Origin of the sequence: Paenibacillus donghaensis (assembly GCF_002192415.1) — a bacterium.
GTDB classification, from domain to species: Bacteria; Bacillota; Bacilli; order Paenibacillales; family Paenibacillaceae; genus Paenibacillus_AQ; species Paenibacillus_AQ donghaensis.
The window spans coordinates 7,665,887-7,896,572 of record NZ_CP021780.1 but is presented as its reverse complement, the minus strand read 5'-3'; the positions used below and the strand labels follow the sequence as shown (position 1 = coordinate 7,896,572).

196 protein-coding genes, 3 rRNA genes, 4 pseudogenes and 4 riboswitches (2 of these 207 cut by a window edge) are annotated in these 230,686 nt (G+C 50.3%); of the genes and pseudogenes, 39 read left to right on the top strand and 164 right to left on the bottom strand.

Features of this window, described 5'->3' with window-relative positions:
• The 7 genes from B9T62_RS35785 to B9T62_RS39770 form a co-directional block, all read right to left on the bottom strand.
• Positions 1-636 carry the start of an RCC1 domain-containing protein gene (locus B9T62_RS35785; protein ID WP_169834488.1) on the bottom strand. It extends 1,710 nt beyond the left edge of the window, so only the first 636 of its 2,346 coding nucleotides appear in the window; it begins with the start codon at positions 634-636; the stop codon falls past the left edge of the window.
• A 57-nt stretch (positions 637-693) separates the two neighbouring features.
• The gene (locus tag B9T62_RS35780; protein WP_157794143.1) at positions 694-1,650 is read right to left on the bottom strand and encodes a copper amine oxidase N-terminal domain-containing protein; all 957 of its coding nucleotides are present in this window, start codon (positions 1,648-1,650) and stop codon (positions 694-696) included.
• Positions 1,651-1,945: 295 nt separating this feature from the next.
• Positions 1,946-3,679 carry a DUF5050 domain-containing protein gene (locus B9T62_RS35775; protein ID WP_087919605.1) on the bottom strand — a complete coding sequence of 578 codons (1,734 nt, stop codon included), beginning with the start codon at positions 3,677-3,679 and terminating at the stop codon, positions 1,946-1,948.
• Positions 3,680-3,732: 53 nt separating this feature from the next.
• Positions 3,733-4,449, bottom strand: coding sequence for a stalk domain-containing protein (locus B9T62_RS35770; RefSeq protein WP_157794142.1), 717 nt, complete (start codon positions 4,447-4,449; stop codon positions 3,733-3,735).
• A 17-nt stretch (positions 4,450-4,466) separates the two neighbouring features.
• Positions 4,467-4,769 carry a hypothetical protein gene (locus tag B9T62_RS35765; RefSeq protein WP_169834487.1) on the bottom strand — a complete coding sequence of 101 codons (303 nt, stop codon included), beginning with the start codon at positions 4,767-4,769 and terminating at the stop codon, positions 4,467-4,469.
• Between the two features lie 105 nt (positions 4,770-4,874).
• Positions 4,875-4,934 carry a hypothetical protein gene (locus B9T62_RS41985; RefSeq protein ID WP_425436721.1) on the bottom strand — a complete coding sequence of 20 codons (60 nt, stop codon included), beginning with the start codon at positions 4,932-4,934 and terminating at the stop codon, positions 4,875-4,877.
• Positions 4,935-4,973: 39 nt separating this feature from the next.
• Complete coding sequence (locus B9T62_RS39770; RefSeq protein ID WP_157794141.1) at positions 4,974-5,129, bottom strand: hypothetical protein; 156 nt, start codon at positions 5,127-5,129, stop codon at positions 4,974-4,976.
• Between the two features lie 449 nt (positions 5,130-5,578).
• Here B9T62_RS39770 and B9T62_RS35750 point away from each other — a divergent pair, with 449 nt between their 5' ends.
• Entirely contained in the window at positions 5,579-6,271 is a 693-nt protein-coding gene (locus B9T62_RS35750; RefSeq protein ID WP_245864219.1) for a helix-turn-helix domain-containing protein, read from the top strand.
• 204 nt (positions 6,272-6,475) lie between these two features.
• Here B9T62_RS35750 and B9T62_RS41980 read toward each other — a convergent pair whose 3' ends face one another.
• The 10 genes from B9T62_RS41980 to B9T62_RS35705 all read right to left on the bottom strand — a co-directional run bounded on the left by B9T62_RS41980 (position 6,476) and on the right by B9T62_RS35705 (position 16,632).
• On the bottom strand, positions 6,476-6,841 hold the full coding sequence (locus B9T62_RS41980) for a leucine-rich repeat domain-containing protein (RefSeq protein WP_425436720.1): 366 nt from the start codon (positions 6,839-6,841) through the stop codon (positions 6,476-6,478).
• Positions 6,842-7,041: 200 nt separating this feature from the next.
• Positions 7,042-7,365, bottom strand: coding sequence for a hypothetical protein (locus B9T62_RS35745; RefSeq protein WP_087919601.1), 324 nt, complete (start codon positions 7,363-7,365; stop codon positions 7,042-7,044).
• Positions 7,366-7,625: 260 nt separating this feature from the next.
• Entirely contained in the window at positions 7,626-11,090 is a 3,465-nt protein-coding gene (locus B9T62_RS39760; RefSeq protein WP_157794139.1) for a carboxypeptidase regulatory-like domain-containing protein, read from the bottom strand.
• 477 nt (positions 11,091-11,567) lie between these two features.
• Positions 11,568-11,786, bottom strand: coding sequence for a DUF3791 domain-containing protein (locus B9T62_RS35735; RefSeq protein WP_087919600.1), 219 nt, complete (start codon positions 11,784-11,786; stop codon positions 11,568-11,570).
• Positions 11,786-12,298 carry a DUF3990 domain-containing protein gene (locus B9T62_RS35730; RefSeq protein ID WP_087919599.1) on the bottom strand — a complete coding sequence of 171 codons (513 nt, stop codon included), beginning with the start codon at positions 12,296-12,298 and terminating at the stop codon, positions 11,786-11,788. Before B9T62_RS35730 ends, B9T62_RS35735 begins: the two co-directional genes overlap by 1 nt.
• On the bottom strand, positions 12,279-12,509 hold the full coding sequence (locus B9T62_RS41975; RefSeq protein WP_425436719.1) for a DUF3791 domain-containing protein: 231 nt from the start codon (positions 12,507-12,509) through the stop codon (positions 12,279-12,281). Before B9T62_RS41975 ends, B9T62_RS35730 begins: the two co-directional genes overlap by 20 nt.
• Before the next feature lie 56 nt (positions 12,510-12,565).
• Positions 12,566-12,949 carry a hypothetical protein gene (locus B9T62_RS35720; RefSeq protein WP_425436718.1) on the bottom strand — a complete coding sequence of 128 codons (384 nt, stop codon included), beginning with the start codon at positions 12,947-12,949 and terminating at the stop codon, positions 12,566-12,568.
• Positions 12,950-13,015: 66 nt separating this feature from the next.
• Positions 13,016-13,825: a Fic family protein gene (locus B9T62_RS35715; protein WP_087919596.1), complete on the bottom strand. Its 810-nt coding sequence runs from the start codon at positions 13,823-13,825 to the stop codon at positions 13,016-13,018.
• A gap of 318 nt (positions 13,826-14,143) precedes the next feature.
• Positions 14,144-15,478 (bottom strand): stalk domain-containing protein, encoded by a 1,335-nt coding sequence (locus B9T62_RS35710; protein WP_087919595.1) that lies wholly within the window; start codon positions 15,476-15,478, stop codon positions 14,144-14,146.
• Positions 15,479-15,507: 29 nt separating this feature from the next.
• Positions 15,508-16,632: a copper amine oxidase N-terminal domain-containing protein gene (locus tag B9T62_RS35705; protein ID WP_245864217.1), complete on the bottom strand. Its 1,125-nt coding sequence runs from the start codon at positions 16,630-16,632 to the stop codon at positions 15,508-15,510.
• 350 nt (positions 16,633-16,982) lie between these two features.
• On the opposite strand from B9T62_RS35705, the gene B9T62_RS35700 reads away from it, so the two are divergent.
• Positions 16,983-17,192, top strand: a complete 210-nt coding sequence (locus B9T62_RS35700) for a helix-turn-helix domain-containing protein (RefSeq protein ID WP_281257664.1) — start codon at positions 16,983-16,985, stop codon at positions 17,190-17,192.
• Positions 17,193-17,385: 193 nt separating this feature from the next.
• Positions 17,386-17,682 (top strand): hypothetical protein, encoded by a 297-nt coding sequence (locus B9T62_RS40110; RefSeq protein WP_087919594.1) that lies wholly within the window; start codon positions 17,386-17,388, stop codon positions 17,680-17,682.
• Between the two features lie 10 nt (positions 17,683-17,692).
• On the opposite strand, the gene B9T62_RS35690 is transcribed toward B9T62_RS40110, so the two are convergent.
• The 12 genes from B9T62_RS35690 to B9T62_RS35635 all read right to left on the bottom strand — a co-directional run bounded on the left by B9T62_RS35690 (position 17,693) and on the right by B9T62_RS35635 (position 34,859).
• A complete protein-coding gene (locus B9T62_RS35690) occupies positions 17,693-18,580 on the bottom strand; it encodes a hypothetical protein (protein WP_087919593.1) in 888 nt (295 codons plus the stop codon).
• Between the two features lie 77 nt (positions 18,581-18,657).
• Complete coding sequence (locus tag B9T62_RS35685) at positions 18,658-19,125, bottom strand: gamma-glutamylcyclotransferase family protein (RefSeq protein ID WP_087919592.1); 468 nt, start codon at positions 19,123-19,125, stop codon at positions 18,658-18,660.
• A 15-nt stretch (positions 19,126-19,140) separates the two neighbouring features.
• Positions 19,141-20,151 carry an amidoligase family protein gene (locus B9T62_RS35680; protein ID WP_087919591.1) on the bottom strand — a complete coding sequence of 337 codons (1,011 nt, stop codon included), beginning with the start codon at positions 20,149-20,151 and terminating at the stop codon, positions 19,141-19,143.
• A gap of 222 nt (positions 20,152-20,373) precedes the next feature.
• On the bottom strand, positions 20,374-21,168 hold the full coding sequence (locus B9T62_RS35675; protein ID WP_087919590.1) for a class B sortase: 795 nt from the start codon (positions 21,166-21,168) through the stop codon (positions 20,374-20,376).
• Between the two features lie 35 nt (positions 21,169-21,203).
• Complete coding sequence (locus tag B9T62_RS35670) at positions 21,204-21,950, bottom strand: hypothetical protein (RefSeq protein ID WP_087919589.1); 747 nt, start codon at positions 21,948-21,950, stop codon at positions 21,204-21,206.
• Positions 21,951-21,987: 37 nt separating this feature from the next.
• Positions 21,988-22,668, bottom strand: a complete 681-nt coding sequence (locus B9T62_RS35665) for an HNH endonuclease (protein ID WP_087919588.1) — start codon at positions 22,666-22,668, stop codon at positions 21,988-21,990.
• 34 nt (positions 22,669-22,702) lie between these two features.
• The gene (locus tag B9T62_RS35660; RefSeq protein WP_157794136.1) at positions 22,703-23,248 is read right to left on the bottom strand and encodes a hypothetical protein; all 546 of its coding nucleotides are present in this window, start codon (positions 23,246-23,248) and stop codon (positions 22,703-22,705) included.
• A gap of 11 nt (positions 23,249-23,259) precedes the next feature.
• A complete protein-coding gene (locus tag B9T62_RS35655; RefSeq protein WP_087919586.1) occupies positions 23,260-23,781 on the bottom strand; it encodes a hypothetical protein in 522 nt (173 codons plus the stop codon).
• A 714-nt stretch (positions 23,782-24,495) separates the two neighbouring features.
• Positions 24,496-25,434 carry a DNA adenine methylase gene (locus B9T62_RS35650; protein ID WP_087919585.1) on the bottom strand — a complete coding sequence of 313 codons (939 nt, stop codon included), beginning with the start codon at positions 25,432-25,434 and terminating at the stop codon, positions 24,496-24,498.
• Entirely contained in the window at positions 25,421-26,227 is an 807-nt protein-coding gene (locus B9T62_RS35645) for a hypothetical protein (protein WP_087919584.1), read from the bottom strand. The genes B9T62_RS35650 and B9T62_RS35645 overlap by 14 nt, the downstream gene beginning before the upstream one ends.
• Positions 26,228-28,008: 1,781 nt before the next feature.
• Positions 28,009-33,084 (bottom strand): hypothetical protein, encoded by a 5,076-nt coding sequence (locus tag B9T62_RS35640; RefSeq protein ID WP_087919583.1) that lies wholly within the window; start codon positions 33,082-33,084, stop codon positions 28,009-28,011.
• 161 nt (positions 33,085-33,245) lie between these two features.
• Positions 33,246-34,859: a copper amine oxidase N-terminal domain-containing protein gene (locus B9T62_RS35635; RefSeq protein ID WP_087919582.1), complete on the bottom strand. Its 1,614-nt coding sequence runs from the start codon at positions 34,857-34,859 to the stop codon at positions 33,246-33,248.
• A gap of 488 nt (positions 34,860-35,347) precedes the next feature.
• On the opposite strand from B9T62_RS35635, the gene B9T62_RS35630 reads away from it, so the two are divergent.
• Positions 35,348-36,877, top strand: coding sequence for a recombinase family protein (locus tag B9T62_RS35630; protein WP_087919581.1), 1,530 nt, complete (start codon positions 35,348-35,350; stop codon positions 36,875-36,877).
• Between the two features lie 21 nt (positions 36,878-36,898).
• Here the strand turns inward: B9T62_RS35630 and rlmD are convergent, their stop codons facing one another.
• The 4 genes from rlmD to B9T62_RS35610 form a co-directional block, all read right to left on the bottom strand.
• Entirely contained in the window at positions 36,899-38,587 is a 1,689-nt protein-coding gene (gene rlmD, locus B9T62_RS35625; protein ID WP_087919580.1) for a 23S rRNA (uracil(1939)-C(5))-methyltransferase RlmD, read from the bottom strand.
• A gap of 235 nt (positions 38,588-38,822) precedes the next feature.
• Entirely contained in the window at positions 38,823-39,713 is an 891-nt protein-coding gene (locus B9T62_RS35620) for a diacylglycerol kinase (RefSeq protein ID WP_087919579.1), read from the bottom strand.
• Positions 39,714-39,952: 239 nt separating this feature from the next.
• The gene (locus tag B9T62_RS35615; protein WP_087919578.1) at positions 39,953-40,726 is read right to left on the bottom strand and encodes a sirohydrochlorin chelatase; all 774 of its coding nucleotides are present in this window, start codon (positions 40,724-40,726) and stop codon (positions 39,953-39,955) included.
• 3 nt (positions 40,727-40,729) lie between these two features.
• On the bottom strand, positions 40,730-41,020 hold the full coding sequence (locus B9T62_RS35610; protein WP_087919577.1) for a YerC/YecD family TrpR-related protein: 291 nt from the start codon (positions 41,018-41,020) through the stop codon (positions 40,730-40,732).
• Positions 41,021-41,602: 582 nt separating this feature from the next.
• Between B9T62_RS35610 and B9T62_RS35605 the strand changes: the two genes are divergently transcribed.
• The gene (locus tag B9T62_RS35605) at positions 41,603-42,157 is read left to right on the top strand and encodes a tyrosine protein kinase (RefSeq protein WP_087919576.1); all 555 of its coding nucleotides are present in this window, start codon (positions 41,603-41,605) and stop codon (positions 42,155-42,157) included.
• Positions 42,158-42,272: 115 nt separating this feature from the next.
• On the opposite strand, the gene corA is transcribed toward B9T62_RS35605, so the two are convergent.
• From corA to B9T62_RS35540, 13 genes are all read right to left on the bottom strand, one after another.
• Positions 42,273-43,232 (bottom strand): magnesium/cobalt transporter CorA, encoded by a 960-nt coding sequence (corA, locus tag B9T62_RS35600; protein WP_087919575.1) that lies wholly within the window; start codon positions 43,230-43,232, stop codon positions 42,273-42,275.
• Between the two features lie 370 nt (positions 43,233-43,602).
• Complete coding sequence (locus B9T62_RS35595) at positions 43,603-44,508, bottom strand: response regulator (RefSeq protein WP_087919574.1); 906 nt, start codon at positions 44,506-44,508, stop codon at positions 43,603-43,605.
• Position 44,509: 1 nt separating this feature from the next.
• On the bottom strand, positions 44,510-45,802 hold the full coding sequence (locus B9T62_RS35590; RefSeq protein ID WP_087919573.1) for an ATP-binding protein: 1,293 nt from the start codon (positions 45,800-45,802) through the stop codon (positions 44,510-44,512).
• Between the two features lie 90 nt (positions 45,803-45,892).
• Positions 45,893-46,543: an amino acid ABC transporter permease gene (locus B9T62_RS35585; RefSeq protein ID WP_087919572.1), complete on the bottom strand. Its 651-nt coding sequence runs from the start codon at positions 46,541-46,543 to the stop codon at positions 45,893-45,895.
• A gap of 141 nt (positions 46,544-46,684) precedes the next feature.
• A complete protein-coding gene (locus B9T62_RS35580) occupies positions 46,685-47,335 on the bottom strand; it encodes an amino acid ABC transporter permease (RefSeq protein WP_087919571.1) in 651 nt (216 codons plus the stop codon).
• A 142-nt stretch (positions 47,336-47,477) separates the two neighbouring features.
• Positions 47,478-48,311, bottom strand: a complete 834-nt coding sequence (locus tag B9T62_RS35575; protein WP_087920553.1) for a glutamate ABC transporter substrate-binding protein — start codon at positions 48,309-48,311, stop codon at positions 47,478-47,480.
• 38 nt (positions 48,312-48,349) lie between these two features.
• A complete protein-coding gene (locus B9T62_RS35570; RefSeq protein WP_087919570.1) occupies positions 48,350-49,078 on the bottom strand; it encodes an amino acid ABC transporter ATP-binding protein in 729 nt (242 codons plus the stop codon).
• Positions 49,079-49,416: 338 nt separating this feature from the next.
• Entirely contained in the window at positions 49,417-50,406 is a 990-nt protein-coding gene (locus tag B9T62_RS35565) for an inorganic phosphate transporter (protein WP_087919569.1), read from the bottom strand.
• A gap of 12 nt (positions 50,407-50,418) precedes the next feature.
• Positions 50,419-51,036, bottom strand: a complete 618-nt coding sequence (locus B9T62_RS35560) for a DUF47 domain-containing protein (protein ID WP_087919568.1) — start codon at positions 51,034-51,036, stop codon at positions 50,419-50,421.
• 196 nt (positions 51,037-51,232) lie between these two features.
• The gene (locus B9T62_RS35555; RefSeq protein ID WP_087920552.1) at positions 51,233-52,345 is read right to left on the bottom strand and encodes a DUF3048 domain-containing protein; all 1,113 of its coding nucleotides are present in this window, start codon (positions 52,343-52,345) and stop codon (positions 51,233-51,235) included.
• A gap of 150 nt (positions 52,346-52,495) precedes the next feature.
• Positions 52,496-53,272 carry a DODA-type extradiol aromatic ring-opening family dioxygenase gene (locus B9T62_RS35550; RefSeq protein ID WP_087919567.1) on the bottom strand — a complete coding sequence of 259 codons (777 nt, stop codon included), beginning with the start codon at positions 53,270-53,272 and terminating at the stop codon, positions 52,496-52,498.
• Positions 53,273-53,383: 111 nt separating this feature from the next.
• Positions 53,384-54,214 (bottom strand): alpha/beta hydrolase family protein, encoded by an 831-nt coding sequence (locus tag B9T62_RS35545; RefSeq protein ID WP_087919566.1) that lies wholly within the window; start codon positions 54,212-54,214, stop codon positions 53,384-53,386.
• Positions 54,215-54,466: 252 nt separating this feature from the next.
• Entirely contained in the window at positions 54,467-54,682 is a 216-nt protein-coding gene (locus B9T62_RS35540; protein ID WP_087919565.1) for a hypothetical protein, read from the bottom strand.
• 216 nt (positions 54,683-54,898) lie between these two features.
• Here B9T62_RS35540 and B9T62_RS35535 point away from each other — a divergent pair, with 216 nt between their 5' ends.
• From B9T62_RS35535 to B9T62_RS35525, 3 genes are all read left to right on the top strand, one after another.
• Complete coding sequence (locus B9T62_RS35535) at positions 54,899-55,561, top strand: DUF1129 family protein (protein ID WP_157794135.1); 663 nt, start codon at positions 54,899-54,901, stop codon at positions 55,559-55,561.
• 22 nt (positions 55,562-55,583) lie between these two features.
• Positions 55,584-56,510 carry a hypothetical protein gene (locus B9T62_RS35530; protein WP_087919563.1) on the top strand — a complete coding sequence of 309 codons (927 nt, stop codon included), beginning with the start codon at positions 55,584-55,586 and terminating at the stop codon, positions 56,508-56,510.
• An 842-nt stretch (positions 56,511-57,352) separates the two neighbouring features.
• A complete protein-coding gene (locus B9T62_RS35525; RefSeq protein ID WP_087919562.1) occupies positions 57,353-57,706 on the top strand; it encodes a hypothetical protein in 354 nt (117 codons plus the stop codon).
• A 136-nt stretch (positions 57,707-57,842) separates the two neighbouring features.
• Here the strand turns inward: B9T62_RS35525 and ilvA are convergent, their stop codons facing one another.
• From ilvA to B9T62_RS35400, 25 genes are all read right to left on the bottom strand, one after another.
• Positions 57,843-59,105 (bottom strand): threonine ammonia-lyase IlvA, encoded by a 1,263-nt coding sequence (gene ilvA, locus B9T62_RS35520; RefSeq protein ID WP_087919561.1) that lies wholly within the window; start codon positions 59,103-59,105, stop codon positions 57,843-57,845.
• A gap of 157 nt (positions 59,106-59,262) precedes the next feature.
• The gene (locus tag B9T62_RS35515; protein WP_087919560.1) at positions 59,263-61,326 is read right to left on the bottom strand and encodes a methyl-accepting chemotaxis protein; all 2,064 of its coding nucleotides are present in this window, start codon (positions 61,324-61,326) and stop codon (positions 59,263-59,265) included.
• A gap of 810 nt (positions 61,327-62,136) precedes the next feature.
• On the bottom strand, positions 62,137-62,817 hold the full coding sequence (locus B9T62_RS35510; protein ID WP_087919559.1) for a hypothetical protein: 681 nt from the start codon (positions 62,815-62,817) through the stop codon (positions 62,137-62,139).
• A 22-nt stretch (positions 62,818-62,839) separates the two neighbouring features.
• Positions 62,840-64,651 carry a vWA domain-containing protein gene (locus B9T62_RS35505; protein WP_087919558.1) on the bottom strand — a complete coding sequence of 604 codons (1,812 nt, stop codon included), beginning with the start codon at positions 64,649-64,651 and terminating at the stop codon, positions 62,840-62,842.
• Positions 64,651-65,709, bottom strand: a complete 1,059-nt coding sequence (locus B9T62_RS35500) for an AAA family ATPase (RefSeq protein ID WP_087919557.1) — start codon at positions 65,707-65,709, stop codon at positions 64,651-64,653. Before B9T62_RS35500 ends, B9T62_RS35505 begins: the two co-directional genes overlap by 1 nt.
• Before the next feature lie 132 nt (positions 65,710-65,841).
• Entirely contained in the window at positions 65,842-66,102 is a 261-nt protein-coding gene (locus B9T62_RS41540) for an aspartyl-phosphate phosphatase Spo0E family protein (protein WP_342746137.1), read from the bottom strand.
• A 265-nt stretch (positions 66,103-66,367) separates the two neighbouring features.
• Positions 66,368-67,732, bottom strand: a complete 1,365-nt coding sequence (locus B9T62_RS35490) for a helix-turn-helix domain-containing protein (RefSeq protein WP_087919556.1) — start codon at positions 67,730-67,732, stop codon at positions 66,368-66,370.
• Positions 67,733-68,011: 279 nt separating this feature from the next.
• Positions 68,012-69,310: an SEC-C metal-binding domain-containing protein gene (locus B9T62_RS35485; protein WP_087919555.1), complete on the bottom strand. Its 1,299-nt coding sequence runs from the start codon at positions 69,308-69,310 to the stop codon at positions 68,012-68,014.
• Between the two features lie 227 nt (positions 69,311-69,537).
• Positions 69,538-70,803 (bottom strand): phosphoribosylamine--glycine ligase, encoded by a 1,266-nt coding sequence (gene purD / locus B9T62_RS35480; RefSeq protein ID WP_087919554.1) that lies wholly within the window; start codon positions 70,801-70,803, stop codon positions 69,538-69,540.
• 18 nt (positions 70,804-70,821) lie between these two features.
• Entirely contained in the window at positions 70,822-72,369 is a 1,548-nt protein-coding gene (gene purH / locus B9T62_RS35475) for a bifunctional phosphoribosylaminoimidazolecarboxamide formyltransferase/IMP cyclohydrolase (RefSeq protein ID WP_087919553.1), read from the bottom strand.
• 47 nt (positions 72,370-72,416) lie between these two features.
• Positions 72,417-73,031 carry a phosphoribosylglycinamide formyltransferase gene (gene purN, locus B9T62_RS35470; protein WP_087919552.1) on the bottom strand — a complete coding sequence of 205 codons (615 nt, stop codon included), beginning with the start codon at positions 73,029-73,031 and terminating at the stop codon, positions 72,417-72,419.
• Positions 73,031-74,071 (bottom strand): phosphoribosylformylglycinamidine cyclo-ligase, encoded by a 1,041-nt coding sequence (gene purM, locus B9T62_RS35465; RefSeq protein ID WP_087919551.1) that lies wholly within the window; start codon positions 74,069-74,071, stop codon positions 73,031-73,033. The genes purN and purM overlap by 1 nt, the downstream gene beginning before the upstream one ends.
• A 1,249-nt stretch (positions 74,072-75,320) precedes the next feature.
• Positions 75,321-76,817 carry an amidophosphoribosyltransferase gene (purF, locus tag B9T62_RS35455; protein WP_087919549.1) on the bottom strand — a complete coding sequence of 499 codons (1,497 nt, stop codon included), beginning with the start codon at positions 76,815-76,817 and terminating at the stop codon, positions 75,321-75,323.
• The gene (gene purL, locus B9T62_RS35450) at positions 76,802-79,048 is read right to left on the bottom strand and encodes a phosphoribosylformylglycinamidine synthase subunit PurL (RefSeq protein ID WP_087919548.1); all 2,247 of its coding nucleotides are present in this window, start codon (positions 79,046-79,048) and stop codon (positions 76,802-76,804) included. The genes purF and purL overlap by 16 nt, the downstream gene beginning before the upstream one ends.
• Positions 79,026-79,715, bottom strand: coding sequence for a phosphoribosylformylglycinamidine synthase subunit PurQ (purQ, locus tag B9T62_RS35445; RefSeq protein ID WP_087919547.1), 690 nt, complete (start codon positions 79,713-79,715; stop codon positions 79,026-79,028). Before purQ ends, purL begins: the two co-directional genes overlap by 23 nt.
• A gap of 5 nt (positions 79,716-79,720) precedes the next feature.
• A complete protein-coding gene (gene purS / locus B9T62_RS35440; RefSeq protein WP_036680912.1) occupies positions 79,721-79,966 on the bottom strand; it encodes a phosphoribosylformylglycinamidine synthase subunit PurS in 246 nt (81 codons plus the stop codon).
• A gap of 142 nt (positions 79,967-80,108) precedes the next feature.
• The gene (locus B9T62_RS35435) at positions 80,109-80,999 is read right to left on the bottom strand and encodes a phosphoribosylaminoimidazolesuccinocarboxamide synthase (RefSeq protein WP_087919546.1); all 891 of its coding nucleotides are present in this window, start codon (positions 80,997-80,999) and stop codon (positions 80,109-80,111) included.
• Positions 81,000-81,596: 597 nt separating this feature from the next.
• Entirely contained in the window at positions 81,597-82,892 is a 1,296-nt protein-coding gene (purB, locus tag B9T62_RS35430) for an adenylosuccinate lyase (RefSeq protein ID WP_087919545.1), read from the bottom strand.
• Positions 82,893-82,898: 6 nt separating this feature from the next.
• Positions 82,899-84,134, bottom strand: a complete 1,236-nt coding sequence (purK, locus tag B9T62_RS35425) for a 5-(carboxyamino)imidazole ribonucleotide synthase (RefSeq protein WP_087919544.1) — start codon at positions 84,132-84,134, stop codon at positions 82,899-82,901.
• A complete protein-coding gene (gene purE, locus B9T62_RS35420; RefSeq protein ID WP_087919543.1) occupies positions 84,131-84,616 on the bottom strand; it encodes a 5-(carboxyamino)imidazole ribonucleotide mutase in 486 nt (161 codons plus the stop codon). Before purE ends, purK begins: the two co-directional genes overlap by 4 nt.
• Before the next feature lie 250 nt (positions 84,617-84,866).
• Positions 84,867-84,968: riboswitch (purine riboswitch) on the bottom strand.
• Positions 84,969-85,256: 288 nt separating this feature from the next.
• A complete protein-coding gene (locus B9T62_RS35415; protein ID WP_087919542.1) occupies positions 85,257-85,691 on the bottom strand; it encodes a universal stress protein in 435 nt (144 codons plus the stop codon).
• A 66-nt stretch (positions 85,692-85,757) separates the two neighbouring features.
• On the bottom strand, positions 85,758-86,021 hold the full coding sequence (locus B9T62_RS35410; protein WP_087919541.1) for a DUF1294 domain-containing protein: 264 nt from the start codon (positions 86,019-86,021) through the stop codon (positions 85,758-85,760).
• An 80-nt stretch (positions 86,022-86,101) separates the two neighbouring features.
• Positions 86,102-86,269, bottom strand: a complete 168-nt coding sequence (locus B9T62_RS39750) for a hypothetical protein (RefSeq protein WP_342746203.1) — start codon at positions 86,267-86,269, stop codon at positions 86,102-86,104.
• Positions 86,236-87,213: an MFS transporter gene (locus B9T62_RS35405; protein ID WP_245864215.1), complete on the bottom strand. Its 978-nt coding sequence runs from the start codon at positions 87,211-87,213 to the stop codon at positions 86,236-86,238. Before B9T62_RS35405 ends, B9T62_RS39750 begins: the two co-directional genes overlap by 34 nt.
• Before the next feature lie 279 nt (positions 87,214-87,492).
• The gene (locus B9T62_RS35400; RefSeq protein WP_087919539.1) at positions 87,493-89,631 is read right to left on the bottom strand and encodes a DNA topoisomerase III; all 2,139 of its coding nucleotides are present in this window, start codon (positions 89,629-89,631) and stop codon (positions 87,493-87,495) included.
• A 155-nt stretch (positions 89,632-89,786) separates the two neighbouring features.
• Here B9T62_RS35400 and tsaA point away from each other — a divergent pair, with 155 nt between their 5' ends.
• Both tsaA and B9T62_RS35390 read left to right on the top strand, forming a co-directional pair.
• A complete protein-coding gene (gene tsaA, locus B9T62_RS35395; protein ID WP_087919538.1) occupies positions 89,787-90,230 on the top strand; it encodes a tRNA (N6-threonylcarbamoyladenosine(37)-N6)-methyltransferase TrmO in 444 nt (147 codons plus the stop codon).
• Positions 90,231-90,262: 32 nt separating this feature from the next.
• On the top strand, positions 90,263-91,186 hold the full coding sequence (locus B9T62_RS35390; RefSeq protein WP_157794133.1) for an AraC family transcriptional regulator: 924 nt from the start codon (positions 90,263-90,265) through the stop codon (positions 91,184-91,186).
• A 54-nt stretch (positions 91,187-91,240) separates the two neighbouring features.
• On the opposite strand, the gene B9T62_RS35385 is transcribed toward B9T62_RS35390, so the two are convergent.
• From B9T62_RS35385 to B9T62_RS35315, 15 genes are all read right to left on the bottom strand, one after another.
• A complete protein-coding gene (locus B9T62_RS35385; RefSeq protein ID WP_087919536.1) occupies positions 91,241-91,978 on the bottom strand; it encodes an acyl-[acyl-carrier-protein] thioesterase in 738 nt (245 codons plus the stop codon).
• Between the two features lie 260 nt (positions 91,979-92,238).
• Positions 92,239-92,355 (bottom strand): 5S ribosomal RNA (gene rrf, locus B9T62_RS35380).
• A 146-nt stretch (positions 92,356-92,501) separates the two neighbouring features.
• A 23S ribosomal RNA gene (locus B9T62_RS35375) occupies positions 92,502-95,430 on the bottom strand.
• A gap of 415 nt (positions 95,431-95,845) precedes the next feature.
• Positions 95,846-97,403 (bottom strand): 16S ribosomal RNA (locus tag B9T62_RS35370).
• The 16S, 23S and 5S rRNA genes sit together here, the layout of an rRNA operon.
• 422 nt (positions 97,404-97,825) lie before the next feature.
• Complete coding sequence (locus tag B9T62_RS35365; RefSeq protein WP_087919535.1) at positions 97,826-98,635, bottom strand: transglutaminase-like domain-containing protein; 810 nt, start codon at positions 98,633-98,635, stop codon at positions 97,826-97,828.
• 13 nt (positions 98,636-98,648) lie between these two features.
• Positions 98,649-98,729, bottom strand: a riboswitch (cyclic di-GMP riboswitch).
• Positions 98,730-98,813: 84 nt separating this feature from the next.
• Positions 98,814-98,895, bottom strand: a riboswitch (cyclic di-GMP riboswitch).
• 117 nt (positions 98,896-99,012) lie between these two features.
• Complete coding sequence (locus B9T62_RS35360) at positions 99,013-99,681, bottom strand: class D sortase (RefSeq protein WP_087919534.1); 669 nt, start codon at positions 99,679-99,681, stop codon at positions 99,013-99,015.
• A 15-nt stretch (positions 99,682-99,696) separates the two neighbouring features.
• Positions 99,697-100,101, bottom strand: coding sequence for a GtrA family protein (locus B9T62_RS35355; protein WP_087919533.1), 405 nt, complete (start codon positions 100,099-100,101; stop codon positions 99,697-99,699).
• Positions 100,091-101,068 carry a glycosyltransferase family 2 protein gene (locus B9T62_RS35350; RefSeq protein WP_087919532.1) on the bottom strand — a complete coding sequence of 326 codons (978 nt, stop codon included), beginning with the start codon at positions 101,066-101,068 and terminating at the stop codon, positions 100,091-100,093. The genes B9T62_RS35355 and B9T62_RS35350 overlap by 11 nt, the downstream gene beginning before the upstream one ends.
• Before the next feature lie 214 nt (positions 101,069-101,282).
• On the bottom strand, positions 101,283-105,089 hold the full coding sequence (locus B9T62_RS35345) for a phospholipid carrier-dependent glycosyltransferase (protein WP_087919531.1): 3,807 nt from the start codon (positions 105,087-105,089) through the stop codon (positions 101,283-101,285).
• Positions 105,086-107,098, bottom strand: a complete 2,013-nt coding sequence (locus B9T62_RS35340; RefSeq protein ID WP_087919530.1) for a glycosyltransferase family 39 protein — start codon at positions 107,096-107,098, stop codon at positions 105,086-105,088. Before B9T62_RS35340 ends, B9T62_RS35345 begins: the two co-directional genes overlap by 4 nt.
• 136 nt (positions 107,099-107,234) lie before the next feature.
• A complete protein-coding gene (locus B9T62_RS35335; protein WP_087919529.1) occupies positions 107,235-108,635 on the bottom strand; it encodes an NCS2 family permease in 1,401 nt (466 codons plus the stop codon).
• 261 nt (positions 108,636-108,896) lie between these two features.
• Positions 108,897-108,996: riboswitch (purine riboswitch) on the bottom strand.
• A gap of 1,022 nt (positions 108,997-110,018) precedes the next feature.
• Positions 110,019-111,560, bottom strand: a complete 1,542-nt coding sequence (gene guaA, locus B9T62_RS35330; protein ID WP_087919528.1) for a glutamine-hydrolyzing GMP synthase — start codon at positions 111,558-111,560, stop codon at positions 110,019-110,021.
• Between the two features lie 823 nt (positions 111,561-112,383).
• Complete coding sequence (locus B9T62_RS35325) at positions 112,384-114,927, bottom strand: transglutaminase-like domain-containing protein (RefSeq protein WP_157794132.1); 2,544 nt, start codon at positions 114,925-114,927, stop codon at positions 112,384-112,386.
• The gene (locus B9T62_RS35320; RefSeq protein ID WP_087919526.1) at positions 114,896-116,257 is read right to left on the bottom strand and encodes a DUF58 domain-containing protein; all 1,362 of its coding nucleotides are present in this window, start codon (positions 116,255-116,257) and stop codon (positions 114,896-114,898) included. The genes B9T62_RS35325 and B9T62_RS35320 overlap by 32 nt, the downstream gene beginning before the upstream one ends.
• A gap of 132 nt (positions 116,258-116,389) precedes the next feature.
• The gene (locus B9T62_RS35315) at positions 116,390-117,733 is read right to left on the bottom strand and encodes a polysaccharide deacetylase family protein (RefSeq protein WP_087919525.1); all 1,344 of its coding nucleotides are present in this window, start codon (positions 117,731-117,733) and stop codon (positions 116,390-116,392) included.
• A 108-nt stretch (positions 117,734-117,841) separates the two neighbouring features.
• On the opposite strand from B9T62_RS35315, the gene B9T62_RS35310 reads away from it, so the two are divergent.
• Positions 117,842-118,510: a DedA family protein gene (locus B9T62_RS35310; protein WP_087919524.1), complete on the top strand. Its 669-nt coding sequence runs from the start codon at positions 117,842-117,844 to the stop codon at positions 118,508-118,510.
• Here B9T62_RS35310 and B9T62_RS35305 read toward each other — a convergent pair.
• Genes B9T62_RS35305 through B9T62_RS35295 form a run of 3 tightly spaced genes read right to left on the bottom strand, consistent with a single transcriptional unit; the run spans position 118,420 to position 121,026 of the window.
• Positions 118,420-119,007 carry an MFS transporter gene (locus B9T62_RS35305; protein ID WP_087919523.1) on the bottom strand — a complete coding sequence of 196 codons (588 nt, stop codon included), beginning with the start codon at positions 119,005-119,007 and terminating at the stop codon, positions 118,420-118,422. The two genes, B9T62_RS35310 and B9T62_RS35305, sit on opposite strands and share 91 nt — an antisense overlap.
• Before the next feature lie 49 nt (positions 119,008-119,056).
• Positions 119,057-120,574: a DHA2 family efflux MFS transporter permease subunit gene (locus B9T62_RS35300; protein ID WP_087919522.1), complete on the bottom strand. Its 1,518-nt coding sequence runs from the start codon at positions 120,572-120,574 to the stop codon at positions 119,057-119,059.
• Positions 120,571-121,026, bottom strand: coding sequence for a MarR family winged helix-turn-helix transcriptional regulator (locus B9T62_RS35295; RefSeq protein WP_087919521.1), 456 nt, complete (start codon positions 121,024-121,026; stop codon positions 120,571-120,573). The genes B9T62_RS35300 and B9T62_RS35295 overlap by 4 nt, the downstream gene beginning before the upstream one ends.
• 125 nt (positions 121,027-121,151) lie before the next feature.
• On the opposite strand from B9T62_RS35295, the gene B9T62_RS35290 reads away from it, so the two are divergent.
• Positions 121,152-121,874, top strand: coding sequence for a DinB family protein (locus B9T62_RS35290; RefSeq protein ID WP_087919520.1), 723 nt, complete (start codon positions 121,152-121,154; stop codon positions 121,872-121,874).
• 91 nt (positions 121,875-121,965) lie between these two features.
• Here B9T62_RS35290 and B9T62_RS35285 read toward each other — a convergent pair whose 3' ends face one another.
• Together B9T62_RS35285 and bcp are read right to left on the bottom strand one after the other, a co-directional pair.
• Entirely contained in the window at positions 121,966-126,258 is a 4,293-nt protein-coding gene (locus B9T62_RS35285; RefSeq protein ID WP_087919519.1) for a 2-hydroxyacyl-CoA dehydratase, read from the bottom strand.
• A 130-nt stretch (positions 126,259-126,388) separates the two neighbouring features.
• Positions 126,389-126,853: a thioredoxin-dependent thiol peroxidase gene (bcp, locus tag B9T62_RS35280; protein WP_087919518.1), complete on the bottom strand. Its 465-nt coding sequence runs from the start codon at positions 126,851-126,853 to the stop codon at positions 126,389-126,391.
• Positions 126,854-127,219: 366 nt separating this feature from the next.
• Here bcp and B9T62_RS35270 point away from each other — a divergent pair.
• Positions 127,220-128,244: pseudogene (locus B9T62_RS35270) on the top strand (LCP family protein).
• 119 nt (positions 128,245-128,363) lie between these two features.
• On the top strand, positions 128,364-129,677 hold the full coding sequence (locus B9T62_RS35265; protein WP_087919516.1) for a glutamate-1-semialdehyde 2,1-aminomutase: 1,314 nt from the start codon (positions 128,364-128,366) through the stop codon (positions 129,675-129,677).
• A gap of 501 nt (positions 129,678-130,178) precedes the next feature.
• Here B9T62_RS35265 and B9T62_RS35260 read toward each other — a convergent pair.
• The 10 genes from B9T62_RS35260 to B9T62_RS35215 form a co-directional block, all read right to left on the bottom strand.
• Complete coding sequence (locus tag B9T62_RS35260) at positions 130,179-130,799, bottom strand: hypothetical protein (protein ID WP_087919515.1); 621 nt, start codon at positions 130,797-130,799, stop codon at positions 130,179-130,181.
• Positions 130,800-130,816: 17 nt separating this feature from the next.
• Entirely contained in the window at positions 130,817-131,056 is a 240-nt protein-coding gene (locus B9T62_RS35255; protein WP_087919514.1) for a hypothetical protein, read from the bottom strand.
• Positions 131,057-131,197: 141 nt separating this feature from the next.
• Positions 131,198-131,767: a peptide deformylase gene (gene def, locus B9T62_RS35250; RefSeq protein WP_087920550.1), complete on the bottom strand. Its 570-nt coding sequence runs from the start codon at positions 131,765-131,767 to the stop codon at positions 131,198-131,200.
• Between the two features lie 89 nt (positions 131,768-131,856).
• Positions 131,857-133,152, bottom strand: a complete 1,296-nt coding sequence (locus B9T62_RS35245; RefSeq protein ID WP_087919513.1) for an SGNH/GDSL hydrolase family protein — start codon at positions 133,150-133,152, stop codon at positions 131,857-131,859.
• Positions 133,153-133,266: 114 nt separating this feature from the next.
• Positions 133,267-133,539, bottom strand: a complete 273-nt coding sequence (locus tag B9T62_RS35240; RefSeq protein WP_087919512.1) for a hypothetical protein — start codon at positions 133,537-133,539, stop codon at positions 133,267-133,269.
• Positions 133,536-134,423 (bottom strand): inositol monophosphatase family protein, encoded by an 888-nt coding sequence (locus tag B9T62_RS35235; RefSeq protein WP_087919511.1) that lies wholly within the window; start codon positions 134,421-134,423, stop codon positions 133,536-133,538. Before B9T62_RS35235 ends, B9T62_RS35240 begins: the two co-directional genes overlap by 4 nt.
• Positions 134,424-134,731: 308 nt before the next feature.
• Positions 134,732-135,739 (bottom strand): UV DNA damage repair endonuclease UvsE, encoded by a 1,008-nt coding sequence (gene uvsE, locus B9T62_RS35230; RefSeq protein ID WP_087919510.1) that lies wholly within the window; start codon positions 135,737-135,739, stop codon positions 134,732-134,734.
• Positions 135,736-136,053, bottom strand: coding sequence for a hypothetical protein (locus B9T62_RS35225; RefSeq protein ID WP_087919509.1), 318 nt, complete (start codon positions 136,051-136,053; stop codon positions 135,736-135,738). The genes uvsE and B9T62_RS35225 overlap by 4 nt, the downstream gene beginning before the upstream one ends.
• Before the next feature lie 56 nt (positions 136,054-136,109).
• Positions 136,110-137,201: a D-alanine--D-alanine ligase gene (locus tag B9T62_RS35220; RefSeq protein ID WP_087919508.1), complete on the bottom strand. Its 1,092-nt coding sequence runs from the start codon at positions 137,199-137,201 to the stop codon at positions 136,110-136,112.
• A gap of 41 nt (positions 137,202-137,242) precedes the next feature.
• A complete protein-coding gene (locus tag B9T62_RS35215) occupies positions 137,243-138,262 on the bottom strand; it encodes an amidase domain-containing protein (RefSeq protein WP_087919507.1) in 1,020 nt (339 codons plus the stop codon).
• 219 nt (positions 138,263-138,481) lie between these two features.
• On the opposite strand from B9T62_RS35215, the gene acnA reads away from it, so the two are divergent.
• Positions 138,482-141,226 (top strand): aconitate hydratase AcnA, encoded by a 2,745-nt coding sequence (gene acnA / locus B9T62_RS35210; protein ID WP_087919506.1) that lies wholly within the window; start codon positions 138,482-138,484, stop codon positions 141,224-141,226.
• Between the two features lie 929 nt (positions 141,227-142,155).
• Here the strand turns inward: acnA and ltrA (B9T62_RS35205) are convergent.
• The 3 genes and pseudogenes from ltrA (B9T62_RS35205) to B9T62_RS35190 form a co-directional block, all read right to left on the bottom strand.
• Positions 142,156-143,394 carry a group II intron reverse transcriptase/maturase gene (gene ltrA / locus B9T62_RS35205; RefSeq protein WP_087913485.1) on the bottom strand — a complete coding sequence of 413 codons (1,239 nt, stop codon included), beginning with the start codon at positions 143,392-143,394 and terminating at the stop codon, positions 142,156-142,158.
• Between the two features lie 543 nt (positions 143,395-143,937).
• Positions 143,938-145,199 (bottom strand): annotated as a pseudogene (ltrA, locus tag B9T62_RS35200) (group II intron reverse transcriptase/maturase).
• Between the two features lie 645 nt (positions 145,200-145,844).
• Complete coding sequence (locus B9T62_RS35190) at positions 145,845-146,588, bottom strand: IclR family transcriptional regulator (protein ID WP_087919505.1); 744 nt, start codon at positions 146,586-146,588, stop codon at positions 145,845-145,847.
• Positions 146,589-146,857: 269 nt separating this feature from the next.
• Here B9T62_RS35190 and B9T62_RS35185 point away from each other — a divergent pair, with 269 nt between their 5' ends.
• Both B9T62_RS35185 and B9T62_RS35180 read left to right on the top strand, forming a co-directional pair.
• On the top strand, positions 146,858-147,895 hold the full coding sequence (locus tag B9T62_RS35185; protein ID WP_087919504.1) for an alpha/beta hydrolase: 1,038 nt from the start codon (positions 146,858-146,860) through the stop codon (positions 147,893-147,895).
• 78 nt (positions 147,896-147,973) lie between these two features.
• Complete coding sequence (locus B9T62_RS35180; protein WP_087919503.1) at positions 147,974-149,161, top strand: Fe-Mn family superoxide dismutase; 1,188 nt, start codon at positions 147,974-147,976, stop codon at positions 149,159-149,161.
• Between the two features lie 167 nt (positions 149,162-149,328).
• Here B9T62_RS35180 and folE read toward each other — a convergent pair whose 3' ends face one another.
• From folE to B9T62_RS35155, 5 genes and pseudogenes are all read right to left on the bottom strand, one after another.
• Positions 149,329-149,922: a GTP cyclohydrolase I FolE gene (gene folE / locus B9T62_RS35175; protein ID WP_087919502.1), complete on the bottom strand. Its 594-nt coding sequence runs from the start codon at positions 149,920-149,922 to the stop codon at positions 149,329-149,331.
• Positions 149,923-149,976: 54 nt separating this feature from the next.
• The gene (locus B9T62_RS35170; protein ID WP_087919501.1) at positions 149,977-150,231 is read right to left on the bottom strand and encodes a YneF family protein; all 255 of its coding nucleotides are present in this window, start codon (positions 150,229-150,231) and stop codon (positions 149,977-149,979) included.
• Between the two features lie 217 nt (positions 150,232-150,448).
• Positions 150,449-151,535 (bottom strand): annotated as a pseudogene (queG, locus tag B9T62_RS35165) (tRNA epoxyqueuosine(34) reductase QueG); the annotation flags it as partial.
• Positions 151,536-151,559: 24 nt separating this feature from the next.
• A complete protein-coding gene (lepB, locus tag B9T62_RS35160) occupies positions 151,560-152,177 on the bottom strand; it encodes a signal peptidase I (protein ID WP_087919499.1) in 618 nt (205 codons plus the stop codon).
• A gap of 195 nt (positions 152,178-152,372) precedes the next feature.
• The gene (locus B9T62_RS35155; protein ID WP_087919498.1) at positions 152,373-152,792 is read right to left on the bottom strand and encodes a GNAT family N-acetyltransferase; all 420 of its coding nucleotides are present in this window, start codon (positions 152,790-152,792) and stop codon (positions 152,373-152,375) included.
• A 542-nt stretch (positions 152,793-153,334) separates the two neighbouring features.
• On the opposite strand from B9T62_RS35155, the gene B9T62_RS35150 reads away from it, so the two are divergent.
• The 3 genes from B9T62_RS35150 to B9T62_RS35140 all read left to right on the top strand — a co-directional run bounded on the left by B9T62_RS35150 (position 153,335) and on the right by B9T62_RS35140 (position 155,630).
• Positions 153,335-153,943 (top strand): superoxide dismutase, encoded by a 609-nt coding sequence (locus B9T62_RS35150; protein ID WP_087919497.1) that lies wholly within the window; start codon positions 153,335-153,337, stop codon positions 153,941-153,943.
• A 146-nt stretch (positions 153,944-154,089) separates the two neighbouring features.
• Positions 154,090-154,584: a helix-turn-helix domain-containing protein gene (locus tag B9T62_RS35145; RefSeq protein WP_087919496.1), complete on the top strand. Its 495-nt coding sequence runs from the start codon at positions 154,090-154,092 to the stop codon at positions 154,582-154,584.
• Positions 154,581-155,630, top strand: a complete 1,050-nt coding sequence (locus B9T62_RS35140) for a linear amide C-N hydrolase (protein ID WP_087919495.1) — start codon at positions 154,581-154,583, stop codon at positions 155,628-155,630. The genes B9T62_RS35145 and B9T62_RS35140 overlap by 4 nt, the downstream gene beginning before the upstream one ends.
• A 1,018-nt stretch (positions 155,631-156,648) precedes the next feature.
• Here B9T62_RS35140 and mutY read toward each other — a convergent pair.
• Both mutY and acpS read right to left on the bottom strand, forming a co-directional pair.
• Complete coding sequence (mutY, locus tag B9T62_RS35135) at positions 156,649-158,031, bottom strand: A/G-specific adenine glycosylase (protein ID WP_087919494.1); 1,383 nt, start codon at positions 158,029-158,031, stop codon at positions 156,649-156,651.
• A gap of 69 nt (positions 158,032-158,100) precedes the next feature.
• Positions 158,101-158,499, bottom strand: coding sequence for a holo-ACP synthase (acpS, locus tag B9T62_RS35130; protein ID WP_087919493.1), 399 nt, complete (start codon positions 158,497-158,499; stop codon positions 158,101-158,103).
• Between the two features lie 274 nt (positions 158,500-158,773).
• Between acpS and B9T62_RS35125 the strand changes: the two genes are divergently transcribed.
• Positions 158,774-159,595, top strand: a complete 822-nt coding sequence (locus tag B9T62_RS35125) for an alpha/beta hydrolase family protein (protein WP_087919492.1) — start codon at positions 158,774-158,776, stop codon at positions 159,593-159,595.
• 134 nt (positions 159,596-159,729) lie between these two features.
• Here the strand turns inward: B9T62_RS35125 and nadE are convergent, their stop codons facing one another.
• The 3 genes from nadE to B9T62_RS35110 all read right to left on the bottom strand — a co-directional run bounded on the left by nadE (position 159,730) and on the right by B9T62_RS35110 (position 162,876).
• Entirely contained in the window at positions 159,730-160,539 is an 810-nt protein-coding gene (gene nadE / locus B9T62_RS35120) for an ammonia-dependent NAD(+) synthetase (protein WP_087919491.1), read from the bottom strand.
• A gap of 134 nt (positions 160,540-160,673) precedes the next feature.
• Complete coding sequence (locus B9T62_RS35115; protein ID WP_087919490.1) at positions 160,674-161,108, bottom strand: BrxA/BrxB family bacilliredoxin; 435 nt, start codon at positions 161,106-161,108, stop codon at positions 160,674-160,676.
• Positions 161,109-161,250: 142 nt separating this feature from the next.
• Entirely contained in the window at positions 161,251-162,876 is a 1,626-nt protein-coding gene (locus B9T62_RS35110) for a two-component system sensor histidine kinase NtrB (protein ID WP_087919489.1), read from the bottom strand.
• Positions 162,877-163,115: 239 nt separating this feature from the next.
• On the opposite strand from B9T62_RS35110, the gene B9T62_RS35105 reads away from it, so the two are divergent.
• A complete protein-coding gene (locus B9T62_RS35105) occupies positions 163,116-164,381 on the top strand; it encodes a BaiN/RdsA family NAD(P)/FAD-dependent oxidoreductase (RefSeq protein ID WP_087919488.1) in 1,266 nt (421 codons plus the stop codon).
• A 508-nt stretch (positions 164,382-164,889) separates the two neighbouring features.
• Here B9T62_RS35105 and B9T62_RS35100 read toward each other — a convergent pair.
• The 4 genes from B9T62_RS35100 to B9T62_RS35085 all read right to left on the bottom strand — a co-directional run bounded on the left by B9T62_RS35100 (position 164,890) and on the right by B9T62_RS35085 (position 168,539).
• Positions 164,890-165,801, bottom strand: a complete 912-nt coding sequence (locus tag B9T62_RS35100; protein ID WP_087919487.1) for an anti-sigma factor domain-containing protein — start codon at positions 165,799-165,801, stop codon at positions 164,890-164,892.
• A complete protein-coding gene (locus tag B9T62_RS35095; RefSeq protein WP_087919486.1) occupies positions 165,794-166,375 on the bottom strand; it encodes an RNA polymerase sigma factor in 582 nt (193 codons plus the stop codon). Before B9T62_RS35095 ends, B9T62_RS35100 begins: the two co-directional genes overlap by 8 nt.
• 140 nt (positions 166,376-166,515) lie before the next feature.
• Positions 166,516-167,826: an ABC transporter permease gene (locus B9T62_RS35090; protein ID WP_169834484.1), complete on the bottom strand. Its 1,311-nt coding sequence runs from the start codon at positions 167,824-167,826 to the stop codon at positions 166,516-166,518.
• Complete coding sequence (locus B9T62_RS35085) at positions 167,805-168,539, bottom strand: ABC transporter ATP-binding protein (protein WP_087919484.1); 735 nt, start codon at positions 168,537-168,539, stop codon at positions 167,805-167,807. The genes B9T62_RS35090 and B9T62_RS35085 overlap by 22 nt, the downstream gene beginning before the upstream one ends.
• 569 nt (positions 168,540-169,108) lie before the next feature.
• On the opposite strand from B9T62_RS35085, the gene B9T62_RS35080 reads away from it, so the two are divergent.
• Positions 169,109-169,576 carry a MarR family winged helix-turn-helix transcriptional regulator gene (locus B9T62_RS35080; protein WP_087919483.1) on the top strand — a complete coding sequence of 156 codons (468 nt, stop codon included), beginning with the start codon at positions 169,109-169,111 and terminating at the stop codon, positions 169,574-169,576.
• A gap of 906 nt (positions 169,577-170,482) precedes the next feature.
• Here the strand turns inward: B9T62_RS35080 and B9T62_RS35075 are convergent.
• From B9T62_RS35075 to B9T62_RS35065, 3 genes are all read right to left on the bottom strand, one after another.
• Complete coding sequence (locus B9T62_RS35075) at positions 170,483-171,985, bottom strand: MDR family MFS transporter (protein ID WP_087920549.1); 1,503 nt, start codon at positions 171,983-171,985, stop codon at positions 170,483-170,485.
• Positions 171,986-172,015: 30 nt separating this feature from the next.
• Positions 172,016-172,579 (bottom strand): GNAT family N-acetyltransferase, encoded by a 564-nt coding sequence (locus B9T62_RS35070; protein WP_087919482.1) that lies wholly within the window; start codon positions 172,577-172,579, stop codon positions 172,016-172,018.
• Positions 172,580-172,803: 224 nt separating this feature from the next.
• Entirely contained in the window at positions 172,804-173,103 is a 300-nt protein-coding gene (locus tag B9T62_RS35065; protein ID WP_087919481.1) for a hypothetical protein, read from the bottom strand.
• A gap of 185 nt (positions 173,104-173,288) precedes the next feature.
• Between B9T62_RS35065 and B9T62_RS35060 the strand changes: the two genes are divergently transcribed.
• Positions 173,289-173,768, top strand: a complete 480-nt coding sequence (locus B9T62_RS35060; RefSeq protein WP_087919480.1) for a GAF domain-containing protein — start codon at positions 173,289-173,291, stop codon at positions 173,766-173,768.
• A gap of 148 nt (positions 173,769-173,916) precedes the next feature.
• Here the strand turns inward: B9T62_RS35060 and B9T62_RS35055 are convergent, their stop codons facing one another.
• The 3 genes from B9T62_RS35055 to B9T62_RS35045 are packed head-to-tail and all read right to left on the bottom strand — an operon-like array spanning position 173,917 to position 178,682.
• Entirely contained in the window at positions 173,917-176,349 is a 2,433-nt protein-coding gene (locus tag B9T62_RS35055; protein ID WP_087919479.1) for a glycogen/starch/alpha-glucan phosphorylase, read from the bottom strand.
• A 44-nt stretch (positions 176,350-176,393) separates the two neighbouring features.
• Positions 176,394-177,497, bottom strand: a complete 1,104-nt coding sequence (gene glgD, locus B9T62_RS35050) for a glucose-1-phosphate adenylyltransferase subunit GlgD (protein ID WP_087919478.1) — start codon at positions 177,495-177,497, stop codon at positions 176,394-176,396.
• 21 nt (positions 177,498-177,518) lie between these two features.
• On the bottom strand, positions 177,519-178,682 hold the full coding sequence (locus B9T62_RS35045; RefSeq protein WP_087919477.1) for a glucose-1-phosphate adenylyltransferase: 1,164 nt from the start codon (positions 178,680-178,682) through the stop codon (positions 177,519-177,521).
• 469 nt (positions 178,683-179,151) lie between these two features.
• On the opposite strand from B9T62_RS35045, the gene B9T62_RS35040 reads away from it, so the two are divergent.
• The 3 genes from B9T62_RS35040 (at position 179,152) to B9T62_RS35030 (ending at position 182,024) form a co-directional block, all read left to right on the top strand.
• Positions 179,152-179,838: a response regulator transcription factor gene (locus B9T62_RS35040; RefSeq protein ID WP_087919476.1), complete on the top strand. Its 687-nt coding sequence runs from the start codon at positions 179,152-179,154 to the stop codon at positions 179,836-179,838.
• Positions 179,835-181,358 (top strand): sensor histidine kinase, encoded by a 1,524-nt coding sequence (locus B9T62_RS35035; RefSeq protein ID WP_087919475.1) that lies wholly within the window; start codon positions 179,835-179,837, stop codon positions 181,356-181,358. The genes B9T62_RS35040 and B9T62_RS35035 overlap by 4 nt, the downstream gene beginning before the upstream one ends.
• Before the next feature lie 69 nt (positions 181,359-181,427).
• Positions 181,428-182,024: an FAD-dependent oxidoreductase gene (locus B9T62_RS35030; protein WP_425436625.1), complete on the top strand. Its 597-nt coding sequence runs from the start codon at positions 181,428-181,430 to the stop codon at positions 182,022-182,024.
• Between the two features lie 523 nt (positions 182,025-182,547).
• Here the strand turns inward: B9T62_RS35030 and galU are convergent.
• The 10 genes and pseudogenes from galU to B9T62_RS34980 all read right to left on the bottom strand — a co-directional run bounded on the left by galU (position 182,548) and on the right by B9T62_RS34980 (position 193,141).
• A pseudogene (gene galU, locus B9T62_RS35025) lies at positions 182,548-183,444 on the bottom strand (UTP--glucose-1-phosphate uridylyltransferase GalU).
• A 25-nt stretch (positions 183,445-183,469) separates the two neighbouring features.
• Entirely contained in the window at positions 183,470-184,453 is a 984-nt protein-coding gene (locus B9T62_RS35020; RefSeq protein ID WP_087919473.1) for a glycosyltransferase family 2 protein, read from the bottom strand.
• A gap of 181 nt (positions 184,454-184,634) precedes the next feature.
• Positions 184,635-186,527: a glycosyltransferase family 39 protein gene (locus tag B9T62_RS35015; RefSeq protein ID WP_087919472.1), complete on the bottom strand. Its 1,893-nt coding sequence runs from the start codon at positions 186,525-186,527 to the stop codon at positions 184,635-184,637.
• A gap of 275 nt (positions 186,528-186,802) precedes the next feature.
• Positions 186,803-187,654 carry a phosphotransferase family protein gene (locus B9T62_RS35010; protein ID WP_087919471.1) on the bottom strand — a complete coding sequence of 284 codons (852 nt, stop codon included), beginning with the start codon at positions 187,652-187,654 and terminating at the stop codon, positions 186,803-186,805.
• 48 nt (positions 187,655-187,702) lie between these two features.
• Positions 187,703-188,335: an alpha/beta family hydrolase gene (locus B9T62_RS35005; protein ID WP_087919470.1), complete on the bottom strand. Its 633-nt coding sequence runs from the start codon at positions 188,333-188,335 to the stop codon at positions 187,703-187,705.
• Positions 188,336-188,413: 78 nt separating this feature from the next.
• Positions 188,414-189,523 carry a GerAB/ArcD/ProY family transporter gene (locus tag B9T62_RS35000; protein ID WP_157794131.1) on the bottom strand — a complete coding sequence of 370 codons (1,110 nt, stop codon included), beginning with the start codon at positions 189,521-189,523 and terminating at the stop codon, positions 188,414-188,416.
• A gap of 37 nt (positions 189,524-189,560) precedes the next feature.
• Positions 189,561-189,764 carry a hypothetical protein gene (locus B9T62_RS34995; protein ID WP_087919468.1) on the bottom strand — a complete coding sequence of 68 codons (204 nt, stop codon included), beginning with the start codon at positions 189,762-189,764 and terminating at the stop codon, positions 189,561-189,563.
• Position 189,765: 1 nt separating this feature from the next.
• Complete coding sequence (locus B9T62_RS34990) at positions 189,766-190,920, bottom strand: Ger(x)C family spore germination protein (protein WP_087919467.1); 1,155 nt, start codon at positions 190,918-190,920, stop codon at positions 189,766-189,768.
• Positions 190,917-192,467, bottom strand: coding sequence for a spore germination protein (locus tag B9T62_RS34985; protein ID WP_211296389.1), 1,551 nt, complete (start codon positions 192,465-192,467; stop codon positions 190,917-190,919). The genes B9T62_RS34990 and B9T62_RS34985 overlap by 4 nt, the downstream gene beginning before the upstream one ends.
• A 164-nt stretch (positions 192,468-192,631) precedes the next feature.
• The gene (locus B9T62_RS34980) at positions 192,632-193,141 is read right to left on the bottom strand and encodes a DUF2569 domain-containing protein (protein ID WP_087919466.1); all 510 of its coding nucleotides are present in this window, start codon (positions 193,139-193,141) and stop codon (positions 192,632-192,634) included.
• Between the two features lie 86 nt (positions 193,142-193,227).
• On the opposite strand from B9T62_RS34980, the gene B9T62_RS34975 reads away from it, so the two are divergent.
• Positions 193,228-193,581, top strand: coding sequence for an MGMT family protein (locus B9T62_RS34975; RefSeq protein WP_087919465.1), 354 nt, complete (start codon positions 193,228-193,230; stop codon positions 193,579-193,581).
• Here the strand turns inward: B9T62_RS34975 and B9T62_RS34970 are convergent.
• From B9T62_RS34970 to B9T62_RS34940, 7 genes are all read right to left on the bottom strand, one after another.
• Entirely contained in the window at positions 193,578-194,276 is a 699-nt protein-coding gene (locus B9T62_RS34970; RefSeq protein WP_087919464.1) for a DUF1361 domain-containing protein, read from the bottom strand. The genes B9T62_RS34975 and B9T62_RS34970 overlap by 4 nt on opposite strands.
• Before the next feature lie 920 nt (positions 194,277-195,196).
• Positions 195,197-196,975, bottom strand: a complete 1,779-nt coding sequence (locus B9T62_RS34965; RefSeq protein WP_087919463.1) for a SulP family inorganic anion transporter — start codon at positions 196,973-196,975, stop codon at positions 195,197-195,199.
• A 106-nt stretch (positions 196,976-197,081) separates the two neighbouring features.
• Entirely contained in the window at positions 197,082-197,408 is a 327-nt protein-coding gene (locus B9T62_RS34960; protein ID WP_087919462.1) for an ArsR/SmtB family transcription factor, read from the bottom strand.
• Between the two features lie 103 nt (positions 197,409-197,511).
• Positions 197,512-197,892 carry a hypothetical protein gene (locus tag B9T62_RS34955; RefSeq protein ID WP_087919461.1) on the bottom strand — a complete coding sequence of 127 codons (381 nt, stop codon included), beginning with the start codon at positions 197,890-197,892 and terminating at the stop codon, positions 197,512-197,514.
• 165 nt (positions 197,893-198,057) lie between these two features.
• Entirely contained in the window at positions 198,058-198,354 is a 297-nt protein-coding gene (locus B9T62_RS34950) for a putative quinol monooxygenase (RefSeq protein ID WP_087919460.1), read from the bottom strand.
• 15 nt (positions 198,355-198,369) lie between these two features.
• The gene (locus tag B9T62_RS34945; protein WP_425436624.1) at positions 198,370-199,005 is read right to left on the bottom strand and encodes a nitroreductase family protein; all 636 of its coding nucleotides are present in this window, start codon (positions 199,003-199,005) and stop codon (positions 198,370-198,372) included.
• A 46-nt stretch (positions 199,006-199,051) separates the two neighbouring features.
• Complete coding sequence (locus tag B9T62_RS34940; RefSeq protein WP_087919458.1) at positions 199,052-199,480, bottom strand: MarR family winged helix-turn-helix transcriptional regulator; 429 nt, start codon at positions 199,478-199,480, stop codon at positions 199,052-199,054.
• A 169-nt stretch (positions 199,481-199,649) separates the two neighbouring features.
• Here B9T62_RS34940 and B9T62_RS34935 point away from each other — a divergent pair, with 169 nt between their 5' ends.
• Positions 199,650-200,426, top strand: a complete 777-nt coding sequence (locus tag B9T62_RS34935) for a carbon-nitrogen family hydrolase (protein ID WP_087919457.1) — start codon at positions 199,650-199,652, stop codon at positions 200,424-200,426.
• A 5-nt stretch (positions 200,427-200,431) separates the two neighbouring features.
• The gene (locus tag B9T62_RS34930) at positions 200,432-200,983 is read left to right on the top strand and encodes a hypothetical protein (RefSeq protein WP_087920547.1); all 552 of its coding nucleotides are present in this window, start codon (positions 200,432-200,434) and stop codon (positions 200,981-200,983) included.
• Positions 200,984-201,729: 746 nt separating this feature from the next.
• Here the strand turns inward: B9T62_RS34930 and B9T62_RS34925 are convergent.
• Positions 201,730-202,683, bottom strand: coding sequence for a lipoate--protein ligase family protein (locus B9T62_RS34925; protein WP_087919456.1), 954 nt, complete (start codon positions 202,681-202,683; stop codon positions 201,730-201,732).
• On the bottom strand, positions 202,664-203,653 hold the full coding sequence (locus B9T62_RS34920) for a copper amine oxidase N-terminal domain-containing protein (RefSeq protein WP_087919455.1): 990 nt from the start codon (positions 203,651-203,653) through the stop codon (positions 202,664-202,666). Before B9T62_RS34920 ends, B9T62_RS34925 begins: the two co-directional genes overlap by 20 nt.
• 136 nt (positions 203,654-203,789) lie before the next feature.
• On the opposite strand from B9T62_RS34920, the gene B9T62_RS34915 reads away from it, so the two are divergent.
• Positions 203,790-204,680, top strand: a complete 891-nt coding sequence (locus B9T62_RS34915; protein ID WP_087919454.1) for a CHAD domain-containing protein — start codon at positions 203,790-203,792, stop codon at positions 204,678-204,680.
• A 64-nt stretch (positions 204,681-204,744) separates the two neighbouring features.
• On the opposite strand, the gene B9T62_RS34910 is transcribed toward B9T62_RS34915, so the two are convergent.
• Positions 204,745-205,380, bottom strand: a complete 636-nt coding sequence (locus B9T62_RS34910; RefSeq protein ID WP_087919453.1) for a ThuA domain-containing protein — start codon at positions 205,378-205,380, stop codon at positions 204,745-204,747.
• Positions 205,381-205,421: 41 nt separating this feature from the next.
• Complete coding sequence (locus B9T62_RS34905; protein WP_087919452.1) at positions 205,422-206,144, bottom strand: SDR family NAD(P)-dependent oxidoreductase; 723 nt, start codon at positions 206,142-206,144, stop codon at positions 205,422-205,424.
• Positions 206,145-206,341: 197 nt separating this feature from the next.
• On the opposite strand from B9T62_RS34905, the gene ytxJ reads away from it, so the two are divergent.
• Together ytxJ and B9T62_RS34895 are read left to right on the top strand one after the other, a co-directional pair.
• On the top strand, positions 206,342-206,668 hold the full coding sequence (ytxJ, locus tag B9T62_RS34900; protein ID WP_087919451.1) for a bacillithiol system redox-active protein YtxJ: 327 nt from the start codon (positions 206,342-206,344) through the stop codon (positions 206,666-206,668).
• A complete protein-coding gene (locus B9T62_RS34895; protein WP_087919450.1) occupies positions 206,665-206,907 on the top strand; it encodes a glutaredoxin family protein in 243 nt (80 codons plus the stop codon). Before ytxJ ends, B9T62_RS34895 begins: the two co-directional genes overlap by 4 nt.
• Before the next feature lie 902 nt (positions 206,908-207,809).
• Here the strand turns inward: B9T62_RS34895 and B9T62_RS40105 are convergent.
• Entirely contained in the window at positions 207,810-207,959 is a 150-nt protein-coding gene (locus B9T62_RS40105) for a hypothetical protein (RefSeq protein WP_169834483.1), read from the bottom strand.
• A gap of 167 nt (positions 207,960-208,126) precedes the next feature.
• On the bottom strand, positions 208,127-208,762 hold the full coding sequence (locus B9T62_RS34885) for a DUF2812 domain-containing protein (RefSeq protein ID WP_087919448.1): 636 nt from the start codon (positions 208,760-208,762) through the stop codon (positions 208,127-208,129).
• A 533-nt stretch (positions 208,763-209,295) separates the two neighbouring features.
• Here B9T62_RS34885 and B9T62_RS41970 point away from each other — a divergent pair.
• The 3 genes from B9T62_RS41970 to B9T62_RS34870 all read left to right on the top strand — a co-directional run bounded on the left by B9T62_RS41970 (position 209,296) and on the right by B9T62_RS34870 (position 212,950).
• The gene (locus tag B9T62_RS41970; protein ID WP_087919447.1) at positions 209,296-209,559 is read left to right on the top strand and encodes a Cys-every-fifth RiPP peptide CefA; all 264 of its coding nucleotides are present in this window, start codon (positions 209,296-209,298) and stop codon (positions 209,557-209,559) included.
• A gap of 291 nt (positions 209,560-209,850) precedes the next feature.
• Positions 209,851-211,188, top strand: coding sequence for a Cys-every-fifth radical SAM/SPASM peptide maturase CefB (locus B9T62_RS34875; RefSeq protein ID WP_087919446.1), 1,338 nt, complete (start codon positions 209,851-209,853; stop codon positions 211,186-211,188).
• A gap of 115 nt (positions 211,189-211,303) precedes the next feature.
• Positions 211,304-212,950: an ABC transporter ATP-binding protein gene (locus tag B9T62_RS34870; RefSeq protein WP_087919445.1), complete on the top strand. Its 1,647-nt coding sequence runs from the start codon at positions 211,304-211,306 to the stop codon at positions 212,948-212,950.
• A gap of 283 nt (positions 212,951-213,233) precedes the next feature.
• On the opposite strand, the gene B9T62_RS34865 is transcribed toward B9T62_RS34870, so the two are convergent.
• The 7 genes from B9T62_RS34865 to B9T62_RS34835 form a co-directional block, all read right to left on the bottom strand.
• Positions 213,234-213,422 carry a hypothetical protein gene (locus B9T62_RS34865; RefSeq protein WP_087919444.1) on the bottom strand — a complete coding sequence of 63 codons (189 nt, stop codon included), beginning with the start codon at positions 213,420-213,422 and terminating at the stop codon, positions 213,234-213,236.
• Positions 213,423-213,455: 33 nt separating this feature from the next.
• Positions 213,456-214,748 (bottom strand): ABC transporter permease, encoded by a 1,293-nt coding sequence (locus B9T62_RS34860; protein WP_087919443.1) that lies wholly within the window; start codon positions 214,746-214,748, stop codon positions 213,456-213,458.
• The gene (locus B9T62_RS34855) at positions 214,741-215,643 is read right to left on the bottom strand and encodes an ABC transporter ATP-binding protein (protein WP_087919442.1); all 903 of its coding nucleotides are present in this window, start codon (positions 215,641-215,643) and stop codon (positions 214,741-214,743) included. Before B9T62_RS34855 ends, B9T62_RS34860 begins: the two co-directional genes overlap by 8 nt.
• Before the next feature lie 3 nt (positions 215,644-215,646).
• Positions 215,647-216,576 (bottom strand): ATP-binding cassette domain-containing protein, encoded by a 930-nt coding sequence (locus B9T62_RS34850; RefSeq protein ID WP_087920546.1) that lies wholly within the window; start codon positions 216,574-216,576, stop codon positions 215,647-215,649.
• A gap of 17 nt (positions 216,577-216,593) precedes the next feature.
• Positions 216,594-216,989: a GntR family transcriptional regulator gene (locus B9T62_RS34845; RefSeq protein WP_087919441.1), complete on the bottom strand. Its 396-nt coding sequence runs from the start codon at positions 216,987-216,989 to the stop codon at positions 216,594-216,596.
• A gap of 46 nt (positions 216,990-217,035) precedes the next feature.
• Entirely contained in the window at positions 217,036-217,764 is a 729-nt protein-coding gene (locus tag B9T62_RS34840) for a hypothetical protein (protein WP_087919440.1), read from the bottom strand.
• Positions 217,765-218,669: 905 nt separating this feature from the next.
• Complete coding sequence (locus tag B9T62_RS34835) at positions 218,670-219,635, bottom strand: tyrosine-type recombinase/integrase (RefSeq protein WP_087919439.1); 966 nt, start codon at positions 219,633-219,635, stop codon at positions 218,670-218,672.
• A 152-nt stretch (positions 219,636-219,787) separates the two neighbouring features.
• Between B9T62_RS34835 and B9T62_RS34830 the strand changes: the two genes are divergently transcribed.
• Positions 219,788-220,399 carry an HD-GYP domain-containing protein gene (locus B9T62_RS34830; RefSeq protein WP_245864213.1) on the top strand — a complete coding sequence of 204 codons (612 nt, stop codon included), beginning with the start codon at positions 219,788-219,790 and terminating at the stop codon, positions 220,397-220,399.
• A gap of 103 nt (positions 220,400-220,502) precedes the next feature.
• Here the strand turns inward: B9T62_RS34830 and B9T62_RS34825 are convergent, their stop codons facing one another.
• The 7 genes from B9T62_RS34825 to B9T62_RS34795 form a co-directional block, all read right to left on the bottom strand.
• Positions 220,503-220,967 carry a DUF420 domain-containing protein gene (locus B9T62_RS34825; RefSeq protein WP_087919438.1) on the bottom strand — a complete coding sequence of 155 codons (465 nt, stop codon included), beginning with the start codon at positions 220,965-220,967 and terminating at the stop codon, positions 220,503-220,505.
• Between the two features lie 37 nt (positions 220,968-221,004).
• Positions 221,005-221,913 (bottom strand): cytochrome c oxidase assembly factor CtaG, encoded by a 909-nt coding sequence (gene ctaG / locus B9T62_RS34820; protein WP_087919437.1) that lies wholly within the window; start codon positions 221,911-221,913, stop codon positions 221,005-221,007.
• Positions 221,914-221,943: 30 nt separating this feature from the next.
• Positions 221,944-222,270 (bottom strand): cytochrome C oxidase subunit IV family protein, encoded by a 327-nt coding sequence (locus tag B9T62_RS34815; RefSeq protein ID WP_087919436.1) that lies wholly within the window; start codon positions 222,268-222,270, stop codon positions 221,944-221,946.
• Between the two features lie 3 nt (positions 222,271-222,273).
• Entirely contained in the window at positions 222,274-222,900 is a 627-nt protein-coding gene (locus B9T62_RS34810) for a cytochrome (ubi)quinol oxidase subunit III (RefSeq protein WP_087919435.1), read from the bottom strand.
• Between the two features lie 6 nt (positions 222,901-222,906).
• A complete protein-coding gene (gene ctaD / locus B9T62_RS34805) occupies positions 222,907-224,745 on the bottom strand; it encodes a cytochrome c oxidase subunit I (protein WP_087920544.1) in 1,839 nt (612 codons plus the stop codon).
• Positions 224,746-224,877: 132 nt separating this feature from the next.
• Entirely contained in the window at positions 224,878-225,927 is a 1,050-nt protein-coding gene (gene coxB / locus B9T62_RS34800; RefSeq protein ID WP_087919434.1) for a cytochrome c oxidase subunit II, read from the bottom strand.
• 393 nt (positions 225,928-226,320) lie between these two features.
• Complete coding sequence (locus B9T62_RS34795) at positions 226,321-226,509, bottom strand: hypothetical protein (RefSeq protein ID WP_019913840.1); 189 nt, start codon at positions 226,507-226,509, stop codon at positions 226,321-226,323.
• Between the two features lie 462 nt (positions 226,510-226,971).
• Here B9T62_RS34795 and B9T62_RS34790 point away from each other — a divergent pair, with 462 nt between their 5' ends.
• Together B9T62_RS34790 and B9T62_RS34785 are read left to right on the top strand one after the other, a co-directional pair.
• Positions 226,972-227,310, top strand: coding sequence for a DUF4870 domain-containing protein (locus B9T62_RS34790; protein ID WP_087919433.1), 339 nt, complete (start codon positions 226,972-226,974; stop codon positions 227,308-227,310).
• Between the two features lie 115 nt (positions 227,311-227,425).
• The gene (locus tag B9T62_RS34785; protein WP_087919432.1) at positions 227,426-228,379 is read left to right on the top strand and encodes a diacylglycerol/lipid kinase family protein; all 954 of its coding nucleotides are present in this window, start codon (positions 227,426-227,428) and stop codon (positions 228,377-228,379) included.
• 958 nt (positions 228,380-229,337) lie between these two features.
• Here the strand turns inward: B9T62_RS34785 and B9T62_RS34780 are convergent.
• The 3 genes in view from B9T62_RS34780 to B9T62_RS34770 are tightly spaced (at most 44 nt apart) and all read right to left on the bottom strand, a layout consistent with a single transcriptional unit that may run on beyond the window.
• On the bottom strand, positions 229,338-229,937 hold the full coding sequence (locus B9T62_RS34780; RefSeq protein ID WP_087919431.1) for a xanthine phosphoribosyltransferase: 600 nt from the start codon (positions 229,935-229,937) through the stop codon (positions 229,338-229,340).
• Between the two features lie 44 nt (positions 229,938-229,981).
• Complete coding sequence (locus B9T62_RS34775) at positions 229,982-230,287, bottom strand: hypothetical protein (RefSeq protein WP_087919430.1); 306 nt, start codon at positions 230,285-230,287, stop codon at positions 229,982-229,984.
• A 41-nt stretch (positions 230,288-230,328) separates the two neighbouring features.
• Positions 230,329-230,686: the end of a TrmB family transcriptional regulator gene (locus B9T62_RS34770; protein ID WP_087919429.1), read on the bottom strand. The gene runs 473 nt beyond the window's last position; the window shows 358 of its 831 coding nt (coding positions 474-831); its start codon lies off the right edge, out of view; it ends in the stop codon at positions 230,329-230,331.

Genomic DNA, 230,686 nt, shown 5'->3' with positions numbered 1-230,686 from the left:
CAGAACGACAGCATGAGTTCTACCTACAGAGATAGCTATAATATCTGATAACTCCTTAACTTGCCTTGGAACTCGAATATCATGTCGATCTCCCTCAGTGAAATAGTCAGCGAAATTCCAACCCCATTCCCAAACAGTTCCATCTCTCTTAAGCGCAAGACTATATGAACTCCCCGCAGATACTTCAATGACATCAGAAATCCCTATTATCTGTACAGGTGTATTTCGGTAAGTATCGGAGCCATCTCCAATTTGACCATAATAATTACCGCCCCAAGCCCAAACAGACCCATTATTCTTAACCGCTAGTGAGAAGTCATCTCCCGCAGACATGGTCTTGACTTGAGACATTCCCTTAACCCCTACTGTCTCCGCAAGTTCTTCCCATGATCCGGCGCCGAGTTTCCCATTCTGATTAGATCCATGCGCCCACAGGCTGCCGTCCTTCTTAAGTAATAAGGTATGTGTTTTGCCTTGGGAAGTAGATTGTAATTCTTGTGACTTTATACCTACTTCAGACGCTTCAGAGATAATTGGAAAAGCAGATGTTAGAAGAAGCACTATTATTAAGATTAACGATATGCCAAATAGCTTACCACGTACTTCCGTATCTATTCTTTGAAAGTATTTCCCCACTATTAGCCCCCATCTCAGTAACATTCTATAAATTATAATTATAGCCAGTAATTTATACTAATTAATCTTAAGATAACCATCTATAGGAAGATGTTCAGAAGGATCGAGTTCCAAACCTAACGTACCTTTTTCGTCAATTTCATAGTCAACAGCAACTATTGTCAAAGGAAAAAAATTCCCAACTTTCAGTTCTGTTTGTGATGATAAGTAATCCTCATCGATAAAAGTATTCCTGAGAATTACAAGGCTATGGATATTTGTTTCAGCCTTTAAAAGATATATTTGAAACTTATCACCCAATCTATATTCTTTTACTGGGAATTTCACTTCATATTGTTGCATATCCTTATTAAAATTCCTCCCACTTACTTCAACTGTGTTTATTACATTCCCTTCAAAAGAACGTAGTTGTAAAGTAAAGGAAGGTATTACAAGACCATTATTATTGTATGCAATGTTTAAATCAATACCTTTAGTTACAACACGACCAGTTCTATCGGTGTAAGAAGACTCGGTAGACTTTGCTGATGATGGATCGGATATACTCTGATCGCTAATATTAACAGTCAGAGTGGATGCATCCCAACCAACATTAGCTCCCAATGCCTCGGAGACAAAACGCAAGGGGACTATTGTCACATTATTAAGGGTCTGGGCCTTTGTTGTTAGGGTTTGTATTTTCCCATTAACATAAGCTATTTTACTATCAATAGTAATCTTGATTGTAGTCGATCCTTTAGTAGCAGTGACCTCTTTCGATTGCTGGTTGAATAAAATCGTGGCTCCTAACTTCTCAAAGATGGCTCTCATAGGTACCATAGTCACACCTTTGATGACGACCGCTGGCTGAGAAAAGGATTGTTGAGTTCCATTAATGATTATAGTAGCTTCTACTTTACTCTCTGCAGCCTCAGCCACTCCATCAAATGTGAAGACCGTAGCTACCATCGCATTCAATAATAAAGAAAAGAGTAATACTAGAACAAGGGATTTATTTAGTCTTAATTTCAACATTTTCACAATCATCCTTTCTAAAATAGGTTGTTTCTATAGTGCTTGAAATGTACAGTCTCCCAGACAATCATACGGCTGTTTAGATTACTTGCTAATTGACTCCAGAAAGGTTTAAATATCGGGTCCCATTTAACCGTCTTCTCGTTAGTAATTAATACATTATAGAGTGCTCTTAGAGGTGAGTAAGCTGTTCCATCTCATATAAACATTTCCACAACTATATCATTTGCATCGGTAGGGTTAACCAACTCTCCTTCTAAAAATAGCTTGATAACTCCCTGTGAGAGATAGAGTTTCAAGGCCATAAATTTACGATTGTCCCATCAAAATTCAACTTGTAATAGAATCCATCAGAGAAATATAACCCGCTTGGTAATAAATAAATATATTGAACATTAGATTGAATTGTATCTTTATTAAGTTTGACAGGTTCGTCCTCACTGCCAACTTTTAAACGGTAAATATCATTATCTGATACATAGTAGAAGAAGTCGCCGTTTGCATTGAACACAGGTTCCCCGAATATAACTTGGCTTCGTTCACTTTTATCTTTTTTCATGCGGAAAACTGCATTGTTTTTTATAAAATATATCCAGTCTCCGGTAATTTGAAAGTCTGTGACACCCTCGGATTCCCACTTCTCTACGGTAGCATCAGAATCGTGTTGTTCCAGAATTGAAAGGCCAGAATGCAAAAACAGATCTCCCTCATCATTAAAGTCAAACGAATTAATCGTCCTTTCATATTTATAAATGGTGTCAGGGCTACTCGTTGGGGAAGGATTGTTAATCTTCCTTATCCTAAGTCCACTCACATCCTTATCACAGAGAATCACTTCATCTTTCGTTACTGCATAAAAATAAGTCATTCCATACCTGCTCAGTTTCTGTGTTTGAATATCGTAACTAAGTAACAAACCGGAACTGTCATCATGATCATCTTTGGCAAGAAAATAGACTTTATTATCAATAGCACTAAAATTTTCAATTAACTTATATTGCCCTTTCATATCTAGCAATTCTTCAAAATCACTTCCATCTATCCGAACCCTAGCCAATCTTCCACGATAATTTTGATAAATCCATCCATCATATTCAACTAATCTGCTCCGGTTTACCAGATTCGTTTGACTGTTGCCCTTGTTTACATCCCACAAAATATCCTCTGAACTAAAGAGATAATCAGGATTCCCGGTTGTATTATTAACATTAGTATCGTTGAGAAGATAACTCTTACCATCAGCTAATGTTACAAAAACACCATTTCCCTGCATTTCGTAAGATATGACGTTATCCGCACGCTTTTGAGGAGAAAAGAGTTGCACACCTGCTTCCCAGCCCTTACCTGTTCCCATTTCCAATACATTTCTCGCACGTCCCCAGACATAAAGTTCATCTAAATCCGTCACTGCAAGAACATTATAATAATTGTTCTCTTCTTCCCCGAGTTTGAACTCTTTTATTTTATTCATAATTAAAGTTGGTTCCAACACCGGTTTGATGATTTCCGAACGTGCGCTGAGAGAGCTCTCACCATTTCCGACTTCACCGCTCGTATTTATTCCCCAACCGTATAAATCGCCTGATTTTGTAAGAGCCAATACATTTTTTCGTACAGCAGAGAATGTATCCACTTGTTCCATGATTTTGTAAGGCGTAGTTTCGATGTAATTATCATAATCATTAGTCGATTGATATCCACCATGCCCGTTTCCAAGGACACCGTAAATGGATTGGCCTAGTCCGTAAAGCTCTCCCGAATTGGTCAAAATCAAGAAATAACCATCAGCATCTCCATAGTAAACTTCTTTTACATTATCCAGAACAAGCTCATCTGCCAAGAATAAATTGTTATTCACATCAAATCCATAATGTTGCCCATCCCTGAAGGAACCTTCTTTTACATATTCTATAGATTGTGATTCAACAGTTTCTTCAATTTGCTTATCAATAGGTTCTGCATTATTAACCCCCCCGCAACCGGTCAATAACACAATACCAGCAAGAATTATAAAAACTACCTTATTCACTCATACACACTCCTTTTTATCTGATATCTCCTCAAGCCTTTAAATTTATTCAATCATTTAATACCAGTTAAAATCGTATTATATAGTACTCCGCGTGATCCCACTTTTATCTTTAGAATCTCCACTCCAGAAATATTCACATCGACATCTGTAGTTTCATCTCCTGCAGATGTGGCATACTCCTTCAGTAAAGTTTCATTTCCTTTCTTGTCAACGCTGTAAAATTTCAAGGAAGATGTATCATTATCTCCAAGCCTAGTGTACGGTACAATGAACTGCCCATTAAGTACACTGTAGTTTGAATGCAGAATGTATGTATAATAACTATTGCTATCAAGGCCATTAAATATCGCTACCTTTTTATCTAATATTTGGTAGTTAGTTTCCTTATAAACTTTACCATCCGTATTATAAACCTCTAGTTCTGCAATATCAGTTTGCGCAGCAACCGGTGCTTGTCCAACATAAATAGATGATGTATCCGGGTCCCATTTCACAGGTTTCTCATTTTTAGTCAATGCATTAGAAAGAGCTCTTAAAGGCAGGTATGTCGTACCGTCATAAATAAATGGCTCTACTATATTACCAGAAGCATCCAGTGGTTTTACCAATTGACCTTCTACAAATAGTTTGATACCGCCCTCTACTACTTTTATGCTCTTCAAGGTACCTGAAGCAGCAAAAGCCGTTCCCATCAGGGAAGCGAATAATGCAGTTGTCAGCATTCCCGTTACAAAACCTTTAACCTTGTCTTTATTGAATCTCATCATATATCATCCTTTTCATCTTAGTTAATAGAATATTCTTCACAAAATATGAACTTATTTCCTTGATTAGTGAGGTAAGAACTTAGCTTTTTGTTGAAGGTTGTACTATAAGGCTTTAGGACTTCCATCACCTTAACCTTATCTTTAGTCCATGAGATACTATCTGAGTCATATTCTCCCCTGGTTTGGTTTCTATTGATAGATACAGTAATGTATTTATTACTTATCAACTGCTCCAAAGTATCGTCCCACTCTTCCTGCCAAATCTCCTTACTTATATCCAAGCTGATCCTAGTCAGCCCATCATTGTACTTCAAATTCATTGAGTCTGGAAACTCCTCCTTTTCGTATCCTTCGATAAATTCATGGTTCACAAAGATCCCATTTTGTTCTTTATATTGAAAACCGTATACAACTGGAGCGAACACTTACCTTCTGTATACCCCATGCCCATTAAACATGTCGTTCTTCCATTCACCAGCATAAATAATTAAAGTAGGATCTCCTTCTGAGCTGTAATTATAGTCTTACTCAACCGATATGTACTTTCCATATCCTGAACGTTTTCCTTCGATCCATTCCCCTGAATAAGATTTACTTTTTGACCAAATCATCGTCCCTTTCCCTGAAGGCTTGCCATTTTTGACCTCACCATAGTAACTTGCTCCATTAGGCAGCTTCAAAGTCACATTACTCCCTGAAGCCTCGCTTTTCTGTACATGGACGAATATACAAAGAATCAAACAACAAAGTATGTTCCACATTTTCTTTATCAACGCAACACCACTCCCTCTTCTCATAATTATATGAATACTCTATAATATGTATTATATTACGCGTATTATAATTATCATACCTTTAGTTTATAATAGTTATTTCCCCACTCGTATTAAAGTTTGAAATAAAATGAGCCCCTTTATAAGGTTTATAATCATAATCATTGAAACATATATGCTCGCTATCACCTCTCTATATGATTTATTTTTTCTTGTTCAGAAATGAGCATACACTTATCCAATGTTTGACTCTATAGACTATAAGTCACATCTCCTAAAAACCGACAAAACTCATATTTAACATATTAGCTTTTTGCTATAATTCATTTTGAAAGGTTATCTCTGGGGGGATTGTTTTGAATATCCAAGTTGAGTTTGGCAAAAGAGTAAAGGAGCTTCGGGCGCGAAGTGGTATGTCACAGGAAGTATTAGGCTCTCTTTCTGGTTTAGATCGTTCTTATATTAGTGGAGTAGAACGGGGAACACGTAATGCTACCTTAGTTAGTATGAATCGGATAGCAGAAGCCCTCAATGTTTCGTTAGGGTACATGTTTTCTAATGAACGCTTTTCTGCAATACCTGCATATTCACAGAAAGATTTCGCTATCCCGTTTCTTGAGCGTTTCAAGTATCAGCTTGACCCCGAAAAGAAAGTATTAGCTTTTCAAGTGACAGGTCTACTTACGGGTCCAGATGTGGATTATATGTGTGCAAAGTTGATGGGAATTTGTACGGCTTACGAAAGAGATGAATTAAATATTATCGTGGACCACCGAGATATGAAAGCATCTGATGGTGAACCGGTGGTTTATTCACCTGAGGTTTCAGACAGAGCAGTGGTATTTCAGCAGGAGTTGATAAAATACAGTAAGCAGGTCGCTGTTCTATGCAACTCTCAATTTATGCAGCAACAAATGGATCATGTGACTAGAATTAGTGGGATACATGACAAAACAATACCTCTGTTTGGTGCTGATAAAGACATGGTTGGAACAGCTTTTCAAATGTTTGATATTAACGATAATGAACTCATCAAGACTATTGTATAGACTTTTCACTCTCACTGTTACAAGGTGTTTTTTCAATAAGAGAGGTCATATATTCTGTTGTTTATTTGTATCATAAAAGCTCTTGCCTCGTGCTTCAAGCCGTTACTCCCACATAGAGAAAAGACACCTCTACATTACGAGGTGTCATAAAGTACTGATCTATTGCAGATACGGGTTACTGTTACATCGGCATATTGCATTAAATTACGTTCTTCTCCTACGGGTGCTATACCCTTCAATGTCATGACTACTAATATGCATCCTTTCCAAGACAGTATAATCAATAATGGGGTTATGTCCTAAGTAAAGTTTATTTACCTCTGACATATGAACCAACGAAGTTATATCTGTAATATTATTGTGGCGTAAATTCAAATAGTTAACATTTGTACATTCCTCTGTAATAAAGGACAAATCAGATAGGCAATTATACCTTAAAGTTAAACTATAAAGACTTTGAAGACCCAACAAAGAACCAAACTCGGTGATATTGTTATGAGATAAATCCAGTTCGGCTAACCACTGACAATCGGCTAGGGGCGATACGTCATTAATATTGCAATGCGTCATGCATAAACAGGTAAGTCTGTTATGCCAAGTGGTCAACTTCTCACTTCTAGAAATTGATTCATTTTGAGTTACCGATAGTCTCCGCAATATCTCAAGATCAGAGAAGGATACCTCCCTTAAAAATAGGTAGGTCATATAGTGTAAGTCTTCTAAGAATGACCAATCATGTGTAGTACTCCCCTTCGCTACATAAAGATCACTCAAATTCGAAAACTGTCTAAGAAAATCAAGGTTTCCAACAGGTACAAATAAGTAAGTGACGAGATATGCTTAAATAGCTTCAGATCCTCCTCCCATAAGCCATTCTCTGATTCAATTACATTAAAATATAGGTTTGGTTTGTGCATGTTAAACGCTGACCCATCTAGAACCCAAGGGATTGGAAGAAGTTCCTCTGAGGATGTACTTGCAACAATACCCGTGATATCACTAATATTCTGTGAGGTCATTAGGCTTTGTGACAATCCCAATTGTTTCTCAACAGCTCGTTTAAAGCCATTATCTTTAAATTCAAGATAATTCATTGATTAGATCACCCCTAATTAAAGATGTTTTAACTTTGACATAATAACTTCCTTGGAAGGAATAAGAAAGAGGTTACAGAAAAATATATTCCTGGACTTCATCACTTTTAAAAAACAACATTTAGCATCTGCAGAAGCTACAGAACATCAGCTTGATAAGGATAGCTCTATAATTTTTTTAGATTTGCACAATTCAAATAACACCTCTAAATAAAATAAAAGGCACCTCACGATTTATGAGGCACCTCAAGACTTAAGAATTATTCTGTAGGATTGATGAGGATGAAGTTCTGATCCTCTTCCAATTTAACCTCATATATTTCCTGATCAATTCCTACATACAAGTTAATCTCCCTAAACTTTTTAACATCTTTAAAAATTACCTTGAAGGACTCAGCTTTCAAGTTGGAAAGATCAATAAGAGTTTCCGGTTTGGGTTTTACCCTTAATTTCTTCAATAGCACTCCCTTCTCGTCATATACCAGTACGTTCTTTCTTCTCAAATAAATTACCAGAAGAAGAATTAGTGGTACTGTCACTGTAATCGGAATAATTGGAGCTACTGGATCGCTGTTAGGAGTTTCTACATTTTTAAGTGAAGGGGGCAAGATTGCAGTTACGGCAGGCTTTTGAGTTATATCTTCTTTGCGTACCACAATGTCTATAACAAAATCTATCCGTTGTTTCTTATTAGATTTTGCTAGCTCAATTGATGCAATAACCTCAGTGTCATTTTGATACACTTCAGTATGAGCACTTCCCTGACCCATATCATTTTGATACACGGTGACCTCAATTGCGATATCCTCTACAAACTTAGGGTTAGTTAAGATTACCTTATGATGTCCAAGCTCTACATTGTCAAATTGATATTGCCCCTTCTCATTTGTAACAGTACGCATGGGTATGGAGTGCAACTCAACTGTTACTCCTCTAATCGGCTGACCAGCTTTATTAGTTACTATTCCATAAACCGTTCCATAAATCTTCGTTTGTTTGTTCTTTACCGCTAGACTTGATTCTGTGATCGAAGAAGGTGTGGAACTTGAATATGGTAATTGTACAGGCTTTGATACTATAGATTTCGGTTCCGTTGTTACTACTGGTATGGGTATTGCCGTTACTGTTGGCGTTAGGATCAGTATTGCTATTGGTGTTGGGATTGCTGTTAGTCCCGGTGTTGGCGTCGCTATTGATGTCGGTGTGGCTGTTGCATTTGATATCGGTGTCGGTGTTACTGTTGGTGTCGGTGTCGCTATTGCTATTGATGTCGGTATTGCTGTTGGTGTTACTGTCGGTGTTGCTGTCGCTATTGATGTCGGTGTCGGTGTCGGTGTCGGTGTTGCTGTTGCTGCCGGTGTTGCTGTTCCTGCCGGTGTTGCTGCCGGTGTTGCTGTTGCTGCCGGTGTTGCTGTCGGTGTCGGTGTTGCTGTTGCTGCCGGTGTTGCTGTCGGTGTCGGTGTTGCTGTTGCTGTCGGTGTCGGTGTTGCTGTTGCTGCCGGTGTTGCTGTCGGTGTCGGTGTTGCTGTTGCTGCCGGTGTTGCTGTGTAGTAAAACGCAAGCCCTTGGAAGCTATTTTGCTCAGTTAGGATAACTGTTCTCGTGGCTTCACCTATCAGTGTATACCCCTCTATTACAGATTCAGCTGTATATGTTTGCTCACCCAAGGAAAGGTTTGTTAATTTAACTATTTCTTTAACTGGATTGTTGCTGCCTTCCTCTAAGAACTCTACCTTTATTCCACCCTCGATTTTAGAATACGTGAAAAAGACAGTTCTATATTCATTTCTACCCAAAACTACATCGACTACTGAAGAAGATATTAATCGGTAACCGCTTATGTCCCTGTATTGGAAAATGTAATACCCCACATCATATTGACTACATTCCGGTGAGAGTAAGTCATTACCGGTTCCGTCAACATACTTAATGGTTATGCCTCCTGTCGCTTTTACAAAATGAGCAACTGCTGTCTTGTCTGCATCCATTATTATGCTTAGCGATGAAGTATAATAGTCCGAACCGTTCACAGACCATTTTTCAAAATAATACCCCTGTGCGGGTGTGGCGCTTAATACAGCAACATTTGATTCATTGAGCATCTCTATACTTCCATCTAATGGAGTTGTAGTTCCTTCACCAATTTTGCTGACTTCTAAAGAATGTTTAGGCACCATGATTTTTTTGTAGTAAAAGGTTATTGTTCTAGAACCAGAATCTGCTTTTACAACATCAGTAGGGTAAGTACCAAGAAATACCCCATCCTGATAGATGGATAAATCCACTTGGCCTGTGCCTACAGCAATTACATTTTTAATATCATCATTAACTTTAAGAATTTTAGGATCAGAGGATATAAAGCTGTAGTTTGAAACAACATCTGGCCGAAGATAGGAAGCATTACCATAATAATCTACCCAAGTACGATACAAGAGGTTAGGCTGCGTAACGTTGTTCTCAAATTTCACTGTCTGATTAGTAGACTCTATTGCTTGATACCCGGGAAATTCTTTCGGGACATAGATGAGAGGAACTCCTACAGGGGGATCATCTACAAATTCACTGTCCAGCATCCTTTCACCGTTATCTATCTCTCGATAATAAATACTCACTGAATTACGGGCTGTACCTGTACCTTGCTTCAGTAGAAATCCGTTCTGTGGATACATATCGATAAGTTGAGAAGTAAACGGAATTTCATCTGATGCATTCCTAAGGTAATTATAGTTCCCATAAAAGTGAAAACAACTCAGCATATTGCTTAATCCATTCAGATTAGTCAACTTGTTGTTCCCTACATTTAACGTATATTTAACAATAGTTAAGTTATTTAGTGCGCTTAGATCCGTCAGGTTGTTATACGAGAGGTTCAGTGTAGCAACTTTACTCAACTGACTAATACCAGAAATATCAAACAACTGATTATTGCTAAAATCCAAACTGAAGTCACCGGAGTTTTCATAATTGTTGATACCTATTATAAAGCGATCAAACGGAGTTAATTTATTAATGCCATTTAGATTTGTGAGTTTGTTATATTGCAGATAAAGCTTTTCCACATGTTCTAAATTCCCTAACCCCTCTATAGAAGCCAACTCATTATTATTGAGAATAAGAGACTGTAAACTCTCCAGATTCTCCAAACCATTAACATTCGTCAATATATTGTGACTGATATCAATAGTTCCCACCGAGACAATTCCTTCAAGTCCATCAACCGAAGTAAGTGAATTTCCTGATAAATCTAGATCATAAGGAGTTATAGTTCGAGAATTAAAAATCTCCATACCGGTCAAACTTACAATTCCTTTCCCCGATACATTGAAGAAATAGTCCTTCACCTCTATACCCCGAAGCTCCTCTTCACTTAACGTGCTGTTAAGATCTCCAGACCATCCATTCTTATTAAGCCACTCCACTACATTTACCGCTAAATTCCTGTCAGCGAAGAGCGTTTCTATTACAACCGATCTTCCTTCGTTAAAATCATTTAATGCATTTTCTGGAGTGGTTATGAATACTGCTTTGTACACATCGTTTGTGACTGTCTGCATATTCTCATAGACTGCTTCTGTTACCGTACGATTCCCAGCAGAAGAAAGCTGTTCACCATTCAGCTTAATGCTTTGGGACTCAGCTGATACCCCGAGTGGAATGCTTAACAAAGACGCTATTAACAAATATACGATGCCCTTTACCATTCTTTTGTTTTTTTGAACCTTCAAATCTACCATCTCCCTTATTAAGTCATTTACCACCTATAATTAATGAAGGGGCTCATGGCTTAACTGTGGAAATGAACTCAAATCTATAGAAAATAGCTAAAATCGCAATACAAAAAGCAGTTACCCTCACTCAGCAACTGCCCTGCACAAAGTACTGTTCTGTTATATATATAAATTACAGAGACCATATAGGAAACTTCTCACGTTGCAAGAAATACGGATGGTACAAACTCTTAGAGTACCATTATTAAATTATATCAAGTGTTAAGCTAACCATAAGATGACCAGCACAATAATTATTAGTCTTACTTTTACGTATAACTGAGGTTCACTCTTTTCTAATTATACGTAAGAAACAATTTAACAAACCTATCTAAAAGAAAGATACATGGCATTTTAGCCATGTATCTTAGATAATTGTTCCACTGCAACCCCTCTGAGAGATTAACAGGCACAACTGCACCTCCGGATAGATTGCTATAACTTAATCCCCTTCTCTAAGAGAAACTCATCAGCTATATAAAAAGGACTTTCTGACCATAACATAGTACTCCTATCATTCAACAACTCATAGGTTACGGAATTGTAAAACATGTTCAGTACTTTAGCAATCGGTAAGTTCAACCACTGGGATAAAATCATGATTGCAGCGGTTACCTTTGCACGAACTGAAAAGTTGAATTTTTTAGTGTCCATTAGCCCACGCTCCCAAGAAAGGTTAAGACCTTTATCGCTTTTTCTGAGGAAAAACAAGTCTGCTCCTTGAGATTTGTAGATCCCATAAGCTCTATACATATCTTTTTTCCACTGATGTCAAAACCATATATACCCTCTTGATACCTATCAAAGAAAAACCTTGCATCATCATCTGCTACTGGCCCTTTAACAATATCGTAATTATGGCATACCCCTCTAGTTGTTCTGCACTTTACTACAAAATCTAACCACTCAATATTTGCAGACTCGAAGACTTTAACTGATAAGCCCTCTACCCCTTCTAGTCGGTACTTGGAGACTGTGGGAGTTCCGTTTTTCTTCCTATTAGTTGCCGACTCTGCCCAAATAATTGCCTGTTTCTTGCTCGTAGTGGTGTAGAAGCCCTTTCCGAAATCCAAGAAGTCTCTTTCCTTACCTGGATCGATAACAGGCACTAAAATATTGCTCCCATGATAAAGAAAGGCGTTTGGTCTAAGTAGACTTGAGTACATCTATATCTACTCCTCTTTCCTTTAAGACATCTTCTAACCATCCTATCAAGTAGAGATGACTTTCGGTATGCAACCCTTCATAGCACTCTTCTATAAGAGTTAAGAGGTCTACGCCGTTGAAGATTTCTAGTACTTTATTTCCCCTGATACCCCACGCCACTTTACACAACTCTATGCTGTCTACTTTTAAGCTTAATATTCGTTCTTCCATACTTCGATGCAGCATAGGTCACCCTCCAGTCATATACGTTTGTTTAATTAATACACTTATACCCTATCCAATGTATTTGCCGAAGTGAAGATATTACGCATACGAAACTCATAAGGCGACTCTACGAGTAGAACTATTCGCAATGTCCCTTTAGCATCAAGACTGAATACTGGTTTGTCTAGGAAGTACTTAGGCTTGATTATCCATTCTGGTGGTCTTACTTTGTAGTCCAAGCAGATTTTGTATACTGTTCCTGCTAGAAAGGCGTAGTCTCTTTGAGTGATGTTTTCGTATTGGTCTGGTTCATCCGCTACCATTGCAAACCGCTCTTCCGATGTTCGGGCTGGATAGTAAAAAGCATCAAGGAAGTTACCCAAATGGTGCCATAGATTGATGTTTTCATTCTGATTAGACGAAACTAACTGCACAAGTTCTTTCATTGTTGTCAACTTTATCTAACCCCCTAAAAGTTCCCGGTGTATATGTTGAAAAACTGCAACTGAGTGCTAGTCATCCTTCTTTCTCAAATCAAAAGACCTTGATTTTGTCATCTTCGGCTGGTAAGTTAAACTGTTTACCATTTGTCTGTAAGAAGACACAAACCAAGACATGTACTGTCCGTAACTACCCGTATTGTAATAACTCAAGATAGCTTCGAGATAACCATTACTTTCTTCGTAGCCCGATAATAAAGGCATTACCCCACTGTTGAGCAAAGAAAGGGTTTGCACCATTCTTGCTGTCCTTTTGTTTACATCTTGAAAGTATTGCAAGTAACACAGATTGAGCTTTAGGTAGATGGCGCGTTCAAATGGATTATCGATAGTAATGGCTGTATTCAGCAGACGATCTAACTCTTCATTTAAATAATCCTTCCCCATAGGTGGGGAATAACCACCTCCAGATATTAGAATCGAATCCTCTCGTGGAATACCACAACTTGAATCAGGTAATGTATCTCTTGAAAGTATTGAATGTATGTCTGATACGAGATACCTATCTAAAGCTTTACCCCGTGATGTGAGTACAAAATTATAAGCATCCCGTAAATTCAAAAACATTTTCGCATCAGAGTACAACTTTCCTACTGCTGTTAATCCGAGTTTAAGAAGGTTTATTCCATCCACCAAGGAATACTCGTTTCCCTCTAACTTAGCCGAAGAATATACAAAATCAATTCCTAACTCCTCTACATTTCGGTAATTCATAAGAAAGTCAGACAAGGGAAGTTTTAATGCCACTTCCCTTAGCTGTTTACCCTGAACTGCCGTAAACTGCGGGACTTTATTTAATCTATTTGGATCATAACTCGACAAATCAACACCCCACCCCGTAATAGTACTTTCATATACCGAGACGAAAAAACTTCACTTATCCACAAGTGGCAGTTCTAAAGAAAGCGAGGTTTATATAATTCTGCAAAACGTATTCATAAGATAAACGCCTAATCTCGACTTCAGGCTTACCCGCTGTACGACAAGCATTGTCGTATCTCAAGCCAACTTTCAATAGTGTTGTTGCGCTCAGCTTATAGCACAGCACAAATGTTAACACGTGTTATAATAAGGTGATTACTGTTAAAACCTAACACAAAGAACCTTGGTTACATAGCCAAGGTTCTTTATGTTTATTTATCACTTTGTATCGATACTAACTATATAATTTTTCTGATCCCAACCTACAGAAGCCCCCAGAGCCTGACTGACAAAGCGCAGAGGTACGAAGGTGCTGCCTGTTGCACTAACAAATGGAGCTGTCGAAAGAGTTACTGCTTTTCCGTTGACATAAGCCTTCGTGCTACCGATTGTTAGGGAAATGTTTGTGCTCCCCTGTACAATTGAAATACCTTTTGTTTTGCTGTTGTACGTCAAAGACGCTCCTAGATTTTCCAATACCCCTCGTAACGGGATGAAGGTACTACCCGACTTGAGGATTGGCTTAGGGTTTACCGATACAATTGCTTTGTTGATCTTTACAGCGATGTTATCCTTGGTGTACTTGATGCTACTACCGTTTCCGATGGCTGGGATCGTGCTGGTTGGTTGCGAGTTGTCTCGTTTAGGAGTTGTGGCTGGACCTCTAGCTGGGCTTGATTGTGCCGCTGTTGTGAACGTCCAAGTCTTAGTGCTAGTCTGACTCATGTAGGGTCCGTAACTAGGTGTGTAAGTCACTGAAACATTATAAGTAGTTGAGTGATTCAATACTTCTTTAGGTAAAATAAATAAAGTGCCGAGATCTCCGAAAATAAAAGTGCTTAGTGGTTTACCAGAAGAAGATGTAAATACAACTTTAGAGTTTGTCTCGTTTAAAGCAGCTCCACCAACTTCTAATGAGAGGATGTATCCTGATTTATTTACACCAAACTGGTCCAAAGGGTTTGGATTTTCAAACCCCTCAAATGATAAACCTACTCCAGTCTGACCGTTATACGGATACATACTCTCTCCAACCTGATTATCCTCATATGTAGCAGATATACCTACAACCGTTTTTCCTTCTATTGCAAAACCAATACTTTCTGTTGCTACCGAAACAATTGGAGTCCGATGATAGGCCGTGTCCAAGAATTCATCAATGGCCTCTACAATAGTATAATCATTGTAACTAATTATTTCATAAGCTCCAGCGTTGTCGTTGGAGTACCCTACAGCTGACAATCTTTCGCCTATCCTGTATCCCGTGTACCCCTTCTTCCCGGAGTCCTCTGTATGTCCTGTAACCCCGTTAGATGTGAGATAATTCACATGATTCTCAGCAGCTTTTGTTAGGAAAGGATTTAATTTCACTGCAGATAAACCCATCTTTGATCGAATGTCGTTTACATGATTTAGCGCATCTACAACCTCACTTGAGTACGAATACCCATCCATTGTTACCGTAGCCGCTTCTGTCTGTGCGGGTGATACCGAAATACCCCCAATGGCCACTGCAGCCGCGACTAAGAGTGTCGCTAGTTTCTTGAATTTCATTAGTTGACCTCCCTAAACATTATATGCAATTAATTGTAAGAACCAGTTGTTGGTTGCGTGTAAACATAAAGACCACGTGCGGAGAGGTCAGTTACGGATAATTCTTCAAAAGACCCCGCAGCTAGCGTATACCACTTGCCCTCTATTTGCACAACCATATCTGCATGGTTTTTGCTTGCAAGAATAGCTGTGTTATACCCAAAAGAATCGAAGACTGCTGAGGACACGTTTGCATCCGCATCACAATCACTCTTTTTAGCTACTAAGGCATCATATGCAGAAGAAGGAGTTCCATCTCCCGGATTACTTATCCCTTTAAGTAGAATAGCAGCAATATAACCTACTTTGTAAGCTTCTTCTGCTTTGGCCACGCTTACCCCGTTGTCAATGAGAGCACCCATGTCATTTTCGGCTTGAGTTAAACCCCTGCTCTCTAAGGTACCTTCTGCATAGTTAGTTGCACGATCTCCGTTTAAATAAGCTTTGTAGAGAGCTTCATAACGACCCCCTCCATCAAGTTTCATCAACGGGTATGTTTGTTTTGCAGCTGAAATGTATTTCATAACCTCTACGTATTGCGAGAAGTTAGCTGAACCATACCCATGGTTGCCGTAAGTGAAGCTGTAACTCGGTGGCGTGACAACTGCACCTCTACCTGAAATCACGATTGTCATTGTTTCTGGGTACCAATTAACCGTTGCTCCCAATGCCTCGGATACGAAACGTAGAGGTACCATAGTCGTGTTTTTGATTGTTTGTGCTTTTACCGTCAAAGGAACTGCTTTTCCATTGACATAAGCTGTCTTGCTGCCGATGGTAAGCTTGATTGTGGTTCCATCCTTGACCGCTGTTATCAGTTGTGTTTGCTGGTTAAAAGTAATAGTTGCCCCCAGCTTTTCGAAGATGGCTCTCATTGGGACCATGGTCGTGTTGTTGATGGAGACTGGTGGGTGGCTGAAAGTCTGTGTTACCCCATCTATTTCCACTATGTGTTTTGGGGAAAGTGTATTTTTACCTACGCTTAAAACTCCAACGTTTGCATATATTGAACTCCCTGGCAGCAGCAAAGCTGTAATTATCGCTACGCTTAGCATTCTACGGCTTTTTAGTAGCCGTTGGGTCCCCTTTTTAGGATGCTCTAATTTATTATTCATTCTCTTTACCCTCCGCTATAATTCTCATCCTTAAATGCCTAAACAATTGTAGTATTACCCCCTGATTAACATTTGCCAGTATAACAGATTAGTAGTGGTAATTAAAGGTATTTATCGTAAAAAAATTCACATGTTAAACAAGTGATTTTTTGTGGAATCCTTTACAGTTCAGAGCGATATTTAATACTCTTTTAAAAGATCGTATACCCCTGAAAATCATAACAATACAGATGAACAATCTCTACGGACTATGAGTATCATTTGTCGAAAATCCTGAGAAATCTCACTTTCTTTGATCAGCTCCGTTGGTACAATTAATCTATTGATGATTTGGTATTGCAGGAGGGTGGGTGAGTACCATAAATATACTCGCTGATTTCGGACAGCGAATTAAAGCACTACGCTCTCGCAGTGGTATGAGTCAAGAAGTCTTGGCTGCTCGCTGTCAGTTGGATCGTACTTATATTGGAGGAATAGAGCGGGGTGAGCGAAATGTGAGCTTGATCAATGTGGAACGAATTACTCATGCGCTGAATGTCTCTATTGCATACTTTTTTTGATGAAAAATTAACGCCAACTGCCGCATATCAACAGAAAGACTTCCTAGTCCAGTTTCCAGAGCGGTTTAAATACCGCATTGACCCCGGCAATAGCGTATTAGCTTTTCAAGTCAATGGTTTACTTACAGGTGAGAGTGTTGACTATATATCAAAAACCTTGAGAGATGTGTGCTCTGCGTACGAACAGGGGGAATTGAATATCATTGTCGATCATCGGGAGATGAAGACTGCAAATGGGGAAGCTGCGGTATACTCCCCGGAGGTTGCTGAGCGGGCGGTACTGTTTCAGCAGATGTTGATGGATTATAGCAAGAAGGCAATTGTACTCTGCAATTCAGAATTCATGGTCCACCAGATGCATCATGTAACCAAGATCAGTGGAATTTATGACAAGACAGTGCCTTTGTTTGCTAAAGATCGGGCTATGGTTGATCAGGCCTATTCCATCGCTGGCTTGAATGGAAATGAGATTATTACGTATACAAAATAAAGCCAGAAGACTAATACTCTTTATTATCAAAGTATGCTGTGGCGTCAGCTATAACGGTTACAATTAATTCTTTGACAGTATCATAACTCTGTTTTGCTAACAGGTGTGGTGATGAACCGGGATGCACGTTTGCTATCAATACGTACACTATGGTTGATACCATTACTGTGATTATCAGGATTTTAAGCAAACTCCCAAGAAAGCTAACTATGTTAAGTATTCCATTATGGACTGTACGAAATATGCTCTTCACTGGTATAACTATAAAAGTATCTGCAAGCCACTTCACCGTAATACCTATTCTATCCGCTACTGACTTTTTATTGGCTTCTACTTCTACAATTTTCTCTTTTACAAGCTTATTGGCATCTTCATACTGTTCCATTAGTAGATCAATATTATAGGGGAGTACTGCTTCATTATTAACTATGTTCACAACGTCAACAACATTGGTTTCTGGTGAGAAATTATTTACCGCAGCGATGCTGGGCTGTTCTCCAGGCTTTAGAATTTCTTTAAACTCACTGTAGATTCTCTTTATCCGAGTTTTTGAATCTTCAACGCTTGAATTAGTCTCTTCCATCTCTTCTTCTATTGAATCAACTGAGGATAAGAAATTATTCAAAGAAACTTCTGGGATGGTGGGTTGAGTGGGTTCGTGGTCAAGAAATAAAATTCCTGATAAAATCTCAGGTTCATCCTCGGCTTCAACTTCAAAGGTAATATTATCAATAAACTGCTCCTTTGGGATAGAGAAGCCCAAGCCGATGTCGCAGCTTGTACTATCAGTGATTAGGGAGAAGCTTAGTCTAGGAGAATCAGATAACTTCTTATATGGTGTTTTTTTTCCCGTTATTGACTTCTCTGCTTCCTGTTGTTGTGTTGGCTTAATCATCATTGTTCGCCTACCTCTCCCTACTATAAATGATTACACTGCGGAACAAGCTCAAAAAAGTAATTCCATTTCCCCAGTGGCTAGAATGTGTCTTTCCCCTCATTACTTTGAAACCTAGCCCCAGCTTTGATAGCGGCAATAGCTAGTGGCTTTACCTCAATACCATTTTCTTTGTACCCCTCTAAGATGGAGCAATAGTATACGGGGCTGGGAGAATACAGCATTTCTGATTTCAAATTCATAACGTATACCATAGCCCGTACCCTTTTCCCATCTTGAAGCGTTACTGTGAGGGTTTCCTTCCGATACAGTCCTTTAGATACCCCTTCATAGTAATCAAGATTTATCACTTCGCTCTCGGAGATTCTCCATAATACAATAGGAACATTTAATCCAGGGCATTTCGTAATAGTAGCCAGCGAATAGAACTCAAGCTCATAATTTTCAATCACTCCGCAACCAACTATCATCGCAATATTACAACAAGAGGTCATTTGTCTCATACTCATGTTCGATCCATATGCAGCATATAGGATGCTTCTCTTCATTAATTCCACCCGCTTCTAATAGGTTATAGGGTTTTCTTTAAGTTCCAACATTTGCTGCCCTTCTAGTTCAAAAGTAGTCTCTGACACACCTTTACTTGCTTTGGGTGGAGTGCGCCATGCCGCATTGCCATTTAAATGGGCTATAAGATAGTGCCGCATCGTTTTAAACTCATCTCCAATTCCTCCAAGTTTTAATAACCAGACACGCAGAGCATATTTGTCATTCCCTGTCTCTTGCATAGAAATCCGGCAGGTTGCTTTCTTTTGATTTAATGCCTGTGCTGTGATCAATAAAGATAATTGAATATAGGATTTGATAGCATCATAATCAAGACTCCCATTAAATAAACGAAATTCAATCGTATTCTGCCTCCCTCTAAGAAGGGGATGCAGATTGAGAATCCGATATCGGGTTATATGATAACGTTCACTCCTGTTGTTAATCCAAGAGTCAGTTCCGCTATACCATATATCAGCGAATTGCTCAAATGTTTTTGGCTTACGCTTGTTTAGAAGCATTATGAAACTCTCCGGTAAATTTTTGCAATACCACTTTCTGAACTGAGTTATTTGCAGAGACTTATTCAGCAGTAACTGCTTGGCATAAAAGATGTTACATAAAACCCGTAGGCTGTTTGGAGTGAATCTTTCCGCTCCAATATGAACATGTAGACCAGTGCTTTCGTTGGTGCCGGCCCCGTTTGTGACTAAACAACGAATCAGTTCCTGAAGCAGAGGTATATCTGTATATTGAAGGATAGGAGATACTAGTTCACATTTATAAGCATCTGTCCCCACCATTAAGACTCCGGTCTCCTGCCTTTGTGGCCATATGGATGCATCACGCTTAATTCGCCATATACGATTTATAGAATCCCGTATTTCATAGCTGTCGTAGTATTTTTGGACTAACCCCACAGTAGTGCTGAAAAACTTAGCTACAACATCTGCCGCCTCCTTCCGAGTCAACCTTGTAAATTCAATTTCTACTCCAATGGTCAAATCATTATACGCTATAGGCAACATTGGATTCCCCTTTAGTGATTTAGATTAGAATTCTTTTCCTAAAAGAAAACTGGTCTCCCGATATAAAAAAGTGTATTACCCCAAAGGAGCAATACACTAAAAGATGGTTCGAAAAAGATCTCTCAAGCTACTATAAAATACACTTAATTTTTTTAGTTGCCATAGGATGTACACGAAAGTTAGAAAAAGTCTTGAAAATTCATTCTCCTCTACATCGTTGACCTATGAATTTTTCATAATCAACTTTGCTTGAACAACCAGACGCTTTGCCGTACCTGCCGGACCGTAACAGGTCGACAAGGTCAGGAACTTATCCTGTATTGAGAGGGAGTTTGCTGCGAAAAGTGCAACTTGATTCTTCTCTCGGATCATACGAATAAAGCTACTTTTCGATGCGTCATTCATAAAGCTAGACTGAACATACTCCCAATCCTGACTGTCTGTTACATAAACAGAGCAAATTCTGAATACCATTTCATGATATTCAGTAGTGAACTGAATAAGTTCTTCATCCTCAGAATAGCCTTCAGTAAGACTCAATAGCTTCTTTAGACTACCGAACATTTGCTGATTCATCGCATTATGTCCATAGAGAGTGGTATTCAGTCCCATATGCTCAATGTTACTACGGGTATCCACAAAGACCCAACCCAATTTGTTTTTTTGTCGGTCAAGATCATGTGTAAGATAAAAGCTGTTATCTGTAGTTTGAACGATGGGTATATCCAGATGAACTAGCGGAATCTTAATCCACGCTACAATCTCCTCATTCCTCGATTGAAGTTTTAAAAAATCTACATTTAGGTATGGAGAAACCGTTCGGATCTGTTTGGTAGAGAACTTTGTAGCAAAGTTACTATCACTAAGCGCTGTTGATCTTGTTTCTTTAATTATCACTTCTAATTTGTTGGTATCATCAAACCATTGAGCGATCAGTACTGAAGTATAACCAAGTACAAACAATGAACCCCCAAGAAGCAATATATATGAATATCGTGTACGTTTAAAGAATTTCATTTCCTTCACCAGCCTAACTTGTCACTCTATTTCATTTAAAACTGTTCCAAAATGCTTACCGGAAAATTCTCATCTTCACGCATACTTGTTATCAACTTGATGATTTCTTCCCCCAGTTCCCTTAACATGCTTGAAAAATCCATCCTACCTGATCTGAATAAACCAAATAGATTCTGCACTTCGTAAAATACTGGATCAGAATGCGAAAGAATGCCTTCAATTAAGGAACTATTTGTAATAGATGTATCGGATAAATACTGGTTCTCTCTCAGTGGATCAATAAACTGCTGAAACCTGACCTCTTTCGAATACACCTCTATAGTGCCGATAATTATGTCTTGCATACAAAAAGATATCATTTCAAATAAAATAAAAAGCTTAAGTTTTCTAATCTTACTATTAGTTCTAAATTGCCCTATTACTGATTCCAAATCTTCTTTACACTTGGCATTTTGAAGAAGTCGAATGGTATTGTTCCCCACTAGTTTCGTTACAAAGACATCAAAGTCATTTACGATTTTAGCAATCTCCTGTTTAGGAAGGAAACCGCTCTTGATAGATACAAAAAGTCCTTTCCCCCTACTAATCCATAGCAGATATTTCAGTTTGAAATGATCGTTAGGCTTATACCAGCACAATAGGTGAACCATGAAATAGAGAACTTCATCTAATGCTTTGAGTCTGTTCAACTCCAATTCTCTTTCTGTATCAGATAGCTCTAGATTTTCCAATCTTCGACTTATGACTTCTGACAAATCTCTACTTTTAAGCAATAGGTGCATTTCTATCAGTCTCCTAAAAGTCTTTAATGCAATCTCCTTATGCAAAAATTTCACTATATTTACTCAATACCGGATTAATAATTATTTCCCCCTTCCTACAAACAAGTAGATTGATCTCCCTTACATATCTATTTTTATGCTCACGGTTTGCATCGATAGTTACAACTTCAAGGTTGCTCGAGATGTTGTTTTCATGATTACCGTCTATATGATTTACTTCATAAACCCTGTCAACCCCTATCGCCAGAAGTGCAATCTCACCATATGCTAACAAGGCTATTAGCTGGTGATCCCTAATGATAATATTCTTAAATAGCGTGAAACATTTATATCGCCCGTTACCAGCTCTTTGCCCACTTTGCATTAGCCAATTCTTTTTAGTAATAATAAATTCCCCATCCAAATATACTTTTCTCAGTTCTTCTGGGTGGTTTTTATTTCTTAAATACAATGTCTTTCCTTTAATGTACAAGTCAAATTTATTATTGTTAAACCTCGTCAATGGGCTTTGATTGCGGTCATACAGAAACGAGTAGTTTTTATAACGAGTTACGTACACCTGATCGAAAAGATGGACAGTATTCACCAACAGTTGCCAAGAGACCTCCATTTTAGAATTAGGGATAACTGGAATAGGAACCCCTTCGTAATTATTCACAAACTCAGGTAGCTTTGAAATCTCAGTCTTATCGGGAACTACAACTAATGAAAGTACCATTCCAAATCCCCCATTTCAGTGTTTAAGAATAGTATTAAACCAGCTTCAATATCTGCAGCGCATGAACATTGCTTAGAATATCCATGATTAGTTCTTGCATATAATATTTATTCATCAAGGCAATGATGTTCTCCACCCTTGGGTGATCAGCAAATTGAAGGCTAAGCTTTAACAGGTGGTATAAACTTTTCCCTTCCTCAATAAGTATAATTTCCTGCATTTTTCGAAACTCTTCCACTACATTCTGAAGGTTCAAATTTTCAATAAGAAGATCGAATTCTTTCTGTTCGTAGGTAATACTGGTTTCAAGAACTCCTAAATAGCCTCTTTGATATTCCTCAGCCGATAACAAAGGAATTGCATTTCGATACTCACAAAAAGCTCTATTATATTCACATTTAGCCGTATACGCACTAATATCAAAATTATCTTTACTGTTGAATCGGCAACCATTAAGCGATTTGAAGAATAGTTCACTTACCCATTCTCTTCCTAATGAACTTCTAGTGAGTTCCTCAAAAAAGCTGGCTGCTATCATCACCTCTCCAATATTTGAATCTATAGAGAAAGTAAGCATCATTCTACCTCCTGTCAGACCTCAAAGAGTCGTACCATCTGATAAAACCTTTTTTCGCTTACCCCAAGTCTTAATGCAGCATCAGCTGCTTTAGACTCTTTTTCACAATAAGAAAGGTACGTCTCGTAAAACCCATCAGGGTAATTCTGTAAAGGACGCCCCAACTTTTTTGAACGGAGGGCTTGAATTTCGTCTTTTGATTTTATGAAGTGCTCAAGATACAGAATTCCTTCAATACCCTGAGGGGATAATAGCATCGAACCATCTGCTTCATCCAAAAGATTGAGATCTACCGAAGCATTTTGGATAATCCTTAAAAAAGAGCTTAATTCAGCTACATTATCAGCCACATCCTTTAGACCCCGAATTGTTAACTTGTCTGCTGATGTAAGTTTTTGTAGCAAAGAAGAGAGCTGTGTCCCAACGGAAAAACTGAATTCGTCAGTTAAGTCGAAATAAACTTCTTCGATATCTACCACTTTTAAAAATTCCTCCAGTTCTTTTTTTCGTTTAGCACGTAGATAACCAATTCTCATTATCCATCCTCCCGCTCAACTGTTTAGTACATAGGCATGATTGCCCACTATTATTAACTACTACCATATAAACAACTGAATTAGGCACGCGAGAAATATTCTTTAATTTGTATTTAAATCAATATTTTAACTTAACTAGTGTTCACATGATAGCTTGAAAGAACGGAAGAATCAAGTCCTTTTAGAGGATAATTCTAACTTTATGAAAGAAAAGAACAGACATTTAGAAACAGGAAAATTACTGAAGGAGAAATAATATGAACCAACACTTTTAGCAGCCTGTACGCCCCTGTAAGGCACAAGAAAGCAAGAGTAATATTAAGGGAAGGACTAGTGATGGGAACGCCCGTTTGGAGATGATGAAGCGGCGTAAGAGCCTATCCAGAAATGCCCCAAGAGGGAGACATTGAAATGACAAAAAGATATTGAAACAAAAGACAATGAGCGAACAACTTTGAAAAAGTGTTCCTTTAAACAGAAAAATCTAATAATGACTACATTACGATGTAGAGCCAGTGATCATGGCCATTTAGTTTGATTGTAACTGAAAGAACTAAAGACCCCATGAGACAGTCTCTCTTGGGGTCCTCAGTCATTGTAGTTTCATTATCTGGAGGACACATCACAGTATACTCAGCGAAGTGCTTCAAAAACAGCTATAATGCAGTGATTGATTAAGCTTGTGATATTCGTTACTTTAGAGCACCCTGCAGCTTACCAAAGGCAACCAGAGGTGATACTGTCTTCCAACTCGAAGGGGATTTCAAAATTTATATACAGACATTCAGCCCCCTTAAGACTGGCGGTGCCTCCCATTGTTACACTCTTCATCTTTAAAAAAAGCCTTTGCCATCCATGCTGATCACACAATCGATCGTAAATATCGCAAGGATAACTACTTAAAGCAATTTTCATTTTTGTATTTATCAATTTATTGGCGAGTTCTTCAAGAACCTCATGTGTACAATTGTATTTGTAGTGATTCCCCCCTCTCATTGTTTTCTCAGGGTAAGGCATGTCAATATACATGAAATATTCTCCCCGGTCATAGTATTCATCCACAAGATCAAGGCAACTCCCATGAGTCACTGTCACACCTTCAAGCAGTGGCTGAAATGCATCCAGACAGTCAACTTTATCATAATAGTCACTATAACATCTCGCTTCCCTTCCTCTATCATAACCCTTCATGTTTGCTGCGTGACTTTGGTGAGCACAAATAAAAGTATACGCCGCAGCGTTTACAATACTTGAAGTACCTTTGTAGATTCTTCTATCAGCTAGTTCAGCATCTAAATCACGATCAAGAACTGCAGTATCGAAAACTTCTTTTGAATACTCCAACTCATTCAATCGTTTTATTAGTTGATAAACTAACTCCTTATCGCCAATAGCTGCATAGAGCTTGGCTAGTGAAAGATCCAAATCATTAAGGATTCTATGCTCAAATAAATCTGGTGAAGTGTTAAGCATTATCCGAGCGCCTCCCGCCGCTCCTTCAATCAGTCCTGCCAGTTCATACGATTCGGCACACCACTTAATAAGAGGAATGATACGAGAGACAAGTCCATACTTACCACCAATGTACGGGATGATAGAATGAGGTGCGTTCCGCTTCTTCTTTCCAGAGATCCTTTCTCTAATTTGCACCATTTTTCTTCATCACCTCCGTAACTTTGGGACAATTAAGTATATACATCTTGCTTTCGCTTGTACCGTCTATGTCTTTATAAGAGACGGTATCTTGATTTCGGCCTTTTGTCTTCGAGACACTTATTCCAGCAGTTACCCACATCTTGATAATTGTCAGAAGTCGTCCATCAAGGTGATGCTTTGCAGGTTCCGAATCCATTTCATGGCTTTCAAAAAACAAGTCCATTAATTGGGACTTGGTTGTGGCGACAGTGACAGTCCCATACTTGCTAATTGAGCCTGGTTTATCCAAAATTACAAACCGATCCTCTTTATTTTTATAATTCATCTTAGAATGCGGTGGTGGTGCAACTTCTAGGCGCTCAGCTACAAATTCCTCGAAGATCTGATGATATTCTTCAGCTTCCGCAAGACTACATGTGTCGGTTAAATAAGGGACTAGATTTTCAACCTGCGTATAATCTCGTTTTAACTTCATTTGGGTCGCTTTCTTTATCATGTTATCCAACATGCCAGTAGCCAAATGACTGCTTATCTTCATATCGAATTGAGCTTTGTTGTACATCGTGAGATTAGTTTTTCTATCAAGCTCGTGTAGTAAAAATCGGTACTTATAACCCCCAGGCATATTTGACAGAAATTCAACCACGTAAATTTCATACTGAAAATTCGGATGCTTTCCCCGGTACAATATAATTGTATAGATCTTCTCAAAAGACCCTTCCTTTTCCGAAGATTCCTCCAACGTTTTTAAGTCATCCAAACTTACATTTTTTGATATTGATTTACTCATAACTTACCCCTCGTAAAACAGATTTGCCTGAACCAACAAGCATATGTCTATAGGCAATCTTTTCTGCGATGTCGGTAAATTAATCTCATCTCTCGGGAAAATCTTCTCAGACAGTGAATTTTATTTTCGCCTCACCTACTCACACTATGAATGTTTCAAATTAAGGAATAGTGTTGTAAAATTTACCATCCATCTCAACAAGATGATTTTCAAACAACCTTCTACTTTTTTATTGAACCTTTTTAACACAATCACTTTAAAGAGAATTAAAATGCACTTAAGCGAGAGAAGTAACGCAAATACGTAACATCACCTTTTTTAAAAATGAAGGCAACTTGCTGCTTGCTTCTATTAGAATTGCGCTTGTCCATGAAACCATTGGAATAGTCGGCCCATTCTGTGGCAAACAGCATTCGCCAAGGTGGCTTGCAGGTCGAAATGCTTACGAATAAACATAATTGACACAACCTTTCTCATTTTTAAGCCAGAGCCGACAAAGGCATGGGAAGCCAGAAGGAACTATATACCCAGACAAATAACTTTGTAAAAACCGGGGTTTTAGAGCCGAAAAAGCCGAAAAATCAAAGTTAAAAGGGAAAGTTAAGTTTGCATTGGCCCATAACTTTGCATCGCTACTTTGCAGTATAGAAAACAGTGGCCATATAATTTTAAGAATGGAATATTGTCATATAGGCCTCCCCTGGTTCTCCGCAATAGATTTCGCAATAGTCAGTACCAATTCTCAATTTGTTACGGAGAATTCATCTGTGGTTGATTCATTTGAAATATGTAGACGACTCTGGATTAGTGTAGACATTATTGCAAGGTATTGAAGGCAAAGCCTTACTTACATACCGAAATTAATAGATGCACTGAAGTTAATTCTTTACATGTAGATGTAAACCAGGAAAAACCAAGAAAGATACTCTGTTCAGTTATTTATAAGAACGATACTTCTCCTGATACTGCTATAACTTACTAATGGTGTATAGCCCTTCGATGTGGTAAGTACTTTCTCATACTGAGAATAGCCAAATCTGGTTTTAGTGACTTTTTAGGGCTTAGTCAAAAAGGGTAGTGTGAAGCAGTAGAGACGTTGAATTCCGACAATATCATCCTAAAATTGTCTTACCTATCTGTAACAGCATGAATGCTTTTATAAATCATTGTGAACTCCCCTTATAACACAGTCTAGAATCGATATAATTCGAGGAATAAATTTATAACAACCTATCCTGGCTTTTTATAAAACAAATCAATCCCAAATGATACGTTTCTACTGCCCTGTAACATACTCTCAGATTTTTTTTATAAAACCGTCACTTTTGGTTATAAAATAGTCCTTGAACGTTATAATCAAAAATGACTTTTATAAATTATTGTCCAAAGTTTTATAAAACGAACTCTTATCCTGGCAAGCAACATTCTTGACCTGTAATTTAGTCTCGAAAACATTTATAAATTAGTCTATCCAAGATATAAAATAGTCCTCTATCGTTGTAACAAAGTTGAAGGCTTTTATAACGAGAAAAAACATTGTTTTATAAACAGAGGTCAACAAGCGAACTTTCAGTTTTGACCAATCAATTCCATAAGTTATAAGCAACTACCTGTGCTCAAAGTCTCTGGTTCAGGTATACAGGGAAAGTGCTCGGCGTTTAGGAATTGTCCAAGTTTCCATAGAAAAATCCAGCTTTATGTTCATTGCAACGATAAATAGATAGCTCATAAAAAAGAAGGTGCCGAATTTCTCGGCACCTTCAAAGTTAAGGTATTAGTAGTTACCTTTGGAAAGAATCCAGTATAGATACATTTCCAACTACAAACTCTATAGAACGTTCACCCCCGAAATCCCCCTTCGAACTATCAAAGATCATCTCAGCATCATTCACCTTGAAGATAAGCTTACTATGACCGGTAAATCCTTTACTGAAGAACTGGTTCTTATTCACGTCAGCGGCTAACCCTGGAATTTCTAACGGAATCTTGTCTACTGCTATGAATTGTGGCAGCTTGAATCCGTTAATGTACTCACGCACAATTAATGTCGTTACGTCCTCATTATAGAACCCCCGCCCTAACGCTAGATCATTGGTACCGCGAAGGGCATTACCCAAATTAGCAACTACACTCTCCGTCAAGTTTGAGCCGGAGCCATGTTCAAACGCCCCAAAGATATTTTTATCTCCAAGGATCTTCATTTGAGTTAATGCTTGTTTCAGTTCAGCAGAAAGGCTATTGAGATTAGAAATACCATCAACACTGACCAGCTTCCCACCCCGAATAACTAATGTGTGTTCTGTAATTGAATTGGATGTCTCTGTAACAGGAAGCTTAGTGGATTGACCTCCATAATCCTTATTGTTAATAACTCGTTTACCCTGAGCATCAAAAACGACCTGCCATTTACCTGTTGATGTATCTTTGTCAGCGTATTGACTCAAGAATGACTCATTAATTTTGTCCGTCGAATACCCCGATGCAGGATTCCATGCGTTCTTAAGTGCAGTAGAACCAATATCTAGCGCAAAGGTCTTTAGCTCCAATTCACCTGCGACCTTAAAATTAGTAGTAACACTGCTGCCTTTATAAATAACTTCCTTTCCCGCAGCTCCCAAGCTATTGGCGAGTTTTTTAGCATTGGCATCTGTAGCTACAGACATCCCGCTTATTGCAGGTTGGATATTTACGTTTACAAATTCTGCTTGATTATAGCTTATCGGTTGGATAGAACGGAGCCTGTCACCAGCAACGAATGCTACACTTGTATTACCTGATTCATCATCAAAAGCCATGAGCACTTCCGGATTAACTTTCAGGATGGATTCCTCAGGATGACTTGACCAATACAATCCATTCGTGGAAGCGGAATCTTCCGTGAAAGACTTCTCTGCTGCGCCATCTTTGGGGATATACCGCTTGAAGTTAACCGTAGTTTTATAATCTGCTGTTTGATAACTGACCGGAGCCGGGCTTGACCAGCGATAAGGCTCGCTATGGCTGCCCGTTAACTTCCCATTTTTATCATACTCTTTGACCATTTTGTATCTGGTTTCGCTGTATTGATACGATGTGACCGGACTCTTTACCCCATATTTAAAAATATTACTCTTGATCACTCGGGCCTGTTCTCCCACTGCACCCCGGCTTGCGGTAGCAATATGTCCGTTAAACAAGCTAAAGTTATTTACCCATTCCGCCAATTTGATATTGGATACAGACTCATTATCTCGAATGGCTAAGAGATTACCCGTAAGATTAAAGGAATTAGTCGGACGATAAGTTGTTACTTCTTTTGTTGCTGTGTCATTTACCAATTTCGCTGTACTGGTTGCCCAGTTGATAGCACCAAAATCTGGATTGACCAAAGCGAATGTAGTCATGCCTGAAGGTGTAATCTGCGGATCGGCAAATGTACTGATTGGCAATGTAAGGAAGAAACGTGTTTGGTTACTGCCCACGGGATTCATAGTGTCCCAGTACTTAGATAACCGCCATTGAGGGACTATATATTTGGTGGTGATCGGCTCAGGAGTATCTTCGGTGGCCTTCACATATAACGTTAATCTAGCGTTTGAATATACCCCCTTGCCGTTTTCCTTAGCCCCTGCATATTTATTTTCCACAGACGAATCGCTCTTACCATCACCGCCTAAATATTGATGAAGTTTTACGGGAAGTGGTGTATCGAAGCCCAACTCAATTTCCCATGTGTCTCCATCTCCAATAGCAGGAATTGCAATTGAACCGTTCTCGCCTACTTCTGATTTTATAAGCATGGACTTGTTGATATTTTCTTGATCCCGTTTATCCAGTAATGTAAACTTCGCATTTTTGTCTTCCAGCAGTTCATACATCTTACCTTCATGTTCGACAGACATGCTCCCTTTTACCAACTTATCTTCAGCGCTTATCTGCCCTAAATACTTCTGGCTTTCCTCTGTCCAGCTGCTGACTACTTTCATGAAAGATTTACCTGTAGCCTTGCCTTTGGCATCTACCACAGTTACATTAAGATTAATATCGATTCCCGGTTTATTTCCATTCAATTTCTCACCAGACCCATAACCCCAGGGTTGATACCCCCATGAGCCGAAAGGATTGATAGAGACTGTAGATGACAATGGAACTTTAGTGGTTACCGGCTTTAATGTACGGGTGTAGTTATCTCTGGCATACATTTGAAACGTGTTCGGTAAATTACCGTTTTCCTTATACGGAGAAAGAGATGCTTGTTCAGATGAACTTGCTCCTCCTTTAGTAACTGCTTCAAATTCCCGATTAGCCGAAAGTGTAGCTAATGCGGTATCTGTTGGACGGGCTGTTTGCCGAATCCACAGATACCAGTCCGTAGCATCATGCATCGGCATAAAGGCATAGTTGCGGTCATACGGACTATTATTGTCCTTCACACTAATTCCAACTACAGTTTGAAAAAACAGTACCAACTCATTATTGTCGAATTTCTCCTGCATCATTTGTTCAAAATTTGAATAGGTGCTTCCTGTTAGCACCCCCTTCTCTCGGATTAAATCCATGTAACCATCAAACATCATACTGCCAATAATTTGCGCATCAATCTTGTCAAACTTATCTTCGCTGCCGTGCTTTAAGATATAGTCCTCAATCATATCCTTAATTGAATCACCAACAACCTGCACATTTCCATCTCCGGCAAGAGTACGATTAGGATCGCTGGGATCAATATTGTACAGTGATTCACCAATAATCTGTTTGAAGAGGTTGCCCCCATCAGAGATAGATTTGTCGGCATAGTCGAGTGTGCGTTTTAGTAATTGGTCGTGAGATGAGCCTGCCGAGCTATTAGGATAAAGCGGATTTTTACCGTATAGTGTCTTCACCTTACTGCTTGATCCGTTACGTTCAAACGTAATCAAGCCTGAACCACTTTTTCGAAACAAGGTATCAGATGTTTTGTTCGGAGCCATATAGAACATGAGGTTTTCATAGTCGAACTTAAAATCGTCCTGAAGATCAACTTTGCTAGATGCCGAAGTTAATACCCCTGCACCGGAGCTACTCATCTTGTTAGGAATGAAGCCAAACTGTAGCACTGCTACTTTGTCCGAAGTTTGAAAAGTACCAGCAGCTGTAGTTGAACTGCTACTACTGGTTGCGGGTGGAGTACCACCTACGTTTGCATCAGAAGCATCGGCAGCTGCTGCTCTATCTCCTCCAACAGGCAATAAAATAGAAGTTACTGTACTTAACGTTAGTAAGATGATCATAACGGAAGATTTAACTGTAGAATTTCTTCGAGATTTCCTGAGTGCAAATACACTCCAAACAGCAAACCCCATAGACAACAAGAAGGCAACAACCATATAGATAATGCTATCTCCTGTATGAGGATTGGTTGAACTACCACCCATAACACCTCCTGCACCCAATACTAATGTTGTCACAGGGGACTTAGCATCAATAATGACTGAAAATACTTTACCTGTTTCGTTATCCCTAAGCATATAGGATTCATTGGGTTTGACCGCAAAAGAGAGTGTAGTTTTACCCTTGAATTCTTTGTCTGCAATGGAAGCAATATTAAGAACAGAAAAATTGTAGCTTTGACCACCTTTACTGATATTGAGTAAATACTTAGGGGTAAGAGAGACCTCAAGCTTTCCAACCCCATTCTTGACTACAAGAACTGAGGTAGTGGGTTCACCGGCTGAATACTGGCCTCCAGCCACAGACACCTTATATTTTCCGTCGATCACTCCTGGAATAATTCTATCGTCCATACTGACAAAATAGGTATTTTCTTTTCCTGAAGCATCGGTAAGTGACACATTTACCCCTGACCAATTATTACTCAACGAATTGTTACTTGCTGTAGAGAAATCTACAGTTACCATCCCCGTAGACTGAATTTTTTTCACTGTTATGTGAATTTTATAGATAACTTTAGAATTTCCTGTAACGATATCAGTTGGCAATTCGTTCTCTGCTTTATTGTTCACTCCGTTTACAACTGTTCGTCCATTTACCCCAACAAGGAACTTCCAAGTCAACTTGTCAGTTTCAACCCAAGCGATTCCCTTTTCGTCTGTTGTTAGATTAAACGTACCTTTACCTTCCTGTAGCTTGATAGTTAATTTAGTATTCTTTAGCATATTATTGGATTCGTCTTGAAGTTGCAATCCAATCTTCTTGCTGTTTACATGTAGTACGCCACTGATAGCCCTAAGGGAAGTACCTGTTATTCCCCTAAATTGCTGCTCATCATTAGCTCCCCCAAAGTAATCAAAAGCTTCAACGAGAAACTTGAAGTGTGAATTTAACGTCAGGTTATACTCAGTTCTGGAAGAAGCTGTTTCTTGTTTAACTAGAGTGCTGAAAGTAATACTCTTGAGTAATGGGCTGGCTTCCTTAAGAATAAAGGCTAACTCATCTCCGAGCTTATACCCTGGGTGCTTGAAGAGCAGTTCGTACTTCTGTTTGCTTACATTATAGTTCTCAGTATTTCCTGATACTGAACTAATTTTTTTGTTGTCTTTTACCGACCAGAGCTCCAGAGTGAATTCTGGGATGTAGAGAGTCGAACTACTGCCGAAATCGTCTCCTCCTAGATAATAGATGTCCACGTATACGCCTTCAGTGACTGTACGCATTGAAACATCACTAAGTGCAGGATTTGAAGTGGTGGGTGCAGTGGGTGCAGTGGGTGCAAAATCCTCGCTTGAGGATTGATCTTCAAGCGACAAAAACGTTTGAGGAACTTCGCTCCCTGAAGATATATTCCCCACTTGGTTCGCACCCTCTTCTGCAGATACCATCGGTGCGGACAACGAAAGGAACAGTGAGAAGGATAAAATTAAACTTAGCGCTTTTCTCATTTTTACTAACCTCCTTAAATTCAATATTGATTTAGGGTTTGCTTTATCGTTGGACCTCCTATGTACTACTTTTCTTCTCCGAAAATAACTCAGTAACTAAAAATAGCTCAACATTAAAAATAGGACGAGCCCGTTTGGGCTCGTCCTAGAAGGCACTTCTACTAAATCGAATGTACTACGTGTATCATATCTCCGAAAGTTGGTTGCACCAAAATGCTACCGTCTGTAGCAAGACTATTAACTGGATCTACTCTCTCAAACGTTCCAGAAACCGTCTCATACCAAAGACCGTTAATTTGAAATGCCATTTCCGCATGACCATTCCCACCGTATACAATTGTATTGTATTCAATTGAATCAAACACAACTGATTTTACATGAGCATCAGATACGCAATTCGAGATATTATAAAACAGAGCATCATAAGCGGAATAACTCCCTTCTCCTGGATTAGCAGCTTTATTTAATAACCTTATAGCAATACTTTGAGCCTGATACACACGTTCAATTTCCTCTATACTTACCCCATCCGCGACTAATACACCTATGCTGTCCTCTGCACTCTTCAAACCTCGATTTTGTATGGAACGATCTGAAGTATCACCAGACCATCTGTATCCTTCAATATACTTATAGTAATACTCCGTATACAGTTCACCTAATTTTATGGAGTTTCCTTCTTTAAGTGCGCCGGCCACTACATTCATAACTTTTGTATACTCCGTTTGATTGTTAGTACCATATACATGATTCCCATATTTGATATAACTATCACTCACTGATTTAACATTTGGTGTTGCTGAGGTGGATACAGACGGAGATTCAATTTTCACAGTCATAGTTTCTGCATTCCATTCTATAGTCGCCCCTAAGGCCTCACTTACAAACCGTAAAGGTACCATCGTTATATTATGAATTGTCTGAGCCTTAACTGATAATGGAATGTTCTTTCCATTTACCGAAGCAGATGCCGCTCCTACAATAACGGTAATTTGAGTTTCATTTCTTTTTGCATGGATCGTCTTATTTTTCGCATCAAATACGAGGTTCGCACCCAAAGATTCAAATATACCCCTCATTGGAACAAGCACTGTTCCATTACTCATGACTGGAGATTCAGCGTAATGTTGCTTAACACCATTGAGGTATACTGTGATTTCTTTTGTCGAAGAAGCCAATACTGTATTGCTCTTTGTTTCCGAAGCATTGGATCGTAATAAGGATAAATTAACCTTTCCCTCAGCAATAGAGATTCCAATCTTCTGCTTGATTTGAACTAGTACAGCTTTCGCTCTTTGTTCCTCAGCAAGTAAATGCCGATCTCTATTGCTGAGAGGATTTGTCACCAAAGAATCCTCTGTCTCTAGAATTACGCTACGTAGAGCTTCAATGTTTAGAAAGTCTACATTTCCAGATAATTTCTTTTCAATTTCCATGAGACTGTTTGATAGCGAGCGTAGTCTCGTAAGGTTCCAACCATCTGCATTCAATGATTGTACTGCCATGCGTAAATTCTGAAGATAAACATCATCAATGAAGCGATTCAGCAAAACGCCTGAAGAAATCGATTGGCCAAAACTATTTTCTGATTGTGCTGTGGTATTCGAAAGCACTCCGCCTATCAAGTTGGAACCCAACATCATTCCACAAACTACTATGCTAAATGAACGCTTAGCAAAACTCTTTCCATTTACTTTGCTTCGGGAATACGTAGATGACAGGTGGATTGCTGTAGTTTGAATTGACTTCTGATTTATTGATGATCGAACTATCATTTTACAAGCCCCTCCCTGGTTTTAGTTCCTCATATATTACACATTCCCTCATCGCTATGGTGAAGACTGGAATTTATAATTCCCTAAGATTTGTTGCCTTTTATTGGAGATTCTTCTTCTTTAAAACTAAACCCTCTTCCACATAAGGAAAGCAAAGACACCCTAAAAAAAACAATTTACATTATATAAAACAAAAAAACACGTTCTTTATTTTTTCTGACCAGTAGTTAATGGTCAGTGAAAAATAAAGATCGTGTTTTTTCATAGCGATTTGTTGTCTACAATTCTTATTCCGGGAGTGTGAACGGCACCTGCGCCATTGTACTTAGGGTTTTTGTTATTCCCTAATCCAATTCCGGGAGGAGTACCAAAATGAAGGGAAATGAAAGGAAATCAGGCGAAATAATTGGCCGTACCTTTGAAGGAGATCAGACACTCGAAAATGTTCTATTAGAGTGGTTAAAAAAACAATTAGCAGGTGGCCGAGTATGATATATAATGTGCTTGGCAACGACGGTTTAGGCACCCCTGCAGACGGGGGAAAAACAATGAAGGTAGCTACTTATGTTCGAGTCTCAACGATTTTTGAAGAACAGGATTCTTCAATTATTAATCAAGAGGAAGGACTGATAGATTACATCCACACAAACAATTGGCTGCTCTTTGATACTTACAGCGAGAGAAAAACCAGCTTCAGTAAACGAAAAGAATTTATGCGCTTAATAAAAGATGCAATGGGTAAAAAGTTTGATGTCATTCTCGTTAAATCTCTCAGCCGCCTCGGCCGCAGTATTGGTGAACTCAATACTATAGTGCCCGAGCTTGTAAAGAAAGGAATTCGCTTTGTTGCTATTACTGAGTCATTTGATACCACACAAAGCGATTGGCAAACCAAATTAGCCATCTTCTCAATGCTGTACCAAATGTCTAGTCAAACCACGTCAGATTTTGTACGCATGGCAGAAAGAACTCGAGCCATGCGGGGTGAATTTACCGGATCGTTCCCTCCGTATGGTTACGAAAAGGCGGATAAAAAACTGGTTCCTGCTACAAACGATACTCCGGAAATTGTCCGGCGTATCTTCTCAACATACCAAGAGGGGACTTTAGGAATGCAAGCTATTGCCAACCAACTGAATACAGAAAAGGTTCCCACTCCAGCACAAGTTCAAGGACGAAAGAATGGAAGTGAATACTGGTGCCAAAGCAGTATAGAGTACATTCTAACCAATCCGGCGTATATCGGATATCTAGTTGCGCAGAAAGAACAAGCCATCACTTTGGGAAGCAGCCAACGTAAAAACACGGCTCCTACAGAGCAAATTGTCATTCCAGACAATCACCCCGCTCTTATTTCTAAAGAACAGTATCAGATGGCGCAATCACTGATTCAACGCAGGTCGCACAATAAAGTTTCCGGAATGCCAAATTTATTTACTCACCTACTGTTTTGCGCTGATTGCGGGGGAGGAATGCACTGTGTAAAACGTCCTTATGGCAAAACGCACTACATGTGCGGCAAGTATAAGTTATGGGGCAAAGATTACTGCAAGCGCCACTCAATTCACGAAGCGAATTTACTCGATCTGATCCAAGCAGATATCCATCAACTCATGAACGAGCACGTTAACAAGGATACTCTTGTTCGGGGATTACAAAAGGGATCTCAGATAGAAGAGAAAAACCATGCCAAAGAGGTTGCAGCTATCAAAAACAATATCGATAAAATTGAGAAACGCAAACAAATCTCCGAAGACAAATGGCTGGATGGAGACATCACAAAAGAGCAATATCATGAAATGCTAGATCGATTAAGCAAGGAGTTGACAGTCGCTAAGGAAAAGTTACTACACTTAACCAAAAGCAACGAAGTCAAACAGCCACTCCTATCCGATATTGCCAAGCTTGTTTCCCTGGATAAACTGGATCGAGAGCTTCTACTCATGCTGGTTAAACGCATTGATGTGAAAGAAGATGGTGATGTAAAAATCACTTACAACTTCAAGGTTACTCTATAGTAAGACTTAGGAAAGGGATGCTTAGGCATCCCTTTCTAACATATCTTTTCTATATATTGACACTACACACTCCACATGCACCGTATGCGGGAACATATCCACCGGCTGCACCTCAACCGTTCTATACCCGCCATCCTCCAGTACCCTCAAATCCCTCGCCAATGTCGAAGGATTACACGATACATACACCACGCGCTCCGGCTTCATCTCCAGGATGGTGTCCAGCAGACGAGCATCGCAGCCCTTTCGCGGGGGATCAACCACGATTACATCGGGGGTGATGCCCTGCTCTTTCCAGGCCGGAATTACATCTTCGGAGGCGCCTACCTCGAAGGTCACGTTGTTCATGCCGTTCAACTGCGCGTTGGCGCGGGCGTCTTCGATGGCTTCGGGCACAATCTCCACGCCATAGACCTGCTTGGCATGCTGGGCAAGGAACAGCGAGATCGTTCCGATACCGCAGTAGGCGTCGATCACGGTCTCTTTGCCGGTAAGTCCGGCGTACTCCACGGTTTTGCCATAGAGCACCTCGGTCTGCGGCGGGTTCACTTGATAGAATGAACGGGCAGAAATGGCGAATTTCACGTCACCGATATAATCGTAAATAACCTCGTTGCCCCAGAGCGTGCGTGTAATGTCGCCAAAAATCACATTCGTCTGCTTCGTATTTATGTTCTGGCAGATGCTGGTCACGGCAGGCATCTCACGGCGGATCTCGCTGATCCACTCCTCCTGCTGCGGAATACGGTCACCGTTCGTGACCAGTACAACCATCATCTCCCCGGTCCGAAAAGCTACCTTCGCCACCACATGGCGCAGCAGGCCTTGGCCGGTCTCTTCATCATAGGGCATAATTCCGAGCCGGCGGGCGATAGCCTTCACCTTGCGGACTACATCATCGTTGCTCTCATGCTGGATCAGGCAGGTATCCATGTCGATGATCCGGTGTGTGCCACGCGAATAGAATCCGCCGATCAGCTCCCCGTTGGCCACGCCAATCGGCACCTGGGCCTTGTTGCGGTAACGCCAAGGCTCGTCCATGCCAAGCGTAGGACGCACAAGGATACCTGTGGTATCCGCTATTGCAGCAGCGGGCTGAACCTGCTGCGTATCAGCAGAGTTGTCTACAACAGCAGGGTCAGCCACTCCACCGTTCACACTATCCACACCAGCAACTTGAACATCCGCAGGTTCGCCTGCGTCATTCATTTCGACGCGTCCTGTAGCGGCTCCACTCCCGCCAAGCGCTGCTTGGCCTCCTGCTTCGGCCTGCTTGCTCTCGCCAGCTCTGCGCATCGCAGGCGCGCCCGCAACCTGCAGCTTCCCGATCCGCTGCAGGTTGTCCACCACCAGCTGGCGTTTCCACGCCAGCTGCGCTGTGTATGACAGATGCTGCAGCTGGCAGCCGCCGCATCTGTCATAGATCTCGCAGGGCGGCGTGACGCGGTCACTGCTCGCTTCAATTACCTCCAGCAGCTTGGCGTAGCCATATTGCTTCTTGACCTTGAGCACCTTGGCCCGGACCTTCTCACCGGGCAGGGCCCCCAGCACAAAAAGGGTAAAGCCTTCCACGCGGCCTACCCCTTCACCGTCATGGGTCATGCCGATAATATCGAGCGTGACCTCATCATTCTTATTCACTGGCAGTCCGGCGACCGGCGCCGGGCGGCTCCGGCGGCCCGTGCTGCGTCCACTGCGGTGTTTATTCATCTTCTAGAGTTCACTTCTTTCATCATCTTCGATTATAAATCATGAACTTAAGAATGAAGCAGCTGAGTTGGCAGAAAGTCTGGTCATAGCGCTTCCCGGCAACTCCAAATGTAACATTCTTAAGTTCACGTTCTATAGAATCTTATCTTATAGGGAATATTTCCCTTTAATTCGCAAATTTACGCTTGATATTACGCTTTATAGGGAAAAATGACCGTTATATCCTCATCCATCCCTACTGATTCTGCGCAAAAATTCGCAGATGGGAAGGCAGAATCCGGAACCGGCCCGGCAGGGTGCCGCCCAGTTCACCGTCGAGGTTCAGCTGCACGTTATCGGGGGAGATGACGTCCATCGCATCGGTGCGGAAGTAGACGACCTTCTTGTCCTGCAGATGTTCGCCGCGGATGGCCAGACTGACCAGACGGATGAACTCGGCAAGGTTGCATTTCTTCACCGCGATCACATCCAATAAGCCGTCGTCGATGCGTGCATCGGGAGCAAGCCGCTCGAAGCCGCCTACGGAATTCGTGTTGGCGATCAGGAACAGCATGAACTCGTCATGGATCACTTCCTGGCCGTTGGCCCGGATGATCAGCTCGGTCGGAGACAGGCTGGCCATTTTCTCAATCCCCTTGAGGTAGTAGGCAAGCTGGCCCATCATGGTCTTCAGTTTGCTTGGGACCTCATAGGTCAATTCCGTCAGGCTTCCGCCGCCAGCAATATTAATGAAATAACGGTCGTTGGCTTTGCCCAGATCGATCAGACGTGACTGCTGGCGGAGAATCAGATCACAGGAATCCTCCCAGTGCTTGGGAATCCCCATCGCGCGGGCAAAATCGTTCGTAGTTCCCAGCGGAAGCACACCCAGTGGCGGAAGATTGGGTTTCTCGGCCATGCCGTTTATTACTTCATTTAAAGTTCCATCGCCGCCCGCCGCTATGATCAGATCATATCCGCGTTCAACGGCATCCGCTGCGGCCAATGTGGCATCGCCTTCTCCGGACGTAGCATGGCAGGAGGCTTCAATGCCCCCCATGTCCAGCCGGTCCAGAATGTCGGCGAGCCGCTTCTTCATTTCTTCCCGTCCAGAAGTGGGATTATAGATCAATCTCGCAGTTTTCATTACCGGAACGCCACCTGTTTTTATAATAGATAACCTATTGATTATACCCAATTCCAGACCCTACAATCAATGTGAGAGACCTTCGGGTTACAAATTGAATTCCGAACCCTATCTATAATGTATGCGCCTGCTGCAGTGTTGACTACTTCGGCTCCATACCTTTGCTTTTTTAAAGAACAGAAAGCCCTGTGTATTAGGCCCATCCACCTTCTCATACCTAACATTCTCAAGTTTATTTTCTAAATCGCGCTATTACGCAGTTCTTCCAGTTTCTGCTCCACCTGCTGTTCAATCCAGTGCGGAAGCAGCGGATGAGGCAACAACGTCTGACCGGAATATTTATAGTTTAGCCCTTGAAGCCTCGCCGGAATCACCTGTTTGGTAAAATAACCTTCACTCAGAAACAGCGGCGCCACCAGCACCGAATGTCCCCGCTCCTGCCAATACTCCACCTTCGCCTTCACACTGTCGGGATTCAGCAGGCCATAATCTGCCGCCGCAGCTCCGCTGAGCTTCCGCACCCGCTCGGCCAAGGAGGAGATCCCCTGCTGCCAACGCTGCCTGAAGCCTTCATGCCTACTTCCGTGCCCCACAAGCAGAATCGTCTCCCGCTCCGGCTCTACCGATAATTCGCGCAGCTTGTCCCAGATCATGACGGCAATATCCGGGTCATCGTCGACCGGATAGCCGTAGTGTACAGCCGCCTTCACAGTGAATAATTCCAGATCCGTCTCGCGTTCAGGCTCAGACTTGGCGCCCAATGCATATTCTATCTCATCAACATGGGTGCTACCAGAAGACACAAACAAGGGGATCACAATGATATCTGTGACCCCTGCGTATTCCAACTCATCAATTCCATCCTGAATCAAACGGCCTTCAACCAGCTCCAGAAAAGAAACGGCAACAGGCATCTCTTCACGCAGCGACAATCCGCTAACGGCTTCCTCTACGATGCCAACCCAGGTCTTATCGCGGGAGCCATGGCTGATAATAAGCACGCCCGGCTTCATCTTCTAGCGTCCTAAACGTTCCAGCGTCAGCTTATAGCCGTCATTCCCGTAATTCAGGCAGCGTTTCACGCGCGAAATAGTCGCCGTGCTTGCCCCGGTTTCAGCTTCGATCTGATTGTATGTAGAACCTTTACCTAACATGCGGGCAACCTCCAGCCGCTGCGACAGCGATTGGATCTCGTTTACAGTGCATAAGTCGTCAAAGAAAACATAACATTCTTCCATATTTTTCAAGGTTAAAATGGCTTCAAATAATTGGTCAATACTTCTATCGTCTAGCTTCTTGAGCTGCATGTATTCATCATCCCCTAAAAGTTTTGTCAGCATTAGCTACATAGATTAAGCTCCTTACAAAACCGCTATCCGAAAGCACAAGTGGAATCGGCTTCCCCGTCCTTTTAGAAGGACGGGGACGTTTCAGCGAGAAATAGAAGGATAATTGATAACGTGGAAACAGATAAATTTTTATATTTAAAAATAAATGCGACTATATAAGACGAACTTAAATGGTAACCCTTTTAGTTTAAGTTCAAGTTCTATATCTTGCCTTTACTATATTGTACTGGAGCGCATTTTTCAAGCATTAACGGTTTCACGCTGTAAAGAACGAAAATGACGGACAACCGTCCATCACTGGCGCACACATCTCGGGTGTGGAACCTGCATTCCCCAGCGCTGCCGAAGGTCTTCCTGCCTACACTATAGTACTACATAGTTGCCGAAAATCAAGCGCGGACACGGTTTCTTCACTTCCACTGTCAGGTCTGGGCACCTGCCCTTTTCCGCTCCTATCCCGATAAACCGGGCATTCGTCTATACCGTATGTTCGCCCATGACATACAGTATAGCAAACCACTAATGAAGGAATGTGATATTATGCCTGATCATTACTATAACCATTCCCGCCGAAGCGCGCGTTCGCTAGCCCAGCCTTATACATCTCCTTATCCTGGAGTCAGCCCCTATGTGCCGGCCCCCGTCCCCGTCGATACCGGAATCCTCCCTGCATATAACGCAGAGATTGTGGATACGGCGGTGGCTCTGCCCGCAGTTGAAGCAATTGAAGCCAAGAGCGGCGGGCTGCTTGGAAGTCTTGGCAATCTCGGTGGCCTGGGAAATCTGGCCAATATAGAGCAGATCAAGGGAATTATTGACCGTATGGGCGGAATCGACGGAATCGTTAGCTCCATGGGCAAGGTGCAGAAGGTGATGAACAGCTTCCAGCAGATGGCTCCGATGGTCAAGCTTGTGATGGGAACCTTCGGCAAAAAAAAGGGCGGAGCCGCCGGAGCACTGGCCGCAGAAGAGGACGCCGCACTCTATACACCGAAGCGGCGCAGGAAGAACCGCCCTGCCGCGCCGCGCCGCAAGGCCGCTCCCCAGAAACGGCGCCGCTCGGCTCCGGCTTCCGGCAAACGCCGCCGCAAATAGACGGCGGCGTTCTCTTTATGCCTGTGCCAAGTCTGCGGCACGGCCCTTCTCCGAGCGCGTTCCGCTCAGATTGGCTCTTCGCCAAGCCTCCCTCCCCCGGGAGGCTTATGCAGCATTACTTAAACCATCCGCTGCGCCGGAACCAGCCAAACATCCCGATGCCCAGCACTACCATCAGCAGCAGCACGCCGAAATAGCCATAATTCCATTCCAGCTCAGGCATCACCTTGAAGTTCATTCCGTAAATTCCGGCGATCAGCGTCAGCGGCATGAAGACAGTCGTAATTACCGTCAGCGTCTTCATAATTGAGTTCATCCGGTTCGAATTCAGCGAGATGTAACTATCCCGCAGATCTGCCGTCATTTCGCGGTCAACTTCGATCATATCGGTCAGCTTCAGCAGATGATCGTAGATATCTCCGAAGTAGATCCGTTCCTCGCCATTGCTCTGGACATGCTGGGAATTGACAATCCGGTACATCAGATCACGCATCGGCACAATGGTCCGGCGCAGCTTAAGCAACCTTCCGCGCACATCGAACACCTGGCCCATCAGCTCTTCGACAGATTCTGTGCTGCCTCTGCTCTCCAGGTCGGCCAGATCATCCTCAATGTTGTATAGGCTGGGGAAATATTTATCCACCAGCTTGTCCATCACCCGGTAAGCTGCCGCCATCGGTCCGCCCGACCAGCCCTTGCGGCTGTGTATCTCACTCTTCACCTGCTCCCAGGCCTCATTCATTTCCGGCTTCTGATCGTGATGATAGGAGACCAGAAAGTTATGGCTCAGGAACAGATCCACCTCTTCGGCCTCCAGCGTCTGGTCATTCAAGGCATGCAGCACAAAAAACTGCACTTTCTCATAATAATCCAGCTTCGGTCGCTGCAGGATATGCATGCAGTCCTCGATAGCCAGTGGATGGAAATGAAAATAGGTATCTAGCAGCAGGGTTTCCGCTTCCGTCGGCATGTCAAAATCCGCCCAGATCCAGGCATAATTCTCCAGCTGGAGTTCAGCAAGCGGAATTCCCGTCAGCACTTCACCTGTTGGCGTTACGGCCATTGTATGTATCATGTAAGAATCCTCCGTTATATAAGATGAACTTAAGAATAAAAGGGTGGAGTGTTCAGAGAGCCTGATGGATCAGACTTTCTGAATACTCCGAGTATAACATTCTTATGTTCACGTTCTATAGTTCAGCGTAAGCTAAAGAATCAGTGAGCGGGTATCACACTGCTTATTGTACAGCATAAAGACGGCTGTGCCCAAATGCCCTCCTATTAAGTAGAAATGGCTTCGCCGTCCTTTGTAAAAGACGGCATCCGTTTCTGCGAGAAATAGATGGATAATTTATGGCGTGAAGCCTATAAATTCTTATATTTTAAAATAAATAACCTCCGGAAGCAGAAATCCGCTTCTGGAGGTCATCACCCTCTATTAAGGTCTACCGACTGCTTCCCTCCTGCAGCTCCAGATGGAGCACCTGCAGGAATTTACGGATGTTTACCTTGATCTTGCCCGTTTCCCGGCCTTGCTCAATCTCTTTCATCTTCAGCCGCACCTCTTCGAAATCGAAATAGAGCGGCGCATAATATTCGAACTTGGGATTCCCGTAATCCGTTAGCCCAATGGAAGCCAGATTGGTCAGGCCTGCCGCCATCGCGCGGCGCAGTCGCTGTTCCACCGCTTTGACCTCCTTGGCAATCTCGGCGGGGGTTTCTTTGGTTGTGGCAGCAGCCCATCCATACAGCTCTTTCAGCGGCGGCAGCGTACCCATTTCTCCTCCTCTGGCTGCTATCTGCTCCATAATGATAATAATGTCCCGGCTGCCGTTCTCCGAGATCATTCCGATATTCATCAGGATCGGCTGGATAATCTCCTTCACCGAACGTTTGGCGGGAGGGATCGGCGGCGGACCGAACTGCAGCCCTTCCAGCTTGAACAGGCTGGACTTGATCTCTTCCAGGTAGCGGTTGATCGCATAACGCTCATTCACCTTTTGCAGCACAGCCTCCACCTCGAACTTGTTGATCGGCTTGCGGATGAAGAACTCAATCCCGCTGCGGTAGGCGCGCCCGACCAGATCCCCATTCTCAATCTGCGAGATCATCACGAACTTGGAACGGCAGCCCTGCGCCTGCAGGGAATTAATCGTCTCAATGCCATCCTGATCCGGCATCAGCAGATCCATCAGCACAATATCTGGCGCTTCGCCGAGGATCAGCTTGACTCCCTCCTGCCCCCCGTCGGCTGTTCCCACCACTTCGCCGAGTCCGCTGTCTTCGATAATATGCTGCAGCATCCGTCTGGCTGCCGCATCGTCATCCACGATACAGAAAGAAAGCGGCATATTATTCCTCCTTCCGCAGCTTGGCCGTAGGCAGCAGAATCTGAAACATCGCTCCGCCGGCACTTGAAGCTGTCTTCACCTTGATTTCTCCTTCGAACAGCTCCACAATGTCACGCACATGGGACAATCCGATCCCTGTCGCAGCCACACCTTCTTCGTCGAACTTGGTCGTAAATCCGGGCTCAAACAACAAATCGCGGTCCAGGGCTTGAATCCCGCTGCCGCTGTCAGTCACAGAAAAGACGGTCGTACCCGATTTCTCATACACATCAAGGGAGATTCTGCCTTTGCCTTTGATCACTTCTACCGCATTGGCGGTAAGGTTATTAAGCAATGTCAGCAGGGGAATGTAGCTAGCGGTTATATAGTCAGAGGTTTGATTCAGGCTGAAACTGATGTTTTTGCCAAGCATTTCGGCGTATTTGGCATTGCTCTTGATCGTAAAACGGAGGATTCCTGATAGCTGCATATCCAGATCCCCGGCCAGCTCACGGTCAACCAGCTTCATAAGCCCTGCCAGTATACGCTGGGAATCCTTCTTCACCTCATGCAGCTCTTGGGTCATATTCAGCACCTGGCGGCTGTAGTCCTGATGCCCTTCTTCCTTGAGACCGCTGTACAGCTCGAAGCTGCGTAACGTTGCATGCTCCAGCGTCCCGATGGATTTCTTGAGGTAGAACACCTCTCCGTACAGCCCGGAGCCGAAACCCAGCATCTGCTCCATTCGCCGGTTCTGCTCCCGCTGCGTGATCCGCAGCTGACTTACTGAGATGCTGCTGTATACGCCGGTTGTGAAGTAGGTGCGCAGCACGGCAATCGCCATTAGATACGTCCATTCATTCAGTCGGAACGAGCTGGAATCGAGCACAATCAGCCGGGTCAGCAGCTCCATCTCATTAGAGACCAGATCAATTAGCGCGGCAACACCGCCCAGCACCAGCGGATGGAACGTATCCACCCGACTCTTGATCAGACTCATCAGAGCGGCAAACACAATATAATAGACCATCGCCGAGAAGTGGCTGTTCATGCTCTCCAGCAAGGAAAGACTACTACCTGTTACAGCATCCATCGCTGTGCGGAACAGCAGCACGACGGTGCCTGTAACAATCCCTGTTGTGATGTAAGGCAGCTGCCTCATTAAAAGCAAAAACAGCAGAAAAGCGCTGCTGCCCATGGCAATCCGAAAGATGTCTCCATCGAACGGATTAATCTTGAATTCTCCGGCTACAGCTGTTCCTGCTGCAACCAATATAATTTGCACGAATCTGTACTTTAGTATAGATAATCCCATCGCCCACTGCTCCTGCCAAGAGATGTTGACCATTATACTACCATAATAAAACTTGTTTTCATACGATTTTCAGCACGTTGTGCTAATTTTTTAGACCATTTTGGTTTCCAGTCTTCTTGAGAGAACAGACAGCAGATAGTTCACCAGGAAGTAAACCACAGCTACAAGCAACAATGTTGGAATCGCGTAAGAATATTCATGCCCGATCACAATATTGGCGTTATGCATCAGCTCTGGCAAGGAGATGATTACCGCAAGCGAGGTATCCTTCAGCAAAGAAATGAACTGGCTGACCAGCGGCGGAACCATCCGGCGCAGTCCCTGGGGAAGCACGATATGCCACAAAGTCTGAATGTTGCTCAGACCGGAGGAGCGTGCAGCTTCGATCTGGCCTTTATCAACGGAAGTTAAACCTCCGCGTACAATCTCGGCAATCATCGCCGCCTCGAAGATGGTTAGCGCTACAATTGCCGCTGTAATCAGCCCCATCTTAATCCCTACCTCCGGCAAGGCGAAGCGGATAAAGAAAATAATCAGCAGCAGCGGCAGGTTGCGCACCAGCTCCACAAGCACAAACATAACGGGAGATAATACAGGAACCTTCGAATAACGGATCACACCTATGATACAGCCAATTACAAAGCTGAAAATAATCGAAACAAACGCCACAATCAGCGTAATATATAATCCATCCAGCAGAAACTTCAGATTATCTGGAGAATATGCACCGGCAAAATCCATACTATTCCTCCTAAAAGTTTTGTGAGCATAAGCTTCCATGTGTTTCTTCGTACAAAACTTACTTCGTAAGCATTAGCTTAGTTTTGTGAGCATAAGCTTCCTTGTGTTCCTTCGTACAAAACTTACTTCGTAAGCATAAACTTAGTAATTACGCTGCAGTTTGCGCTCCCATACTCTAATTCCATAGCTTAGCGGCAACGTAAGCACCAGATAGAACAAAGCCACGAAAATGTAGGTATCAAATGTCCGGTACGTATCGATAGCAATGCCGTCGGCAAAATACATCAGGTCCATTCCGGCCACAACGGTCAGAATCGAGGAGTTCTTAATCAGGTTAATGAACTGGTTGCCCAGCGGCGGAATGACCAGCTTAATCGCCTGTGGCATGATGACATGCTGCATCGTCTGAATATAGCTCAGCCCGGAGGAACGTGCAGCCTCCATTTGCCCTTTGGGTACTGCCATGATGCCGGCGCGGATCGCCTCGGCGATGAATGCTGAAGTGTATACGGCAAGACCAATGGTTCCGGCATTGAATCCGCTCATCGGACTGCCAAAGGCCGAAGGTCCGTAATAAAAGACATACACCACCAGCAGCAGCGGAATATTGCGGACAAACTCCACGTAGCCGGTCCCAACCCAGCGCAGCGCGCGTACTGTGGTAATGCGGAACACAGCGATCACAGTCCCCAACACGAAGCTGCCGACCAGCGCCAGCAAACTGGATAGCAGCGTACCCCAGAACCCTTCCATATAACGGTCGAAATAATCAATTAATATCGAATAATCCATCGTTGTCACCTGCCCTTGCCTTAAAAATAGAAAGATCTTATAAGCTCATTTAGTGCTTCAGACAAACACGAAAGGATGGCCGGCGGGTCTTCCCGTTCCATCCTTTCGCTGCTGCCTATGGAAGACTTGCTTACGGATATACTTATTTCGCAGGTGCTTTGCCGATCCACTTAGTGTACAGCGTATCGTAATCGCCGCTTGATTTCAGTTCAGCCAATGTATCATTAACGGCTTTAACTACATCACTGTTGCCCTTCTGGATCGCAATCCCGTAAGGCTCGTCAGTGAACGGCTCGCCTACCACTTCATATCCGGGGTCCTGGGAAGCCATGCCGTAGAGGATGGCATCATCTGTAGTCAAGGCTTCACCTTGACCAGCTTTGAGGGCACTGAAGGCATCCTGGTAATTGTCGAATTCCAGTACAGTAACACCCGGAACCTTTTCTTTGATGTTCTTGATCGAGGTAGCGCCTTTAGAACCAAGAATCTTCGTATCCTTGGTTACATCATCAATGCCTGTAATCGGGCTGCCCTTCTTCACGAGCAAGGATTGCCCGGCCTGGAAATATACATCAGAGAAGTCTACTTCCTTCTTGCGCTCTTCCGTGATCGTCATCGTAGCGACTACCATGTCGATTTCGCCATTATTCAGCATCGGAATCCGCGTCTTGGAGGTGACTTCCTTCAGTTCAATTGCGTTCTCATCACCGAGAATATGCTTCGCAATCGCTTTGGACATATCAATGTCGAAGCCCTGCACTTCCCCGGAAGCCGGGTCCTTCAGTCCAAACAGCTTGGTGTCGAATTTGACGCCTACGAGCAGCTTGCCGCGTTCCTTGATCTTCGCAATCGCGTCCGAACCGCCTTCTGCCGCCGGAGTGTTTCCGTTAGCAGCGTTATTGTTGTTGCCACACCCCGCAAGTACGAATAGAGCAGCGATCATCAGCACACTAAGCAGCTTGAAGCTTTTTGACATTTTCATTATTTTCTTCCTCCTCTGATCCTTATAGATGTTTAATGGCTTAATACACGGCTAAGGAATGTGCGTGTCCGCTCTTCACGCGGATTCGCGAAGAATTGCTCTGGCTCGGCCTCTTCCACAATCTGACCCTGATCCATGAAGATGACGCGGTCAGCCACCTCGCGTGCGAATCCCATCTCATGGGTGACCACGACCATCGTCATGCCCTCACGGGCCAGTGTGCGCATCACGTCCAGCACTTCACCGACCATTTCCGGGTCCAGTGCCGAGGTTGGCTCGTCGAACAGCATAATCTTCGGCTTCATCGCAAGTCCCCGGGCAATCGCTACACGCTGCTGCTGCCCGCCGGACAATTGGGAGGGATACGCCTGTGCTTTCTCGGCAATGCCTACCTTCTCCAAATAGTACATGGCGGTCTTCTCCGCTTCTGCCTTGGATAATCCCAGAACCTTGATTGGGGCAAGCGTGATATTATCGATTACTTTTTTATGCGGGTAGAGGTTGAAATGCTGAAATACCATCCCGATCTCTTTGCGCAGCTTATTGATATCTGTCTTGCGGTCATTCACAGTGATCTTGTCTACCGTAAGTCCTCCGCTTGTAATGACCTCTAGGCGGTTAATGCAGCGTAGCATGGTGCTCTTGCCGGAGCCGGAAGGACCGACTACAACAACCACTTCCCCTTCCTGAACATGCAAGTCAATATTCTTCAGCACATGAAAAGTTCCGTAATGTTTCTCTACTTGCTCAAAGTCGATCAACGACAGGGCCTCCTTTATCGAACATATTCGTCAATTTCGCTGTTAACTATGGTAACACTTAAAACACACCTTACTGTAGAGACTACTAAAAACTACATAATACTATGCTTATAATTTTTCTTTCATGTCATTTTCTTTTCAAAACGTGAGCTATTTCATTTTCTTTTTGCTGCGATTAAGCTTTTTTATCAGTCTATTGTGAATTATTGTGACATTCCTCTCTTGAAATCAATGAAACCTTTATCCGTTACTTTCCTTGCAAAACAAAAAAAAGATGTCTGCAGTCCCGGGTTGCGGGTTGCATGACATCTTCATCATTCGTATAGTAGTAGGTTGTCCTAGAAAAAGATTTTGAAAATAACACCGGCCAATACAGCACTGATCGGAATGGTGATGAACCAGGTGACAACGATCCGTCCCGCGATCCCCCATTTGACAGCGGAGAACCGTTTGGCTGAGCCTACCCCAAGAATGGCGGAGGTAATGGCATGGGTGGTGCTGACCGGCAGGTGCAGCAGGGTGGCCGAGAAGATAACAGTGGCTGCCGAAAGATCGGCCGCAAACCCGTTGATCGGTTCGATCTTAAAGATCTTCGTACCCATCGTCTTAATGATCTTCCAGCCACCGATTGAGGTTCCGAGCGCCATCGAGGTCGCTGCGGCTATCTTAACCCATAACGGCACCTCCATCGTCTCCAAACGACCTGAGGTTACCAGTGCAAACGTAATGATCCCCATCGCCTTCTGGGCATCATTCGTGCCGTGTGTAAAGGATTGGAGTGCTGCAGTAACGATCTGCATCGAGCGGAAACCCTTGTTGACGGTGTGCGGGCTGCGCTTGGCGAAGATCCACTTCAGAATCATCATCACGATATACCCGATGGCAAAAGCGATCAGTGGCGAAAACACCAATCCTTCTACAATTTCAATAAAACCGCTCCATTTGATATGATCAGAACCCGCACCAACATATACCGCACCCGCAAGTGCCCCGATCAGGGCATGGGATGAAGACGAGGGAATTCCGAACCACCAGGTGACCAGATTCCAGATAATTGCCGCAATCAGGGTAGCGATAACAATATCAATCCCGTTATCAAGCAAGGTCGGGTCGGTAATACTCCCCCCGATCTTCTTGGCTACGCCGGTGAAGGCGAGGGCACCGATGAAGTTCATCGAAGCCGCCATAATAATGGCTGTCCGCGGCTTCAGCGCACGCGTCGAGACAGAGGTTGCAATGGCATTGGCTGTATCATGGAATCCATTGATAAAGTCGAACGCAAGTGCAAGAAAAACAACAAAGCTTAGTACCACTAATGATGTTTCCATATTTCCGGCCCCTTATGAGTTGCGCATGATGATCGATTCCAGCATGTTGGCTACGTCTTCACATTTATCCGTAGTAGTCTCCAGACGCTCGTACAACTCTTTGCGCTTGATCAGCTCAATGGGGTCCTTCACGGTTTCGAACAGAACTTTGGTGCAGATGCGGAGCACTTCGTCGCCCTGGTTCTCCAGGTCATTCAGACGAATGGTGTACTCACGGATGGCCAGCAGCTTCTTCTGCGACAGCAAATGGATCGCCTTCTGGATCTCATAGGCGCTCTGGCGGAGAATTTCAGCGAACTGCACAATATACTCATCCGCGTCGAGCAGGTTATACATATAGAAACGCGAGGCCGACGCCTCCAGCCCGTCAATGACATCATCCATACTTGTGATCAAGTCCATAATATCATCGCGTTCCAGCGGGGTGATAAAGGTCTTGTTCAGTTCCTTGATTACAGTGTGAGTGTAAGTATCGCACTGGGATTCGTATTTCTTCATCTCTGCAGCGAAAACATCCACATTCTCTTTAAGATTGGTAATATTCTGCGCGAAATAATCGGCAGCTTGGACAATGGTGTCCGCCATATTTTCCAGCGTCTCGAAGAAAATGTCCTTTTTTCTTAACCTCATTGCGCTAAACCCCTTTACATAAAATTACCGAGTAAACCGAAGCCATCCATATGTAAAAAAGCATGAAAATGAATGACAACCCTTGTTATCTTATCATATTCGTACAAGGGATAGAAGCAAAAGAAGCGAACTTTTTACACTATATTCACAATCCCCCATTCTTCCGAAAACAATCCTGTGAAGGCGGGCGTATTCTTCAGGTCTGATCCGTAAACTTTAACCCTAAGTATTCCACGTGGCTGCTGAAGGACGGCGCATTCGGCACCACCAGAATATGGGTGATTCCCGGAACCATCAGCGCTTCCTGCCCCTCTCTTACGAAGCGGATCACATCGCCCGACTGGCGCGACCAGCGGCCCTTAAGCACCTGTCCCTGCTGGAACAGCAGCGCTTCCCCGCCCAGTTCGACATCAACCTGCAGCCTTCCGACATCATCCAGCACCTTGTGGTCAGCGCCCATCACCATCACGTTCGCTGCCGCTACCGGCTGCTCGTTGTTCAGGTCCAGATGTGGCTTCCCATTCACCCAGCGTTGATATGTACCTAGTACGGCATCATATTTATAGTCCACATTATAACTCTTCAGCAGATAGTTCACGCTGAATTCGACAGCCGATTCACCGCCTGAAGCCTTCTGCCCGAAGGCGGCAAACAGATATCCCGGCACCTTCACCTCGGGCGCAAAACCCAGCTTCCCGGCGCCTTCCCGCAGCTTCGAGGTATTGCTGTACAGATTATGCGGCGCCTTGCGGTCCGTGGTCCGCCAGAAGAATGCTCCAGCGCGACCGATTTCGTCCATATCCTCTTTCTTCTGCTTCTGCAGGATTGAATACGCTGCCGGACTTCCGCCTGCATGCACAGTTATCCCGCCATAGCTCTCGCCGATATCCAGCAGATAAGGGCGGATGCTGCGGATCGGACCAATCTTGACTACGCCGGTCTGGCTCTGATAGATCCCGATCAGTCGCGTAATTCCGCCTTCAGCCAGCACCTCATACAGGATATCCGCTTCGCTGACTCCCGACTGCGGCCGGGCGGCAGGGGCATTATTAATCATTATGGCCAAAGGACGCGGCAGACTGTCTTCGGGTACCGTTAGCCCAGTCAGGCTGGACACCTGGCCCTCTTCGGCAGCTTCAGGCGTAGGAGAAGGTTCACTAACTGCAGTGGCGGTTGGCTGCGGAGCCTCAGTCGGCGGGGGCGAAGGTACAACAACCTCTTCAGCACTCTGCCCGCTGCAGGCGGAGAGCAGCAGCGTTCCCAGCAGAATGACGCTTAGAAGACCCAATGAGGTACGGTTCACTTTCATAAGCTGATATATTCCTCCCACAATTTTGAAAGTACAGGCTCCCTCCATTTAATCACAGCCTGACTGCTTTGTCTTGGGTCAGCTTGGTCATATACACGAAAAAGGCACAGCCCTGAACCAGCGGCTGTACCTGCCTTACGTGATATGAAGTTAATCCAGCATCCAGCAATTCAGGCTGAGCGTACCGTACTGGTAGGCCTGAATCATCCGCTGGGCTTTCCTGCCCTCGTCCGCACTGCCCATCACATAGAAGAGCGGTACGAAATGTTCCCTGGCGTAGGAAGGTACTGCGCTGCTGGCATGCGGGGCCTTCTTGTCGTAGGCGAACAGCTCCGGCAGATTCCAAGAATCCAATTCCTCTGCCACCCAAGCGTCGAATTCGGTTGCCCATTCCTCAGGCTGGTCATCCTGCTTCAGCAGCCGCAGATTATGCACGAGTCCTCCGCTGCCGATCAGGAGAATGCCTTCCTCACGCAGCGGAGCAAGCATTCGTCCGATATCGTACTGTTCCTGCGGAGACCGCAAGGAATCTACGGATAGTGCAACCACCGGAATATTGGCCTCCGGGAACATTTTGTTCAGAATCACCCAGACGCCATGATCAAGTCCGCGGCCCAGCACCGGCTGGTGAGCCAGATTGTTGTCCTTGAAGAGTGCAGCAATTCTGCGGCTTAAGGCCGGGTCACCGGGGGCGGGATAAGTTAAAGAATACATTTCGTCAGGAAATCCATAGTAATCGTGTAGAGTTTCGTGCTGTCCATCCACGGTAAGCAGCTGCTCGGGACTGTCCCAATGCGCGGAGAACACCACAATCCCGCGCGGGGCTTCCAGGTCTTGACCCAGCCGTTCCAGGAACCGGGTATATTCGTTATCCTCAAGCGCGAGCAGCGGCGAACCGTGTGCGATAAAAAAAGCGGGTAGTTTCATACGATGCAACCTCCATAACCCAGTATATGGCCTGCACCTTTTATTTTACCGCTTCTTCTCCCCGAATGCGAGTGGCGGACAAGCCTTGCGGGGCTGAAAGCCGCAGCTTATTTAGATCATCCAGTTCTGCCATTCCTCCTGCAGATGCTCCTGCTGGTTCATCCATTCCCGGGTCCGCTTAAGCAGCTGTGACTGCGCTGGGCCAGAAGAGAAGGTATGATCCGCCTGAAAAATAATCTCCTTGTCGCAGCGGCCCTCCGGCCGTGTCCAGAACAGCTTCTGGTAGAGGAACGCGTAGTCGACCGGAATGATATCATCGGACGTTCCGTGAACGACCAGCACATCACCGCCGAATTTGCCCGCCTCCTGAAAGGGCTGGAAGGATGCCAGCGAGTTGAAATACAGTGGAGTAAAGGCGTAGCCGGCATGATCGGCCGAGCCGTTCTTCACGGAGTGGTCATAAGCTTCCCGGCCTACGATCTTCACGATATCGTTGAACGGATATCCTACGGCCGCCCACAGCACCAGGTTCTTCACGCGGCGGTCGCGGACCGCCGTCAGCAGCGCGACCGCACCGCCCAGGCTGTGCCCGATCAGCGTCACCCGCTGGGGGTCCACATCGGCTGAGCCGATCCCGTAGTCCAGCACCGCACGGGTCTGCAGGATCATCGACTCCATGTCTTCGCTGCCATAGTTGCCGCTGCTCTCACCGCAGCCGGCGTAATCGAAACGGATCACCATGTAACCATCCTCGGCAAGCTCCCGGGCGGCTTTGACAAAGATCCGGTCTGCCCCAATCCGGTTGCCCACGAATCCGTGGCAGATGACGGCCAGCGGCACACGGTCCTTGCAGCGCCCGGAGGTCCCTTTTTCTTTGTTAGGATAATGAATGCTTGCTGTCAGTTCCTCCCGGCCCAGCCGGATCACGATATTCCGTTCCATCGCCTTGTCCTCCTTATAATAGAATCCATTTCACTGGATTAATTTAATTCCGATTAATTTAGTATGGATTATAATCTTATTATACGGCTAACGCTTCTCTTGTCAACAGGAAGTCCGCCCAGGCTATCAGAGTAAACAAGATAATCATTTATGGCGTGAATCGTTTATATGCTTATATTCTGAAAAACCCCCTGCGCTCCGACTGCGGAACACAGGGGGGGTCTTGGTAGTTCACTGTTTCAATGCTTAGGCTCAATCGTAGCTATCATGGAACATATCATGTGTCTGCTGACGCCCTTCCCAATCCTTAAGCCATTCTCCGGACGCTCCAGACGCGGAATTAAATAGACTGAAGCCGTCGGAGCCGCCCCAATCCACAACCTGATTCACAGGCCCCGGTTCAGCAACGGCTCCAGGCTCTGTTCCTTCAACCTGAATTTCTTGCTCCCTGCTGTTTCCCTGCTCCATACCCTTACCCCGCCTTTCCTTAAGCTGTATTGTTGCAGCAACTGCCTTATCAGTGTTCTCTCTTCCAAAAGGATTATACAGTGCGTTGTCCTTGCACAGAGCAGGGAAGCAAACGTATACTCTAGAGTGTGTATTCAAACCAAGCCAGGGTTTGAATACACATCCCAGGGTGAAGAACATCTTATGCACTATAATCTGGAGGTTTATGCTGCTGCTATGAAAGTTAAAGATATGATTAGAGAAAACAACCGGCTGCGCGAGCAGTTGACACCTTTTAATCGTTCCTATTTCGAGGATGTAATTATCGGGCTGCGGGCCAGCCGCGTGGAACCCCAGCGTACGGAAGAGCTGCTGCTGGAAGCCGTTCAGCTGCTGCTGCGGGAGCAAGGCAAAGGCCGCAATGCCAAGCAGGTCTTCGGTGAAAATCCGGGGGATTATTTCAAGGAAGTCATTGACAGTGTACCTGTACTTCCTGCCCGCAGCCGGCTCAATTATTACCTGATGCTTCCCTGGGCGGCGCTGACCGGCCTGTTCGGGGTTTTGGCGGCTGCGGGGCTGCTGGTCCAATCGATTGAGGGGGATGCCGGTGTTTTTGGCCAGATTAGTCTCTTCACGCTGATTGCTGTCGCTGCCGGGTCCATCGTGCTGTTCCAGCTGATGATGAAATGGATGGCCTCTCTGTCCGACGAGGAGGCTCCACGCTTCAAGCGCTTTGACCTCAAAGGGCTGGGGATATATATTCTGATTGCCGTTATCGCCGTCTTCGCCGGAATCTTCCTGGACTCCATCTTCCCCGTGATTACTTTGTCTCCATGGGTGAGCCTGATCCTGTTCCTTATCGGCACAGCAGGACTGAAATTTCTGTTCTTCCGCAAATAGAGTCTCTAAGGGGGAATCCCGCATGAACAACAAAACTTACCTTCTCTGCGCTATGCTGGCAGCAACACTGGTGCTGGGATGGCCGGGCGGAAGCAGTCGGACCATGGCTGCTCCAAGCCAGGCGGATGGAAGCACCGCAGCCAAACACAAAGCAGCCGTATACGCAGCGGCCTTGCCGCTGCTGTCTGCGCCGGACAAGCTGCCGGAAGCGATTCAATATCTGAACCGCAAGATATATGCCGTAACTCCGTACCAGGGCACGCTGCTGGCCTTGAAGCTGGAGAACCTGCAGAAGTCGGCGCTGCCGCAGTGGGAGCAGACATTCAGCCGCAGCGGGGAGCAGCGCAAGCTTGCCGGCTTCTACAAAGCCGGTCTGAGCATGTCTGAGCTTGCAGCGCGTACAGAGGATCACCCTCTGCGAACCTTGCTGAGAAGTGCCGGAGAGCACGGCTATAAGCTGGAAACAGCCGAGGGCAGCTTTTTTCCAGTAATCGATTATGCCGCTTACCGCAAATATAAAACTTATGTGACCCATGACATCAGTGCTTATCTAACGATTATGGCTGCTGAATCCGATCAGCCCTCCTCCAAGGACCAGGGACTGGTCATTGCCTGGACTGAGGTGTCCTCCCGGGCGCTGGCTCAGGAGCAGTTCATTCAGAAGTATCCCAAGTCCAACCGGATTGCTGCAGTCCACAACCTGTATTCCATGTACCTGACGAATACCTTCTATGGCCAGACCAATACGCCGCTGTTCCATTACGACAATCTGGAGATGGACCTGGAAGCCCAGAAGGCTTATTCCAGCGTGCTGGCCAAACATGACGGCAACACTCCTTACCTCCAGAAGTTGGAAGCATTCATGAAGCTGCTGAAGGACAACGGCTACAAGCTTGATGAGGACATCAAGCAATTCCTCCAGGCCGAGGTGCCGAGGGCCGAGCGGTAAAAGGCCGAGCGGTAAGAGACGAGCGGTAAGAGACGAGCGGTAAGAGACGAGCGGTAAGGGACGAGCGGTAATTGGCACACCGCAGGATTGCATAACTGCAGGACCGCAGGTCTGTAGGATTGCAGGACCGGTAAACCAATAAAGACCTGACCGCCACTTCTGGCCGTCAGGTCTTTGCTTTAAATCTGCTGGAGAATAATTGCAAATCGTCGAAATAGTTACAGCCCGTTGATTTAGTTGCGAAATCGGTTACTACTTAGGACCCCAGCCTTCTTCCAGTAGGTTTGAGCTTCGGAGTAGGGAAACAGAGATGCTATGGGGAAAAACTACCGTTAACTGCTGACTTTTGTGCGATTCTCGTTACCTATAGGGAAAAGTTACCACTAATATAAATATAATTGTATGGATTATTTAACTAGACAAATAATAAAAAAGCTCTCTTTTATATTGATTCAATTGATAGTCCTAATGACATGAGCAGAAAATAATTGACAAGGAAGTGACTCAGAGACTTAATCGACTATCCTGCCATAGGAACGATATTTGGTTCCCCTAGAAAACCAACGATTACTCAAAATGGAAGTAATATACCTACGACTGAAGCTTTTCCAAGCGAATCGATAACTGATTCAGGAAATAATGTTATTGGTACTATTTATTACCGTGCATTTGATCTTAGTAATGTAACTGATGGAAATCTTATAGCCTCCGCCCAAAACTACTATCCTCCAAATCAATCGTTTGTTGATTCAATTTATATCACAATTGACTAAAAAAGGTAAATATTTACGACCTATTGTCCGATAAAAGAAAAGAGAATAGATCAAAGGAGGGAGTATCTTTTGACAGTTAGTGCGATGGTTAACGGCAAATTCACACCTGAATTCGCAGCTTATACAAAGTTGGCCTTGTCAAATCGGTTTCAAAATGAAGCCCGTGGTATTAGAAATGATACGAGTAGTTCTTCTATGGGTTTTAGCAAATTCATAGAAGCAATTCAGAAGGATCAAGAAGTGAACCACAGCTATGCTCGGAAGATATCAGGCGATGAAGTAACAAACAATCGTCTATACCAACAGAGTCATGGAGTAAATGAATTCTCAAATCGACGTTTTACAGCTATTGAAAGAGCTTATGAACTGGGTTTAGTCAACCAGAGCGGTGTTCTGCTCTCCTCTTTCAATGCCGAAGGATAAGGGTATCGAGCAAGTCAACAAACAGGGATGTTCCATGATAAAAATGGAGCATCCCTGTTTGCAATTAATATCTAAATTGAACTGCGGCAACCCAGCCGCAATAGTATCACTTTATAATGACATGCGCTGAAAGTCTTTAGATCAGCATATTATACAGGTTGATATCCTTGTTGATCTCCACATAGTCGACGCCCTTCTGCTTCATCCGTTCAATCAGCGGAGCATAGGCATCCTTGGACAGCAGCTCGATGCCAACAAGCGCTGGCCCGTTCTCCTTCTCGTTCTTCTTGGTGTATTCAAACCGGGTGATATCATCCTCCGGCCCCAGAATCTCCGCAAGGAACTCGCGCAGCGCACCGGCCCGCTGTGGGAAATTAAGCATGAAGTAATGCTTTAGCCCCTCATAGATCAATGACCGCTCTTTGATCTCCTGCATGCGGTCTATATCATTGTTGCCTCCGCTGACAATGCAGACCACAGTCTTGCCCTTTATCTGCTCACGGTACAGGTCCAGAGCGGCAATCGGCAGCGCCCCTGCTGGCTCAACTACAATCGCATTCTCGTTGTACAGCTCCAGAATGGCTGTGCAGGCCTTGCCCTCCGGCACCTTGACCACATCATCCAGCTGGCGGGAGCAGATGTCGTAGGTGAGGCCGCCGACTCTTTTGACCGCTGCGCCATCAACGAACTTATTAATCTCCTTAAGGGTGACCACTTCGCCTTGGGCCAGCGCTTCGCTCATCGAAGCCGCTCCAGATGGCTCTACACCGATTACCTTCGTGGACGGGCTGACCGTCTTCACATAAGTGGCTACGCCTGCCGCCAGACCGCCACCGCCGATGGTTACGAACACATAGTCCGCGGGCTTGTCCAGGCTCTCCATCACTTCCATCGCAATCGTACCGTTTCCGGCAATGATCCGGGGTTCGTCAAACGGATGAATCAACGTCATGCTATGCTCCACACAAGCCTGCAGCGCTTCATCATAGGCGTCATCGAAGGTATCCCCCTTCAGGATCACCTCGACGAATTCACCGCCGAACCGGCGGACCTGCTTCACCTTCTGGTTGGGAGTTGTGCTGGGCATGTACACCTTGCCTTTGATTTCCAGCGCCTTGCAAGAGTAGGCCACCCCCTGGGCATGGTTGCCCGCACTTGCGCAGACAATCCCCTTAGCTCTATCCTCTGCAGACAGACTGCGAATCATATTGTAAGCACCACGGATTTTGAAAGACCTGACGATCTGCAAATCCTCGCGTTTCAGATAGACATTGCAGCTATACTTGGCCGACAGCACCGCATCCCGCTGCAGCGGAGTACGGACAATGACCTCCCGCAGCACATGATGCGCACGCACAATATCTTCCATTCCTACGATCCGGCCTTTGTCTTCATTCATGCTCTCTCGCCTCACTGTCTCCATCGAATTTCAATAGTCTTCTTGTAACATACCCTCCCGAGGACATTTTTTCAAGCTTTGTCCTTCAACGGGCAACACAAAATCCGGCCTCAGCCGCCGTAAGCAGCTGAGGCCGGATTCTGGAACGCCTCCCGGCTTATGCCTTGAACCGGTTTACCGTCTGCAGCAGCTGTGCCGAGCTGCCCTTGATTGCTTCGATTTCGCCCACGATACTGCTGGACTTACTAATGATCTGCTCAGCCTGGGCAGCGATGGCACCCGCCCCTTCCGCTCCTTCATTGGCCGCAGTACTGGTCTCGCCTATCGCTGACAACATGCTCTGGATCGAAGCCAACAGCTGCTCAGAGGTCGCGCTGAAGTCGGTCACCAGCTCCTCCACGAATTTGGCATCCTCACTATACTGGTGCCCAGTCTGCTGCATCGTATCATAGTCGCTCAGCACCTGCCGGTCCACGAAGCCCAGCACGCTTTCCGCGCCTTCCACCAGATTCGAGACCGCGCTGGTTACCGCTTCCGTCACGCCCATAATCTCCGCGACCTTCTCCCGCGAATGGTCAGCCAGCTTACGGATCTCTTCAGCTACAACGGCGAACCCCTTGCCAGCCTCACCCGCACGGGCGGCTTCAATCGACGCATTCAGCGACAACAGATTGGTCTGTGTGGCAATATCAAGGATAGCCGCCGTTAACGTGTTCATTTGCGAGATGGAAGTTGATTGCTCAATGGCCGCGCGCAGTTGCTCTTCGCTTTTACCATATACCGCATCTGCCCGTTCCCGTGACAGACGCCCAGCCTCCTTCAGCTGCTCCGCCCGCTGGTTGATCTCCTTCGCCGACAGAGCGCCTTCCTGTGCCTTGGAGGCGATGCCGCCGATGGCACTCTCGATCTCGATCGTGCTTGCATTCATCTCCTGCATTGTTGCTGCAGTCTGCTGCAGCCCCGCTGACAGCTCCTCCGTAATTGCAGAAACTTCGGAGATGCTGGCATTGAGCACGAACACATTTTTCTCCGTATTCTCAACTGCACCGGAGATACTGTGGGAGTTATTTATAATCTGCGTAATCAGCGTTTGCTGCGAGGCAATCATGTCATTGAAGCCGTCAGCCAGAACACCAATCTCATCCTTCGATGTCGCCTTGGCACGCACCGAGAGGTCACCGCTTCTTGCCGTCTTGAAGGCTGCTGTCAGCAGCGGAAGTGGCTTCAGAATACTATTGGATACGAAATAGAGCAGCAGCGACAACAGCACGATGGCAGCGCCAATCGACAGAATAAAGATCAGTGTCAATGAATCAAGCGCCTCTTCCGCAGCCTTTTCAGGCACAATGAGTGCTACCGCCCACTGATTGTCCACCGCAGGTGAATAAGAGACATAACTTGCCTCGCCATCAATATCCGCATGAATCACATTGGAGCCCCACTGCACCAGCTTGCTGCCTACGGCCGCCCAGTCCTCACCCAGGTCGCTCATTTTCTGCAGCAGGATGTAATCGGGGTTCGGATGATAGATGAACGTACCTGTCTTATCCACCAGCACCGCAAAACCACTGCCACCGTAATCAAAAGCGCGCAGTGCCTCTGTTATCTGTTCTGTAGAAATATCCGCACCCGCCACACCCAGCAGCTCGCCCGAATCGTCGAGGATGGGGGCGCTGAGCGTGACCACCATTTTACCGGAGCCTGCATCAATATAGGGATCGGTTACTGTAAGTCGGTTGTTCTTGGCCGTAACCGCGTACCAGGCACGCTCTTTCATATTGTAATCAGCCGGAGGATCGAACTCATCCTGGGTAATCACCTTGTTGATCCCGTCCAGTCCCACATATACATTCAGCAGATTCCGGTTGTTCTCCTTAATCAGATTAAGCGTCCGCACCAGTTCGGTGTAGCCAGCCTTGGACTTCAGCGTATCCGCAGAATCAGCGCTTCGGATGAAGCTCCGAACGTAAGCATTGGCGTTCAGCAGCTCGACACTGTCTGACGCAGGCTGCAGCAGTTGGTTCACCTTGACGCTGATTTGTTCTTTCTCATAGGTCAAAGCGCTGTTCAGATCATCGACGATAATCTTTTTGGAATTGCTGTAAATAATGGCCGAAACGATAACAAGTATAATAACCACCGATGAAATTACGGATAGAAACAGCTTTCCGCGAATCCCTAAACTACCCAGCTTCTCTTTGTTTTTGTTGCCTGCTGCCATATGATCCCCCACCTTTATGTGAAATAAAATGATGCCCCAGCGCTCCCTAAGAGGGTTTCGTTCATTTTCGACTTATTTCTGCAAAATAACTCTTTATCCCTTTAACGTTTTACATCGAGCTGTGAATTAACTGTGTCAGTGTTAGCTTTTTTCACAAACTTTTGGGATAAAATGAACTTTCATCTCCGTTCAGGACAAAAACTGCTGGTTATCCACTCAATTTATCGCAAAAACCACGCAGGCACTATATCAAATGTCAGCTTTCCTGTCTAAATTCATGTTTTTATAAAGTAACCTGGTGGGCAAAGCATGATGCGGGAGGGAATAGTGGTTGGAATAGCTGCCGAAGTTGGGAGTGTAAGTTGCAGGAGTAGGTTCTGGGGCGTAACAGTTAGGGGACTGGGGCGGGTGGTGTAGTTATTAGAGTAACTGTTGAGGGGCTTGGCGGCGCAGCTCTGGTTGAGTAACTGGTGAAGGCTTGGCGGCGCGGCTCTGGTTGAGTACCTGGTGAAGGCTTGGCGGGGACGGCTCTGGTGAGTACCTGGTGAAGGCCTGGCGGGGACGGCTCTGGTGAGTACCTGTCGGGAGAGAGGTTGGTTGGTCCTATCACCCCACCTTACGGACCGAGGAGCCTCTATTTGTCCGTTCGGATGCCATCTTCCCGCCTAACGGACTCAGGAGCCTCTATTAGAGTAAAATTAGTTTGTTTATGGCGAAATAATCGGCAATAGGGGCTATACAGTCCGTAAGACCAGCAAAGTCAGCTAAAAAGCACAAATAGAGGCTATACAGTCCCCATAGAAATCTCATCTACTCAAATGAAACATTAGCAAGTTCGTATATAATCATACGTCTCTCAAAGTAAATAGAATTGTCTTGAAGCCTGCCTTCAGGCATCGGAATAAGTATTCTCACTTTTCGCCGAACGCTGCTGTGGGCTCCACTTTTATGGGATATATCTCTTACTCCACGCAAACTTCTCCCTCCATCAACCGCCAATTCAACACTTTCAAAGGCATAAAGGCCTCTCATTCCTCCGTTTGTCGCCAATCCAGCACATTCAAAGGCATATATGCCTCTCATTCCACCGTATGCCGCCAATCCAGCGCACTCAAAGGCATAAAGGCCTCTCATTTCCCCATTTGCCGCCAATCTAGCACATTCAAAGGCATAAAGGCCCCTCATCCCCCCGTATGTCGCCAATCTAGCACATTCAGAGGCATAAAGGTCTCTCATTTCCCCATTTGCCGCCAATCTAGCACATTCAAAGGCATAAAGGCCTCTCATTCCTCCGTTTGTCGCCAATCCAGCGCACTCAGAGGCATAAAGGCCTCTCATTTCCCCATTTGCCGCCAATCTAGCACATTCAAAGGCATATATGCCTCTCATTCCACCGTATGCCGCCAATCCAGCGCACTCAAAGGCATAAAGGCCTCTCATTCCCCCGTATGTCGCCAATCCAGCGCACTCAAAGGCATAAAGGCCTCTCATTCCCTTCTCTCGCTCCCTCCGCCTACTCCATCCGGAACACCGGACCCTTGGGCACAAACGGCAGATGTCTTCCTTTGGGCAAAATATAAGCGTGCTCTCTTTTGACATAAACTTTGTCGCAATAGCCGTCGGTAATGATCAGGATCGGGCCATTCTTCGGGAAGTCCTCGGCCTGCTGGAGCAGATCGATGCCCGGCTGAAGCACCGTGCCTCCCCGGCCCCGTACCTTGACGCTCTCCGCGATATCCTCGGGCTTCATATAGCCCTGATCATAAGCAGCCGCATCGCAGAAAACAACTCTGGCTGCAGGCACATCTCTTGACAGGCTGTAGCTGGCAATCGCGCCGAGCGCCTTAGCGAGCAGCTTCCGGTCCATCGAGCCTGAGGTGTCCAGAATCACGCCGAACGTACGCCCGTCCTCGTCTCCGCCCTGATCCACCCACTTCGGCCTGGCGATATCCGGCGTGGATGATTGCCGGCGGCTTACACGCGCATAGGTGCGCACCTTCTCCACCGGAGAGAAATAACTGTCGAACCACTTGGCCAGCTCCACATCCCACTGGATGGCGGGTTGGCCCAGCGCGCGGATCTCTTCAATCAATCCGGCGGGAATCAGTCCCCGCCCGCTCTCCTGATGATAGAGCAGCCCCTGCTGCAGCGCATTGCGGCAGAATTCATCCATACTTACCCCGTCACGCGGGTCCCACAGACCCGCTCTGCCCTGATCCAGCATATCCGCTCCTCCGGTGCCCCGAAGCGTGTTCAGCTTACGGTAGAGCCGCATATCCGTCACCAAGCGATCATAAATGGCTTCTGCCGACATTCCCCGCATCTCCTCATCCAGCAGGATGCCTACTTGCGGAATTTCGCCGACATGCATCTCTGCAAGCCAATGATTAATGACATAATCACAGGCCACGTTCCAGAGATAATGATCCCGGCCCTGGCAGCGTTCCTGATGGTGCAGTCCGGCATGCAGCAGCTCATGGGCAAGGACGAATTTGCATTCCTCCGCATCCAGACCAGCCGCAGGGTTAAGATAGATTTCCCGTTCAGTGACATCAATCGCCGCAATCGAAATATCCATCCGTTGGCAGAGGGCAGTATCTTCAATTAGTGTGAAGCCGGAGGCAAGAGCTCCCAGCAGCGGATAATGGTCAATGAACCAGTTGCGCGCCCTTGCAGCCGGTGTATTTCGTACCTCAGCGGTGAACATCGAAGCCTCATAACCAGCGGCGACATTCACCGCCTTCGCTGCAGCCATCGCCAGTCCAGTGGCAAAAGCCCCCTCCCAATCCGTCTTGCGGGTTCCCGCATAGCCGCTGCGAGTTGGAACGATCATCATATCTCCGTGTTTATCCCCGGCTGTCCCGTGAACCTTCAGCTCGTCCGGCACCCCGCGCTCCACCAGCCGCTCATACAGCTTCTGCTCACTGCCGGCAGGGATATCTACCCGGAACCCGAACTCGCCCGGCGGCTTGCCAAGCTTCATATCATAGAGAAACTTGGAGATATAGACATCGCAGGCTATATTCCACAGGACAGGATGCTCCCGGTCCTGAAAATGTCCAAAACCCAAATACAGCAGACAATGGGCCAGCACATAAATCCATTCCTCGACCTCACCGCGCCGCTTGGGATGGACATAAATAGCCCCTCTGCTGTTCACTACAGCCCAGCCCTCTTCGGGGTATCCCCGCCAGCTGGACTCGTCACGATAGATATAGGCATGGCTGGCCAGCGGCGCAAACATCGGATGCAGGGTAATAAACCTATGTGCTTCGGTATAGTTGAGTGCAGCGATATCCTGCTGGGGCGCGCGTTTCTTGGCCATTATTTGTCCTTCCCGGCCAGACGCGGCAGGTCACGAATTACTTCCACCGTGAACCAGGCAGGCAGCACCTGTCCTTCCCCGTGATCGGCAACCACCAGCTGCGCCATCTCCAGACTGATCTCACTTAATTCCTTGATCAGCGCCTTGGCCCGGTGGGCGAAGCTGCGGTGATCCTCCTTAATCGCTTCCTTCTTCTCCGGCAGCACTTTGATAATCTGCGCCCGGAAAGACAACGTCAAAAAGTAAAGGAGATCCCGGTCCTCCGCCTCATGCGGAAACCTTGCATCTCCATTCAGGATTTTATTCAATTGGAATTTCCCGCTAAGATTCTTATGAAAAGCCTTGAACTGCAAGGCATGATCCGGCGTAAGACAGCCGCGGGCCAGCACCTCTATCATCTGAAGCGGCAGCTCATCCTTGAATTCATGCAGCGCATCACTGAGCATATGCCAGGCACGCGGTGTGGAGAAAGGCTCCTCTGTCTTCGGCGGCTGTGTCCAGAGATGGTCCGGCCGCGCCTGCAGATATTCGATCACATGTGGATGAATACCGCTGGCATACGCCCAGTCGAACCACTCTCTAGCCGTCACCTTCAGCTGAACATGGAACATCCGGTTAATCAGCGCCGAGGACATCGGCTTCACAATCGCACTGTCCTGCGCCCGGTTGCCCGCCCCAATCACAATCGAGCCCTGCGGCAGATGATATTCGCCAATGCGCCGTTCGTGGATCAAGCTGTAGAACGCCTTCTGCACTTCCTGAGAACAGGCATTTAATTCATCGAGAAATAAACAGTACGGCTCATCCCGGGCAATCATCTTCGGCGGACAGAATACACTCACGCCATCCTTGATCTGCGGTACGCCGATAATATCTTCAGGTGCCAGCTGGCTGCCCAGCAAGGAGACACAAGGAAGACCCAGGTCTGCAGCGAACTGCTCCACCAGCGAAGATTTGCCGATTCCAGGCGGTCCCCAAATAAACACAGGCCGTACTACTGCAACATTCAGCAGGACATCCATCAGTTCTTTCTGTGATACCGTAACGCCAATATTCATAGATTCCTCCGAAACTCTTATGACCTTATGTAGAATAATTCTCTATTAACTATAACGGATAACAAATTCCGTTACAATTTGCGCTGCCCTGATAGAGTAGAGGACTCCCCGAAAGGTTACAGCCAACGGATTTTAGCCAAAAGATGCGGCAAAAGTATTACTGTGAAGCTGCGCTTGCCCTGGCTTATGCTCGTCTTTGGTACCACGCTCACTACGGTAGGTATAATTGTTAACGTGTGCGTAATAACTCCGATTGTACCGGTTAATCAGTTCGTCCAGAACCATGGACTGTCTGAGCACGCCGGGATGGCCTAAACCATAGATTTGTTCCAGATCGCAGAGTTCTTGTCTGGCCTTCTCCATCTGTTCTTCTAATTTTTTATGTTTCTCCACCCAAATCCCTCCTTATTTATGATTATTTTAGAAGACTATGACTATGTTTCTGAAAAAAATTTTTCAGGAAAATTCATACTAAAAAACCACAAAAAAGACCAGCAAATACTGGTCTTTTAAGTCGAAATAATGAGAATTAAGCTATATTAACCCCCGTGCCAATTGTTAAGCGGAGTTATGTTGATAGGACCTGTCTGCATCGGACCAGTTATTACAAATAATAAACTGAAGCACGTTATGATCATTGCCAGCTTTTTTTTCATTTTTATTCCTCCTCTTTGAGTAGATTCCAATATTCAGTTTGCGTTTCAATTGATGAGAATTCTCGGTATTTCTCGAATAAACGAACACAGTCAAGAATAAAAGAATCATTATTTAGTAGAATAGATTTATGCAGAGCATTAGTTAAGTATGAAAAACCGAGTACATACAAACCTTTTTTAAGATTGTACTTAGCTAATTCAAACAAAAGACGGTCAGCTCGCTCAGTTATCACTTCTTTGGAATAAACTCCTACACTTGCAGGCTGGCTCAACTGGATATAAGATAATATTTCATTCTCAAATTTCTTAATAATATCATCAACTTCATAATCGAACTGGTTAGCCGCCGTTAGAATATTTAATAGACCTGTTAGCGTTTCATTTCTGTTCTGTTCGATGTAAGCCACATAATCCTTAATAACACTTGAATCACCATAAAAGAGTTTGCACACCCATATATTAGCTTGTGCCCATGCTTCGAGCATCTTAACCCAATACCTAGTTTCCTCATCTTCTTCTTTCACCCAGCTAAGATCTGCGTACGTATAGTTAAATTCTAATGCCTCATTATGATCTCCCCGTGCATCACTAACAGCACCACGAAAGAGATTAGACAGAGCTAAATATACAAATAAAGGTCTTTTTGTTTTTTTTGTTGGTTCTTCTCTTCTTCTATCTTGCTGTGCATTTATAAGTTGTATCTTTGCCTTCGTTCCCATATCCTTAGCTATCTTATCTACCTTGTCCCATCTTCGCATGGATCGAAATGTATTAGCCAAATCTCTAAGAGCATCCAACTGATCAATCTCATCCAACCGATCGACAAAAGGTTCGAACTGCAGCGCCGCGAGGAGATTATCCTCCTGATTCTCACCAAGCCGCAGGGTGAACAAGCGGTAATGACAGAATGCGAGCCGTTCCGAATGCTGGCGGCGTTCACTGGTAGCTACACTCTCATAGAGCAGAATAGCTGCTTCCGATCGGCCTTCATTGAAGAAGTCCTCCGCCACTTCAAACAGCAGCGGCGAATAGATCAGATTATCCAGCAGCAGCATTACAATCTGCCGGATACAGTCCAGCTTGTCCAACTCCGCACAGCGGTACAGAAAAGGCTTGATTCTGCGCCAATCCGGTACAGTGTCAACCATACTCTCCTGAATGTACTGTTCATAGTAATACCCTTGAGGCAATCCCAGCACAGCAGTCATCCGGTCCAATTGATCCACGGCCATGACGCGGTTTCCATTAATAATGGAGCTGACCGTTCCCGGATTCAGTCCCGCCTCCCTTCCCAGCTGGCTAAAGTTTAATCCTTTTCGTCTGAGGAAGCCTTCCAGTTCAGTGCGAATTGTGGTTGTAGGATGCAAAGAAACCACTCCTTAAAGATCGACTCCGCCAATTGGAGATTGATAAAATATGCTATTATATTACAAATATAACCATAAATTTTGGGGGCGTCAACCCTTTTTTTTGACAGCTTCAGACACAACAAGAAGAAACGGTTTCGCCGTCCTCTGAAAAGCGTATGCTTCCGAAGCAGCGATACTACGTATCGCTTTCAGGCATCCGTTTCTACGAGAAAAAAAGAACCACCGCCCCCGCTTCCGGGCCAGTGATTCTTCAGCGTTCCTATCTTAAATTCCGCACTATTGCTTCATCATCCATTTGAGCAGATCCGGCACACTCGCCCACAGGCGGGAATGCATAATGACGTATTCAATCGCTTCGTTCGAGTCGCCCATTCCTACATAATCCGGCAGATTATGCGGCAGCCGCTTTACACCCAGCAGGTAGTCCGGCACATGCTTATTCACATTGCGTGCTACCCGGTAGAGCATTTTGAGCTGGGAGGTAATCCCGTTCTTCTTGAATTCCAGCACCATCCGGTCATAGGCAAAAGCGGCGGCGGCGGCGTCCTCGCCATATTTCCGCAGCAACTGCTCCGTCTTCCCGAGCTTGTTGCTGTAGAGATACGCTGCCGCCAGAAGATGCCGTGCCCCGGTATTATCGCCTTCATTCAGCTCCAGAATATGCTCCAGCATCTTCGCTGCTTCTTCCGCATCGCCGCCAAGCCAGCAGGAGTCGGCATAACTCTTGCACACCCGGATATACGGACGACTCTCTTGCATTCCCCAGAAATAACCTTTGTTCTGCTTGAAATACCGCTCGCCCAGTTCACGTCTCCCAGCATCTATACCCGCCTGCAGATGAGCTCGCACTTCCTGCTCGTTGTCAGACTCTTCCGCCAGAATCAGATAGGCGTCGGGGCTGTCAGGATAGATCTCCAGCGCTGCCTCAGCAAGCTGAATCCGCCGTTTCGAGGAGTTGGCTTCCAGCGCCATATGCAGCAGTGTCTGCTCCTGCTCCTTCGGTGTACCTGCACCGTTTAGGTTCAGCAGCTCCTCTTCTTCGCCGCCCATGCCATACTCTTCAATATAATTAAAGATCTCTTTGACCTTGCGTGAGATGGTAGCGGCTGTAACCTCGTATTTCTTGGCGAGATGTACCTGGGTAATCAGGAAGCCGTATTCCTCGGACAGCAGGTATTCGATAGCGGCACAGAATGAACCCGTCTTCTTCACAGCCGGTTTCATCTTGCAGGAGTAACCGTTCCACAGCATAATCGCTTCCAGAATCAGTTCCTTGTCATAGTCATACCGCATACTCTCTATAAGCTCCAGGGCCAGCTGTTCATGGGCTGGATGCTCCCACTTCAGATCCTTCGAGACCGTCTTTCTAAGCTTGGCGAGCGTAAGCTTGCTCTCGGGACGCGCCGGCGGCGTGACTGCAGGCTGCTGCGCCACCGTCTCACGCGCTACCGCCTCCTGCGTTGTTACCAGCCGCAGAATAGAATCCGCCACAGACGTTTCCTTGCCCAGGCAGCACTTTTTGTATTTATTGCCGCTGCCGCATGGGCACAAGTCATTTCTTCCAACCTTAATCAAAGATGATTCCCCCTTAAATCTGTAACTGGTCCTATGTACTTATATAGGTGAAATTTATACTTTCTTATAGTTTAAAAAAGGCCTTTCCATGATCGGAAAGACCCTTTATCTGTATATATCCGCACATTTTCCCCCGTACGTTTTGTATTATAGCACTTCTTCTATCACTTGTCAGTCCCTTTTTAGGACTTAAAGCGTAAATTTTTGCTAGGATACGGTACTTTGTCCTAGACCAGAGCTTTCATGGCGATGTCCGTCCGGCTCTGCTTCCCGGCAAAAGCGATGCTGTCCGCACGCTTGTACGCAGCGCTGCGCGCTTCGGTTATCGTATCGCCCAGCCCTACCACGCCCAGCACACGCCCGCCGTTCGTGATCCAGCTGCCGTCTTCGCCGCGTGCTGTCCCGGCATGGAAGACCAGTCCTTCTCCGCCGGCATCCAATCCGCTGATCGGAACTCCCTTCGGATAAGGGCCAGGATAGCCCTGTGAAGCCAGCACCACACAGACTGCCGCTTGCTCGCTCCACTCAATCTCCAGCTGATCCAGCCGGTGCTCAACTACCGCCAGCATAATCTCCAGCAGGTCGCTCTTCAGTCTCGGCAGCACCACCTGTGTCTCCGGGTCACCGAAGCGGGCATTGAATTCAATCGTCTTCGGCTTGCCGTCCGGAGCGATCATCAGCCCGGCGAACAGCACGCCGCTGAACGGCCGGCCTTCAGCCACCATCGCTTGGGCAGTCGGCTTGATGATGGTCTCCACCGCTTCTTGAATAATCGCTTCGTTGATGTGCGGCAGAGGAGAGTACGTACCCATGCCGCCGGTATTCGGGCCTTTGTCGCCGTCAAAGATCGGCTTATGATCCTGGGCAGCAGCCATCGGTCGCACCGTCTCTCCATCCACGAAGGCCAGAATCGACATTTCCTGTCCGGCCAGAAACTCCTCGATCACCACCCGCGCTCCCGCTTCGCCGAATATTTTGCCAACCATAATGTCACTGAGCGCCAATTCCGCTTCTTCCAGTGAATACGCTACTGTTACTCCCTTGCCTGCGGCCAGCCCGTCCGCCTTGATGACAATCGGCAGCTCCCGGCTGCGCAGAAAGACAAGCGCGGCTTCATATTCACTAAATTTCTCATAGGCCGCCGTTGGGATGTTGTATTTGTGCAGCAGATCCTTCATGAAGGTTTTGCTGCCTTCGATCTCGGCCGCATTGCGGCGCGGGCCGAAGACAGGAATGCCTGCCGCTTCAAAAGCATCCACAATGCCCGCTGCAAGCGGATCATCCGGCCCGATTACAGCAAGGCCGATATGGTGCTCCTTGGCGAAGGCGGTCAACCGGTCAAACTCAAATACTCCAATCGGTACACATTCTGCCAGCGTGGCGATCCCGGCGTTGCCGGGGGCACAGTAGATTGTGCCCGCCTTGGGGCTCTGGGACAGACTCCAGATGATCGCATGCTCCCGGCCGCCGCCGCCCACTACTAAAATATCCATAAGATCCTCCCCAGCCTGCTAGTGTTTGAAATGACGGACGCCGGTAAAGACCATGGCAATGCCATATTCATTGGCTACTTTAATCGATTCCTCGTCCTTCACCGATCCGCCCGGCTGGATCACAGCAGTAATTCCGGCCTTGGCCGCCAGCTCCAACGTATCTCCCATCGGGAAGAAAGCATCCGAAGCGAGCGCCGCTCCCTGGCTCTTGTCCCCCGCCTGTTCGATGGCAATCTTCGCCGCACCTACACGGTTCATTTGGCCTGCGCCTACCCCCACTGTCATGTTGTCTGCGGCCAGCACAATCGCGTTGGACTTCACATGCTTCACGACTTTCCAGGCAAATAGCAGCTGCTTCAGCTCCTCTTCCGTAGGCTTGCGGTCCGTAACCACCTGAAGCTCGTCCGGATTAACACTATGCACGTCGCTTTCCTGCACCACCATGCCACCGTCGATCGAGGTCACGATCAGACTGCTCTTACGGGCTGCAGCCGTGCTGAGATCACGGATCTTGAGCAGGCGGATGTTCTTTTTCTTCGTAAGAATCTCCAGCGCTTCTTCTGTGAAGCCAGGGGCCAGAATAATCTCCAGGAAGATTTCCTTCAGCAGATTGGCCGTATCGGCATCAATGATCCGGTTGGCCGCCACAATACCGCCGAAGATCGAGGTAGGATCGGCATTGTAGGCTTTTTGATAAGCTTCATATACACTTGCTCCCACGCCCACACCACAAGGATTCATATGCTTAACCGCCACTACTGCCGGCTCTTCAAATTCCTTGACGATCTGCAGCGCCGCGTTGGCGTCGTTGATGTTGTTATAGGACAGCTCTTTGCCGTGCAGCTGCTCGGCAGCGGTCAGCGTATCCAGCGCAGCCAGCGGCTTGCGGTAGAAGGCAGCCTTCTGGTGCGGGTTCTCACCATAGCGCAGATCCTGGATTTTCTCGTAAGTAACCGTATAACGCTCCGGCAGCGGATCACCGGTAACCTTGGACAGATAATCGGAGATCAGAGCATCGTAAGCCGCCGTATGGCGGAAGACTTTGGCCGCAAGGCGTTTGCGTGTTTCGAGCGTAGTATCCCCACCGGCACGGACCTCTTCCAGCACCACAGCATAATCTGCCGCATCCACCACCACACTGACGAACGCATGGTTCTTCGCTGCCGAGCGCAGCATCGTCGGTCCGCCGATATCGATGTTCTCGATGGCTTCCTCGTAGGATACATCCGGCTTGGCAATCGTTTCGGCAAAAGGATACAGATTCACAACGACCAGATCGATATAATCCAGACCCAGCTCGGTCATCTGACGCGTGTGCTCCTCATTGTCACGAACCGCCAGCAGTCCGCTGTGAACCGCCGGATGCAGGGTTTTGACACGTCCGTCCATAATTTCCGGGAACCCTGTCACATCCGAAATGCCGATGACCGGCACGCCTTCTTTGGCAAGCAGTGTGCTTGTACCGCCCGTGGAGATAATCTCAACACCCAATGCAGACAACTCGCGGCAAAAATCCACGATCCCCTGTTTATCCGATACGCTGACCAGCGCTCTTTTGATACTCACTTTGAATAGTCCTCCTTTGGGATAACAAGCTTGGTATGATTATATTACTACTTGCGGATAACCGTCTTTCTGCCCGTCAGCCCCACCCGCCCGGCCGCCATTTCAGCTACCACCTGCGGGTACAGCTCATATTCCACCTGATGGATACGTTCTGCCAGCGATTCTACAGTATCCTGCTCCTCTACCTGCACACCGCGCTGGGCGATGACCGGTCCGGTATCCATGCCTCCGTCGACAAAATGCACCGTAACGCCCGTCAGCTTCACGCCGTAATCCAGCGCCTGGCCAATCGCATCCTTGCCGGCAAAAGCAGGCAGCAGCGAAGGATGAATGTTGATGATCCGTCCCGCGTATGGAACAAGCAAAGTCGGCGTAATCAGCCGCATGTAGCCAGCCAGTACAATTAGTCCGATCTCCCGGCGCTGCAGCTCGGCTACAATCTCAGCTTCATACAGTTCACGGCTGGCGAAATCCTTCGGCCGCAGCAGGAGTGAAGGCACGCCCGCTTCCTCCGCGCGCTGCGCCACCGGCGCTTCCGGCTTGTCCGAGACCAGCAGCTCGATGCGTCCTGACCCGAGTCTGCCGCCCCGCTGCGCCGCAGCCAGCGCGGCGAAATTACTGCCTTGCCCGGAGGCGAACACAGCGATCCGGCTCCACTCCATCACACTTCAGCTCCTGTAAAGGTAACCTTGTGCTCGCCTTCTTTTACAGTACCGATCAGATAAGCTTCCTCACCGCTCGATTTCAGCAGCTCCAGTGCGCGTTCTCCGTCCTCTGCCGCTACCACAACAATCATCCCGATGCCCATATTAAAGGTTGTGAACATGTCGCGGTTGCTGATATTGCCTTTGCTCTGCATCAAGCCGAAGATCGGCTGGATCGGCCATGAGCCGTAATTCACCTCTACATCCACGTTCTGCGGCAGCACCCGGGGAATATTCTCGATGAAGCCTCCGCCGGTAATATGCGCCATGCCTTTGACTGTAAGCTGCTCCAGCAGCGCCAGCAGCGGCTTCACGTAGATCCGGGTCGGAGCCAGCAGTACATCTGCCAGCGGTGCGCCCAACTCCGGCACCACCTCATTCAGCTCGTATCCCCCGTCCTCCAGCAGCAGCTTGCGCACTAGCGAATAGCCGTTGCTGTGAATGCCGCTGGATGCCAGACCAATCACCGTATCTCCAGAAGCGATATCCACGCCTGTTACCAGCTTGGCCTTATCGGCTACGCCTACGGTAAATCCGGCGATGTCATATTCACCTTCCGCGTACATGCCCGGCATTTCCGCTGTTTCGCCGCCGATCAGCGCGCAGCCCGCCTGGTGGCAACCTTCGGCAATCCCGGCCACAATCGCTTCGATTTTCTCCGGAATCACTTTGTCACAGGCCAGATAATCGAGGAAAAACAACGGTTCTGCGCCCTGCACGACAATATCGTTCACACACATGGCTACCGCGTCGATGCCAATGGTGTCGTGGCGGTCTGCCGCGAACGCGATTTTGAGCTTCGTGCCCACACCGTCGGTTCCCGAGACCAGCACAGGCTCCTCATATTTGTCCTTATTCAGGCCAAACAAGCCGCCGAATCCGCCCAGTTCGGTCATGACCTCGGGACGGTACGTGCGTTTCACGTGTTTCTTCATGCGTTCTACCGCTTCGTTGCCAGCCGCAATATCGACTCCGGCATTCTTATAAGCTTCCGACACTGTTGGACACCTCATTTAATTTAGTTTAGAGCGTGGGGGAATTCGGATGTATCCGGCCCTCTTTGGGGGGGCATCATTGTTACAAGGACAGTTGGACTTCCGATCGCTGTTATGTTTGGATTTCCTGATTGAAACCGCTCTTGGCGGTAGAAATCCAAACCTAGCGTATGCTTACGAAGGAGCTTTCCTTCGGAAAGCTTTCAGGCGAACGCTAACGTTTCTCCAGTTCCAACTTCCTCTCCACAACTCCAACCCCCGGTAGAGACCTCCTGCAAGCCGGATTCCCACGCCTTGCACAGCACAGGATTCGGTGCTCTGCGAAGCCGAGCACCTCCCCTGGCGCGTCCGCCGCCCCACGCATTTGCGAAGCAAACAGGGGGCAGGCCGGCTAGCCTCGGGCGGCTTGCCCAGCTGCCGCCAAGGTCTTTAGCCCGGCGCCATCCGCCGCTCCCTGCATTTTCGCAGCAAACAGGGGGCAGGCGGGCCAGTAGTACTTTTCATAAGTTCTTTTCCCGTTCCCCAGCTTCCAAGACCAAAGCCTGTGGACGAAGGGTCGGCAGACTCACCCGAAGAGAAATTCCTGCATAAGTACAGGAATTTTCTCTCCTCTTTCCCTAGATCGCTTAATTCCTGCAAAAGTACAGGTTTTCCGGCGGTTGGGTCTGCAAACCAGCGCTGTGGGCGTAAATTCCTGCACTTTTGCAGGCTTAGGCTCCCGAAGACCGTTTTTGCCCGAAAAAAACTGCATAATTGCAGGAATTTGGGGCAGGCGGTGAAATGTATATGGTCCGCTGAGTTGAAGCCTGCGGTCCTGCGTCGCTCCGGAGGTCACCTTTCTTTAATGCGGGTTCCAAACGTTACACGCAACCCTGCTTACAGATCAGGAGCACGCCCCGATAAGAACTGAGATGCTGTACTAGTTCAGGGCGGCGGGCGCAGCTGCCGCCAAGGGCTTTAGCCCGGCGCGTCCGCCGCACACCGCATTTGCGCAGCAAACAGGGGGCAGGCGGACTAGCCAGGGGCTGGCGTGGCTGCATGCCGCCAGCAGAAAGGAAGCGCCGTTAAGCGTGTCCCGTCCGTGCGCAGCATACAGGGACAAAGCGAGCACACACACCTAGCCCCCACTTAGCAAGTTAAAACCCAACTCCTACCGCCGAGCTTTCGAGTGGCCGGAGGGCAGCGCCCTCCGGGGTCCCCCTTGGAAAGGGGGATTTAGGGGGATGGGCACAAGCTAGGGGGATCAGCACGCTTAGCAGGAGCAGCCGTCCTTCTCTTCCCCGCCAAAATCCACCTGCGTCGGGTAATCATTGTCGAAGCAGGACAGGCACAGCCCGCCCTTGTAGTCGCCGCTATTATAACCGCCAATGGAGGTAATCAATCCCTCTGGCGACAAGAACGCGAGCGAATCGGCGTTAATCTCCTGGCACATCTCTTCAATCGACTGCCGAGAAGCGATCAACTCGCGGCGGTCCGGCGTATCGATGCCGTAGAAGCAGGGATTCTTGAACGGCGGCGAGGTAATCCGCACGTGAACCTCAGCCGCGCCTGCCTCGCGCAGCAGGTTGACGATCCGGCGCGAGGTGGTGCCGCGCACAATGGAGTCGTCGATCATGACGACACGCTGGCCTTCGACGACACGGCGCACGGCGCTAAGCTTCATCTTCACTCCCTGCTCGCGCAGCTCCTGGCTCGGCTGGATGAAGGTGCGTCCGGTATATTTGTTCTTGATCAGCCCAAGCTCGTAAGGGATGCCGGTCTGCTCGGCGTACCCGATGGCCGCCGAGATGCTGGAGTCCGGCACACCGGTCACAATATCAGCGTCAACGAACGCTTCCAATGCCATCCGGCTGCCCATCCGCTTGCGGGCGGAGTGCAGGTTCGAGCCGTTCAGATCGCTGTCGGGACGCGCAAAGTAGATATATTCCATGGCGCAAAGCGCCTTGCGTTTCGGTTCGGTGAAGCGATCCTCGCGGAGGCCGTCCTTATCCAGCACAAGCACTTCGCCCGGCTCAATGTCGCGGACCAGCTTCGCGCCGATCACTTCCAGCGCGCATGACTCGGAGGCAAAGACATATGCATCGCCCAGCCGACCCATAACAAGCGGACGCAGGCCGTGCGCGTCCGAAGCAACCAGCAGCTTGTCGTTGGTCATCAGCAGGAAGGCGAAGCCGCCGACCAGCTGGCTGAGCGCATCCTTGGTCGCTTCAACGAAATCCTTCTGCGACCGTGCAATCAGATGCGCCAGCACCTCGGTATCACTGGTGGTCTGGAAGATTGAGCCGCTGCGCTCCAGCTCTTTGCGGATCAGCGGCTCGTTAACGATATTGCCGTTGGTGGCAATCGCCAGATCGCCATCGCGATACTTGAAGACCAGTGGCTGTGCATTGGTCAGCCGGCTATCACCGCTGGTCGAATAGCGCACATGCCCGATCGACATGTCGCCGACCAGCGAAGCGATTTTATCCTTGTCGAACACTTCCTTTACCAGCCCCATGCCGCGGTGGTAGTTGAAATCACGTCCATCCGCCACACAGATGCCGGCACTTTCCTCGCCGCGGTGCTGAAGGGCATGCAGCCCGTAATAGGACATAGAAGCGGCCTCCGGATGTCCGTAGACTCCAAATACGCCGCATTCCTCTTTTAATGTGTCAAAAATATCTCCCGAGCCCGTTCCTTCGTTGTAAAAGTCGCCGGTCCACAGGATAGGGTCCGCCTGCTCTTTCCCGGTCTTTATTTCATAAGACATGGAATGGCATCCTCCCAAATGAATTTCAATTCAGCCACAGGCTCGTCCAGCACAGCTGTGCCGTCCAGGTTCACCCGCAGTCTGTCTCCGCCTACGGCTCCGATGATTTCAACCGGCACTCCGCCGGCCGCAATTGCAGCCTTCAGTTCCTCCGCCCGTTCAGGGGCAGCAGTCAGTACAATACGCGACTGGCTCTCACTGAACAGGGCAACGTCATGACGCAGTCCGCCTGCGGACAGGTCCACATTCGCGCCGATTCCGCCGCTGATGCAGCTCTCCGCCAGCGCCGCCGCCAGTCCGCCTTCGGACAGGTCATGCGCCGAACGCACCAATCCGCCACGGATCGCACCCAGCACAGCTTCCAGCAGTTTTTTCTCCGTAGCCAGATCAAGCGCCGGCGGGCGTCCTTCAGTTACTCCATGAACCGCGTACTGCAGCTCACTTCCGCCCAGCTCAGCTTTGGTTACGCCAAGCAGCAGAATGGCATCGCCTTCTTGCTTGAACGCTTGGGTCGTAATATGATCGGTATCCTCCACAAGGCCTACCATACCGACAACCGGTGTTGGATAGATCGCCCCGGAGGCATTCTCGTTATACAAGCTGACGTTTCCGCCGATAACCGGCGTATCCAGCACACGGCAAGCTTCCGCCATCCCGTCTACCGCACGTTCCATCTGCCAGAAGATCTCCGGCTTCTCCGGATTCCCGAAGTTCAGGTTATCCGTGATCGCCAGCGGCTGTGCGCCGGAGCAGACAATGTTGCGAGCCGCTTCGCTGACAGCAATCCGTCCGCCGACTTCAGGGTCCAGGTAGACATAACGGCCGTTGCAGTCCGTAGTCATAGCCAGCCCTTTGCGAGTACCCGGAATCGTGATTACTGCCGCATCCGAGCCTGGACGAACCGCCGTGCTGGTGCGAACCATGTAATCGTATTGGTTGTATACCCAGGCTTTGCTCGCCACCGTTGGCGAAGAGAGGATCTTGCGCAGCGCGCCGCCAAGATCGGCAACCTCTTCATAACGCAATGTATCTATCGCTGCACTCGCTTCATAATAAGCGGGCACCGCCGACGGCTTGTCGTATACCGGGCACTCATCCACCAGCGCTGTGACCGGCATGTCACCGACAACTTCACCGTGATGATACAGCTTCAAGCGTCCGTCATCCGTCACCTTGCCCACTTTGCAGCAGATCACGCCCCAGCGGTCAAAAATCTCCTGGGCCTGCGCCTCATCCTTCGGCTCGACCACAAACAGCATCCGCTCTTGGGATTCGGAGAGCATCATCTCATAGGGCGTCATGCCGTCCTCACGCTGCGGCACCTGATCCAGGTACAGCTCCAGCCCGTTGCCCGCTTTGCTGGCCATCTCGGCGCTGGAGCAGGTCAGGCCTGCTGCGCCCATGTCCTGAATGCCGATAACGATGCCGCTGTCGATCAGCTCCAGGCAGGATTCCATCACCAGCTTCTCCATAAACGGATCGCCAACCTGAACAGCCGTCCGTTTGGCTTCCGATTCCTCGGTCAGTTCAACGGATGCGAAGGTCGCGCCATGAATGCCATCGCGTCCGGTAGGAGGACCAACGTAGAAGACCGGATTGCCGACGCCTTGGGCGACACCGCGCTGGATTTTGTCATGATCGATCAGTCCGACACACATCGCATTGACGAGCGGATTGCCGTCGTAGCTGTCATCGAACATAATCTCGCCGCCAACGGTCGGAATCCCGATACAGTTGCCATAACCCGCGATCCCCGACACGACATGCTCGAACAAATATTTCACCCGGTCGCTCTCAAGCTTGCCGAAACGCAGGGAATTCAGCAGGGCCACCGGCCGTGCGCCCATGGAGAAGATATCGCGGATAATTCCGCCTACCCCTGTTGCTGCGCCCTGGAAAGGCTCTACCGCCGAAGGGTGGTTATGGCTTTCGATTTTGAACACAACCGCCTGGTTGTCACCGATATCGACAATACCCGCGCCTTCGCCCGGTCCCATCAGCACGCGCTCTCCGGTTACCGGGAAACGGCGCAGCAGCGGCTTCGAATTCTTATAGGCGCAATGCTCGGACCACATAACACTGAATACACCAATCTCCGTGTAGTTCGGCTTGCGGCCCATGAAGGTGGTAATCAGCTCATATTCGCTGTCCGACACGCCGAATTGGCTGTAGATTCTCTGCTCCGCAATTTGTTCTGCGGTCGGTTCTTTAACGGATACTTGCTGCGTCATAACGTTCCCTCCAGGTCTTCAGTATCGATGTAAACATTCTTTTGCCATCCTCCGAGCCGAGCAGCGCATTTGCCGCACGCTCCGGATGCGGCATCATGCCCACCACATTGCCCTGTACATTGCTGACACCGGCAATATCGGCTACAGACCCGTTCGGGTTGTCGCTGTAAGTGAACACAATCTGGTTATTGGCCTGCAGTTCAGCCAGTGTAGCCTCATCACAGTAATAGTTGCCTTCGCCATGGGCGATCGGGATGATAATCTCTTCATCCTTAGCGTAGTCAATAGTAAACGGGGTTTCATTATTAACGACCTTAAGCACCGTGTCATGACAGCGGAACTTCATCGAATTGTTGCGCAGCAGCGCACCCGGCAGCAGGCCCGCTTCGGTCAGAATCTGGAAGCCGTTGCAGATACCGAGCACGAATTTGCCCTGCTCCGCCGCTTTGGCCACTTCAGCCATGACGGGAGCAAACTGCGAAATCGCGCCGCAGCGCAGATAGTCGCCATAGGAGAAGCCACCTGGTACCAGAATACAATCATAGGCCGACAGATCGGTCGCCGTATGCCACACATAATCGACAGGTTCGCCGAGCGTGTCCTCTACCGCCTTGTAGCAGTCAATATCACAATTGGAGCCCGGAAAAACAAGTACCGCAAATTTCATGATGTCTAGTCCTCCAATTCATAGCGGTAATCCTCGATCACCGTATTGGCCAGCAGCTTCTCGCACATTTCCTTCAGGCGCACTTCTGCTTCCGCCCGGTTATCCGTATCCAGCGTCAGTTCCATATATTTGCCGATCCGCAGGCTCTCCACTTCCTGAAATCCAACAGAATGCAAGGCTCCCTGCACGGCTACGCCCTGAGGATCAAGCACACTTTTTTTGATGGTGACATACACGGTCGCTTTTAACATACGTTTGTCGTTCCCCCTAAAGTTTTATTAGCATGGGCTTCTTGAAATACTTCGGTAAAACTCGCTTCGGAAGCATACACTTAAGTTTTATTAGCATGGGCTTCTTGAATTACTTTGGTAAAAGTTGCAGCTATATTTTCGCCTACAGGGAATGCCCGGTCAGACGGTGGTAAATGTCCAGGTAGCGGCGGGTCGTTTCTTCCACAACGTCCTGCGGCAGCGGATCAGGTTTGCTGTTCTTGTCCCAGGAGGAAGCGGACAGGTACGTCCGGACCGGCTCCTTGTCCATGCTGTCAATCTCGATATCAAGCGCGTAATTCTCCTTGGCCCAGAAGCGGGAAGCATCCGGTGTAAAAATCTCGTCGATCAGAATCACCTTACCGTCCAGCAGCCCGAATTCGAACTTGCAGTCTGCCAGTATGATGCCCCGCTCGGCGCAGTAGGCTCTGGCGAAAGCGAACAGCTGCAGGCTCTTCTCCTTCAGCTCGAGCGCCAGCTCGGCACCGACTAGCTCCTGCATCCGCTCAAAAGGAATGTCCTCGTCGTGGCCGACATCGTTTTTGGCCGCCGGGGTGAAGATCGGATCAGTGAGCTGGGCGTTTTTGCGCAGGCCGCTTGGCAGCTCAATTCCGTTGACCTTGCCGGTCTGCTCATATTGTCTCCAGCCGCCGCCGGTAATACATCCGCGGACTACGCATTCGATATCAATACGCTCGGCCTTGCGTGCCACCATAACACGGTTGCGCAGTGCTTCCTTGTCCTTAACGGCATCCCCCAACTGATCGACGTCGATATGCACCACATGATTCTCGATCAGCTCCCGGGTCTTCCCGAACCAGAACGCGCTCAGCCGGTTGAGCACATTGCCCTTCTCCGGCACCGCCGGGTCCAGCACATAATCGAAGGCGGAGATCCGGTCCGTGACCACGATCAGCACCTGTTCCCCCAAATCGTACAGCTCACGAACCTTGCCTTTATAGAGCAGCGGCGCATTTACAAGTTCCACGGCAGTGGATACGGCCGGTGATGTCATGACCTTTCCTCCCTTGAACTAATGATCTTGCTATGAAAGAAGACTGGTCTTCAAAAAGTAACTTCGAGGAATGTTTGGACTTCCGATCGCTGTTATTCTCAAATTTCTTAATTGAATTAAACCTTTATAGGTTGAAATTTGGTTACTACTTAGGCCACCGTAGGATAAGAGCATCCAAGACTTAGCAGCATGCTCGCCTCATTAGTCGAATTCACAGATTTAGTTGCAAAACTGCATCTATTTAGCCGATTTTTTCCGTTTCGGGGTAAATAAGTGCAAAAACGCATCTATTTTCTGGTTCTGAGCGTTAAAGAAGCGATTTACTCGAATTTAGTTGCAGATTTGCACTTGTTCTCCTGATAATGGGTGTTTCGGCGGAAATTAGTTGCAGTTTCGCATCTAATTACTCCGAAGGTTCCAGGGCAACACGCTAAATCCTCGGTGGGACCTAAGTAGTAACGAATTTGAGAATAAAGGCGAACGCTGACGCTTCTCCAGTTCCAAACTTCCTCTACGTTACTTCTCAGCCAGTTTCTTTTTAGTACTGCGTTCCCCAGTTCACCACTAACTGCACTTTTGGAGTTAGATAAGGTCCAGTTAGATAAGCTCCAGCTTGCGGAAGATGGTATCAACATGCTTCAGATGCCACACCGGGCTGAACGCATCCTCAATCTCTTCCGGGCTGAGCACATTGGTAATCTCGGGCGTAGCTTCCACAATAGAGCGGAACTGAGTCTGCTCTTCCCAGGCCTGCATTGCACGCGGCTGCACGGTATCGTACGCCTGCTCGCGGCTAAAGCCCTTGTCGATCAGCTTGGTCAAGATGCGGCCGGAGAAAGGCACACCGTATGTGCTGTTCATATTGCGTTTCATGTTCTCCGGGAATACAGTCAGGTTCTTCACGATGTTCCCAAAGCGGTTCAGCATATAGTTCAGCAGCATCGTAGCGTCCGGCAGAATAATGCGTTCTACCGAGGAGTGCGAGATATCACGTTCATGCCACAGCGGTACGTTCTCGTAAGCAGTCACCATGTGGCCGCGGATGACGCGGGCCAGACCGGAGATGTTCTCGCAGCCGATCGGGTTGCGCTTATGCGGCATGGCCGAGGAGCCCTTCTGCCCTTTGGCAAAAGCTTCTTCCACCTCGCGGATCTCACTCTTCTGCAAGGCGCGGATTTCGGTAGCGAACTTGTCCAGCGATGTGGCTACCAGCGCCAGCGACGCCATGTATTCAGCGTGACGGTCACGCTGCAGCGTCTGGGTCGAGATCGGCGCCGGGCTTGTGCCCAGCTTGCGGCAGACGAATTCCTCCACGAACGGGTCGATGTTGGCGTAGGTGCCGACAGCCCCGGAGATTTTGCCGAATTGTACACCGAGCGCCGCACGGCGGAAACGCTCCAGGTTACGCTTCATTTCCTCATACCAGAGCGCCATCTTCAGTCCGAAGGTCGTTGGCTCGGCATGTACGCCATGGGTACGGCCCATCATCGGGGTATCCTTGTATGCGAGTGCCTTTTCTTTCAGAATCTCTATGAAACGGATGATATCCTGTTCGAGAATGTCATTGGCCTGACGCAGCAGGTAACCGAGCGCTGTATCCACAACATCGGTGGAGGTCAGGCCGTAATGCACCCATTTGCGTTCCGCGCCCAGGCTCTCCGATACCGCACGGGTAAAAGCGATCACATCATGGCGGGTCTCCAGCTCAATCTCGTCGATCCGCGCAATATCATATTTCGCATCCTTGCGCAGCTTCGCCGCATCCTCATGGGGGATGACTCCCAGCTCTGCCCAGGCTTCACAGGCGCACAGCTCTACTTCCAACCAGGCGTTGAATTTATTGTCTTCGGTCCAAATGGCCCGCATCTCAGGTCTGCTGTAACGTTCGATCATATCGGTTCAGTTCCTCCAAAGGTTAGTTTGCTCCTCCACCCAGGACAGAGCGTCTCCGGTGTCCTTGCAGAGCAGGTTGATATGGCCCATTTTGCGGCCGGTTGTACTCTCGGTCTTACCATATATATGAAGCTTGGGGATTACCCCCAGCCGGCTGTCGGCTTGATTTGTACTGAGCAGCTGCACCGCAGCCTCCAGGTGCTGGCCCAGCACATTCACCATCACTGCCGGGGTCAGCAGCGTGGTATCCCCGAGCGGCAGGTTGCAGATCGCCCGCACCTGCTGCTCGAACTGTGAGGTCGCGCAGGCATCCATCGTATAATGTCCGGAATTATGCGGCCGGGGCGCCAGCTCGTTGACGAACAGCTCCCCCTCCGCTGTAACGAACATCTCAACCGCCAAGAGGCCCACCGCGTTCATCTGCGTGACCAGTTGCTCCGCCAGCTCACAGGCTCGGCGCTGGATGTCTTCTTGCACCCTTGCGGGCACAATCGACAGATGCAGGATATTGTTCACGTGGATGTTCTCGGCTGGAGGGAAGCTCTTCACCTCGCCGGACGCACTGCGGGCTGCAATGACCGAGATCTCGCACTGGAACGCGATGAACTTCTCCAGCACCAGCTCGGGGATGCTTCCGGCAGCGGCTGCTTCGCTGCCGCCGGTCTGCTGTGCCGGTGCTTGCGGCACCAGCTGGGCGTAAACCTCCTCCAGCTGGCTCACGCTGCGGATGACGGCTTGTCCCTTGCCGTCATAGCCCCCTGTGGCTGTCTTCAGCACACAGGGCAGGCCCAGCTCGGCAGCCGCCTGCTTCAGCTCCGCCAAGCTGCCGATCTTGCGGTACGGGGCAACGGGCACGCCCGCCGCCTCGATGGCTGCTTTCTCGCGCAGCCGGTGCTGCGTCGTATACAGCAGTTCGCTGCCCTGCGGCACGTACGACTCCTCCGTCAGCAGCGCGGCTACACCCGCGTCCACGTTCTCGAACTCGTACGTGATGACGTCCGCGCGGCGCGCCAGCTCCCTCGCCGCGTCACGGTCATTGTACGCCGCCTGAATCTGCGGCGTCACCTGCCCGCAGGGCGCATCCGGCGCGGGGTCCAGCGCCACGAAGCGGTAGCCCATGGCGCTGCCCGCGAGCGCCATCATGCGCCCGAGCTGGCCGCCGCCGAGCACGCCGATCGTCGCGCCGGGCAGCACGGTCCGGGGCGCTGCCGGAGCGGCCCCGTTCAGCTCCCCGGGCCTCATAGGCTGTCGCTGCTTTCCAGCACTTCAGCCTGGATCGCCTCACGCCGCCGCTGTACGCGGCTGCTCACGGCCGGATCGAACGCGCCGATAATCTGCGCAGCCAGCAGGCCTGCGTTCACGGCCCCGGCGCGGCCAATGGCAACGGTCGCTACCGGGATGCCGCCCGGCATCTGCACGATCGAGAGCAGTGAATCCAGGCCATTCAGCGCTTTGGACTGCACCGGCACGCCAATCACCGGCAGCAGCGTCTTCGCTGCAACCATCCCCGGCAGATGCGCAGCGCCGCCTGCGCCTGCAATAATGACGACGATGCCGCGGCCCGCCGCCTCCTCCGCATAACGGAACATCAGATCCGGCGTCCGGTGCGCCGAGATGACTTTTTTCTCATAGGCGATTTCAAGCTCATCCAGCACGCTGCATGCATGCTCCATAGTTTCCCAATCTGATTTACTGCCCATAATGACAGCCACCTGCACAGACATGATCCGACCTACCTTCCATTTCCTCAAAGGGGATATCTACAGCTTGTGTATGGTTGTCCCGGCTCATGCATCCGCTCAGAATCCGACAAAAAAAGCCCGACTTCCAGACGCATAGCACTGCGGGAGGATCGGACCATCAAGGAATCAGAAGACAGGAGTCCCGTATGCCGCTCACCGGCGCATATCACAACCAAATGTAACCACGCGCACAACAGCAAAGCCCGTTATCCGGGCAAGCATCCGCTTGATTCCTGTCAGCCTATTTCCTCGTAGTCCGGTAATTTACGGTTCCCGGGTAGAAACTTCCGGGCCTTATCCCCGGTTTTATACGAGCTGCTTATGACTTCAGTTTAACAATGGCCTACATAGGATGTCAACTTAAACACGAACATTGTCAAATTACACCTAACGATTGTTCGCGTTTAGCACGGATTGAATCCATAATTCTGGTTTATTTTCTTCAAAAAAGCCTTGTCCGCCTTAGTTGCCGCCAAGTGGAAACGGCTACGCCATCCTTTTAAAGGACGGGGCGTTTCAGCGAGAAATAGAAGGATAATTTATAGCGTGAAACATATAAATTCTTATATTTTTAAAAAAAGGGAACGCCGTCAAGCGTCGGCGCTCCTCTTCTATCCGTCTATTATTTCACTACCAGCACAGGAATACGCGCGCTCTGTACCACATTATGGCTTACGCTCCCCAGCACGAACTCACGAATGCCACCAAGCCCGCGGCTGCCGATAATAATCAGGTCCACTGCCTGCTCCTTGGCATATCTCAGAATGACCTCGGCAGGTGAACCCTGCAGCAGCTCTACTACAGGATTAAGCCCCTCCGCTTCCAGACGTCCTTTGACCTCTTCAGTCGTTTGGACAGCCAGATCGTAATAATCCTTGTTTACCGAAGCCGGCAGAGGCGCCAGGGCTTCACCAATGAAGAACCGCGGGAATTCAAAAGCGTGAACGACATGCAGTGCAGATCCGGGAGTAACCTTCGCCAGTTCAATGGCACGCTCCAATGCCTGGTTGGAAGCTTTGGAACCGTCATAGGCGAGTAGAATTTTGGAAAATAACATGTACGCCACCTCTTCTTCTGTTTGGTTTAGCGATAATTAGGAATAATAAGACCGTTACATTAAACATTACGTTAAAAAATAACCATAGAGCAGCAAATTAAGCAGCAGCAGCAGCGGAATTCCGATTCGGAAGGAAGCATGCCTTGTCTTGTGGCGCTTGCGGTACATGGCTGTCAGTACACCGAGCGACCCGCCCATTGCGGCCAGCAGAAACAGGGTTTTCTCCGGCACACGGTCCCGCCGCTTGCGGGCTTTGTTCTTGTCCTCGGACATTACTACATAGCCGATTATATTGATAACCACAAACCATACCATCACAATTCGTTCCATCCCCGGCGGCTCCTCCTTAACGACCTGTCTACTCTATATATTATATTACCCTTCTTGCCAAAAAACCAATAAGTCTCTCATCACAGGTTCAGTTTATTCCCGTTTCCCGCCCTGCTTGTCACCGTTTCCGCCATCCATATCCACGATAAGCCTGCCGCCAGCAGCGCGGCCAGCCCGCCCAGCCAGAAGCCTCCGCTAAGACCGTACAGCGAGCTCATCCATCCTGCCGCAAACGGTCCGGCTGCCATCCCGATCGCATACACTGCCTGATAGAATCCCATCGCGGTAGCTCTTTTATAAGGATCGATTCCAGCCCCGATTTCCCCAGCAGCAGTGGAAAAATCAAGCCCTGCATAAAACCGTTCCCCAGCTGTGTAATACATAGAGCGGCCAGATTCGGCATCGTGGGAATAAGCAGTGTAAATAACGCACTACCGGCAAAACCCAGCAACAGCGTCCCCCGGTCTCCCAGCAGCCTGCCGAACAGCCGCGAGCCATAGAGAGTAGCCGCCGCATGAGGCACCATGAAGGCCAGCGTCAGCCAGCCAAGGCTTTCCTTGCTTGCCCCGATGCTCAGCGCCTGATTCGGCGTATAGCCAAACATCGTAATGAACAGGACGCAATGGGCCAGCACGGACAAAAGCGATACCTTAACTAGCAGCGGCTCCTTGATTACAAGCGCCAGATCGCTTAATTGGACTTTATTCTGTGCAGCCTGCGGCTTCTGCTCCGGCAGGCGCAGCACCAGCAGCAGCGCTCCAATCGCTACAATACCGCCAATCAGAAACGACGCCTGCCAGCCCCAATGCTCCACGATATAACCGCTGATCATCATGCTAGTCATCTGGGCAAGAACCGTAGTGAACTGCAGCATGCCCATGGCCCGTCCGGCTTCCTCCTTGGGGAAGTATCCGGCGAACATGACAGTGTACACCACCCACGCGGAGGCTGCAATGCCCGACACCGCACGCGCCGCAAGCGCCCAGCCCGGCTGCTGGCCCCACATGAATAGGAAGCAGCTGGCTCCGCTTGCAATCAGGCCGAGATAAATAAACGGTCTCCTCCGCTTCAAATAGTCCGAGCCGATGCCCAGGGGCAGACGGAACAGAATCTGCATCAGGCCATACACGCCAAGCACCATGCCCACCATTAGATAGGAAGCTCCCAGATGCTCTACATACGGCGAGAGCACGGGGACATATATATTAAGAAGAGAACCAGAACAGAAATACGATGACCAGAAAAAACATCCGGCTCCCGCCCCTGCGCTGGTCCGCAGTTCCAGTTACCGATAAATTGTTGTGCTGCTTGGCTTCCATACCGTCATCCGCTCCATCCCCATATGCCTGCGGCCTGACACTTTAGGTCAGGCTGTACTGATTGCTGCCATCTACCGACAGCTTTGCTGCGCTTATCAAGCGCAATATTACTCCATTACTCCATTCTCAAGTCCATCTTATATGGACATGCCTTATTTATCCTTATTCTGCCCTTCAAGCGCCGCCTTCAGCAGATCACCCAAGCTGGAACCGAGACTTTCCTGCTTGCTGTACTGCTGAACCAGCTTCTGCTGCTCCCGTTTGTTGACAGGTTTATGGTCCTTATTCATGGTTTCTGTAATTCCGCAGCCGAGGCACTGCACGAACAAGCCGGCTTTGCCCTCTTTGAGCTCCATCTTCTTATGGCACTGCGGGCAGCGCCGGTTGGACAACCGCTTCTCTCCGGCGCCGGTATAGCCGCAGTTATCTGCGGGGCATACCAGCAGCTTGCCGCGTTTGCTTTTCTTCTCCAGCAGCCGGGTTCCGCATTCCGGGCAGTGGCTGCTGGATACATTGTGCGGCTTGTATTCCGCCGTACTGGCTTTCACCCCGCCCACCAGTTCCTCAGCCATGCTGCGGATGCCTTGCAGGAACGGGCCGGGCTGCCCTTGTCCGCGGGCGATCTTCTCCAGCTCGCTTTCCCAGCGTGCCGTCAACTCCGGCGTACGCAGCTGGGAGGCCACCAGGTTGATCAGTTGCTTGCCTTTGCCTGTCGGATGCAGCAGGTTGCCCTGGCGCTCTATCGTATCCGAGCTAACCAGCTTCTCAATCACATCGGCGCGGGTAGCCGGGGTTCCAAGCCCGTGCTTCTCCATTAAGGTCAGCAGCGAAGCTTCATTATGGCGCTTCGGCGGCTGTGTCCGCCCGGCTTGTAATCTGCAGCGGGTAATGGTCACCTGCTCGCCTTCACGCAGCTCCGGCAGCTTCACACTGCTGGCCGCAGGCTGATCTCCCGTGTTCTCTTCCTCTTCATCGCTGCTAAGATCCCCGCCGTAGACTTCTCTCCAGCCGGTATCCTTGACGGTAGTTCCCTTCACATGGAAGCTTTCTCCCTGTACGGTGACAGTTACCGCTACAGCATCATAACGCGCCGGAGGATAGAACAGGCTGATGAACCGCCTTGCGATCAAGTCATACAGCTTGCGTTCTTCTGTGCTGAGCGTGTTCAGCAGCAACGTCTGCTCTGTTGGAATAATCGCATGGTGATCACTTACCTTACTGTCATCGACAATCCGGTTGGTGATCGGCAGCTGCTTGCGCAGCAGCGGTCGGGCAAGCGCAGCATAAGGGCCGACCGCCACACTTTCCAGCCGTTCCTTCAAAGTGTCGGTCATATCGGCAGTCAGGTATCTGCTGTCTGTGCGGGGATACGTCACCAGCTTATGCTGCTCATACAGCCGCTGCAGCAGACCTGAGGTCTGTTTGGCAGAGAAGCCAAACTTGCGGTTCGCATCGCGCTGCAGCTCTGTCAGATCGTAAGCCAGCTGGTGGGCTTCACTTCTCTCGCTCTTCTGCACCTTCGTAATCGTTCCGCTCTGCCCGGTAAGCTTATCCTTCAGGCTGGCAGCCTTCGCCTTATCCCAAATACGGGCATCCCCGCTCGCCGAACGCCAGGCAGCCTGGAAGCTGCCCAGATCAGCCTGCAGCGTCTCATAATCCTCTGATAAGAAGCTGGTGATCTCGCGCTCCCGGTCCATAATCATTCCCAGGGTAGGCGTCTGCACGCGGCCCGCCGCCAGCGGCGTGCCGAACTTGCAGGTCAATGCCCGGGTAATGTTCAGCCCGATCATCCAATCGGCTTCCGCACGGCAGCGCGCCGATTCATACAGACGGTCGTAGTTCTTGCCCGGCTTCAGCGCTGCGAATCCTGCTTCAATCGCCTTGTCTGTCTGCGAAGAGATCCAGAGCCGCTGGAACGGTTTCTTCCAGCCGGCCATCTGCAGAATCCAGCGCGCCAGCAGTTCACCTTCGCGGGCAGCGTCGGTGGCGACGATCAGCTCCCCTATATCCTGGCGCTTCATCAGATGCTGCACGGCTTTATATTGCTGATTCGTTTCACGCAGCACCTTCAGCTTCATCCTGTCTGGAAGGATCGGCAGATCCTCCATGGCCCAGGAAGCAAATTTAGGATTATATTCTTCAGGCTCTGCCAGACCAACCAAATGCCCAAGCGCCCAGGTAACTACATATTTCGGTCCTTCAATATAACTTTTCTGTTTATCGCTGCAGCCCATCACGCGGGCGATTTCGCGTGCAACGGACGGTTTCTCCGCCAATACCAATGTCTTCATCATTATCCTCCTTACAGCTTTCGCATCTATTATAGCATTATAGAAAGTGAACTTAAGAATGTTATACAAATGAAAGTCCGCAAATATCGTCAGGCTCCCCCCTTCAGGCGCATTGTACAATAAATTGTAATCATTAACCAAGAGGAGCTGTACCCATGTCCAAACAAGGAAGTTATACTATAGTACAAATAGGAGTTGTCCAAGCTGAGGGAGATCATCAGTTGATCCAGCTTCAGCCTGAATTCGGCCCTGCACTGAAAGGTCTCTCGGAATTCAGCCATTGCCAGGTTATCTGGTGGCTCTCCGAATTTGCTGAGGATCATTTCCGCCAGACTACGCAGATTCAGCCTCCCTACGATGCACCCCTCTCAGGTGTATTCTCCACCCGCTCTCCGGTAAGACCTAATCCGCTGGGGCTGAGCGTAGCCACCATTCTTTCTATGGATGAACAAGCGGGAGTTATTGAATTATCCGGTCTGGACGCCTATCCAGGTACACCGGTGCTGGATATCAAAGCCTATTTCCCCAGTACCGACCGCGTGAAGGATGTAACGGTTCCGGTCTGGGCGGCATCTTGGGGAGATTGGGTAGCACAATAGACTGGAAATACTCATTGCGGGAGGGACAGGATGTGAACAATCGCCAGCTGATCTGCCAAGCACTCGACCATATTGAAGACCAGCTACGGTCCACACTTCCTGTCCAGGCGCTTGCTGAGACTACAGGATATTCCTTATACCATTTTATCCGTCTGTTTCAGGCGGTGACGGGAATGAGTCCCGGCGAATATATCGCCCGGCGCAGAATTACTGAAGCCGCCCATGATATCATGCGGCAGAAACAGCGCTCTCTTCAGGATATTTCACTGGATTATGATTTCAATAATTATGAGACTTTTTCCCGTGCCTTCCGCAGAATATTGCATACTACCCCTACACAGGTCCGCCGTAACCGTATGGAGGGTCTGCTACCGTTGCTGCACCCTTTGCATGAACAGGATCTGCACTATTTCGCTGTAACCAAAGAAATTTCCCCGCAGCTCGCAGAGCTCGGAGAAGTCGTTATTCAAGGACCTATTGTCACTATACTCAGGAATTCCAGCATATTCTCACAGGCCTGGCATCAGCTGTTCAACCAAGTCTCCTCGATATCTGGCCGCATGCAGCCTGAACGGTATTATCAGGTCGGCTATTGGCCTGATGATTATGAGCTTAGCGGAGCCAAATTTATGTGCGGCTGTGAGCTTGTCCAGCCCCTGTCTGCTCCACATGATCCTAATGTTCGTGCTGGAATGGAGTCCTTTTTTCAGCCCCAATCCCACAACGGCATTTTTCCGTTACAGGTTATTCCACCAGCACGTTATCTGAAATTCTACCATCGCGGCCTTTCGAAGGATATTTCTCACACCTATAAATACTTCTACGAAATCTGGCTGCCCAAAAGTGAATTTAGATTATCGCTGCCTTTTGAGTTCGAATACTACGGCGAGCAGTATCTTGGACCTGATAATGAACGTTCGGTAAGTGAGATCTATATTCCGCTGGAGCTGCTATGAACGTTATTATGTAATCGACAACTAGAATGGATCAGCTTATTTCCCAAGGCTCTGTTACAGTCTCAAGCAGGCTTCAAAAGCAATAAAATCCCTGCCCTGCCCCCGCACATAAACTCCCTCATCGGTAAGCCCTGAACGCAGTATGACAAGTTCATCCCCAAACTTCGCTTCATGAAGATAGGTAATCCGGAACTGCTTCAGCTCTGCTTCGCCCCATTCCTGCAACGAAAATACATCACAGCATAAATCCCCATACCGGGCATTATTAAGGTGACCATTATTATCCAATCCGCTGTATTTGACCTCATACCGGTAGACTTCCTCCAGCACCAGATCTGGGGGTATTTGCACTTTATCCGGCGAAGCTCCTACCGAATCAGCGGTATAATGCTCGACGCTCTCAGGAAGTGCAGAAGGACGCAGCATTTTGCGTTTGTGGATATCCACCAAGGCCCATATCGATCGTGCTACGGCTACCTCGGCTGCTTCTGCCGTGAATATCCGGTAATCCCGCTGCCACACCGCCCCTTTCGTACCTTTGCTCCAGGTATGTACGGCAAGCTGCTCGTTAGGCCGGGGAACCCGTCTGAACTCAAGGTCCAGCGTAATTAGCATCCAGCCCATTCCTGCTTCCAGCATCTTCTCCAGACTTAGACCCTGCCCATTTACAGCCGCATCTGCCGCCCGTTGCATTACGTCCAGAACATAGGATAACTTGGCCCTGCCCAGGAAATCAGTATCACTGGCTTGCACCGTATGCTGCTCTATCCACAGAAGATTTTGTTTATTCATCGCATTGTCCTCCTAAGCTCTACAAAAAGTATCTTATCCCCTAAACTATCCACATTTAAACCGTTCCTATCCACAGTTTTTGGGGATTACTTAAAATTATATAAATTTCATCCACATGTGCATAAGATTCCTTTGATTCTAAGCAGTTAAAGGTTGTCCACAGTCTGATTACTGTTTAGGTTCCCGCAGAATTCTATCATACTTTATTCTATTAAAAAACAAAAAGACCACCGTTGAGTAATCAACAGTGGTCTTCATGTGCTTGGCGGCGTCCTACTCTCCCAGGACCCTTCGGTCCAAGTACCATCGGCGCTGGAGGGCTTAACGGTCGTGTTCGGGATGGGTACGCGTGGAACCCCTCCGCTATCGCCACCAAACGGGCATTTGCCATGCAAATGCATCATTCAGGTCTCAGCATCGCCAAATGCTGAACACAATTTCTTTCTCATACAGCCACTCGGACTATATGATGCAGAACTTGATGCCTGAAAACTGAATCCGAAACAAATCTGCGTTTTAAGATGTGGATAAGCCCTCGACCGATTAGTATTGGTCAGCTCCATGCATTGCTGCACTTCCACCTCCAACCTATCTACCTCGTCGTCTTCAAGGGGTCTTACTAATTGGGAAATCTCATCTTGAGGGGGGCTTCACGCTTAGATGCTTTCAGCGCTTATCCCGTCCGTACGTAGCTACCCAGCCATGCTCCTGGCGGAACAACTGGTGCACCAGCGGTACGTCCATCCCGGTCCTCTCGTACTAAGGACAGCTCCTCTCAAATTTCCTGCGCCCACGACAGATAGGGACCGAACTGTCTCACGACGTTCTGAACCCAGCTCGCGTACCGCTTTAATGGGCGAACAGCCCAACCCTTGGGACCTACTTCAGCCCCAGGATGCGATGAGCCGACATCGAGGTGCCAAACCTCCCCGTCGATGTGGACTCTTGGGGGAGATAAGCCTGTTATCCCCAGGGTAGCTTTTATCCGTTGAGCGATGGCCCTTCCATGCGGTACCACCGGATCACTAAGTCCGACTTTCGTCCCTGCTCGACTTGTAGGTCTCGCAGTCAAGCTCCCTTATGCCTTTGCACTCTGCGAATGATTTCCAACCATTCTGAGGGAACCTTGGAACGCCTCCGTTACTCTTTAGGAGGCGACCGCCCCAGTCAAACTGCCCGCCTGACACGGTCCCCGTACCCGATAAGGGCACTAGGTTAGAACCTAGATACGATCAGGGTGGTATCCCAACGGCGCCTCTGCAGAAGCTTGCGCTCCTGCTTCTTAGGCTCCCACCTATCCTGTACAGATCGTACCCAAATTCAATATCAAGCTGCAGTAAAGCTCCATGGGGTCTTTCCGTCTTGTCGCGGGTAACCTGCATCTTCACAGGTATTAAAATTTCACCGGATCTCTCGTTGAGACAGCGCCCAAGTCGTTACGCCATTCGTGCGGGTCAGAATTTACCTGACAAGGAATTTCGCTACCTTAGGACCGTTATAGTTACGGCCGCCGTTTACTGGGGCTTCGGTTCACAGCTTCGGATTGCTCCTAACCGCTCCCCTTAACCTTCCAGCACCGGGCAGGCGTCAGCCCGTATACTTCGCCTTACGGCTTCGCACAGACCTGTGTTTTTGCTAAACAGTCGCTTGGGCCTTTTCACTGCGGCCCCCTCGGGCTATTCACCCTACCGAGGCACCTCTTCTCCCGAAGTTACGAGGTCATTTTGCCGAGTTCCTTAACGAGAGTTCTTCCGCGCGCCTTAGAATTCTCTTCTCGCCTACCTGTGTCGGTTTGCGGTACGGGCACCTTCTCCTGGCTAGAGGCTTTTCTTGGCAGTGTGAGATCATGACCTTCGCTACTATAATTTTCGCTCCCCATCACAGCCCAGCCTTCACGATGTGCGGATTTGCCTACACATCAGCCTCACTGCTTAGACGGACACATCCATCAGTCCGCGTCACTACCCTCCTGCGTCACCCCATCGCTCATAGCGGATTACGGTGGTACAGTAATTTCAAACTGTTGTCCTTCGACTACGCCTTTCGGCCTCGCCTTAGGTCCCGACTTACCCTGAGCGGACGAGCCTTCCTCAGGAAACCTTGGGCTTTCGGCGGATCAGATTCTCACTGATCTTTTCGTTACTCATACCGGCATTCTCACTTGTATACGCTCCAGCACTCCTCACGGTATACCTTCAACGTATATACAACGCTCCCCTACCCCAGATACATTGTATCTAGCCATAGCTTCGGTGGTGTGTTTAGCCCCGTTACATTTTCGGCGCAGAGTCACTCGACCAGTGAGCTATTACGCACTCTTTCAATGGTGGCTGCTTCTAAGCCAACATCCTGGTTGTCTGTGCAACTCCACATCCTTTCCCACTTAACACACACTTGGGGACCTTAGCTGATGGTCTGGGCTGTTTCCCTTTCGACAATGGATCTTAGCACTCACTGTCTGACTCCCGGCAATAAATATGTGGCATTCGGAGTTTGACTGAGCTTGGTAACCCTTGCGGGCCCCGCACCCAATCAGTGCTCTACCTCCACTATTCTTATACCGAGGCTAGCCCTAAAGCTATTTCGGGGAGAACCAGCTATCTCCGAGTTCGATTGGAATTTCTCCGCTACCCCCACCTCATCCCCGCATTTTTCAACATGCGTGGGTTCGGGCCTCCAGTGCGTGTTACCGCACCTTCACCCTGGACAGGGGTAGATCACACGGTTTCGGGTCTACGCCCCCATACTCAAATCGCCCTATTCAGACTCGCTTTCGCTGCGGCTCCGGCTTCTCACCTTAACCTTGCATGGTAAACGTAACTCGCCGGTTCATTCTACAAAAGGCACGCCATCACCCCTAAAACGGGCTCTGACTTTTTGTAAGCACACGGTTTCAGGTTCTATTTCACTCCCCTTCCGGGGTGCTTTTCACCTTTCCCTCACGGTACTGTTTCACTATCGGTCGCCAGGTAGTATTTAGCCTTAGCAGATGGTCCTGCTGGATTCATACGGGGTTTCACGTGCCCCGCACTACTCGGGATCCGTCTCGGAGAGAACACAGTTTAGGCTACAGGGCTTTTACCTCTATCGCGGGCCTTTCCAGACCTCTTCGCCTACTATATTCCTTTGTAACTCCATGTGAGACGTCCCACAACCCCTAAGAGCAAGCTCTTAGGTTTAGGCTGTTCCGCGTTCGCTCGCCGCTACTGACGGAATCACTATTGTTTTCTCTTCCTCAGGGTACTTAGATGTTTCAGTTCCCCTGGTCTGCCTCTACCTCTCCTATGTATTCAGAGAGTAGTAACTGCGAATTACCACAGCTGGGTTTCCCCATTCGGACACCCCCGGATCAAAGCTTGCTTACAGCTCCCCGAGGCAGTTTCGTTGTTCGCCACGTCCTTCGTCGGCTCCTGGCGCCTAGGCATCCTCCGTGTGCTCTTATTAGCTTAACCATCGCTCCGGTGTTTGGCTTGTTCGCTCATCTTGTTTTCAACAGCGCTACCGGACTAATCCGTTCGCTACTCTGTTCAAAGCCAAAGGTCGCTTCACAATCCAAAACCTTCGCTTCCAGCTAATAACTAATTCACTTGTTTGCACAAGTTATAGCTAAAAGATGTTCTAAACGCAAATTCGTTTCGGTATCCAGTTTTCAAGGATCAAGTTGTTCTTGCTCCGGCTTTAACCCCGGAAGAAGATCATATCATTTTCCGTAACCACTTGGCTACAAGCAAGTTCTGGAAATGATACTTTTTTGAGAGCTTAAACTCTCAAAACTGAGCAACGAGTGAGTGTGTTGAACCCGAAGGTTCTTATAGAAGCTTACGCTTCTGTTCGAATGTTTCCGTCTCAGGAAACGATTCTCCATAGAAAGGAGGTGATCCAGCCGCACCTTCCGATACGGCTACCTTGTTACGACTTCACCCCAATTATCTACCCCACCTTCGGCGGCTGGCTCCCTTGCGGGTTACCCCACCGACTTCGGGTGTTGTAAACTCTCGTGGTGTGACGGGCGGTGTGTACAAGACCCGGGAACGTATTCACCGCGGCATGCTGATCCGCGATTACTAGCAATTCCGACTTCATGCAGGCGAGTTGCAGCCTGCAATCCGAACTGAGACCGGCTTTGTTGGGATTCGCTCCACCTCGCGGTTTCGCAGCCCTTTGTACCGGCCATTGTAGTACGTGTGTAGCCCAGGTCATAAGGGGCATGATGATTTGACGTCATCCCCACCTTCCTCCGGTTTGTCACCGGCAGTCTGCTTAGAGTGCCCACCATCATGTGCTGGCAACTAAGCATAAGGGTTGCGCTCGTTGCGGGACTTAACCCAACATCTCACGACACGAGCTGACGACAACCATGCACCACCTGTCTCCTCTGTCCCGAAGGCCGCTGCTATCTCTAGCAGATTCAGAGGGATGTCAAGACCTGGTAAGGTTCTTCGCGTTGCTTCGAATTAAACCACATACTCCACTGCTTGTGCGGGTCCCCGTCAATTCCTTTGAGTTTCAGTCTTGCGACCGTACTCCCCAGGCGGAGTGCTTACTGTGTTAACTTCGGCACCAAGGGTATCGAAACCCCTAACACCTAGCACTCATCGTTTACGGCGTGGACTACCAGGGTATCTAATCCTGTTTGCTCCCCACGCTTTCGCGCCTCAGCGTCAGTTACAGCCCAGAAAGTCGCCTTCGCCACTGGTGTTCCTCCACATATCTACGCATTTCACCGCTACACGTGGAATTCCACTTTCCTCTTCTGTACTCAAGCCACCCAGTTTCCAGTGCGACCTTAGGTTGAGCCCAAGGTTTAAACACCAGACTTAAATAGCCGCCTGCGCGCGCTTTACGCCCAATAATTCCGGACAACGCTTGCCCCCTACGTATTACCGCGGCTGCTGGCACGTAGTTAGCCGGGGCTTTCTTCTCAGGTACCGTCACTCCGGTAGCAGTTACTCTACCGGACGTTCTTCCCTGGCAACAGAGCTTTACGATCCGAAAACCTTCATCACTCACGCGGCATTGCTCCGTCAGGCTTTCGCCCATTGCGGAAGATTCCCTACTGCTGCCTCCCGTAGGAGTCTGGGCCGTGTCTCAGTCCCAGTGTGGCCGTTCACCCTCTCAGGTCGGCTACGCATCGTCGCCTTGGTGAGCCGTTACCTCACCAACTAGCTAATGCGCCGCAGGCCCATCCCTTAAGGGCAGATTGCTCCGCCTTTCATCCTCGGTTCAGGAGAACCAAGGAATTATCCGGTATTAGCTACCGTTTCCGGTAGTTATCCCAGGCTAAGGGGCAGGTTGCCTACGTGTTACTCACCCGTCCGCCGCTGAATCCTGTTGAAAGCAAGCTTTCAACAAAACTCCGCTCGACTTGCATGTATTAGGCATGCCGCCAGCGTTCGTCCTGAGCCAGGATCAAACTCTCCAAATTGGTTTTATCGGATAAATCCGATAAAGTATTGAAAAGAGCGATATGCTCAATTTGAAACATCTGACGAGAATTTGCATTCTCTACCGACAAGCTTCACTTGCGTGAAACTCATCTTCTTTTGGATTTTACTTTCGTAAAATCCCACTCACTCGTTGTTCAGTTTTCAAAGATCAAGTTCTCGTTGTCAGTGATGTTTGCGTCACCAGCAACTCTTATAATATATCATATTGTTTCGGGCGATGCAAGCTTTATTTTTGAGAACAATTTATCAAGTTAATCATTCTCTAAATTTCCTGACACGCTCTAACAACGCTTACCTATAATACCCCATCCCCCTAGTAAAAAGCAACCCCTAATTCAAAAGAAAAACAACCCGCTTAAAATTCAGCAGGTTGTTTATTATAAACTAATGTTGTATCCGTTTAGTAGAACTTCACTGCGCTATATTTACTGGCAACCTTGGTCAATTCGTTTGATTTGCCGTTCTTGCCCAGACCTGCATCAACAGTTGTATCAATAATAACCCATTTGCCATCAAGGAATACTTCATTCCAAGCGTGATATTGAGCTACATAACTAGTATTCCCCATAACCAGCTTGGCAGGGATGTCCACACTGCGCAGCATAGCTGCAAACAGGGAAGAATAATCATAGCAAATGCCTTTCTTGCTGGTAAGGGTGTTGTCGATATTGGGAATGTAATCTGTTGTTACACTGTTTGCGAGTGAATAATCATATTTCACATTCTCCACAACGTAGTTATAGATAGCCTTGACTTTCTCTTGATCAGTCGTCTTGCCTTGGGTAAGCTGTTTGGCTTTGAGGATAGCTTTATCTGAGGAGTTCCATTTCACATTCTGAACGGAGCTCAAATATACGGAGTTCTTGTTATTGGTTGATACATCCACTACTTCGCTGTGGACTGCTTTGTATTTGTTACCAGTGGTGTTCTCTAGGACAGATACCTTGTAAGAGCCATCTCCCTGCTGCAGCGGAAAAGATTCTGCCTTGTTGGAGCTGTAGAGATTGTAAGTATAACTACTGTTGTCCTTGGTTATCATGACCTTGATACGCTTGTCCTTAGGAACGTCATAGTTAATTCCGATTACCCCTTGGTTCAGGTTGGATGTGTTCAGCCAGTTGGAATCTACACTAGCGGCTTCAACCGTAGTGCTATGAAAGGACGCTGTTACTACAAACAATGATATTAACACAGCATAAAATTTCTTCATGGATAAAACTCCTTTCGGTAGCTGGCTGCCATCCTTACGGGAAGGCCCTTTAGCTTTGCGTCCCTGCCTTTCGACAGGTTTGCCGTTATCGTATAAGCTTTATCTACTACAGCTTGTACACTATGGATTAAATTAATAGGATAGATTTCCTATTGAGCAAACAAAAAAAGCCTCATCTTTCGGTAGCTGGCTGCCATCCTTGTGGAAAAGGCCCTTTAGCTTTGCGTCCCTGCCTTTCGACAGGTTTGCCGTTATCGTGTTTAGCTTTTATAGTCTAATTCTATCATATTTTTGTTTATATACAAGAGTCCAAGCACTAGTTTCCTAGCATTATATTTAAAATTTGCCGTTTGATCTGTTTCAACGGGACCTTGGATCTATGGATTGGGTAATTTGGCATGTACAATCAACCGGTGGGTAGGATTTACAAGTGGATCACATGTAATCAACGTAAGAATAGAGTCCTTATCATTGCCGTTAAGCACGGATACATCCGTGGGTTCTACGACGGAAATATTGTACACCTCGTAATTATAGGTCTTATCCTTCGTCCTCACGGTGATGGTATCACCCATCTCCACCTCATTTAGCCTGTTAAACAGCCGACCTGTAGTTCTGGCCCTATGCGCAGCTATCGCTGCATTGCCCTTCTCCCCCAATGAAGCCGTCTCCTTCATGTGAGCCGCTGCATGCTTCATATTTGCTTGAGTCGCACCCTCCAGAACGGGAAGCTTCAGATCAATCTTGTCAATTTCTATAATAGCCATCACTTGTCCGCCCGGCTCCATCGTTTCCTGCTTGGTCTCCTTCTGAGCCTGGTCTGCCTCATTGAGAGCGGACTCATCCGCCAGCACCCTGGTCACTTCAGCGTAACTGCTGGTTAAGCCCGACTGTGCCTGCGGCTCACTGTCACTATTGTCACTGTAGCTCTGCAGAGCGTCCTCGAGCAGCTTATCCTGCTGCCTGTCGTTATACCATTCATTGGCCTTGGGAAATAAAATCACAAGAATCCCGGCCAAAATAAGAAAATACGATAGTTTGCGCATTCTTCTCCCACCTCCTTAGAAGACCCATTTGCGGCTTCCCACAAAATTAATAATAACAGTAACAAACGTAACCAGCACCTTGGCCAGCAGTACCTGAATCTGAAGCTTGTCTGTCAGCAGATGCATCAGCAGCAGTGAAATCCCGAGCACAACCAGATTCAGCATGATAAACCTCACCAGCTGCATCCGGTCAAACCCTTCGCCGGCTACGCGGCTGCGGTCCTTGAAGGTGACTTTTTTGTTCAGTATGAAGCTGTTTGCCGTACCCGCACTATAGGAGATAACCTGGGCCAATGAATAGGCCATCCCCAAAGAATGCAGCAAGGTGAAAATCACGAAATCAATCAGCGTGTTCACCAGGCCTACAGCATTGAACTTCAGAAACTGGATCACTCCGGCGCGGAGATTCTTATCTGACATGCTCCTCTTCCTTCCGGTTGTCCATGGACTCATTCTCTGCATACCCTTGGGTCTCACGTACAATATACAAGGGTCTGTCCTTGGATTCATCATAGATTCGTCCGATATATTCACCGATCACGCCCAGCAGCATCAGCACAATTCCATTAAAGAGCAGGTTGACGCCGACAATGGAGGCCCAGCCCGGAATCGTCCAGGAGGTGAACATCTTCTGAAAGAGCACAAAGAACAGATAGATGAAGCTGGAGAAGGATAGGAAGAATCCGATATAGGAAGCGATTTTGAGCGGCTTATGGGAGAAGGAGGTGATGCCGTCCAGGGCGAAGCGGATCATTTTTTTGAGCGGATATTTGGTCTCCCCGGCAAAACGCTCCTCACGGACATATTCGACCATCGTCTGACGGAAGCCCACCCAGCTGACCAGACCTCTGACGTAGCGATTCTTCTCCTTCAGTCCGCGCAGCACGTCGCACACCTTGCGGTCGATCAGACGGAAGTCGCCGGTATCGGTGGGAATCTCCACACTGGTCATGCTGCTGAGCAGTCTGTAGAACAGCTTGGCTGTCACTTTTTTGAATATCGTCTCGCCATGACGTTTCAGACGTTTCGCATAAACAACATCATACCCTTCCTTCCATTTGGCGATCATCTGCAGAATAACCTCCGGCGGGTCCTGCAGGTCGGCATCGATGACCACCACGGCCTGCCCTTCGGCATAATCCATTCCGGCTGTGATCGCCACCTGGTGCCCGAAATTTCTGGAGAAATCAATCAGCTTGACGTTCTCATCCCGGCTGCTGATCTTGCGCATCAGCGCTGCGGTACGGTCGCGGCTTCCATCATTGACGAACACCAGCTCATAGGTATCGCCGCTGCCATCCATCACCTGCTTCAGACGCTCATAGGTATGAGTGATCACTTCCTCCTCATTGAACATCGGTACAATTACACTGTATCTGGCTTTCACCTTGGTTCCTCCTAACGATTGTTCGGCCTAACGCCGCGTAAGCTGTACTAACAAGTAGAAACGGCTTCACCGTCCTTCAAAGGACGGTATCCGTTTCAGCGAGAAAGAGAAGGAGCATTTATAGCGTGAACATATAAATACTTATCTTTTGAATAGAAACCCGCTCTGCAAAAAGGAATGCGCTTGGCGAGTTTCTATCCATCGATCTTGTACTCTAAAATACCCAGGACGGGAACCAGCGCAGCAGGGTTGTGACATAACTTCCGCTGACCACCATACCCGATAGTACCGGATAAAACGCCACAAACAACAGAGCGGCCACTGCCACATAAACATAACGCAGGGTCTTCGCCTTGGCATATTTGCCCTCAAGCAGCTGCATGACATAAACAATGCCAAGAATCATAAACGGAACCATTGCAAAGTAATGGTATAGGAAGGTCTCGCGCGGCACAAGCATCCAGGGAACATATTGCGAGAAAAACGCAATCCAGATCATGTACAGGTTCTTGTCCTTGCGCTTCAGGGTCAGCCATAGTGTACCCAGCATAGCGAAAATCCCGGTCCACCAGATCAACGGATTGCCCATCGTCACAATACTGCTGACCTTTCCTGCAGGCAGGCCTTCACCACCGCTGTAGAACCAGACCGGCCGTTTCATAAACGGCCATTCCCACCATGAGGAAGCAAACGGATGCGTGGCTACCAGCTGACTGTGATAGTTGTACATATTCTTCTGGGCATCGATCAGCCCTTTGAAGGTGAAGCCTTCGCTTGAAGCCGACAACGCCGGCCAGAAGGACAGGCTGTAGATCAAGGCCGGAATGATTACGAAGAACACCACACAGCTTGCCAGCGTAATGATCGTATTCTTCCAGAAGGAGCGTGCTGCTACGCGGCAAGCTGCCGTCAGCTCCCCGTCCTTAAGCTTGCCTTCGGCCAGCACCCGTCCCGCCGCCTGTGATTCTTTATACCGCTGGAACAGCGAGAGTGCCAGCATAATAGCCAGCCCTACACCGCCATAAGCAACAATCCACTTGGAGGCCACCCCAATCCCGAAGAAAAGACCGGAAAGAAATAACGGCAGCAAGGTCTTGGCCAGCGGCTGCCGGTAGAAGCTTCGGGTGGTGTAACGCTGCATGAAGTAGAACATCAGCATGATGAAAAATACCCCGTAAACGTCTATCGTCGAGATTCGGGTCTGGGTGAAATGCATGAAATCAAGGGCGAACAATCCTGTGGCCAAGGCCGCATAGGTGGTTGAGCGGAACAAACGCTGCGCCATGAGATAGATCAGTGGCAGCATGGCAATCCCGAACAGCGTGCCGATGATCCGCCAGCCAAACGGATTCACGCCAAACAGCTCCATCCCGACCGCAATCAGCAGCTTGCCAAGCGGTGGGTGTGTATTCTCGTAAGGCACAATGCCATGGGTATATTCATAGGCCGTGCGGGCATGATAGATTTCATCGAAATAAGTGCCGTTCGTAAAGCCGGAATATTCCGGAATCAGCGTCTGCTCATCAAAGAGGTTCGCCGGCTCGCCTCTTTTGGGGGCAGCTGCCGCATCCGGGGTAACTGCGGCAACCGGCAGCGGCGTTCTGCCGCCACCCTGCTCATAGAAGGCCATTTCATTCAGGGTGAAGCCCGGTGAGTCTACGGTCAGCTTGACATACCTTGCGGCAACGTTCAGCGGCTGGCTTTTCCAGACAAACACATTGCCTACCTCTTCGTTTACTGTAAGCGGGCTGCTCCAGGCATCGGGAGACTGGCTGAATTCCAGCTTGAACTTGCCCGTCCCCGTACCTCCGAATACATTTACCCGCTCCAGCTGACGGCTCTGGCCGAGGTCAACATAGAAGCTCTCTCCGCCGGCAGCAGGTTCCCACAGCGTCTCCGGTGCTTTGTCAGAGCCCAGGTTAAACAAGGCAATGGCGGCATAAACCGCAGTAATCGCCAGCATCGCTATCCAATCCTTGCGCTGCAGCTTCAGCTTGGTCTCCTCGGCCAGCGGCCGCAATTCCTCTGCCGTCTGCAGATCGCGGCTGTACTTCTCCTGGCCTGTAAGCGGCTGGGGCAGAAGCTTATGGCGGCCACGGATATACAAGTCGTATCCAATATACAGCATATAGCAGAGCAGCAGAAGATTCGTAATGGCCGTCAGCAGCACAATACCGTCATTCGGCGGATTGCTCTGGATGTTCAGAAAAGCCAGCGTATAGCCGACATTGATAAACTGCGTAAGGCTGAATCCGAGAAACAATGTCAGGAACCTGCGGTCCCGGCTTTCAATATAGGCGAACAGAGCCAGCAGCAATGCCGGGTACATATATCGCTCATGCATTTTGGTGCCAAGGACAAAGACAATCACAATCAGCACCATACCAATGAAATAGGATTTCGCGAGATTCTGGCGGTCCCGCTTGAAGGAATAGAAGACTGACGTTGCCACGGCCACGAGAATAAACACGAAGCCCCATACCCGGTAGGTAATCCCCAGCCACGTATTGTCGAGCGCTGCCCACATCGGGTCTGTCAGCGCATATAGATTAAAGGCATTAACCGTAGAATACGGATAAGAAGACAAAGTCGCCTTGTACAGATTGATTACTCCGGCAAAACCTCCGTTATTCCAGAAGAAAGGGGCTGCCAGCACGCCGAAAATACCCAGACCATAAAGGGCCCCGACAGCAAGCTGCTTCCAGGCCCGCTGGTGATAGAAGGCAAACAGCAGCACCGGCGTAAAGATCAGCGCCTGCGGTTTGATCAGGGTGGCCAGGGCAAAAAAGATGGCGGCACGCACCAGGGTTTTGTCTGCGGCCCCCTTGATGGCGAGCAGCAGGAAGATCAGGAAAAATGAATCTGCCTGGCCCCAGGCTGAGGAGTTGATCAGCACTGCCGGATTAAACAGGAACAGCAGCATGAGGCCAAAAGCGATGCCCTGTCCCAGCTTTTTGCGGCCAAACTGGTAGATCAGATAACCCAGCACAAGGTCGGAGAGGATCGCGGGCAGCTTGAACAGCAGCGACTCGCCGCCCGAGCCTTGTGCAAAACCGAACACGCCGCGCACCAGACCGAGCATATACAAAATGTACAGATATCCTGGCGGGTAATCGGCGAAATAACCTTCTTCATAAAATTTCCCCGGACCCAGATCAACAAGTCTCTGGCCCCAGGCTATAAAGGTGTTCATATCATTCTGATACCCCTGTGCAGTCAAGCCAATCCAGACCCGCAGGATCAGGGCAGCACCGAAGACCACAACCATCCAGCGGGTATAAATCATCTCCGGCTGCTTCAGCAGTCTGTCGCTGCGGAAAGCCTTATGGTAGAGGATCGCGAAAAAGATGCTGAACAGCGCTGAAATCAGCAGCAAGCGCGTAGGCGACACCTTGTGCGGAGTCTCCGCCGCGCCCTCCTGTACGGTAGTTCCGCTGACCAGTGAAACTACCGCCGCTCCTTCAGGAGCTGCTTCAAGCTTCTCTACAGACAAGTCATCGAAATAAGCCTTGCCTTGAATCAGACTGGCATAGCCGCCCAACGCGGCACCGACGCCAATCTCGGTCTGTTCCGGGCCAGTCTGGCCGATAAATTCAAGATACTGCCAATCGCCTGCCGTATCCTTGGTGCTCGGATATCCGCCGCCTACACCCACCACAAACAGATTGGCGCCCATCCCTTCGCCCGTTATGCTTATGACTTTGGTCCAGCCGGAGATTTTGTAGTAGCTGTCAGGGGATACTGTAAGATTCTGCACCCATTTGAGATGGTTGGGTTCAATATTCTCAATCACAGCCGCCTTGCCGCCGGAGCGGACATCGTCTCCCTGCAGCGATATCAGCCCGGAGCCGTCTCCGGCAACCCAGCGGTCCTCAATCCAGCCGGAAGGAACCCCGTTCTCTTCATTCTCGAAGCCGGGATTCTGCAGCAAATTGTCTTCCGCATGAATGCTTGTCACGGGAAGCATGAATATCAACAGTAGCATAATGATTATTGCGGCCGCGCGCATCTTCTTGATCATCGTTCCAACCTCACCTCGTCCAAGTTAATCCAGCCGTTGCCGCCGGTTATATAAATCTCCGTTGCCTGATTCTGCTGCAGAGCAAGCATATGTAAGGTCACCTCTTGATATTCCTCATTTCGGGGCAATTCCTGCTCGGCAATTACGGCCCCGTTGACACGGATACCCAGCTTGCCCCCTTCCCCTCCGCTGCTAATCCATGCAGATAAAGTGTACTCTGCGGTGACAGGGACGCTGAAGGTCTGGGTAATGCTTCGATCGCTGCCGGGATCAAGGTATGCCAGAGATCCACCCTGGTAAGGCTTGTTGTTGCCGATCCCCGTACCCGGAGTGAAGCTCCAGCCGGCTGCCCCTTCTTCAAAGCCGCCATTGCTTATCCCCTCCAGCAGCGGAGCCTCCCCTGCAGCGGGAATTGCGGCAGACGATTCCGTACCCGAAGCTGCAATCAACACGGTATAATTGGCGAACCGCTTCAGCTTATAGCCATCGATATCCGCAGGCAGCGGATCACCGTTCCAGATAATATATGAAGCAGCTTCTTCGCCAGAGGGAACCGGCTGACCAAAAACATAGCGGTCAAACGAGGTCACCTGCTGGAAAGCAGCGCCGGGATTTGCATATTGAACCGTGTCCAGGAAGGTGTGCGGGTTGATTTTTTGATAGAACAGCACATAGATATAAGGCATATTCACTCTGTCTGTAATGTAGATCTTCCCGTCGCTCTCCTGCGAGGCATACTGCACCGCTTCACCGATCGATTCATGAAACGCTGGTCCAATCTCATTAGGGAAATCGCGGAAATAAACGGTAACGAACAGAAGGCCGAACACAGCCATCACTGCCGCTGACAGGGGTACTGAAGGCTTCCATTTCTTGCCCAGCCACATGAGGCCCGATGTCATCAGCAGCATAAGCGGGAAGAATATCACATTAATCCGGTTAATATTGACACTGGTTATACAGGCCATCAGTACAGAAGCTAGCAGCCAGAGCAGAACCACTGACTGGCCCAGCCCCTTCGGGTCGCGTTTCTGGAAGGAAGGCAGCAGCGCAGTGAGGCCGATTATCGCCAAAGGCAGCCCTAGCGGATAAGCATATCCATAAGGTGAAATCGAGTTCCAGGGCAACCCGTCGCTTCCGCTCACCAGCAGCTTGATCAACGCCCGGAGGTTGCCAAAGGCTGTCTGCAGCAGTTGCCCGCTGAACACGGAAGAGACCTCTTCCACACGCGGCATTGTTAATTTAGGAATGGAGAACAGCGGAGTAACCACACTATCCAACTGCTGCATACGGTTAATTACAATAAATAATAGAATCGGGATCGCCAGCAGCACAAACAGCAACACGTTCCAGATGATTGCCTTCAGGGGAACTGCTCTCTTATACAATAGAAGAAAGACGCTGCATAACGCAAATACCGGCACGAAAAAGTACGCTGTTCCATAGGCATAAAGCGATAGACCCAGCATGATGGTAAAGCCATAAGTCCAGCGGGGAGATTCAAAGGATCGAATTAGAAAATAGACGGCCAGCAGGATCAGGGTTGGCAGCAGATTGGATTCCAGGGCCCATCTGGACATCATGATATGCCAGGGATTAATGGCAATCAGAAACATCGCAGCAATGGAGGCTGACCGGGTGGTGAAGATTCGCTTGGCCAGCAGGTAGAACACAGCCATGCCTATCAGACCCATAATCAGGCTGATTGCCCGTACAGAGCCGGGGTTCAGGCCAAACAGCCAAATAAAAGGCATGGATAAATAAGCGTACAGTGCATTTTGTCCGCTTCCCCAGGCTATAAGGTGGATGGGAAGATGAATTCCGTTGCGGTCTATTCCGTAATGAAGAATGGCATAAGCGTCATAACCAATCGACGCCTCATCCTGATTAAGCCCCGCCGGAACTGCACCTGTATAGATCATCCGGATCACCGCTCCCAGCAGGAACAGCAGGACAGGCCAGGGATTGCTTCGCAGGCGCTCATACGCTCTGCCGAGCCAAGTGGACAACTTTATCACCTCTTCAACAATATAATCTAAATATTGGTATATGAAAAGTCCGGGTTGTGCAGATGCCTATACAGATACAGAAAAGGCCCCTTCGGTTAAGAAGGAGCCTCTTAAGTCTCACAGCTTGGATAATAGATTAGCCTTGGCTGCCAAGCAGTGCGTACCGGAGAATAATCAGTACGGCCAGCAGCCACATCATCCAGTGGATATCATATTTCTTTTTGCCGGCCAGGTTGGCTACACAAGCCAGAATCACGTAAGTAACGATACCGAAGGAAATACCGTTGGCAATGTTGTAGGTAAACGGCATAATAACGAAGGTCAGGAAGGCCGGAATCGCCACGACCATATCCTGAAAATCAATCTGGCGGATCGACTGTGCCATCAGCACACCCACGACAATCAGCGCTGCCGCTGTGGCAGAGCCGGGAATCAGCGCCACAACCGGAGCCAGGAACAAGGCCAGCAGGAAGCATACCCCGGTAGTTACTGCAGTCAGACCTGTACGTCCGCCTTCAGCTACGCCCGCTGCACTCTCCACATAGGCTGTGGTTGTCGAAGTACCGAGCATTGCGCCGCCGGCTACGGCAACCGCATCGACAAACATTGCGTTTCCGACACGTTTCTTGCCTTCTTCCGGATCGTCCATAATACCTGCACGTTGAGCTGTGCCCACCAGGGTACCGAAGGTATCAAACAGTTCTACGAAGGTAAAGGTGGCAATCGCCGAGATAATCCCGGTGTGCATAATACCGTCCCAGTCAAATTCCATGAAGTTCAGCTGAGTAAGGTCAGGCACCCAAGGCGATTGCGGATTGGACAAGCTGCTGAAATCCACTACGCCCATCAGGATTCCGGCTACTGTTGTGCCCAGAATACCGAACAGGATCGCTCCCCGCACATTCAGCACCATCAGGATCGAGATCAGCAGCAGGCCGATAATACCCAGCTGTACATTGCTGTTCTCCAGACTGCCCATATGGATTACTGTTTCAAAGGATAATACATCGGTGAACTTGCCAGCGGCGATGTCACTGCCGGCTTCGACACCAATAGTCATAATACCGCTGTTCTTCAAGCCGATAATCGTGATAAACATCCCGATCCCGACGGTAATGGCATGCTTCAGACTGTCAGGAATGGCGGTCAGCAGAATCTGCCGCACCCTTGTGACAGTTAACAGAATAAAGATCAAACCGGAAATAAAGACGGCAGTCAAACCCATCTGCCAAGTGAAGGCATGATCCGTTGTTGCCGAAGACAGCACCACGGAAGCAAAATATGCATTAAGGCCCATACCAGGCGCCAGCGCTACCGGAAAGTTAATGAACAACCCCATCGCAATCGTGAAGATACCCGCTGCCAACGCTGTGGCCAGAAATACGGAATACCAGCCCATATCGATGCGGCCAAAAGCCGTCAAGGTGTTGGGATTAACCGACAGGATATAAGCCATGGCCATAAATGTAGTCAAGCCGGCCATAATCTCTGTGCGGACTGTAGTGCCTTTCTCTTTCAACTTGAAAAAGCGATCCAAATTGTTCTCCCCCTAAGGTATGTTATTTCTGACACTAGGAGGTGTCTTCAAACCCGATATGCGGAAGGACAGGGCTACTGAAGCGGCGATGGTAGAGAGAAACTCTCGATCAAATGCCGCTCAGTCTGTGATTGTCCTCCTAAGACTTGGGTTTGAAGACACGCTCTTAGGAAACAACAAAAAAAGCCGTTATCGGTTGACTGCGGCTTTAACAAAAAAGCGGGTTCCGCACAGCCGCCAGCAGAAAGCTGAGAGGCAAAGCAGAAAGCTCTTCTTCATCGTAGCCAGGTCATTCCGGTGACCTCGTAGAGACTTCCAGGCCAATCCCCGGAATTATACGAATATTTAATGTTGTTGTTGTGCTTTATCATTTTAGGTGGACATGACATCGCTTGTCAATGGCAAATGCGAACATTACACGTAAGGATTCATTTATTGTTCGTAAATTGGACAATTTCACGCCGAAATTCGGTGGTTGAGGTGATATCTCCACTAAAAGAAGCGGGTTTCGCTGTCCAAAATTAGTGACGGTTGCCCTTTCCACTAGAAGTAGGATGATCATTTGTGGCCTGAAGCATACAAGTAGAAGGATAATTGATAGCGTGAAACATTTAAATTTTCTAGAGTAAAGGACTGGCCTGACCAGCCCCTCCTCATCAAACCGTACGTGAGGTTTTCCCTCATACGGCTTTCCGATGTTCGTCATTCATGGGCATGCAGCCTATTGACTTTGGCCTCATGACCTAGTTTCCCCTTAGAGTTATTGAGCATTTTCTTGCGTGTCGTTAGCCTTTTGGCATTCACGAACTCGTACCTCTTGGTCAAACATGAACAAAGCAGGGCCCCTTCCCTCCCTAAGGTTATGTTGTCCTTAGGTTCTTCGGTACTATGAGCCCCTCGGACTCCCTTCCTGCAGACGGTTCACTTCGCCTTTTGGGCTTATAGAGCGTCTATTTACGGTTTCTAAAAAAAATAATCCCGTGCAGGGGAGGGTCTCCCCAGTTCACTGCGCTATCTTTCAACCCATGCCGTTCCCTATACGCCGGAAGGTTCTTCACTGTGGTTCCAAGTTCTATACAGTTTCCTTGGCCTTCGTCTAAATACACGAGACTCGGCTCCTTCTTTTCCCCTTTGCAGGGCCTTTTTGACGACGCGGCAGGATTCACTTGGTGTTGCGGCCTGGGTCGTTGCTCGCCCTATCTCTGACAGGTACTTTTGTCGATGCGCTTTTACACACAGATTTCGCCATGCGCAAGCATCCTAGCTACAAAGGTGGCTTGGCCCCTCCTTGGGTTGGACTTTCACCAACTAGATAACGCGTGCCTCTGGGCACGCTATATTTCAAAAAAAGCATCCCGCAGGATGCTTTTAGCTTATATTCGCCTATTCCCACTCGATCGTTGCAGGTGGTTTCGAGGTGATGTCGTAGACGATGCGGTTGACGTTGTCCACTTCGTTGACGATACGGACGGAGATCTTCTCCAGCACATCCCAAGGAATACGCGCCCAGTCAGCGGTCATGCCATCGATTGAGGTCACGGCACGAATGCCTACGGTATAGGAATAGGTGCGTTCGTCACCCATAACTCCGACACTCTTCATGTTAGGCAAAGCGGTGAAATACTGCCAGATCTCACGATCAAGACCCGCCTTGGCAATTTCCTCGCGCAGGATAAAGTCTGAATCACGTACAATCGTCAGCTTCTCCTCGGTCACTTCACCCAATACACGGATGGCAAGACCCGGACCCGGGAAAGGCTGGCGCCAGACGATGGCATGCGGCATACCCAATTCTTCGCCCAGCTTGCGCACTTCATCCTTGAACAGCGTGTTCAGCGGTTCGATCAGGCTGAATTTCATATCCTCTGGCAGGCCGCCTACATTGTGGTGGGATTTGATCGTCTGGGCGGTAGCAGTGCCGCTCTCTACGATATCCGTATACAAGGTGCCTTGAGCCAGGAAGGCGAAATCGCCAAGCTTGGCGGATTCTTCATCAAAGCAGTAAATAAATTCATTGCCGATGATTTTGCGTTTCTGTTCCGGGTCATCCACTCCGGCCAGCTTGCTCATAAAGCGTTCACGCGCATCAACCTTCACGACATGAATATCAAATTTGCCGACAAAAGTCTCCATAACACTCTCTGCTTCGCCTTTGCGCAGGAGGCCGTGGTCGATAAACATACAAGTCAGCTGGTCACCGATTGCCCGGTGAATCAGCATCGCCACAACAGAGGAATCTACGCCGCCGCTCAGCGCGCACAGTACCTGCTTGTCCCCTACTTTGGCGCGGATATCGCTGATCGCTTCATCAATAAAGGATTCCATCGTCCATTTGCCCGCACAACCGCAGACCTCATACAGGAAGTTGGAGATCATCTCATTGCCGTGCACAGAATGCTGGACTTCGGGATGGAACTGCACCGCATAAAATTTACGCTCAGCATTGCTCATTGCTGCAATCGGGGCGCTTTCGGTGCCCGCAGCCAGTTTAAAGCCGGTCGGCAGCTCCACTACATGGTCACCATGGCTCATCCACACCGTCTGACGAGAGTCCAGTCCGGCAGTCAGCGGGAAGTCCTGCTCGAAATCAACATCGGCTTTGCCGTATTCACGTTTCGCGGAGCGTTCCACCTTGCCTCCGTCAAGTTGCTGCGCCATCAGCTGCATGCCGTAGCAGATCCCGAAGATCGGCAATCCCAGGTCATAAATAGCCGGATCTACATGTGGCGCATTCTCGGCATATACACTGCTTGGGCCACCCGAGAAAATAATCCCTTTTGGCGACAGCGCCTTAACCTTCTCGATCGGTGTATTGTAAGGCAGAAGCTCGCTGTATACCCCCAGATCCCGAATTCTGCGCGCGATAAGCTGATTGTATTGTCCTCCGAAATCGAGAACGACGATAATTTCATTTGGCTTGTTCATTACGTGCCTCCCTTGATTATTGGATTCATTATACTCATGGTTAATTCACACCGTCAAGGAAAGGGAAAACCTTATAGCCAAGTCGCTACAAGGGATCACGGAACATTACAGACCCGTACCGCATCAAGGATTGAGGGGCTGTACGACTGGTCCGCTATGCAGCGCTGAAGGTGTAAAGAAGCCTATTGATGAGAATACCGCGCATCTGCTAACGATAATTGCCGGTGCACAGGTCTGCCCAAGAGTAATGTTAAACACTAATGGCCCAGAACGGGTTTCGAGGATGCTAATAAGGACAAAGAGTTGGCAACAAAGAGCATAGGCCAGAATCTAACGGTAGTATTTCCCTCTCTCCCCGATTCGTATAACTACTTAGGACCCTCTTATACACATGGGGAAGGTAAGGCCCCTAAGTAGCAACCAGAAACACAGTTATCTGCCTATGAATGGGCCATTTGGCTGCATTTAGTTAAACTTTTGGTTACTGGCTAAACATGGTGGCAAATCAGTGAGTGACGCTGTTCAGAGGCGCTTTTAAAAGTCGGACTAAATAAATTAGTTGCGAAAACGCATCTAAATAGCCGATTTTTGGCGTTTTGAAACAAATAAGTGCGAAAAGGCATCTAATTTCGTCGTAGAAGCAGATTTGGTCCGATTTGCTCGAAATTAGTTGCACATTCGCACTTATTTGCTCCCCAGTTAGCGTTCCTGCTACATTTAGTTGCGTTTTCACACTTAAATGCGCTGAATAGTTGGCCACGGGTTTGGGTGTCGCAATTGTATAGTGAAAAGCATAAAACTAGCTTCCTTAGGCTGCAGCCGATTACCTCAATCGGATCATAATCGTCAGACAGTTGTGGATAAAGTCTGTCTCGTCGTTAGCGGAGCCGGGGGCCGGGCGGACTCGGGCAGGCGCGGCGGATGAGCCGGGATCGGACTCGGCTCGCGAACGGCGTGAGACAGCGGCGGGATCAGAGCCGGGGGCCGGGCGGACTCGGGCAGGCCAGGCGGATGAGACGGGATCGGACTCGGCTCGCGGACGGCGCGGGACAGCGACGGGATCGGAGCCGGGGGCCGGGCGGCCGGGCGCGGCAGAGTCGGGACGGGACGGCGAGCGGAGCCCTGCCGCCCCGCAGTCGCTATACGCCAGGGTCTCCCACTGGCGTACGAACTGCCGGAGCGCTGCGCGCAGTCCGGCATCGTCGATATGCAGGGAGTCTGCGTACTCCCTGCCTGTCAACCCGGGCGGCGGCGCCCCATACCGCGCCGCCAGCCCGCGCCAGGCCAGAGCGGCTGCGCGCAGCTGCCGCTCCCGGCCCAAGCTGCCGCCGCTGCGCGCGGCCGGCAGCAATGCCAGGCACCGCCGCCAGCGCCAGGCGGCGGCGGTCAACAGCAGCGCCGCCGCAGCCGCGGGCGGCGCAGTGCCCCCGCCCGCCTGCGGCAGGGCGGGCATTCCGCCCGCGCGGCGCGCAGCGGGCGGGACGGCTTGCAGCGGCGCGTCCGCAGGCGCCGCCGAATCCGCAGCCGCCGCAAGGCCGGCGGCGGAGCCGGGTGTCGGGTCGAAGGGCACCCAGCCCGCCCCGGCGAAATAGACCTCCACCCAGGCATGGGCATCGCCCTGGGTGACGGCATATTGCGGCGGCTGCGTGTCCGCCGCAAGGGTCCCTGGCCCGTAGCCCTGCACGTAACGGGCCGGAATGCCCGCGCTGCGCAGCAGCACGGTCATCGCCGTAGCGAAATGGACGCAGTAGCCCTGCCGCGTCCCGAACAGAAAATCATCGGCGAAATCAGCCGATGGCGCAGGCACCGCCGTATTCAGCGTATAGGCGTAGCCACTCTGCAAATATTCCCGCACCGCCGCGGCCGCATCATAACGGCTGGCTGCGCTATCCGTCAGCTCCATGGCCAGTGCGGCAACCCTGCCGGGCAGCTTGGGCGGCAGCTGCAAATATTGGCTGCGGATCTCCGGAGAATCGGCAGCATCCAGCCCGCGAAGCAGGGCAGGATTGCTGACCGGAAGCTGTGCCTGCACGGTGTAGCCCGTAATCCGCACGGAACCCGATATCTCCGGGAGCCGGAAGCTCTGCTTGCCGGGGCTGGACAGCACATATCCCAGCCTGCTGCCGTCCGTAAGCTCGATAGACTCCACGTCGAGCAACGTTCCGGCGCTGAAGATTGGCAGCCCCCCGGCAGAGGGGGTTGCGAACGTAACCCGCTGGGTCAGGGTACGGGCTGATCGGCCAGAATCGGGGTCGGCAGACACCGGAAAGGCGGCAAGACTAAGCGGCAGATAGGCTTCACCGCTCCTGATCCAGCGGCGTCCGTCATAATAAGCCCGGCTCTCGCCCCGCCAGTAGCTCCGCTGACTGGACTCAGCGGTGAAGACCGCAGCATGGCTGGGCAACAGCGGCGCCCCGAGCTCCCCATCCCCTGTGCCATAGCCTGCGGATGCACCTTGCAGCAGCTCCGCTTCTTCCCTCTGGTCCGACGACCATGCCTGCAGCCTGGAAATCACCGGCTGCAGCGTAAACGGAGCCTCCTCCTTCGAGCCATAGAGCTGCCCTCCGATCCAGGCGGCGGCAGTCAGCGACAAGGCGGCGGCCAACGCCATAACCCCCCAGCGGGCATACGGGATTCTGCTCCTCCCTGAACGTCCTGCGGACTCCTCCAGGCGCAGATGCATTAACCCGCTCATGGCATGCATCCAGAAGATCAGCCCTGCCGCCAGCACCACATCTGCCGCCGTATTCAGGCCAAAACCGATATCAAGGCACAACAAATAAACCACAGTCGCGGCCGAGAACAGCAGCAGGCTGCCCCGGAACAATACCAGCTGCTGGACAGAAGCTACCAATAGTCCCCAGCCGGTGGTCAGAATGGCCAATCTGCTGTCCTCACTCAGCTGCGAGATCTTTCCCGTCACCAGCAGGCCGGCATCCTGCGGAAGCTCTGACACATAACCGCCGGCCCAGCTCCACAGCAATTCTCCATCGGGAATACACACATACAGCCAGGCACTTAATATAAGCAAGACCTGCACACCAACCTGAAGATAGACCGGAAGCCGCAGCAGGCCCCATAACAGCAGTGCTGCCGCCAATACCATCAGCGCCGCAAGCAGGCTGGCCGTATCTGCCGCCGGACCTGATCTGTACAGCGGCAGCAGCCATTCCAGGAACAACCCCAGAATAGCCAAAGAGAACAGCAGGCGGTAATACAGCGGGGCTTCCCCCGCCTTCCCAGCCGAACTGTTCTCTGCAGACTGTGCCTCGAGCGACTTAACTGAAGCGGCTGATGCTCCTCCGTCCGCCGCCGTTAATCCCGCCCGATTACCGTTACTGAAAAGAGGGTCTGCCGGAAGCTTCATGGCGATCCACCTCCTTGTACCGATAAGCAGGCACCGCAGCATCCAGGCTGTACAGAATTGCGCCAAGACGTGCCAGACTGTCACCGACAGTTCGGGCCACAAGATCTGGCGGTTCAGCGCTGCCGCCTGGCATCGGAGCAGGTGGGTCCCAGGCGAAATACAGCTCCACCTTAACTCCCTGGACCAGAAATCTGGCCAGCACCTTGGCCGCAGCCTGATCAATCCGGCCTGTAATCACCGTAACCGTCATGCCCGGAATCCAGCTGGCTGAAGCCTCTTCCAGCAGCCGTGCCAGGGGTGTAGCGCCGTCGGGTGCCAGACCGGTAAGGGTATCCAGCACCCGGCCGGGGATTTGGCCCATTCCTTCGTGTCTGGCCAGTCCCTCCGGCCAGCCGCCGCTGAACAACTGGATATACGCACCGCAGGCTTCGGCCCTTAGCAGCAAGCCCGCTGCTGCCGACACCGCCTTCTCAAATGCCGGGATGCTGAAGCCCCTGCGCGCACGTGGCACCAGAGCACCAGCCGGAAGCTCGTAGCTCTCCGGGTGGTTCGAGAGTACAACACAGGTCATCGGTGCTTTTTCACGCACCGGCATTTTGCTCTGCAGCATGCCGGTGCGGGCGCTGTTCTTCCAATGAATTCGGCTCAGCGGGTCGCCAGGCAGGTAATGGCGGGATTCCTGCAGCGGTCCGCTGCCTTGGCCGCCTCTTCTCGATATCATCATCGCAGCGGGAAGATCAGTTCCCCCTTGCTGCGTGTTGCCACAATACAGCGGAGCAGGCAGCACCCTGAAGATCTGTCCACCCTGCGGCTCATTTCGGCCCGTAAACCAGCAGGGCAGATCCCCCCAGACAACCCGGCAGCCCTGCAGGCGGTGGAAACCCCGGGGCATCTCCTCCAGCTGATAGACATAAGAGAAGGAGCGCCGCAGACCGGGGAACAGCAGCTGGCGATGACTGCGCTCTCCCCAATAATCGGTGATGGTCATCCATGGCAGCGGCAGTCCGGCAGTGAAGCTTACCTTGACTTCCACCTGAATAGTGTCGCCCGCCGCCGCGCGTGGCGGTGTCAGCGTCCGCTCCAGCCGGATGCTGCGCGGGCCGAGCAGTTGCAGCAGCAAGCCGCCAAGCAGCACAAGACCCAGGGCAATCAACAGAAACAGCAGCGACGGTCCCCCATGCCAACTATACAAGCCGCCCACAACGCCTGTCAGCGAGAGCATCCGCAGCCATTCGGCCGCCGAGCTGCGGGCCAAAGGCAGCGGCAGATTTTTGACGGACGACACAGGTTTACGGCTGCCGCGTTCTTTAAATAATGGTGATGAGGACAATGGGACACCCTTCCTTCGGCAATAGACTTGCCCTCCTGCTCTTGGTGGATGCGCAAACGGGTGCAGCGGGAGAACTGATTCTTATCTATTCTTGCCATGAACAGGGGTGTACAGACCTGCCACAGGTCACTTCTATAACGCTGTTACTCTGCGTTCTGCTGCCGAGGTGCTAAGCTTCAGCGGAGGATGTCCGGTAGCTCCCAGAAGACTGCGCAGCGGTACCCAGATCGACCCGCTAATCATCTCCATGCTTGCACTGGTGCTATGCATGCCGTCCGGTCCGCTTAACAACAGTTCCCCGTTCCTCACATCGGCAGTTACTGACCTGCCATTCCAGCGGACCAGGCCTGTATGGCTGGCAGCGTTCCAGCCCACCGCACCGCCCAGCCGTTCAACAACTGCCCGCAGCGGCACGATATAGTGTCCGTCAATAATTCGGTATTCGCCCGGGTCCAGCTTTGTTTCAAGCTTGCCCACCTCCAGCACCAGCGGCTTGCCTGCCGCAAACAGCTCCGCATTCGGCATAATGTTGGAGGCCACCCATACCGTTGATGGGGCAGGCCTGCCCTGTGCTTCCGCTTTGGCAGAAACTCTGAACTGTACAGGCTCTACACTCTCATCCAGCACTCCGAAGGCATATCCAGCCTCCTTGTAACGGGCAATAATTTCCGGCAACCCCTTGGCACTCTCCTCATGGCCTCCACCGTCATGCAGCAGCAGCACTACCTTGTCAGATTTCATATCGGCTGTAGAGTTTCTGACAATATCTGCTGCCGGTACCCCCTTATGCAGTGAATCTCCGCTGTCCACCGTCCAATCTGTAACCGTGTAGCCTGCTTGCTCCAGCAATCGGAAATAGGTATGATCAAAATGCCCAAACGTTCCGCCAGGTGCCCGCACCAGCGAAGGACGTGTTCCCGTAATATTGCGGATGACCTCCTCAGTCTGTTTAATCTGGCTCCAAAAAGCGGTAAACCCGCTGTATAATTCTTTATATTCATGGTTGTAGGAATGATTGCCGATGGCATGTCCCTGCTCCCAGATCGCATTGATCAGCTCGGGGCGGCTGCTTGCAGCACTGCCAAGCACGAAAAAGGTTGCCTTGACTCCCTCCTGGCGTAAAGTTTTCAGCACCCCGGGCGTCACCCGGCTAGGCCCGTCGTCAAAGGTAAGGTAGACTGTCTTGCCCTGCTGTTTCTTCACTGCAAGCTGGGCGGGAGCGGAAACGGCAGCTGTTGAAACCTTATATACAGACTCCGTCACTGGCTGTGGCGGCAATTCTTGCATCACAGCAGCAGGAAGCTTATTCTTAAAAGATACATTACCTGCAGCTTCAGCCTGCTGTGGACAGGCTGACGGAGCGCCTGACCATTGTCCCAGCCCCCAGGCTGCAAGCATGAGCATAAATACGGTCATAACCAGCAATCCGCGGCGACTTAGCAGCTTGCGGGTGTGAATGCTTTTATTATCTTTCATCTTCTCTACCTCCAGCATTATTCGGCCTCACAGCCTGTTGGTAGATTGTATGAAGACAAGCTCTGAAATAGAATCAGGAAACTGCCCTTTGGAGAGTGAACAAGCTTAATGGAGATGCTTAAATGGATACAGGAACTATTCGCAAACTATGGATATAGCGTGTTATTTTTCGGATTATTGCTAGAATTCGTTGCTTTGCCTTTTCCGGGCGAAACTACGATGGCCTATGCGGGCTTCTTGTCCTTTGCCGGCAGACTGGACTTTGTTACGCTGGTGGCGGTTGCCTTTGTAGGCACTACCGCCGGAATGACTATTACCTATTTCGTTGGACTGAAGGCCGGAATGCCGTTCATCCAGCGTTATGGCAAATGGTTCCTGTTCTCTCCGGCCAAGCTTACGAAAACCCAACGCTGGTTCGAGAAATACGGCAGCATTTTGATTTTTATCGGCTATTTCATTCCGGGAGTCCGTCATTTCACCGGCTACTTCGCCGGCATTATTGCCCTGCCTTTCCGTAAGTTTGCCTGGTATGCCTACAGCGGAGCCATCTTCTGGGTACTGCTCTTTCTTGGCATCGGGCGGATCTTCGGTCCGCAATGGATGGGCATCTTCCATCTGTTTGAGCTGTATGCCTTGTGGATTATCTCCGGCGGTGCAGCCCTGATCGTTCTGTTCTTCCTCTACCGTTACCGCCTGGCGATCAGCGCCCGCCTGAAACGGAATAAGGCAGGAACTAAGCTCGAAACTAAGGTTAAAGAAACTTCGAAGGACCGGTGACCGCACCGGCCTTTCGGCTCCGTAATACTGCATAACCTGAGAGCAAGAGAGCAATCACCACGAATCCCGCACCTCCCGCCAGCCCCAGGGAAAGTGATCCCTTGCAGCAGACAAGCACCCGCCACAAAGGACAGAGCATTCACAATAAAAGCCGTATCGGGACCCAACCACATGGACACAACGCCTCCGGCAAAAGCACCCAAAATCAGCACACAACCCGTAAGCAACTGCTCCATTCCATTGATTCTCAGCAGAAATTCACCTCTGGCCAGCAGCGGGATCGAGGATTTGCGGACTGGACTGTAGATCGCTTCCCCTGCTGCCAGGAGGAATCCGGCAGTATATAGCAGCCATAGCTTGTCAGCGCCGTCTACCCATAAATAAGCCAGCGCCACCGGTACCCGCAGCAGATCGGCCGTGATCAGGATCGTCTTGCGCGGCAGTCTGTTATTTTTCTTCAGGATTCCAACAAAAAAAGCCCCTCCTGATTCATCCATAGGGATGGCCGGAGAGGCTTTGTTGTTCTTTCTAATTTTAGTTTGACAGTTAACCGTTAACCGTTGTCTGTTGCGGCTGCACTGCTTCCTCCTTAAGGAAGTCAAGCTGCGGCGAGGTTTTGCGGATAAAGAAGGATAAGACCAGAGCAGCCACAGTTACCCATGTCGCTACCGCAAAAGCGAAATTAATCCCGTTAATCGTAGCCTGCTGCTTCAGCGCTCCCATAGCCGCCTTATCCGTCTGTGAGACAGCTCCACTCGTTATCGCCTCTGTAATTCTGCTGGTGGTACGGTTGGTGAACAGGCTGACGAACATTGCCATCCCCAGTGCGCCGCCTACGGTACGGAGCGTATTGGACATCGCCGTACCATGCGAGGCAAGCCGCTGCGGCAACTGGTTGAGACCAGCCGTCACAATAGGCATCATCAGCATGGACATCCCGAACATCCGCGCAGTATAGGTCAATATGAGATGCATGTATGTGGTGGAGTCAGTCAGCTGACTGAATTCCCAGGTAGTGACGGTAGTGATCAGCAGCCCAATGACCGCCAGCCATCTCGCACCGATTTTATCAAAAATAATACCGGTCACCGGAGACATAATCCCCATCAGGATCGCGCCGGGCAGCAGCATCAGTCCGGATTCCATCGGTGTAAAGCCGCGAATCGTCTGCAGATAAATCGGCAGCAGAATCATGCCTGAATACATAGCCATCGTCACGATAATATTAATGATTGTGGTCAAGGTATACATGTTGTAACGGAAAATACGGAATTCCAGCAGCGGTTTATCCGTAGTCAGCTGTCTCCATACAAACAGAGCCAGGGAAACCACTCCGATAATCAAACATCCAATTACCGTGCTGCTTCCCCAGCCGTCGGTTCCGGCATCACTGAAGCCATAGAGCAATCCGCCGAACCCGAGCGTCGACAGCACAACACCCAGCTTATCCAGCTTGGGAGAAGTTAACTTCCCAACATTTTTCATGGTCTTAATACCCAGCAGGGTGGACAGAATAGCCAGCGGCAATACGATAAAGAACAACACGCGCCAGGAGTAATTCTGCACGACCCAGCCGGACAAGGTAGGGCCGACAGCCGGGGCAAAAATCATCGCTACTGCCATAAGCCCCATCGCCTTGCCACGTTCTTCAATCGGGAAAATCTGCAGGAATACAATGTTCATCAGCGGCATCAGAATTCCGGCACCAACGGCCTGAATTACTCTGCCGACCATAATCATTTCGAACCCGGTGCCGACACCGCACACCAGCGTACCTATAGAGAACAGTACCATGGCTGTAATAAACAGCTGGCGGGTCGTGAATTTCTCCACCAGATAGGCACTGATCGGCACCAGCACCCCGTTGACCAGCATAAAGCCGGTTGTCAGCCATTGCGCCGTATTGGCCAGAATATTGAGGTCTTCCATCATCTTCGGCAGCGCCACATTCATCAGTGTCTGATTCAGCAGGGCCACAAAGGCACCGATCAAGAGCGCCGCGATGATTGGACCTTTGCGTATAGCTTTTGTTGCGGTAGCAGCGTTGGCAGTTATAGTGCTCATAATTTCTTCTTCTCTCTCCCTTGCTCTAATATATTTACAATCTCCCCATGAATTCTCAGCAGCTCCTCCGCATCCTCAATTGGAATATTGGAGAGCGGCAGCAGATGGGTGCGCAGGGATTGTTTGCTCTTCTCTCGGATCTCCCTGCCCTTCTCAGTCATTGCCAGATGGTAGATCCGCTTGTCGGTCTCCGAACGCTGCCGGGTAATCAGGCCCGCCTTCACCATCCGGTCAACCACCCCGCTGGCCGCACTGTTTCCCAGATGCAGCAGCTCTGCAAGCCCGGTAATGCCAATATCAGGATGCACAGAAAGCTTGCGCAGAACTATCAGTTGGGTGGGGGTAATGTTTAATTCCTCGGCTTCCTTCCACAGCAGCTGCTGAAAGGCATGGCTGATCCGGCGAAATGACGATACGATCTCATCCAGCTGCTGCTCCTTCCCCTTCATCATGTTCTGTTCACCTCCTGGATTTTGTGTATACAGAATAATAGTTCGTATGCGAACTATTTTACTATTTACCTATTTACGCGTCAAGAGTTTGCTGAAAATTTCTGAAAATTCAAATTACCAATAATATGAATTTGCCGGACCGTAAACACTGGAGTAGCAATCACAAGCTGCTTACAGGTATTCTAAGCAAACCCAACGAGCACTCGCGAGCTGTAGCCTTATTTCTGGAGCAGCATGCACAGCTGTACGACCACCGGATGTCGGAATGCGAAGCGCTGACTTTTGAAGATGAGCTTATGGCAGACCTGAGTGAAGAAAGTTTTCGCAGCTATCCCGTCTACACACCGGGTACGCGTAATTCCATCGCCTGGCATCTATGGCATTGCGCCCGGATTGAAGACATCACGATGAACCTGCTCGCCTCGGACAATGTTCAGGTGTTACATACGGAAGATTATGCGCAGAGGATGGGAACGTCCTCCTACCTGCATTCAGGGAATGGGATGACAGAAGAAGAAATAACCGGATTAAGCTTGTCTGCGAACATAGAGGGATTGCGGGAGTACCGCCAGGCGGTGGGCCGCAGAACGCGTGATATTATCCAATCGCTGGAGCCGGAGCAGTTTGCAGCAAAGGTCAGTCCTGTGCGGATCGGGCGCTTACGAGAGGAAGAAGCCGTGAAAGAGACAGAACAGTGGCTGATCGACTACTGGGGCCGTAAAACCATTGCCGGGCTGATTCTAATGCCGGCCACAAGGCATAATTTCGTGCATCTTAACAAATCAATACGGATCAAGCAGAAGCTTCAGGGGAAACGGCTGAGTGCTGTTTCTTCAAGCTCAGAGTAGCGAAAAAACCAGGAGCCCCGAGTATGGGGTTCCTGGTTTTTTAAATTGCCGGTTAATCACTTGCCGTTTACTTCCAGCTTCAGCTACCGGCTCAGCTGCCGGCATTCTCCATCACTATTGGCCTCCGCAGCCCTGCAGGCAGCTCGGCATCGGGTGCAGGCAGTGAGGCACTGCTGTCCAAGCCGCTGGCAATCGACATCATCAGCTTGATCCGATTGTTCTGGTTAATTACACTCACCCCGGCATCATAATCAATCGCCACGATGTTGGCTCCAGGATACAGCTCCTTCAGTCCTTTGATCATACCGCGTCCGGTAATATGATTCGGCAGACAGGCAAACGGCTGGATACAGACGATATTGTTGACTCCGTGGTCAAGCAGCTCCATCATCTCGGCGGTCAGGAACCACCCTTCACCCATCTGGTTGCCTACGGACACCAAACGTCCGGCCTTCTCGGCCAAACCGTAGATATTCTCCCGACTTTTGGATAGTCCTGCCGCTTCAAGCGCCTGCTTGACCGGCTTGCGGTAAATTTCCAGATAGGAGATCAGCATGGGGTTGATATAACCGAGTCTTTTGCTTTTGCCAAACTGCTCTGCCTTGTAGATTGGATTGTATACGCAATAGAAGATGAAGTCGAGAAAATCAGGCATCACAGCCTCCCCGCCCTCCGCTTCAATCATCTCGATAATGCGATTGTTGGCATCCGGATGGAATTTGATCAGGATCTCGCCGACGATACCCACCTTCGGTTTGAGCGCGCCAGTGACCTGCAGGCGGCTGAATTCGGCCACAATCTCACGGATCAGGCGTTTGTATTCGCGGAAGGAGAAGTTCGAGAGACTGTACTTGCAGCGCTCCATCCCTCTGCGGTACAAGTTCTGAGCGCTGCCCGGAATCACTTCATACGGCCGGAAGCGGTACAGCAGCTTCATCAGCAGATCACCGTAGCAGGCGGCGGCAATCAGCCGGTTCGCCAGCTTAAGGCTGATCTTGAAGCCGGGCTGGTTCTCCATGCCGGAGGCATTCAGCGAAATCACCGGAATCTGCTCCAGATTGGAATCCTTCAGCGCCTTGCGCAGCAGGGAGATATAGTTGGTCGCCCGGCAGCCGCCGCCCGTCTGCGACATGATCACCGCGGTGCGGTCCGGATCATATTCTCCGCTCTTCAGCGCGGACAGAATCTGCCCGATGGTGACAATCGCCGGATAACAGGCATCATTGTTGACGAACCGCAGCCCTTCCTCCGTCTCCTCCGGTCCTGTAGTTTGCAGAATCTTCAGCCGATATCCGGCGTCCTGAAAGACCCGCTCGAACAACTCGAAATGAACCGGAGACATCTGCGGCGCCAGAATGGTATAGGTCTCCTTCATCTCTTTGGTGAACGGCACGTTTGCTTCTGTCTTGCGGGCTGCTTGAGGCAGCACATTGCCTTTCTCACGCTCGCGCATCGCCGCAAGCAGCGAACGCAGCCGGATGCGGGCGGCGCCAAGATTGCTGATCTCATCGATCTTGATCAGGGTATAGACCTTGTTGTGCCGCTCCATGATCTCCTGCACCGCATCACAGGTAATGGCGTCAATCCCGCAGCCGAAGGAGGTCAGCTGCACCAGCTCCAGATCATTCCGCGAGGCGACCAGCCTTGCCGCCCGGTACATGCGGGCATGATAGGTCCACTGGTTGACTACCGCCACCTCTCCTTCGCTGAGGTCCAGATGGCAGACCGAATCCTCAGTCAGCACCGCAAGTCCCATGCCTGTGATCATATCGGCCAAGCCGTGGTTAATCTCCGGGTCGGCATGGTAGGGATGGCCGCAGAGCAGGATGCCTTTGGTTCCCGTTCTGGCCAGGAAGTCCAGCGTCTCTTCGCCCTTGGTGCGCAGGTCAAGCTTAGCGCGGTCCGCTTCAGCCAATCCGGCCTGCACGGCAGCTGCCACTTCCTCGCGTGGAATATCCGGGAAGGTCTTCACCAGCACACGTGTCAAGGCGGAGATATCGTCAAAGGTCAGAAACGGACTGACGAGCGGAATCCCGCTTTCCTTCAGGCCGTCCATATTGTTGCGGATCACTTCGGGATAGGAAGCAACCACAGGACAGTTAAAGTGGTTCTGCGCAGCACCGTCTTCCTTTTTCTCATAAACCACAGCCGGATAAAAGATAAAATCGACACCCTTGCCGATCAGACTCTGCACATGCCCATGAGCCATCTTGGCCGGATAACAAATCGATTCCGAAGGGATGGTGTCCATTCCGCTTTCATACAGCTTTTTGCTTGATTTGGGTGACAGCACAGTCCGATAACGCAGGGAGCTAAAAAAAGTAACCCAAAACGGATAGTTCTCGAACATATTCATGGTTCGCGGGATACCGACTGTCCCACGCGCCGTCTGCGGCTGAGGCAGACTCTCATAATCAAAAAACCGTTCATATTTATATTGCATCAGGTTGGGCAAGGTGTTTCGCTCCTTCTTGCCGCCAGCCCCCCGCTCACAGCGGTTGCCGGTAACATAGAAGCTGCGGTCCGGAAAACGACTGATCGTCAGGGCGCAGTTATTGCCACAGCGTCCGCAGCGGCCCGGGGATACCTCATATTGAAAAGACTCCAGCTCCTGCGGGCCGAGAATGCTGCTGGAGACGCCGGGAACTGTGTTCTCCCGGGCAATCAGCGCACAGCCATAGGCGCCCATCACACCGGCGATATCGGGTCTGACCACCGTTCTGCCGGTCAGGCTCTCGAACGCCCGCAGCACCGCTTCATTATAGAAGGTTCCACCCTGGACGATAATGTTGCGGCCCAGCTCTTCGGGGTTGCGAATCTTGATTACTTTCTGCAGGGCGTTCTTCACTACGGAATAGGCCAGACCTGCCGACAGATCGGCCAGCGATGCCCCTTCCTTCTGCACCTGCTTCACCTTGGAATTCATAAATACAGTACAGCGCGAACCTAGGTTCACTGGTCGCTCTGCCTCCAGCGCAGACTTGGCGAATTCCTCAATCCCCAATTCCAGCGCAGAGGCAAAGCTCTCCAGAAAAGAACCGCAGCCTGCCGAGCAGGCTTCATTCAGCAGCAGGCTGTCGATGGCCCCGCCGCGGATCTTGATGCATTTCATATCCTGTCCGCCGATATCGAGAATGAAATCAACCTCAGGCATAAATTTGGCGGCCGCCTTGTAATGGGCGACCGTCTCCACTTCCCCGCCGTCCGTACGCAGTGCCGCCTTCACCAGGCCTTCACCGTAGCCGGTGGCATAAGCGCCTGCGATATAGCAGCCTTCCGGCAGCAGCGTATACATCTGCTTCAGCGCATCGCTGACCGATTGCAGCGGATTGCCTTGATTGCTTCCATAGAAGGTATGCAGCAGCTCATCCTCAGCGCCGGTAAGCACCAGCTTGGTGGTGGTGGAGCCTGCATCAATCCCCAGATAACAAGGCCCCCGGTAGGCCGCGAGATCTGAACGGGTTACCGCTGCCCGAGCGTGGCGGGCGCGAAATTCGGCCAGGTCGCCTGCCGCAGCGAACAGCGGCGGCAGCTCGGCATCCTCGGCGCGGTCGGCGGTGAAGTCGACCGCTTCCACACGCGCAAGCCAGCCGGAGAGCGGCAGGGCGGGCTGGTCGGCCGCGGCGAGCGCCGAGCCGATGGCGACGAAATACTGTGACCGCTCAGGGAACAGGATTTCGTGCTCTGCAAGGCCTAGCGTCAGGGCGAAGCGCTGGCGCAGGCTGGGCAGGAAGGTCAGCGGACCGCCCAGGAACGCGACCCGGCCGCGAATCGGGCGGCCGCAGGCCAGCCCGCTGATCGTCTGGTTGACGATGCTCTGCAGAATGGAGGCGGCCACATCTTCCCGGCGCGCGCCTTCGTTCAGGAGCGGCTGCACGTCGCTCTTCGCGAACACGCCGCAGCGCGAGGCGATCGGATAGATCCGCTCATGCTTCGCGGCCAGTGCATCCAGACCGGCGGGATCGGTCTGCAGCAGCGAAGCCATCTGGTCGATGAAAGCGCCCGTACCACCGGCACAGGCGGTATTCATGCGCTGCTCGACGCCGCCGCTGAGATAGATGATCTTGGCGTCCTCTCCGCCAAGCTCAATGGCGGTGTCACAGCCCGGAATCAGCTCGCTGATCGCCTTGGTGCAGGCAATCACCTCCTGCACAAAAGGCACACCGCCCAGCTTCGACAGGGACAACCCGGAGGAACCGCTTACAGTAAGCGTGGCTCCCCGATCGGGGAAGCGCTCCTGCACATCTGACAGCAGAGACAGGGCGGCTCGCTTAATATCGCTGTAATGTCTTATATAATCCTGATAGACTATCGTCTTCTGTTCCATGACAACCAATTTGGCCGTAGTTGATCCTATATCCAGTCCGATATGCAGCTGAATCACGTTATCACCTTGCCTTGCTCCAAATTTGAAGTATTATGAGGCAACTATATCATGATTCAGCCATAGGTTTGCTGTTAGAAATGTAACAGACTTTTACAATTCCTTACTGCACACTAATGTGTCGGATTGATTATTTTTCCAATTTCTTCACTGCATCCTCGACATGGCCTTTGACCCGGACCTTCCTCCATTCCTCCACCAATATTCCATGCTCATCAATCAGGAAAGTGGAGCGTACAATGCCCATAAATTCTTTGCCATAGAGCTTCTTCAGCTGCCATACGCCAAAGCTCTCACTGACCTCATGCGACTCATCCGACAACAGCGGAAAAGGCAGGCTATTCTTCAGGATGAACTTATCGTGCTTAGCCGGAGGGTCGGCGCTGATCCCCAGCACCACTGCACCGCTGGCCGTTATCCGGTCATGGGCATCACGGAACTCGCAGGCCTGCTGAGTGCAGGCGGGCGTCATATCCTTGGGATAGAAATAGAGCAGGACCTTGCGGCCCCGGTATTGGCTTAAGCTGACTGCTCCCCCGCCGGATGACGGCAAGGTGAAATCGGGAACCTCTTGTCCTATAGATATCTGGTTCATGTATTATCCACTCCTAAAGTTTTGTATAGCTTAAGCTTCTCTGAAATCACTTCGTACAAAACTCTCTTCGTAAGCATAGGCTTAGTTTTGTATAGTTTATAAGCTTCTCTGAAATCACTTCGTACAAAACTCTCTTCGTAAGCATAGGCTTAGTTTTGTATAGTTTAGGCTTCTCTGAAATCACTTCGTACAAAACTCTCTTCGTAAGCATAGGCTTAGTTTTGTATAGTTTAAGCTTCTCTGAAATCACTTCGTACAAATCTCGCTTCGTAAGGCTTACGTTTATGGCTTCAAATTCCAAAATTGCGTGTTGCCCTAAAAGAAATTATAATGTAGAGAATGTAAATGCGAAAGGAAGAACGAGAAATGCCACCAAGAAAGAAACGGCACGCAAAGGCCGGCAAATCCAAGAAACCGCTACTGTGGACTCTCGCCATTATCCTCGTCCTGATTATTGGGGGGCAGTTATTTTCTTCACCTCAATTTACAACCAGCTGGACAGCATGTCGAACCAGAACAATACTCCTTTTGAGGATGCGAAAACTGTCGATGTCGATACCCCGGAGCCTCCCAAGTGGGAGGGCACCGAGCCTGTTAATATTCTGCTGATGGGCGTCGATGCACGCGGCGTGAAGAAAGGGGAAATCCCGCGCTCGGATACCATGCTTGTAGCTTCTATCGATCCGGTAAGCAAGAAGATCAGTGTATTCTCCATCCTGAGAGATACCTATGTACCGATTCCGAAACACGGGGAACAGCGGATTAATTCCGCAATTATCTATGGTCCCAATACGGCGATGCAGACAGCAAGCGACCTGCTGGGCATCCCGATTCAATATTATGTCTACACCGATTTCCAGGGCTTCATTAAGCTGGTGGATGCAGTGGGCGGCGTCGATTACGAGGTTGAGAAGGACATGGTCTATAAGACCAAGGCTGACGGCCCGTTATACGATATCGATCTCAAAAAAGGCTTCCAGCATCTTGACGGCAATATGGCGCTGCAGTATGTCCGCTTCCGCCATGATGCCACCTCCGACTTCACCCGGACCGAACGCCAGCGCGGCTTCCTGAAGGCTGTGGCGGACAAGCTGATCAGCACCACCTCCATTATCAAGCTGCCGACCATCCTGTCCGAGGTTACCCCCTTCGTGGACACCAACATGCTGGTAGATGACATGTGGAAGCTGGGCACCGTCGGCTATAAGAGCACCATGAGCGGCAGCGTGCAGATTCCGCCAATGAATCTGTTGCGTGAGAAGACACTTGATGACGGCTCACAGGTGATTGGATACAGCAGTACCGACAAGCTGCATGAATTCGTTCAGAAGACACTTGCCGGTCCTGAGCCAAGTCCTTCACCAGAGGCCACCCCGGAAGCCACGCCATAGAGCAGCGCTCCCATTCAGCAATTAGCCATAACCGTACTCACAAGGGCGGGCGGACAGCGGGAATACACGCGGTTCGCCCTTTCCCATGCGCACGGCCCTAAACGAAAGGATGATTATTAATGAACCGTTCCACATCAGAGCAATTGTATCAGGAAGCCCTTCAGCACATCGTTGGAGGCGTTAACAGCCCCTCCCGTTCCTTCAAAGCCGTCGGCGGCGGCGCACCGGTATTCATGAATCGTGCCAGCGGCTCCAAGTTCTGGGACGAAGACGGCAATGAATACATAGACTACCTTGCTGCCTATGGGCCGATCATCACCGGCCACGCCCATCCGCATATCACAGCAGCCATTACCAAGGCGGCAGAGAATGGCATTCTCTACGGAACGCCGACACAGTTGGAAATCAAGCTGGCCAAAATGCTGAAGGACGCCATTCCTTCCATGGACAAGGTCCGCTTCGTCAACTCCGGCACAGAAGCAGTAATGACTACAATCCGGGTAGCCCGCGCTTACACCAAACGCAGCAAAATCGTCAAATTCGCCGGCTGCTACCACGGCCATTCCGACCTGGTGCTGGTAGCCGCAGGCTCCGGTCCTTCCACGCTGGGCATTCCCGACAGCGCGGGTGTTCCGAAGAGCATCGCCCAGGAAGTAATCACCGTGCCGTTCAATGATTTGGACAGCCTGCGTATCGCGCTCGAAACCTTCGGCGAGGACGTCGCCGCGGTGATGGTCGAGCCGATTGTCGGCAACTTCGGTATGGTTATGCCGGAGCCTGGCTTCCTGGAGGGGCTGTGCAAGCTGGCGCATGATAATGGCTCCCTCGTCATCTATGATGAGGTCATTACCGCTTTCCGGTTCCACTACGGCTCCACACAGACCTATGCGGGACTCAGCAACCACGAAGCGATTATGCCCGATCTAACCGCTCTTGGCAAAATCATTGGCGGCGGTCTGCCGATCGGTGCCTACGGTGGCCGCAAGCATGTCATGGAGCAGGTGGCTCCGCTCGGACCGGCCTATCAGGCTGGCACGATGGCTGGCAACCCGGCCTCCATCTCCGCAGGTATCGCCTGCCTGGAGGTGCTCAGCGCCGAAGGCGTATACGATGAGATGGAGCGGCTGGCGATCCGGCTGGCGGACGGCCTGCAGGAATCGGCTGACCGCAATGGAATCCTACTAACCATCAACCGCATCCGCGGTGCCTTCTCCACCCATTTCTGCAACCATAAGATCACGAATTATGATGAGGCCCAGGATACCGACGGTGAGCAATTCGCCAGCTTCTTCCGGCATATGCTGAACCGCGGCATCAACCTGGCCCCTTCCAAATATGAAGCCTGGTTCCTGACTACGGCGCATACGGATGCCGATATTGATGCTACGCTGGAAGCGGCGGAAGCCTCCTTCCGGGCGATGACAGCGGAATAAGGATACTCGTCGGGATCGGATGATTGATGTTATCTACAAAGGCTGCTCCCAAGTGGTTTCCCACCTGGAGCAGCCTTTTTGGGAGTAAAAAAACAAGAATAACTGTAATCAGTTTCCTAAGTCCGAAGAACCATTGAATTAGTTGCAAAACTACATCTAATTAGCGAATTTTTACCGTTTTGGAGGATATAAGTGCAAAAATGCATCTAATTCCGGTGTTTGAGCGTTACAGGCCCGATTTGCTCGAAATTAGTTGCAGATTTGCACTTATTCGCCTTCTGATAGGAGTTTCAGCTGAAATTAGTTGCAGATTTGCATCTATTTGTGTTAAACGTTCCAAAGTAACATTCTAAAAACTCACTGAGCCTAAAAAGTAACATTTTCTACCACTAATTACGTCCTACCCATGCCGAAATGCGATTGTTAACCGAACAATAGACGGTATTTAACGGTAATCTTTCCCCATAGCAACCGAAAGCGCATCATCGAAAGTCAAAATATTCAATAAAAATCCACCTGCTTGTCCAACTTAATCTCTCTGTAGGACGGTCCCATAAATGATTCTTCACCAGGAACAAGCGAGAACTCTATGGCACTTAGATCCTCCGGCAAGGGAGGGGATACGATAAACTGCATCTGGATTTCGGAGCCGCCACCACCACTGCGGGTGGTACTTACCTCGTACGGCTCTGCGCCCAGCACAACCAGATCAAGCGCAGGCTGGATATGGACACGCTCATCGGATGACTTCAAATATTGAATCTCCAGGGTAACTATACTATTCTCTTCATATTGCATGGCATGGGACAGCATGTATTCGAACTCACCGTCAACGGTTCGTTTCATGATCGGCAGCACCCCCTGCAGCAGCTTGGGCTCCGGATTGAAATGCCTTAGCATTGCTTTTTTATTAAAATTGTTTAGCAGAACGGATATTTCAACAGGCTCCATTTCGAACTCCGCCGCCCACCGATCCAGTATCTCCATGCCGGGAGCAAGCTGCTTCCCTGCGGCGAGCACCTTGCGCTGCTTGACCAGCTCCAGCAGTTGCCTGTCAATCGCCTCAGCCTCTGCATTATAATCGCTCGGAATCACCCGCAGCTGTGATCTGCTCCAACCCATGCTTCATTCCCCCTCGGTTATTGTTGTGATCGTCCATACATAAATACAGCAATGACTATCCCCAGTACAGCAAGCCTGATCAACACATGAATTTCATTCGCCGCCAGAGAGACCAGCACCAGGCAAATGACCATGGCCACTTCGGCATAGATGTATTTGCGGAAGATTCGCTTTCTAATCCGGTAAATAAAAGTGCCTGTCGTCAGAAGTGCCAGCACGGCATATATAAACAGCAGCATAGTATTACTTAAATCCATAAATCCCCCTTATATAGCCCAATGGCTTCACGTTACGCTCTAATATTATTCCACATTATACCATGGGCAGCGATATATCTGCATCTACAACAAAACGGCCATCCTCCCGTTGGGAAAGACAGCCGCATGTCTGCATCATTATTATTTAGAGCCATCCGCCTGGTCGTACAGACTGCGGATCTCCACCCCTTGGGGAAGCTTGAACGGATGTTCCTTGTTGATGCGGTCGTAGAACATGATTCCGTCCAGATGGTCGATTTCATGCTGAATAATAATCGCCTGGTATCCCTTGAACTTCAGGGTAACTTCCTTGCCGTCCAGATTATATCCCCTCACCTTCACCGACTCATAACGGGGCACGAACCCATGCACAGGCCGGTCTACAGACAGACAGCCTTCGCTCTCCGGCAGATACACCATCGACACGGAGTGGCTGATGATCTTGGGATTGGCCCAGGCATGCTCGATAATCCGGTCTTTCTCATCGGTCGAATACATTACAAACAACCGTTTCGTTACGCCGATCTGATTGGCCGAAAGGCCTACTCCTGAACGCAGCCTGTATTCCGCCGACATCTCCGGGTCCTGGCTGTTCTTGAGAAACTGCAGCATGCACTCCAGTGTCTCCCGGTCCTCCTGCTGCAGCGGAAGTGCAACCGGCTCGGCCACCGTCCGCAGCACCGGCTCGCCTTCACGGATAATATCATCCATGGTAATGATGTATTCGGCATTAAATTTTGTGCTAGCCAATATCCCATCCACCTTTGCCTTTAGTCATTCTGATAGCAGTATATGCATAATTACGGATTAATGAAAGCCGTCCGCAAATGGCTGCTGTAATTCACATCGAAGCCCAGTCCCGTTGCCAATGCGGCGAGCGGCAGATAGGTTTTGTCCTCTTTGCCTACCTTCTGCAGAAAAGCGGGGGTATCGATGGCGGTATTCACTCCATTGACCTTCATAAGCTTGGAGCCGATGGTAATTACAACTGTCCGGCCACCGTAGGTAATTGTGGCGCTGGAGGTTTTGTTGTCCCATTTGCCGGTGGCGCCAACAGCATTCAGCACATCCTTAAGAGCCAGGAAGTTCTGGCCGTTCTTCAGAATAGGCTTGTTCGGTGTATTCAGCTCCACCCCTTTCACCACAATCGACATGGACGCCGGAGCGGGAAACACGGCAACCGAAGCGGGCACGCTGTATTGTCCCCACTGCACTTCGGAGAACACCCGGGCTATCGTCTCATATCCCTGCTGGGTGGGGTGGAAGTCAGCTGCGCCCTCGCCAAAAATATGGGTCAGCGATACTTCGACTCCGGCGAACCGGCTGGCCACATGTGCAACCTTCACCGGTGTTCCAGCTGCGTTCAGGGCCGCAACCACACTATCCGCAGCTTCGGTCAGACGGGCAGCCGCGTCCATCAGCTGGGTGTAGCTCTCCTTGACCGCAAATTTCGGAGCCGGCTGGTATTGATCGGCCACGATAATATCAGCCTGCGGGTTTATCGCGTGAATATTGGTAAGTACAGCACTGAGATTGGCGCTGTAATCCGCCAGCCGCTGTTCCAGCTGTGACTGGAACTCAGCCTCTCCCAACTCCTTGGCCTGCAGGAACAGGCTGCTGACATCATTGCCGCCGATCGTAACCGTAACCAGATCCGCTTCAGCAAGCTCGGCCTTGATCTGCGGCGTCAATGCCGCAAACTGGGTGATTCGCGGATCACGAAGTCCGGCCTGGATTCCTTCTGGTGTAGCAGGCGTTCCCTGCTTAATAGCTTCTGTATAATTGCGCAAGCCGGCTGTGGTAAGCCCCAATATTCCGTAGTTTATCAGCTCACTTCTGCCATGATACCAGCTCTGCTCCAGCAGTCTTTCTGCATAGCCGTAAGGCTTCACGTTCACATCCGTCATGCCTGGCTCATATCCCGCCGTAATGGAATCGCCCAGTGCCATGATTCGGAAGACTTCAGACTGTGAGCTCTGCGCTCCTACACCTGCCTGCGCTGCCTGAACCGATTCCGCAGCCGTTCCTGCAAGGACAGCAAACAGCAGCAGACCGCTTGCTCCAATGGCCTTGATCTTTCTGGATATATTCAGCACCGTTCCCCCCTTAATTGGTATAATTCCATTCTACCATCAGTGGAGGCTGCGCAAAAGAGCGGCTTCCTCCGAGGAGAAGCCGCTCTTTAAGAGATTCTATTGTTGGAGCAGGGCTTAATCACGCTCCGTACCTTGACCATCCGGTGAAGGCTTGCCTGAAGGCTCACCTGCCCGCTCCATATATTTGTCGTAACGGTCATCCAGCTCACGGCCCAGCTTGCGGTAGCGCCGTGTCTCCTCGACAATCGGATCAAACGTGGTCTGAATACGGACCTCATAACGGGGCGAGATTTGGCGGATTTCCTTGGCCGTGCGGTCTCCCTGCTCCATCTCGCCGTCTTCCAGCAGCTCGCTCAGCTTGCGTTCCAGATCATCGCGGCTGCTCATGAACGTGTTAACCCCGTGGCATCGGCAGCCTTGAGCGAATCCACCATCGCCTGATGAATCTGTCCGTTGCTTGCAACCACATGACGGGTGCTGATGTCATATGGATCTCCCTGTGTATCCGTAACGGCGCCGCCTGACTCCAGGACCAGCAGCACACCGGCAGCGCAATCCCAAGGATTCAGCCCAACCTCCCAGTATCCGTCTACCCGGCCTGCGGCTACATAGGCCAGATGCAGCGCAGCTGAGCCTCCGGCACGAATGCCGCGCACCTGCGGAAGAATACTCTGCAGTCCGGCCATATTGACCGGCTGGGCGAACACCCGGTCCGGCGGGAAGCCCATTGCCACCAGGCTGCCGCCCAGCTCGGTCTCGGCCGACACAGCGGTAGGAACGCCATGCACGTAAGCACCCTTGCCCTTCTCGGCAACAAACATCTCATCGCGGATCGGATCGTAAATTACGCCAACGGTCAGCTCCCCGCGGATGACGAGTGCAATGGAAACACAATAGAACGGGAAGCCGTGCACGAAATTGGTTGTTCCGTCTACCGGATCAACAATCCACAGGTATTCGTTCTCCCGCACTTCCTCCAAAGCGGCGGTCGCTTCATCCGCACCCGGAAGGACGCCTTCTTCTCCGAGGATACAATGATCCGGGTAATGGGTCTGAATCAGCCGGCGGATCATCTGCTCCACGCCTTTGTCCACTTCCGTGACTAGATCCTGGGCCGAGGTCTTGGTGCCGAGGCTCTTAACCTGCCCCTGTCTGCTCTTAATCCATTCTCCTGCCTTGGCGGCAGCATTGATTGCCACTGCCGTGTGTCCTTTGCTGGATACTACGTAAGGCTCCCTTTCATTCCGGCCATCAGGCGTTAAAGGACTCATATTTTTCACTCCGCTTTCTTGAAATATAAGAATTTATAGGTTGCACGCGATAAATCATCCTTCTATTTCTCGCTGAAACGCCCCGTCCTTTAAAGGACGGCGTAGCCGTTTCTACTTGTATTCTTATATGTAGAGGCAAGGCCCAGTAGCTGACGACAGCTTCAAGTTTCATTCACCGTACTCTATTTCAGAATACTTATCAAGTAGAAGCGGCATTTCCGCCCTCTGTAAGAGTCGGTATCCGTTACTGCAAGATTCAAGTGTAGGCTGGGCCCGCCAGTGGCTCTTCTCTTGCCGTTTATTGCCGATTACGCTTCAATATTAACGCTGGCACCGTCTAAGAGTGTAATTCCGCTACCTGGTACAGCCAGCTCCTTGAAAGCCTCCATCAATCCGAATAAGGCGCCATCCTTCGACTTCGCTTCCAGCATGACATCCACAGCGGGAGTATCGGCAGCAATCCGCTTCAAAAAAGCAAGCAGCGGTGTGATCTCCACACCATCCGCATGGCTGCGCGGGTCAGAGGGGCTGCGAGGGCTGGAGGCATGAATCTTCGGCGGCAGCAAGCCGCCGGGAGGTACATCCGCCAGCGCCAGCGGGCTGTTCCACGTCTGCTGAATCTCCGGCCATAGCTCCCAGGGCAGCTCGCCTTCATTATTCACCCACTGGTGGTGAATATCGAGCACCATCGGCAGGCCAAGGCTCTGGCTGACGGCCAGCGTCTCCACCGCATTAAACGTCTTGTCGTCGTTCTCCAGCGTAATGCGCTCCTGCAGCGCACCGGGCAGCTCCAGGAAATGCTGCTTGAAGCGGGTTGCGGCGGCGGGCTTGTCCCCATAGGCTCCGCCGATATGGATGTTGTTCTTGGCGGTTGCCGGCAGTCCCATTGCCAGCAGCATGTTCAGATGATGCTGCAGATCGCGGACAGAGCTAGCCAGTACCTCCGGGCGGTGCGTGCTGAGCACGGTGAAATGATCCGGATGAAACGACACCCGCATCTCCCGCTTCTTCACATACTCTCCTACTTCCAGAAAAGCTTCAGCCAGCGCTGCGAACGGGTCCCAATCCTGCAGATCGGGATGTGTCGCCAGCGGAACCAGCTTGGAGGTAAGGCGGTAGACCTTGATGCCGGAACCTGTGTTATGCTTCAGCAGCCGTAGGGTGTTGTGCAGATTGCCACGGGCAATCAGCTCCAGGCGCCGCAGTGCGGCATCGCGGTCGCCCAGCTTGTTGAAAGATGCCATCGTCATCGTCTTGGAAGGGGAGCAGTCCTTGATCACAGTAGACATCGCTACGTATCCGAAACGGACAATCATCCCTGCTCCCCAAAAAACATCTCATAGGCAAGCGCCGTCTGCACCCGCGATTCTTCTTCATTCAGCTTGCGCACCAGGTCCATCTCAACGGCGGTAACCTCATGCCCCTGAAAATTGATCTCGGCGATGGAAGCCGAAATCTTGACGATGGCCACGGCAACATTCTCCGGTGTGTAGGCAATAACCTTCTCCCCGGTCGGATACACGCGAAAACCCTGTTTGACCATCTTGGTGCGGCCATATTCCAACAGCTCATACAGCTCCTGTTCGTTCTTGAACTTGCAGACTGAATTAAATTCCATTTGAAAACCCATAGTTTACACTCCTCTCCGGCCGGGATCTTGCCAGCCAACACATTGTGAATGGAAGCTTATTCGTTATCGAATTTCAGCGATTGTCTGAACCGGTAGCGCTCCAGCGCCAGCTCAATCATCCGGTCGAGCAAGGCTGCATACGATAGACCGGTCTCACGCCAGAGCAGTGGGTACATGCTGAAGGGGGTGAAGCCTGGCATCGTATTCACTTCATTGATCAGGATCTTGCCATCGGATCTGCGCAGGAAGAAATCCGCCCGCGTTATCCCGCTGCCCTCAATCGCCCGGAACGCGGACAATGCGGACTCCCGCAGACGGTCTGCCACCTCCGGGTCCACCGGTGCCGGGATCAGCATCTGTGATTTGCCGTCGGTGTATTTGGCGGCGTAGTCATAATATTCACCGGAAGAGACGATTTCACCCGGAACAGAAGCCTCTGGCTCATCATTTCCGAGCACGCTGACCTCCACCTCACGCGCATCGATAAACTCCTCAACAATTACCTTGGTATCGTAGCGGAAGGCGAAATCGACCGCTTTGATCAGGCTCTCCTTGTCTACTGCTTTGGAAATGCCTACACTCGAGCCGAGATTGGCCGGCTTCACGAATACGGGGTAGCCCAGTTTATCCTCCATGCTGATAATCAGCTCATGGCTGCGGTACTTCCAGCTGCTGAGATTGAAATAATAATATTCACACTGGTCCAGTCCGGCTTCAGCAAAAAGCTTCTTCATAACCACCTTGTCCATACCCGCCGAGGAGGCCAGTACCCCTGCCCCGATATAAGGGATATTCGCCATCTCGAACAGGCCTTGAATCGTTCCGTCTTCCCCATAAGTGCCGTGCAGCAAAGGGAACATGACATCAATCGCACTCTCTCCGCCGGTCAAACCGCTGAATACCGCGCCAAGGGCTGCGTTCATATCCTCGGAGGCATCCGGCAGCTTAAGCTGCTCGATCCCGCTGTACGGCGCTCCCAGCGTCTCACCGATCTTCCACAGTCCCTGCTTGGTAATATAGAAAGGCACAATTTCATATTTGCTGTAATCAAAAGCGTTCATAACCGCAAACGCAGTCTGCAGAGATACCTCATGTTCTCCGGATTTGCCTCCATAGACCAATCCTACGGTTAATTTAGCTGCTTCCATACCCTAACCTCTTTCTCTATTATAAATAGTCATGATTAAGTTCATCCTGTAATATGAAAAAAACGGTAAACCGTTCGATCCGTCCATGCATAAGAGTCCTTATAGTCCCAGAAGCGGTGACGGCTGCTTACCGTATGGGCATTGACCAGCGGCAGTCCTCCCGCGTCAAAGGCAGTAACTACGGTGCTGTGCTGAAATAGTCCATTGCCGTCCCAGTCATACAGGATGACATCGCCAAGCATTAGCTGCTCCGGCCGGTCCACGGCCTCAGCCTGCAAACCGTCGCTGCGGCTTGCGCTCAAATAGCGCTGCAGACTGTCCGAAACCGCCCAGCTGAAGCTCCACCATTCCTGTTTGCCGTTGTAGCCTTTGTACCACCAGCCCGTTTCTCTTTTACCAGTATAGTTGATCGGCGCTCCCCCTGCAAAGAGGCATTGGGAGACATAATTGGTACAGTCCACGGCAAAAATTTCATATTCGGGATTGCCGTCCTTCCACCAGAGGTCGGCATAAGCTGCCGCCTCCTCGCGGTTGTAGCGCACTTCTCTTGAGCCTGAGCCGCCGCGGGCAATCTTGCGGCTGAGCAGTGGCTGCGACGGCTGCGGTTCGGGCAGCACCTCGCCCCATTTTGACAGCCTTCCTTCAGGCTCGTTCTCCGTCACCCTGATCGAGCTGCGCTCCGGGACGCTCCGCTCTACCGCAACAAGCTCCCAGCCCGTACCCGCCTTCCCGAAGGTCAGGCGCTCGGATTCCACCTTATCCTCGCGATGCGTAACTCCGCCTTTTTCATAATACAATGCGCTGTGCAACACCACCTCAGCCACCACCTCGGCCAGACTCTGACGGATGGTCCGCACGGTGCGCACACCGGTCTCCGCACGCAGCGGAGTAATGCCTCTCGCTGCATACCAGCCGCTAAGGCGGCGGGACATCTCCCGCTGGCGGGCATGGAAATGCGGGTCTTTGATCGTGATCAGCTGCGGTGCCGATTTTGGCTCGACCCGCCCTTTGTTGATTTGATCGACGTAGCTGTACAGACTTTTTTTCCATTGCTGCTCCATTCCTTCCACCTCTCCTTCATTCGTGTTTGTCTACTGCCACTATGTATATGAAGCAAGGTAGGCGGCTATACAGACGGTTTCGATTTAGGACAAGCTGCAGTTGCTGTTTTCCATTAAGAAGAAGCAAAAAAAACTTTACTACCCCCTATGTAACCGTTATACTAAAATTACACGCAATATGAAATACCGTTTCAATAGATGAAACAAGGAGGCGCATATATGCCAAGCAAGGATCATTTTTCGCTGGCCCGAACCCTGCAATCCGGAGGCAAATCTTACCGCTATTTCGATCTCGGCTCTCTGGAAGAGCAAGGAGCGGGCGATATCAAGTCCCTGCCTTTTTCCATCAAAGTATTATTAGAGGCTGCTGTGCGTCAATATGACGGCAGAGCCATTACCGAAGAACATGTGAAGCAATTGGCCAATTGGTCAGGCGACATTGACCGCAGCAAGGAGATTCCATTTATCCCTGCCCGGATCGTGCTGCAGGATTTCACCGGCGTTCCAGTGGTCGTCGATCTGGCGGCCATGCGTGATACCGTCAAAAAAGCCGGCGGCGATCCCAAGAAGATCAACCCGCTGGTCCCTGTAGATCTTGTCATTGACCACTCTGTCATGGTGGACGCATTCGGAACCGCCGACGCGCTTGAATATAATATGAATGTGGAGTTTGAACGCAATGAGGAGCGCTACCGCTTCCTGCGCTGGGCTCAGACGGCTTTCAACAATTTCCGCGCCGTTCCTCCCGCCACAGGCATCGTGCATCAGGTTAACCTTGAATATCTGGCTTCTGTTGCCACTACCAAGACTACGGACGGAGAAACCACCGTTTATCCCGATTCCCTGGTCGGTACCGATTCCCATACCACAATGATCAATGGTCTTGGCGTTGTCGGCTGGGGCGTGGGCGGAATTGAGGCCGAGGCAGGCATGCTGGGACAGCCGCTTTATTTTGTCACACCAGACGTAGTAGGCTTCAAGCTGACCGGCAGTCTGATCGAAGGGGCTACCGCAACCGATCTGGCGCTGACCGTAACCCAAATCCTGCGCAAGAAAGGCGTTGTCGGCAAGTTCGTTGAGTTCTATGGACCGGGACTGTCCAACATCAGTCTGGCGGACCGGGCAACGGTAGCCAATATGGCACCGGAATACGGCGCAACCATCGGCTTCTTCCCGGTAGACGACGAAACGCTGGCTTATCTGCGCAGCACCGGTCGTCCCGACGATCTGGTCGAGTTGGTAGAGACTTATTACAAGGCACAGGGCATGTTCCGCACCGCTGATACCCCGGACCCGCAGTTCAGCGATTCCATCGAGCTTGATCTGGCTTCTGTTGTGCCAAGCATGGCCGGACCGAAACGTCCGCAGGACCGGATCGAACTTACGCATATGAAAGAGAATTTCGAAGGCATTATCCGCACCCCTGTCGACAAGGGCGGGTACGGCCTCAGCGATGAGAAGATTGCCGAGGTTGTCGAGGTCACTCACAAGAACGGCAGCACAAGCAAGCTCAGCACAGGTGCTGTCGTGATTGCAGCGATCACCAGCTGTACGAACACCTCCAACCCAAGCGTTATGCTCGGGGCAGGCCTGCTCGCGAAGAAAGCGGTCGAACGTGGACTGACCAAACCCGGTTATGTCAAAACCAGTCTGACTCCCGGCTCGCTGGTGGTTACCGAATATCTGGAGAAGGCAGACCTTCTGAAGCCGCTGGAAGCATTGGGCTTCTACTTGGCCGGCTATGGCTGCGCCACCTGTATCGGCAACTCCGGCCCGCTGCCCGATGAAGTCAGCGAAGCCATCACAGACAATGATATGACCGTTGCCGCCGTTATATCCGGGAACCGCAACTTCGAGGGACGTGTGCATGCCCAGGTCAAGGCCAACTACCTGGCTTCACCTCCGCTTGTTGTCGCTTACGCGCTGGCCGGCACCGTCAACATTGATCTGCAGACGGAGCCGCTTGGCTACGATCCGCAAGGGGAGCCAGTCTACCTGAAGGACATCTGGCCGACTACGGCAGAGATCCGCGAAGCCACTCAGCGCTCGCTTAGCCCGGAGATGTTCCGCCGCAAATACGAGAATGTCTTCACTGCCAATGAGCGCTGGAATGCGATCCCTGTCCCTGAAGGCGAGCTGTATGAATGGGATGATAATTCTACCTACATTCAGAACCCGCCGTTCTTTGAGCATCTGGCGGACGGTCTTGGCGATATCAAGGATATTACCAATGCCCGCGTGCTGGCGCTGCTGGGCGATTCCGTGACCACTGACCATATCTCGCCTGCGGGTAATATTACCGCTGCCGGCCCTGCCGGAGAATACCTGCGCGGACATGGCGTAGAGCGCGCGGACTTCAACTCCTATGGCTCACGCCGCGGCAATCATGAAGTGATGATGCGTGGTACTTTCGCCAACATCCGCATCCGCAACGCGGTAGCCCCTGGCACCGAAGGCGGGGTAACCACCTTCCTGCCAAGCGAGGAAGTCATGTCGATCTATGACGCCTCGATGCTCTACCAATCTGCCGGCCAGAATCTAATTGTTATCTCAGGCAAGGAATACGGCACAGGCAGCTCCCGTGACTGGGCCGCCAAAGGCACCCTGCTGCTCGGCGTCAAAGCCGTTATTGCCGAGAGCTTCGAGCGGATTCACCGCAGCAATCTCGTCGGCATGGGCGTGCTGCCGCTGCAATTCCAGGAAGGTTATAGCTGGAGCAGCATGGGTCTGACCGGACGCGAGACCTTCAGCATTACGGGTCTGGACAACTCCGTGGTACCTTCCCAGGAGCTGACTGTTACTGCTATCCGTGAAGACGGCACACAGTTCGAGTTCCCGGTGATTGCCCGCCTGGACAGCACCGTGGATATTGATTACTACCGCAATGGCGGAATCCTGCAGACCGTGCTGCGCCAGATGCTGGCGGATGCCACTACTTCCGAGAACGCCTTGCCAGTAGAATAACTGCCACTGAGCAGACTTAGTAATTAGTGAATAATAAATGCGGGCACCAGTAAGTGCGTACTGACTGCTAACCGTTATAACTGCAGCTTTACCTCGAACACCCCCTAGAGAGTCCTGAGGATCTCTAGGGGGTGTTTTTTGTGGTCTAAAGTATAGTTTTTCTGACAACACAACCATTCCCCCCACCTCTGTTAACGCTAGATTATAACCTGCCCTCCAGTATAGAATACCAGTCCAACAACCCTGCGGACTCTGGGGTTGCTAGCGTTTGCCGTTTCTCCAAACCAGCACCATCAACACTCCTAACGGACCCAGCAGCCGCTATTTAGCATATTTTCGTATTCTGCTCACTCTAGCGGACTCAGGAGCCCTTATATGCATCAAACCCTGCCATTCCGCGCTCTGAAACAGTAAATAAGGGCTCTCCGGTCCGCTAATCCTCCAATACCGGGCAAAAATACGAAATAGAGGCTATACGGTCCGTAAGAGCTTGGGATGTTGCTTTGCAGTGATTGGATGCTGTGTTTAGGTGCTTGAGACTTGTTGGTTGGGAGTTAGGCGGATGGGCGATAATCGGGTTTGGGTTTGGGTTGTCCGTCGTTTGTTGGTTAATTCAGTGTAGTGTGATTAATTTGTTTATTAAGCTTGTAGGTACGTTGGTTCGTTGATCTGTTCATTCATCCGTGTTTCGCTGATTGGTTCGTTCGTTGCTGATTCATAGGTTGGAGCATAGTTAGTTTGAATGTTGGTTCAGAGACTTACTAGGCCGCTCTTTTCCTCCACGGTTAAGCCCACCTAAACTAATCGAGTAGGAGGGGGCGGCTAGCCCCCGACCTCTCAGTCGAGTAGCCCAAAGGAGTTTCACCTTCAGGCTCTCACAGAACCGTACGTGAACCTCTCGATTCATACGGCTCTTATCATTCAGCCAGTTATGGTTTCATTCCGAGAGCCCAATGTGGAAACATATTGGGCTCTCTTTTTGCAAGTTCTTTCAGCCATTTTTCCGCTCGACTGCGATGTCCCCTGAACCTCTTGTATTTACACATTGCCCATTTGACCAATCTGCGATTTAGACAGTCAATGGTATACTTTACTGCTGATGGATTGAATTTCGTGAAGTAGTTAAGCCAACCTCTGACCATCGGAGATAGCATTTCAGCGATCATTTCAATTTTACTACCGGTATAGCTATGAATTCGCATCGCTTTTATCTTGTCTCTGAATGCTTTGGCTGATTTCACACTCACCGATGGTAGGAAGTTGAACTGCAACCTCCCTAGTCTGTCTTTTATGAACACCCTCCGAAAGGTATATCCCAAAAACTCAAAATCGGTGACTGGAAACTCCTTCACTCTGTCCTTATCCTTGCAGTATACAATCTTGGTTTTCGTTGGATGCAATTCAAGCTTGCATTCCTCTAGTCGTTTCTTGAGTTTTTCCAGAATCTCTTCTGCTTCTGCTTGCGTTCTGCAGTGGATAATGGCATCATCTGCATATCTTTCAAACGGTGCATTTGGATTTGTTCGTTTCATCCACAAGTCAAAAGCGTAATGCATAAACAGATTCGCAAGTACAGGACTGATGACACCACCCTGAGGGGTTCCGCTTTTGCGTTCAATCCATTGACCTTCTGAATTTATGAACGGTGCGTTGAGCCATCTTTCGATATACATCAGTATCCATGATTCGCTTATGTGCTTTCGCACTGCACGCATTAATAATTCATGATCGATATTGTCAAATAGACCTTTGATGTCAAATTCTAAGACATAATCATTTCTCCAGCACCTTTTCCTCGCTTGACCTATTGCATCGATAGCTGACTTGTTTGGACGGTATCCATAAGAGTCTGTATGGAATATAGCCTCTACTCGCGGCTCTATATACATTTTAACTACCATTTGGGCCACTCTATCCCCGACTGTCGGAATGCCGAGTCCTCTTGTTCCACCTGATTTCTTTGGAATCTCGACCAATTTAACCGGTGGAGGGAAATAACTTCCGGAACTCATTCTGTTCCAGATCTTATACAAGTTTCCTTTGAGGTCTTTTTCAAAATCCTTTATGTCCAGACCGTCAATCCCTGCGCTTCCCTTATTCGCTTTGACTCTCTTAAATGCTGTCATAACAACTTGCTTTGAAATGTCAAATGGCTTGCCCTCTTTCATCGAATCCTCCTGTTACAACAGTTGTTCTCTGCTTCGAGCTGAATGATGGTACCCCTTCGCTCCATTGCCATTACAGCAACTTCATTACTATTACGGGTACCTCCGCCCCTGCATCACGCTTTGCTATTTCGACCTCGTCTTTCTGTGACTTGTGTCTTTTCACTTACTATCGTGATGCAGGTTCCTGTGTTTCACATCAGAGCCTGATATGCACTCATGCTGCCTTAATACCGTTTGCCGAGCAGTCAGCCTTCAGGTCTACTTCTGCTCTTATCCCTGTCTAGTGGTGAACAACAGGTTTTGACAAAGCTTTACGTTATCGATACTTCATCGGCAGTTCACTTTCGTTCATCTTTGCATATCCCACATGATTGCTTGTGGCAACCTTTTCCCTAGACGCTCACTACCACAACTCTTAATTGCAGCAGCTTAGGGTTGTTTGACGGGTTCGCCTGACTCGATCCCCGTCGAGGGGCCTTCCTCATCTCTGACGCAACTTTCACAGCACACCACCACCGTACGTACCGTTCGGTATACGGCGGTTCATGAAATATTCCGTAGTGAGTTGTATCTGTCCAATAAGCTCTTGAGTCCATTGGATTCCCAGTATTGGTTATTCAATGCTCGTGACAAAATTGGACTTCCTGCTATTCGCCAATACCCTTTTCGGGTATTTCCCCATTCATAGGCTTTATTCTTAGGCATGCCTAAGGATAGTAGCCTTTTGACTTTGGTTCTCGGGTTCTTCCATTGCTTCCAAAGGCACATTCGTAGCCTTCTTCGTACCCATTTATCCATGTCTTGAAGAACACTTGGTGTATCCGCTAGCGAGAAGTACCCGCACCATCCCATTAGGTATTGGTTTAGTTCCTTGATTCGCTCTTCCATCTTCATCGGTTTCTTTCGAGACGTGATCTCTCGAATTCTGACCTTCGCTTTCTGTAAGGACTGCTTCGCAATTCTCACCTTCGGCTCTTTGTCCACACTAAAACTAAACCCAAGAAATTTCCGTTTCCAGGGTCGGTCTACTGCACTCTTTCCTTGGTTCACCTTGAGTTTAACCTTGTCTCGATGAATCGGGTGACGGATGCCTTGACTCGTTCGCCTGCTCTTGGCGTTTTCACGTAGATATTACAGTCATCCGCATAGCGGACGAAGTGGTGTCCACGTTGCTCTAATTCCTTGTCCAACTCGTCCAGTACAATATTAGATAATAACGGACTCAAAGGACCCCCTTGCGGTGCTCCTTCTAGTGTCGGTTGAACTAACCCGTTCTCCATCACGCCCGATTGAAGGTATTTACGAATAAGTAAAAGGACTTTCTTGTCCTTCACTTTCTCCGAAATCTTCAGCATTAGACGGTCATGGTTGACGCGATCAAAGAATTTCTCCAAGTCCAGGTCGACTACAAATCGGTATCCTTCTTTCATGAATCCTCTTGCTTCCCTTACGGCATCATGTCCCCGCCTTTTGGGGCGAAATCCATAACTGTGCTCGGAAAACTGTGGATCGAACAATGGGGTTAACACCTGGGCGATGGCTTGCTGTAGCATTCGGTCGGTCACGGTAGGGATTCCTAACTTCCTGACACCTCCGCCATTCGGTTTCGGGATTTCGACCCGACGCACGGGACTAGGTTGGTAGGTTCCTTCTTCTATCGCTTGCCGTAAGGATTGCCAGTTGTGTACGATGTGTTCTCGTAAGGATTTTACGGACATCCCATCTACGCCATGGCTTCCTTTATTGGCTTCCACACGCTTTAACGCTTGTAGAAGATTTTCCCGTGACAGTAACTGCTCCAACATTTTTTTTATATACCTCTCTTTACGTGATTTGTACTTTCCTCTTGTGCCAGAGATGAATTCTGCCCTGCCGAAGCCCCACACGGAATTCACCGCTTCCTTCTTCAGTCAGTTCCTTTCGGATATTCTGCTTTCATTACTCATCTTGAACGCCTGGATGTACAAATACCTATTTCATGTTCGGTCCTTCCGCAGCTATTGCAACAGCTTGCGTACTATGACGTCTGCTGACTTCTGTGCGTTCAGCCTGTCCTCACGAACAGGGTTACAAAGTTGTCTTCGTGTTTCGCACAGATCTCCCCAGGTAAGAACGCTATCTTTCCCTCCATCTATTCGCCTCATTTACTTCCGTTCATCTTCGGCAGTAAGGACTTTAACTTGTTATGCAGTCTCATCCAATGAACGTTAGCCTGATATGAGATTCGTGTTCCTCGAACCGGAGGTTTGCCGCCGACTTCCTTCAGATTCCACCTCACGGTGGACACCCTTGTCTTAAGCTAATGGCTACTACTGCCTTCACCATTCGGGACTTTCACCCTATAGATAGCGCCCATGCTGGGCGCACATAAGAGGCGCTCCCGCAGGGCAGGACCGCCTCTTTCTCAATCAACTAATAGCCCGAAGACTTGCCACAGTCTGCCCGGACAATCAGGGCAGCATCATACCCATTTCGGCAGCGGCCTCGCTCAGCACAGCGGCGTAGTCAACCAGCGTCTCCCGGGAGAGCCGGTTGACTGGCCCAGAGAGCGACAACGCGGCTACAACATGGCCGCTGCGGCCCGTGACCGGGACAGCTACCGCTGCCGCCCCCGGCTCACGCTCCTCGAAGCTGGTGGCATAGCCCTGGCGGATGATCTCCAGCAGCTGCTCGCGGTATTGGCCGCGGTCCACTGCATCCGGCCAGGACGGGCTCTCCAGCAGCTGGCTCAGCGCCTCCGGCGGCGCATACGCCGCCAGCACCTTGCTGGACGCACCTACGGACAGCGGCAGCCGCGCACCGATCTGGGCGACCCGCCGGATCGCCTGCTGGCTCTGCACCGCCTGGATGCGCACGCGCTCTATGCCGTCGCGCAGATAGAGGCTGACCGTCTCGCCCAGCCGGTCGCGCAGCCGCTCCATCGCCGGCAGCAGCAGTGCCGCCGGCTCGTCGAAGGCCGGCAGATGAGTCGACAGCTCCCAGATGCGGATGCCCAGCCGGTATTTCTCGGTAGCTGGATTACGCAGCAAGAACCCTCTCTCCTCCAGTGTTGTCAGCAGCCGATGTACCGTGCTTTTGTGCAGATCAATTCTGGAAGCAATCTCCGTAAGCCCCAAATCCCGCTCCTGCGTAAAACAAAGCAATATATCAAGCGCACGTTCCACGGCGCGTACGGTCAGCTTGCGGTCTTCCATCCCATTCTCCCCTTAGTGTTTCATCAAATGAAACGCGGTTACATTATTAACTATATCTATTCTATTTTACTTGAACATCTTGCCGAAAGTCCAGTATTATCATCAAACCGGAAAAGGCTGGGAGCCAGTTTACAGTTACATTACAAAAGCGGCTAATTCATTGACTTTGTAAGGGGATGACCCTACGATTAATGTAGATCGTTCTCAAGTTCATCATTCAACTTCAGTTTTTATAATAAGCATATTTCCGATTTTTAGGAGGGGACCTCATGAACTTGGCTACTAACACCGGCACGCCGGTCTCCCGCCAGTCCGAGAAACATCAATCCGGAACAGCGACACCGCTATCCTTGCGGATGATCCGTCTTAAGCATGTTATCGTAGCACTGCTGCTATCAGTCTTCTTCTTCTTCGTCTTCTGCTTCATCTTCCTGCATGGATACATCGCCTGGGTGCTCTCCAACCCCACCGTTGCTCCGCTGTATTCCAATCCCTCGCTGTCCAAAGGGCTGAATTATGAGGAAATTACCTTTCCCGCGCTGGACGGAAGCCGCGACATGAAAGGCTGGTATATCCCGGCTAAGGGGTCTTCCAAGACCATCGTCTTCAGCCATGGCTACGGCGCGAACCGGGAGGAGTCCTGGGTGCCGATGTATGACCTGGCCCATTACGCCCACCGTCTCAACTTCAATGTCGTCATGTTCGACTATGGCTTCGCATCCCAGAGCAACAAGGACATCGCCACAGGAGGCAAAAAAGAATCCCAGCAGCTGCTGGGCGCCATCCAGCTGGCCAAGGAACGCGGCGCGAGAGAAATCGTCGTCTGGGGGTTCTCCATGGGGGCGGGCACCGCACTTCAGGCCGGCCTCGTGACAGAGGATGTGGATGCCATGATTCTGGACAGCACCTTTTTGCTGGAGCCGGATACTCTCTACCACAACATTAAGCAGAACATAAATCTGCCCCGCCAGCCGTCGCTGGAGATCATGGAGCTGCTATTCCCCGTGCTGAATGGCACAGGGCTGAACCAGATCCCTTATGCCAAGGTGAAGGCCAAGGATTATCCATTCCCGATTCTGTTTATGCACGGAACAAAGGATGACAAGGCACCTTATCCGATTGCTGAGGAACTGGCGGCCAACCAGACTAATCCTTTTTCGGAATCCTGGATTATTGAAGACAGCCATCATGAGCTGCTGTTCCGTGAGCATCCCCGCGAGTATCTGCGCCGTGTTTCCGCTTTTCTGGGCAATGTGCAGCTGGCGGTAGAAGGGCAGAATAACCCGCCTATCGCAGCCGGCCAATAACTCCTCCCGTCATAAGATGCTCCAGCCGTTCATATAATGAACCGCCTGAAGACTTATGACGGGAGGTTTGTATGTAAAATGCTATATGTATACGGTCCAATGATGCCTGCGCGCATTCTGGAGGAAATTGTATTCTGGAAGAACCAGGAGAAAGAGCATACCGTGGTCATCAAGGCGCTGATCCCGCAGTTGGAGGAGCCTTATGTGAAGCTGCTGAATGAGTGGGCCGCAGTGTTTGCCGCCACCTCGCAGGCAGCGGCGCAGCTGCTGGAATCGGCGGTTGCCCCGGTCCCCCCCGGTTCCTCTCACCTTATTCCTGAAACGGAGCAGCTGATCTACATCGCCTGTACCCAGTCCCATGAATTCATCCGCCAGCTGTACGCCATGATGGAGAGCAGTCCGGCAGTAAACGCCCAGCCTCTATCCAGTGTGGTACTGCTGCATTTCATCCGCGAAAGCCAGTATTTCCTCGCGATGCTGGAATCCCTTAGCCAGGCAGGCCAGCTGTCCCGCGCTATGAGAAGCGACAGCGAGCTGCCGCAGCCTGCCGGTGACCAACCGACAGCCCAGAAAAGCTCACTGCAGCCTGCTTCCGTATCAACGGCAGCGGCCCCTTCCTCCAGTGTGCGTGAGCCCGGTTCGGTACCCATAGGCGGACATACCCTTCCCCCACTGCCTTATGCCTATAATGCGCTGGAGCCATATATCGACGAGAAGACGATGCGTATCCACCATGACATCCACCACAAGAGTTATGTAGATGGCCTCAACAAGGCTGAGCTGAAGCTTGCAGACGCCCGAACAAGCGGCGACTTCGACCTCGTTAAGCATTGGGAACGTGAGCTGGCCTTCCACGGAGCCGGGCATTACCTGCACACGCTCTTCTGGACAATCATGTCCCCACAGGGCGGCGGGCGGCCCACAGGAGCGCTGCTGGCAGAGATTGGGCGCAGCTTCGGCAGCTTCGACGCCTTCAAACGCCAGTTCAGCGAAGCGGCGGAGAAGGTGGAAGGCGGCGGCTGGGCCATCCTGGTCTGGAGCCCACGCAGCCGCAGACTCGAGATTCTGACTGCGGAGAAACATCAGAACCTGTCCCAGTGGGATGTAATCCCGCTGCTTGCCCTGGATGTATGGGAGCATGCCTATTACCTCAAGCACCAGAACAAACGCGGCGATTACATCAAGGATTGGTGGAAGGTGGTCAACTGGCGGCAGGTGTCCGAACGATATGCTGCCGCGAGCAAGCTGGCCTGGCAGCCCTACTAAGAACAGAGCGGCAGCCGCAGGTTATACTAGGCCGCTTGTTCAGGCCTGTTTAGATATGTACATGCAGCTTCAGGAGTTGCTGAACCGCATTATACATGTTGCACACTAGAAGAACCCGGCTCACCTGAGCCGGGTTCTATTTATCTTCCCATACTATGGTTCTTGCTCTATTCTTTGATCAAGGACAGGAATTCAGCACGGGCAGCAGCATCTTCACGGAAACTTCCCCGGGATGCCATGGTTACCGTCTTGCTTCCCGGCTTCTTCACACCACGGGCACACATACAGAGATGTTCGCCTTCTACCACGACAATTACACCGTGTGGGTTCAGCACTTCCGTCATAATGTCGGCGATCTGCGCCGTGATCCGCTCCTGCACCTGCAGCCGCCGGCTGACCGCTTCCACCAGACGGGCCAGCTTGCTCAGTCCGGCAATGCGTCCACTCGGAATATAACCGATATGCACTTTACCGAAGAAAGGGGCCATATGGTGCTCGCACTGGCTATAATAAACAATATCCTTAACGATCACCAGCTCTTCATGAGACTCATCAAAAGTTACACCGAGCGCCTCCCGGGGATCCACTGAATAGCCGCCAAATATCTCCTCATACATCCGCGTAACACGTGCCGGCGTCTCCAGCAATCCCTCGCGCCTTGTATCCTCACCAATCAATTCCAGTATTTTGGAAACGTGATATTCAATCTGTTCCCGGTTGCCGGCAACCTTGCCGTTGATATATTCCTTGATTCCCCCCATGAAGCCTCCCCCTTCCAAAAACAACAAGTTCTCTTATTCTGCCTGATTCGGCAATTACTTACTCTTGCGTTTATTTCCTTTGGCTGCCGCCGGTGCGCGTCCAGGCTGTTGAGGATTGTTCTTCATCATCTGCTGGGCACGCTGCATTTGCTTGCCGTTAAGGTTGTATCCCATTTGCTTGGCAACCTTCTGCAGCATTTCAGGATCATTCTGCATGCTAGTCATCTGTCTGCGCAGATAATATACACCAATAAAAAAGCCGCCGATCAGACCAACAACCAGAGTAATAATGGGTAATGCAATATTCATCTAGAATCCACCTCTGCACTCTATTGTCTACAACGCCAAGGGCGCGCGAATCTATCATAGCATTTCAAGAACTGGACAGCAATTGGATTTAGTTTCATAGCCATCGCTCAATCTTCCTGTGCTTCGGCCCCTCCCAGGAGCACTTGCTCTGCCCGCTCCAGCATTGCGCAGACCTCCGGGTCCTCCTCATGCTGGATAGCCTGTCTCACCGCACTCAGCGCATCACTGCCGCCAATGCGTCCCAGTGCCCAGGCAGCTGTGCCACGCATTTCCGGCCGGATATCCTTAAGCAGCACCTCGGTCAGCTTGGGCACAGCAGTCTTATCCTTGAAATTCCCAAGGGCAATCACCGCATTGCGCTGCAATGGCTTCTTGCCTCTCCAGGCTGCCGAGCTGCTGCCGAACTGTTCCTTGAATTCGCGGTTGCTTAGATCAAGCATCGGCAGCAGCAGCGGCTTCACGATCTCCGGATCAGGCAGCAGCTGGGGACGGTGATCCCAGTTCTTGCCCCGGTTGTGCGGACAGACCACCTGGCACGTATCGCAGCCGTAGAGCCGGTTGCCGATCTTCGTCATATGCTCCTCGCTGAGGAAGCCTTTGGTCTGCGTCAGATAAGAAATACAAGCCTGTGCATTCAGCTGTCCGGGACCTACTAGTGCGCCGGTAGGGCAAGCATCAATACATTTCGTGCAGTCTCCGCAGCCTTCTTCGACGGGAACATCGGGAGGGAACGGAAGGTTGGTGACCATTTCGCCCAAATAGATCCAAGAGCCCCACTGCGGGGAGATCACGGCGCAGTTCTTGGCGCTGAAGCCGATGCCCGCCCGTTCGGCAACCGCCCGGTCCACCAGCACGCCGGTATCGACCATGCTCTCCAGCACAGCTCCGGGTACACGCTCGCGGATATAGGTCTCCAGCTTCATCAGCGCTTCGCGCAGCACATGATGATAATCCTGGCCCCAGGAAGCGCGGGCAAGGATCCCCCGCCTTGCCCCAGGCTCCGACTTGGGCGGGTCCACAAGCTTGGAGGGATACGCTACAGCAATGGCAATAATGGACAACGGCTGTTCCCCGTTCGGCAAGGCCGGAACCGTTCTTTTGTTCAAGTCTGGCTCTTCAAAGCCGGATTCATACCCGTTGTCCCGGTGCTGCTGCAGAATGCTTTTCAAATATAGAAACGGCTCTGCCGTAGCAAATCCGATACTGTCAATCCCAAGGGATGATGCTGCCTCCTGCAGCTCCGCCTTAAGCTTAGTCCATTGCGAAGGCGGAGCTGCATATGCTGACTGATTATAATTGTTCATTTCCGCCTTCCTCCTCTTCCTACATTATAGAGAACTCAACTTGGACAGCGGCCACCAAATATAGGAAGCGATCCCAACGATAATATCCTCCGGCACCGCCCCGAAATAGCGGCTGTCCTTGCTTGCTCCCGCGCGGCGGTTATCGCCCATCACGAAATAACGTCCCTGCTCCACAGTCAATTCGCCAAAATCAGGATCTTCGATCTCTGTATCAATGTACGGCTCCACCACCGGCGCACCATTCACAACCAGCTGATGCTCGCGCACTTCAACCGTGTCGCCAGGCAGACCGACTACCCGTTTCACCAGATATTCCTTCTGGTCCGGTCCGGTACTTGGATCATGCAGCACAATCACATCGCCGCGTTCGGGCGTAGAGAAGGAAAGTGTGATTTTGTTGATGAAGAGACGCTCCCCTTCCCATAAAGTAGGCTGCATCGACTGGCCGATTACCGTTGATAGATTAAACACAAACATATTAAGCAGCGACATCACCACAAAAACCACAGCTCCGGTGATCAGCCAATCCTTCAGCTCCCTGACCCATCTCGGTCCCCAAGCAGACCTGGAGGCTCTGTGTGTGGCAGATCTGTATCTGTGCTTACGGCTGCGCATGGATAACGGTTCAAGCCCCTGGCTCATAGGTCACCCTCTCGCCTTGTTAATAAACTTCGCGTGCGTAATCAGAACATATAACAATAGAAAAGCATATCTCCCGGCCATTTGCAATGGACGCGGAAAGATATGCTTCAGTATAATGGAACAGACTATGCAGTCGCTATAGTTCTCTGTATGAAAATGTTTCCGCTTACGCACTGCCGGAGAATGAATACCGGTTCAGCCTACAATGCTTAGCTTGCGAACGGATTTGAAAATCTGGTTCTCGTTATAGCCCATCGCTTCATACAGCGGCAATGCGAAGGAGTTGTGCTCATCAACGGCTACAAAAATACCGCTGACCTTACGGGCCTGGAATTTGTGTTCCATAGCTGTAACAAGACTTCTGCCTATCCCTCTGCGGCGGTAATCAGGATGGACGGCGACGCGGAAATAACAGCCGTGATTCTTCTCGATCGTGCCAATGATTGCACCAACAAGCTCTCCTTCATCCTCAGCAACTACAATGAGATCCGAATCCCATGAGAGCTGCCTGGAGAAAGGCTCGATGGTATTCTCGAAACATTCTTCCGATAATGCGGTCTGCAGCAGTTCAGTCACAGGGCTAACGTCGCTTAATTGAAAGGAACGTACGTGCATTCTTTACAATCTCCCTTTTCTATGGCTTAGAGTTTTACAAAAAGAAGGAGTTCCCATAACACTTTGGAAAGAGAAAAAACATACTTAAAGCAGCTGTGGATATCATTTCGAAGAGATCGCCGAAACGGTTAAAATATGACGATAGTATTGTAATTAAAGAAATGTTCAGTTTGGGCTGAACAGATAAAAAAGTTCTTTAATCCGCAAAAATCGAGGAATACCTGCTTTTAAATCTATTAAAACACACTTTTCTCGCGATATCACCATTTTTCTTTTGAAAGCGCTTGATATTAAGCGTTTACATTATTAAATGTTACACAGATATGTAAATAACGGATTAAAGACAGTATAAATTATTGTAAACTGCGGAATTTTATATCTTGCATTCAGACAAAGGCTTCGGACAGGTAATTGGCACTGCGGCAGACTTTGTAAACAATATTGTTTGTTTAGTGTTGCATTATGTTTCCAGATACGGTTTAATAGAAGTAGCATATGGGTTAATTACACTATAACATCAAAACTCAGGAGGGATTTTTCCAATGGCATTTCAATTACCGGCACTTCCTTATTCGAACAACGCACTCGAACCGCATATCGACGCTCTGACGATGGAGATTCATCATGACAGACACCATAATACTTATGTGACGAACCTGAACGCTGCTCTGGAAAAGGCACCTGAACTGCAGAACAAAAGCATTGAAGAGCTGCTTACCGACCTGAACGCTGTTCCTGAAGCAATCCGCACCGCGGTACGCAACAATGGCGGCGGACATGCCAACCACACTCTGTTCTGGGAAGTTATCGGACCAGACGGCGGCGGCGCACCTACAGGCGCTTTGGCTGCTGCTATCGACAGCGAGCTGGGCGGCTTAGATAAATTCAAAGAGGATTTCGCAGCTGCAGCTACTACTCGCTTCGGGAGCGGCTGGGCTTGGCTGGTTGTCAAGGACGGCAAACTGGCTGTAACCAGCACACCTAACCAGGATAATCCGATCAGCGAAGGCGCAACGCCAATTCTTGGTCTGGATGTATGGGAGCATGCCTACTATCTCAACTACCAGAACAAACGCCCTGAGTACATCAAGGCTTTCTGGAATGTAGTGAACTGGGCAGAAGTTGGCAAACGCTACGAAAGCTCCAAATAAGCAACATTTTCTATAACTGCATGCACAATATAAGGGTATCACCTGGCGTAAGCGCTGGGGGTACCCTTTTTTGCGTGGCAATTTACCTTTGACATATAATATGTCAATGCTATAATCGACATATTATATGTCAAAGGATGATGCAAATGAATAACACTCATGCTCTAACCACACTGCAATATTTGGCAATGGTCCATCAGGTCTCCTATACCAAGGTATGCAAGGATCTCGGGGTTACACCACAGCAGTTCTCTGACTGGGTCAAGAAACGGCGTCCGGTTCCCGAAGAACGTCTGAGCCTGCTGGCTGATTATTTCAAAATCGCTCCACACCTCCTGATCGGCGGCAATCACTATTTGCGGGAGCTTACCACCGAGCTGAAGCTGGATATCCAGCTTCTTGTCCTGGAGCAGCAGCTTGAGGCTGCTGAAGACGGCGCAGATCAGGACGGTTACCGCGAGAAGCTTGCCCACTTACGCCGCGAGAGAGCCCAGGCGCAGCAAGTGGATAGATTTACTGCCCTGCTAGAATTGGGTGAACCCTCTGTTGGCAAGCTTTGCGCAGCATTCCTTGACCAGGTGGAGACCGGGAACACCGCACAGCTGGAGAAGCTGCTGCTGCAGAAGGAGGAGGAAGCATGAGCACGGTTATACATCTGAAGCTGCAGGGCAATCATATGATCTGCAAGAATCAGGATGTAATATATGAAGGAGTTTACGTATATTCCAATCAACGCGGGGTACGCAAAACCGCTGCAATCATGCCCCCCGCCGCTCCCGCTTCCTGGGTCTCAATCTATGGAAGTCTTACCGTAACCCAGGTCGGCAAGGAATATCCGAATGGCGGGATGAATGAGGCCGGGCTGGTGGTGGAGCAGACCACACTGTGGCAGACGGAATACCCCGATCCGGCCGGTCATCCGGTCCTGAACGAGCTGCAGTGGATTCAATACATGCTAGATACCTGCCGGACTGTGCCAGAGGTGCTGCAGGCCGCTTCGCAGCTCCGTATCGGTCAGAATACCTCTAAGCTGCATTATGTAATCGCCGATCGTACGGGTGATTGTACAATCCTAGAATTTGTCGACGGCAATATGCTGGTCCACCGTGAGCCGCTGCCCTTGCCTGTACTGGCGAACACGCCTTATCTTCAGGCCGTAGAGGAAATTCAGGCTGATACTGCGGCCTGGCCAGAGTGGGATGACTATGCCCGCAACTCCATGGAGCGTATCCTGCAAGTCACCCGGCAGCTGGATAGCTTGTCCGCCAATGAGGATGTGGTCGACTTCGGCTTCGACCCGTTGCAGGCGCGTCGGGAGGACACCATCGACTTCGGCTTCGACTTGCTCCAGGCGGCGCGTCGGGAGGACACCGTCTTCAGTCTCGTTTACGACCAGCAGCAGCTTACGCTTCATGCCTGCACGGCACGTTATCCGCAGCGCAAGCTGTTTCGTCTTGCCGATTTCGATTTCGCTGCAGGCCAGCCCTCCCACGCCGCCGATCTTCAGCTGCTGGGGACTGGCGCAGCGAGGGAGCAGTTTGTTCCGTACAGCACGGAGTTTAATCTGCGGGCGGTCCGTGGTTTTTTTGAGGACCCGCTGTTGACCTCCGTCTTCCAGTGGCAAATCTCCGAGGAAATGATCCAATTTCTCGGGCGTTATCCGGAGAACCTGGAAGAAACTAAGTGAGCAGGGTGTGAATGAGTCAGACGGATTGGGCAAGCAGTTGAAAGAGTAATAGCGAATGTGGTTACTACACCACTGAGGCCCGTGCGTGGATTGGGAATGTTACTTTGGGCGTGCGGAGTAAATATAGATGTGAAAGTGGTTACTGCTTTAGACCAACGGGGATTTAGCAAGTCATTTGGAACGCTCGAATTAAATAGATGCGAAAGTGGTTACTACTTAAAACCGGCGAAGATTTAGCAGGTCGCCCTGGAACGTTCAGAGCAAATAAATGCGAAAGTGCAACTAATTTCAGCCGAAACACGGACTAGCGGGCGTTTAAGTGCGATTCTGCAACTAATTTCGAGTAAACCTCTCGTCTCACGCTCCAAAGCCCAAATTAGATGCCTTTTTGCATCTATTCCCTCCAAAATGGTAAAAATGCGTCAATTAGATGCACTATCACAACTAAATCAATGGTTTGAACTTAGGAAGCCACCATGGAGCCGAATCTTCGATGTTCTCAGCACCCCAAAGACCTAAGCAGTAACCAATTGTGCACCTAATCCGCAGTAGATCAGGTCAGTTACGGTTGCAAGAAGACTCATTGATGCTTGATTGTCCTGAGACGCCAATAGTTACTATACAAGATGAACTTAAGAATGAAGGTGTGGGTGTGGCGGACAGCTTGATATATAAGAGTTTCTCGCCAACTCCGAATGTAACATTCTTAAGTTCCCGTTCTAGATGAAATTCCTGCAAAAATGCAGGTTCTCTGACTCGCCATGCCTAAAACAAAGAAATTCCTGCGAAAATGCAGGAATTTCTTTGTGATTACAGCTGAAATTGGCTTCAAGCGATTAAAGGATGTATATTTGCAGGCATTCAGGCTAAAAGGCCAGTAGTTGGCAGAAATACCTGCAGATTTGCAGGTTTTGGTTCACTCAGCTGTTCCGACTCGAAGCAGACATAGACACAATCCAGCCCACTCAGCCGAAGCCCTGCCCCGCCACACAATCCCAGCAACCATACAGGCCAACTGCTACTTGGAAGACACACTGGTGCGCGCCAGCTCCTCTTGTTCATCGAAGTAATGATTAAGCAGTTTAAGAAACACATTCGGAAAAGCATAATTCGCCATGTCCTCTCGGGTAATCCAGCGTATGGCGCCACGCTCCTCAGCCGTCTCTGTGCCGTCGGCAAACATCTCCACCTGCTCCGTTGCCGCCTGCACAGCGGCTGCTGCGGCATGCAGGTATGGAGACGCCGCGTTAGCGGCGTCAGCAGCGCCAGCAGAGCCAGCAGCGCCAGCAGCGCCAGCAGCGCCAGCAGCGCCAGCAGCGCCAGCGGCGCCAGCAGCACCAGCGCCGTAAGCCGCGCGGCTCTCCGCCGCCAGCGGCAGAGCCGCCTCTTCCCTGCAGCGATACACCTGCAGGGTCCACACGATATGGCTGAACGTATGCTCAGCAGCCATCCAGTGCCCTTCCGGCCGGGCGGAGATCCCGGCCGTCCGCAGGGACCGGCGCAGCCGGTCCTGCGCCGCGGCCTCCGGCGGCCGCGCGCCAGGCGCGCCGCCTTCCGCAGGCGGCGCCAGCCAATGCGGCAGCTCCCACATGCGGGCGAGTAGCCCGCTGGATGGCCGCTGCCGGATCAGCACCCGGCCCGCGTGCCCGCCGCGGCCCTCCACCAGGGCAGCAAGCCGCTCCTCCGGGCGCGGCGGCTTGGCCTTGGTCTTGACAGGCAGCGAGGTTTCGCAGCCTGCCAGCCGGGCCGCGCAGTGCTCCATCACCGGGCAGGGCAGACAGCGCGGTGATTTCGGCGTGCAGATCAGCGCGCCCAGTTCCATCAGCGCCTGGTTGAAATGGGAGGCCTCACCCTCCGGGATCAGCACGGCGGCCAGGCGCTCCATTTTGACACGGGTAGAGCCCTTGGCAATATCATCCTCCAGCAGGAAATATCGCGACAAAACGCGCATCACATTGCCGTCCACCGCCGGCTCCGGCTGGTTGAAGGCAATACTGAGGATCGCGCCTGCCGTGTACGGACCTACACCCTTGAGCGCAAATACAGCATCGCGGTCGTTTGGAACCTGGCCGCCATACAGCTCCTTCACCTGCTTGGCCGCATGCTGGAGATTGCGCGCCCGCGAATAATAGCCAAGCCCCTCCCAGCATTTCAGCACCTCTTCCTCGGGAGCATCGGCGAGCGCCTCCACCGTAGGAAAACGGTCAATAAAGCGGTTGAAATAGGGAATGACGGTATCCACCCGCGTCTGCTGCAGCATAATTTCCGAGATCCAGATGTAATACGGGTTGCGGTGGCGGCGCCACGGCAGATCACGTTTCTGACCATGATACCACTCAAGCAGATGATGACTGAAGAATCGTTGCACTTGCTCATCCTGCTGCTGTTTCTGTTCGGTCATCCTTACTCTCCTTACTACTATATATTCACAGCTTAAGACTTAAGCTGAGTGTAGTCTGATTCATTACAATCATATCCCGTCAAGCCGTTCCACCACGGCAAAAGCCGACGCCAGCTCACGCCCGTGCGTAATGGTCAGGTGGATGGTATATCCGGCAGGCGGCAGGTTCAATCTGTCCCAGGCAGCGCCTGACAAACCGACTTCCGGTTTGCCATTGCCATCAGGCAGAATCTCAACATCCTGGAAGCCGACGACTCTGCCGATACCGCTGCCCAGTGCTTTAACCACCGCTTCTTTGGCTGCAAACCGCCCGGCTACAAATTCCGCCGCTTTGACCCCTCTGCTATCGGCCAGCCGCTGTTCTCTCGCAGTGAGTACACGGCCCATAAACTTCTTGGCCCTGCCTCTATCCATCAATTCGGTAATCCGCTCAATTTCCAGCACATCGTGCCCAATTCCATAGATCAAATCCTGTCACGCTCCTCATGACGTGTATTGCTAACCGCTTCAATAATGGTATGATTATCCTGTTATCCAAGAAGAAACGGTTTCACAGTCCTCTGCAAAGGGGCGGCGTCCATTTCTGCGAGAAATATAAGGATAATTTATGACGTGAAACCTATACATTCTTATATTTTTAGAAGGAAACCTGACGGAGGTCTAGTTCAGCCCACGCCAGGAGTATCATCCTGAGCTAAGCCTTACTTATTATAGACATTATACAAGAAAGGGGCTACCCCCTATGAACCCTACTCATTTCGAACTTCCTGCCGGAGAAGATTCCGTGCTCCGCTGTACCCGTTTTCCCGCCCGCACGCAGGCCAAAGCCCTCATAGTCGTTGCACACGGTTACAAGGGCTTTAAGGATTGGGGCATGTTCCCTTATGCCGCCTCCGCACTCAGCGAGGACTACGAGGTTATCAGCTTCAATTTCTCCCATGCCGGAGTAGGTGCAGACCTGCTGAATTTCACCGAGCTGGAGAAATTCGCCCGCAACACCTATCAGCGCGAGCTGAAAGACATGGAGATTCTGCTGTCCTACCTCAGCCAGCATCCGAGATACGGCAGCCTGCCGCTGTTCCTGCTCGGACACAGCAGAGGCGCTGGCGACTCTCTCGTCTATGCGCTCGATCATCCGTCCGATATAGCCGGTGTGATCAGCTGGAACGGGATCACCAGCCTGGACCTGTTCACGGCTGAGCAGAAGCAGGAGATGAGAGAACATGGCCGGGCCCATGTGCTTAACGGCCGCACCGGCCAGCAGATGCCGCTCGATGCCGTGATTCTGGAAGATTTGGAACGCCAAGCGCAGCGGTATAACATTCTGACGCGAATGAAGACAGCCAGCTTCCCTGTGGTCCTCATCCAAGGCAGTGAGGACGGCGCACATCTGCGCCGCGGCTCAGAGCAGCTGGCCGCCCTCCGCCCTGATATTGAATGGGTCCAGATTCCGGGCGGCAACCATACCTTCTGCACCGTCCACCCTTTTGCCGGGACCACACCTCAGCTGGAGCAGGCCATCGCCGCCACGCGCGAATTCATCACTGGCATATTAGCAAGGTAAGCGCCTGCCCCCTTATCCTAAGCACACAAACCGCCGCGAAGCCTGCAGTTCCCTTGCAGCTTCGTGGCGGTTTGCGGCTTCAGCCCCTTCTAAGCAAGGCCTTACTCTTCGGTAATGCCCAGAGCCTCGGCTCCTCAGATCCCCGGAATCACATTGCGCTTATGCGCCGTTCTGCGATAATAGGATTCCAGCTTCTGTGCAGCCTCGTCAGCAATCTGCTTGCCCTCCAGGTAGTCACTGTTGTCATCATAGGTGATGCCCAGCTCCGTCTCATCCGTCTGTCCCGGCCAGAGGCCTGCACTCGGTGCTTTGGAAACAACGTCTCCGGGAACTCCGAGATAGCCGGCCAGCTGCCGCACCTGACGTTTGTTGAGCGAGCTTAGCGGCGTGATGTCGACAGCCCCGTCGCCCCACTTGGTATAGAAGCCGGTAATGGCTTCCGAAGCATGGTCCGTACCGACCACCAGCAGATTATTCTCGAAGGAGAGCGCATACTGCAGCACCATACGTGTTCTTGCCTTCACATTGCCTTTGCCCTGATGAGTCATATGACGGTGTTGCCCCAGCCCTTTCAAGCCATGCTCAACCTCCAGCACCATCTCGTTGACGGCATCCTCAATATTGGTCTCCACCGTATGTGTGAGCTCGAAGGCCCGGGCCACTTCATAGCTGTGCTCAATATCCTCCTGAACGCCGTAAGGCTGGAATACGCCAAGCGTGATATAGTCAGTGCCTTCCTGCTCAGTCAGCTCGTCCGTCGCCCGTTTGCACAATCCGGCAGCAACCGCGCTGTCCACCCCGCCGCTGATGGCGATCAGCAGCCCTTTGGCGCCCGCTCCCAGCACATAGGCCTTCAGGAAATCCACGCGTCTGAGCACCTCGGCTTCCACATCGATGGTTGGCTTCACACCCAATGCCGTTATAATCTCAGTCTGCATACTCACCAGCTGCACCCCGTTTCGTCAGTATGGATTCATTCTTGTATAGCGTACAACATATAAATTCTTATATTTTTAACAAAAAATCCCGCAGGCCACCGGAAACCGGCTGCCGCGAGATTCTTATAGCCAAGCAGCTGTTACTGGCACAGACGGTTGAATACATCCTTCAGCTCAGCGGCGATTTCGGCAGCTGAACGGTCTTCAACGGCATGGCGCTCGATGAAATGAACCAGCTCGCCATCCTTCATCAGGGCAATGGAAGGTGAAGACGGCGGATAAGGCGCAAAGTATTCACGCGCTTTCGCTGTAGCTTCCTTCTCCTGGCCTGCGAACACGGTGAACAGGTGGTCCGGCGTAATTTCATTCTGGAGTGCCTGGGCTACGCCCGGACGGCATTGGCCGGCAGCACAGCCGCAGACAGAATTAACAACTACAAGCGCAGTACCTTTGGCGGTTGGAAGTGTTGTTTCCACCTCTTCGGGAGTCATCAGCTCCTGAAATCCGATGCTTGTCAGATCATCCCGCATCGGCTGGATGGAATCCTTCATATATTGATTAAATGACATGGACATTTCTTTGCACTCTCCTTTACACTTTAGCTTTCTCCATAACAGCAGTTACTAACTTTATTATACATTCATACTCTGTGAAAGCAAGAGAGCGGCACTCTGCTCCAGCCAGTATTGACCCCGTTTATAGGAGCAGCCAGGTTTCTCATTCAGCTACTGCAAACCGTGCATTCTCCTCAGAATCATATGGGAAAGAGACCGTGAACAAGGTGCCCACGCCCTCCTGGGATTCAACGGAGATGCTGCCTTCATGCCGCTCCACAATGCTGAGGCACAGCGACAAGCCGAGACCGGTTCCCTGGCTTTTGGTAGTGAAGAACGGCGTGAACAGTTTCTCCCGCTGGCTCTCAGAAATGCCGCTGCCCGTATCCCGGACCAGCAGCTCCACCCGGTCTGCGGTATGGCGTGTTTCCAGTGTAAGCACACCTTTGGCACCCATCGCCTCCATGCTGTTGCGGCCGAGATTAAGGATCAGTTGCTTGATCTCTCTTACATTCAGCTCAAGCAGCGGCAGCGCAGGGCCAAGCCGCAGCTCCACGCTTTGGCCGCGCAGATTGGCATCGGCCCATAGCAGCGGGCTCAGCTCTTCAATAATATGGTGAAGCGGCACCCGCTCTTTATGCGAGACCCGGCTCTGCGCGAGCGACAGAAAGTCATTGATGATGCTGTTGGCGCGGTCCAGCTCTTCCATTACCAGCTGATAATAAGAATTCAGCTCATCCGGACTTTTCTCGCGCATCAGTTGCAGGAAACCCCGCACTACGGCCATCGGATTGCGGATCTCATGGGTGATCCCGGCAGCCATCTGGCCGACCAGTGTGAGCCGTTCCACATTATCCAGCTCGCTGCGCATCTTCTCTTCTTCCGTCAAATCCTGAACAATCAGCACCATGCCGCCAGCCGTATTCTCCCGCTGATGCACCAGCGGCGCGGTGCAGACCAGATAACTTCTGGACTCAAAGGTCACCTTCTCGTTATACCGCTGCATCCGGGCGATGTCATCCAGCAGCCGGAGACCGACTTGTTCATCTACCGAATGGTCGAAGAACCGCTTGATCGGCTTGCCCACAATATCCTCCCTGGCTGCTTCAGGGTAGTGGTTGCGGATTAGCTCCAGCATGAACTCGTTAAGCGCGGTTACGGTCCCGTTGTCATCCAGAGACAAGATACTGAGCGGCATGACATCGGTAATCTGCTGCAGCTTCTCCGACTCGTAGAGAAAATTCTGCGAGAGCCGCTTCATATGCTCCTTGGCTTGCTGCCTGTCCCATGCCGTTTCAATGAAGTAGATAAACAGGGCCCCGATCACAATCGTACAAAAGATATATACAGTAATAACCAGTGTTTCTTGGGAATTCAGCTTGTAGTCCCTGGCGTTACGGTCCAGTATGGGCACCAGGCCAACAAACAGCATGCCCGGCAGCAGCACCATCCACAGCAGCCCGATTTTCTCCATAAGGGTCCCATTCTTGAAGGGTTTAGCCAGAGCAAACAATAATGGATACAAGACAATCCCGGTATTCAGCACCAGATTGCATAGTCCGGCAGGCTCCGAGAACAGAATATTGCAGAATAGAAAAAAAGCAGCCAGACTTATACCAGAACGAAAGCTGCTGTATAATATACCAATGAACGCGGGCAGAATCGCCAGATTCAAATAGGCAACTCCAAATAAGGTTGTCGACAAAATGGAGCAGCAAGTCACACTGAGCGCACAGGAAATCAGCAGAAAATTCTGATCATCCGGAAATTTCCCGTTCCTTCGGGTCATGTACCCTTGATCCAGCCACCATTGAAAAATAACTAAAAAGCAACTGGCAATTGAAATCTGCAATAAAATGTCCTTAACTGCTCCAATAATTACAATCACACCCTCAAATTGGACAAGTTTCCTTACATGCTTAGATTAAATCACACCCGTCGCTTTCTGACAACGGAAATCAGCAAGATTTCACAGGACTACCACAAGCCTATACAATTAGGACTAAAGACACTTTAGGAGCTTGATAAATCATGTATGACGTAATTGTGATCGGAGGAGGTTCTTCAGGTTTGATGGCCAGTGTAGCAGCCAGCAAGTTCGGGGCCAAAGTTCTTCTGATAGATAAGGGCAATACGCTCGGCCGCAAGCTCGGCATCTCCGGCGGCGGCCGCTGCAATGTAACCAATGCCAAGGAGATTGATGAGCTGATCAAGTTCATTCCCGGTAACGGCAGATTCCTGCGCAGCTCACTGGCAGCGTTCAGCAACAAGGATATTGTCGAGTTCTTCGAATCGATGGGCATCCGCCTGAAGGAAGAGGATAACGGCCGGATGTTTCCGGTCTCGGACAAGGCCAAAACCGTTGTCGACGCGCTGGTCGGAAAGATCCGCTCCCAAGGCGTTCATATCAAAGTAGACAGCCCTGTGCGGGAAGTGCTGTTCGAAGGCGGACAGGCCTGCGGGGTTATTCTGAGATCCGGCGAGGTCGTAAGCAGCCATTCCGTCATCATTGCTGTCGGCGGCAAATCGGTGCCGCAGACCGGCTCCCAGGGAGATGGGTACCCTTGGGCGGAAGCTGCGGGGCATACTATTACAGAGCTGTACCCCACCGAGGTTCCGCTGACCTCCGGTGAGGATTACATCAGAAGCAAGGAGCTTCAGGGGTTGTCTATGCGCAATATCAGCCTGTCTGTGTGGAATCCGAAAGGCAAGAAGCTGATTGAGCATGAAGGAGATATGCTTTTTACCCATTTCGGTCTCTCAGGTCCCGTTGCACTGCGCTGCAGCCAGTACGTGGTCAAAGCCCTGAAGCAGTTTGCTGTCCCTTCTGTGACTCTTACCCTCGATCTCTTTCCGGGCAAGACTGCAGAGGAGCTGTACAGCGAAACCTGGGAGCTGGCCAAACAGGATGCCAGAAAAGCAATCAAAAATGTGCTGAAGGCCCAGCTTCCCGACCGTTTGATCCCGTTGCTGCTCAGCAAAGCCGAGCTGAATGAGGACATCACCTTCCATAATATTCCCAAGCAGGCTTGGCTGAGCCTGGCGAAGCTGCTGAAGGCTTTTCCGATTGAGGTGAACGGCACCTTGTCGATTGAACAGGCCTTTGTGACCGGCGGGGGCGTAAATCTGAAAGAGGTTGACCCCAAAACGATGGAATCCAAGCTGATGAAGGGGCTGTTCTTCTGCGGCGAAGTGCTTGATATCCACGGCTATACCGGCGGCTATAATATTACGGCAGCCTTTACAACAGGCCACTCGGCTGGAATCCACGCCGCAGCGGCAGCCTTGACTTGATGCTGCTTGCTAATCCATGAGCGAAACGCGGTGCTCCGCTCATGATTGCACCCTAGAATTCCACAGCACAACAAACAGCGTGACCTGCCTCTTGCGGCGGGTCACGCTGTTGTTGTATATGGCGAATGTCTGCCGGATTGCCCTCCGGCGGAGCGGCTGCATAGGCCCTGCTTTCCCAAGAATATTGGAGAGCCAAGTAATAACACGTAGGTGGCGATAGGGAAATACTACCGTTAGATGCCAGTAGATATTCTGTAATCCCAGCTTATAGGGAAAATATACCGCTAATTCGTCTGTTGATGACGTTTCAGAGTCGAAATGACCTGATTAGTGGTAGAAATTCCCTATAACGCAGCTGCGAAAGCAGTATGCACTCAGGTATTCCACTTATAGGTTGGCGATCCGGCTACATGTAGTTGCAGTTTGGCCTCTGTTTGCTCCGAAAGATCCGAACAATATTCTATAGCTTAATTGGATCTACGAAGTAATCAGGCAGACAGGTTCTAAGTTATCCTTCGATCGCAGCAACCAGAATCGGCTTGCCGCGCGGCTGTTCGCCCTGCCCATCCGGCTCCAGCGTAATAGCCACGGTATCGTACCCTTGCGGGTCGAAGGTGTAATACATCGCCCCCGTTCCTTGCGAGGCCAGGAACGTACCCGCGCTCTGCTTCACGTCGCCCTTGATCAGCCAGACCTGGTACGCTTCGCTTCCGGTCAGTTCCGGCAGCTTCTCGGCCTGGACCAGCAGATGGGTCCCTTTGGCGTCGATGACTATGGTCGCCAGGCCGCTGGCTACAATGTCCTCTGCCGCAGGACCCAGCTGCACCACCTCGTTAACCTTCAACTCGGTGGAGGGAGCTTGCGCAAGTGCGAGCTGCTGCTGCAGTCCGGCCCGTTCCTGGGCCACTGCGGCAAGCTCCTGGCGCAGCCCGCTGATATCCCGCTGCAGCACCGCGGAATAAATGGCCAATGCCGCCGCGACTGCCGCAATTCCGGCGGCCAGCGTACGCAGCCTTCTGCCTCTCTTCACAGAGATCGGATAAGGCCGCGGCGCAGGCGACGGCGTGCTTGGCGCAGGCACCGGGGCCGGAGAAGGCCTGCTGTTCACAGCGGCTGCAGTTCCCGCCCCGGGCGCACCGCCGCCAGCAGCCGAATCCACCACCGGTGCCGCTTGCTGTCCCGGCGCGCCGCCGGCAGACAGCACATGGCCGAGCACGCGGCTCTTCATGCCTGAAGGAGGGGCGACTTCGGCTGAGGCGAGCGGCAGCAGCTCAATGATCGCCCTCAGCTCCTGCACCTGCTCCCGGCACTCGGCACAGGTCAGCATATGCTGCTCGAACCGCAGCTTCTCCGCTTCGTCCAGACCGCCGAGCGCATACATCTCTGCCCATTCACACAGTTCTTTGTCCGTGTTATCCATCGTATCCTTCCCTCCTTCCTTCAAGCCTCAGGTGCTTCTTCATTTGCTTCAGAGCAAGCCGCACACGGCTCTTCACCGTTCCGAGCGGAATATTATAACGCTCAGAGACCTCCTGCTGGGTCATGCCTCCGTAATAAATGGAATCAATCACCTGCTGCTGATCCCGGCTCAGCTCGGTCAGCACCTTGCGCATACGTTCCCCTTCGCTTCTTAGCTCAACCTGAGCCTCTGTATCCGCATGCTCGTCAGCCATCGTATGCAGGGTTGTATCTTCCACTGAAATTCCCTGGTCCCGCACCGATTTGCGGCGCAGCATATCGACGGCGATATTGCGCGTGACCGCGAACATCCAGGTAGTTAATTTACCTTGGGCTTCATCATACCGCTCACTGTGGGTCCATACCCGCAGGAACAGCTCCTGCACCACCTCTTCGGCTGCCATGGCATCCTGTACAATGCGGAAAGCGAACGAATACACGATTCTCTCATAACGGTCATAGAGCCATTCCAGCGCCGCAGGGTCCTTCTCTCCAACAAGCTTCATTAACTCTCTGTCATCCAGAGTTTCTGTCATAAGGGAACCCCTCTCGATATTCTCCCTCTATATTAACCTTCGCGGGAAACAATGAAGAGGATTACTTTTTAAAAGAAAAAATTCGTGGCACTTTATTTCCAGTATGGAAACTAAAGCTCCAGATTATGCCTTATCTATGACTATCTGCCCAGGCGAATGGCGGTATACACCCTCGAAATCAGCAGGCCGGCCGCAGCCCCCACCGGGATAAACAGCAGCAGCCCCCACCAGGAATAGACGGGAATACAGACTACAGCTGCACACAGCACCGTATAGGGAATCAGCAGCAGGGGAATGGTGCGTGCCCCGGCTTCCGCCTTTTGTTCTTTGGTGAAGGGCAGAATGCCAATATAATCGTCTCCGGCAAAAAAAATCCAGAACGAGGTCAGCCAGTAAGCGAACAATAAAGACAACACTATGAATATAATCCACTTCAGCACGGCCGGCACAATAAAAATCGCCACCAGGGAGACTCCCATAAATTGCAGGTACAGCTTCAGATGGGCCGGGTTGCGCAGCAGCGCTTTGACGGCGGCGGCGGCGAACCGGCTCTCCGGCTCTGTGGACTTCAGCAGCGGCTGCGATTTGCGGAAAATCCAGGGCTTGTGCCGGGTCGGACGCGGCTTGTCCAGCACACCGCGCAGCATCAGCGCCGCGATCCGCATCCGCTGCTTGTAGTCCTCGCGCACATCATTCAGGAACGTGCCCTGCAGGCCCAGCCGCAACCGGATCGCGAGGATGGCTCCCGCCGCAAACAGACACGCGGTGATCCACAGCACCAGTGGCTGACTGCTTCCATACAGTACAACCCGTACATAAATGCCGCAGGGCAGCACTACTCCCGGAAGCTGCCACAGCCAGCGGCGCCAGCCTTGGCGCTGCACTTTGACGATGTGGGACATCGGCTTGATGAACCAGCTGGCGGTGATGCTCAGCACGAGCAATGCGGCGGCAGCATCGGCAGACCATCCGAAGCTGCGGATCAGGAAAGGCAGAAGCAGAACAAAGACAGCAGCTATTTTGAGCGTCGTCAGGATCAGGCTGTACACGATTCCCCGCAGCATAATCGTCCTGATCCATTCGGTACGCTGCTTCAGAAACAGCAGATCGCCCTCCTGTAAGAGCAGCAGCATTCCCCCTCGGCTCAGCACGAGCACGAGCAGGACGGCAGCCAGCGAGAACGGGATGTTTCCGATCCAGTCCGGCAACGGCTCATTCCAGAAGCCGAGGTAGAAACGGCCCCCAAGCAGGCCGCCGGGAATGATGAAATAGAGCAACACCGTCCAGTCGGCGGCCGTGCGGATGATCTTCTGCTGTTCATGCATATGGGACCTCAGCCGCCGCCAGAATAGACGCCGCGCGGTAGGAAAGGTGAAGGCAGTCTGCTTGACAGCAGCATGAGCCTCTTCGGCAACGAGCTTGCGGGTGCTCATGTTAATTCGTCGAAGCAATCAAACAACGACGCCTCCGGCAGTCCGGCCTCGGAGCGGATATCATCCAGCGTTCCCCAGGCCGTCATCTGCCCTTCGGAGATCAGCACAAACGAATCGCAGATTTTCTCAGCCGTATCCAGCACATGGGTAGACATCAGCACTCCGGCGCCCCGCTCGCGTTCCGCCTCCAAGAGACGCAGGAAATCCTTCGTGGCCCGCGGGTCCAATCCGATAAACGGCTCATCGACAATATATACATCCGGCTGCACGAGGAAACCGAGCATCAGCATCATTTTTTGCTTCATGCCTTTCGAGAAGCCGGAAGGAAGGTCATTGCGCACATGCTCCATTTTAAACTGCTTCAACAGTCTTTCCGCCGTGGACTCAAATAGGCCGAACTTCAGCCCGTAAGCTGCAGCTGCTAAATCCAGATGCTCCCACAACGTCAAATCCTCATAGAACACAGGCTGCTCGGGCACATAAGCATAAGACTTGCTGGCTCCCCCTATCATCACTTTGGCTTTGGAGTATTTGAGCAGCCCCAGGAGCGCCTTGATCGTGGTACTTTTGCCTGCACCGTTAGGTCCGATCAGTCCCAGCAGCTCGCCCTTGCGCACCTGAAAGGAGATATCGACAATCCGCGTATCTCCAGCCTCATAGCCTGCCGCTTCAATGGCAACGTCAAGCACAACCCCTTCGCCCAGCTCCTGCTCTGTTTCTAAGTCTTCCATGATCCATCTCCCACATCTGATTGAATAAGTGCCTTCTCTGTCTTTCATTATACGAATAATCTAGAAGCTTCCACAAATATTTGATTCACAAGGTTAAGCATACCTGCAGTTTGCACTAAATAAAATGATATTTCTCCATTGTCACCGGCAAATGGAACTGGCTGCGGAACACTGCGGATGGCCTGTACCGAACACCTTCTTTTTTCATCCTATCCATGTTCGTTTCTTCTTCCCTGATCATCTGTTTCCAACAGCCTTATAGTAAATTATTGGAACACTGCGGAGCATCCGTCCCGGGCTGTAAATGATACCTGCCCCAGCGGATGAGAGGGATTTCCGCACTGCGACCGGGAGGAAACAACGTTTTTTTATACCACGGAATGATATTGTTTGATTTTTAATAATTAAAAGTGTGCTCATTGTGACAAATCACATGTTCTTCATCGTTTCTTTAACGTATTGTAAAGTTATCTCAAAAACCGCTGCACAGGTTACCGGTGCATTTCAGGGCAAGGATTCTAAACCGTGCGGGCGAGCTCACACGATTAACCATAAAGGGTGGAGAAGCTATGATACAATCTTATGAACGTGATACTCAGTTAACCTTGCATTTGTACCGCGTATTCGCAAAATCCTTCAAGAGTATTAATGAACACGCTGTTACGGGCAGCAAGATTGAAGGGTTCAACCCGACCGCCTTCGCTGTGATGGAAGTTCTGTACTACAAGGGTGCACAGCCGATCCAGCAGATTGGCGCCAAGCTGCTATTGCAGAGCGGCAACGTTACCTACGTAATAGACAAGCTGGAAGAACGCGGCTACCTGCAGCGCAAGCCTTGCCCGAGCGATCGCCGTGTTATTTTTGCCGAGCTGACTACGGAAGGCGAACGCTTAATGAACGAGTTGTATCCGAAGTACTCGGAGCGGCTTCACCTGGCCTTCAGCGGCCTGAGTGACGAGGAGAAGGAGCAGATGATTACCCTGCTCAAGAAGATGGGTCTTCAAGCCGAGAAGCTCTCCCCGCTTCCGCGCAAGTAGAGGCTGATGATTTCAGTCGGTAAGCAGAACTGAAAGAGGCAATGCCGGGATAACACCCGGCATTGCCTCTTTGTGCTTATAACAAAATTAGTTGGTTTGGTTGGTTTGGTTGGTTTAGTTGGTTTAGTTGGTTTAGTTGGTCGGGGTGTTGTGGCATTGGTATCAACCTCACACATATACTCGCTATAGGGACCGTTAGTTGGCAAACTCCTTGTTTCTGGAGGCGCTACGGGCCGCGGGTAATTAGGTTGATCCTACTAGGTTCAAGCGCGGATTTAGAAGGTTGCTCTGGACCATTTCGGGCAAATAGATGCGAAAGTGGTTACTACTTAGGACCCTGCGACACTCCAAGCCCTTGAACTAGGTAACCTGCATTCTAGCGGACCGTATAGCCCCTATTTCCTCCTATCTGCGATCTTTTGACGTCTTACGGACCGTATAGCCCCTAAGTCGTCAAAACAGGCTCTAAAGCGAGGGTTTTCTGTGATATAGAGGCTCCTGGGTCCGTTAATCCTGCAAAACGGCCTATGTACAGCAAATAGAGGCTCCTGAGTCCGCAACCGTCTGAAATCGAAGCGAGGGTTATGAGCGAAGAGGGCTAGGGGACCTAAGTAGTAACCGAAAGTGCAGTTAATTTAAGCCAAATCATCAGCCAACGATCGATTAAGTGCGATTCTGCAACTAATTTCGAGTAAATCTGGGCTCTGACGCTCAGAAAGCCAAATTAGATGCCTTTTTGCACTTAATTCCTCCAAAATGCAAAAAATCCGCCAATTAGATGCACTTCCGCAACTAAATCAAAGTTTCGAGCCTATCAAGCCACTACGGAGCTGAGTTTTCTATCCTATCCTCATGCCGAGGCCTAAGTGATCAGCAACGCGCTGCCTCATGCCAAGCATTCTGCTTCTACACTTTATTCGGAGCTGGCTCCGCATCCAGTGTGGACGGCAGGCCTCTCTTCAGAGCAGACGAGATCAGCAATGACAGCACGGCGAACACAGCCATGACGATAAACAGTGAATGCAGACCGCCTTCCAGTGCACTGCGCAGACCACTGCCGGCCGATCCGGCAAGCGCACCCGCTGTATTCGGGTCGAGCAGCTTGTTAATATCGGCGCTTGCAAGGGCAGCAGAACTGTCCTGCTTAGCCAGCAGCCAGCCGATGTTCAGGTTCAGCCAGGAGCCGAACAAGGCGACTCCGATCGTCTGCCCAAGTGAACGGGTGAAGGTATTCAGCGCGGTGGAAGCACCTCGCCGGGCCTGCTCCACCGAAGACTGGGCGATGATGGTGAAGACTATCGAGGCATACCCGAAGCCAACCCCGCAGGCCAGCATCAGCGCCAGCAGCAGTAGCTGGGAGGATTCGGCTGTCATAAAGACCATTCCGGTTGCACCAGCGGCAATCAGTGCCAAGCCCAGCATAGCAGTGCTTCGCATACCCGCACGCATGATCATCCGGCCCCCTGCAATAGAGCCAAGCATCCAACCGACCGACATGGGAGCCAGCAGCAATCCCGAAACAGCGGCACTTTCTCCGTTTACTCCCTGCACCCATAGCGGCACATAAGTCGTAAGGCCGATAATCAATGTGCTGACCAGCAGATTGGCTCCTGTCGAGACCGCAATATTGCGGATGGAGAACAGGTTCAGCGGCAGCATAGGCTCCGCCGCATGGCGCTCCACATACAGGAAGACGGCCAGCAGCAGAACGGCCGCACCGAGCAGAGCCAGCAACAGCGGCGAACTCCAGGGCAGGCTCTGGCCGCCGAGGGTTAAACCGAGCAGCAGCGCACCCATGCCTGCCGCAAACAGCAATACGCCCGGAATATCAAGGGCTGTCTTCCGCCGCACCTTGTCTTCCTTGAAGTAACGGGCAATAAACAGAATCGACAGCACGCCAAATGGCAGATTAAATACAAAGATCCAACGCCAGCTCAAATAATCCACTACATACCCGCCGAGCAGCGGTCCAGCCAGTGAGGAGATTCCCCACACCGAGCTTAACAGCCCTTGGGTTTTGGCCCGCTCCCTGATACTATAGATATCTCCAATAATGGTAAAAGTCATCGGGATAAGCGCCCCTGCTCCTATCCCCTGAATCAATCGGAACACAATCAGCTGCTCCATATTCTGTGAAATTCCGCATAACAGCGAACCGAGCAAAAAAACCGCTGCGCCCCCCATAAAGACGGGCTTACGGCCAATCAGGTCACTCAGCTTGCCGAAGATCGGTGTGGTTACAGCCATAGCAAGCAGATAAGCGGTGAATATCCAGCTCAGCCACTGTATTCCTTGAAAATCACCTACAATCGCCGGACCCGCCGGTCCCGTGACCGTTCCTTCAATGGCTGCCAGAAAAGTAGCCAGCAGCACGCCAGTCAATATCAGCTTTCTTTCCTTATCCCCCATTGCCTTCAATGATTACAACCCTCTCTGTATCTATTCTGTATACTTCCAATCCGGGCGCAGCACCGCGTGCAGCAGGATGTCCTGGAAACCGGCAGCCGTATGGCGGTATTGCCGCAGCAGACCTTCCTGCCGGAAGCCAAGCGACCTTGCCAGCCTGGACATCCGGGCATTGTCCGGATGACATAATGCTTCAATTCGGTTCAGCCCCATCACCTCAAAGCCATAATTCAGTGCCAGGATCAGCGCTTCCCTCATCAATCCTTGGCCCCAGAACGCCGGCGAAAGGTCGCAGCCGATTTCCCCACGATAGGCGCCCTGCAGCTGCCAACGGTTGTACCCGCAGCTGCCAATCACTTCGCCCGATGGCCCGATAATACTCCAGCGCAGACTCTCTTCCTCCTGTGCCATTTCTGACAACAGCGTGATCAGCTGTTCCGTAACGGTGACAGAGGTAAGCGGCGGAGCACCTAGCCAGCGCGCCACCTGCGGATGAGACCAAATATGAAACAATGCCGGAGCATCCCTGGTGGTCATAGGCCGCAGCTGTAATCTTGGTCCGGCCAGTGCCGGAATGACCCCACCACAAACATACAAGGCATCTGTCCCCTTTCGGCTTGCTTCAATCTTATACCATTCTCAAGTTATTATATATAACCAAGCAGAAACAGCTTTGCCGTCCTTTTTAAGAGAGCCTACGCTTCCGAAGCAGCGATACTCCGTATCACTTTCAGGTACCGTTTCATATACTTTTTATATTGTTAAAAATAACGTCCGCAGCAGAAGGTTTATCCCCCTGATACAGACGTTTCATCGTACATTTATCCTGTAGTTCCAGCTGCCTTGACCGGCCCCAGCACTTCAGTACATAATACCTTGAGCTTGGACTGGATGGCTTTGAATTCCTCAATCCCCGTACCGGTGATGCTGTAGCCTTCACCATGGGCGGTCAGGAAATTCTCCTGCGTCAGCCGCTCCAACTCCTGCTTCACTTCGCGCTCGGCTACACGGTATCCCAGTTCCTCTAGTATAGGCTGCATTTCTATGATTGTTAAGTCCTTCTCATGTGCTTGATACAGCATGTGAATCCCTATGAATAAGTTCTGTACATCGGCGCGCATATCCCACTCCTTCTGGCCCGTAAGCCTTCGGTATTTATAATTGCATTACCCGCCCGGCCGATGCCGGAAACATTCCTCATAGCTTATTGTCCTTCTGAAGCTTGACGTATCCTCTGCAGCTGTAATATGTTATTATTTACAGTTATGGATTCATACTGATTCAAGGTACAGGAAGGTGATGCTTCATGTTTCAAGCGATGCCTTACGATGGAACACGCAGCGAACGGTTCGAAGGCGTTCTCTCGCAGCTGGCTGCGCTAATGAAAGACGAGCCGAGTGCGATAGCCAATCTGGCCAACGCTTCTGCGCTGCTTAAATTCTCATTGCCGGACACCAACTGGGCCGGGTTCTATTTATTTGATGGCAAGGAACTGGTGCTTGGTCCTTTCCAAGGACTTCCTGCTTGTATCCGCATCCCGCTCTCACGCGGCGTATGCGGAACTGCCGCCACCCAGCGCCGCACTCTTGTCGTTGGGGATGTTCACGCTTTTCCGGGACATATTGCCTGTGATGCCGCGTCCAACAGCGAGATTGTAGTTCCGCTGATTAAGGAGGACCGGCTGCTCGGCGTAATGGATATCGACAGCCCGCTGAAACACCGCTTCGATGATGAGGAACGCAGATTTCTGGAACGCTTCGCCGCTATGGTCGCAGAGGTTATCTAAGCACACAAGTGGAAACGGCTACGCCGTCCTTTTAGAAGGACGTTGGAGTTTCAGCGAGAAATAGAAGAATAAAGGATAATGGGTAACATGCACAAAGGCTGCGCTCTCCCGCATGGGAAAACGCAGCCTTTGTCTATGTCCTTACAGCTTACAGCTTCACAGGAAGAATATTCCAGATTTCGGAAGCATACCTGCTAATCGTATTGTCACTGGAGAACTTGCCGGAATGGCCAATATTGATAATCGACTTCTTCAGCCATTCCTTCTGGTTGCGGTAGGCGCGGTCAATTTCGACATGGGTCTCCACATAACCGGCGAAATCCTTCAACACAAAGAACTCATCATTGTTGTCCAGCAGCGTTTGGTAGATGGTCTCGAACTCCTGGGCGTGGGCGCTGAATGGCCCTTGCAGGATCAGCTGGTCCAGCACTTCCTTCACACGCCCGTCACCGTAGTAGACGTCACGCGCGTGATAGCCGCCATACTGGTAATAATCCATTACCTGCTCGGCACGGAGGCCGAACAGGAACATGTTCTGGTCTCCGACCATCTCATGCATCTCCACATTGGCCCCATCCATCGTGCCGATGGTTAAGGCTCCGTTCATCATAAACTTCATATTGCCGGTACCGGAGGCTTCCTTGCTGGCTGTAGAGATCTGTTCGCTGACATCGGCGGCCGGAATAATCTTCTCCGCCAGCGATACGGAATAATTCTCCAGGAAGAAAATACGGATCTTGCCCTTGATCTGCGGGTCCTTGTTCACGACATCAGCTACGGTATTAATCAGCTTAATAATCCGTTTGGCCAGATGATAGCTCGGAGCGGCCTTCGCGCCGAAGATGAAGGTGCGCGGTACGATATCCATCGACGGATTGTCTTTGATCTGATTATACAGATGCATAATATGCAGCACATTCAGCAGCTGGCGCTTGTAGGCATGGAGCCGTTTGACCTGCACATCGAAGATGGAGTCGGGATCAACCGAAACCCCGTGCTTGCCCTGGATGTATTCTGCCAGGCGCTGCTTGTTGCGGCGTTTGATCGTGGCAACCTGCTCCTGAAAGGAGGAATCCTCACAGTATTTGATCAGGCCGATCATCTCCTGTGGATGATGAATCCAGCGGGTTCCGATCGAATCGTTAATCAACCCGCTCAGCTCCGGGTTGGCGTGCAGCAGCCAGCGCCGGTGGGTGATGCCATTGGTCTTATTGTTGAAGCGGTGCGGATACATTTCATTGAACAGGCGCATCTCCCGCTTTTGGAGAATCTCCGTATGCAGAGCTGCTACACCGTTGACGCTATGGCTTGCCACAATCGCAAGATGGGCCATCCGCACCTGATCTTCATGGATGATCGCCATCTGGTTGATCCGTTCCTGATCCCCCGGATACCGCGCCATCAGCTCCCCGCAGAAGCGGGCATTGATCTCCTCGATGATCAGGAAGATCCGCGGCAGCAGCTCCCGGACCATCTGGATGGGCCATTTCTCCAGCGCTTCACTAAGAATAGTGTGGTTGGTGTAAGAGACCATCCGGGTCGTCATGCCCCAGGCCTGATCCCAGCTGAGCTGATGCTCATCCATCAGAATGCGCATCAGCTCGGGAATCACCAGCGTCGGGTGGGTGTCATTGATATGAAGCGCCACCTTATCCGCCAGGGACGTGATAGGCAATCCAAGCTTGCTGTACGTACGGATAATGCTCTGAAGGCCGGCGCTGCAGAGGAAATACTGCTGCTTCAGGCGAAGCAGCTTGCCTTCATATTCGGAATCATCCGGGTACAGGAACTCGGAGATCTGCTCAATGGAACGTTTGTATTCCAGGAACTTGTGATAATCCGTACCTGCCAAGGAGCCGAAGGTCCGGGAGGGCTGGGTGATCGACTCCGCACTCCAGTTGCGCAGCGTGTTCACATGCCGCCGGTCTGCACCGATGATCGGAACATCATAAGGAACCGCGCGTACAGCCTCATAGCCCTTATGCTCAAACACCAGCTCACCGTTCTCTTCCCCGGTCTCCACACGCCCCCAGAACTTCACTTCCACCTGCTTGTCTTCCCGGCGCACTTCCCATACGTTATCATTCTGCAGCCAGTAATCGGGCAGTTCCACCTGATACCCGTCAACGATCTTCTGCTCGAACAGGCCGTACTTATAACGTATGCCGCAGCCGTGGCCGGCATATTGCAGCGAGGCCAGCGAGTCCAGGAAGCAGGCGGCCAGCCGCCCAAGTCCACCATTGCCCAGACCGGCATCCGCCTCCACTTCCTCCACATCCGCCAGACAGAAACCAAGCTCAGACAATCCTTCGCGCACAACCTCCAGCACGCCCATATTAAGCAGATTGTTGCCGAGGAGCCTGCCGATCAGAAATTCCATTGAAAAATAGTATACCTGCTTCTCCTTATCGGCCTTGTACTTCTGATTGGTATCCGCCCAATTTCTTCCGGCATTCTCGCGGATCATGTTGCCCACAATATTATAGATATCCGCATTTGAAGCTTCTTCAAGCGGCTTGCCCAATTTCCCGATGAGTGTCTCGCGGAACACTTTTTTGAACGTTTCTTTATCGTTGAACAACAGCAGGTTCCTCCTGACGAAAGCTTTTATTTAGAAAACTATAGCTAAATCTTGCTGCTCTTGGCAATCACGAATGGCCGTCTGCTGTCTCCCATCAGGATGCGGTCCTTGCTTAAGTGCACATCTTTGTCCATAATGACATTCTCAATGACCGCATTCTCTTCAATCACACATTTCTGCATAATGATCGAGTTGGTGATCCTGGCACCCTTGCGCACCTGCACGCCCCGGAAAATAATGCTGTTCTCCACCGTTCCGGCGATGATGCAGCCGTTGGCCAGCAGCGAGTTGCTTACACTGGCGCTCTCCAGGTAACGGGTGGGAGCTTCATATTTGATCTTCGTCTGCACCGGATTCTCCTTGAACAGGCCGAAGTAGTTGTCAGGCTGAAGCAGCTCCAGACTGTTCTTGTAGTAGCTCTCCAACGAGTTGATTACCGAATGATAGCCGGTGTACTCATAAGCGGAGATCTTGAACTTATGTCGGTTCTTCAGAATCACATCACGGAAGAAATAGCTCTCGCCATGAGCGATGCAGTATTCCACCTGCTCCAGAAACAGCTTCTTCTCCATCACAAAAATATCCAGATACACATTGTGGTGATCTTTTTCCTGATGGATATTGGTGACCTTGCGGTCTTCATCGACATCGACACGCATGCACACCTCATGCTCAGGCTGAAGCTGGTCAATCTTCTTATACACCAGGGTGACATCCGCTCCCTGCTCCAGGTGGTGTGTATAGAGATCCTGAAGGTCAACGCTGTTCAGATGCTGACTGCCGGAGAAGACGATATATTTGGCGGCTGCCCGTTTGAAAAAGTCCAAATTGTTATGATAATGCTGCAGGTCCCCCAGAGAGGTATCCGTCGGATCGTTCCAGTCCGGAGGAAGGATAAACAGCCCGCCATGCTTGCGGTTCATATCCCATGATTTGCCGTCGCCGAGATGGTCCATCAGGGAACGGTATTTGCGGCGGACGAACAGGCCCACGCTCTCCAGCTCAGCACGCATCATGTTGGACAGAACGAAATCGATCAGACGGTAACGGCTGCCAAAAGGCACGGCTGCCCCGCAGCGGAAATAAGTAAGTTCATTAAGCTTGTCGAGTTCATGATCCAGGTTGATAACACCCATAAGTTGCTTCATTGATTTCACCGTCCTCTTGGATTATAGGGTTTTGGCTGTCACGGTTTTGCGCTTCTTGCTCTTCTTGTCGATCAGCAGGATCTCATCCTTATTCTCCCGATCGATGCCAATTTCCATATAATCGTCGATGACTGTATTCTCACTGATGATCGCTTTATGAATTCTGACGTTCTTGCCGATCTTGACCTTGGGCATAATGACCGAGTCTGTAATCACGCTGCCTTCTCCCACTTCCACGCCGTAAAAGAGTACCGAATGGCTGACTTCTCCATGCACAATGCAGCCTTCGTTGATAATGCAGCCTGATACCTTGGCTCCGGGAGCCACATATTGGGCCGGCTGGTTCGGGTTGCGGGTGAAGATGCGCCACTGCGGATCATTCAGATTCAGCGGAGGGTTGTCGCTCAGCAGATCCATATTGGCTTCCCACAGGCTGTCTACCGTACCCACGTCTCTCCAGTAGCCTTCAAAAGGATAGGCATACAGGGACTGCTGGTCTTCCAGCATCAGCGGAATAATATCCTTGCCGAAGTCATGTGACGAATCGCCGTTCTCCCCGTCTTCGAGCAGATGCTTGCGGAGCACCTCCCATTTGAAAATATACACCCCCATAGAAGCAAGTGTGCTCTTGGGCTTGGCAGGCTTCTCCTCAAACTCGTAGATCCGCAGGTCATCCTCCGTATTCAGGATCCCGAACCGGCTGGCTTCCTCCAGCGGAACGTCGATTACGGAAATCGTGCAGTCTGCATCTCTTTCCTTATGATATTGAAGCATCGCATTATAGTCCATTTTGTAAATATGATCCCCGGAAAGAATCAATACATGCTCTGGGTCAAACTGGTCGACAAATTTCAGATTCCGGTAGATCGCATCGGCCGTTCCCCTGTACCAGTTGCTTCCGTTCTCCCGCTCATGCGGCGGCAATACGAATACTCCGCCATTCTTGCGGTTCAAGTCCCAATCACTGCCTACACCAATGTAAGAATGCAGCACAAGCGGCTCATATTGCGTCAGCACGCCCACTGTATCAATACCTGAATTGGAGCAGTTACTTAAGGGAAAATCAATGATACGGTAAGTTCCCCCAAAATAAACTGCGGGCTTGGCAAGCGATTTGGTTAATCCCTTCAACCTCTTCCCTTGGCCTCCCGCCAATAGCATGGCTACCATCTCTTTTTTCTTCATGGAAGAGCCTCCTTGACTTATAGGTAATTAAATGATTTGGAACAACAAATCAGGTTGAATTGAAGCCTAAGAAGTGAGCTGGCAGGAACTTGATAAGGTAAACAAGCGGGGAATACATACAGAATCAGGATTGGCCTTCCGGGTATAGAATCAGGCCCTGATACCGGGATATTATCCTTATTGTAAAGTGTTCGATGGCCGCCGTCAAAACCCTTTATCGGCAAATCAAGATTCCAAAGACCGATTTACTTAGGCTCCTGATTCACCACATTAACATTCCTTATTATAGGATTAACCAATATCATTACCTATGAAAGAAATTTATCAAGCGATCGGCAAAATAACGGGCTTGACTGTTCAGCAAACGTTCAATTTTATGTGTAATAATACAGTGAAGGACTGAGCTACACGGACGTCCTTGTAACAACTATAGAACGCTTATATACATTATTTACTGGGGGGCACTGCCATGAAAGCTGCACTGGGTGTACGCTTGCTGCTTGTCGATGACGAGCCTAATATACTGCAATTTCTGGAGCTTGGATTAATTCATGAAGGCTTTGAGGTCAGAACGGCACCCGACGGGTTGAGTGCGATTGAGGTTGCGGCCGAATTCAAGCCGCATGTGGCTATTCTCGATGTGATGATGCCGGGGATGGACGGCTTCGAGCTATGCCATTATCTCCGCGCAGAGGAGACCGAGCTGGCTGTCATTATGCTTACAGCCAAGGATGAGGTAGACGACCGGGTCAAGGGGCTGTCGATCGGGGCTGACGATTATATGGTCAAGCCCTTCAGCTTCGACGAGTTGCTGGCCCGGATTCAGGCGCGTCTGCGCAACCAATTCCCGGGTCTGCTCGGGGAGGTGCGCTGCGGTCCGTTCCGGATCGACAGCCGGCGTAAGGAGTTTCGCCACAGGGACGAGGTGCTGGAGCTGTCACCCACGGAATATGAGCTGCTGCAATATCTTGTGATCAATCACGGACTGGTGCTGAGCAAGCCAATGATTCTTGATAAGGTCTGGGGGTATGACTTCGGCGGCGAGGAGAATATCGTCGAGGTCTATATCCGCTCGCTCCGTGAGAAGCTGGGCGATAAAGAGCACCGCATTATCCGCACGCTGCGGGGGGCCGGCTACCGGGTGGATTTGGAATGAGCGGCCGGCCTCCTGCATGGCTGCGCCGTCTGCTGGCGCCACGCTCGCTGCGCAAGCAGCTGCTGGCCATTTCGCTGCTCATTTTGTCCGCACTGCTGCTCTTGATCGGTGTGCTGCAATATGTGCTGATGCGGGATTTCACCTATACGAACCGGGCCGAATCCATGGAAACCCAGATCCGGTCGGTGCCGCGCGAATTCTATTATGATCTCTTTAATAATCATTACGGGCGGAGTCCAATGACACCGGGCGACCTCCCGCCGGGGGCTGAGCGGCGGCCGCTCCTGCTGGATGCCCATACCACGATTGCCATCTACAGCTCGGACGGCGTCTTCAAGGATTTTCAGGAGGACACCTTCTCCGAGGATACGGCTCCGCGGCTGACGGATGAAGAATATAGTCTGCTCCTGCAGCAGAACACCGAGCGGACGGACGGTGACTACAGACTCATCACTGCGGCCGACGGGAGCGAGCACCTGGCTGTATTCATGAATCTGGGGCGTCCTGGCAACGAGCGGCTGCTGCTGCAGATGAGTGTGCGGACGGGACCGCTGACCGATGTGATCATGCAGCAGCTGCTAATCTTCGCCGGCCTGTCTGTGGTTGCCCTGCTGGCCGGATTCTTCCTCTATCTTCCGGCCTTGCGCAAGACCCTTGTGCCGCTCTCCAATATGGGCGAGGCTGCACAGAGCATTGATTCAGGCAATCTGAATATCCGCTTCCCGGTGGAGCAGGGACAGAGCGAAATCGATCAGTTGGCCCATTCCTTCAATGGCATGCTGGAACGGCTGGAGATCTCCTTCAACAACGAGCGTGAGGCCAAGGAGCAGATGCGCCGCTTCGCGGCGGATGCCTCCCATGAGCTGCGCACTCCGCTGACTTCCATCCACGGCTTTCTGGAGGTGCTGCTGCGGGGTGCAGCGGAGAACAAGGAGCAGCTGTATAATTCACTGCGCAGCATGCAGGGCGAGTCGAAGCGGATCAACAAGCTGGTTGAGGACCTGCTGCTGTTGGCCCGCATGGACGGTGCCCCTGTACTGCAGCTGTCGGCCCTTCATCTCGGAGAGGTCCTCTCCGAGATGAAGCCGCAGCTGCTGGTGCTGGCCGGCGAGCGCCAGGTCAGCTTCGATATCTCTTATGGCATCCGCGGCAGGTATGACCCGAACAAGCTGAAGCAAGTGGTGCTCAACCTGTTTCACAATGCTGTACAGCATACAGATACACTCAAAGGCACCATCCATGTCTCCCTGCATGCCCGAGGCGGCGAGGCTGTGCTTACAGTCCGGGACAACGGCTCTGGGATTGCCGCTGGGCATCTGCCCTACATCTTCGACCGCTTCTATCGCAGCGATTCCTCCCGAACGCGCAAATACGGCGGCTCCGGCCTGGGGCTGTCCATTACCCAATCCATCGTGGAGGCGCATGGCGGAGCGATCAGCGTCAGCAGTAAGCCTGGCGAAGGCAGCAGCTTCAGAGTCACCCTTCCCTGCCTGGAAGGATTAGCTAAACCGGCACCCTAAACGGTATAATCAACTGGTGAGGCTTATGCTTACGTAGTGAGTTTTGCTGCGAGGTGATTCTGGGGAGCTATGCTCCGCAAAACTTTGAGGAGGTTCAACATGTACGAAATCGCCGTTATTGGAGCCGGCCCTGCCGGTGCAAGCGCAGCCCTGTTCGCCGCCAAGGCAGGCAAACAGACGCTGCTGGTAGACAGTGACAAAGGTATGACCCGCAGAGGCAGGTATGAAAACTACTATGGCATTGCCGAAATTAGCGGACCCGAGCTAGTGGACATAGGCCATCAGCAGGCGGTCAAATTCGGCGCTGAGCTTGTAAAGGATCAGGCCGTTAAGCTGTCCAAGTCCGAAGAAGGTTTCGTGATCGAAACCGAAGGTGGCACCTCATATGAAGCGAAACATATCATCCTTGCCACCGGTGTACTGACCGACCTCGCCGCTGCAGCAGGTGTACAGACGCAGGACGGAACCGAGCCGCGCATCAAAACAGTAATCACAGTCAATGCACAGGGACAAACGAACGTGCCTGGAATCTGGGCCGCAGGCACCGTAGCTGGAGTTAGCGTGCATGCGGTCATCACAGCCGGTGATGGAGCCAAGGTGGCGGTTAATGTCATCAGCGAGCTGAATGGTGCCCGTTATGTCGACCATGATGTCCTGAAATCTTAAATCTAATTCATTTCCTGCTGGTGGAGCGGGTTCCCGTTTCTGCCTTACATAGCAAAGAGGTTAGCCGATTCAAAATGGCTAACCTCTTTGCTATGTTTGTACATTACTTTGGCAAGAAACGACTCCATTCCGCCGTGCACCTATCGTTTCCTGTTCATTCGCCTCCCGCCCTCACCACGCCCCACGTTACGGACTCCACAGCCGCTGTTCTGCCTACATGCCCACTAATCATGATCTTGCGGACTCAGCTGCCCTTATTAGTGGTTTTAGAGTGTTATTATGCTGCATTTGGCCTCTTTAAGAGCTATACGGTCCGTTAAACGCACCAAATGGCTAATTTTCAGCAAACAGGGGCTATGGGGTCCGCAGGATCGGAGTTTAGAACGGGCAGCATAGGTTGGGAGCCGCACATGAAGGCGTAGAAGAGTAGAGCCTCAGGCTGGAGGGCGCGCACCATAACTATGCGTTCAGCTCCGCCTCAGCTTACGGGTAATCTGCGGCGCGCCTTGCAGCTTCAACCTATTCATCTCACCCGCAGCGCAGCATCCGCTTCAAGCCCTGCAGCCAGCTTCTGCAAATAAGGAAGCAGCTGCGGGCGCAGCTCGCTGCGCATCAGCCCCATCTCCAGCGTAGCCTGGATATACCCAAACTTGTCGCCAATGTCGTACCGCTTGCCGACCAATTCCAGTGCCAGCAGTCCCTCGCTGCGGCAGATCGCGTGCAGCGCATCGGTCAGCTGGTATTCCCCGCCTGCTCCGCGCGGCAGATCGGCCAGCACGGCGAATATGGAGGGCTACAGAATATAGCGTCCCATAATGGCATAATCGGAAGGCGCATCCTGCGGGGCAGGCTTTTCCACCAGCCCGGTGACTTGATGCACTCCGTCAGCAGCACCACTCGATGCAATGATGCCGTATTTGCCAGTTTCTTCGCGCGGCACCTGCTGCACGCCTACAATCGTCTGCTCGTCCTGCTCAAACAGGTGAATCATCTGAGAGAGCGCAGGAGTGTCCGAGACCATAATGTCGTCACCAAGCAGCACAGCAAACGGTTCGCCGCCGATAAATTGCTCAGCGCATAGGATAGCATGCCCGAGGCCGAGCGGTTCTTTTTGGCGGATATAATGGATCGTTGCCAGCTCGCTGATCGCCTGCACCTCGCGCAGCAGATCCAGCTTGCCCTTCTCCAGCAGCGTCTGCTCCAGCTCCACCGATTTGTCAAAATGATCCTCGATCGACTTTTTGTTACGGCCCGTCACGATGATAATGCTCTCAATACCCGACCTCACCGCTTCCTCCACAATGTACTGGATGGCAGGCTTGTCTACAATCGGCAGCATCTCCTTCGGCTGCGCTTTGGTAGCGGGCAGGAAACGTGTGCCCAGACCGGCTGCGGGAATCACCGCTTTGCGGATCTTCATCCTAAGAACACTTCCCTTCCTAAGCTTATTTATTCAGCTGTGCCACGCGTGGCTCACGCGCATTCTGCTGCTGTTTGCCTTCATAGAATTCCTGCACGATATACAACGGCCGCCCTTTGGTCTCATCGTAAATCCGGCCGACATACTCTCCTAAGATGCCCAGCATAATCAATACGAACCCGTTGAAGGTCAGTGTAATGCCAATCATCGACGCCCAGCCTTTGACTACAGAATCGGTAAATGTCACCTGGTACAGCACATACATCAGGTACAGGAAGCCGGAAACAGACAAGAGTGCCCCAAGATAGCCTGCCAGCTTCAGCGGTTTATAAGAGAAGGAGGTGATCCCGTCCAGGGAGAGCTTGATCATCCGTTTGAGCGGATATTTGGTCTCTCCGGCCAGACGTTCATCGCGTTCGTATTCAATGGCTTTTTGGCGAAAGCCCACCCAACTGACGAGTCCGCGTACGAAACGGTTCTTCTCCGGCAGTCGTTTCAGCTCTTCCACGACCTTGCGGTCCATCAGGCGGAAATCGCCGGTGTCCACAGGAATGGAGATGTCGGTGGAATAACGGAGGATACGGTAAAAGAGGCTGGCCGTCCATTTTTTGAACAGCGATTCTCCGCGCCGTTTGATCCGTTTGGCATAAACGACGTGATAGCCGTTTTTCCATTCCGCGATCATGTCCAGAATCAGCTCCGGCGGGTCCTGCAGGTCAGCGTCAATAACCACGACTGCCTCGCCCAGCGCATAATCCATTCCGGCGGTAATCGCAATCTGATGCCCGAAATTCCGCGACAGGTCAATCAGCTTCACACTCTCATCCCAATAGCTGTATTCCTCGATCATCTGCGCGCAATTGTCGCTGCTCCCGTCATTGACGAACAGCAGCTCATACACCTCTCCCGTCTGGCCCATCACTTGCTTCATTCTGCGGTACGTTTCCTGAATAACGGCCTCTTCGTTGTACATCGGTATAATGACGGAATAGCGCACTTGGGTACTCATGGCAGCTCCTCCTTGGTTTCTGGTTAACGAAACGGGCGGCATCACCGGCACACGCGTTTCGGATAAAATAGGATAAATTAGTTCAAAGTCACTTCATACAAGGTTCCCGTGCTGCCTGCGGCATCACTTCCCTGCCATTCGGCAGCCGGCACCTCGGTACCATTCTCGGTAATCCACGTAGTCAGCTCCGAGTTGCCGCCACGGCCGCGTCCAGGCCCGCTTCGCCTGTGCCCGCTGCACCCTGGCCCGCTGCACCCTGGCCCGCTTCGCCTGTGCCGCCCTGGCCCGCAGCGGCTTCATCCGCGCCGCCGCGGCCAACGGCCGCCTGCCCGGCTCCGCCCGGGCCGCCGCCAAACCCGCCGCCCGCGCTGTCCGGGCCAGCCGCCGGCGTCATGCTGTTCGAGCCGTACATAATGGGCGTTGCCGCCCAGTACACCGGCCCGATCAGCAGCACGAGCAGCCCTGCAAGTCCAGCCGCATAGAGGAAGCGCTGCGGCTTAAATTTCAGCAGGGCCAGCAGCAAGGCCGCAAGAACCCCTGCGGCCAGCACCGCAATCGACCAGCCGCCGCCAATCGTGTCGTCGTAAGGATGGATAATGTACCACTGGAAGATGGCCGTAACCAGAGTGGCTGCCGGGAGCAGCCAGGAGAGCCAGCCGGAGGATTCCCGGTACAGCTGCCACAGCTTCGCCCAGCCTGCACCGGCCAGCGCCGCCACCGGCGGCGCCATCATCACCAGATAATATTGGTGGAAGAATCCGGCGATGCTGAAGAAGCCCATAATCGGAATCAGCCAAGCCAGCCAGAAAATAACTTCCTTATGCTGGCGGGTAAAGTTCTTGCGCCGCAGATTGGCGAACAGCCCAATGCAGCCGAAGAGTACAAAAGGCAAGAGCCAGCTGGCCTGTCCTGACAGCTCCTGCTGGAACAGACGCAGCGGACCTGCGGTGCCGGTGTTGAACATTCCTCCACCACCACCGCCGCCTCCGAAGCCGCCGTTCATCCCGCCACGGCTGCCTTGGCCATCCTGGCCGCCGCCTTCTCCGCCGAACTGGCCGCCCGAGCGGTCCGTCCCGGAAGGCGCCTGTCCCTGCCCGCCGCCATCCGCTGCACCTGCGGCGGCATCGCCGCCGCCTTGGCCCGGAGCTGTGCCGCCGCCATCATCACCCTGGCTGGTGCCTCCCGCCGCTTCTCCGTCCGTACCGTTCATCACCGGCAGCTCGCCATTCATGAGAGGCAGCTCGCCGTTGCCGTTCATACCCTGCGGCATGCCTCCGCCTCCTCCGCCTGCGCCAGTACTCCGGTCTCCGGTCAGCCGTGAGACACCGTTGTACCCGAAGGCGAGATTCAGCACTGAGTTGGTGCCGCTGCTGCCCATAAACGGCCTGTTGCTGGCCGGAATGGAATCGACCACCACCGCCCAGGATAGCGATACGACCAGCAGCACAGCCGTAGACGCTGCCAGCACCCCGGTTTTGCGCTTCCAGCTGACTCTGGCAGCCAGCACATAGAAGAGATAGAAGGCCGGCAGCACCATATAGGCCTGCAGCATCTTCTCATTGAAGCCCACTCCGATTAGCGCAAATGCGGCAAGCACGCTGCCGATCCGGCCTGTCCGGGTTCCCTTGAAGAGGAACCATGCCCCCAGCAGCAGGGTGAACACCAGCATGGCATCAATATTGTTCGTGCGGCTGACCGCCGCTGCTACCGGAGTAACGGCCATGGCCAGCGCAGCCAGCCGGGCGGCAGTTCTGCCGAAGGATGGCTTCACCAGCAGGTAGACCAGCAACACCGAACCTACGCCCGCCAGCACCTGCGGCAGTATGACACTCCAGCCGTGCAGCCCGAAGATCCAGGCGCTCATTGTCTGAATCCAGAAGGTGACCGGCGGCTTGTCAACCGTTACCGATCCCGCCGAATCCAGCGAGGCGAAGAAGAAATTGTGGAAGCTCTGCAGCATGCTACCTACAGCCGTCGTGTAGTAGGTATTGGCATACTGATCATTCCAGATCCCGTAGCCGTAAAGGTAAGCAGCAAGCAGCAGAATCAGCCATAATACAAGATCCGAACCCATTTTTCTAATCCAATTCACGTTATCCACTCCCGTCTGTCTATGCAGAGCTATAATTCCGGCAGTACCCAGCCCCCCGGTTTGATCTTCTGTAGCTGTAGTATGGCATCCGTACCTTAAGTCACACTGAACGCCCGCTGAATGTTTGCTGAACGCCAAAGAAGCGGATGCCATCCCTAAGGGGACGACATCCGCTTCTGCGTAGAGTTCGTAGAAAAGCCCGTCAAGCGGGGCTCTACTGTATGTACAACCAGACTTGCTTCTAACGAATACCCGCGTTAATGGCGGGTCTGCTTCTTATCCTCTGCCTGCAGGCGTTTGCGGATGATCCGAACCAGCTGCTCCTTCTCCGAAACCGGAACCCCTTCGTTCAGCCTGGCCGCTGCCACCGGTACGATCCAGCGCTCCAGCTCGGATAATGAATATCCCGAGAGCCGGAGATATTCTTTGGTATAAGCACCGCAAAGACCCAGCCGGATAAACTTTAGAACCCATCTCATGAAAAGCGAGGAGCCGGGCGGCGGCGTCCCCACACTGCACAGGAGCCATGAACGGGCGGCATCAGCCGCAGGCTCCCCGGCAATCCCGTTCATCCAGTCAATAACCCATAGCTGTCCGTCCAGCAGCACATTGTCCGGGTGAAAATCGCCATGGCAGAGCCGCCGTCCTTCAGGCAGCTGATCCAGCCCGGCCAGAATCCGTGTCTTCTCTTCTGTTCCCAGCATCGGGGCCGCGGTAATGTTCCAGCGCAGATGCTCCTTCTGCCGGCCAATATCCTCCCCCGCTTCCACAGCATGAAGCTCGCAGTGAAGTCCGGCCAGCTGCCTGCCGTACTGGCGCGCCTTCCAGGGAGCCTTGCCGATCAGCTTCAGCAGCGAGGGACCATGAATCTGCTGGTAGACAATCCCCCGTTGTTCCCCGGTGTCAAGCCATTCCAGCGGCTGTGGAGTGGGAACTCCCCGGCTATGTACATATTGGCTAATCTTGTATTCACGTTCCATGTCCTGTACCGGAACATCATTCCGGTACAGCTTGAGAATCGTCGTTCCTTCATGCTGCCAGATCTCCGCCGTCCGGCCTTGACCGATCAACGTGCTGCCCTCGGGCCGCTTAGCCGCTTCTAGGACCATGTCAACTGCTCCTCTACAATAATTTACATTACGCTATCTGCAGCTTCCCTAGCTCCCCTGCAGCGCATCCCGCAAGAAGCTGTGATAGAAATTAACAATAACCAGCAGCACCGCCAGCGATTCGCTGACCGCGCCTACTTCCAGTGAATGATTGGCATCATCGATCCGATAGACCTGCAGCCCCGGCACACCGCCGATTTCAGCGGCATGCTGCTCACTGAACAAGGGATCGCTGCTGCCGTAAATCACTGTACCCCGGCTCTGCCGGATCAGCGGAATGGCCTCCGGCAGCGGAGTCAGATACAGGAAGGATGACAGCTGTTGAAGGCCGAGCTCCTGGGCAACTCTGCCGGCAATGAGGGTACCCATACTTTTGCCGATCATCAGCGTCTTCTCATATTCCGGCAAGGAGGCAATGGCCGCCTTGCATTCCTCGACTACGATCTCCATCTCTTCGCGGCGGAAATCCGCCCGCGCACTCTGATACCCGTACTCCAGCAGTAGTAGGTCGCATTCATGCTCACGTGCCGCCTTGGCTGCGTATTCCAGCAGCGGACGTTCGGCGGAGTAATTTTTGCCGGGAAATATAATGGCCAATGCCTTGGCTCCTTCTTGCTTGATATGCTTATGGATCACTTCTCTACCCCAATGAGAGGGCATCAAAATATGGCTGACGCTCATACTGCATTCCTCTCCCTTGTGCCATAAATAGATTCACATTCTTCATTATAGCGCTCTATTGGACCCTTTTTCCAGCCGTTAATGCTGTGCTGCCGCTTCCTTCTTCCGTTTGTTTCTCTTCGCGGCAATCTCTGCGCAGACCCACAGAACCAGCGGGATCCCTACCTGGAAGGGAAGCGCATATATTTTATAGATATGATAGGCGAAATACTGCATCTCCATAATATCCTTATATACGAAATCGGCGAAATAAATCATAATCAGCCCGATCTGCAGCACCACGGATCGGTAGCTCTTCAGCTTGAATATCTTGGCTACCCCATTGCTGGCCATATACAGACAGAGACTTACCTTAACAAAGATAGCCGTCACAAAGATAAACGACACCGAACCCTCAATTCTAGTCAGGAAATCACCCACATTGATCCGGCTGATCGCTACATAAGTAGGAAAATACAGCGTAGAAAGCGTATCCGGTCCCAGCATCAGCAGATTGCGCAGCGAGACCAGAAGAATAATGCCCCCCGAGTAAAACAATCCGCCCAGCATGATTTTCCTCGCATTCGCCTTCTCCGGCAGCACTGTAAACGCCCCCAAAAAAACGACAATCTCGGCAAACGGAAAGGTGAAGGTCCCCATAGTATCCGTGAAGACCAACGGCCATCCGTTGTCGATCAGCGGCAGCAGATGATGGAACTGAAACTTGGGGATACATAACAGCTGAACAATGACCGTAGCCGCAATGGTCAGCAGCACCAGAAACTTGGCGCTTCTTCCAAGCACCTCAAGCCCCGCCTTGACCACCCAGATACATAACAGCCCTATGCATAACATAGGGGCTAACATCGGAGTGGCGGTTAAAGCAACCGTCTTGCTGAATTCTCCGAAATTACGCAATATTAGCGCTCCCAGATGCATGGCATACCAGATATACAGACAGGAGAATAACCTGCCGAGTATCCCGCCAAAGACAGTGATCAGCATATCAAACAGATCCCGGCCCGGAAAAAGCGTATGCAGGCGCGCATACAGCAGCATCAGCGGAAATGCCAGCACCATCGCAAACAGGATGGAAATCCAGCTGCTGTTGCCGGAGGAGCCCGCTACCCCCATAAACAAGGATGTCCCTGTAACAAACAGGATGATAATACTGACGGAGTGTCCTGAGGGTATCGTTTCCTTTCCCATGCTATCACCTGCCTTTTCGGGAAGATCCATTAAATGATCAGTAGAGTTTTTTGATCCAGCTGACGATCAGCGGGGAAGGACTGGGTATTACCCAGTGCATGGCCAACGCAAAGGCCAAACCAAAGGAGAGTACGCTCAGGATGGCGCACACATAGAAATCCCGCTTCATTCCCTGTTTTAACAATCCATAAGGGTCTGCCCATATAACAACGCCATAGATAAGCACTGCATAGATTACCACTTTAATCTCCCATCTTTATCGATCTTGAGGTTTTGGCACTGCTCCTAATGACCACCTTGGCCTCCACTTCTATGTCCATTTCGGCAAATTCCTGCGGCCAATTCTTGCTGATCTTCTTCCAGAGCTTCGGCATCTCCTGATGCACAATTTCACCGTAACCAAGTACATCGGCATGGTATTCTTGCTGCAGCTTCTGAATGATGGCGGCAATCCGCTGGCGCACCTCCTCCTCCCCGCGCTGCTCAATACTTTGTACATCGCTGAAATTGTTGAAGCCTTCTGCTGTCATGACTTCGTCCAGTCCTGTTTCTACTAAGACCTGAACATGCATCTGCAGCCGGCCATTGACCCATCGCGGCTTTAATTTAGTTGCGCTCTTGAGAATCTCCAGTGAATAGGTAGGAACGCCGGATTCGTTACCCACCACCAGTACGCCGCCCTTCACATCATCCTTGGCGAACAGCAAGTATTTGCTCTCTTCTCCGCTGACTATGCCTACCATTTTATCGTTGGAGAAGATAGCTGTCCCATACACACGTTCATTCTTCTGCTTATTGTTCGCATAGATAGACACGATAGGAGCCATAGCAGACTTCCCTTCACTCTCCAGCTTGTCGATGAAATCCCAGATCTCCACCACCGGCGCGGTGCTAACATGAGTTTCGTTACGCATCATCTGTGCCAGCTCGAAGGACATGATCATCTCTGAGGTGCCGTTCATATTAAGCAGGGCTCTGGCCGTCGGCTCACCGGATACATAAATGTACACATCTGATCTGGTTTCGGTATCTCTGCTGTACCAGTCGATCACCCGGATCACGCCTTCCCTGGCAATTTCTTCACTGATAATAATGGCCTTGGAGTGGCTCCAAAACAATTTCTTGCCGGTCATGGAGATCATATTGCGCACAATATCGAACATAGTGTCGCCGGATAGAGTCACAATCTTGAAGCTGGCCTGATTCTGCTGCAGCTCTCCTTTGGTATCGAACAGCTCGGTGGTTATCAGCAGTTTGCCGGCCTTCTTGTCCTTGTCGATGGCTACCCCGGCCACAATGGACATGTCATCGACCTCGGCATAATTCCAGCAGCCGGAAACGCCAGGAAGCAGCAGCAGCAAGGACAACAGCAGCAAGGAGGGCCTGTATGAGCTCATGGACGTCTACCTTTGGCCTTCGGCTGCTTTCTTCTCCTATTGCGAACGCCAATGAAGGCCGGACGGGTGTACATATCCCACCAAGGCGCACGAATGGCGGTATCCTTAATATCCTGCGGACGAATGGACCCTACCCCCAGCATATAAGGAACTCCGAAGGAGCGCAGACTCATCAGATGGATCACTAGTGCAAGCAATCCAAAGAAATAGCCATAGATGCCGAAGAAAAAGCTGCTGAGCAGCAGCAGTAATCTGACTACAATCAGCGGACCAGTCAGCCGGGGATTGAGCAGGGTCGTGATTCCCGTAAGTCCCACCACAATAACCATGGGTGCACTGACAATTCTGGCATCTACGGCTGCCTGGCCCAGCACCAGCGCACCTACGATACTGACCGCTTGGCCAATCGCCGTCGGAATCCGTGCGCCAGCCTCGCGGAGGACCTCGAAGATGGTCAGCATAAGAATGGCCTCCACTACGGTTGGGAAGGGTACCGATAGTCTGGCAGTAGCTATGCTGAGCAGCAGAGTAGTGGGCAGCATCTCCTGGCTATAGGTGACCAGAGCCACATAAACCGCCGGTACGCTGATCGAGAGGAACGCGCCGACGATTCGCAGCATTCTGTTGAATGAGGAAAAATAATAGTTGATATAATAATCCTCACTGGCCTGGAAATTCTCCACAAATACATAAGGCAGGGTTAGGGCGAACGGACTGCCCTCTACCAGTACGGCAAAACGCCCTTCCATGATCTTGCTGACCACAGCATCGGGACGTTCCGTACTGCCCAGCATTTCAAAAGGGGAATACGGCTCGTCTCTGATCAATTCCGCCAGATAACCGGTGTCCAGGATATGGTCGATATCCACTCTGGAGAGACGGCTCTGCAGCTCTTTGAGAATATCCGGAGAGGCCAGGCTCTCCATATAACAGATACAGGCCTGGGTCTTCGAGCGGCTACCAACCTCACTGAATATAAATTTCAGGTCATCGTTCAGTACTCTGCGGCGGATGAGGGTCAGGTTCACTACCATCGATTCAGTGAAGCCTTCGCGTGGTCCCCGTACTCCTTTTTCAGTGGTAGGCTCGGTGATGGCCCTTGTTTCCCAGCCTTGTGCATTCACAATCAGCGCACTGGAATCCCCCTCCAGAAGGAGCAGCGTCTTGCCGCCTACGATGGCCGCTATGACCTCATTCAGGTGCGAGGAAACGGTCACATCACTGGCATTAATCACCTGTGAACGGACTTTCTTCATCAGATTCGCCGCTTCTCTGCTGTCCTCCTCTGTGAATTCGAACGAACTCAGTGGCTGAATGATGCCTTCCTGGATCAGCTCTCTGTCAATCATCCCATCAATATAAATCAAGCCGAACCGAAGCTGGCTCCACCATTTATTCTCTATGACTCTGATTCTGAACGTACCGTCGTTATGAAAACGTTCTTTGAGCTGTTCAATGGTTTCATCCATAGACTTACTTAGCATCCGGCCCGTTTCTATATTCATTTCCGGACGGGGGGTGTTGCCTTCAGGTGGTTGGTTCTCCATAGCAGTCACTCCTGTCAGCGTTGGCTTTCCTTGAAATTATCCCCAGCTTGCGATACTCCTATGCGCCTAATAGGTGCTTAGGTTCCCTGCTTTCTCCTGGGTGAACAGCAATAGCCGCTTCCCTGGACCGGGAAGCGGCTTCTGAATATTTACTGATTTTTTACCTAATTAATAAAAGTGTTATGCACTCGTCTCGATCGGATCATATAAGGAATCCAGATGATGCAGGAAACCAGCATTCGGGCAATTTCCTGGGTGGAGTTCGGTTCATTCATGTCCTTCAGAATCTGAATATTGTCCATCAGTACATAGTCAATAATCAGCACCAGCAAATTACCGGCATAATAGAAAATCATCCAGCGCGGAAAGGTCGCTTTCTTCCTGTACATCAGCACCAGCAGAAATACCGCGCCCAACAGGAAAAAAATATTGGCTGCAGCTTCGAAGATCAGCGCCGGCTTCCAGAGCGGATCATAGGCCGCACTGCCCGGAGTGGTCAGCACATCCCATATCTCCGGCTGAAAAGCGGGAATGACGTAATTGATAATTAAGGATACCAAACGGGCTATCGAAACATACAGCCCCAGCTGCACCAGAATCATCCACCCGCCCAGCCCCCTCGGTGAATCAGGCTTCAGCTCTATCCTGTCATAACCTGGTTGAATCATCCCCATACTGTACACATCCTCTGTTATTGTCTTTGGCTTCTTGAACGATTATGCTGTTTATAAAGTCGGTTCCCATAGATAAGGAGTCCCGTATGACACCATTCACAGAGAAAGTAATCCGTATTATCCAGTCCATTCCGGAGGGGAAAGTGATGACTTACGGAGGGATTGCCCGTGCTGCAGGAAGTCCGCGCGCTGCCAGGCAGGTCGTCCGCATCCTTCATTCCATGAGCCGCAGCTACAAGCTGCCCTGGCACCGTGTAGTTAATGCCAAAGGGGCCATTTCGCTGACAGAGGACGAAGCCCACTCACAGCAGTTGCTGTATTTGCTGGGCGAAGGGATCGTTATGAATGCCTTGGGCTTAATTGATCTGGAGCATTACCAGCACCACCCTGAACTGGACATAGACGACGAACCGGGAAGTGGACCGAATGGCCCAGCCTAGAAGCGCCGTCCACCGGTTACCCGCTGCTCTCCTTTACCGAGTACATTCAGCAGGCAGTACAGCGTAGCATAGATAACCAGCAGCACAAATGCCACAAACAGGCTGAAAAACACCGACTGCCGGTTAAGGCTGTCCAGTACCAGCTGAATCAATTGCTGCCGGTCGGTCAGCACATCCCAGCTGTTCAGCCGGTATACGCGGCCCAGCAGCACACCATATCCGCCCAGCAGGCAGGCGGCCAGTACGAATACCCAGGACAGCAGCAGGCTGGTTCTGCGGTAGATTACGGTCTGGAACTGGTATAAGGAGAAGAACCCGGTCAGCCAGGCGCTCCAGGTGAAGAGCAGCAGCGTAACCAGATCATACCAATACCGGCTGACGATCTCTCCGTCTACGATATATTTACCCTTTCTTACCGTCAGATGCACCAGGTCAGTCATAATATAGGGAGCATTGGGGAAGAACAGCAGCCAGGCCACACCGAGCGGAAGCAACAGCAGGCCTAGGATTCTGCGCTTATCCAGCTCATAGGCTGACATGGAGAACAGAAACGGAACCCACGCCAGGAACAGATTCCAGAGCAGAAAGGCAAAGAAGCTGTCGGTTTGCAGCGATACCATCCGGTATACGCCAAGGGTAGCGCCAGACAAAAGGGCTAGCAGTATAAATACCTTCGGATAATTCAACTCTCTCATCGGTTAGTTTACTCCTTAAGGATTAGAGATGATGGGGCATATACTCTTCATTGTACAAATTTGGCTGGAGATAGTCCATGTGGTGGACGGAGGAATCTAATATAGGCTACCTCCCGGTTTTATGTTTATGCAGACTGAGGAGTGGCTATATGGCGTTTGGTGCTTATGCGGGACTTAGGCGTGGCTATTTGGGCGTTTGGTGCTTATGCGGACTGAGGCGTGGCTATTTGGGCGTTTGGGTGCTTATGCGGACTGAGGCGTGGCTATTTGGGCGTTTGGGTGCTTATGCGGACTGAGGCGTGGCTATTGGCGCAAAATGAGTACCTTTCGAGTTACTATTAGGCCTTGGGATGAGGAGAACGATCATGTGAAGCATCGCGAACTTAACTCCGTGGTGGCTTCATCAGCTGGACTATGATTTAGTTGCGAAAGTGCATCTAATTGGCGGATTTTTTGTGTTTTAGAGGAAATAAGTGCAAAAAGGCATCTAATTTGGGCTTCCGAGCCAAATAAGCTTGATTTACTCGAAATTAGTTGCAGTTTCGCACTTAATCATCCGCTAGCGCAGGATTTCGTTGAAATTAGTTGCAGTTTCGCATCTATTTGCTCCGAACGTTCCAGGTAACATTCGAAATCCCCGCTGGGACTAAGTAGTAACCATTTCGGGAGTGATTTATGCCAAGTGATCTAGGCCAATGAAGTAGCTATTTATGCCATGTAAGCGCGCTGTATTCCGAACCCCGGCGAAAGCGGCAGACATGCCGAGTAACAACCTATGGCTCGTCGACAGGAGCGGGGGCGCTGCGGGAAACTTGACGTATTGCGACTGCAGGATCGCGAGCCTGCCAACTAATACAAACAGAGGCCCCCGACGCTGAGCGCGTCTGGGGGCCTCTGTTACATTCTATCTTGGCTACGGCTCAGATGCCGCCGCTTAATTCACGGGCCACGCCGGGCAGTACGCGCGGCTTATGCCCGCGCGGTGCGGAAGCCGTGTCCATCGCGGACAAGGCGGCGCACTCCCTGAAGGCGGCGTGGCTGCAGCCGATGCATTTGCCGCAATCGATGCTTCCCAGTGCAGCATTGATTGCTTCACCGGTATGCTCGAAGAACTGGGCTGCGCCGATGGTATCGTACAGCCCGGTCTTCTTCAGCAGCTCCAGCGCCTGCGGCTGGATGCTTGAGATCAGCAGCTTGCCTCCGCCCTGCTGCAGCTGCTTCACCAGCTCCGCCAGATTGGACTCGCCGGTAGTGTCCATAAACGGCACCTTGCCCATGCGCATCAGGATAATCTTGGGCTGCTGCGGTCCGAAGCCCGGCATGGTATTCTCAAAACGGTAGGCTGCGCCGAAGAACAGCGGACCCTCCACATTATAGATTCCTATCTGCGGACAGTCATGATTCTCCGTCACCATATGCGCTTCTACCTTGACCGATGACGGATCGGGAAGCACCTTCGATACCAGGTGGACCTCACCCATCCTTTTGACAAACAGGACGACCGCCAGCACCAGCCCTACTTCAACCGCCAGTGTCAGATCGGCAAATACGGTCAGCAGGAACGTAATGCACAGCACCAGCGAGTCCCCGGTCCGGGTCTTCAACAGATGCAGGAATGCCTTGCGTTCGCTCATGTTCCAGGCTACCACCATCAATATCGGTGCCATGGCTGCGAGCGGAATATTGGAAGCATACGGAGCGAACAGGAGCAGAATCAGAAATACCACTACGCCATGAACGACACCCGACACCGGAGATACAGCTCCGTTCTTGATGTTGGTAGCTGTTCTGGCAATCGCGCCGGTGGCAGGAATGCCGCCGAACAGCGGTGCAGCGATGTTAGCAATCCCTTGGCCGATCAACTCCCGGTTGCTGTTGTGGCGGGTGCTGGTCATGCCGTCTGCTACCACGGCCGAGAGCAGGGATTCAATGGCGCCCAGCAGGGCAATGACAAATGCCGGCCGAATGAGCAGCCGGATACGTTCCCATGTAATCACCGGAATATGGAAGCTTGGCAGCGTACCGGGAATATCTCCATAAGCCGAGCCAATGGTTGTTACTTTGCCGCTGAAGAAGAGGACCGCCATGACCGTTGCACAGAGCAAACCGACCAGTGACCCGGGCACCTTGGGGGCAAACCGGATCGTTAACATCACCACAGCCAGGCAGATGCCTGCCGTCAGAATGCTGTAGCCGTTAATCGTCGACAGATGAAGACCGATCTCTTTCATATTGTCCACAAAGCTCTCATGCCGCTCCATGTCCCTTAGTCCGAGAAAGTTGGCAATTTGCCCGCTGAAGATAATAACTGCAATTCCTGCAGTGAAGCCTATCGTTACCGGCCTTGGGATAAATTTGATCAGCACACCCAGCTTCAGCAAGCCCATAATGACAAGAATTACACCTGCCATCATCCCGGCAATCAACAGATTCTCATAACCGTACTCCATGCCAATGGCGAACAGAATCGGAATGAATGCCCCTGTTGGGCCGCCGATCTGGAAGCGGGAACCGCCGAACAACGAGATTAGAATACCGGCAACGATAGTAGTGTAAATTCCATATTCCGGTTTCACACCGGAAGCAATAGCAAATGCCATCCCAAGTGGGATGGCAATAACGCCGACGATTGTCCCTGAAATAATATCCTTGCGCAAAGAGGCAAGATTGTAGCCTTTGAAACGGCCGCGCCCTGTCATGATTTAACCTTCTTTTCTCTAAATATCTGATTATTTGAATATAAGAGAAACATTACTCCTGACTTCCCTTATTGTCAACGTAAAAATGCCTGGACACCGCCCGTTTCTACTCGCCGCGGATGCCCTCCAGCATGGAAATGGCATTTACCAGATGGTTATCGAAAATTTGCTTGGCTACAGCCAGGAGGTCTTTGATCAGGGGGTCGCGCAGAGAGTAAATTACCGTGGTGCCTTCCTTGGTGCTGGCTACAACATTTTTGGCACGCAGAACCGCCAGCTGCTGGGATACGGCAGAGCCCTCGGAGCCAAGAATGGCCTGCAGCTCATTTACATTCTTCTCGCCCTCGCTGAGAAGTTCCAGAATACGGATTCGCATTGGATGGGCGAGCGCTTTGAAGAATTCAGTTTTGAATTGCTGGATATCGCTGTTCATCACACGTTTGCTCCTTATTGCTTTACTTCTGAAACTGTTACCATCTTAGCACATATTCGCCCCAATAGAGAACGAACGGGATTACACACTATAGAACGTGAACTTAAGATATAAAGGGATAGATCCGCACTTCTGAAGCGCTCAACTCCACACAGCTGCCCAGCATCATCGGTTCCCCCATACATTCGAACATCAGCAGATCCTGGCCCAGCCGCAGAAATCCGGTACCATCCTCTTCAATATTCTCCAGTATGCCGGTAAACACCACCCGTTCGCCCTCCAGACGAATCGCAGGCGCAGCAGGCGGAACCGGCACTATATCCACCCATCTCATCAGCAGCTCCGGCAGCTCAAACTCCACCTGGCTCTCAGCACCCACCGCTGCCGCCTGAGGTCCCTGCCAGATGCCCCGTCCCTCACCACAGCCTGCAGTGAAATACACCTCATTGCTCTTCAAACCCTGTCTGACAATTGTTATATACATGACCTGCTCCGCCTTCATTGGTTACTTGGGATCTTGACTATTATACCTGAACATCGCAAATTCTGCCGCTTGTACCCATTCATATCCCTCAAAAACAAACAGCATTCCCCAAGCCGCACAGGCCTGTGGAATGCTGTCGATTTCAAGCATGATTTCATTTATTTATTACTTGTTAACCTGTTCACCGTTGAATACCTTCAATTCAAGCGGCGCAGTCAGGAACTCACTGGCTTTGCCTGCGAAGGCAGTGAAATGGCTGCTGGTATTGTGGGCGGAAATCGCCTCGGAATCGCGCCAGGTCTCCACCATGATAAATACATTTTCCTTATCGGCATGCTCGTACAGCTCATAGAACAGGCTGCCTTCCTCTGCATGAGTTGCTGCAATCATGGGTTTAACCTCTTCCATAAACTGCGTACGGCGCTCCGGGTTTACATACATTGTTGCATGGACAATGATCATTGTTAGTTCCTCCTCTTATTTCCACTCGGTGATTCGGTCAATCGGCAGACGTACGGAGGCATAGCCTTCTTCAGCCGCTTTGCCGATAGACAGCAGCATAACTGGGATGTAACGCTCTTTATCCATGCCGAAGATTTCTCCAATCTGCTCTTTGTCATAACCGCCGATAGGGTTGGTATCATACCCATGGGCACGGGCTGCAAGCATCAGCTGCATGGATACCAGACCGGCATCAATGAGTACGGTATCCTTGTTCACTTCATGCGGCAAGGTCGAGAAGTGTTTGGACAATCCGCCCATCTGGCGTTCCTTCACCTCGGCCGGCATCAATCCGCGCTCCACAGCTGTTCCATAGATTTCTTCAGCATAATCGAAATTGTTCAGATCTCCAAATACGGCAATCATGGCTGCGGAGGTTTCATTCTGCAGTTGATTGAATTTCACCAGAGGCGCCAGCTTGGCTTTGCCTTCCGGGCTGTCAATCACCAGGAAACGCCATGGCTGCATATTGACCGAAGAAGGAGCAAGTGTAGCTTCGGTTAGAATCTCGGTCATTTCCTCTTTGCTGATCTTGACGGACGGATCGTATTTGCGGATGGAGCGGCGGCCGGTAATAATGTCTGTGAAATTATTGTTTTTTGTAGTATTCATGATTCATTTCTCCTTTAAAATATGATGGGTGTGTTGGTAAAGCGGATTACAGCAGGTCGATATTGTGCTGAAGCCGCTCAAGCATATCTATAAGCACAGTCTGCTCCCGACTATTGAAGCCCGTTAGCAAGGTGCTGATAAAAATTTTATTCTCCTGCCGGTATGAAGCTATATGTTCCCTGCCATGCTCTGTAAGCGAGACAAGAGTGACCCTGTTGTCAGCAGGATTATTGCGCCTGGATATCATCCCGCTCTCCTCCAGTCCTCGAAGATGCCGTGTGACGGCAGCCGCATCGATTTCGATCTGCTTCTGCAGGGCGATCTGGCTGATCTCCTCCACCTGAAAGAGCTCTTGAAGAACACGAAAGCGTGTGGGAGTAATGCCGGCACAACGCTCGAATTTAGGACTGATGCCCTTGTTCAATACCTGTAGCAGTTCAAGGATACGGTCTTCTTCAGGCTGTTGTTCCGTCAAAATAAACCTCCTCCGCGATTTAAGTTGTGTCAAATCTTATTTACTAAAATTATATTACACCTAAATGCTTGACCCGTCAACTAATATAATAAACTTTCTGTCCGAGACTCCGATGTTGCTTTTACGGAGAGACATCCTGTAGTCTGAATCTTATAAAGGAGGCCGAACTATGCGCATATCTCTGATCCAGTTCGATATAGCATTTGGCAATCCGGGGGCGAATTATGCTGCTGCCCAGCAACTAATTCATCAGGCTGCCGCCGATAAACCGGATTGCATCATCCTGCCTGAGCTGTGGACCACCGGTTATGACCTGCAGCGCTTGACCGAAATAGCCGACCCCGACGTCCGGGATACCCAGCTTCTGATGTCCGGGCTGGCCAAGCAATACGGGGTCAACATTGTGGCCGGCTCTATAGCCAGCCGCCGCTCTGACGGCATAACGAATCGGATGCTTGTGTTCGACCGCCAGGGCAGCCTTGTCGGTGACTACAGCAAGCTCCATCTGTTCCGGCTGATGGATGAACATCTATACCTGCAGCCGGGAGAAGCCAAAGGGCTGTTTACAATCGACGGCACTCCATGCGCAGGCTTGATCTGCTACGATATCCGGTTTCCGGAATGGGTGCGTGCGCATACGGCGTTGGGTGCGGAGGTATTGTTCATCAGCGCGGAGTGGCCGCTGCCCCGCCTCTCCCATTGGCGCGCCTTGCTGATCAGCCGGGCGATCGAGAACCAGTGTTATGTCGTTGCCTGCAACCGGTCCGGAAGTGACCCGAGTAATGTTTTTGCCGGCCATTCCCTGATCATTGATCCTTGGGGGGAGATTGTCTGTGAAGCGGCGGAAGGGTCAAGCATCCTGTGCGGGGAGCTTGATCTGAAGCAAGTGCGGCAGATCCGCAGCCAAATTCCGGTATTCTCCGACAGGAGGCCGGAGCTGTATTGAATATCATGGAGGATTTATATCATTATTATGATGCATCGACGGGCCCGTTCCGCAATCTGTCCGACCTGACTGTGGAAGAAGCAGAGACGGTGCAGAGTGAGCTGCGCTTGCGGAAGAAAGGGTTCGCCAGCAAACGTGGGGATGATTATCTCGAGGTCCGGCGCGGACTGGAAGCCCTCACCCGGAAGTTATTCGTGGCTAAAGGGGGACGCCCGGTGCGGCAGTTCCCCCACTATATGACGCTCGGCAGCTGCCCGTGGCTGCTGGAATGGTATCCGCAAGGCAGACTGCTGCAGATTCCATTTACGGCCTTCCAGCCGGATACGATAAGCTTCACCTATGGCGATTTGTTTCCTACAATGAGACTCCAGGATGGGAAGCCCTATCGTGGCCAGGTGTATACAGCGGCCGAGATTGAAACGGTGATCCGAAAGTTCGGTCTGCCTCAGGTCTGGAACCGTACAGGCGCTCACGGACCGGAGCGTTATATTGAGGTTCAGGTCTGGGATGACAGTCCTCTCCCTTCATTCGCAGGCATGCCTGTGCGGGAATTCTGAGACATAGTCGAAGATCATCGCTTAGTTCGCAGGTGTTACATGTAACATGGGGAATTTCTACCGCTAACTCCGTCCTATCCGATTACTATTAGGTCCCGGCGAGGATTAGCTGGTTACTGTGGAACGTTTGGAGCAAATAGATGCGAAACTGCAACTAATTTCAGCCAGATCGTGAGCCAATGGTCGATTAAGTGCGATTCTGCAACTAATTCCGAGTAAATTGTTCCTATGGCGCTCAAAAGACCAAATTAGATGCCTTTTCGCACTTATTTCCTCCAAAATTCCAAAAATCCGCCAATTAGATGCACTTTTGGTTACTACTTAGGACCCTGCGAGACTCCAAGCCCTTGAACTAGGTAACCTGCATTCTAGCGGACCGTATAGCCCCTATTTCCTCCTATCTGCGATCTTTTGACGTCTTACGGACCGTATAGCCCCTAAGTCGTCAAAACAGACTCAAAAGCGAGGGTTTTCTGTGATATAGAGGCTCCTGGGTCCGTTAATCCTACAAAACGGCCTATGTACAGCAAATAGAGGCTCCTGAGTCCGCAACCGTCTGAAATCGAAGCGAGGATTACGAGCGAAGAGGGCTAGGGGACCTAAGTAGTAACCACTTTTGCAACTAAATCAATATTCCGAACTTCCTCATCATACGGGGGGTTGGGGGACTCGATAACACCATAACCCCCTCCAACCGTTGCCCGTCCCCTGATCAGCTCAAATACGCCTGAGCCGCGCCAAGCGGCTCAGGCGTACCGCTCCCGCAGCACCTGCGCAGCCTGCAGAACACGGGGATCGCTGTAGTTCAGCGCATATCCCGTGTCCTGCAGCAGGCCTTCCTGCGGGAGCAGGGTCACTCCCCGCCCGGCCAGGGCCGTCTTGACCCCCGCGGCGAAGGCTGCGGGGGAATCCGGTCCGCCCAGCTCGCCGAGGGCGGCTATGGTCTCCGGGATGACCCGCGGATACTCCAGCGAGTCGTCCCCTTCCGCAGCATCCGCATAGAAGCGGCGGACCAGCTCTCCGCGCTGCGCTCCGAGGCCGGAGACGACCACAAAGGCATGCACAAAAAAGGCCTGGCTCTGCCGCCGCTGGGCAATGCCGCAGAACTTACGCCCGCCAATCGACAGATCAAAGTCGCCCGGGCAGTAGGAGCCCTTAATCTCATATGCCTCAATCTTCGCCGCCGCCTGCGGATGGCTTAAGGCAACCGCATCCGCGATTAATCCGGCCAGCAGCCGGAAATCGTCGTGGAAATCCAGCTTGCCGCGGCTCTTGGGCAGCAGCAGCGCGACATTTACCACTCCGGCATCCAGCGGCACCGCAGCGCCGCCGGAGTGCCGGACCGCCGTGCGCAGGCCTTCCTGCGTAAGGCTTGCCATCACTCGGGCAGCGCCGGGCAGTCTGCTGTCGCGCAGGCCTAGCGCAAGCCCGGCCGGATGGCTCCAGAGATGCAGCGCCGGCGGGGCATGACCGCTGCCGATATCCCGGCAGAGCATCTCCTCGAAGGCAAACGGGATCAGCACATCACCAGCCTCACCCTTATTAGACTGCGTATCCATAGACTGTCTACCTATTAGCTGCTCTTGCCCGCCCTGCAACAGCTGATCCTCTTCGACCTGAAGATGCTCAAAGACCGCCATCAGCGGAGGAAGCTGCGCCCCCGCCCTTGTCCCTGCCGGATTAAATCGTCCACTGATCATGAATAATGCCCGCTAGTCTCCACTGACTACCTTCTTTCTGGAACACGAGCCGCAGACTTTCCCAGTCCATACCGGCGTACTGCGGATCGAATCCGTCATAATGATATTCCACCACAATGGCGTCCGGGTATACCTGATGCACATTGTTCAGCGTATTGCCCATACCTATCGTCTTATTGTAACCGATCTGCGGTGCGGCTGCGAAGTCAGAGCTGTAGATAAACTTCTCTGCATATTCGGCAAAAGTAAGCTTGATCGCCTCCCCGCTGCCATCGTAAGCGCCCCACACATAGGCTTCCTTGTCCTGTGCAGCATTAGCCAGCTGATCACGGCTCAGCACCCGGTCATTGCGGTCCACGTACCCGTAGGGTGAGAACCGTATACCCTGGGCGGTGCTCATCCCGGCGATGGCTGCCCAATCGCCGCTCTTCAGCGCAGCCACCGCCTTGTCCGCCTGCTCCTTAATCAGCTCGCGGGCTGTATCCGAGGCCAGCGGCAAGGTGATGGCCGCCGAAGCCGTCTTGGCACTCCAGGTCACCCTGCCGCCCAGACTTTCGGCCGAGAACCGCAGCGGTATATACATGACTCCCCGCTTCACTTCGGCAGGCGCATCCAACTCCGCCTGCCTGCCGTTCTTCAGCGCCGCAGAGCTGCCCGCCGTAATCCGCGCCTCATGGTCGCCGCGCTTCACGGTTGCTGTACGTGTGGCTGCGTCCCAGAGCACTTTCGCCCCTATTCCTTCCGCCATGCCTCTCAGCGGAACCATCACCCGCCCTCGCTTGATATAAGGGTTCGCCGCAAGAGTCAGCCTGCTTCCGTTGACCAGAATCCTGGGAACAGCCAGGCTCTCCGCTGCTGTTGTCCCTTCCGCCGGCGCTGCCGCCGCTGAAGCCAGCCATGCCCCTTCGCCTCCGCCTGCAGCAAGCACCACACCTAAGCTCAAGGCCAGTGCCAGATTTCTTGTTCTCATATTCCTTCAGCTCCTTATGTTCAAGAATTTGAATTCGTGTCATGATAACGCTATCCTTGTCTTATAAGACGATTACCCAAGCGATAAGGTTACGAACAAATGGCGTGCCCAAACCAACGTTCAGGAGTGATGCCGTGTGACAACCGAACAGCAGACCAAAGACCGCCAGTTAAGCAAAACCAGACAATGGGAGCAGGCGCTGGTCATTCTGTATGCCAATTTCCGCGATTACAGCAAGAAGGCACTCGACAAATTCGACGAGGAGGATATTCATCAGACGCGGGTTAACAGCCGCAAGCTACTGACCCTTTTATCCATCCTGGACCCGGAGCACACCTCAGGCCTCTATCCTGTATTCAAAAAATCCCAAAAACGACTGGGCAAGGTCAGAGATGCCGACGTGCTGATCGCCTCATTCAAGGACAGGCGCCAAGCAGCGAAACAGGAAGGCAGCAAGAAAGTTGCCGGGTTGCTGAAGGCTGTCATTAAACACCAGAAGGATAAGCGCAAGATCTACCGCAGGAAGCTCGCCGAGCAGCTGCCGAGACTGGTCAATAAAGAGCTGGATAGGCTGTGGGACACTTTTCTACGGGAGCAGTTGGAGCCGCTGGTATCCAAAAGAGACGCCAACGTTGTGATGCGGGAGCTGGAGGTGGCATTTGAGCAGCAGAAAAAAACCTGCAAGACCATCTTCCGCGAACAGGACAGCGGATCGGGAGAAGCTTTCGAGGCACTGCATCAGCTACGGATTGCTGCGAAGGAGCTGCGCTATACCGCCAGCAGTGCCTCATTCGCTCTAAGCCAGAAGTTTCATGCCCATGAGCAGATGTTCCAGGAGATTCAGGACCAGCTGGGCCTGATCAACGATAAGCGGGTATGGCTGGAAACGCTTGATTCCATTGGCCGCGAAAAGCTGGAGATAGGCCGCAAAACCTGGAATGCCTTCACCGATGCGCTGCGCGCCGAGGTGTTGGAAGCACTGCAGCAGAATGAAGTCGTGCCTGTGGCCACCAGAACGAAATCATAAATAACCCTCTTTCCTCATATATAGACAGGCAGCAGGTTTTCATTCCCTGCTGCCTGTCGTGTGACTACAGCCTGCCTGCCGCCCACATGCCGCCCCTAAGGATCATCTTGCGGAAAGGCTCGGAGGAGAAGGAGGGCAGATGATGTCCCGGCATCAGATACACCACACGGCCCAACCCGAAGGAATGGCACCAGGCCGCAGCTCTCATCGCTCCGTCATGCGGATATTCTGCCAGGATGGTCGATTCGAAATGCGGTGTCCGCTCGAAATAATATGGCTCATCCTCAATTACGAAATCATCAATCCCCTGCATAATGGGATGCTCCCGCGCGGGAATACCGATCTGCAGAGCAGTATACTCGGGGTGGTGGGTAAAATGGGCTCCCAGCAGCAGCCCCAGCTCCTGATTGCGCTGCAGTGAGATGCCGTTATGTACAGCAAGCAGCCCACCGCCTTCTGCAACATAGGAGAGCAGCGCTGCGCTCTGCTCTTGCGCCAGCGGAATATCGGAGAATTCGGTGTAGGCAATCACCAATTCATATTCAGCCAGCGTCTGCTTGGACAGCAGGCTGTAATCCTCCGAGCAATCCACCTGCAGCTCCGGAGCCATAATCTGCTCCAGCTCATGGTCCACACCGCTGAACGGATGGTATTTAACTTCAGTATAGCTTCCTAATGCCAGTGCTTTGCCGCTTCCCATCTCATCAACACCTCTCCTGAATAGTTGTCGTTCTCCGGCTGTTACCAGGGCCATGCCTGCCCATTCAGATCAAGATACGCCGGTTCTTCTCCCTTATATGCCGGATAGTCCAGTACAAGCTTCATAATCTTCCCGGCAGCCTCGTCAGCAGAATAATCCGCCTCATCCTTCTTCATGCCGCTCATATAGGTCTGCAGCCAGCCGGGATGGAAGACCATTACCTGTCCGCCCAGCGTCTTCAGATGGTTATGCATCAGGGAGGACTGCATATTCAGCGCTGCCTTGGACATACAGTACCCGTACATATTAATCCGCTGGTTGCTTCCGATGCTGCCTGCTTCGGAGGAAATATTCACGATCAGCTTATCCTCCCCCTGCAGGAGCAGTCCCATCAGAGCATTGCTAACCCGCAGCGCACCCAGTGTATTCACATTATAGATCTCCGCCATGGCTTCATCATCCATATCGACCAGCATCGTGGCATCGTCAGCGCTGCGGATAATTCCCGCATTGTTAATCAGCATGTCTACATGTCCGGTCTTGCCGGCGATAAGGCGTGCAGCTTGCTTGACGCTCTCCTTACGGCCGATATCCAGCAGGACCGGCTCCAGCTGCTGCGGGTATTCAGCTTTAAGCGCTTTCAGATTCTCCGAGTCTTCTCTATGCTGGCCGGCAAACACCTTATAATTTTGCTCCAGCAGAACACGGGTGATCGACAATCCCAGTCCCCGGTCGGTACCGGTCACACAAGCTACTTTGTCCATATCCTATACACTCCTGTCTGGTAAAAGCATCTCCTGGTCTCACTTCAATATCACCTTAGCATGGTGCTGTGCTTTTTTCAACGGGACCCTGGGCTGAACCCTTTTGATTTAATTTTGAACTATGTTACAATCATGATTACAGGTTGACAGCCATATGATATTGAGCACACTGACGTGTGCATTAGGAGGATGAACTTATGTCTATTCAACAGCTCCATTCCATCGAAGAACTGCACCAATATGTCGCACAGCCGGGCAAAAAACTGCTCTTCAAGCACAGCACTACCTGCCCGATCAGCGCCAAAGCCCACGAGGAATTCCAGTCTTATCTGAAGGATGCGGACACCACAGCTGCCGTCGTTCTGGTCATTGAAGACCGTCCGGTCTCCAATCAGATCGCCGAAGAGTTCGGAATCAAACATGAATCTCCGCAGATCTTCCTGCTGGAGGGCAGCGAAGTCAGCTGGAACACCTCCCACTGGAAAATCACGCGCGATGCCATCCAGCAGGCTGTGAGCCAATGAGCACTCCAGTTATCGTCTACTCAACTTCAGGCTGCAGCGACTGCAATCTGGTGAAGCAGTTCCTTACAGAGCAAGGCGTTCCCTTCGAGGTGCGGGATGTGATGACCAGCACGGTCTACCAGGATGAAGTGGAGAAACTCGGCTTCATGGGCGTTCCGGTCACTGTAGGCGGCGACCATGTTGTAAAGGGCTTTAACCTGCCTGAGCTTAAAGCACTGATCGAGGCCGCGGCTAAGTAATATAGGTGCTTCATACTTATAAGCACTATTTATACACTATCTTGTGTTTTACAAAAGGGGATCACTCCAGCCTATTGGCTGCGGTGATCCCCTTTTTTGCCACTTCTATAAAGCATTTAGTTGCGAAAGTGGTTACTACTTAGGTTCAGTCGGGTTTTAGAGTACTGCCCTGGAACCTTCAGAATAATTAGATGCGAAACTGCAACTAAATTCAGCCGAAACGTTCATCAGCAGGCGAATAAGTGCAAATCTGCAACTAATTTCGAGTAAATTACTCCTGGGATGCTCAAACATCCAAAATAGATGCGTATTCGCACTTATTTCCTCCAAAACAGAAAAATTTGGCTAATTAGATGCAGTTTCGCAACTAATTTAATGACTCAGACTTAGGAAAGCTATAACTTGCTCTTCTTTCTGCCTATGAAGTCAACTACAATCATGACCAGAGAGAGACCAATGGCTAGTAAGAAAGACGATCTGAGGTCGGACTCGATGATAAAGTAACTGAATAAGAACAAGGCTATAAAACCTATGAGATTTCTTAGTATCATTACATCATCTCATTTCATGTCATGGAATTCCCATTAACATACACGAACTCAATAAAATTGTAAACCTGCTTGCCCGTGTTACAACTCTGTCCATTCTGCCTATTAATATAAAGGTGTTATGGAAGAATCCCCCTCTGAAACCTTCCCATCTTCCCCCCCGTACTCTTTATCTACCTATGAATCCCTCTCACTCGCCCTCGGCGAGAAGAAGGAGCTCGAATACTATACCCGATACAGAGACACGTTGGGGCAATACGGTATACGTTCACTCCTGATGCCTTATAACCCAGCTTATGCGTAACAGAAACAGCCGCGGCATCCGCCGCGGCTGTTCTGTAGCTTTCTTGCCCGTTATGCTCTCTTACGTTCCTTCGCCAGACTCCACAGGGTTAAGAAGAAGGCCACTCCATTGATGCCGACCACGAATCCCTGAAAGTAATCGCGTACAGTGGATCCATTCGTATCCATCAAGGTACCAAAGATCCCCGCGCAGCGCAACACGCGTTATGACATCCTGCAGAAGTTCGACAATGCGAATGCGAAGAAAGACAATGATTTTGTAATTGATAGCTTTAAATTAACGCTGGCCTGTTACTATTCCTTCAAACGTGGAACGACAGACAAACGTTTTTGAATTGTTGTTATGGAGTGTAAACATTCGGATTTCCTTATTCAGGTGTGGTCTCTTTTTTTAGCTGCCGTAAACGATACATAGCTTTTGAAACGGTTATTAGGAGAGGTATGCATATTGCAATGCCTAAACCTTTAACTACATATGAAATTACAATTGGAACTTGTTCATTATTTAAAAAGTTTAGCCCTCGTGGTTTGCTCACAATAACCACAATAAGAATTCCAATAATAGAAAGTGTGAAAGTATTTCTGACTTTTTTATAATAAGAAATTTTATCGTTTTTATCAGTGAACAATTCGAAGGATTTCCCATCTGTTTTCTTCTCTAAAATAAGAATCTCTGAGTTAATGGTACCTGGAGCTGTTCTCACTCTAATTTTCCCTGCCAAATTGAGAGTAGCTTTGCCATAAGCTATTCTTCCAAAAGCATAGTTTTTAGTAAAAGTTCTAATCCCATCCTCACCCAATGACCGCCGATATTCTACTTGTTCTTGCAGCGATCTATCAGTAATCAATTCAACCTTGTAAGTAAATTCTGAAGGCTCACATTGCTCGAAATAATAAAATAATTTTGTGGTTTTAGTTAGTCTCAAACCCTGTTTTGCCTTTTCATTTAACCAATTTTCTTGTTTGTCCAAATCACTGAAAAAAATCCTGAATATTTTCATCATTTCCTTCCCCCTAACTTTTTTTCGAAATGTTAATTTTCGTAATCCAACTAACAACAATATAATGTATGGATCATTATCTATATAATATGGATTTATATGGAACAAATTTCAAGGTGATTCAAGGATATAATGTGAACATTCGATGGAATAATAGCTAATTAATTCCAGGATTATAATGTAATTAATTGACTTTAAATGGATGTGATGATATTTTTGCAAAGAGGCCTTAGGTACATTCTACTAGTTCAAATATTTAGTAAGCACTTTCTACTAAAGTTAGAACTCTGAGCTTTTCCAATACATAATTCTAGCTTCTTAACTCCAGCAGTAGATTTGAATGAAATAATATAAGGATACTCTTGAGTATCCTTATTATTATAATTAAGAAAAAAATGGAGGTGGAGGTGCATTGTTAATCTAATAAAAGTTGTCCACTTATTGAATCTTCACAAAAAACAGTATCTCTTTAAAAAGCTGCCTTTAAGTGACAGCGATTAATTCAGTAAAACATTAAATTAGGAGGAAGGATACTTATGTCAGCTACCTATGTAGGAAGAGGTTACGTAACACCCAATGCTACTGCTTGTCCAGGGTATGTCTGTGCTTTAAACGGACCATGTGGCGGGAATGCATGTGGAGCAGCAGCTTGTGGTGCAGTATCTTGTGGACTTGATGCTTGTGGTACTGCAGCATGTGCAACAAATGCCTGTTTACTAAATTTTTGTGCAGCAGACGCGTGCTGGGTTAATCTTACCCCACTCCCAGGACCTTTTGAAGCACCAGGAAGCAAGGTGTAGAAGAATGAAAGTTGAATATGTTGGATCTGCTTATAATTCATCACTACATAAACCTTTTGGAGGGGAAGTAATTGTAGCTGGCTTCTGTCCATTAGATCTTTGTATAAAAGATAGTTTGTGTAGTTTTTTTTATTGCATGCTTAATTAATATCGAACTTAAAGTGATATTTTTCACAAAATGTAGTGCGTCACATTATTAATCTATACCCTCGATCTCTACATATATCATGGATGGTCGAGGGCAAACCTTAAACAACGAGTTAAACTATACAATACTTAGGAGGGCTATAAATGAAGCTGTCGAAATTCAACCTGCTTCTTCCGAACAGAAATAACAATGGGCATATTTTATTCAACACACTAAGTGGCCATAGTTTCACGATTGATGATTCAATTGCCAGTGAGATTCAATGTGAAAATGTACAAGGTTTTGATGAGGATACTTTCAAGCTTTTTGTTGACTATGGCATTGTAGTAAATGATGAAATCGATGAGAATAGGTTTTTTACATATTTTCATAATAAGCAAAAATTTTCGAATAGCTCCATCTCGTCAACTGTCTTATTAACATGGGCCTGTAACCTTAACTGTGTGTATTGTTATGAAGGGGCAGGTTCTCAAAAAACATCAATGAAAATAGAGAACGCTGACAATTACATACGATTTATCGTCAATGAGGCCACTAGTAAAAATGTGAAAAATATCTCTATTAATTTATTCGGTGGTGAGCCCTTAATAAATATTGATGTAGGATTCTATATATTAGATAATTTGAAACGTTTTTGTTTACAACATGATATTAATTTAACAAGTAGTATTATTACCAATGGAACATTATTAACATACGAAATTGTTGAAAAACTTCAAACATATAATTGTCAGATGCTACAAATAACTCTTGATGGTACTGAAGCAATTCATGATACACGGAGAATGTATAAGGGTGGGCGTGGTTCCTTTAACGATATTATTAAGGTCCTGAAAATGATTAATGAAAAACAACATTCAATACAAACTGTTATAAGAATCAATGTGGATAAAACTAATTTATCTGAGACATATGAGTTGTTAGAGTACATTGGGTTTAACGGTGAGAATCTAGTGAACTGCACAGTCGATTTTGGAATTGTTCGTGGTTCCACGGCTGCCTGTTCAGCTTATTCAGGTAATTGTATTCCCGAAAGTGATATAGGTGATGTGCTTGAAAAATTATGGATTGCTGCTGAAAAGCAAGGATTCAAAAATTTTGTTAGACCAAGTCAAAAATGGTTGTATTGTGGACTTTATGGCGACAATCAATATACTGTCACTCCAAATTGTGATGTGTATAAATGTTGGGAGCATGCTGGTGATGAAAAGCATATGATTGGACAGATAAATGAAGAAGGAATATTGGAAAATATTAAATATGCGTTTTTTGATTGGATGTCTAAAAATCCATTAGACAATGTTGACTGTAAACAGTGTGCTTATTTACCGTCCTGTGGTGGGGGCTGTGGAGTTGTCAGTTATAATGAGACAGGAAGCTACCACTCAAAGGGGTGCTTCAAGATAAAGGGAGTTCTTGAAAAACAAATTTTAAGATATGTGGATGATACATTGGACCCAAAGGTACATGCTGTAACATAAGGAAATATTTCTGCATCAATAGTGGGTGAAATCGGTGGAAACTACGCTCCGTTTTCACCTTTTACTTGTTTTAGTATTTAGACAAATGACGTCTCAAAAGCGGGGATTATAATATATGAAAGTTTTCAATTTTTGTAAGCTATATATATTCAAGCATCGTTTATTGTTAATTGTTTATGTAACTCTTGTTATTGTTACAAGTCTATCATCACTTGTGTTACCACTGTTTAGTGGAAAACTTGTTGACACTCTTATAATCGGCGGTTCATTGGAAGAGTTATTTTACTATTGTTTTATACTATTTTCATTATCATTAATAAGTGTAGTAGTAGGTTATTTAGTTAATAAATTATTGATAAAAATTCAAACTAATGCATCATTCGAGTTAAATGTTATGGTTATCGAACATGTGAAATCATTACCAATTTCATTTATTGAGAATAGTGATGTAGCTTACCTAAATCAAAGAATAAATAATGATTCTAATGAAATTATAACTTTTAGTATTAGTATAATTGGCTCCATCATAGTGAATTCGAGTATATTTCTAGTTACTTTTTTAGTCTTGATAAAATCGAATGTTAAAATTGCTATTGTTTTCTTATTTCTCATAATAATATATACATTATTATACAAAATTTTAAAAAATCCATTATACACTAAAACAATGGAATATAAAGAATCTCAAAGTCACTTCTTTTCAAGCTACAATGAACAATTGAAGAATGTCCGTTTTATAAAAACCCATTCATATAATGGTTATTTTTACGAGAAATTGAAACATGCTTTCGACCAATTCCTTCCTAAAGTATATTCTTATCAGAAAATATCGTATATATTTTCAAGTTTCGATAACATTATGTCAACATTTGCTCAAATATCGATATTCATAGTTGGCGGAATAGAAGTTGTGAAAGGCAATCTTACTATTGGCTTTTTTACAATACTAATAAATTATTTCAATATGCTCATAAGTTCAACAAGATTCTTTTTCAATTTAAGCAAAAATTATCAGGAAATATTAGTATCTTACATGAGGCTTCAAGAAATTTTATCTATACCGATTATTGAAGACGGTGAAAAAGTTATGGAACAAATTGATTCAATTGAATTTAGGGATGTTACATTTGCCTATAAACAAAATACTATTTTTGAAAAAAGTTCATTTGTATTTGAAAAAGGAAAAATATATTGTTTAGCAGGAGAGAATGGTTCGGGGAAAAGTACATTGTTAAGTTTAATTTTAGGTCTTTACATAAATGAACATGGCGGTTCTATTTTATTCAATAATGAAGATATTAAGAATCTTAATATGAGTTCAATTAGACTTAATAAGATTGGTGTCACAGAACAAAATCCCATACTTTTATATGATACTGTGGCAAAAAATATATTATTAGATAATATGAATCATGAAAATATGGAGCTTTTAATAAGTCAATTTTATTTGAATGATTTTATAGAAAGGCTCCCTAATGGAATTAATAGCAATATGAATGAAAATACGACCAACTTGTCTGGTGGTGAAAAGCAAAAAATATCGATTGTCAGGCAAATGTTAAAGAATCCGGATGTAATGATATTTGACGAACCCACAGCATCTCTTGATGCTCTTAGTAGAAAAACTTTTATTGATCACATTACTGAAATCAAAAAAAATAAAATTATTATAATTGTATCACATGATAGTGCCATAAAAGATACATGTGATGAGATTATTAACTTAGATAGAAATCTCTACACGGACTTTTCTCACTCTTAGCATACTCAACTTTCGGTGCGAACAAGCTGAGTATTGGACCTCGTCTTGCCCAGCTACATCAAGGCTTACCTACCGATTTTTGCTGCGAAAGATGCCATTATTATAATAATCCTTGTGTATCCTTTTACTGTAAACCATGAGGGTCTCAGTGTCGCCTGGATACGGTGGCGTGCCGTCTTGAACGATATGGGATAGATCAATTATCATGATATTTCTCCTTATTTGATCTCTACCAGAAACAGCCGCGGCATCCGCCGCGGCTGTTCTGTAGCTTTCTTGCCCGTTATGCTCTCTTACGTTCCTTCGCCAGACTCCACAGGGTTAAGAAGAAGGCCACTCCATTGATGCCGACCACGAATCCCTGAAAGTAATCACGTACAGTGGATCCATTCGTATCCATAAGGATACCGAACAAAATCATATTCAAAGCGCATATTCCAAGAAACATCATATTTTGATTTTTTTTACTCACCGTAATCTACTCCTCTTATGAGATATATGATTTCTATATCTTGTAAGCTTTCATCGCTTTTCTCAGTTCCTTAATGGTAGGGCGTTTGCCATACATTAGCACGCCGGTACGGTAGATCTTGGCGGCCAGCCAGCCGAAGCAGAAGATCGTAACCAGCAACAGCCCCAGCGACAGCAGGATCTCCCAGAAGGCCACATCCCCCACACCAATGCGCAGCAGCATCGTCAGCGGCGAAGTGAACGGAACGAAGCTGGCTACTTTGACCAGCATGGTATCTGGACTGGAAATGCTCAACAGCGGAATATAGAAAGCGGCGAAACCAAGCATCATAATCGGCATGATCGCCTGGCCCAGATCCTCGGTCCGGCTGACAATGGAACCAACAGCAGCGTACAGTAGGGCATACAAGAAATAACCAAGCACATATAGCACCAAACCATATATCAGCAGACTCATATTCATCTGGCTCAGGTCGATATTGAAATCAGTCAGAATTGTGGAATTATGCGGCAACATAAGGTTAGCTGCTACGGTCAGTGCGATCACTGCGATCTGAAGCATACCGACCAGAAAAATGCCTATAACCTTACCGAACATCTGCGCCAGCGGTGATGCGCTCGTGATAAGAATTTCCATAATCCGCGAACTCTTCTCAGAAGTGACCTCTGCAGCAATCATATTCCCTGTCATAAAGGTAGACATGAAGAATAGAATCAGCAGCACATAGACAATGACATAGTTAATGATTGGTGCGGACTCCTCAGCAGTTGCCCCGTTGTCAGTACCGTCAGTCTGGAGCTGCTGTGTGCCGATCTGAACGGGAGCAAACATCGCAGCCACCTGCTCCTGTGTCAGCTTATCGCCGACAATCAGCTGGGTATTGGCCTGCTGGAGCGCGTTCTGCAGGAAGATGCGTACGCTGCCGTTCATCTCTCCATCATTGCTATAATAGGTAACCGGAGGAATCCCTTCCCCAGCTGGTTCGGCAAAAGCGATATAACCCTCAATCGTCTCTTCATCCAAAGCCTTCTTCAGTCCGGCATCCTCTACCGATGGATAAGTATTGACGGTAACCTGCTCCAGTTCATCGGTCTCGGGTTGTACATAAGCCTTCAACAAGCCGGCCAGCGCATTATTCTCCTCAGCAATTACTCCAATCTGTATACCATTGCTGGAAGCATCGTCCCCTTGAAACACTTTAATCAAATAAGGAATATTCATCCCCACGGTGATCAGCAGCACTAGAATCAAGGTTGTCACCAGAAAGGATTTCGTTCTAACCTTATTCTTAAAAGTAAACCCGATAATTGTCCCCATCTTATTCATTCGATTCACCCACCGCTCTGATAAAGATTTGGTTTAACGTTGGTTCCTTGATCTCGAAATGCTCTACTTCACTCTGACCAATCGCCAGCTGCAGAACCCGCTGCGCCGCGCTCACTTCACTTATGCCTACCAGGTATCCGCGTTCCTGCTTCTGCACCGAAGTTACGCCAGGCACCGACTGCAGTCCAGTTACTTCACCTACGGTCCGCAGCATGATCTGCTCACGCGGATAGCCGTTCTTGATCTGCTGGATATCTCCCTGCACGACTGTGTTGGAACGGTCCAGGATCGTGATATTTCGGCACAGCTCCTCGACATGCTCCATCCGGTGGGTCGAGAACAAGATGCTTGTGCCTTGATCTCTCAGTTCTTTGACTGTCCCTTTAAGCAGCTCTACGTTGACCGGGTCAAGTCCGCTGAAGGCTTCATCCAGAATCAGAATCTGCGGCTTGTGGACCACGGCGGCGATAAAGCCCATCTTCTGCTGGTTCCCCTTGGACAGCTCTTCAATCTTCTTATTGTAGTATTCCGGGACTTCGAAACGTTCCAGCCAGTAGCGCAGGCTCTTATCCGCCTCACTGGCCGACATTCCCCGCAGACGGGCCAGATAGATGATCTGTTCGTTGATCTTCACCTTGGGATACAGTCCGCGTTCTTCAGGAAGGTAGCCCATAACCTGCTGAAGCTCGCTGTTGAAGCTTTTACCGTTGTACAAGATCTTCCCATCATCCGGGTAAATAAGACCCAGCACCATACGCATCGTCGTTGTTTTACCGGCGCCGTTGGCGCCAAGCAGACCATAAATCTCCCCTTGCCCCACATTCAGGCTGATTCCGTTCACTGCCGTTTTGTCTCCGTATTGCTTCACTACGCTTTCCAGTTTCAGTGCTTCCATACTTCAGTCCCCTCTCTTCTGATCAATCAATACCGGACGGTGTCCCTGTGTCCATAACCCTAGAATTTCATCCAGCTCCAAGCTGCGACTCTTGATTACCTTTACGCCCAAATCCTGAATCCGTTTCTCCAAGGAATGGAATTGCTGTACTTTAAAAGAAGCTACACCCGGCGTTTCCATCGCAAACTGGATCGCGCCCGGCAGCTCCGCTGCCAGCTCAGCCAACTCCTCTTCCACAGCGGCATGGACCCATACTTCGCTCCAGGAGCCGAACAAGCTGTCTTTGTCTGCCATGCCCATCAGCTGCCCCTGATGAATCAGCACGATATAATCGGCCAGCCGCCGGACCTCCTCTACATTGTGGCTGGACATGATGATCGTGGCATTGGTTTCATCCATGTAATGCCTTAGAGCTTCAAGCATGATCTTCCAGGAGAACGGGTCCAGCCCCGAGGAAGGCTCATCCAGAATGAGCAGCCTGGGACGCCCAGCCAGCGCGGCGGCAATCTCAAACTTGCGGCGTTCCCCCTTCGACACTTTGCGCAGCTGAATATTGCGCGGCATCTCGAATTTCTCAAGCAGCTCCTCGAAGTAACGTTTGTCCCAATCCGGATACCAATGGCTGCGGAAGGCAGCTGCATGCTCAGCGGTCCATTGATCCTCTTCCTTCTGGGAAATCTCCGGCACATAAGCTATCGATTGGCGCAGCTCTATCGGAAGCTCATTTACATATTTGCTCTCGTACCAGACGATGTTGCCTTCATCCGGGTAGTTCAGCTGAAGCAGCATCTGCAGCAAGGTACTCTTGCCCGAGCCGTTCTGACCGACCAGAGCGGTAATATAACCTGCCGGCAGATTCAGATTAAGCGGCCCAAGCGTCTTATTGCGCCGTAGCTTCCTAACATTCTGCAGTTTAATTGCCATCTGGACCATATCAGCGGCGCCGCCTTTCATTTCAATTCGTTATACTTTCGTTCGACAATTTCCAGGAATATTCTGATGATCTCCGCCTTGTCACTCTGTACGGACATTGCCGTATCGACCGCTGCTTCGAGGGCTTTGGTTATAGCTTCCTGCTTATAGCCCTCCATAGCCCCGGTCCCTACATGAGAAACAAAGGTACCAGTGCCCTGCCTGGTTCGCAGAAGTCCTTCATTCTCCAGATCCTGATAGACCCGGCGGACTGTAATTACGCTGCATTTGAGATCACCGGCAAATTCACGGATCGATGGAAGCAAGGTTCCTTCCGGGATGGCACCGCTGATGATCAGGGAACGAAGCTGGGTCTCAATCTGGTGGTATAGCGGCTCTGCACTGTTCTCATTGATCTGTACTGGAATCCACATATTTACCCCCCACCCCGCCAAGCGACAGTCTTGCTATGTCCGGCTCTCATAGCAGATCCCTGCTCTTCAATCGGTGGATCGTCCATTTGGAGAACACCTGCACCGATGCCATTCCCACCAGCAGCGTGCCCCACATCAGCGGTGAGAGCAGCCCCCATTCCTGCGAGCAGAGTATCGTATACAAGAATAGATTCCCACCGCCCATCTGGACCAGAAAGGCCACCCCAAAGGCCACTATCAAGACAGCTAAGGTCAGAACCAAGTATATTTTGCCGCTGAAGAGCAGCTCGAACGTAATGTATAAGCCGGTGACGATTAATCCATATCCAATCCAGGTGATCGTAAACGCGATGTAATCTCCCAGATCCATTTCTGCCCTCATATTCTTGCTGAAAGCATAGATGAGACCGAAACAGAGCGTGCCATTAATTGAGAAGGCGATTACGCTCATAATTTTTCTTTTACAGAGGATGACAGTCGCCGGTATCGGCAAGGATTTGAAATAGACAAGCATCCGGGTGTACGAGTCCTCTGACCAATACTTAAAAGCACTCCGGTTCAGCACGAATCCCATCAGCGGCGTTATGGATAGCAGCATAATGTCAACAGCCATATGCCCTTCATTGCTCTGAACTATTTCGTTCATCATAATGCCGACGAAGAAGGCTATATATCCCATATAGAAAATGGAGAATAGTGAAGCCCAAACCAGCTTCAGCTTGTTGCCGCGGTATTCGCTCTGCACCATCATCCAGGCATCCTTTACCGTTCTCATGTTTCTACCCACTTTCACAATTTCTTCAGCAGATGGCTGAAGTGTGTGTATACTGTTTATGCCTCTGTGCTTACTGTATATATCTATATACACAGTATACGACCCGTTATTTCCAATGTCAACCATAATTCCAAGGTCGGCTGGCTATACTTAGGATATCCGCCAGCGTTCAGACGAAATTTCCGCAGCAGCTCTGCCGGGAATCGCAAGTGGAAACGGCTACGCCGGCCTTTTATAGGACGGGGCGTTTCAGCGAGAAATAGAAGGATGATTCATAGGGTGGAACATATAAATCCTTATATTTCAAAAAAGAAACGGTCTGCCATCCCTAAGGAGGCAGCCGTTCCTGCTTGTTACTGACTTTATTCTATTAGCGGCACCGAGCCAAGGGGGAAACGTTACCTCCATAACAACAAACTTCGATCACTGCGGACACTATAGCTCTTATTACTGTGATTTTCAGCGTTTCAGCTGCCTTGCGGACCGCATAGCCCCTATTCGTCTAAAAGCTGCCTTAAGTAGACCCTTTATGACTAAATAAGGTCTTTCCGGTCCGTAACTACTCTAAAATAGGTCACTTGGGAGCAAATAAGGTCACTGGAGTCCGCAGACGTCCGTAATTGGACGGTATAGATATACCGGTATGTATGCAAGAAATACTACTCCGCTCAATATTTTGATTAAATTTATTCAATAAAGGGTATTAACAAGCTAAATTTCGACAAAAAAATAACGTAATCAAATTTAGGTGTCGTACAATATCACTTATGCGACATTACAGACATTTCGACAGGACTTTTTTCGCATTTGTGCATAGTTTCACATCACTTTTTTATTATAGGTCATTTGTATAATATTGTATAGTTATCTCTGGAAAAGTAAGCTTTCTTATGTCTGATTTTGTCTTATTCTATGAAATCACGTAAGCTGTCTTCCACAAAATCCGGAGCCGCCTTTTGAATTTGCTGCACAGTGTGGAGATATCTTTGCGTGGTGTTGATATGGGAATGTCCGAGTGATTCCTGCACCTGTTGAAGTGATGCTCCCTGCAATAAGGCCAGTGTGGCATTGGTATGGCGCAACCAGTGAGGTGTTAGTTTTTTCTCAATGAAGCTTACTTCTCCAGCATTCTTAATGATACGCTCAACTTGTCTTGACGATAGCGAGAACATCAACAGATCCTTATCCGGCTCATTCGTTCCGGCCCGTAAACTGGACAGCTGTGAATATAATTCCCACAGGATCGGAGGTACCTTGATCTCTCTTCGCTTGCCGCCCTTTGCTTGGGTAATCGTTAGCCAAACGGAGGATTCCAGAGGATCACTGTGAAAATCGCCCCACTTCATAGCAGTAAGCTCCGAGACCCGGAGGCCCAGCATTACCAGAGTAAGACCGATCAGGTAGTTTCGCAAGCCTTGCTTTTGCAATTCACGGAGCAGGTTTCCTACTTCTCTTTTGGTCAGAAAATTGCGTCTGCTGGTAATATTTATGGTAGGGATACGAACGCTGAGTGTTGGATTATTACTGAAAAAACCAATATGCAGATCGCTTCCCCACTTGTAAAATGATTTCAATGGTGCGATAAAAGCGGCAATGCTTGCCGGCGCCAGCTGGCGTGGATAGCTGTATCCGCCTTGGGTCAGAAACAGCTTGTAGGCTTCAAGTTCTCGCCAGGTCACCTCGCGCAAGGTTTTATTGGAGATGAATTTGCGGAACGCACTCAGTGCCCGTTCATAATTCCTTCTTGTATTAGGTGTCCTGCAGCAGGTTGCCAGAAACATCTGCACGATTTGCTCATCACTGTCAGATACCGCATCCCGATCTACTACGGCCAGTTGAGAATTGCTGGAAGCCATCCGTTCTGTGGTCATTTTATTGCTCCTTTGTCATTATAAATGTCGCATAAGTGATATTGTACGACATTGTCCTAGTACATTTGTTCCATATTTCACATACTATGGTGTATTTTTCATGAACAGTGCTGAAAGAAGCAGACTATCACAGAGAATAAGGAGGGAGAAGGTTGGAGGAATTAGCTGTGCTCGTCAAAAAAGTTCAGACTGCTCTGACAGAAGAGGCTCATGTGAGTGTTTGGATGAATTTTTTGAAGGAAAAACACCCTGAAACTCACCGTCATTCTGTTCGGGTAGCTATGCTGGGGGAAGAACTGGCCGTTGCGATGAAACTGAGCAGCAAGGACAAAAACCACCTGGTACGCGGCTGCTTTTTGCACGATATCGGTAAATCTTTTATACCTGTACATATATTGGAGCAGCAGGAACCGCTGCTTGAGGATCAAATGAACATACTCCAGCTTCATCCTCTGATCGGTGCCGATTTAGCCAAGGATTTTCCCGGAATTGATCAGGTAGTTGCAGACATCATCCGTTATCATCATGAACGCTGGGACGGGAGCGGTTATCCCTGCGGGTTATCCGGTACCCGTATCCCCCTGCTTGCGCGAATCTGTGCGGTAGTGGACGCTTACGACGAAATACAGTTTATGAACGGCTGCCGCAAGCGCAGCACGATTGAGCTCGCCCGTAAGGAACTTCGCGCAGGTGCGGGCGTTCAATTTGACAAAACGGTTGTGGACCATTTCCTCGAGCTTTCCGACCTTCAATTGAGCTTATAGGTATGAACGGAGCCCGGCTCCCAACATAAATAGGCCTGTCCGCTGCCGCCCGGACAATAACCGGACAGCACACATACAGGCCTCACCCACCTAACAGAACCTCTTACGACCCCATAATAACTTCCCATAGCGGCTTGGTGTGCCCGCCTGGATACAGCAGATACAGCAGGATATATACCACGGCTCCGGTAATGGCGGTCACGAACCACATCATGGCCGTAATTCTGCCCCACTTGCGATGCTTGGCATACTTCTCCTTAAATGCAAGCGTAATGGTGGTCAACCCAAACACTGCGGCTGTAGTCGCCAAGATGATATGGAAGATCAGAAACACCTGGTAGATGCCCTTCAGTTCATCCGGGCCACCCCACGAGGTACTGCCAACAAGCGCGATTCTCGATACATACATAATGAAGAATAGCAATGCCGCCACAGCAGCAGCAAGCATAGTTTTCTTGTGCGCCTCGCGTTTGCCCTTAATAATTTGTCTCCAGCCAATCGCCACCAGCACCGCACTGATCACGATAAAAGATGTGCTGATCGTTGGAAACAGCGTGAAAATATCCATGATTATCCCCCTCGGCAAGTCACCAGCTATACACGGGTCAAAGCACCGTTCCTCCGTCCGAAGAAACCTTCGATGCTTCCGCATCGTCTTGCCCGTTCTCTTTTTTATACCAATGATAGAACACATAAGCAAGCATGGAGGCAAAAATAATTTCCTGAATGAACTTCATGGCGATGCCGCCCACCTGCTGATCGACCTTGGGAGAAAGCGCGCCGAAGAAGGCCGGACCACCGAAGGACTGCAGCAGAGCGCCCGGAGAGGTGGATACACAATAGCCCATCGCCCGCGCCCAGATATTCGGATCGGTGTATGTGGCATAGAGGGGATTAGGAGCAAATATAATCAGCCCGCAGGCCGGAGTCAGCAGCACCATATTGAGAAAAATATAGCCAAGCTTGCCGAGACCGCCAACCGACTTGCGCTCCGGGAGCGGACTGATCAGCGTCCACCACATCAGCGCAGCGGTTACGAAGAGCACCCCATAATACAGCCGGTGGATAGTGAAATGGACCATCACATAATCATGGATTGCCGGAATATGGTACAGGGAGAACAAGCCGTTAAACAGCAAGGCTGCCACGATCGGCTGGGCGAGGAAGGACAAGCGGTGCAGCGGATTACGACGCAGCAGACTGCGCCATAGAAAGTCAGGAAGGCCCAGCATCAGCAGCGGAACTGCAATCAGATAGGACAGGGCCATGCTGATCATATGAAAAGAGAACATCAGATGCCCAAGCAGGCTGAGCGGCCCGCCTTGTGCCAGATAAAGCGCGGTCAGCCCGGCAACAAACAGCAGCTTCCGCCAGACCGGAACGTTCCCGTTACCTGGGAAGCGTGAGGCCAGCGGCCCAATAAGTACGAAATAGCCGGCCATGCACAGCAGCATGCCGGCCAGAATAAGCGGACTCCAGAGATCGTTAAAGCTGAAATATTCAAGTACCGGCATCCTATCAGCCTCCTTGACCTTCTGGGAGGGTCAATCCCACCAAACCCAATACAGCGCCATTACGATGCAGGTGCCGGCAATAAAAAAGCCGCCAAATATAAAAATAATCGGCATCATGTGACCTTTATCCTTCAGGTGCATCCAGAAGCCCATCTGCATGATAACCTGCAGCACCGCCATTACCAGCAGCAGAATCACGGCAAAGGCTGCATTGATGCCCCCCGCTGCCACAGCGGCGAAGGCGATCAAGGTCAGCACAATTGAGAAGATAAATACTACAATATGCCGCTGCGGCCCTTCCGGCCGGTGACGGTGCTTCACTCCGCCCTTCTCCGGCGGATGCTGTTCAGTCGCCATAGCTTAGCCCACCTTTCCAAGCAGGTATACCACCGTGAAGATAAATACCCACACCACGTCGATGAAATGCCAGTACATGGCCGACACATAGATTTTGGGCGCGGTTACGACGGTTAGCCCTTTATAGCTCAGTTGCCCAATCAGAATCAAGATCCAGACGACACCAAAAGCGACATGTGCACCATGAAAGCCAACCAATGTATAAAAAGCCGAGCTGAATGCACTGGTAGTCATGCCGAACGCCTCGTGTCTGACATATACGCTGAACTCGTAGATTTCGAGTCCAAGGAAACCCAGACCCAGCACAACGGTAACGATCAGCCAGAGCCGCAGTACCGCCGGACGGTTGCCGTGCATGGCCTGAATGGCGAACACACTGGTCAAGCTGCTGAGCAGCAGAATGAATGTCGCCGCCGCCACCAGCGGCAGATGAAACAGCTCATCGGCTGTTGGCCCTTCATTGGTCTGGTTGCGCAGCGCAAGGAAGGTGGCGAACAGCGTCCCGAACAGCACTGCCTCTCCGCCCAGAAACAGCCAGAAGGCCAGCACCTTATTGCGTCCCTCCAGCGTGGCCTTCTCCGGTTCATGCGGAAGAGTCCCGTCAGCTGCTTCAGCCTGTGCCGTTGTCATTACCGCTCACCTTCCTTCCAGCTCTTCCGGTTCGATATGCCAGCCCTGATCGTCAAAGAGCGAACGGGCCAGCATCGATCCGAAGGTAATAAGCAGTCCAATTGCGGTTACCACGTAATTATTAAACAGGAAACCCGTAAGCGGGCTGCGGAATTCGTCCCGGCTGAACATAAACCCCAGGCCGGCGATAAATATCCCTACAGACATCAGAAACGGAAGGATCGTAGCCGATGGCATATGAATGGACCCGACAGGCTCCGCCGGAGTCATCGCCTTGTGACCTGCCGTTTTCTCTTTCCAGAAGGCATCGATGCCGCGCACCAGCGGGGTCTGCTTGAAATTGTATTCCGGCGGCGGCGAGGGAATGGTCCATTCCAGCGTCCGGCCATCCTCCCATGGATCGGCGGCGGCATCTGCCGGTCTCCTGGATGTCAGGTAGATATTGACTAGAAATATAATCATGCCCACACCCATCAGCCCCGCCCCGATCGTGCTGACCAGATTCAACAGATCAAATTGCTGGTTGGGCAGATACGTAAACACACGGCGCTGCATGCCCATCAGGCCCAGGAAATGCTGCAGGAAAAAGGTCAGATGGAAGCCCAGAATAAACGTCCAAAAGGTCCATTTGCCCAGCCGCTCGCTCAGCATGCGCCCGAACATCTTGGGCCACCAGTAGTGCAGCCCGGCGAAGAGGCCCAGCACCAGTCCTCCGACAATGACGTAATGGAAATGCGCCACAACGAAATACGTATCATGGAACTGGAAATCCGCAGGTGCGGAGGCCAGCATCACCCCTGTGACACCGCCCATGGTGAAGGTTGGAATGAATCCGACCGCAAACAGGTTGGCGGTGGGGAAACGCACTTGTCCGCCCCACATGGTAAACAGCCAGTTGAAGATTTTGATCCCTGTCGGGACGGCAATCAGCATCGTGGACACAGAGAACAAGGCGTTGGCTACCGGTCCGAGACCGGTGGTAAACATATGATGCGCCCAGACCATGAAGCCCAGGAAGGCGATCAGAATCGTCGCGAATACCATGGAGCTGTATCCGAACAGCCGCTTGCGGGAGAAGGTGGGAATCACCTCTGAAATAATGCCAAACGCTGGCAGGATAAGTATATACACTTCGGGATGGCCAAAGATCCAGAAGATATGCTGCCAGAGTACAGGGCTGCCGCCACCGCCCACCACGAAGAAATTGGCTCCGAGAATGCGGTCGAAGGTGAGCAGAACAAGCCCTACAGTAATAGCCGGAAAAGCAAACAGGATGATTGCGGAGGTAATAAAGGTAGTCCAGGCGAACATCGGCATGCGCATAAAGGACATTCCCGGAGCGCGCATCGTAATAATGGTCGCCAGGAAATTGATTCCGCCGATCAGGGTGCCAAGCCCGGCGATCTGCAGGCCGATGGTGTAGAAGTCCACGCCGTGCGTGGTGCTGTAGGTCGTAGAGGAGAGTGGGGTATAGGCGGTCCAGCCGGCATCCGGGGCGCCGCCCATCACCCAGCTGAGATTCAGCAGCAGGCCGCCGAAGAGGAACGTCCAGAAGCCCAGCGCGTTCAGAAAAGGAAAAGCCACGTCACGCGCCCCGATCTGCAGCGGAATGACCGCATTCATCAGGGCGAAGATGATGGGCATAACGCCCAGGAAGATCATCGTCGTGCCATGCATCGTAATCAGCTCGTTAAAGGTCTGGGCATCGAGGAAGTTATTCATCGGCTTAATCAACTGCCAGCGGATCAGCAGCGCTTCAAATCCGCCGATGCCAAAGAACAGCCCTCCGGCCCACAGGTAGAGGACCGCGATTTTTTTGTGGTCAACGGTGGTAATCCAGTCCATCAGGCCCGTGTGCCGCTTAACACGGTGCCCGGGCTCCAGAAGTTTCGAAGAATGCAAGGAAGACGCTGCTTGGGCCAAGATGCTTTCCCCCTTTACTCAAATAGGCTGCCATACGCACCTGACCCACGAGCCTCAGTCCAGCTTGTAATTGGCCAGATATTCAGCTATTCCATCAATTTCAGTATCGCTCAAACCCAAATCCTTGGGGTTAGGCATCCGATTGCCCGGCTTCACACTCTCGGGATCACGAAGCCAGGTCTTGAGGTTCTCTTCGACGGAAGCGCCTTCCACACCCGTCTCGTCATTAAGCAGAATCCCGGCGACCGATTCTCTGGAGCCGATACCGGTCAGGTTCGGTCCTCGGCCAATATCATTCTGGTCACCCACTGCATGGCAGGACAGGCATTGTGCCCGGAACTTCTCTGCCAGCGCGGGGTCTTCAGGCAGGACAGCCACAGGAGCCTTCATCTTGCCCAGCCACTCCTGGAAGGCTTCCTCGCTGACCGATTTCACCTTGAACTCCATGAAGCCGTGGGAAGGACCGCATAATTCGGCACATTTACCGCGGTAAACGCCTTCATTCGGCGCGCTGAAGCTGAAGCGGTTAGTTGTTCCGTCGGGGTTGGTATCCATTTTACCTGACAATGAAGGTACCCAGAAGGAATGCAACACATCGGTTGTAGTCAGCTCGAACGCGATATCCTTGCCTGCAGGGATGATTAAATCCTGGGCGGTGGTAATCCCGTAGTCGGTATATTCGAATTCCCACCAATACTGGTGCCCGGTCACCTTAACCTTAATGGCATCCTTATCGTTCGCATGGTCATCGCCCGCGGCGAATACCGCCTTCACTGTGGGGATAGCCAGCACAATAACTAGAATAAGCGGGATCACTGTCCAGAGCACCTCCAGCTTGAAGCTGCCTTCAATCTGCTCCGGAATCTCATTCTGGCCTGCCTTCCGGCGGAAACGGATGATAACATAAGCCGCTATGGAGAATACAATCAGCAATACGACAATCATGATGGAAATCGACAGCTTCATCAGCCCGAACGAACTCTCTGCTGCCGGCCCCTGCGGCCGCAGCACCGAGAGGTCCTCGCGTCCGCATCCGGCCAGCAGAAATCCGCAGAATACAGTCACTGGAAGCAACCGCTTTACAGCCTGCCCTGTTATCCTCATGGAACCACCCCGCTTTTCCCAGTTTCAAGGATTGGTGTGTTCTTCCTGTCAATTATAACAATCACTATTAATATAAGATCAGACCCCCGTTTTGTCAATCGTTCACATGAAGTTCACAAATATCTTTTTTTAGCGAAAAAGCCTTGTCCTGACTAGCTTTGAGGTATATCATTGTAAGCGCAAACATATTTAATTCAATATTGTATTCGCTTACATTATTAATTATGTCTAAATGTTCATTTGACTATTTCATAAAGACAGATTCAACACAAAAAAAACCGATTCCAGCGGCAGCAAACGGCCGGGGCACGGTTTATGAGAATCCTCATGGATGTGATGTAGTGACTCAGAATGATTTCGCGAAAAACAGCACGAAACAATCCTATCTATTGTTTAGGAGACCGATGAGTTCATCCTTACGAGCTCATGCTCCACGACCATAGTCAGCTCTTCTTCATAGCCTCCTGTGATCCGATACTTTCGGACGTACTCCTTCACGAATTTCTTGGGATCTTTAGGCCGGAAAATGCGTGTCATTTCCCTTAAACTTTCCTTGACTTCGTTATGACCTTTACTTGCCATGATCAGTTCCCTCCCAAAACATTGAAAATGAATGCTCCGTTGTAGAGAATGCATGATGAAAAGTTCGCCGTAACCTTGAAATGCAAGTTAAGCAACCATGAACACATACGTGGCTTGCATTATCCGCCTGAACAGTGGATGCCGAAGCTTAAGTAGCCTCTGAAGCACCGCCAGGACGGTGAAGCAGGTTCGTCGTGATTTGGGCTGAGAGTAAGGATGTCTTAGATAAAGAACACCTTGACACTTTAGTTACCCGAAGAGCCACTTTCTGAATCACTCCTTTCGGGCTTTATCGTTATATTGTATCATATTCCAGTCCAACTTCCACCTTTCCAGGTAAATTGGGTGAAGGGAATTTATTTTTATTGCTCGCGGCGGGCCGCTGTTCCCGTGACCTCGGCACATACATTGTCCAAGTGTTTCATAGACTCTAAAGGAGAAGCCTGAGGAGTGTGATTGCCTGTGTCCCCTTTCAAATCTTCCACCGGATTGCCCGACTATGTAGCTGGAGCTATATGTTACTTCTTCCCATTTGTCGGCGGCATTGTGTTCCTTGCGTTGGAGAAGCGCAGCCGGTTCGTCTTATTCCATGCGCTGCAATCTTTGATTGCTTTCGGAGTGCTGATGATCTGCCATGTGCTCAGCGGCTTCATTCCGCTGCTCGGCGCCTTGCTGGGAGCACTTGTGTCTTTATGCGGCTTCGCCGTCTGGCTGCTGATGTTATACCACTCCTTAAGCGGGCACTGGTATAAGCTTCCCTGGGCAGGAGATGTTGCGGAAAGCCAGCTGCGGCGGCTCTAGCGGGTGTTATTCATGAAGAACCAGCCACCCTCACAAAAAGCATTCCCTTTTGTTCCTGCACTCCTTACAATGGATACAAGGACAACCACGGAATTCAACAGGCTGGAGGAGAACCATGTATTTATTCATCATTAACCGCCGCTCCGGCGGCGGTGCAGGCGGCCGGACTTGGCTTGCCGTAGAAGGTCTCATGCAGCAGCGCGAGCTCGCTTATGAGACCTTATTCACGCACAGCGCCGCCAGTGCAGAGACCCTTGTGGCGGAGGCGCTCGCCCTCCGCCACGACTGGAGCGCCGCCATTGTAATCGGCGGCGACGGCACGGTGCATAGCGTGCTGGGCGCGCTGCACCGCTGTCGGGTGCCGCTGGCGGTGATCCCCGCCGGCTCCGGCAACGACACCGCTCGCGGCTTCGGGCTCCCGCTGGACACGGCGGAGGCGCTTGAAGCCGCGCTCAGCGGGGTCTGCATGGACGCCGACCTGCTGGCCGGCGCCGGGGGCTTGACCTTGACCGCGGTCGCCAGCGGCTTCGACGCCCAGGTAGCGGCCAATGTGAACGCCAGCCGCTATAAGCGGCTGTGCAATGCCATTGGCGCCGGGCAGCTGGCGTACCTGATCGGCATCGTGCAGACGCTGCTGACCTTCAAGCCGTGCCCGGTCCACGTGACCTGCGACGGTGTGGAGCAGGCCTTTCCGAGCGGCTGGCTGGTGTCGGTCTGCAACCTGCCCAGCTACGGCGGCGGGCTGCTGATCTGCCCGCAGGCGAAGGCCGATGACGGCCTGCTCGACGTCTGCGTCGTGCACGGGTGCAGCCGCTGGCAGCTGCTGCGGCTGTTCCCGACGGTCATGAAGGGCAGGCATGTCAGCCTGCCCTTCGTGACCTTGCTGCGCGGACGGAGCGTAGCCGTCCGGTTCGCCGAGTCGCGCCACGCCATCGCCGATGGCGAGAGCCTGGGCCAGGGGCCGCTCGCGGTGCGTTGCGAGCGGGGCGCACTGCGCGTGCTCACGCCGCGGGCAGCGCATGGCGCCATGCCTGCGCTTGACGCCGCCGCGCGTCAGGCCGAGGGCTGAGGTATCGCCTGAGGCTTAATCTGCCTGCGCGCGCGGAGCATGCACATTAAGCTCGTTGCGCAGCGTCCGCTGCCGCATCGCCTAACACTTAATCTGCCTGCGCGCGCGGAGCATGCACATTAAGCTCGTTGCGCAGCGTCCGCTGTCGCATCGCCTAATACTTAATCTGCCTGCGCGCGGAGCATGCACATTAAGCTCGTTGCGCAGCGTCCGCTGCCGCATCGCCTGAGGCTTAATCCGCCTGTTTGCAGCCTAACGCGGCTTAACAAGCCTGCATACGGCCCACAGTGACCATTCACACCTGCCACTTCCTCTGTTAAAGGGAATTCATCCCTCTATATCAGTGTGTATAAGACAATTCAGTTGTTTATCCTGCTAGGATATAGAAGGTTACTGGAGAATGTTATGGGATCGCTCTACCTTAATCCAAACCCTCCCCCCGCCCGAACTTCAGGTAACCAACATCCTAGCGGACCGTATAGCTCCTGTTATTTCCTCATTCCTGCGATGATTTGGAGTCTTGCGGACCGCATAGCCGCTATATCGGAAAAACAGGCCCTAACTAGTGGGTTTTCGCTTGATTAAGAGCTCCTGAGTCCGTTAGCCCTACAAAACAGCCTTTTTACAGCAAATAGGGGCTCCTGAGTCCGTTAGTAGTCTGAAAGTTAAGCGATGGTTACTGGCGACGGCCTTCCTTTGTTATTCTTAGCTTCCTTGTCCGCAGTGTGATATGACAGGCTCGGACGAGTAACAGAGGGAAAAAAAGGGCCCCCTAAGTAGTAATACTTCTACCATCTATACCTTATCATTCTTCAAACATACTGTAATTATACGCATACTCCCACTCTATACGCACAGCAAAAAACAAGCCCAGCGGAACGCCGGACTTGCTTGTGGATTAGCACTGCAGACACCGTACTTCTACATTGCTATATTCGCCATGGCCAATTAAACAGCATTAGCCCAGCAATACCTCTTCCTCTTCATCGTCCACAAAAGAGACCACGCCATCCTCCAGCGAGGCAATCCGCACCAACGATTCCACGCGGTAGCCCGCTTTCTGCAGCAGGCGACCGCCCGGCTGGAACGATTTCTCGATCACGATGCCGATGCCGGCCACGCTGGCCCCGGCTTGCTCCACAATCCGGGCCAGCCCGAAGGCCGCTTCCCCGTTGGCCAGGAAATCGTCAACGATCAGCACCCGTTCCCCGGGTGCAATGAATTTTTTGGAGACGGTAATTTCGTTGCTCTCTTTTTTGGTAAAGGAATAGACCTTCTCTACATAGATGTCCTCGGTGAGGGTGAGCGACTTCTGCTTGCGGGCAAAGATCAGTGGCACCTCAAGCTCCAGCGCTGTCATAATTCCCGGAGCAATACCCGACGATTCAATCGTGAGCACCTTCGTAATCTCATCCCCGGCGAAACGGCGGGTAAACTCGCGGCCCACCTCACGCATCAGAAACGGGTCCATCTGGTGATTCAAGAAAGAATCCACCTTGAGCACGCCTGATCCCAGTACAATTCCTTCGTTGATTACCTTCTGTCTCAGCAGCTTCATCCTCTATGCCCTCCCTCTCCACGAAATGGACCTCAACCTTATGGCTACAACCCCGTAGGCTTCTGCGGCAGCAGGTTGCCAACAATACTCTTCAGATTGTTGTCCTGCTTGTATTTCTCCTTGCCATTGTCAAAGCTTGTAATCCGGATCTCTGAATAACTCTCACCCGGATTCAACGGCTTAAAAATCAACTTCTCGCGGTTATCCAGCCGGACATTAAACTCCATATCCTTGAACATATCTACCAGCTCGGCTTCACCGGGAACCTGATCTTCCTTCAGAAACAACAGGCCGCGCAGCGGTTTGGGCCCTTGCGGATGCTGCACTTCAAAATGTACGATACACTCCATGCTCTTCACCTCCCCAGGTTGATCTCAGCCATCATACGGAATTATTCCGCCTTCAGGTCTGCTTGTTCTTCCTCTTCCGGCTCCTGCTCATGCATCACATATTTGTTGTAAATCCGGCTGTATCTGTCACCGTAACGCTCCTCCAGCTCCGCGCCCATATCCTGCTCCAGCTCGAACAGTACCATCTCCTGCGTGAAATGATTCAGCAGCAGCTCGACCAGCACCGGATGCTCGGTCACAACCGCCTGTGCGGTACCATCATCATAACGCATGCCAAGCATGCACCAGCTGCGGTCAATCACGAAGGAGAATTTGCGTCCGCCGTTTCTGCGAGGTTTGCCGCCCAGCGGCGGCCATGCCGGATACGGCGCAGGTACATTGTTGCCGCCGTCAAAAGCC

Coding starts and splice junctions, on each gene's coding strand:
- B9T62_RS35780 (WP_157794143.1), bottom strand. CDS start 1,650: ATGTTGAAATTAAGACTAAATAAATCCCTTGTTCTAGTATTACTCTTT.
- B9T62_RS35770 (WP_157794142.1), bottom strand. CDS start 4,449: ATGATGAGATTCAATAAAGACAAGGTTAAAGGTTTTGTAACGGGAATG.
- B9T62_RS35765 (WP_169834487.1), bottom strand. CDS start 4,769: ATGAATTTGAAGTACAATGATGGGCTGACTAGGATCAGCTTGGATATA.
- B9T62_RS41980 (WP_425436720.1), bottom strand. CDS start 6,841: ATGACGCATTGCAATATTAATGACGTATCGCCCCTAGCCGATTGTCAG.
- B9T62_RS35745 (WP_087919601.1), bottom strand. CDS start 7,365: ATGAATTATCTTGAATTTAAAGATAATGGCTTTAAACGAGCTGTTGAG.
- B9T62_RS35735 (WP_087919600.1), bottom strand. CDS start 11,786: ATGGACACTAAAAAATTCAACTTTTCAGTTCGTGCAAAGGTAACCGCT.
- B9T62_RS35730 (WP_087919599.1), bottom strand. CDS start 12,298: ATGTACTCAAGTCTACTTAGACCAAACGCCTTTCTTTATCATGGGAGC.
- B9T62_RS41975 (WP_425436719.1), bottom strand. CDS start 12,509: ATGGAAGAACGAATATTAAGCTTAAAAGTAGACAGCATAGAGTTGTGT.
- B9T62_RS35720 (WP_425436718.1), bottom strand. CDS start 12,949: ATGAAAGAACTTGTGCAGTTAGTTTCGTCTAATCAGAATGAAAACATC.
- B9T62_RS35710 (WP_087919595.1), bottom strand. CDS start 15,478: ATGAAATTCAAGAAACTAGCGACACTCTTAGTCGCGGCTGCAGTGGCC.
- B9T62_RS35705 (WP_245864217.1), bottom strand. CDS start 16,632: ATGAATAATAAATTAGAGCATCCTAAAAAGGGGACCCAACGGCTACTA.
- B9T62_RS35690 (WP_087919593.1), bottom strand. CDS start 18,580: ATGATGATTAAGCCAACACAACAACAGGAAGCAGAGAAGTCAATAACG.
- B9T62_RS35685 (WP_087919592.1), bottom strand. CDS start 19,125: ATGAAGAGAAGCATCCTATATGCTGCATATGGATCGAACATGAGTATG.
- B9T62_RS35680 (WP_087919591.1), bottom strand. CDS start 20,151: ATGTTGCCTATAGCGTATAATGATTTGACCATTGGAGTAGAAATTGAA.
- B9T62_RS35675 (WP_087919590.1), bottom strand. CDS start 21,168: ATGAAATTCTTTAAACGTACACGATATTCATATATATTGCTTCTTGGG.
- B9T62_RS35670 (WP_087919589.1), bottom strand. CDS start 21,950: ATGCACCTATTGCTTAAAAGTAGAGATTTGTCAGAAGTCATAAGTCGA.
- B9T62_RS35665 (WP_087919588.1), bottom strand. CDS start 22,668: ATGGTACTTTCATTAGTTGTAGTTCCCGATAAGACTGAGATTTCAAAG.
- B9T62_RS35660 (WP_157794136.1), bottom strand. CDS start 23,248: ATGATGCTTACTTTCTCTATAGATTCAAATATTGGAGAGGTGATGATA.
- B9T62_RS35655 (WP_087919586.1), bottom strand. CDS start 23,781: ATGAGAATTGGTTATCTACGTGCTAAACGAAAAAAAGAACTGGAGGAA.
- B9T62_RS35650 (WP_087919585.1), bottom strand. CDS start 25,434: ATGGTGCAAATTAGAGAAAGGATCTCTGGAAAGAAGAAGCGGAACGCA.
- B9T62_RS35645 (WP_087919584.1), bottom strand. CDS start 26,227: ATGAGTAAATCAATATCAAAAAATGTAAGTTTGGATGACTTAAAAACG.
- B9T62_RS35640 (WP_087919583.1), bottom strand. CDS start 33,084: ATGAGAAAAGCGCTAAGTTTAATTTTATCCTTCTCACTGTTCCTTTCG.
- B9T62_RS35635 (WP_087919582.1), bottom strand. CDS start 34,859: ATGATAGTTCGATCATCAATAAATCAGAAGTCAATTCAAACTACAGCA.
- B9T62_RS35630 (WP_087919581.1), top strand. CDS start 35,348: ATGATATATAATGTGCTTGGCAACGACGGTTTAGGCACCCCTGCAGAC.
- rlmD (WP_087919580.1), bottom strand. CDS start 38,587: ATGAATAAACACCGCAGTGGACGCAGCACGGGCCGCCGGAGCCGCCCG.
- B9T62_RS35620 (WP_087919579.1), bottom strand. CDS start 39,713: ATGAAAACTGCGAGATTGATCTATAATCCCACTTCTGGACGGGAAGAA.
- B9T62_RS35615 (WP_087919578.1), bottom strand. CDS start 40,726: ATGAAGCCGGGCGTGCTTATTATCAGCCATGGCTCCCGCGATAAGACC.
- B9T62_RS35610 (WP_087919577.1), bottom strand. CDS start 41,020: ATGCAGCTCAAGAAGCTAGACGATAGAAGTATTGACCAATTATTTGAA.
- B9T62_RS35605 (WP_087919576.1), top strand. CDS start 41,603: ATGCCTGATCATTACTATAACCATTCCCGCCGAAGCGCGCGTTCGCTA.
- corA (WP_087919575.1), bottom strand. CDS start 43,232: ATGATACATACAATGGCCGTAACGCCAACAGGTGAAGTGCTGACGGGA.
- B9T62_RS35595 (WP_087919574.1), bottom strand. CDS start 44,508: ATGCCGCTTTCTTTCTGTATCGTGGATGACGATGCGGCAGCCAGACGG.
- B9T62_RS35590 (WP_087919573.1), bottom strand. CDS start 45,802: ATGGGATTATCTATACTAAAGTACAGATTCGTGCAAATTATATTGGTT.
- B9T62_RS35585 (WP_087919572.1), bottom strand. CDS start 46,543: ATGGATTTTGCCGGTGCATATTCTCCAGATAATCTGAAGTTTCTGCTG.
- B9T62_RS35580 (WP_087919571.1), bottom strand. CDS start 47,335: ATGGATTATTCGATATTAATTGATTATTTCGACCGTTATATGGAAGGG.
- B9T62_RS35575 (WP_087920553.1), bottom strand. CDS start 48,311: ATGTCAAAAAGCTTCAAGCTGCTTAGTGTGCTGATGATCGCTGCTCTA.
- B9T62_RS35565 (WP_087919569.1), bottom strand. CDS start 50,406: ATGGAAACATCATTAGTGGTACTAAGCTTTGTTGTTTTTCTTGCACTT.
- B9T62_RS35560 (WP_087919568.1), bottom strand. CDS start 51,036: ATGAGGTTAAGAAAAAAGGACATTTTCTTCGAGACGCTGGAAAATATG.
- B9T62_RS35555 (WP_087920552.1), bottom strand. CDS start 52,345: ATGAAAGTGAACCGTACCTCATTGGGTCTTCTAAGCGTCATTCTGCTG.
- B9T62_RS35550 (WP_087919567.1), bottom strand. CDS start 53,272: ATGAAACTACCCGCTTTTTTTATCGCACACGGTTCGCCGCTGCTCGCG.
- B9T62_RS35545 (WP_087919566.1), bottom strand. CDS start 54,214: ATGGAACGGAATATCGTGATCCGGCTGGGCCGGGAGGAACTGACAGCA.
- B9T62_RS35540 (WP_087919565.1), bottom strand. CDS start 54,682: ATGGAGCAGGGAAACAGCAGGGAGCAAGAAATTCAGGTTGAAGGAACA.
- B9T62_RS35535 (WP_157794135.1), top strand. CDS start 54,899: ATGAAAGTTAAAGATATGATTAGAGAAAACAACCGGCTGCGCGAGCAG.
- B9T62_RS35530 (WP_087919563.1), top strand. CDS start 55,584: ATGAACAACAAAACTTACCTTCTCTGCGCTATGCTGGCAGCAACACTG.
- ilvA (WP_087919561.1), bottom strand. CDS start 59,105: ATGAATGAAGACAAAGGCCGGATCGTAGGAATGGAAGATATTGTGCGT.
- B9T62_RS35515 (WP_087919560.1), bottom strand. CDS start 61,326: ATGGCAGCAGGCAACAAAAACAAAGAGAAGCTGGGTAGTTTAGGGATT.
- B9T62_RS35510 (WP_087919559.1), bottom strand. CDS start 62,817: ATGAGAGGCCTTTATGCCTTTGAGTGCGCTGGATTGGCGACATACGGG.
- B9T62_RS35505 (WP_087919558.1), bottom strand. CDS start 64,651: ATGGCCAAGAAACGCGCGCCCCAGCAGGATATCGCTGCACTCAACTAT.
- B9T62_RS35500 (WP_087919557.1), bottom strand. CDS start 65,709: ATGAATATTGGCGTTACGGTATCACAGAAAGAACTGATGGATGTCCTG.
- purD (WP_087919554.1), bottom strand. CDS start 70,803: ATGGATATTTTAGTAGTGGGCGGCGGCGGCCGGGAGCATGCGATCATC.
- purN (WP_087919552.1), bottom strand. CDS start 73,031: ATGGAGTGGAGCCGGATCGCTGTGTTCGCCTCCGGGCAAGGCAGTAAT.
- purF (WP_087919549.1), bottom strand. CDS start 76,817: ATGTCTTATGAAATAAAGACCGGGAAAGAGCAGGCGGACCCTATCCTG.
- purL (WP_087919548.1), bottom strand. CDS start 79,048: ATGACGCAGCAAGTATCCGTTAAAGAACCGACCGCAGAACAAATTGCG.
- purQ (WP_087919547.1), bottom strand. CDS start 79,715: ATGAAATTTGCGGTACTTGTTTTTCCGGGCTCCAATTGTGATATTGAC.
- purS (WP_036680912.1), bottom strand. CDS start 79,966: ATGTTAAAAGCGACCGTGTATGTCACCATCAAAAAAAGTGTGCTTGAT.
- B9T62_RS35435 (WP_087919546.1), bottom strand. CDS start 80,999: ATGACATCACCGGCCGTATCCACTGCCGTGGAACTTGTAAATGCGCCG.
- purB (WP_087919545.1), bottom strand. CDS start 82,892: ATGATCGAACGTTACAGCAGACCTGAGATGCGGGCCATTTGGACCGAA.
- purK (WP_087919544.1), bottom strand. CDS start 84,134: ATGAGGCCCGGGGAGCTGAACGGGGCCGCTCCGGCAGCGCCCCGGACC.
- purE (WP_087919543.1), bottom strand. CDS start 84,616: ATGTCTGTGCAGGTGGCTGTCATTATGGGCAGTAAATCAGATTGGGAA.
- B9T62_RS35415 (WP_087919542.1), bottom strand. CDS start 85,691: ATGTTATTTTCCAAAATTCTACTCGCCTATGACGGTTCCAAAGCTTCC.
- B9T62_RS35410 (WP_087919541.1), bottom strand. CDS start 86,021: ATGGAACGAATTGTGATGGTATGGTTTGTGGTTATCAATATAATCGGC.
- B9T62_RS39750 (WP_342746203.1), bottom strand. CDS start 86,269: ATGGCAGCCGGACCGTTTGCGGCAGGATGGATGAGCTCGCTGTACGGT.
- B9T62_RS35400 (WP_087919539.1), bottom strand. CDS start 89,631: ATGAAGACATTGGTATTGGCGGAGAAACCGTCCGTTGCACGCGAAATC.
- tsaA (WP_087919538.1), top strand. CDS start 89,787: ATGTCCAAACAAGGAAGTTATACTATAGTACAAATAGGAGTTGTCCAA.
- B9T62_RS35385 (WP_087919536.1), bottom strand. CDS start 91,978: ATGAATAAACAAAATCTTCTGTGGATAGAGCAGCATACGGTGCAAGCC.
- B9T62_RS35365 (WP_087919535.1), bottom strand. CDS start 98,635: ATGAAGAAATTTTATGCTGTGTTAATATCATTGTTTGTAGTAACAGCG.
- B9T62_RS35360 (WP_087919534.1), bottom strand. CDS start 99,681: ATGCGCAAACTATCGTATTTTCTTATTTTGGCCGGGATTCTTGTGATT.
- B9T62_RS35355 (WP_087919533.1), bottom strand. CDS start 100,101: ATGTCAGATAAGAATCTCCGCGCCGGAGTGATCCAGTTTCTGAAGTTC.
- B9T62_RS35345 (WP_087919531.1), bottom strand. CDS start 105,089: ATGATCAAGAAGATGCGCGCGGCCGCAATAATCATTATGCTACTGTTG.
- guaA (WP_087919528.1), bottom strand. CDS start 111,560: ATGAACAAGCCAAATGAAATTATCGTCGTTCTCGATTTCGGAGGACAA.
- B9T62_RS35325 (WP_157794132.1), bottom strand. CDS start 114,927: ATGAAGCTTCCGGCAGACCCTCTTTTCAGTAACGGTAATCGGGCGGGA.
- B9T62_RS35315 (WP_087919525.1), bottom strand. CDS start 117,733: ATGAAAGATAATAAAAGCATTCACACCCGCAAGCTGCTAAGTCGCCGC.
- B9T62_RS35310 (WP_087919524.1), top strand. CDS start 117,842: ATGGAGATGCTTAAATGGATACAGGAACTATTCGCAAACTATGGATAT.
- B9T62_RS35305 (WP_087919523.1), bottom strand. CDS start 119,007: ATGGATGAATCAGGAGGGGCTTTTTTTGTTGGAATCCTGAAGAAAAAT.
- B9T62_RS35300 (WP_087919522.1), bottom strand. CDS start 120,574: ATGAGCACTATAACTGCCAACGCTGCTACCGCAACAAAAGCTATACGC.
- B9T62_RS35295 (WP_087919521.1), bottom strand. CDS start 121,026: ATGATGAAGGGGAAGGAGCAGCAGCTGGATGAGATCGTATCGTCATTT.
- B9T62_RS35290 (WP_087919520.1), top strand. CDS start 121,152: ATGAATTTGCCGGACCGTAAACACTGGAGTAGCAATCACAAGCTGCTT.
- bcp (WP_087919518.1), bottom strand. CDS start 126,853: ATGAACCAGATATCTATAGGACAAGAGGTTCCCGATTTCACCTTGCCG.
- B9T62_RS35265 (WP_087919516.1), top strand. CDS start 128,364: ATGAACCGTTCCACATCAGAGCAATTGTATCAGGAAGCCCTTCAGCAC.
- B9T62_RS35260 (WP_087919515.1), bottom strand. CDS start 130,799: ATGGGTTGGAGCAGATCACAGCTGCGGGTGATTCCGAGCGATTATAAT.
- B9T62_RS35255 (WP_087919514.1), bottom strand. CDS start 131,056: ATGGATTTAAGTAATACTATGCTGCTGTTTATATATGCCGTGCTGGCA.
- def (WP_087920550.1), bottom strand. CDS start 131,767: ATGGATGATATTATCCGTGAAGGCGAGCCGGTGCTGCGGACGGTGGCC.
- B9T62_RS35240 (WP_087919512.1), bottom strand. CDS start 133,539: ATGAGCAGCCGCGATGATCTGGAACGCAAGCTGAGCGAGCTGCTGGAA.
- B9T62_RS35235 (WP_087919511.1), bottom strand. CDS start 134,423: ATGAGTCCTTTAACGCCTGATGGCCGGAATGAAAGGGAGCCTTACGTA.
- uvsE (WP_087919510.1), bottom strand. CDS start 135,739: ATGATTGTCCGTTTCGGATACGTAGCGATGTCTACTGTGATCAAGGAC.
- B9T62_RS35225 (WP_087919509.1), bottom strand. CDS start 136,053: ATGGGTTTTCAAATGGAATTTAATTCAGTCTGCAAGTTCAAGAACGAA.
- B9T62_RS35220 (WP_087919508.1), bottom strand. CDS start 137,201: ATGGAAGCAGCTAAATTAACCGTAGGATTGGTCTATGGAGGCAAATCC.
- B9T62_RS35215 (WP_087919507.1), bottom strand. CDS start 138,262: ATGGAGCAGCAATGGAAAAAAAGTCTGTACAGCTACGTCGATCAAATC.
- acnA (WP_087919506.1), top strand. CDS start 138,482: ATGCCAAGCAAGGATCATTTTTCGCTGGCCCGAACCCTGCAATCCGGA.
- ltrA (WP_087913485.1), bottom strand. CDS start 143,394: ATGAAAGAGGGCAAGCCATTTGACATTTCAAAGCAAGTTGTTATGACA.
- B9T62_RS35190 (WP_087919505.1), bottom strand. CDS start 146,588: ATGGAAGACCGCAAGCTGACCGTACGCGCCGTGGAACGTGCGCTTGAT.
- B9T62_RS35185 (WP_087919504.1), top strand. CDS start 146,858: ATGAACTTGGCTACTAACACCGGCACGCCGGTCTCCCGCCAGTCCGAG.
- B9T62_RS35180 (WP_087919503.1), top strand. CDS start 147,974: ATGCTATATGTATACGGTCCAATGATGCCTGCGCGCATTCTGGAGGAA.
- folE (WP_087919502.1), bottom strand. CDS start 149,922: ATGGGGGGAATCAAGGAATATATCAACGGCAAGGTTGCCGGCAACCGG.
- B9T62_RS35170 (WP_087919501.1), bottom strand. CDS start 150,231: ATGAATATTGCATTACCCATTATTACTCTGGTTGTTGGTCTGATCGGC.
- lepB (WP_087919499.1), bottom strand. CDS start 152,177: ATGAGCCAGGGGCTTGAACCGTTATCCATGCGCAGCCGTAAGCACAGA.
- B9T62_RS35155 (WP_087919498.1), bottom strand. CDS start 152,792: ATGCACGTACGTTCCTTTCAATTAAGCGACGTTAGCCCTGTGACTGAA.
- B9T62_RS35150 (WP_087919497.1), top strand. CDS start 153,335: ATGGCATTTCAATTACCGGCACTTCCTTATTCGAACAACGCACTCGAA.
- B9T62_RS35145 (WP_087919496.1), top strand. CDS start 154,090: ATGAATAACACTCATGCTCTAACCACACTGCAATATTTGGCAATGGTC.
- B9T62_RS35140 (WP_087919495.1), top strand. CDS start 154,581: ATGAGCACGGTTATACATCTGAAGCTGCAGGGCAATCATATGATCTGC.
- mutY (WP_087919494.1), bottom strand. CDS start 158,031: ATGACCGAACAGAAACAGCAGCAGGATGAGCAAGTGCAACGATTCTTC.
- B9T62_RS35125 (WP_087919492.1), top strand. CDS start 158,774: ATGAACCCTACTCATTTCGAACTTCCTGCCGGAGAAGATTCCGTGCTC.
- B9T62_RS35115 (WP_087919490.1), bottom strand. CDS start 161,108: ATGTCCATGTCATTTAATCAATATATGAAGGATTCCATCCAGCCGATG.
- B9T62_RS35110 (WP_087919489.1), bottom strand. CDS start 162,876: ATGACCCGAAGGAACGGGAAATTTCCGGATGATCAGAATTTTCTGCTG.
- B9T62_RS35100 (WP_087919487.1), bottom strand. CDS start 165,801: ATGGATAACACGGACAAAGAACTGTGTGAATGGGCAGAGATGTATGCG.
- B9T62_RS35095 (WP_087919486.1), bottom strand. CDS start 166,375: ATGACAGAAACTCTGGATGACAGAGAGTTAATGAAGCTTGTTGGAGAG.
- B9T62_RS35085 (WP_087919484.1), bottom strand. CDS start 168,539: ATGGAAGACTTAGAAACAGAGCAGGAGCTGGGCGAAGGGGTTGTGCTT.
- B9T62_RS35080 (WP_087919483.1), top strand. CDS start 169,109: ATGATACAATCTTATGAACGTGATACTCAGTTAACCTTGCATTTGTAC.
- B9T62_RS35075 (WP_087920549.1), bottom strand. CDS start 171,985: ATGGGGGATAAGGAAAGAAAGCTGATATTGACTGGCGTGCTGCTGGCT.
- B9T62_RS35065 (WP_087919481.1), bottom strand. CDS start 173,103: ATGCGCGCCGATGTACAGAACTTATTCATAGGGATTCACATGCTGTAT.
- B9T62_RS35060 (WP_087919480.1), top strand. CDS start 173,289: ATGTTTCAAGCGATGCCTTACGATGGAACACGCAGCGAACGGTTCGAA.
- glgD (WP_087919478.1), bottom strand. CDS start 177,497: ATGAAGCAACTTATGGGTGTTATCAACCTGGATCATGAACTCGACAAG.
- B9T62_RS35045 (WP_087919477.1), bottom strand. CDS start 178,682: ATGAAGAAAAAAGAGATGGTAGCCATGCTATTGGCGGGAGGCCAAGGG.
- B9T62_RS35040 (WP_087919476.1), top strand. CDS start 179,152: ATGAAAGCTGCACTGGGTGTACGCTTGCTGCTTGTCGATGACGAGCCT.
- B9T62_RS35035 (WP_087919475.1), top strand. CDS start 179,835: ATGAGCGGCCGGCCTCCTGCATGGCTGCGCCGTCTGCTGGCGCCACGC.
- B9T62_RS35030 (WP_425436625.1), top strand. CDS start 181,428: ATGCTCCGCAAAACTTTGAGGAGGTTCAACATGTACGAAATCGCCGTT.
- B9T62_RS35020 (WP_087919473.1), bottom strand. CDS start 184,453: ATGAGTACCCAAGTGCGCTATTCCGTCATTATACCGATGTACAACGAA.
- B9T62_RS35015 (WP_087919472.1), bottom strand. CDS start 186,527: ATGGGTTCGGATCTTGTATTATGGCTGATTCTGCTGCTTGCTGCTTAC.
- B9T62_RS35010 (WP_087919471.1), bottom strand. CDS start 187,654: ATGGTCCTAGAAGCGGCTAAGCGGCCCGAGGGCAGCACGTTGATCGGT.
- B9T62_RS35005 (WP_087919470.1), bottom strand. CDS start 188,335: ATGAGCGTCAGCCATATTTTGATGCCCTCTCATTGGGGTAGAGAAGTG.
- B9T62_RS35000 (WP_157794131.1), bottom strand. CDS start 189,523: ATGGGAAAGGAAACGATACCCTCAGGACACTCCGTCAGTATTATCATC.
- B9T62_RS34990 (WP_087919467.1), bottom strand. CDS start 190,920: ATGAGCTCATACAGGCCCTCCTTGCTGCTGTTGTCCTTGCTGCTGCTG.
- B9T62_RS34985 (WP_211296389.1), bottom strand. CDS start 192,467: ATGGAGAACCAACCACCTGAAGGCAACACCCCCCGTCCGGAAATGAAT.
- B9T62_RS34980 (WP_087919466.1), bottom strand. CDS start 193,141: ATGGGGATGATTCAACCAGGTTATGACAGGATAGAGCTGAAGCCTGAT.
- B9T62_RS34975 (WP_087919465.1), top strand. CDS start 193,228: ATGACACCATTCACAGAGAAAGTAATCCGTATTATCCAGTCCATTCCG.
- B9T62_RS34970 (WP_087919464.1), bottom strand. CDS start 194,276: ATGAGAGAGTTGAATTATCCGAAGGTATTTATACTGCTAGCCCTTTTG.
- B9T62_RS34965 (WP_087919463.1), bottom strand. CDS start 196,975: ATGACAGGGCGCGGCCGTTTCAAAGGCTACAATCTTGCCTCTTTGCGC.
- B9T62_RS34960 (WP_087919462.1), bottom strand. CDS start 197,408: ATGAACAGCGATATCCAGCAATTCAAAACTGAATTCTTCAAAGCGCTC.
- B9T62_RS34955 (WP_087919461.1), bottom strand. CDS start 197,892: ATGTATATAACAATTGTCAGACAGGGTTTGAAGAGCAATGAGGTGTAT.
- B9T62_RS34950 (WP_087919460.1), bottom strand. CDS start 198,354: ATGATCATTGTCCATGCAACAATGTATGTAAACCCGGAGCGCCGTACG.
- B9T62_RS34945 (WP_425436624.1), bottom strand. CDS start 199,005: ATGAATACTACAAAAAACAATAATTTCACAGACATTATTACCGGCCGC.
- B9T62_RS34935 (WP_087919457.1), top strand. CDS start 199,650: ATGCGCATATCTCTGATCCAGTTCGATATAGCATTTGGCAATCCGGGG.
- B9T62_RS34930 (WP_087920547.1), top strand. CDS start 200,432: ATGGAGGATTTATATCATTATTATGATGCATCGACGGGCCCGTTCCGC.
- B9T62_RS34925 (WP_087919456.1), bottom strand. CDS start 202,683: ATGATCAGTGGACGATTTAATCCGGCAGGGACAAGGGCGGGGGCGCAG.
- B9T62_RS34920 (WP_087919455.1), bottom strand. CDS start 203,653: ATGAGAACAAGAAATCTGGCACTGGCCTTGAGCTTAGGTGTGGTGCTT.
- B9T62_RS34910 (WP_087919453.1), bottom strand. CDS start 205,380: ATGGGAAGCGGCAAAGCACTGGCATTAGGAAGCTATACTGAAGTTAAA.
- B9T62_RS34905 (WP_087919452.1), bottom strand. CDS start 206,144: ATGGACAAAGTAGCTTGTGTGACCGGTACCGACCGGGGACTGGGATTG.
- ytxJ (WP_087919451.1), top strand. CDS start 206,342: ATGTCTATTCAACAGCTCCATTCCATCGAAGAACTGCACCAATATGTC.
- B9T62_RS34895 (WP_087919450.1), top strand. CDS start 206,665: ATGAGCACTCCAGTTATCGTCTACTCAACTTCAGGCTGCAGCGACTGC.
- B9T62_RS34885 (WP_087919448.1), bottom strand. CDS start 208,762: ATGATGAAAATATTCAGGATTTTTTTCAGTGATTTGGACAAACAAGAA.
- B9T62_RS41970 (WP_087919447.1), top strand. CDS start 209,296: ATGTCAGCTACCTATGTAGGAAGAGGTTACGTAACACCCAATGCTACT.
- B9T62_RS34875 (WP_087919446.1), top strand. CDS start 209,851: ATGAAGCTGTCGAAATTCAACCTGCTTCTTCCGAACAGAAATAACAAT.
- B9T62_RS34870 (WP_087919445.1), top strand. CDS start 211,304: ATGAAAGTTTTCAATTTTTGTAAGCTATATATATTCAAGCATCGTTTA.
- B9T62_RS34860 (WP_087919443.1), bottom strand. CDS start 214,748: ATGAATAAGATGGGGACAATTATCGGGTTTACTTTTAAGAATAAGGTT.
- B9T62_RS34855 (WP_087919442.1), bottom strand. CDS start 215,643: ATGGAAGCACTGAAACTGGAAAGCGTAGTGAAGCAATACGGAGACAAA.
- B9T62_RS34850 (WP_087920546.1), bottom strand. CDS start 216,576: ATGGTCCAGATGGCAATTAAACTGCAGAATGTTAGGAAGCTACGGCGC.
- B9T62_RS34845 (WP_087919441.1), bottom strand. CDS start 216,989: ATGTGGATTCCAGTACAGATCAATGAGAACAGTGCAGAGCCGCTATAC.
- B9T62_RS34840 (WP_087919440.1), bottom strand. CDS start 217,764: ATGAGAACGGTAAAGGATGCCTGGATGATGGTGCAGAGCGAATACCGC.
- B9T62_RS34835 (WP_087919439.1), bottom strand. CDS start 219,635: ATGACCACAGAACGGATGGCTTCCAGCAATTCTCAACTGGCCGTAGTA.
- B9T62_RS34825 (WP_087919438.1), bottom strand. CDS start 220,967: ATGGATATTTTCACGCTGTTTCCAACGATCAGCACATCTTTTATCGTG.
- ctaG (WP_087919437.1), bottom strand. CDS start 221,913: ATGCCGGTACTTGAATATTTCAGCTTTAACGATCTCTGGAGTCCGCTT.
- B9T62_RS34815 (WP_087919436.1), bottom strand. CDS start 222,270: ATGGCGACTGAACAGCATCCGCCGGAGAAGGGCGGAGTGAAGCACCGT.
- B9T62_RS34810 (WP_087919435.1), bottom strand. CDS start 222,900: ATGACAACGGCACAGGCTGAAGCAGCTGACGGGACTCTTCCGCATGAA.
- ctaD (WP_087920544.1), bottom strand. CDS start 224,745: ATGGACTGGATTACCACCGTTGACCACAAAAAAATCGCGGTCCTCTAC.
- coxB (WP_087919434.1), bottom strand. CDS start 225,927: ATGAGGATAACAGGGCAGGCTGTAAAGCGGTTGCTTCCAGTGACTGTA.
- B9T62_RS34795 (WP_019913840.1), bottom strand. CDS start 226,509: ATGGCAAGTAAAGGTCATAACGAAGTCAAGGAAAGTTTAAGGGAAATG.
- B9T62_RS34785 (WP_087919432.1), top strand. CDS start 227,426: ATGTATTTATTCATCATTAACCGCCGCTCCGGCGGCGGTGCAGGCGGC.
- B9T62_RS34780 (WP_087919431.1), bottom strand. CDS start 229,937: ATGAAGCTGCTGAGACAGAAGGTAATCAACGAAGGAATTGTACTGGGA.
- B9T62_RS34775 (WP_087919430.1), bottom strand. CDS start 230,287: ATGGAGTGTATCGTACATTTTGAAGTGCAGCATCCGCAAGGGCCCAAA.